Annotated in this window: 209 protein-coding genes and 7 pseudogenes (1 of these 216 only partly in view); 43 read left to right on the forward strand and 173 right to left on the reverse strand. The window is 45.2% G+C overall.

Going from position 1 to position 230,686, the window contains the following annotated elements; translation table 11 throughout:
* The 12 genes from ACUN27_RS29320 to ACUN27_RS29375 form a co-directional block, all read right to left on the reverse strand.
* Positions 1–247, reverse strand: the 5' end (the start) of a protein-coding gene (locus ACUN27_RS29320) for a glutathionylspermidine synthase family protein (RefSeq protein ID WP_326061161.1). Its footprint begins 950 nt before the window's first position; only the first 247 of its 1,197 coding nucleotides appear in the window; the start codon lies at positions 245–247; its stop codon lies beyond the left edge, outside the window.
* 4 nt (positions 248–251) lie between these two features.
* Positions 252–887, reverse strand: a complete 636-nt coding sequence (locus tag ACUN27_RS29325; RefSeq protein ID WP_445560031.1) for a hypothetical protein — start codon at positions 885–887, stop codon at positions 252–254.
* Positions 814–1,170, reverse strand: a complete 357-nt coding sequence (locus ACUN27_RS29330; RefSeq protein WP_445560032.1) for a hypothetical protein — start codon at positions 1,168–1,170, stop codon at positions 814–816. Before ACUN27_RS29330 ends, ACUN27_RS29325 begins: the two co-directional genes overlap by 74 nt.
* Before the next feature lie 119 nt (positions 1,171–1,289).
* Complete coding sequence (locus ACUN27_RS29335; RefSeq protein ID WP_315955193.1) at positions 1,290–2,399, reverse strand: C40 family peptidase; 1,110 nt, start codon at positions 2,397–2,399, stop codon at positions 1,290–1,292.
* A gap of 161 nt (positions 2,400–2,560) precedes the next feature.
* Positions 2,561–3,958 carry a Fe-S cluster assembly protein SufB gene (gene sufB, locus ACUN27_RS29340; protein ID WP_127458395.1) on the reverse strand — a complete coding sequence of 466 codons (1,398 nt, stop codon included), beginning with the start codon at positions 3,956–3,958 and terminating at the stop codon, positions 2,561–2,563.
* A gap of 66 nt (positions 3,959–4,024) precedes the next feature.
* A complete protein-coding gene (sufU, locus tag ACUN27_RS29345; RefSeq protein ID WP_127458394.1) occupies positions 4,025–4,459 on the reverse strand; it encodes a Fe-S cluster assembly sulfur transfer protein SufU in 435 nt (144 codons plus the stop codon).
* The gene (locus tag ACUN27_RS29350) at positions 4,446–5,672 is read right to left on the reverse strand and encodes a cysteine desulfurase (protein WP_315955194.1); all 1,227 of its coding nucleotides are present in this window, start codon (positions 5,670–5,672) and stop codon (positions 4,446–4,448) included. Before ACUN27_RS29350 ends, sufU begins: the two co-directional genes overlap by 14 nt.
* Positions 5,669–6,964, reverse strand: coding sequence for a Fe-S cluster assembly protein SufD (sufD, locus tag ACUN27_RS29355; RefSeq protein ID WP_326062108.1), 1,296 nt, complete (start codon positions 6,962–6,964; stop codon positions 5,669–5,671). Before sufD ends, ACUN27_RS29350 begins: the two co-directional genes overlap by 4 nt.
* Before the next feature lie 57 nt (positions 6,965–7,021).
* Complete coding sequence (sufC, locus tag ACUN27_RS29360; RefSeq protein WP_315955196.1) at positions 7,022–7,852, reverse strand: Fe-S cluster assembly ATPase SufC; 831 nt, start codon at positions 7,850–7,852, stop codon at positions 7,022–7,024.
* 166 nt (positions 7,853–8,018) lie between these two features.
* Positions 8,019–8,588, reverse strand: a complete 570-nt coding sequence (locus ACUN27_RS29365) for a DUF1802 family protein (protein WP_315955197.1) — start codon at positions 8,586–8,588, stop codon at positions 8,019–8,021.
* A 115-nt stretch (positions 8,589–8,703) separates the two neighbouring features.
* The gene (locus ACUN27_RS29370) at positions 8,704–8,877 is read right to left on the reverse strand and encodes a hypothetical protein (protein WP_315955198.1); all 174 of its coding nucleotides are present in this window, start codon (positions 8,875–8,877) and stop codon (positions 8,704–8,706) included.
* A gap of 102 nt (positions 8,878–8,979) precedes the next feature.
* Positions 8,980–9,438: a Dps family protein gene (locus tag ACUN27_RS29375; protein ID WP_127458389.1), complete on the reverse strand. Its 459-nt coding sequence runs from the start codon at positions 9,436–9,438 to the stop codon at positions 8,980–8,982.
* A 200-nt stretch (positions 9,439–9,638) separates the two neighbouring features.
* Between ACUN27_RS29375 and mtnK the strand changes: the two genes are divergently transcribed.
* Together mtnK and mtnA are read left to right on the forward strand one after the other, a co-directional pair.
* The gene (mtnK, locus tag ACUN27_RS29380; protein WP_315955199.1) at positions 9,639–10,865 is read left to right on the forward strand and encodes an S-methyl-5-thioribose kinase; all 1,227 of its coding nucleotides are present in this window, start codon (positions 9,639–9,641) and stop codon (positions 10,863–10,865) included.
* The gene (gene mtnA / locus ACUN27_RS29385; protein WP_315955200.1) at positions 10,862–11,938 is read left to right on the forward strand and encodes an S-methyl-5-thioribose-1-phosphate isomerase; all 1,077 of its coding nucleotides are present in this window, start codon (positions 10,862–10,864) and stop codon (positions 11,936–11,938) included. The genes mtnK and mtnA overlap by 4 nt, the downstream gene beginning before the upstream one ends.
* Before the next feature lie 329 nt (positions 11,939–12,267).
* On the opposite strand, the gene ACUN27_RS29390 is transcribed toward mtnA, so the two are convergent.
* From ACUN27_RS29390 to ybaK, 13 genes are all read right to left on the reverse strand, one after another.
* The gene (locus ACUN27_RS29390; protein ID WP_315955201.1) at positions 12,268–13,218 is read right to left on the reverse strand and encodes an AraC family transcriptional regulator; all 951 of its coding nucleotides are present in this window, start codon (positions 13,216–13,218) and stop codon (positions 12,268–12,270) included.
* A 34-nt stretch (positions 13,219–13,252) separates the two neighbouring features.
* Positions 13,253–14,266 (reverse strand): Gfo/Idh/MocA family protein, encoded by a 1,014-nt coding sequence (locus ACUN27_RS29395; RefSeq protein ID WP_157323053.1) that lies wholly within the window; start codon positions 14,264–14,266, stop codon positions 13,253–13,255.
* A 111-nt stretch (positions 14,267–14,377) separates the two neighbouring features.
* Positions 14,378–15,226 carry a M15 family metallopeptidase gene (locus ACUN27_RS29400; protein ID WP_326062109.1) on the reverse strand — a complete coding sequence of 283 codons (849 nt, stop codon included), beginning with the start codon at positions 15,224–15,226 and terminating at the stop codon, positions 14,378–14,380.
* 196 nt (positions 15,227–15,422) lie between these two features.
* Complete coding sequence (locus ACUN27_RS29405) at positions 15,423–16,718, reverse strand: homocysteine synthase (protein WP_445560033.1); 1,296 nt, start codon at positions 16,716–16,718, stop codon at positions 15,423–15,425.
* Between the two features lie 171 nt (positions 16,719–16,889).
* Positions 16,890–17,774 carry an ABC transporter ATP-binding protein gene (locus tag ACUN27_RS29410; RefSeq protein ID WP_315955205.1) on the reverse strand — a complete coding sequence of 295 codons (885 nt, stop codon included), beginning with the start codon at positions 17,772–17,774 and terminating at the stop codon, positions 16,890–16,892.
* 2 nt (positions 17,775–17,776) lie between these two features.
* Positions 17,777–20,683, reverse strand: coding sequence for an FtsX-like permease family protein (locus ACUN27_RS29415; RefSeq protein WP_445560034.1), 2,907 nt, complete (start codon positions 20,681–20,683; stop codon positions 17,777–17,779).
* A gap of 20 nt (positions 20,684–20,703) precedes the next feature.
* The gene (locus ACUN27_RS29420; protein WP_445560674.1) at positions 20,704–21,738 is read right to left on the reverse strand and encodes an efflux RND transporter periplasmic adaptor subunit; all 1,035 of its coding nucleotides are present in this window, start codon (positions 21,736–21,738) and stop codon (positions 20,704–20,706) included.
* The gene (locus ACUN27_RS29425) at positions 21,728–22,417 is read right to left on the reverse strand and encodes an ABC transporter ATP-binding protein (protein ID WP_326062129.1); all 690 of its coding nucleotides are present in this window, start codon (positions 22,415–22,417) and stop codon (positions 21,728–21,730) included. The genes ACUN27_RS29420 and ACUN27_RS29425 overlap by 11 nt, the downstream gene beginning before the upstream one ends.
* Positions 22,418–22,648: 231 nt before the next feature.
* Positions 22,649–23,371: an amino acid ABC transporter ATP-binding protein gene (locus tag ACUN27_RS29430; RefSeq protein ID WP_315955319.1), complete on the reverse strand. Its 723-nt coding sequence runs from the start codon at positions 23,369–23,371 to the stop codon at positions 22,649–22,651.
* A gap of 13 nt (positions 23,372–23,384) precedes the next feature.
* Positions 23,385–24,032 carry an amino acid ABC transporter permease gene (locus ACUN27_RS29435; RefSeq protein ID WP_127456760.1) on the reverse strand — a complete coding sequence of 216 codons (648 nt, stop codon included), beginning with the start codon at positions 24,030–24,032 and terminating at the stop codon, positions 23,385–23,387.
* Between the two features lie 84 nt (positions 24,033–24,116).
* Entirely contained in the window at positions 24,117–24,911 is a 795-nt protein-coding gene (locus ACUN27_RS29440) for a basic amino acid ABC transporter substrate-binding protein (RefSeq protein ID WP_445560035.1), read from the reverse strand.
* A 217-nt stretch (positions 24,912–25,128) separates the two neighbouring features.
* Positions 25,129–25,431, reverse strand: coding sequence for a YunC family protein (locus tag ACUN27_RS29445; protein WP_315955208.1), 303 nt, complete (start codon positions 25,429–25,431; stop codon positions 25,129–25,131).
* Between the two features lie 400 nt (positions 25,432–25,831).
* Positions 25,832–26,305 carry a Cys-tRNA(Pro) deacylase gene (gene ybaK / locus ACUN27_RS29450; RefSeq protein ID WP_315955209.1) on the reverse strand — a complete coding sequence of 158 codons (474 nt, stop codon included), beginning with the start codon at positions 26,303–26,305 and terminating at the stop codon, positions 25,832–25,834.
* Positions 26,306–26,421: 116 nt separating this feature from the next.
* Between ybaK and ACUN27_RS29455 the strand changes: the two genes are divergently transcribed.
* Entirely contained in the window at positions 26,422–26,919 is a 498-nt protein-coding gene (locus tag ACUN27_RS29455) for a hypothetical protein (RefSeq protein WP_315955210.1), read from the forward strand.
* 44 nt (positions 26,920–26,963) lie between these two features.
* Here the strand turns inward: ACUN27_RS29455 and ACUN27_RS29460 are convergent, their stop codons facing one another.
* The 6 genes from ACUN27_RS29460 to ACUN27_RS29485 all read right to left on the reverse strand — a co-directional run bounded on the left by ACUN27_RS29460 (position 26,964) and on the right by ACUN27_RS29485 (position 31,640).
* Positions 26,964–28,814, reverse strand: coding sequence for a putative bifunctional diguanylate cyclase/phosphodiesterase (locus tag ACUN27_RS29460; RefSeq protein WP_445560036.1), 1,851 nt, complete (start codon positions 28,812–28,814; stop codon positions 26,964–26,966).
* Positions 28,815–29,100: 286 nt separating this feature from the next.
* Positions 29,101–29,466, reverse strand: coding sequence for a DUF423 domain-containing protein (locus tag ACUN27_RS29465; protein WP_164819722.1), 366 nt, complete (start codon positions 29,464–29,466; stop codon positions 29,101–29,103).
* Positions 29,467–29,502: 36 nt separating this feature from the next.
* Complete coding sequence (locus tag ACUN27_RS29470; protein ID WP_315955212.1) at positions 29,503–29,805, reverse strand: hypothetical protein; 303 nt, start codon at positions 29,803–29,805, stop codon at positions 29,503–29,505.
* A gap of 92 nt (positions 29,806–29,897) precedes the next feature.
* Positions 29,898–30,818 (reverse strand): AEC family transporter, encoded by a 921-nt coding sequence (locus ACUN27_RS29475; protein WP_315955213.1) that lies wholly within the window; start codon positions 30,816–30,818, stop codon positions 29,898–29,900.
* Between the two features lie 9 nt (positions 30,819–30,827).
* On the reverse strand, positions 30,828–31,157 hold the full coding sequence (locus ACUN27_RS29480; protein ID WP_326062115.1) for a DUF1904 family protein: 330 nt from the start codon (positions 31,155–31,157) through the stop codon (positions 30,828–30,830).
* A gap of 36 nt (positions 31,158–31,193) precedes the next feature.
* On the reverse strand, positions 31,194–31,640 hold the full coding sequence (locus tag ACUN27_RS29485; protein WP_315955215.1) for a MarR family winged helix-turn-helix transcriptional regulator: 447 nt from the start codon (positions 31,638–31,640) through the stop codon (positions 31,194–31,196).
* Positions 31,641–31,849: 209 nt separating this feature from the next.
* On the opposite strand from ACUN27_RS29485, the gene ACUN27_RS29490 reads away from it, so the two are divergent.
* Positions 31,850–32,788 carry a hypothetical protein gene (locus ACUN27_RS29490; RefSeq protein WP_326062116.1) on the forward strand — a complete coding sequence of 313 codons (939 nt, stop codon included), beginning with the start codon at positions 31,850–31,852 and terminating at the stop codon, positions 32,786–32,788.
* Between the two features lie 283 nt (positions 32,789–33,071).
* Positions 33,072–33,311, forward strand: coding sequence for an NHLP leader peptide family RiPP precursor (locus tag ACUN27_RS29495; RefSeq protein WP_315955217.1), 240 nt, complete (start codon positions 33,072–33,074; stop codon positions 33,309–33,311).
* Between the two features lie 51 nt (positions 33,312–33,362).
* Here ACUN27_RS29495 and ACUN27_RS29500 read toward each other — a convergent pair whose 3' ends face one another.
* From ACUN27_RS29500 to ACUN27_RS29550, 11 genes are all read right to left on the reverse strand, one after another.
* On the reverse strand, positions 33,363–35,255 hold the full coding sequence (locus tag ACUN27_RS29500; protein ID WP_315955218.1) for an ATP-binding protein: 1,893 nt from the start codon (positions 35,253–35,255) through the stop codon (positions 33,363–33,365).
* A gap of 141 nt (positions 35,256–35,396) precedes the next feature.
* On the reverse strand, positions 35,397–36,653 hold the full coding sequence (locus ACUN27_RS29505) for an amidohydrolase family protein (protein ID WP_326062119.1): 1,257 nt from the start codon (positions 36,651–36,653) through the stop codon (positions 35,397–35,399).
* 21 nt (positions 36,654–36,674) lie between these two features.
* Positions 36,675–37,454, reverse strand: coding sequence for an ABC transporter permease (locus ACUN27_RS29510; RefSeq protein WP_246239471.1), 780 nt, complete (start codon positions 37,452–37,454; stop codon positions 36,675–36,677).
* A 136-nt stretch (positions 37,455–37,590) separates the two neighbouring features.
* Positions 37,591–38,928, reverse strand: a complete 1,338-nt coding sequence (locus tag ACUN27_RS29515) for an FAD-binding oxidoreductase (RefSeq protein ID WP_326062120.1) — start codon at positions 38,926–38,928, stop codon at positions 37,591–37,593.
* A gap of 18 nt (positions 38,929–38,946) precedes the next feature.
* Positions 38,947–39,744: an ABC transporter ATP-binding protein gene (locus tag ACUN27_RS29520; protein WP_315955320.1), complete on the reverse strand. Its 798-nt coding sequence runs from the start codon at positions 39,742–39,744 to the stop codon at positions 38,947–38,949.
* 45 nt (positions 39,745–39,789) lie between these two features.
* Entirely contained in the window at positions 39,790–40,602 is an 813-nt protein-coding gene (locus ACUN27_RS29525) for a creatininase family protein (protein WP_326062121.1), read from the reverse strand.
* Positions 40,603–40,706: 104 nt separating this feature from the next.
* On the reverse strand, positions 40,707–41,417 hold the full coding sequence (locus ACUN27_RS29530; RefSeq protein ID WP_315955222.1) for an NAD(P)H-dependent oxidoreductase: 711 nt from the start codon (positions 41,415–41,417) through the stop codon (positions 40,707–40,709).
* Positions 41,418–41,425: 8 nt separating this feature from the next.
* The gene (locus tag ACUN27_RS29535; RefSeq protein WP_315955223.1) at positions 41,426–42,805 is read right to left on the reverse strand and encodes an amidohydrolase family protein; all 1,380 of its coding nucleotides are present in this window, start codon (positions 42,803–42,805) and stop codon (positions 41,426–41,428) included.
* Between the two features lie 23 nt (positions 42,806–42,828).
* On the reverse strand, positions 42,829–43,923 hold the full coding sequence (locus ACUN27_RS29540) for an ABC transporter substrate-binding protein (protein WP_315955224.1): 1,095 nt from the start codon (positions 43,921–43,923) through the stop codon (positions 42,829–42,831).
* A gap of 204 nt (positions 43,924–44,127) precedes the next feature.
* Positions 44,128–45,123: an aromatic ring-hydroxylating dioxygenase subunit alpha gene (locus tag ACUN27_RS29545; protein WP_326062122.1), complete on the reverse strand. Its 996-nt coding sequence runs from the start codon at positions 45,121–45,123 to the stop codon at positions 44,128–44,130.
* Between the two features lie 59 nt (positions 45,124–45,182).
* Positions 45,183–46,568 carry an amidohydrolase family protein gene (locus tag ACUN27_RS29550; protein ID WP_326062123.1) on the reverse strand — a complete coding sequence of 462 codons (1,386 nt, stop codon included), beginning with the start codon at positions 46,566–46,568 and terminating at the stop codon, positions 45,183–45,185.
* Positions 46,569–46,841: 273 nt separating this feature from the next.
* Between ACUN27_RS29550 and ACUN27_RS29555 the strand changes: the two genes are divergently transcribed.
* The gene (locus tag ACUN27_RS29555; protein ID WP_315955227.1) at positions 46,842–47,303 is read left to right on the forward strand and encodes an Lrp/AsnC family transcriptional regulator; all 462 of its coding nucleotides are present in this window, start codon (positions 46,842–46,844) and stop codon (positions 47,301–47,303) included.
* A gap of 55 nt (positions 47,304–47,358) precedes the next feature.
* On the opposite strand, the gene ACUN27_RS29560 is transcribed toward ACUN27_RS29555, so the two are convergent.
* The 7 genes from ACUN27_RS29560 to ACUN27_RS29590 all read right to left on the reverse strand — a co-directional run bounded on the left by ACUN27_RS29560 (position 47,359) and on the right by ACUN27_RS29590 (position 55,293).
* Positions 47,359–48,315 (reverse strand): 3'-5' exoribonuclease YhaM family protein, encoded by a 957-nt coding sequence (locus tag ACUN27_RS29560; RefSeq protein WP_326062124.1) that lies wholly within the window; start codon positions 48,313–48,315, stop codon positions 47,359–47,361.
* Positions 48,316–48,658: 343 nt separating this feature from the next.
* Complete coding sequence (locus tag ACUN27_RS29565) at positions 48,659–49,465, reverse strand: TatD family hydrolase (RefSeq protein WP_326062125.1); 807 nt, start codon at positions 49,463–49,465, stop codon at positions 48,659–48,661.
* Positions 49,453–50,025 (reverse strand): RNA 2'-phosphotransferase, encoded by a 573-nt coding sequence (locus ACUN27_RS29570; protein WP_326062126.1) that lies wholly within the window; start codon positions 50,023–50,025, stop codon positions 49,453–49,455. The genes ACUN27_RS29565 and ACUN27_RS29570 overlap by 13 nt, the downstream gene beginning before the upstream one ends.
* A 31-nt stretch (positions 50,026–50,056) precedes the next feature.
* Complete coding sequence (locus ACUN27_RS29575) at positions 50,057–51,352, reverse strand: AAA family ATPase (RefSeq protein WP_445560037.1); 1,296 nt, start codon at positions 51,350–51,352, stop codon at positions 50,057–50,059.
* Positions 51,353–51,366: 14 nt separating this feature from the next.
* Positions 51,367–52,788 carry an RtcB family protein gene (locus ACUN27_RS29580; protein ID WP_445560038.1) on the reverse strand — a complete coding sequence of 474 codons (1,422 nt, stop codon included), beginning with the start codon at positions 52,786–52,788 and terminating at the stop codon, positions 51,367–51,369.
* A gap of 15 nt (positions 52,789–52,803) precedes the next feature.
* Positions 52,804–53,586 (reverse strand): nucleotidyltransferase domain-containing protein, encoded by a 783-nt coding sequence (locus ACUN27_RS29585; protein WP_315955321.1) that lies wholly within the window; start codon positions 53,584–53,586, stop codon positions 52,804–52,806.
* 294 nt (positions 53,587–53,880) lie between these two features.
* Positions 53,881–55,293 carry an RtcB family protein gene (locus ACUN27_RS29590; protein WP_445560675.1) on the reverse strand — a complete coding sequence of 471 codons (1,413 nt, stop codon included), beginning with the start codon at positions 55,291–55,293 and terminating at the stop codon, positions 53,881–53,883.
* 163 nt (positions 55,294–55,456) lie between these two features.
* On the opposite strand from ACUN27_RS29590, the gene ACUN27_RS29595 reads away from it, so the two are divergent.
* Together ACUN27_RS29595 and ACUN27_RS29600 are read left to right on the forward strand one after the other, a co-directional pair.
* On the forward strand, positions 55,457–56,782 hold the full coding sequence (locus tag ACUN27_RS29595; RefSeq protein ID WP_445560039.1) for a WYL domain-containing protein: 1,326 nt from the start codon (positions 55,457–55,459) through the stop codon (positions 56,780–56,782).
* Positions 56,757–57,599 (forward strand): WYL domain-containing protein, encoded by an 843-nt coding sequence (locus ACUN27_RS29600; protein WP_326063685.1) that lies wholly within the window; start codon positions 56,757–56,759, stop codon positions 57,597–57,599. Before ACUN27_RS29595 ends, ACUN27_RS29600 begins: the two co-directional genes overlap by 26 nt.
* 76 nt (positions 57,600–57,675) lie before the next feature.
* Here ACUN27_RS29600 and ACUN27_RS29605 read toward each other — a convergent pair whose 3' ends face one another.
* From ACUN27_RS29605 to ACUN27_RS29650, 10 genes are all read right to left on the reverse strand, one after another.
* Complete coding sequence (locus ACUN27_RS29605) at positions 57,676–58,572, reverse strand: aldo/keto reductase (protein WP_326063684.1); 897 nt, start codon at positions 58,570–58,572, stop codon at positions 57,676–57,678.
* 42 nt (positions 58,573–58,614) lie between these two features.
* A complete protein-coding gene (locus ACUN27_RS29610; RefSeq protein WP_326063682.1) occupies positions 58,615–59,556 on the reverse strand; it encodes an aldo/keto reductase family protein in 942 nt (313 codons plus the stop codon).
* A gap of 496 nt (positions 59,557–60,052) precedes the next feature.
* Positions 60,053–62,431, reverse strand: a complete 2,379-nt coding sequence (locus ACUN27_RS29615) for a glycosyl hydrolase family 95 catalytic domain-containing protein (RefSeq protein ID WP_326063681.1) — start codon at positions 62,429–62,431, stop codon at positions 60,053–60,055.
* 78 nt (positions 62,432–62,509) lie between these two features.
* Positions 62,510–64,171 carry an ABC transporter substrate-binding protein gene (locus ACUN27_RS29620; protein ID WP_326063680.1) on the reverse strand — a complete coding sequence of 554 codons (1,662 nt, stop codon included), beginning with the start codon at positions 64,169–64,171 and terminating at the stop codon, positions 62,510–62,512.
* A gap of 114 nt (positions 64,172–64,285) precedes the next feature.
* The gene (locus ACUN27_RS29625; RefSeq protein ID WP_127456723.1) at positions 64,286–65,185 is read right to left on the reverse strand and encodes a carbohydrate ABC transporter permease; all 900 of its coding nucleotides are present in this window, start codon (positions 65,183–65,185) and stop codon (positions 64,286–64,288) included.
* 23 nt (positions 65,186–65,208) lie between these two features.
* Positions 65,209–66,063, reverse strand: coding sequence for an ABC transporter permease (locus ACUN27_RS29630; RefSeq protein ID WP_127456771.1), 855 nt, complete (start codon positions 66,061–66,063; stop codon positions 65,209–65,211).
* 309 nt (positions 66,064–66,372) lie between these two features.
* Positions 66,373–68,760 carry a glycoside hydrolase family 95 protein gene (locus ACUN27_RS29635; RefSeq protein ID WP_326063679.1) on the reverse strand — a complete coding sequence of 796 codons (2,388 nt, stop codon included), beginning with the start codon at positions 68,758–68,760 and terminating at the stop codon, positions 66,373–66,375.
* A 106-nt stretch (positions 68,761–68,866) separates the two neighbouring features.
* Positions 68,867–71,197, reverse strand: coding sequence for a helix-turn-helix domain-containing protein (locus ACUN27_RS29640; RefSeq protein WP_326063689.1), 2,331 nt, complete (start codon positions 71,195–71,197; stop codon positions 68,867–68,869).
* Between the two features lie 238 nt (positions 71,198–71,435).
* Positions 71,436–72,311 carry an ABC transporter permease gene (locus tag ACUN27_RS29645; protein ID WP_315955240.1) on the reverse strand — a complete coding sequence of 292 codons (876 nt, stop codon included), beginning with the start codon at positions 72,309–72,311 and terminating at the stop codon, positions 71,436–71,438.
* Positions 72,312–72,341: 30 nt separating this feature from the next.
* Positions 72,342–73,121: an ABC transporter ATP-binding protein gene (locus ACUN27_RS29650; RefSeq protein WP_326063678.1), complete on the reverse strand. Its 780-nt coding sequence runs from the start codon at positions 73,119–73,121 to the stop codon at positions 72,342–72,344.
* Between the two features lie 357 nt (positions 73,122–73,478).
* On the opposite strand from ACUN27_RS29650, the gene ACUN27_RS29655 reads away from it, so the two are divergent.
* Genes ACUN27_RS29655 through ACUN27_RS29665 form a run of 3 tightly spaced genes read left to right on the forward strand, consistent with a single transcriptional unit; the run spans position 73,479 to position 77,346 of the window.
* Positions 73,479–74,840 carry an LLM class flavin-dependent oxidoreductase gene (locus ACUN27_RS29655; RefSeq protein ID WP_315955242.1) on the forward strand — a complete coding sequence of 454 codons (1,362 nt, stop codon included), beginning with the start codon at positions 73,479–73,481 and terminating at the stop codon, positions 74,838–74,840.
* Between the two features lie 30 nt (positions 74,841–74,870).
* Positions 74,871–76,235: an LLM class flavin-dependent oxidoreductase gene (locus tag ACUN27_RS29660; protein WP_315955243.1), complete on the forward strand. Its 1,365-nt coding sequence runs from the start codon at positions 74,871–74,873 to the stop codon at positions 76,233–76,235.
* A gap of 34 nt (positions 76,236–76,269) precedes the next feature.
* Entirely contained in the window at positions 76,270–77,346 is a 1,077-nt protein-coding gene (locus ACUN27_RS29665) for an aliphatic sulfonate ABC transporter substrate-binding protein (RefSeq protein WP_315955244.1), read from the forward strand.
* Between the two features lie 386 nt (positions 77,347–77,732).
* Here the strand turns inward: ACUN27_RS29665 and ACUN27_RS29670 are convergent, their stop codons facing one another.
* The 5 genes and pseudogenes from ACUN27_RS29670 to ACUN27_RS29690 form a co-directional block, all read right to left on the reverse strand.
* Positions 77,733–78,566 carry a (2Fe-2S)-binding protein gene (locus tag ACUN27_RS29670; RefSeq protein ID WP_326063675.1) on the reverse strand — a complete coding sequence of 278 codons (834 nt, stop codon included), beginning with the start codon at positions 78,564–78,566 and terminating at the stop codon, positions 77,733–77,735.
* Between the two features lie 21 nt (positions 78,567–78,587).
* Positions 78,588–79,439 carry an ABC transporter ATP-binding protein gene (locus tag ACUN27_RS29675; RefSeq protein WP_315955246.1) on the reverse strand — a complete coding sequence of 284 codons (852 nt, stop codon included), beginning with the start codon at positions 79,437–79,439 and terminating at the stop codon, positions 78,588–78,590.
* 29 nt (positions 79,440–79,468) lie between these two features.
* Positions 79,469–80,255, reverse strand: a pseudogene (locus ACUN27_RS29680) (FecCD family ABC transporter permease); the annotation flags it as partial.
* A 13-nt stretch (positions 80,256–80,268) separates the two neighbouring features.
* Positions 80,269–80,711, reverse strand: a pseudogene (locus tag ACUN27_RS29685) (FecCD family ABC transporter permease); the annotation flags it as partial.
* A gap of 57 nt (positions 80,712–80,768) precedes the next feature.
* Positions 80,769–80,915 (reverse strand): hypothetical protein, encoded by a 147-nt coding sequence (locus ACUN27_RS29690; RefSeq protein ID WP_418936968.1) that lies wholly within the window; start codon positions 80,913–80,915, stop codon positions 80,769–80,771.
* A 287-nt stretch (positions 80,916–81,202) separates the two neighbouring features.
* Here ACUN27_RS29690 and yhbH point away from each other — a divergent pair, with 287 nt between their 5' ends.
* Positions 81,203–82,360, forward strand: coding sequence for a sporulation protein YhbH (gene yhbH, locus ACUN27_RS29695; RefSeq protein ID WP_127456711.1), 1,158 nt, complete (start codon positions 81,203–81,205; stop codon positions 82,358–82,360).
* Positions 82,357–83,793 carry a SpoVR family protein gene (locus ACUN27_RS29700; protein WP_445560040.1) on the forward strand — a complete coding sequence of 479 codons (1,437 nt, stop codon included), beginning with the start codon at positions 82,357–82,359 and terminating at the stop codon, positions 83,791–83,793. Before yhbH ends, ACUN27_RS29700 begins: the two co-directional genes overlap by 4 nt.
* A gap of 268 nt (positions 83,794–84,061) precedes the next feature.
* Here ACUN27_RS29700 and ACUN27_RS29705 read toward each other — a convergent pair whose 3' ends face one another.
* The gene (locus ACUN27_RS29705; RefSeq protein ID WP_315955249.1) at positions 84,062–84,193 is read right to left on the reverse strand and encodes a hypothetical protein; all 132 of its coding nucleotides are present in this window, start codon (positions 84,191–84,193) and stop codon (positions 84,062–84,064) included.
* Between the two features lie 567 nt (positions 84,194–84,760).
* Between ACUN27_RS29705 and ACUN27_RS29710 the strand changes: the two genes are divergently transcribed.
* Positions 84,761–85,552 (forward strand): hypothetical protein, encoded by a 792-nt coding sequence (locus ACUN27_RS29710; protein ID WP_326061604.1) that lies wholly within the window; start codon positions 84,761–84,763, stop codon positions 85,550–85,552.
* Positions 85,553–85,855: 303 nt separating this feature from the next.
* Here the strand turns inward: ACUN27_RS29710 and ACUN27_RS29715 are convergent, their stop codons facing one another.
* From ACUN27_RS29715 to ACUN27_RS29760, 10 genes are all read right to left on the reverse strand, one after another.
* Entirely contained in the window at positions 85,856–86,686 is an 831-nt protein-coding gene (locus ACUN27_RS29715; RefSeq protein ID WP_315955251.1) for an aldo/keto reductase, read from the reverse strand.
* Between the two features lie 85 nt (positions 86,687–86,771).
* Positions 86,772–88,229 (reverse strand): nicotinate phosphoribosyltransferase, encoded by a 1,458-nt coding sequence (locus tag ACUN27_RS29720; protein WP_315955252.1) that lies wholly within the window; start codon positions 88,227–88,229, stop codon positions 86,772–86,774.
* Between the two features lie 6 nt (positions 88,230–88,235).
* Complete coding sequence (gene nadE, locus ACUN27_RS29725) at positions 88,236–89,069, reverse strand: ammonia-dependent NAD(+) synthetase (RefSeq protein ID WP_326061605.1); 834 nt, start codon at positions 89,067–89,069, stop codon at positions 88,236–88,238.
* 63 nt (positions 89,070–89,132) lie between these two features.
* Complete coding sequence (locus tag ACUN27_RS29730) at positions 89,133–89,675, reverse strand: cysteine hydrolase family protein (protein WP_326061606.1); 543 nt, start codon at positions 89,673–89,675, stop codon at positions 89,133–89,135.
* Positions 89,676–89,745: 70 nt separating this feature from the next.
* Positions 89,746–90,513, reverse strand: a complete 768-nt coding sequence (locus tag ACUN27_RS29735) for an NUDIX domain-containing protein (RefSeq protein ID WP_157323147.1) — start codon at positions 90,511–90,513, stop codon at positions 89,746–89,748.
* A 112-nt stretch (positions 90,514–90,625) separates the two neighbouring features.
* Entirely contained in the window at positions 90,626–92,698 is a 2,073-nt protein-coding gene (locus tag ACUN27_RS29740) for a class I SAM-dependent methyltransferase (protein WP_315955255.1), read from the reverse strand.
* A 52-nt stretch (positions 92,699–92,750) separates the two neighbouring features.
* Positions 92,751–93,077: an SPW repeat domain-containing protein gene (locus ACUN27_RS29745; protein ID WP_315955256.1), complete on the reverse strand. Its 327-nt coding sequence runs from the start codon at positions 93,075–93,077 to the stop codon at positions 92,751–92,753.
* Positions 93,078–93,235: 158 nt separating this feature from the next.
* The gene (locus ACUN27_RS29750; protein WP_445560041.1) at positions 93,236–94,363 is read right to left on the reverse strand and encodes a stalk domain-containing protein; all 1,128 of its coding nucleotides are present in this window, start codon (positions 94,361–94,363) and stop codon (positions 93,236–93,238) included.
* A 101-nt stretch (positions 94,364–94,464) separates the two neighbouring features.
* Entirely contained in the window at positions 94,465–94,821 is a 357-nt protein-coding gene (locus ACUN27_RS29755; RefSeq protein WP_326061608.1) for a hypothetical protein, read from the reverse strand.
* A 13-nt stretch (positions 94,822–94,834) separates the two neighbouring features.
* A complete protein-coding gene (locus ACUN27_RS29760) occupies positions 94,835–95,236 on the reverse strand; it encodes a hypothetical protein (protein WP_315955259.1) in 402 nt (133 codons plus the stop codon).
* On the opposite strand from ACUN27_RS29760, the gene ACUN27_RS29765 reads away from it, so the two are divergent.
* A complete protein-coding gene (locus ACUN27_RS29765; protein ID WP_445560042.1) occupies positions 95,214–95,663 on the forward strand; it encodes a hypothetical protein in 450 nt (149 codons plus the stop codon). The genes ACUN27_RS29760 and ACUN27_RS29765 overlap by 23 nt on opposite strands.
* Positions 95,642–96,181: a hypothetical protein gene (locus ACUN27_RS29770; protein ID WP_445560043.1), complete on the forward strand. Its 540-nt coding sequence runs from the start codon at positions 95,642–95,644 to the stop codon at positions 96,179–96,181. The genes ACUN27_RS29765 and ACUN27_RS29770 overlap by 22 nt, the downstream gene beginning before the upstream one ends.
* A 306-nt stretch (positions 96,182–96,487) precedes the next feature.
* On the opposite strand, the gene ACUN27_RS29775 is transcribed toward ACUN27_RS29770, so the two are convergent.
* Complete coding sequence (locus tag ACUN27_RS29775; RefSeq protein ID WP_315955261.1) at positions 96,488–98,191, reverse strand: methyl-accepting chemotaxis protein; 1,704 nt, start codon at positions 98,189–98,191, stop codon at positions 96,488–96,490.
* Positions 98,192–98,364: 173 nt separating this feature from the next.
* Here ACUN27_RS29775 and ACUN27_RS29780 point away from each other — a divergent pair, with 173 nt between their 5' ends.
* Both ACUN27_RS29780 and trhO read left to right on the forward strand, forming a co-directional pair.
* Positions 98,365–102,123 (forward strand): response regulator, encoded by a 3,759-nt coding sequence (locus ACUN27_RS29780; RefSeq protein WP_315955262.1) that lies wholly within the window; start codon positions 98,365–98,367, stop codon positions 102,121–102,123.
* Between the two features lie 84 nt (positions 102,124–102,207).
* Positions 102,208–103,113, forward strand: coding sequence for an oxygen-dependent tRNA uridine(34) hydroxylase TrhO (gene trhO, locus ACUN27_RS29785; RefSeq protein ID WP_315955263.1), 906 nt, complete (start codon positions 102,208–102,210; stop codon positions 103,111–103,113).
* A 291-nt stretch (positions 103,114–103,404) separates the two neighbouring features.
* On the opposite strand, the gene ACUN27_RS29790 is transcribed toward trhO, so the two are convergent.
* Together ACUN27_RS29790 and ACUN27_RS29795 are read right to left on the reverse strand one after the other, a co-directional pair.
* Positions 103,405–103,935 (reverse strand): hemerythrin domain-containing protein, encoded by a 531-nt coding sequence (locus tag ACUN27_RS29790; RefSeq protein WP_315955264.1) that lies wholly within the window; start codon positions 103,933–103,935, stop codon positions 103,405–103,407.
* A gap of 135 nt (positions 103,936–104,070) precedes the next feature.
* The gene (locus ACUN27_RS29795; RefSeq protein WP_315955265.1) at positions 104,071–106,278 is read right to left on the reverse strand and encodes a methyl-accepting chemotaxis protein; all 2,208 of its coding nucleotides are present in this window, start codon (positions 106,276–106,278) and stop codon (positions 104,071–104,073) included.
* Between the two features lie 347 nt (positions 106,279–106,625).
* Here ACUN27_RS29795 and ACUN27_RS29800 point away from each other — a divergent pair, with 347 nt between their 5' ends.
* Genes ACUN27_RS29800 through ACUN27_RS29810 form a run of 3 tightly spaced genes read left to right on the forward strand, consistent with a single transcriptional unit; the run spans position 106,626 to position 109,937 of the window.
* The gene (locus tag ACUN27_RS29800) at positions 106,626–108,083 is read left to right on the forward strand and encodes a circularly permuted type 2 ATP-grasp protein (RefSeq protein WP_315955266.1); all 1,458 of its coding nucleotides are present in this window, start codon (positions 106,626–106,628) and stop codon (positions 108,081–108,083) included.
* Positions 108,084–108,117: 34 nt separating this feature from the next.
* The gene (locus ACUN27_RS29805; protein WP_445560044.1) at positions 108,118–109,077 is read left to right on the forward strand and encodes an alpha-E domain-containing protein; all 960 of its coding nucleotides are present in this window, start codon (positions 108,118–108,120) and stop codon (positions 109,075–109,077) included.
* A complete protein-coding gene (locus ACUN27_RS29810) occupies positions 109,074–109,937 on the forward strand; it encodes a transglutaminase family protein (RefSeq protein ID WP_315955268.1) in 864 nt (287 codons plus the stop codon). The genes ACUN27_RS29805 and ACUN27_RS29810 overlap by 4 nt, the downstream gene beginning before the upstream one ends.
* Here ACUN27_RS29810 and ACUN27_RS29815 read toward each other — a convergent pair.
* The 8 genes from ACUN27_RS29815 to ACUN27_RS29850 all read right to left on the reverse strand — a co-directional run bounded on the left by ACUN27_RS29815 (position 109,847) and on the right by ACUN27_RS29850 (position 118,218).
* The gene (locus ACUN27_RS29815; protein ID WP_326061600.1) at positions 109,847–110,227 is read right to left on the reverse strand and encodes a glycoside hydrolase family 88 protein; all 381 of its coding nucleotides are present in this window, start codon (positions 110,225–110,227) and stop codon (positions 109,847–109,849) included. The genes ACUN27_RS29810 and ACUN27_RS29815 overlap by 91 nt on opposite strands.
* The gene (locus tag ACUN27_RS29820; protein ID WP_326061599.1) at positions 110,169–110,534 is read right to left on the reverse strand and encodes a hypothetical protein; all 366 of its coding nucleotides are present in this window, start codon (positions 110,532–110,534) and stop codon (positions 110,169–110,171) included. Before ACUN27_RS29820 ends, ACUN27_RS29815 begins: the two co-directional genes overlap by 59 nt.
* Positions 110,535–110,550: 16 nt before the next feature.
* On the reverse strand, positions 110,551–111,639 hold the full coding sequence (locus ACUN27_RS29825) for a Gfo/Idh/MocA family protein (protein ID WP_326061598.1): 1,089 nt from the start codon (positions 111,637–111,639) through the stop codon (positions 110,551–110,553).
* Between the two features lie 21 nt (positions 111,640–111,660).
* Positions 111,661–112,728 (reverse strand): NAD(P)-dependent alcohol dehydrogenase, encoded by a 1,068-nt coding sequence (locus tag ACUN27_RS29830; protein WP_445560045.1) that lies wholly within the window; start codon positions 112,726–112,728, stop codon positions 111,661–111,663.
* 21 nt (positions 112,729–112,749) lie between these two features.
* A complete protein-coding gene (locus ACUN27_RS29835) occupies positions 112,750–114,369 on the reverse strand; it encodes a response regulator (RefSeq protein WP_445560046.1) in 1,620 nt (539 codons plus the stop codon).
* 183 nt (positions 114,370–114,552) lie between these two features.
* Complete coding sequence (locus ACUN27_RS29840; protein WP_315955274.1) at positions 114,553–116,310, reverse strand: cache domain-containing sensor histidine kinase; 1,758 nt, start codon at positions 116,308–116,310, stop codon at positions 114,553–114,555.
* 106 nt (positions 116,311–116,416) lie between these two features.
* Entirely contained in the window at positions 116,417–117,259 is an 843-nt protein-coding gene (locus ACUN27_RS29845; RefSeq protein ID WP_315955275.1) for a carbohydrate ABC transporter permease, read from the reverse strand.
* Entirely contained in the window at positions 117,256–118,218 is a 963-nt protein-coding gene (locus ACUN27_RS29850) for a carbohydrate ABC transporter permease (protein ID WP_315955276.1), read from the reverse strand. The genes ACUN27_RS29845 and ACUN27_RS29850 overlap by 4 nt, the downstream gene beginning before the upstream one ends.
* A gap of 496 nt (positions 118,219–118,714) precedes the next feature.
* Between ACUN27_RS29850 and ACUN27_RS29855 the strand changes: the two genes are divergently transcribed.
* On the forward strand, positions 118,715–119,299 hold the full coding sequence (locus tag ACUN27_RS29855) for a hypothetical protein (RefSeq protein ID WP_445560047.1): 585 nt from the start codon (positions 118,715–118,717) through the stop codon (positions 119,297–119,299).
* 82 nt (positions 119,300–119,381) lie between these two features.
* Here ACUN27_RS29855 and ACUN27_RS29860 read toward each other — a convergent pair whose 3' ends face one another.
* The 3 genes from ACUN27_RS29860 to ACUN27_RS29870 form a co-directional block, all read right to left on the reverse strand.
* On the reverse strand, positions 119,382–121,448 hold the full coding sequence (locus tag ACUN27_RS29860; RefSeq protein WP_445560048.1) for an alpha-glucuronidase family glycosyl hydrolase: 2,067 nt from the start codon (positions 121,446–121,448) through the stop codon (positions 119,382–119,384).
* A 49-nt stretch (positions 121,449–121,497) separates the two neighbouring features.
* Entirely contained in the window at positions 121,498–122,289 is a 792-nt protein-coding gene (locus ACUN27_RS29865; protein ID WP_445560049.1) for a Nif3-like dinuclear metal center hexameric protein, read from the reverse strand.
* An 82-nt stretch (positions 122,290–122,371) separates the two neighbouring features.
* Positions 122,372–123,688, reverse strand: a complete 1,317-nt coding sequence (locus ACUN27_RS29870; protein WP_445560050.1) for an ABC transporter substrate-binding protein — start codon at positions 123,686–123,688, stop codon at positions 122,372–122,374.
* Between the two features lie 264 nt (positions 123,689–123,952).
* On the opposite strand from ACUN27_RS29870, the gene ACUN27_RS29875 reads away from it, so the two are divergent.
* Positions 123,953–124,189, forward strand: coding sequence for an AbrB/MazE/SpoVT family DNA-binding domain-containing protein (locus ACUN27_RS29875; protein ID WP_127457910.1), 237 nt, complete (start codon positions 123,953–123,955; stop codon positions 124,187–124,189).
* A 61-nt stretch (positions 124,190–124,250) separates the two neighbouring features.
* Here the strand turns inward: ACUN27_RS29875 and ACUN27_RS29880 are convergent, their stop codons facing one another.
* Positions 124,251–127,382: a beta-galactosidase gene (locus ACUN27_RS29880; RefSeq protein ID WP_445560051.1), complete on the reverse strand. Its 3,132-nt coding sequence runs from the start codon at positions 127,380–127,382 to the stop codon at positions 124,251–124,253.
* Between the two features lie 209 nt (positions 127,383–127,591).
* On the opposite strand from ACUN27_RS29880, the gene ACUN27_RS29885 reads away from it, so the two are divergent.
* The gene (locus tag ACUN27_RS29885) at positions 127,592–128,647 is read left to right on the forward strand and encodes a LacI family DNA-binding transcriptional regulator (RefSeq protein ID WP_315955282.1); all 1,056 of its coding nucleotides are present in this window, start codon (positions 127,592–127,594) and stop codon (positions 128,645–128,647) included.
* Positions 128,648–128,711: 64 nt separating this feature from the next.
* Here ACUN27_RS29885 and ACUN27_RS29890 read toward each other — a convergent pair whose 3' ends face one another.
* From ACUN27_RS29890 to tlp, 5 genes are all read right to left on the reverse strand, one after another.
* Positions 128,712–128,978 carry a hypothetical protein gene (locus ACUN27_RS29890; protein WP_326061588.1) on the reverse strand — a complete coding sequence of 89 codons (267 nt, stop codon included), beginning with the start codon at positions 128,976–128,978 and terminating at the stop codon, positions 128,712–128,714.
* A 123-nt stretch (positions 128,979–129,101) separates the two neighbouring features.
* Positions 129,102–129,668, reverse strand: coding sequence for a peroxiredoxin (locus ACUN27_RS29895; protein ID WP_445560052.1), 567 nt, complete (start codon positions 129,666–129,668; stop codon positions 129,102–129,104).
* 37 nt (positions 129,669–129,705) lie between these two features.
* Positions 129,706–129,945, reverse strand: a complete 240-nt coding sequence (locus tag ACUN27_RS29900) for a glutaredoxin family protein (RefSeq protein ID WP_127457915.1) — start codon at positions 129,943–129,945, stop codon at positions 129,706–129,708.
* A 29-nt stretch (positions 129,946–129,974) separates the two neighbouring features.
* On the reverse strand, positions 129,975–130,898 hold the full coding sequence (locus ACUN27_RS29905) for an NAD(P)/FAD-dependent oxidoreductase (protein ID WP_315955285.1): 924 nt from the start codon (positions 130,896–130,898) through the stop codon (positions 129,975–129,977).
* Between the two features lie 469 nt (positions 130,899–131,367).
* Entirely contained in the window at positions 131,368–131,589 is a 222-nt protein-coding gene (tlp, locus tag ACUN27_RS29910; protein ID WP_315955286.1) for a small acid-soluble spore protein Tlp, read from the reverse strand.
* Positions 131,590–131,727: 138 nt separating this feature from the next.
* On the opposite strand from tlp, the pseudogene ACUN27_RS29915 reads away from it, so the two are divergent.
* Together ACUN27_RS29915 and ACUN27_RS29920 are read left to right on the forward strand one after the other, a co-directional pair.
* A pseudogene (locus ACUN27_RS29915) lies at positions 131,728–131,829 on the forward strand (small, acid-soluble spore protein, H family); the annotation flags it as partial.
* 72 nt (positions 131,830–131,901) lie between these two features.
* Positions 131,902–132,408 carry a YhcN/YlaJ family sporulation lipoprotein gene (locus ACUN27_RS29920; protein WP_445560676.1) on the forward strand — a complete coding sequence of 169 codons (507 nt, stop codon included), beginning with the start codon at positions 131,902–131,904 and terminating at the stop codon, positions 132,406–132,408.
* 818 nt (positions 132,409–133,226) lie between these two features.
* Here the strand turns inward: ACUN27_RS29920 and ACUN27_RS29925 are convergent.
* The 9 genes from ACUN27_RS29925 to ACUN27_RS29965 form a co-directional block, all read right to left on the reverse strand.
* On the reverse strand, positions 133,227–133,760 hold the full coding sequence (locus ACUN27_RS29925) for a cupin domain-containing protein (protein ID WP_445560053.1): 534 nt from the start codon (positions 133,758–133,760) through the stop codon (positions 133,227–133,229).
* A gap of 142 nt (positions 133,761–133,902) precedes the next feature.
* Positions 133,903–134,289, reverse strand: a complete 387-nt coding sequence (locus ACUN27_RS29930; protein ID WP_326061583.1) for a rhodanese-like domain-containing protein — start codon at positions 134,287–134,289, stop codon at positions 133,903–133,905.
* Positions 134,290–134,313: 24 nt separating this feature from the next.
* Positions 134,314–134,574, reverse strand: a complete 261-nt coding sequence (locus ACUN27_RS29935; protein ID WP_145667279.1) for a metal-sensitive transcriptional regulator — start codon at positions 134,572–134,574, stop codon at positions 134,314–134,316.
* Between the two features lie 88 nt (positions 134,575–134,662).
* Positions 134,663–135,145 (reverse strand): DsrE/DsrF/DrsH-like family protein, encoded by a 483-nt coding sequence (locus ACUN27_RS29940; protein ID WP_315955291.1) that lies wholly within the window; start codon positions 135,143–135,145, stop codon positions 134,663–134,665.
* A 29-nt stretch (positions 135,146–135,174) separates the two neighbouring features.
* Positions 135,175–135,402, reverse strand: a complete 228-nt coding sequence (locus ACUN27_RS29945; protein WP_315955292.1) for a sulfurtransferase TusA family protein — start codon at positions 135,400–135,402, stop codon at positions 135,175–135,177.
* A 31-nt stretch (positions 135,403–135,433) separates the two neighbouring features.
* Entirely contained in the window at positions 135,434–136,006 is a 573-nt protein-coding gene (locus ACUN27_RS29950) for a sulfurtransferase TusA family protein (protein WP_315955293.1), read from the reverse strand.
* A 29-nt stretch (positions 136,007–136,035) separates the two neighbouring features.
* Positions 136,036–136,356 carry a rhodanese-like domain-containing protein gene (locus tag ACUN27_RS29955; protein WP_315955294.1) on the reverse strand — a complete coding sequence of 107 codons (321 nt, stop codon included), beginning with the start codon at positions 136,354–136,356 and terminating at the stop codon, positions 136,036–136,038.
* A gap of 18 nt (positions 136,357–136,374) precedes the next feature.
* Positions 136,375–137,505, reverse strand: coding sequence for an MBL fold metallo-hydrolase (locus tag ACUN27_RS29960; protein WP_445560677.1), 1,131 nt, complete (start codon positions 137,503–137,505; stop codon positions 136,375–136,377).
* A 60-nt stretch (positions 137,506–137,565) separates the two neighbouring features.
* Positions 137,566–138,345: a sulfite exporter TauE/SafE family protein gene (locus ACUN27_RS29965; RefSeq protein ID WP_315955296.1), complete on the reverse strand. Its 780-nt coding sequence runs from the start codon at positions 138,343–138,345 to the stop codon at positions 137,566–137,568.
* Between the two features lie 302 nt (positions 138,346–138,647).
* Between ACUN27_RS29965 and ACUN27_RS29970 the strand changes: the two genes are divergently transcribed.
* Positions 138,648–138,842, forward strand: coding sequence for a YgaP family membrane protein (locus ACUN27_RS29970; RefSeq protein ID WP_315955297.1), 195 nt, complete (start codon positions 138,648–138,650; stop codon positions 138,840–138,842).
* 79 nt (positions 138,843–138,921) lie between these two features.
* Here the strand turns inward: ACUN27_RS29970 and ACUN27_RS29975 are convergent, their stop codons facing one another.
* Complete coding sequence (locus ACUN27_RS29975; RefSeq protein WP_145667255.1) at positions 138,922–139,296, reverse strand: DUF2512 family protein; 375 nt, start codon at positions 139,294–139,296, stop codon at positions 138,922–138,924.
* Between the two features lie 286 nt (positions 139,297–139,582).
* On the opposite strand from ACUN27_RS29975, the gene ACUN27_RS29980 reads away from it, so the two are divergent.
* The 3 genes from ACUN27_RS29980 to cydS are packed head-to-tail and all read left to right on the forward strand — an operon-like array spanning position 139,583 to position 142,065.
* Complete coding sequence (locus ACUN27_RS29980) at positions 139,583–140,923, forward strand: cytochrome ubiquinol oxidase subunit I (protein ID WP_445560054.1); 1,341 nt, start codon at positions 139,583–139,585, stop codon at positions 140,921–140,923.
* The gene (locus tag ACUN27_RS29985) at positions 140,920–141,948 is read left to right on the forward strand and encodes a cytochrome d ubiquinol oxidase subunit II (RefSeq protein ID WP_315955299.1); all 1,029 of its coding nucleotides are present in this window, start codon (positions 140,920–140,922) and stop codon (positions 141,946–141,948) included. The genes ACUN27_RS29980 and ACUN27_RS29985 overlap by 4 nt, the downstream gene beginning before the upstream one ends.
* Positions 141,949–141,951: 3 nt before the next feature.
* Complete coding sequence (cydS, locus tag ACUN27_RS29990; protein ID WP_379174365.1) at positions 141,952–142,065, forward strand: cytochrome bd oxidase small subunit CydS; 114 nt, start codon at positions 141,952–141,954, stop codon at positions 142,063–142,065.
* 221 nt (positions 142,066–142,286) lie between these two features.
* Here the strand turns inward: cydS and ACUN27_RS29995 are convergent.
* From ACUN27_RS29995 to ACUN27_RS30035, 9 genes and pseudogenes are all read right to left on the reverse strand, one after another.
* Positions 142,287–143,490: pseudogene (locus ACUN27_RS29995) on the reverse strand (IS110 family transposase).
* Positions 143,491–143,673: 183 nt separating this feature from the next.
* Positions 143,674–144,177 (reverse strand): hypothetical protein, encoded by a 504-nt coding sequence (locus ACUN27_RS30000; protein ID WP_445560055.1) that lies wholly within the window; start codon positions 144,175–144,177, stop codon positions 143,674–143,676.
* A 475-nt stretch (positions 144,178–144,652) separates the two neighbouring features.
* Positions 144,653–145,939 (reverse strand): IS110 family transposase, encoded by a 1,287-nt coding sequence (locus ACUN27_RS30005; protein WP_445559327.1) that lies wholly within the window; start codon positions 145,937–145,939, stop codon positions 144,653–144,655.
* A gap of 160 nt (positions 145,940–146,099) precedes the next feature.
* Positions 146,100–146,612, reverse strand: coding sequence for an AAA family ATPase (locus ACUN27_RS30010; RefSeq protein WP_167056821.1), 513 nt, complete (start codon positions 146,610–146,612; stop codon positions 146,100–146,102).
* A 145-nt stretch (positions 146,613–146,757) separates the two neighbouring features.
* Entirely contained in the window at positions 146,758–148,233 is a 1,476-nt protein-coding gene (locus ACUN27_RS30015) for an amidase family protein (RefSeq protein ID WP_445560056.1), read from the reverse strand.
* Between the two features lie 248 nt (positions 148,234–148,481).
* Positions 148,482–148,643, reverse strand: coding sequence for a hypothetical protein (locus ACUN27_RS30020; RefSeq protein ID WP_445560057.1), 162 nt, complete (start codon positions 148,641–148,643; stop codon positions 148,482–148,484).
* Positions 148,618–148,833 carry a hypothetical protein gene (locus tag ACUN27_RS30025; protein ID WP_379175369.1) on the reverse strand — a complete coding sequence of 72 codons (216 nt, stop codon included), beginning with the start codon at positions 148,831–148,833 and terminating at the stop codon, positions 148,618–148,620. The genes ACUN27_RS30020 and ACUN27_RS30025 overlap by 26 nt, the downstream gene beginning before the upstream one ends.
* A gap of 29 nt (positions 148,834–148,862) precedes the next feature.
* Positions 148,863–149,093, reverse strand: a complete 231-nt coding sequence (locus tag ACUN27_RS30030) for a hypothetical protein (protein ID WP_315954851.1) — start codon at positions 149,091–149,093, stop codon at positions 148,863–148,865.
* 125 nt (positions 149,094–149,218) lie between these two features.
* A complete protein-coding gene (locus ACUN27_RS30035) occupies positions 149,219–150,124 on the reverse strand; it encodes a phosphotransferase (protein ID WP_445560058.1) in 906 nt (301 codons plus the stop codon).
* Between the two features lie 431 nt (positions 150,125–150,555).
* On the opposite strand from ACUN27_RS30035, the gene ACUN27_RS30040 reads away from it, so the two are divergent.
* Together ACUN27_RS30040 and ACUN27_RS30045 are read left to right on the forward strand one after the other, a co-directional pair.
* Entirely contained in the window at positions 150,556–150,759 is a 204-nt protein-coding gene (locus tag ACUN27_RS30040) for a helix-turn-helix domain-containing protein (protein ID WP_445560059.1), read from the forward strand.
* A 201-nt stretch (positions 150,760–150,960) separates the two neighbouring features.
* Positions 150,961–152,229 carry an IS110 family transposase gene (locus tag ACUN27_RS30045; protein WP_445560060.1) on the forward strand — a complete coding sequence of 423 codons (1,269 nt, stop codon included), beginning with the start codon at positions 150,961–150,963 and terminating at the stop codon, positions 152,227–152,229.
* A 378-nt stretch (positions 152,230–152,607) separates the two neighbouring features.
* Here ACUN27_RS30045 and ACUN27_RS30050 read toward each other — a convergent pair whose 3' ends face one another.
* The 13 genes from ACUN27_RS30050 to ACUN27_RS30110 form a co-directional block, all read right to left on the reverse strand.
* Positions 152,608–153,324, reverse strand: coding sequence for a class I SAM-dependent methyltransferase (locus ACUN27_RS30050; protein ID WP_445560061.1), 717 nt, complete (start codon positions 153,322–153,324; stop codon positions 152,608–152,610).
* 194 nt (positions 153,325–153,518) lie between these two features.
* On the reverse strand, positions 153,519–154,178 hold the full coding sequence (locus tag ACUN27_RS30055) for a hypothetical protein (protein WP_445560062.1): 660 nt from the start codon (positions 154,176–154,178) through the stop codon (positions 153,519–153,521).
* 226 nt (positions 154,179–154,404) lie between these two features.
* Complete coding sequence (locus ACUN27_RS30060; protein WP_445560063.1) at positions 154,405–154,569, reverse strand: hypothetical protein; 165 nt, start codon at positions 154,567–154,569, stop codon at positions 154,405–154,407.
* A 378-nt stretch (positions 154,570–154,947) separates the two neighbouring features.
* Positions 154,948–159,435 carry an S-layer homology domain-containing protein gene (locus tag ACUN27_RS30065; RefSeq protein ID WP_445560064.1) on the reverse strand — a complete coding sequence of 1,496 codons (4,488 nt, stop codon included), beginning with the start codon at positions 159,433–159,435 and terminating at the stop codon, positions 154,948–154,950.
* A 122-nt stretch (positions 159,436–159,557) separates the two neighbouring features.
* Entirely contained in the window at positions 159,558–160,181 is a 624-nt protein-coding gene (locus tag ACUN27_RS30070) for a response regulator (protein ID WP_445560065.1), read from the reverse strand.
* Between the two features lie 3 nt (positions 160,182–160,184).
* Entirely contained in the window at positions 160,185–161,408 is a 1,224-nt protein-coding gene (locus tag ACUN27_RS30075) for a sensor histidine kinase (protein WP_445560066.1), read from the reverse strand.
* A 548-nt stretch (positions 161,409–161,956) separates the two neighbouring features.
* A complete protein-coding gene (locus ACUN27_RS30080; protein WP_445560067.1) occupies positions 161,957–162,145 on the reverse strand; it encodes a TnsA endonuclease C-terminal domain-containing protein in 189 nt (62 codons plus the stop codon).
* A 768-nt stretch (positions 162,146–162,913) separates the two neighbouring features.
* The gene (locus ACUN27_RS30085; protein ID WP_445560068.1) at positions 162,914–166,123 is read right to left on the reverse strand and encodes a cadherin-like beta sandwich domain-containing protein; all 3,210 of its coding nucleotides are present in this window, start codon (positions 166,121–166,123) and stop codon (positions 162,914–162,916) included.
* A 159-nt stretch (positions 166,124–166,282) separates the two neighbouring features.
* On the reverse strand, positions 166,283–166,879 hold the full coding sequence (locus ACUN27_RS30090; protein ID WP_326059363.1) for a response regulator transcription factor: 597 nt from the start codon (positions 166,877–166,879) through the stop codon (positions 166,283–166,285).
* Positions 166,876–168,675: a histidine kinase N-terminal 7TM domain-containing protein gene (locus ACUN27_RS30095; RefSeq protein ID WP_445560069.1), complete on the reverse strand. Its 1,800-nt coding sequence runs from the start codon at positions 168,673–168,675 to the stop codon at positions 166,876–166,878. The genes ACUN27_RS30090 and ACUN27_RS30095 overlap by 4 nt, the downstream gene beginning before the upstream one ends.
* 377 nt (positions 168,676–169,052) lie before the next feature.
* Positions 169,053–169,718 (reverse strand): hypothetical protein, encoded by a 666-nt coding sequence (locus tag ACUN27_RS30100; RefSeq protein WP_326059365.1) that lies wholly within the window; start codon positions 169,716–169,718, stop codon positions 169,053–169,055.
* Positions 169,719–170,147: 429 nt separating this feature from the next.
* The gene (locus ACUN27_RS30105) at positions 170,148–170,924 is read right to left on the reverse strand and encodes a GNAT family N-acetyltransferase (protein ID WP_445560070.1); all 777 of its coding nucleotides are present in this window, start codon (positions 170,922–170,924) and stop codon (positions 170,148–170,150) included.
* Positions 170,925–170,991: 67 nt separating this feature from the next.
* Complete coding sequence (locus ACUN27_RS30110) at positions 170,992–171,777, reverse strand: GNAT family N-acetyltransferase (RefSeq protein WP_445560071.1); 786 nt, start codon at positions 171,775–171,777, stop codon at positions 170,992–170,994.
* A 77-nt stretch (positions 171,778–171,854) separates the two neighbouring features.
* Here ACUN27_RS30110 and ACUN27_RS30115 point away from each other — a divergent pair, with 77 nt between their 5' ends.
* Positions 171,855–172,403 carry a TetR/AcrR family transcriptional regulator gene (locus ACUN27_RS30115; protein ID WP_445560072.1) on the forward strand — a complete coding sequence of 183 codons (549 nt, stop codon included), beginning with the start codon at positions 171,855–171,857 and terminating at the stop codon, positions 172,401–172,403.
* A 114-nt stretch (positions 172,404–172,517) separates the two neighbouring features.
* Here ACUN27_RS30115 and ACUN27_RS30120 read toward each other — a convergent pair whose 3' ends face one another.
* From ACUN27_RS30120 to ACUN27_RS30230, 23 genes are all read right to left on the reverse strand, one after another.
* Positions 172,518–173,003, reverse strand: coding sequence for a quercetin 2,3-dioxygenase (locus ACUN27_RS30120; RefSeq protein WP_326059370.1), 486 nt, complete (start codon positions 173,001–173,003; stop codon positions 172,518–172,520).
* 575 nt (positions 173,004–173,578) lie between these two features.
* Positions 173,579–174,835, reverse strand: coding sequence for a hypothetical protein (locus ACUN27_RS30125; RefSeq protein ID WP_445560073.1), 1,257 nt, complete (start codon positions 174,833–174,835; stop codon positions 173,579–173,581).
* A 139-nt stretch (positions 174,836–174,974) separates the two neighbouring features.
* A complete protein-coding gene (locus ACUN27_RS30130; RefSeq protein ID WP_326059373.1) occupies positions 174,975–175,382 on the reverse strand; it encodes a hypothetical protein in 408 nt (135 codons plus the stop codon).
* A gap of 438 nt (positions 175,383–175,820) precedes the next feature.
* The gene (locus ACUN27_RS30135; RefSeq protein WP_445560074.1) at positions 175,821–177,107 is read right to left on the reverse strand and encodes an IS110 family transposase; all 1,287 of its coding nucleotides are present in this window, start codon (positions 177,105–177,107) and stop codon (positions 175,821–175,823) included.
* A 135-nt stretch (positions 177,108–177,242) separates the two neighbouring features.
* Entirely contained in the window at positions 177,243–177,542 is a 300-nt protein-coding gene (locus ACUN27_RS30140) for an immunity 53 family protein (protein ID WP_445560075.1), read from the reverse strand.
* A gap of 1,314 nt (positions 177,543–178,856) precedes the next feature.
* Positions 178,857–180,419 carry a glycoside hydrolase family 32 protein gene (locus tag ACUN27_RS30145; protein ID WP_445560076.1) on the reverse strand — a complete coding sequence of 521 codons (1,563 nt, stop codon included), beginning with the start codon at positions 180,417–180,419 and terminating at the stop codon, positions 178,857–178,859.
* A 32-nt stretch (positions 180,420–180,451) separates the two neighbouring features.
* Positions 180,452–181,426 (reverse strand): carbohydrate kinase family protein, encoded by a 975-nt coding sequence (locus tag ACUN27_RS30150; RefSeq protein WP_445560077.1) that lies wholly within the window; start codon positions 181,424–181,426, stop codon positions 180,452–180,454.
* A 45-nt stretch (positions 181,427–181,471) separates the two neighbouring features.
* Positions 181,472–182,308, reverse strand: a complete 837-nt coding sequence (locus ACUN27_RS30155) for a carbohydrate ABC transporter permease (RefSeq protein ID WP_445560078.1) — start codon at positions 182,306–182,308, stop codon at positions 181,472–181,474.
* 19 nt (positions 182,309–182,327) lie between these two features.
* Positions 182,328–183,260, reverse strand: a complete 933-nt coding sequence (locus ACUN27_RS30160; RefSeq protein WP_445560079.1) for a carbohydrate ABC transporter permease — start codon at positions 183,258–183,260, stop codon at positions 182,328–182,330.
* A gap of 24 nt (positions 183,261–183,284) precedes the next feature.
* Entirely contained in the window at positions 183,285–185,132 is a 1,848-nt protein-coding gene (locus ACUN27_RS30165) for a GH32 C-terminal domain-containing protein (protein WP_445560080.1), read from the reverse strand.
* A gap of 186 nt (positions 185,133–185,318) precedes the next feature.
* The gene (locus ACUN27_RS30170; protein WP_445560081.1) at positions 185,319–186,932 is read right to left on the reverse strand and encodes a response regulator transcription factor; all 1,614 of its coding nucleotides are present in this window, start codon (positions 186,930–186,932) and stop codon (positions 185,319–185,321) included.
* 8 nt (positions 186,933–186,940) lie between these two features.
* On the reverse strand, positions 186,941–188,695 hold the full coding sequence (locus ACUN27_RS30175) for a sensor histidine kinase (protein ID WP_445560082.1): 1,755 nt from the start codon (positions 188,693–188,695) through the stop codon (positions 186,941–186,943).
* A gap of 162 nt (positions 188,696–188,857) precedes the next feature.
* Positions 188,858–190,219, reverse strand: coding sequence for an ABC transporter substrate-binding protein (locus ACUN27_RS30180; RefSeq protein ID WP_445560083.1), 1,362 nt, complete (start codon positions 190,217–190,219; stop codon positions 188,858–188,860).
* A 376-nt stretch (positions 190,220–190,595) separates the two neighbouring features.
* On the reverse strand, positions 190,596–191,129 hold the full coding sequence (locus tag ACUN27_RS30185) for a DinB family protein (protein WP_445560084.1): 534 nt from the start codon (positions 191,127–191,129) through the stop codon (positions 190,596–190,598).
* A 474-nt stretch (positions 191,130–191,603) separates the two neighbouring features.
* A complete protein-coding gene (locus ACUN27_RS30190) occupies positions 191,604–192,611 on the reverse strand; it encodes a phosphotransferase enzyme family protein (RefSeq protein WP_445560085.1) in 1,008 nt (335 codons plus the stop codon).
* Positions 192,612–193,005: 394 nt separating this feature from the next.
* Positions 193,006–193,212, reverse strand: a complete 207-nt coding sequence (locus tag ACUN27_RS30195; RefSeq protein ID WP_445560086.1) for an aminoglycoside phosphotransferase family protein — start codon at positions 193,210–193,212, stop codon at positions 193,006–193,008.
* 80 nt (positions 193,213–193,292) lie between these two features.
* Complete coding sequence (locus tag ACUN27_RS30200; protein ID WP_445560087.1) at positions 193,293–193,595, reverse strand: EthD family reductase; 303 nt, start codon at positions 193,593–193,595, stop codon at positions 193,293–193,295.
* An 80-nt stretch (positions 193,596–193,675) separates the two neighbouring features.
* The gene (locus ACUN27_RS30205) at positions 193,676–193,924 is read right to left on the reverse strand and encodes a tautomerase family protein (RefSeq protein WP_445560088.1); all 249 of its coding nucleotides are present in this window, start codon (positions 193,922–193,924) and stop codon (positions 193,676–193,678) included.
* A gap of 63 nt (positions 193,925–193,987) precedes the next feature.
* Positions 193,988–194,095 (reverse strand): SDR family NAD(P)-dependent oxidoreductase, encoded by a 108-nt coding sequence (locus ACUN27_RS30210; RefSeq protein ID WP_445560089.1) that lies wholly within the window; start codon positions 194,093–194,095, stop codon positions 193,988–193,990.
* A gap of 23 nt (positions 194,096–194,118) precedes the next feature.
* Positions 194,119–194,784, reverse strand: coding sequence for an NAD(P)H:quinone oxidoreductase (gene wrbA / locus ACUN27_RS30215; protein WP_445560090.1), 666 nt, complete (start codon positions 194,782–194,784; stop codon positions 194,119–194,121).
* A 523-nt stretch (positions 194,785–195,307) separates the two neighbouring features.
* On the reverse strand, positions 195,308–196,474 hold the full coding sequence (locus tag ACUN27_RS30220; protein WP_445560091.1) for an iron-containing alcohol dehydrogenase: 1,167 nt from the start codon (positions 196,472–196,474) through the stop codon (positions 195,308–195,310).
* A 339-nt stretch (positions 196,475–196,813) separates the two neighbouring features.
* Complete coding sequence (locus ACUN27_RS30225; RefSeq protein ID WP_445558670.1) at positions 196,814–197,113, reverse strand: ArsR/SmtB family transcription factor; 300 nt, start codon at positions 197,111–197,113, stop codon at positions 196,814–196,816.
* Between the two features lie 321 nt (positions 197,114–197,434).
* Positions 197,435–198,097 (reverse strand): TetR/AcrR family transcriptional regulator, encoded by a 663-nt coding sequence (locus tag ACUN27_RS30230; RefSeq protein ID WP_445560092.1) that lies wholly within the window; start codon positions 198,095–198,097, stop codon positions 197,435–197,437.
* 184 nt (positions 198,098–198,281) lie between these two features.
* Here ACUN27_RS30230 and ACUN27_RS30235 point away from each other — a divergent pair, with 184 nt between their 5' ends.
* Both ACUN27_RS30235 and ACUN27_RS30240 read left to right on the forward strand, forming a co-directional pair.
* Positions 198,282–199,250 (forward strand): SDR family NAD(P)-dependent oxidoreductase, encoded by a 969-nt coding sequence (locus ACUN27_RS30235; protein WP_445560093.1) that lies wholly within the window; start codon positions 198,282–198,284, stop codon positions 199,248–199,250.
* Between the two features lie 31 nt (positions 199,251–199,281).
* The gene (locus tag ACUN27_RS30240; protein ID WP_445558673.1) at positions 199,282–200,250 is read left to right on the forward strand and encodes an SDR family NAD(P)-dependent oxidoreductase; all 969 of its coding nucleotides are present in this window, start codon (positions 199,282–199,284) and stop codon (positions 200,248–200,250) included.
* Positions 200,251–200,477: 227 nt separating this feature from the next.
* On the opposite strand, the pseudogene ACUN27_RS30245 reads toward ACUN27_RS30240, so the two are convergent.
* Positions 200,478–201,605: pseudogene (locus tag ACUN27_RS30245) on the reverse strand (NADH-dependent flavin oxidoreductase).
* A 157-nt stretch (positions 201,606–201,762) separates the two neighbouring features.
* Here ACUN27_RS30245 and ACUN27_RS30250 point away from each other — a divergent pair.
* A complete protein-coding gene (locus tag ACUN27_RS30250) occupies positions 201,763–202,224 on the forward strand; it encodes a MerR family transcriptional regulator (RefSeq protein ID WP_445560094.1) in 462 nt (153 codons plus the stop codon).
* A 488-nt stretch (positions 202,225–202,712) separates the two neighbouring features.
* Here the strand turns inward: ACUN27_RS30250 and ACUN27_RS30255 are convergent, their stop codons facing one another.
* The 7 genes and pseudogenes from ACUN27_RS30255 to ACUN27_RS30285 form a co-directional block, all read right to left on the reverse strand.
* Positions 202,713–203,999 carry an IS110 family transposase gene (locus ACUN27_RS30255; RefSeq protein ID WP_315956298.1) on the reverse strand — a complete coding sequence of 429 codons (1,287 nt, stop codon included), beginning with the start codon at positions 203,997–203,999 and terminating at the stop codon, positions 202,713–202,715.
* A 554-nt stretch (positions 204,000–204,553) separates the two neighbouring features.
* A complete protein-coding gene (locus tag ACUN27_RS30260; RefSeq protein WP_445559327.1) occupies positions 204,554–205,840 on the reverse strand; it encodes an IS110 family transposase in 1,287 nt (428 codons plus the stop codon).
* 135 nt (positions 205,841–205,975) lie between these two features.
* A complete protein-coding gene (locus tag ACUN27_RS30265; protein ID WP_445560095.1) occupies positions 205,976–207,796 on the reverse strand; it encodes a sensor histidine kinase in 1,821 nt (606 codons plus the stop codon).
* Positions 207,793–208,503: a response regulator transcription factor gene (locus tag ACUN27_RS30270; protein ID WP_445560096.1), complete on the reverse strand. Its 711-nt coding sequence runs from the start codon at positions 208,501–208,503 to the stop codon at positions 207,793–207,795. Before ACUN27_RS30270 ends, ACUN27_RS30265 begins: the two co-directional genes overlap by 4 nt.
* Positions 208,504–208,718: 215 nt before the next feature.
* Positions 208,719–209,075 (reverse strand): annotated as a pseudogene (locus ACUN27_RS30275) (hypothetical protein); the annotation flags it as partial.
* Between the two features lie 1,099 nt (positions 209,076–210,174).
* Positions 210,175–211,704 (reverse strand): molybdopterin-dependent oxidoreductase, encoded by a 1,530-nt coding sequence (locus ACUN27_RS30280; protein ID WP_445558646.1) that lies wholly within the window; start codon positions 211,702–211,704, stop codon positions 210,175–210,177.
* A 183-nt stretch (positions 211,705–211,887) separates the two neighbouring features.
* Positions 211,888–212,664 (reverse strand): annotated as a pseudogene (locus ACUN27_RS30285) (SDR family NAD(P)-dependent oxidoreductase).
* Between the two features lie 423 nt (positions 212,665–213,087).
* On the opposite strand from ACUN27_RS30285, the gene ACUN27_RS30290 reads away from it, so the two are divergent.
* The gene (locus tag ACUN27_RS30290) at positions 213,088–213,606 is read left to right on the forward strand and encodes an IS110 family transposase (protein ID WP_445560097.1); all 519 of its coding nucleotides are present in this window, start codon (positions 213,088–213,090) and stop codon (positions 213,604–213,606) included.
* Between the two features lie 234 nt (positions 213,607–213,840).
* Here ACUN27_RS30290 and ACUN27_RS30295 read toward each other — a convergent pair whose 3' ends face one another.
* The 5 genes from ACUN27_RS30295 to ACUN27_RS30315 all read right to left on the reverse strand — a co-directional run bounded on the left by ACUN27_RS30295 (position 213,841) and on the right by ACUN27_RS30315 (position 216,085).
* Entirely contained in the window at positions 213,841–214,131 is a 291-nt protein-coding gene (locus ACUN27_RS30295) for a hypothetical protein (protein WP_127452558.1), read from the reverse strand.
* A gap of 410 nt (positions 214,132–214,541) precedes the next feature.
* Positions 214,542–215,000, reverse strand: coding sequence for a transposase (locus ACUN27_RS30300; RefSeq protein ID WP_445560098.1), 459 nt, complete (start codon positions 214,998–215,000; stop codon positions 214,542–214,544).
* A complete protein-coding gene (locus ACUN27_RS30305; protein WP_445560099.1) occupies positions 214,997–215,149 on the reverse strand; it encodes a hypothetical protein in 153 nt (50 codons plus the stop codon). Before ACUN27_RS30305 ends, ACUN27_RS30300 begins: the two co-directional genes overlap by 4 nt.
* Positions 215,150–215,193: 44 nt before the next feature.
* Complete coding sequence (locus tag ACUN27_RS30310) at positions 215,194–215,517, reverse strand: IS110 family transposase (RefSeq protein ID WP_445560100.1); 324 nt, start codon at positions 215,515–215,517, stop codon at positions 215,194–215,196.
* Positions 215,518–215,674: 157 nt separating this feature from the next.
* Positions 215,675–216,085: a hypothetical protein gene (locus tag ACUN27_RS30315; protein ID WP_445560101.1), complete on the reverse strand. Its 411-nt coding sequence runs from the start codon at positions 216,083–216,085 to the stop codon at positions 215,675–215,677.
* 154 nt (positions 216,086–216,239) lie between these two features.
* Here ACUN27_RS30315 and ACUN27_RS30320 point away from each other — a divergent pair, with 154 nt between their 5' ends.
* A complete protein-coding gene (locus ACUN27_RS30320; RefSeq protein ID WP_445560102.1) occupies positions 216,240–216,443 on the forward strand; it encodes a helix-turn-helix domain-containing protein in 204 nt (67 codons plus the stop codon).
* Between the two features lie 219 nt (positions 216,444–216,662).
* Here the strand turns inward: ACUN27_RS30320 and ltrA are convergent, their stop codons facing one another.
* From ltrA to ACUN27_RS30365, 9 genes are all read right to left on the reverse strand, one after another.
* Complete coding sequence (gene ltrA, locus ACUN27_RS30325) at positions 216,663–218,456, reverse strand: group II intron reverse transcriptase/maturase (protein WP_445560103.1); 1,794 nt, start codon at positions 218,454–218,456, stop codon at positions 216,663–216,665.
* Positions 218,457–219,190: 734 nt separating this feature from the next.
* The gene (locus tag ACUN27_RS30330) at positions 219,191–219,361 is read right to left on the reverse strand and encodes a hypothetical protein (protein WP_445560104.1); all 171 of its coding nucleotides are present in this window, start codon (positions 219,359–219,361) and stop codon (positions 219,191–219,193) included.
* A gap of 144 nt (positions 219,362–219,505) precedes the next feature.
* A complete protein-coding gene (locus ACUN27_RS30335) occupies positions 219,506–219,646 on the reverse strand; it encodes a hypothetical protein (protein WP_445560105.1) in 141 nt (46 codons plus the stop codon).
* 198 nt (positions 219,647–219,844) lie between these two features.
* Positions 219,845–220,126, reverse strand: coding sequence for a hypothetical protein (locus ACUN27_RS30340; protein WP_445560106.1), 282 nt, complete (start codon positions 220,124–220,126; stop codon positions 219,845–219,847).
* 92 nt (positions 220,127–220,218) lie between these two features.
* Positions 220,219–220,680 (reverse strand): GNAT family N-acetyltransferase, encoded by a 462-nt coding sequence (locus tag ACUN27_RS30345; RefSeq protein WP_445560107.1) that lies wholly within the window; start codon positions 220,678–220,680, stop codon positions 220,219–220,221.
* A gap of 291 nt (positions 220,681–220,971) precedes the next feature.
* Positions 220,972–221,181 (reverse strand): hypothetical protein, encoded by a 210-nt coding sequence (locus ACUN27_RS30350; protein WP_445560108.1) that lies wholly within the window; start codon positions 221,179–221,181, stop codon positions 220,972–220,974.
* 516 nt (positions 221,182–221,697) lie between these two features.
* Positions 221,698–221,979 (reverse strand): hypothetical protein, encoded by a 282-nt coding sequence (locus tag ACUN27_RS30355; RefSeq protein WP_445560109.1) that lies wholly within the window; start codon positions 221,977–221,979, stop codon positions 221,698–221,700.
* A 387-nt stretch (positions 221,980–222,366) separates the two neighbouring features.
* Positions 222,367–222,609 (reverse strand): GNAT family N-acetyltransferase, encoded by a 243-nt coding sequence (locus ACUN27_RS30360; RefSeq protein ID WP_315955843.1) that lies wholly within the window; start codon positions 222,607–222,609, stop codon positions 222,367–222,369.
* 1,163 nt (positions 222,610–223,772) lie between these two features.
* Positions 223,773–224,210, reverse strand: coding sequence for a hypothetical protein (locus ACUN27_RS30365; protein ID WP_445560110.1), 438 nt, complete (start codon positions 224,208–224,210; stop codon positions 223,773–223,775).
* 162 nt (positions 224,211–224,372) lie between these two features.
* Between ACUN27_RS30365 and ACUN27_RS30370 the strand changes: the two genes are divergently transcribed.
* On the forward strand, positions 224,373–225,422 hold the full coding sequence (locus tag ACUN27_RS30370) for a DUF3231 family protein (protein ID WP_445560111.1): 1,050 nt from the start codon (positions 224,373–224,375) through the stop codon (positions 225,420–225,422).
* Positions 225,423–225,845: 423 nt separating this feature from the next.
* Here the strand turns inward: ACUN27_RS30370 and ACUN27_RS30375 are convergent, their stop codons facing one another.
* Complete coding sequence (locus ACUN27_RS30375) at positions 225,846–226,445, reverse strand: TetR/AcrR family transcriptional regulator (RefSeq protein ID WP_445560112.1); 600 nt, start codon at positions 226,443–226,445, stop codon at positions 225,846–225,848.
* Between the two features lie 274 nt (positions 226,446–226,719).
* On the opposite strand from ACUN27_RS30375, the gene gap reads away from it, so the two are divergent.
* From gap to ACUN27_RS30395, 4 genes are all read left to right on the forward strand, one after another.
* On the forward strand, positions 226,720–227,730 hold the full coding sequence (gene gap, locus ACUN27_RS30380) for a type I glyceraldehyde-3-phosphate dehydrogenase (protein ID WP_445560113.1): 1,011 nt from the start codon (positions 226,720–226,722) through the stop codon (positions 227,728–227,730).
* 212 nt (positions 227,731–227,942) lie between these two features.
* Positions 227,943–228,650 carry an MFS transporter gene (locus tag ACUN27_RS30385; RefSeq protein ID WP_445560114.1) on the forward strand — a complete coding sequence of 236 codons (708 nt, stop codon included), beginning with the start codon at positions 227,943–227,945 and terminating at the stop codon, positions 228,648–228,650.
* 26 nt (positions 228,651–228,676) lie between these two features.
* Entirely contained in the window at positions 228,677–229,069 is a 393-nt protein-coding gene (locus tag ACUN27_RS30390) for a hypothetical protein (protein ID WP_445560115.1), read from the forward strand.
* A gap of 263 nt (positions 229,070–229,332) precedes the next feature.
* Positions 229,333–230,313, forward strand: a complete 981-nt coding sequence (locus ACUN27_RS30395) for an NAD-dependent epimerase/dehydratase family protein (RefSeq protein ID WP_445560116.1) — start codon at positions 229,333–229,335, stop codon at positions 230,311–230,313.
* Positions 230,314–230,686: the final 373 nt, after the last annotated feature.

The raw sequence follows: 230,686 nt of genomic DNA on the forward strand, positions 1-230,686 counted from the left end.
CGGGAATCGACAGCTGCTGGTATAACAACCTGTTCCCTTTCACGTAGCGAACAGCTTTATCAAAGACGCGCCACAAAGCATTTGCCGCGAGAATTAGCTCATTATATGTTGATTGTTCCATAAGGACTATCTGATCAATCCAGTACGCTTCATCTTCCAGATTAGCCCATGTGAAGCCAAGCTCATATAGTTGTTGAACTCGGTGCTCTCTATCCAGAGCTGGCGTGCCTACGACTTCGAATACCACAATGTTAACCTCCTGAGCTGGAAGAGGAGCTGAAACCGCTCGATTTGCCGCCAATGCTGCCCGTTGAAGTCGATGTAGACTTCGAGCTGGAAGTTGTGCCGCTGCTCGTGCCCGAGCTGCTAACGGAGCCTGTATTCCCTGTGCTTCCTGTATTCCCTGTAGTCCCCGACTTTGTGTTAGATGAAGATGACTTATTGGTGGTAAAAGTTCCCGTTCCGCTTGATGTCGTTGGCGCTTTGGTCGTTGATCGATTGGAGAACGAGCTTGGTTGATATGTTTTTGTCACATAAGGGGTATTAGAACGATAGTAATAAGAACGATGACTGCTCCCCCAGCTGCTTGAGGAATAAGGACTTGGGCTGTTAAAAATAAGATGATAGAGTAGCAAATCATCCCATCCAAACCCGCTGCCTCCACCATAGTTATTAACAATGATAGGGGCCGTGCTGCCTCCCGTTGAACCGCTGCCTGCAGTCGGTGTTGGAGAAGGCGATGGCGATGCTGCGCCTGCTGCCGGAGGAACAGGTAGATTCCAGTCAACGGCTGGGTCATAATAAGCTTTCACTTCATCGTTCGACCATTCGACCAACTTGGAAGAGGCTGTATTCGGTGCAGGCGTCTCCGCGGCATTGACTGGCAACAGCAGCAGTTGTCCGACTAATATCAGACTTATAGAAGCTGAAAATACCTTGAGCGGTCTTTTCACTGCTTGTTCCCCCCCCTTCAGAACCAATTGCAACTAATAGAAGCTCAAACACATTCAAATCTAAATTCAGTCTTCCTTCAATCATTTCATATTCCTTGCCGCCAATGAGCACATAATTCGCTGCATCTAATGCCTGCATCAGCTTTTCGTCCCAGGGACGTTCACTAATTTTCAAAAGCTGTCCATCGGCTAATTTTTCGAAAAGTGTAATTGTCATTCGGTTTCCTCCTCCTTCATCGATGACTTCATATTAGATAAAACGCATGAGCCGACCTTTTGTTTCATAATGACCAAAAATAAAAAAAAGCCTACCCCTAAAGGATAGACTTGAAAGCTTTAAGTTACAACACGTTTTGCTCGAAGAAATGTTTTTTTCCAGTACGCTTTATCGATATTACTGATCTGAACGCCATTCTTCGGCTCTGGAGAGGCATGAAGCATTCTCTTATTACCAATATAGATACCCACATGTCCAACCTTTTTATTTGTTTTAAAGCGGCCGGGGACATAGAAAAACATCAAATCCCCTTTCCGCAACGATTTGCGGCTAACCAAATTCCCCACAGCTGCTTGTTCGCGGGCCAATCTTGGAAGTTTAACGCTGTATTTCCCATAAACGTATTGGGTAAAAGTTGAGCAATCAAATTTTCCGGTTTGAGGATAGGGACCTGTGCCAAATTTATATTTAACCCCTTCATACTGCTCACCTTTGTTAATCAACGCATTAATATTGATATTTTTCAGAACCGGAATTGCTTTCTCTCCGGAAGATGCCCATGCCTCTAGATCGTCGTGAAGGTGTATTCCCAATGAGGCTGGGTTCGTTCCATGCATTGTGTCGCCTTTGAAAGGATCATTCGGATCGTCTGCAAATGCAAGCTCAGGTATATCCGCGCTAGGGTCAGGAGAATCTTCATTCTCAAGCTGAGCATCGGACGAAGGATGTATGTTCAATTGATTGCCACTGACATCATACGACATCTCGTCTTGAAATAAGTCCGCTATGGCCGAGACCGGCAAGTAGAGGGCATCGCCTTCTTTGACGAAAGGTTCTCCTACATGGATCTCTGCTCCGTCTTTCATCGCCTTTTTGGAATTTGCCGATAATTCAAAACTCGCATCATTATCGCCAATTAGCAGCTTCTGTGCTCCTGCTTCCCACTCGGATTGAAACTTCAAGGTTTGAATGAGTTGATTGGCTGCTACATATTTTACATTGTTGATCACTTTAATGGGTAAAACTGCATCGTCATTGCCTAATTTGGTTATCCCGTTACCTGCTTGCGACAAGCTGTGCGGCATCGCTGTTCCTGCACCTGATTGTGTCACTCCGTTCGGCGTTGGCGCTGAGTTATTAGGGGTCGCATTATCCTTCCCACAAGCCGTTGTTGTCGCAAGGACGACTGCCATACTCCCGATTGCTGCAAGTTTCAGCCTTTTCCACATACCTTCACTTCTCTCCTTTAGGACACATTATGATCCTTTATAGGGTGAGAATTGTGGGAAATAAATATACGCCAGCCAAGTCTAGAAATGCATGGAGCATGTTGGAAAGCAGGCGCACAAAAAAAGCGCACCCGATACACTCGGGCACGCTTCGTCAAATCTTAACCGATCGAACCTTCCATCTCGAACTTGATGAGACGATTCATTTCCACGGCATATTCCATTGGAAGTTCTTTGGTGAATGGCTCAATGAAGCCCATAACGATCATTTGCGTTGCTTCTGCTTCCGTCAAACCACGGCTCATGAGGTAGAACAATTGATCCTCAGAAACCTTGGAAACCGTAGCTTCATGCTCAAGCGTAATGTTATCGTTCATGATTTCATTGTAAGGAATTGTATCGGATGTTGACTCGTTATCGAGAATCAACGTATCACATTTGATATTCGCTTTGGATCCTTGGGAGTTGCGTCCGAAGGAAGCCAGACCGCGGTATGTTACTTTACCGCCGTGTTTGGAGATCGATTTGGATACGATTGTTGATGTTGTATCCGGAGCCAGATGCGTCATTTTCGCGCCTGCATCTTGGTGTTGCCCTTTGCCGGCTACAGCGATGGAAAGAACCATTCCTTTTGCGCCGCGGCCTTTCAATACAACTGCCGGGTACTTCATGGTCAGTTTGGAACCGATGTTACCATCGACCCACTCCATTGTAGCGCCTTCTTCTGCAACTGCACGTTTTGTAACGAGGTTGTAGATGTTCGGTGCCCAGTTTTGGATCGTTGTATAACGAGCACGGGAGTTTTTGAGACATACGATCTCAACAACCGCACTGTGAAGCGAGTTTGTGCTGTAGATAGGAGCTGTACAGCCTTCTACGTAGTGCACAAAGCTTTCTTCATCCGTAATGATCAATGTACGCTCGAATTGACCCATGTTCTCGGAGTTAATACGGAAGTAAGCCTGTAACGGAACTTCACATTTAACGCCTTTTGGTACGTAGATAAAGGATCCACCGGACCATACCGCACTGTTTAGAGCAGCGAATTTGTTATCGCTTGGCGGGATGATAGTACCGAAGTACTTTTTGAACAGCTCAGGGTGTTCACGAAGAGCTGTATCCGTATCTGTGAAGATAACGCCTTGATCTTCGAGTTCCTTTTGCATGCTGTGGTAAACAACTTCGGATTCGTATTGCGCGGATACGCCGGCAAGGAACTTTTGTTCTGCTTCCGGAATACCCAGCTTATCGAATGTTTCTTTAATTTCGGTAGGAACTTCTTCCCATGTTTTCCCTTGTTTCTCGGACGGTTTCACATAGTACTGGATGTCATCAAAGTCAAGATCATCCATGTTGCCGCCCCAACGAGGCATCGGCATTTTGAAGAATTGCTCCAAGGATTTCAGACGGAATTCCAGCATCCAATCCGGCTCGCCTTTCATTCTGGAGATTTCTTCAACGATTTCACGAGTCAAACCTTTTCCCGACTGGAAAATCGATTTGTGCTCATCTCGGAAACCATACTTATAATCTTCGAGATCTGGCATTTGTTTTGCCATGGTTATTTCCTCCTTAGCGTTTTGGGTTACAGATCAATAACAAGTTCTATGCGATCGCTAAATGCGTTAGTTATCGGTCTTTTGGGTATGTTCAATACCTTTGCGAAGAGCGTTCCATGCCAGGGTTGCGCATTTGATCCGCGCGGGGAACTTATTCACCCCGGATAAAGCCTCTATATCTTCATATTCAAATTCAACAGATTCGCCCTTCATCAGGCCGGAAAAATCTTCGGCCATCTTCAGCGCCTCTTCGATCGTCTTGCCTTTGACGGCATCCGTCATCATGGATGCGGAAGACAGCGAGATCGAACAGCCTTCACCTGTGAATTTTGCCTGTTTCACGACACCGTCTTCCACCAGCATTTGCAGCGAAATTTTGTCACCGCAAGTTGGATTGTTCAGATCGATGGTGACCGCTTCACCAGACTCAAATTTCCCCCGGTTACGAGGTGTTTTATAGTGATCCATAATGACTCTACGGTATAAATCATCCAATTGCATGGCCGAAGTACTCCTTTGTTTTTTGTAAGGCCATCACAAGACGGTCAATATCTTCTTCTGTATTGTATAGATAAAAGCTTGCACGAGCCGTACTGCTTACTTCAAGCCATCTCATCAGAGGCTGAGCGCAGTGATGGCCTGCACGAATAGCTACTCCCTCTGCATCCAGAACCGTTGCCACGTCATGTGGATGAACATCACCCAAGTTAAACGTAACAAGTCCCGCACGGTTGCTAGTTGGTCCATAGACAGTCAGATCCTCGATCTGCGTCATACGTTCCATCGCATAATTCGTGAGCTGAATATCATGTTTGAAAATATTGTCCATGCCGACTTCTTGCAGGAAATCAATCGCCGCGCCAAGGGCAACAGCCCCTCCGATGATTGGCGTTCCGCCTTCGAACTTCCAAGGCAGTTCCTTCCATGTCGATTCATACAGATCCACATGATCGATCATCTCGCCGCCAAACTCAACGGGCTCCATGTTTTCCAACAAGGCCTTCTTGCCATACAATGCCCCAATTCCGGTTGGTCCACACATTTTATGTCCGGAAAGCGCATAAAAGTCGCAATCCAAATCCTGCATATCCACTTTCATATGCGGTGTGCTTTGTGCGCCGTCAACCACCATTTTTGCGCCATGTTTGTGGGCAATTTGGGCGATCTCTTTGACAGGGTTGATAACACCCAGCACGTTAGACACATAAACAACCGAAACGATCTTGGTACGGTCTGTAATCGTGTTCTCTACATCTGCTAGGGAAATCGATCCGTCGGGCTGTAAAGGAATATATTTTAAAGTGGCACCTGTTGCCTTAGCGGCTTGCTGCCATGGAATCAAATTGCTGTGATGTTCCATTGGCGTGAGGACGATTTCGTCGCCTTCGCGCAATACCGCTTTGGCATAGCTGCTCGCCACAATATTAATAGCTGTTGTCGTGCCTCTGGTGAAAATAATTTCTTGCTCACTGGATGCGCCGATGAACTTAGCGACTTTCGCTCGTGCTCCTTCGTACGCATCTGTAGCCCGGGAACCTAGGGTATGAACACCGCGATGTACGTTCGCATTGTCCCATTCATAATAATGCTTGAGTGCCTCAATCACCTGAATGGGCTTCTGGGATGTAGCAGCGCTGTCCAAATACACCAGTGGATGACCGTTCACTTCTTGTTTTAGAATGGGAAAAAGTTCACGTATCTCGGCTGTTTTCATTGTCCCAGCTTCCTCTCCACTAAGCTTTGCAGCTGTTCTTCAACGCTTTTAATCGGAATTTCGGAAACGACTGGCGCCAAGAATCCGTAAATGATTAAGCGCTGAGCTTCTTCTTTGGTAATACCACGGGACATCAGGTAATGCACTTGCTCGGCATTCACTTGACCAACACTCGCAGCATGGCCTGCTTTAACATCATCCTCATCGATAAGAAGGATCGGGTTCGCGTCTCCACGAGCTTTCGGGCTAAGCATCAACACTTTCTCCGTTTGTTGACCGTTACAGCCTTGAGCTCCTTTTTCGATCTTCGTAATCCCGTTGATGATTGCCGTTGCGCCATCTCGCATAACAGCACGCGTAATCATATCGCTCGTTGAAGCTTTGCCCCAGTGAACAGCGCGTGTTGTTAAGTTAAGCTTCTGCTCTTGCGTACCCACACAGATCACTTTGGCATCGGAGTCAGAACCTTTGCCTTTAAGAATAGACGTCGTATCCGACATTGTATTCCCGTAGTTCATTTCTCCAACTACCCACGCGATGCTAGCATCATTATCCAGGATAGCGCGGCGGTAAGTTAAGTCCGTAACGGACTCCTCAAAATTGTGAACGGATGCGTAATTTACACGTGAACCCGGCTTCGCGAACACTTCAACGATACCGTTTTGTACGAGCTCAGCTCCCGATAGGGAGGATACGAAGTTATCCACGTATGAAACAGAGCTGAATTGCTCTGCAACGATCAGCACGTGCGGAGCGAATGTAGCTTCAGCATCATCCGTAACAAACAGCGCTTGAAGCGGAACATCCACACGAACGTCTTTTGGCACGTAGATGAAAATACCACCGTTCCAAAGCGCAGCGTGAAGAGCTGTCACTTGATTTTCGTTCGCTTCGACAGCTTTCATGAAGTAAGGCTTCACCAGATCGCCATGATCACGAATTGCTGTTTCCAAATCAGTGAAAATAACACCTTGCTTCTTGAGCTCTTCGGAAACCTGGCTGAACACAACTCCGGAGTTGCGTTGAACGATCAGATTATCTGAATTCGTCAGACCTTGGGCAACTTCCGGTAAAGACTCAAGGGAAGTTAGAGGGGCTTGCGTTTTATAGGAACCGTAGGAGGAAATGCTCCAACGATCAATTCTTGTCTTTTCAAGCGTAGGTAATTCCAAAGAATTCGCTAACGCCAACCCTTCTGTACGAAGGGCAGTCATCCACTCCGGCTCCTGCTTGCTGCGGGAGAGCTCGATGACAGCATTAGAATCTATGGAAAGTTGTGTTTGAGTACTCATGGTATTCCTCCTAATATATAAGGACCTTTGACCCTAAGATCAAAGTCTCTCCTCTCTTTAGTACTTCGGCGCAGTCGTGTTCATTGGGATTTTGAATTCTTCCTCGTCTTGGCCAACTGTTTCGTCCACGATGCCGAGTTCTTCTTTGATCCAATCGTAACCTTCCGCTTCCAGACGCTCAGCTAGCTCTGGACCACCGGACTTCACGATGCGACCTTGCATCATAACATGTACAAAATCAGGTTTAACGTAGTTAAGCAAACGTTGGTAATGCGTAATGATCAAGAAGCCGCGTTCTTCACTGCGCATAGCGTTAACGCCTTCAGCAACGATACGCAAAGCATCGATATCCAGACCGGAGTCAATTTCGTCAAGAATAACGAATTTAGGCTCAAGCAAAAGCATTTGCAGAATTTCGTTACGTTTTTTCTCACCGCCGGAGAAACCTTCGTTCAAGTAACGGTGCATGAACTCAGGGTTCATTTCAAGTTGTTTCATTTTCGCTTCCATTTGGCGGATAAACTTGATCAGGGAGATCTCGTTGCCTTCGCCACGACGCACGTTGATTGCACTGCGCAAGAAGTCAGCGTTTGTTACACCCGTGATTTCACTTGGGTACTGCATAGCCAGGAACAAGCCAGCGCGTGCTCTCTCGTCAACCGCCATTTCCAAAACATCTTCGCCCTCTAAAGTAACGGTCCCCTCTGTGACTTCATATTTCGGGTGACCCATCAGCGCGGATGCAAGCGTACTTTTACCAGTACCGTTCGGCCCCATGATGGCATGAACTTCTCCGCCTTTGATTTCAAGGCTCAGCCCTTTCAAAATTTCCTTTCCTTCGACGTTCGCTCTAAGACCGTCTATTGTAAATGTTGGTGAGTTTGCCATTTTCATTAAGCCTCCATAATGTTTAAATGTTCTAGATAAAACGATAATCATAATATGATTATCATTGATTCTCATTAGAATAATTCTATTATAACTTACTATGTCAAATCAAGAAAGGGCAATTGCTTGAAAAAGATGGGCATTCTGTGAAAATGAAACCATTTTTTTAAAACAAAGCTCGCTTGATTTCAGCAACCTCTGCAGCAAAATCCTTATCGCTCAAAACCGGTACTAGCGAGGATTCGGGCGGTGTTTCGGTCCCAAGCTCAATCCATGATTTACAGCCAATATAGGCTTGCTCAATTGGAATATGTAAGGGTTCTGCCAGTTTATATACTCTTAAAAGCATGAGATGCAGCGGATTTTTACGCTTCCACTTCAATCTTTCTTCCGTGAAATTTTCCGTCCAAATGTGATAAGGATGAAGCTTATGCAGCAGCTCTCCATCACTAATCTCAATATCCTCGATCATCCGGGCATACGAACGGATTGTGACCTGATCATCCTGCGCACGCCAACCGACCAAGGTTTCGTCAATCACGTTTCGATAACTTTCCTTGAGTAACTCTTTTCTCTGGTGCTCGTAAGTAGGATAAAGAAAAAAATCATTCGATTCGACTTGAAAATCCCTCGTTTCTTCAACAATACCCCCTTTGCGCATAATAAAAATTTGTGTGCCGTCTTCCAGTGCTTTGATAGCCGAAGCCCATTCTTTCAGGGCTTTTGGTTTTTCCACCGACGCCAACTCCTTGTTCTCCCAATAATCCATTTATTATAAGGAATTTGGAGAAGCAAAACAACACACTTTGAAGGACGAAAAGAAAGGGATGGCTCTCAGGCCATCCCTAAGTCTACTTATTTACATCTTCGGCGTAATACGATTGTTGTATACGGGCAAACTGTGTTTGATTCTGTTTCATCGGATTTGGGTCTTGATTCTTCCCGGGAGACTCCGCCTCGAAAGCCATGAATAACAAGAAAAAGCACGCGGCCATTACCAGCAGCACATTCAGGATTTTCATCATCATAAGATCCTCCGAAAGCGAATTTGGTACCAGTATAACGAAGTATCGTTAGGCTCATGTTTTTTCAGCTTAAAGAAATTGTAAAGAGGTTGGTAATTTGACCTATCCAAGGAATGATTGCAGCATCCAGCGGTGTTTTTCCAGCGAAGTCTGAATGGCTAACAGCATGTCCGAAGTCGTTTCGTCCTGTACTTCTTCACAAGCCTGCATACCGGCTTTTAACTCTTGGGTAAGAATCGTGAAATCTTCGATGACAGCTTCAACCATTTTGGTTGCTGTTTCGGTTCCTTGCGCCTCTTTCAAGGAGGACAGTTCAATATAGGCTTTCATGGTAGCCGCAGGTTGACCGCCAATCGAAAGAAGACGTTCAGCAAGTTCATCAATGTGCAGAGCCGCTTCATTGTACAGCTCCTCGAATTTGACGTGCAGCGTGAAAAATTGGTTACCTTTTACATACCAGTGGAAGTTATGGAGCTTCACAAAAAGCAAACCCCAATTGGCTATTTGCTTATTGAGAATGGTTTGGATGGATTGAGCTGATGTTAAGGTCGTTGTTGCCATAAGAAATGCCTCCTAGTTGTTGTTGTCGGTAGAGCATGTACACGTTACTGTGCGTTCTTTGCACTTATTTTATGTAATTTGTGCAACATTTCCGAAGAGAGTATTTCAAGCGGCCCCTTTTTGCCTTATACTAGGGAAAGACGATTAATACACAGTAAACTAGTTGGAATTAATTTCAATGACTTATTAGGAGGCAAACCATGTCTACATATCATCCTTTAAGTGAAGCTCAAGCGATTGAATACGCTCGTCAAATCCCGAATTTGTTCCAGCCGGAATCGGAATTGACCAGCCAGGAAATCGGCGACGGCAACTTAAATCTCGTTTTTCGCATCTCGGAAAAAACTTCAGGAAAAAGCATTATTTTGAAGCAAGCCCTACCTTATGCAAAGGTTGTCGGAGAATCCTGGCCGTTGACGCTTGATCGGGCACGTATTGAAAGCGAAGCGCTCATTATTGAAGAAGGATTAGTTCCGGATCTTGTTCCACATGTTTATGCGTATGATGCGGATCTTGCGCTGACGGTCATGGAGGATCTAAGCGATCATATCATTATGCGCAGAGGGTTAATTGAACGGAACGAATATCCGCTGTTTGCCGAGCATATCGGCCGCTTTATGGCAAACACCTTGTTTTTCACTTCGGATTTAGGCAAAAATCAACAGGAAAAGAAAATCCAACAAGGCCGCTTCATCAATCCAGAGCTTTGCAAAATTACGGAGGATTTGATTTTCGACGATCCGTACCGCGATGCCGATACGAACAGTATTGAAGATCATATCCGCGATGCGGCAGAGCAGCTTTGGGCAGACAGCGAGCTTCACTTGGAAGTCGCGATTCTTCGCCAGAAATTTTTGACAAACGCGCAAGCGCTGCTTCATGGCGATTTGCACACCGGAAGTATTTTCATCAAACCTGATTCCACGAAAGTGATCGACCCGGAATTCGCTTATTACGGGCCAATGGGCTTCGATATCGGCGCTGTGCTCGCGAATCTGATTCTCAACTTTGCCGGACAAGAAGGCTGGAGTCAAGATCACGAAAGCCGTGAAGCGTACCGCGCTTACTTGTTGAAAACAGTGAAAGAGGTATGGACGCATTTTGAAACGAACTTCCGCGCCTTGTGGAACGAACATGGTGTAGATCGTGTCTTCCAAACGCCAGGCTACCAGGATTATTTTCTTAAAAACCTGCTTCAGGATACAGTGGGCTTCACCGGAGCAAAAATGGTGCGCCGTATCGTAGGACTTGCGCATGTTGCAGATATTGATAAAATTGAGGATAACGCCGCTAGAGAACGCGCTCAGCGTTTGGCGTTAGCGATCGGCACAAGCTGCATTCGCGCAAACCGTCAAGTAACTTCTATCGATGAGCTCATCGCCATCGTCACCAAAGAATCAGCAGTAGAAAGAGGATTTGTTCTATGACTAACAAGAACTTAGAAAATTTAGAGGCGCAAGGTGCCTTGCAATCCTTGCGTTGGAATGGACAGCAGCTTGATCTGTTAGATCAACGGTTGCTGCCGGAAGAGATTGTGTATTTACCGCTTGAAACACCGATCGAGGTGTGGGAAGCGATCCGTCACTTGAAAGTTCGCGGCGCACCGGCTATCGGAATTGCCGCCGCGTATGGTGTATATCTGGGCATCCGCAATGTGGATGCTGACGTGGCTAAGCTTCTGGCGGAAGTCCAGAAGCAAGCCGACTACCTGGCGACGTCTCGTCCGACAGCGGTGAACTTGTTCTGGGCGCTCGACCGGATGAGAGCGCAAGCAGGCAGTTTGGCAGCGGCCGGCGTTAGCGCGGACGCGTTCAAAGCAGCGCTTCTCGACGAAGCGCAGAAGATTCAAGCGGAGGACGAGGAGACGAACCGCCAAATCGGCGAACACGCGCTGACGCTGTTCGAAGATGGCTTCGGCGTGCTGACGCACTGCAACGCCGGTGGTTTGGCGACAGCCAAGTACGGCACGGCGCTAGCGCCGTTCTACTTGGCAAAGGAAAAAGGCGTGAACCTGAAAGTGTTCGCGGATGAGACTCGGCCCGTGCTGCAAGGCGCGCGGCTTACAGCTTTTGAACTGCAGCAGGCCGGCGTCGACGTGACGCTGATCTGTGACAACATGGCCGGCGCGGTCATGTCCAAGGGTTGGATCCAGGCGGTCATCGTCGGAACCGACCGCGTAGCGGCTAACGGCGATGTAGCCAACAAGATCGGCACGTACAGCGTGGCGGTCTTGGCGAAAGCGCACGGGATTCCGTTCTACGTGGCGAGCCCGATCTCCACAATCGATTTGAACACACCTACGGGTGGGGACATTCCGATCGAAGAACGCCATGAGGATGAAATCACGCAAGGCTTCGGCAAACGTACGGCACCGCAAGGCGTAAAAGTGTTTAACCCTGCCTTTGATGTCACACCAAATGAGTATGTGACGGCGATTATTACGGAAAAAGGCATCGTTCGTGCTCCATATGCGGAGAACTTGCGTAAGCTTTTTGAATAAGCTAGCACCCTTATGCACAATTTGCGGAACCTGAGGGCGCTATTGCTGCCCAATCGGCCCGTTTTCTAGTTCTTGGGGAACTACAGGTCCTTATTTCAACGTTTTAGGCGTGATTTCAGCCAAATCCGATGAAATAAGGGGCTATAGTTCCCCTTCTGTGCGTAAAGGGCTCCTTTCGCAAGAAATAGCGCCCTCTAGTCCCCGCCGAGCCGCAAACTCGACCTCGGTCCTGTCACGGACCGGCACTGCTTCAATTAGCGGCAAAAAAGGCTGCTCCTGCCGCATCATAGTTGAACTCAACTACGATAACGGCAGAAACAGCCTTTTTCTTATCCATGCAGGCGCTCACGATACCGGTTTGGCGTGACGCCATGCGCTTTTTTGAAAACATAATGCAAATAATTGCTGGAAGCAAAGCCGCTCTTCTCGGCGATTTTCTCCAAGGTCATCGTCGTTTGCAACAGCTCTGTGCACACGTGCTTTAAACGAACCTGCTCCAAATATTCACTGAATGAAATGTTCGCCTGTTCTTTAAAGATGCGCTGAAGCTGCCGCGAGGAGATCTGCAGCCGCTCGGCAACCCCTTCAAGTGTCAAAGGGCGCCGGAAGTTGTCTTCGATGAACTGTACAGCCAGTTGGTAGCGGTAGCTTTTCATATCGCGTGCCGGCAAATCGAGCCCCTGATGATCCGCTTTGTAAGCGCCAATTGTTCTCAGCAGCATCTGGATAATCGATTGCTTGATGATCGTATATTGGCCGAGCTGGTTGTCCCGCCAAGCTTCGAAGGCGACCAGAAAGCATTTCATCGCTTCCTGACGGTCAAAGGCAGGAAGATGCGGAAGCTCGCTTAGCTGCTTGATGCAAGCATCTGCCTCTGCAATCTCCCATGCTTCACCCCAAGCCTGCGATTCGCTTCCAGCGTCTCCGTCCAGCGGTGACCCTTCCAGCCGCACAAAATCAACATGCAAACACAGCTCATCCATCTTATCGTGTTCATCCGCCTCTTGGCGGTGCGAGACACCTGGTGCTGTGACATACAGCATCCCTTCTTGCAAAGCGTGGGTGACCCCATCCAGGATGACTTTACCTTTTCCACTAGGGATATAATGAAACTCGAATTCAGAATGATGATGGAAATCAATTACCGTTCCAGCCGGAAAGGAGGTCAGATGGCAGCGAAGCACCCGGATTCCGTAAGAACCCCACCGGAATCGTAAGTCCAAGCGATCAAGTGCCATTGGATTTTCAAGCATCGGTTCGAAGTAAAAGGGCTGACTCATGCTGAACCTCCATCCATTCTGTGCAGATGATTTATTACTGAGCTAGAGAATCAATACGTACTTGTTGTTTGGACCCGGCGGAGCGGTTGGAAGCCTCCATCAACTTCGTTAAGTCCACAGCCAGCTGAATATTTTCAGTGGCTTTTGTACCGTTTTGAATGTGCGCTACCCATTGATCAAAAGCAGACGGTTTCTCTTTCGGACCGTTTTCGTAAGCAGTCCAGCCAGCGTCAGCATTTTTTCTCGTACGCACTAGAACTCTTCCGTCATGATCAGAGTACAGCACACTGCCTTCAGTGCCATGAACTTCAATCACAAATGGCGAATGAGCGTTCACAAAACCAGCCTCTACGATGCCCAGAGCGCCATTCGCATACTGAAGCGTAGCTACGGCATTATCTTCAACTTCTCTGCCCGTCACATAGCCATAAGAAGCGCTTACAGATTCAGGAAGACCTAAGAATAGACGAGTTAGATACATCGGATGGCAGCCAAGGTCGATTAACGCGCCGCCGCCGCATTGTTCAGCATTGTAGAAATGCTCAGGAAGCCAGCCTTTCGGATTCACATCTGTAGAAATACCGCCATTGTGGGATAGACGAGTACGCACTAGCGTAATCTGGCCCAGCAGTTCCTTCTCAATAATCTCTTGAACCGCTAATGTATACGTTGGATTCAAACGCGGCAATGAAACAGTCAAAGTTACACCGGCTTCATTTACCGCGTCCAAAATTTCATTCACTTCATGTAACGTTGGAGCAATAACTTTCTCTGTAAAAATATGTTTACCCGCCTTGGCAGCGGCAACCATCACATCACGGTGCATGTTTGTCGGTGTGTCTACAACGACGCCGTCAATATCCTTATTTGCCAGTAACTCAGCAAGATCCGTATAAAAGGCAACACCACGCTGCGACGCTTCTGCTTGTCCGCGCTCAGGAATTTCATCCCACACCGCTACAATCTCGGTATCTTTGTGCTCAGTAACCTGTTTTGCATAGTCTCTTGCATGCACGTGCCAAAAACTTAACATTGCTACTTTAATCATGTTAACCTCCAAATAAGTGACTTGGCTTCATTTTAACATGCCTAAGCAGCTTGATAAATTTCGAATTAGCGACAGACAAGGGTGCAAAATAACGACATCAACGACATCACTTTATTTACTTACAGGCACCGCATTGTAGTACTCTTCCATCGTCATCTTTTTGGCAACCATATCCTTAGCCGTATCAACACCTACATATCGAATGTGCCATGGCTCGTATTGGTATCCGGTAATTTTCTCTTTCCCCTTAGGATAGCGGATCACAAATCCGTAGTCCTGGACATGCTTCTCCAGCCAATTCGCTTCTTTGGTCCCACCAAAGCAGTCTTCCGCGGCACATTTTCCATCACTGCCGGATACATCGATAGCAAGTCCAGTTTCATGCTCACTGGTTCCCGGCACGGCGCTGTACATCTTCGCCTTCTCCTCGCCATCCTTCTGAACGTAACGTTGGAATAGCGACTTCTGCGTGGCATATGATCGATAAGCCGAGACACCGGCTATGTTAATACCATCCTTTTTCGCGCCTGCAACCAGCTTTTCAATCGCTTCCGCTGCGACGCTGCGCATTTTGCGTTTTTCAGTCTTCTCCGCGAATGTAAAAGGGATATCCGGATAGACCAAATCCGTCGGCTCATAACTTGAAGGAAGTGAAAATTGTTTATTCACAAGGACCGTTACACTTTCCGGTTTGGCGATGACTTGAAGACCATCGCCTTTGGAAGGCGTACTGGATGCCTTCGGAGAAGCCGAAGGATTCTGAACCGGCTTAGAACTTGTTTGCGGCGAAGCTGTCGCCGTTGTCACAGGCGATGTTGTGGGAGTCGCCGTATTTGGTGTAGCCGTTGTTGTCGCGCTGGCAGTTGGGCTCGTGCTTGGTACAGCTTCCTCTTTGCCGCATCCCGTTAGGATGGATAACACCACTAATAGGGCGAGCGAGTATGTCGTCATTTTGTTCATGCTCAGGTGAATGCCTCCTCGAAATTGAAAAACTTACACATGAAATATAGACTTCTCATCTCCAGTAAAAGTTGCATGAAATCGAATCTCAACGTAAAAAGACTGCCATCTAGGTTTTGCGCCTAAATCGCAGCCTTCTCATATTTTATGCCTAACGGTTGTTGGTTACAAGTTTCATCAGTTTCTCATCGTTTGCTTAAGCTTGACTTGCGGCAATTGCCTGCTCTAGATCATAGATGATATCTTCAATAGCTTCCGTTCCAACGGATAAACGAATAAGTCCAGCGGTCACGCCTGCGGAAATCTGCTCCTGTTCACTCAATTGGGAGTGTGTTGTGCTGGCCGGATGAATAATGAGTGATTTGGAATCTCCTACATTGGCCAAATGTGAGAAGAGCTCAACGGAATGAATCAGCTTCTTACCCGCTTCAACGCCGCCTTTGATCTCAAAGCTCAAGATAGCCCCTTGACCCTTAGGCAGATATTTCTGAGCAAGCGGATAGGAAGGATGGCTTTCCAGCCCGGAATAGCTTACCCATTGGACCGCATCATGAGACTCCAAGAATTGAGCCACTTTCAGGGCATTCGAGCTATGGCGTTCCAGACGCAAATGCAGGGTCTCCAGTCCTTGCAGGAGCAAGAACGAGCTGTTTGGTGACAGTGAGGCACCCAAGTCGCGAAGCAGCTGAACTCTTGCTTTGATAATATAGGCAATTGGCCCTACCGCATCTGTGTAGACAACACCATTATAGCTTGGATCTGGCTTCGTCAGGCCCGGGAATTTACCGCTAGCTACCCAATCGAACTTGCCGCTGTCAACAATAACGCCGCCAATCGTCGTTCCGTGGCCGCCAATAAATTTAGTTGCCGAGTGAACGACAATGTCAGCACCGTGCTCGATTGGTCTTAGGAGGTAAGGACTTGGGAATGTATTATCGACAATCAATGGAATGCCATTCTCATGCGCAATAGCCGCCACAGCTTCAATATCAAGGATATCACCTTTGGGATTGCCGATTGACTCAGCGTAAACCGCTTTTGTTTTATCCGTAATAGCGCTGCGGAAATTTTCCGGATTGCTTGGGTCAACGAACTTAACGTTAATTCCCAGCTTAGCTAATGTATTTGAGAATAAATTATAAGTTCCGCCATACAAGGAAGATGCAGATACGATTTCATCGCCGGCTTCAGCGATATTCAAAATTGCGAACGTAATAGCAGCCTGCCCGGACGCTACGGCAAGAGCCGCTGGTGCACCTTCCAGTGCAGCAATCCGCTTTTCAAAAACATCGGTCGTCGGATTCATAATTCGCGTATAAATATTACCAAACTCTTTGAGCGCAAATAAATTAGCGGCGTGGTCCGTATCGTTAAAAACGTAAGACGTTGTTTGATAAATCGGAACAGCTCTTGAATTGGTTGCAGAATCGATTTCTTGACCTGCATGAATGGCTAGTGTTTCCGGTAAGTACTGGCGTTTTGAATCTGACATTGCACATGCCTCCTTGGATGGTGGATGGATTCGCGGTTAATAACTCGATAATTCCTACTGGAATACTATGTATTCATTCTAATGGAAATATCTAGTCATAGTCAATATACCATACTGGCATTATTTTCTATACTTGTTTCATTGAACGAAAAGGTTTCTGCAAGTTTCCTTCTATGTCTTGTCTGGCGGTAACAGGACGATCCGTCCATCCTCCATTGCTACGCGCACCTTATTCGTCCGTGAAGCTCCAATCGAGTCGAGGAAATTGGCCGGAATTTGCAGTCTGCCCGCTTTGTCAACAACGGCATACTCCACATGGGAATCCTCTTCGGCCGCCAGGATGCCCTGTTCAAGCTCCAGCAATTCCTCTTGATAGGATTTACGCCTTAGAATCTCCGAGGACGTTTTGCCGTCCCGAATGGCAACCACCCGGTCCACCTTCTTGGCCAAAAGCGGATCATGCGTAACAATTACAACAGTTAAGCCAAAACTGCGGTTCAGTTCACGAAATAGATCGAGAATCTGATTCGCCATTTTCGTATCGACAGATCCCGTGGGTTCATCCGCCAGCAGGAGCCTTGGTTGATTCGCAAGCGCAATCGCAATAGCGACACGCTGCTGCTCCCCGCCAGAGAGCTCATTAAGCTTATTGCTTCTACGATGGCTTAAGCCTACAGCTTCCAGCAAATCTAAAGCACGGTGACGCTTGCGACGCCCTTGGAGAAGGATGGGCAGTTCCACATTTTCCAAAGCTGTCAAATAAGGAATCAGGTTTCTCGCATTATTTTGCCAGACGAAGCCAACGGTTTCCCTTTTATACTTGACCAGATCAGCTTCCTTAAACTTCAACAAATCCTTCCCATCCACATGGAGATTACCTGCTGAGGGCCGATCAAGCCCTCCCAGCATATTCAACAACGTCGATTTCCCGCTGCCGCTGTTTCCGATAATCGCCATCAGTTCCCCTTCCTCGACGTGGAGGTCAAGCCCTTGCAAAGCGACGACTTCAAGATCGGCTGCTTTATAAATTTTAACTAAATTTTCACAGTGAATCATGCTTAATCCTCCCCAAGCTTAATGGCTTGATGAATCTTAACTCTGGAGAGCATCCCGCCAAGCAGCAGCAGTCCAATCCCTATCATCACTAAGACAATGACGTATAAATGCAGCTGATCGTTAGGATCGAAACTCACTTGAAAAGGCGGTACTTGCGTTGATGAGTCGAACGTTAATTGGAACAAGGGAACAAATAAACGGCTGGCTGTATTCCCTGTAATCATCCCAATCAGGACGGCTGCGCCGGAGGTTAACAGCTGCTCGGCAACCAGCATCCCAATCAATTGCGCATAAGAAATTCCCATCGCACGAAGTACGCCGAATTGTAGAATTCGACCGGATAAGGAGAGCACCCAGTATAAAAGGAATCCCATGAAGCTGATGCCGATTGCAATCAAGAAGCCAAGCGTCATAACGCCGTTCACGGCCAGTTGAAAGGGATCATTTTTGGAACGGACTAACATCTGTTTCGTATCAACCAAGCTTGTAATCTTGATATTCTTAAGCTCTAGCGCTTCATATAAAGCTTGACTGGTCATGTCAGGTTTCAGCTTAAGCCATACCTCATACGGCTCCACAGCCAAATTATTTTGGAAGTAGGAGAGATGTCCCACGACGAGCTTAGGCGCATCCACCTTCGTCTTTTTCGTCGTGCCTGACGTGCTCCCGCTACTCGACGGAGCCGTCAGTATCGGATTAGGATTCCAGCTTGGCCAGTAGTCGATAATCCCATAGACGATAGCTGAGGTTCCTCTTACATCCCCCCAGCCAATATTCACCGTATCGCCAACTTTAGCTCCTGTTTCTTCGGCAATGGACCTGGAAATAAGCACAGCCTTGGAATCCCCAGCGAGCAAATTCAGATAATCGTAGAAGTGATGATCCAGCAATTGATCGCGAAGCCAGGCCGTTTGGCCGAATTCATCCGTGTCGATGCCCATCAAAGTTGTCCGCTTCGTTTCTTTGCCGATTGAGAGGTAAGCATCTTTCTTCTGAAAAACACGTGCAGCAGATTCTACACCCGTCAGTTGGGTAAATGGAAGAAACGGCGGCTCTGTATATTGCACTCTTTTTTTCACGGCAACTTCATTAGCAGGAGAACTCGCATCACCCGAGGGGCCTGAAGGGCCAGACTGTGGCGGTGGGGCGTCGTTATCCCATGGCGTTTGCAAAACAATATCGCTCCCATTCGTATAGCGGATCTTCTCTTCAATGTTTTTGTTTATCGTCCGGGCTGCGCTTGCACTAAACAAACCGGTGGCCAATGTCATCACGATAAAAAGCATGATAAATTGGTACTGGGTAGTAGACCTGCCTACCTGAAGGAGCGTCGAATACAGATAAGGCGGCCACCATTTGCGCCCCACCGTATAGACCAATTGAATCACCCACGGATAGATCCGCAGGAGGAACAAACCCATTGCAAATATGAATAAAGCCGGTACAACAAACAGGAGGGGATCGACCTTCATGTCCATGGAATCCAGCCCAAGGGCTACCAGATCCGACATCCGTCGATTAAAACTCTGCAATAAATAAATGGATACCGCTAATAAGATAATATCGAGAAAGATTTTATGAACAAAAGAAAGCCTATTCTTCCTCGCAAGCGATTGCTTATGGCCGACAATCGTCGTACGCGTCGCCATAACGGCCGGAATGAGCGTCATGCAAACCGATGCCACCACAGCGACCAAAGCATATTGGTAAGCTTCCTGATTCAGCTTCACTTCCATAGCAGAGCGCTGTACGAACTCCAGAAACCCATTGGAGGCACCTAAAATTTTGGTCAATTGCATGCCGATGGCTGGTCCTATCAGAAGAGCAATTCCCCCCAGCAAGGCTCCCTCCAGCACATAACCTAATAAAATCTGTGTACGGCTTGCTCCTCTACTGCGCAGAACGGCAATTTCTGTTTTTTGCCTCTCGGTAATCAAATTAGCCACCATGAATAAATAAAAGGCTAACAAAATGCTGACGGGCACGTTCAGCGACCATAACATCATTCTTAGTTTCTTCTCTTTCTCACCGTACACTTTCAAAGTAGGAAGCGAAGGATTCTCCGCTTTATAAGAATTGAACCGACTGCTTAAGTAGCCTTCCATTTGTGCATGTGCAGCGGTATAAGCTCCCAACCCCTCCAACTTTAATTGATGATAATCGAGTACGAAATTCCAAAAGCTATACAGGCTAGTAAACGCTTTGTTATTCGTAATTTCTTTCTCAAATAATCCAAAAGGAATGAAAAATCTTGAACGCAAGTCATACGTATTATTCGTCCAATAAGGATCGGCATAATCGCTGCGATCAATGACCGCTACGGGTTTAATACGAATACTTTGTTTCAAATCCTCGTCTTGGATGGTTAATTCATTGCCAAGTACAATCTTCATCTCCGTCAGCAGTTCAGGAAACACCCATGCCTCATATACGCCGTTCACAGGCTCTGCGGAAGGCATGACACCGTCCACAAGACGAATATGCTGATCTAACGACGACATCGCTGTCAGCTCGCCCAGACGCTTCACACTTGGGTCGACTTTACTCGGATCACTCGGTTTAAAATTGAAATTCATCGTGCTGCGCGTGGTCGTTGAAAGCAGGATAGGCACGCCAAATGCCTTACTTTTTTCGGTCAAAAAAGCATCCGTTTCCGCGAGAAGACGATCTTCGTCCGGCTCCTTCTCAGATCTCACAAAGTACGCGTAGTCATACACTTGCCCCGGATATTGCGTGGTGTCTGTTTGCAGAACTTCCAAGTCTTTAATCAGCATGCGCTGTAAAATGGCGTGCGTATAAATAGGCATCGAGCTTGCAAGAGCTACGGAAATAATGAGCCCAACTAATAAACTAAGCTCGAGCCAGCGATTTTTAACCATTTTACGGAGAATCATCAGAATTAAAGCCATTGCAATCCTCCTAAGTTGATCTAGTTCTCCAAAATGACATTTTGACCTTCCTTAAGTCCCGTACGGATTTCAACTTCCGTTGGGGTGACAAGGCCTTTTTCGACATCAACTTCTTTTCGGCTCTCTCCATTCAGCACTTGCACATAATCTCTCCCCAAATAAGTCCGAAGGCCTTTTCTCGGGATTATGATGACATTTTCCCGGTGCTCAACGACAATTGTCATATCGCCGGATGCGCCAATCTCTGCGCCCTCTGTTCCAACAGGAACCCCAATAATAATCGTTTTGGCGTTTCTTTCAGCTTGTGCTTTGTTATCGGTTGGCGGCGAGCTTGAAGGTGTTCGCAGCACTTTGCCTTGTACCGTATTCCCCGACTTGGCGAGCTTGACTTCTACGTTCATGCCAACTTCTATTCCCATAAGTGTTCCAACGTCTGTAGCTTCATAAGAAAGCTCCAAATGCTCAGGATCGGACAGAACCACGAGCGTATTGAAGGCATCCACTACACTTCCTTGCTGAGCATCCGTTACAAAAGTAACAACGCCACCGGTCTCTGCCACTAACCTTGTCTTATTCAGCTGATCTTGCAAGGAATTCAATTGCAGCTGTGCAGCTTCAATATCAATATCCTTTAAACGCAGCGCAAGCGTTTGGTCAGGATCAGCTTGCCTGGACTGCACACTAGCGATCTGGGCTTTCTCCAAATTCAGTTTTTGAAGGGCAATCCGAGTTAGCAGATCACCCTGTTCCAGTTCAGCCAGCACATCCCCCGGCTTGACCACATCGCCTAATTTGACGCGCAAACCAGCTAAGTGATGGTCAGACTCTTTAAAATAGTAATTGCTTGTTTGGCTAGACTTGAACGTCCCCATAAAAACCGCTTTTTTCGTTATGTTGCCTTTCTTCACTTCATAAAGCTCAAAGTTTTCTTTCACCGGTTTGACTAATGGCGGCTTCAGCGCCTCCTCTTCTTTGGGCAATAGGGAACAACCAGCCAGGAATAGCACAACACCCGTGATAAGAACGATCTTAGACGCAAATGGATTAACCTTCATCGACAATGGTACCATCCTCCAATGCATACACTTCATCTACAATTTCCATAATCGCGAGATCATGCGTGGTCAAAATAATGGTCATTCCTTCTTGCACCAAATCTTTGAATAATTTAAGCACTTGGAGTCCCATTCTGCTGTCCAGCTCCGCTGTAGGCTCATCGGCCAAAATCAACTTGGGCTTGTGAGCGATGGCTCTGGCAATCGCTACCCGCTGCTGCTCGCCGCCAGAAAGTTCATAAGGACGATGCTTCATTCTCATTTTCAAACCGACGAAATCCAGTGCTTCTTCAGCTAATTGTTTATAATGCTTGGGTGGAATACCCGAAATGCGCAAACCAAATTCAACATTCTCGTACGCGGACATATACGGAACTAAAGCAAAAGATTGAAAAATAAGACCGATCTGCTTCCGTCTGACTTCATTGCGCTTGGCCTCCGATAGGCTGCTTATCTCCATGCCCTCTAAATAAACGGCGCCTTCCGAGGGATGATCGAGTGCCCCGAGAATATTGAGCAGCGTTGTCTTGCCTGAACCTGATCTTCCGCGCAAGGCCACAAGTCTGCCTTTGGGAATACTGAGATGAGCTCCCCGCAGTGCGTGGACCGCTCCAGATCCTTTTCCAAACACTCGCGTAACACCGATAGCTTGCACCATTGGCACCTGATCTGCCTGCATAGTCAAAGTTAGCACCTCATTTTCATTCCTAAATCTTGGATCTTCTCCTAAATGTAAACCTTTACATAACAAAAAACTAGACATCCTTTTCATGTTGCAGTTGATAGTTATTTCATTATAAATCTATTTTTTGCCAAAAAGATAGACAGAAAAAAGGAGCTATCTCATCAGGTCATTCCAGCCCCAATGAGATAGCTCCTTTTTCCACTTCTACTATTCTTATTCACCGTACTAAAGCACTTTGGACAAAAATGACTTCGTCCGCTCTTGTTGCGGGTTTTCAAAAATTTGCTTCGGATTGCCTTCTTCTACAATAACGCCTTGCTCCATAAACATAACGCGGTCGCCGACCTCGCGGGCGAAGCCCATTTCATGGGTCACGACAACCATCGTCATCCCTTCCTTCGCCAGCTGCTTCATAACGGCCAGCACCTCTCCGACCATTTCGGGATCCAGCGCGGATGTCGGCTCATCGAACAGCATAATCTTCGGCTCCATCGCAAGTGCGCGAGCAATCGCGACACGCTGCGCTTGACCTCCGGAAAGCGAATCTGGATAAGCATCAGCTTTATCAGCGAGTCCCACTTTCGTTAGAAGTTCCAACGCTTTTTTACGCGCTTTATCCTCTGACCATTTACGTACTTGAATCGGCGCCAGCATGATATTATCAATAACTTTCATATGCGGGAAAAGATGAAAACGTTGGAACACCATGCCGAGCTCCATGCGGATCTCATTGATTTTATTCGTCGGGTCCATGATGTTTTTCCCTTCAACCTTGATGGAACCGCCATTAGGCTGCTCCAAAAGGTTCAGACAACGCAGAAACGTCGACTTCCCCGATCCCGAAGGACCAATCACAACCAAAACCTCTTGGTGCTGAATATCTGCGGAAATATCCCGCAAAACAACGTTATTGCCGAAAGCTTTTTTAAGATTTCTAACTTCAATCATAGCGGTCATATCTCTACACTCTCCTTTCCACATAGCTAAGCAGCTTGCTTAGAGAATAAGTGAGGATGAAATAAATCAATGCTGCCGTCAAATACGGCTCCCACACAGCGAAATATTGGCTGCGCATCGCATTAGACCAATACATCAATTCGGGTGCAGCAATAATTGCAAACAGGGAGGAATCCTTGATCAACACGATAAACTCATTCCCAAATGGAGGAATCATCCGCTTGATCGCTTGCGGTAAAATGACCTTTTTCATCGTTTGGTAATGTGTCATACCTAGCGAATGCGCGGCCTCCGTTTGGCCTTTATCGATGGACTGAATACCTGCTCTGAAAATTTCGGCCATGTATCCTGCAGAGTTCAAAGATAAGGCAACAATAGAAGCAATGATAGCATTGGTTGTACCTAGAAATAAGGGAACGACCCCGAAATGTACTAGCAAAATTTGCACCAACAGCGGTGTGCCGCGGAAAAAGTTCACGTAAATGCTAGTTGGCCATCTTAAGTAGCCGCGGTGAGACATTTTGCCTAATCCAACTGCCAACCCCAGCACGGAGCCGAAACAAATGGACAAAATGGATATCCCAATGGTCCATAGTGTACCTTTTAATAAAAGCGGTAGATATTCAATAATAATATCAAAACGAAACTCCATTCCACACTTCCTTTCTTACCTTATTATGCTGATAACAGAACAACAGCATGCGTAAGGTTGAAGTCACGCATGCTGCTTCTCTTCTTATTTTTGTTCAAGCAATTTTTTCGTGTCTGGTTCTTGACCGAACCATTTTTTGTACACTTTTGCATAAGCCCCGTTTTCAATCACTTTTTTGATTGCCGGGTCAAGTTTCGCTTTCAGCTCGCTGCCTTTTGGAAGCAGGATACCGTAGTATTCGGACTCAAAGTTCTTAGGATCGGGAATCGCGACTAATTTTTTGTTCGGGTTATTTTTCACATATTCACGAACGATGGCGATATCCGCAACAACTGCGTCTACCCCGTTATTTTCAAGTTCCATCAGTGCAAGCGTGTTGTTATCAAGACGTTTCAAGGATGGATTTTTATCACCCATGATTTTGCTCATAAGCGTATCAGCTGTTGTGGAGATTTGAACAGCAACCTTCTTGTCTTTCAGGTCAGTCGCGCTTTTGATCGGGCTGCCTTCTTTGACCAGAATCATGTTGGTGGATTCGAAATACGGGATGGAGTAGTCATAAGACTGTTTGCGCTCATCCGTAATCGAAACGCTGGAAATACCACCTTGATACTCTTTACCTTGTTTAACACTTGTAAGCATGGTATCCCAACCAGTATTCGTTAGTTCATAGGAAAGTCCTGCTTCTTTCATAACTTCTGCAAGAAAATCGACGTCAAAACCGGTCATCTTGTCCTTGTCCATATATTCCATTGGCGCATAAGCAGCATCTGTCGCAAACTTATACTTTGTGCCGCCGGCGCCGCTATCTTTAGCCCCACAACCCGTTAATCCGATGACTAGTGCTGCTGTTAAAACAAGAAATGATATTTTTTTCATTAAAATTCCCCCCGTGCTATGTATGGAACGAATCATATTTTAACATCTGGTCAATAAAATGACAACGCCTGTGTTTAGAAAAATACTCAGGAAATTGCAGGTAATCGCCTTTCCGTTTCATTTTTGGTTTTTTGCACAATGTAAACGGACAGCCTTTGTTCTTTTTACCGACAAAAAATAGAAAAACGCCCGGATCTGCTGATCCGAAGCGTTCTATTTACATCATTCTCAAAATGGCTTCCCTTCCCGTCATGCCAGCAAAAATGCCCAGATCTTCAGCCGTGTACGTCACCGATTCAAGCGGTGCTTCCAGAAGCTCCTCAATCGTGCGAACGCCAGTAGCTCTTGCCGCGACAATGTTGCGTTCGCTCAAACGCTCGTTGAGCAGTGCAACGTCTAACGCACCGCACATAATGTATCCTTTATCTGTCGTTACTACCAGCAGCGTCGTCTTGGGCAATTTAACCTCTATCGCAATTGCAGTATGTCCCTCAAGGAGAATAGGTTCAACGCGCATCATGCTCTGCACAGCTCCTCTTTGCAGTCTTACGGTAGTATATGCGCGTGCGGCTAGTACGGTGTGATGTTTGGTGGAAAAAGAATTTTTGGGTGGTATGCCGAGCTTACGGACCGAGCGGCCCTTATTTGGAGAAAATAGGCCATTTTCAATTTCTAACGGACTCCACAGCTACTATTCTCGTGATTAGCATGAAATTTGGCTGTCTTTTGATCAATTAACGGCTCTGTGGTCCGTTAGAATTGCGAGGAGGGCCATTTATCGAAAATAACGGCTCTGTGGTCCGTTAGCTCTCCACGACCCGCGCACAGTCGCACGTTACGCTCCCACAAGCCAACGCCCGCGAAACCTGGAGCGCACGTTGCCTCGCCAGCGCATGACTGCCGCCCCTCGATCCCTCTGGCTAATAAGCGATATCCACCAACCGCCCCTCAGAGGCGGATACCAAATCTTCCCCCCGCAGAAATATCTGCAACCCCCGGCGGCCGCCGCTGATGCTAACCAACTCCATCGACTCCACCGTCGCATGCAGGTAAAAGGGATACTTCTTCTTCATCCCCAGTGGAGATACTCCGCCCCGTATGTAGCCTGTAAGTGATTGGATGTCTTTGACAGCCACCATTTCAATTTTTTTATTCCCGCTTTCGGAAGCGAGACTCTTCAAGTTCAGTTCCTGGTCGCCGGGAATGCAGGCTGCGAGGACACCTGTCTTGTCCCCTTTTAAGATAAGCGTTTTGTACAGCTGACTAGGTTTAAGCCCCACTTTAGCGGCAACGGTAGTGGCATCCAACTGATCCTCATCCCACTCATATTCATGTAGCGAATAAGCAATCTGGAGAGAATCGAGGATTCGGCAGGCATTCGTTTTGTTTGACATAGGTTCCTCCTCTTTTTGTATACAAAAGTTGTACGAATGAAAAACCAATCTATATTTGGATATCATAACATGATATAGTTAGGACATGAGCAATTTCTAGGCTGCAAGGAGGCCATATGAGTCAAGGTAAACAGAACCACACAGGTCACTTATTCACTGTAGAAATTTTAATTGAAGAGGCTACAAATGGTCTTGCGATGGAAAAGCTCCTACATCTTCTTAACGCACAGACGGTCAAAGATTATCAAATCCTCAAGGGCATCGAGCTCGGTAAGCTAATTGAATTGAATACAACGAAAAAAGAGAGCACGCCTCCTTCATATACTGGCAAAAAGGCAGTAACTTCTCCCCCGCCTGCAACTCCCGCGCCAACGATGACGTCGACAGCGCCAAGCGGAGCGGCCGATCACATTATCACACAGCTAGAAGGCTTCAAAGCTAACAACACATTGATTCGGCTAACCGTTATCAAAGGTCAGGGCATTAAGCTCAATCTTCCCTGCCGGATTTTGAATTATGACAGCAGCAATCAAAATGTTGCCGTGTATCATGTGGATGAGAAGAAAGTTTACTCATTTAAACTGAATGAAATCGACGATTACGTCGCTTTCTAAACAAAGAGGATGTTCCCTGACCGACAAGGGACATCCTCTTTTTCTTAACCCGAAGCCGCGGCATGCACGCCATGGCTTAGCATATTCTCCAGCTGGGCGGTGTTCACCGGCGGGCTGAACCAATAGCCCTGTACTTCGTTGCAGCGATTCTGATGCAGGAAGTGCAGCTGCTCTTCCGTTTCTACACCTTCTGCAATGACTTTCAAGTTCAGATGGCGCGTCATTGCGATAATCGTAGTAACGATTGCCGCGTCATTGGGATCCACCATTATGTCGCGTACAAAGGATCGATCTATTTTCAACTTATCAATCGGAAACTTTTTCAAATAATATAAGGAGCTGTAGCCGGTCCCGAAATCATCAATGCTCACGTGAACACCTAGCTCCTTGAGCTCGAGCAGAGATTGAATCGCGTGATCGACGTCCATGGTCATGCTTTCCGTAATTTCAAGCTCCAAATACTGCGGATCAAGCCCCGTTTGCTCCAGCACATGAGAGATCTTGCCTTTCAGATTATGCTGGAAAAACTGCCGCATGGATAAGTTCACGGAAATCGGCATCGGGGAAAAGCCTTGATTTTGCCAGGCTTTATTTTGCTTGCATGCCGCGCGCAGCACCCATTCTCCGATTGGCACAATCAAACCGGATTCTTCTGCAAAGGAAATGAAATAGTTCGGCGAGATCAACCCTTTCTCCGGGTGATTCCAGCGAATCAACGCCTCTACACCGACAATGCGCCCTGTCTCAATATCAACCTGTGGTTGATAGAATAAAACAAACTCCTCCAAGGCGATCGCTCTGCGGAGTTCATTCTCCAACTTGAGGCGATTGATGGATACGGATTTCATATCCGCGTTGAAAATTTGGAAATCATTGCGCCCTTTCTCTTTCGCTCTGGCGAGTGCGATATCGGCATACTTCATCAGTGTATCCGCATCTTCCTCATCTGCCGTAGAGATGGCAACACCAATACTTGCTGTAACATGCAGTTCATATTGTTCAAGAACAAATGGTTTCTCCAGAACGCGATTAATCTCTGCGATAACGGCAATGACATCATTGGAATCGGCGACATTCGTGTAGAAAAAAGCAAACTCATCGCCTTCAGTCCGTGCCAAATAATCATTTTCAGTAATGCATCTCGTGAAGCGCTCAGCAAGCTGCAGAAGCATCATGTTGCCATAATCGTAGCCGAAGCTATCGTTGACTAACTTGAACCTATCGATATCCAGATAAAAGACGGCGACTTGCTGCCCCGCTATTCTGGTCAGGCTCAACCGCTCATTCAGGTGGTCTCTAAACATACGCCTATTCGGCAGCCCCGTCATGTCATCATAATAGGCCATATACCGGACTTGTTCATCGCTGCGCTTACGTTCCGTTATATCCTGACAAATGAGGATAAAGCCCTTATCATTCGTGCTCAGTTGAACGGGAACGGCTGTTGCATGCAAGTCAACCCGATAGCCGCTTTTGTGAGACACGGAAGTTTCAAAGGTAAGCGGCTCTCCATCCGTTGCCAGTTGAAGTTGATTGATCGTCAACTCATACTGCTCTTGCGTCACAAAATGGCTGAAACGTTTCTCCAGCAATTCCGATGCCGAATATCCGAGGATCGTTTCTGCCGCTGCATTAATCCGGATGAATGTCCCTTCTTGGTCAAAAATGCCAATCGCATTCGGATTATGCTCAAATAAGGAATCCAGCACATGCTGATAGGAGTGATGCTGCAGAGTTGATATTGATGAGTGCTGGTTGTCCCTTTCTTTTCTCAACAGCTGAATAAACAGCGGCAGGGCAGCTAGAACGCATATCCATACAGCATACGGCTTTACGTAAAGGCTTACGAATATGGCGACAATCAAATATCCGCCAATATATAGCCGGTTTTTCACAAATTTGCCTCCTCTTACGAATTCACTCTAGGTAATAGGAAGCGTCGCACGGACTACCGTTCCTTCTCCCGCTTAATCTTCATAACGAATTTGCCGCAATGAAAGAAACAAGCCCGCACTTCACTTGTCTCCTTGTGTGATTCATCCGACACCTATGGGAAAATCAATATGTATTTTAAATCCATTTGCGTTAACTATTACTTTCTACATAAGTCGAGCTTTTCCTGCAAATAGGGCACAAAATAAAGAAAAAAGAGTCGGAATTTCCTGACTCTTTCCAATTTTATTATTTTAGAGCGGCAATCGCTAATAGAATCCATCCTACTAAGAAACTCAAGCCGCCAAGCGGAGTAATCGGTCCAAAAAATTTAATTCCTGTCAAACTAAGCGCATAAAGGCTGCCCGAGAATAAGATGATTCCGATAAAAATCGCCCATCCGGAAGCATTCACCATCGAAGTGTTCCCAAGCTTATCTGACAAAATGGCAATGGCGATTAACGCAACCGCATGAATCATGTGATAATGCACACCCGTTTGAAAAACTTCTAGTTTGTCTGGCGTTAATTTTTGTTTCAAGATATGTGCCCCGAAAGCCCCTAATGCAACAGAAAGAAACGCGTTCAAGCTGCCGATCAGCACAAAAAGTTTCATCATGGTTTCCAAACTTCCCTTCATCAAAGCTTAAATTTATTCTACTTCACCGATATCATGCTGTCCAACGATTAGTCGTACTGGCTCCAGGTAAACCTTAGTGACTGTCGGATGTGTAATTAAATCGATCTCAATATCTACAATTTTGTTGCGGGCTATTTTGCCTTCTCTTTTGTCATAAACGACCTCGAATTGCTTGAGTCCCAGTTCATAAATCAGAACGGAAGAACCGATGGAAAGTGCGTTGGATTCGAACTCCCCGTGCTCAAACAATACCTCGGATAATATTTCTTCATTCATATCCACAATCGTAACATACTGGCAAAATTGGTACTTCATCAAAAACTGCCCCCTTTAAATTAGTAAAATTTACTTACCAATTCGCCGGAAAATGTCGAAATTCCTGCATCATTCAGTATGACCAAGAATGTTCACAGAAAACCCGTAAAATAGATGACAACTGGAATGGTAAACATACTAAACAAGGTGGAGGTAAACACCGCCTGTGAAGAAAACTCCGGTTCATTCTCGTACTCAATCGCCAAGAGCACACTGCTAAGGGAGGTTGGCACGGCACAGGAAAGAACTAGCGCTTGTGCGGTCAGTCCATTGATCCCAAGCATCCACACGACCAAAAATCCGAGCAACGGCCCCGCAATCAGCCTTAATATATTCGAAACAGCCACATTCGAGAAGTGAAATTCCCACTTCATCCCGCCAAGCTGTACGCCAAGTGTCAAGAGTGCTGTTGCCATGAAGGCATTTGAAATATACGTCAGCGGCAGATGAATGGATGATGGGACGGGCAAATGGAAATAACGCAGCAGCAGAGCAATCGGAATGGCATAAATAACAGGTAAAGACAAAATCGTCTTCATCGTTGCCTTCCAAGTTGATTTATGGGCATTTAACGTGTAAATTCCATATGTATTAGGGATCAAATTTTGCATGATCATGATGATAATTTGTATAGAAAGGGTATAGGCATTCCCTCCAAATACGGTTTGATTAAGCGGTAGCGCATAGTTCGCACTATTATAGAAAATAACGCTGTTTCGCATGGCGATCCGCATGCCCCGCTTCATTTTCCTAATGCGTATATAGATCTCAATCACCGCAAACAAAAGGCTGAAAAACAAAGCGAAAAACAAAAGGACTTGCAGAATAACATTCAGGTTCATTTCAGACTCATACAGTTTTACGAAAACGATGGCGGGAGAAAACACATAGAAATTAAGCTTGGATAATGTTTTAATATCAAGATGAAAAGCACGATACATGACTGCGCCAATCGCGATCATGATCGAAATCGGCACAATATTATTAATTAGAATATAAATAAAATAACTCATTTCTGTTCCTCACTTAAATGAAGTTCCGTTGCTGTAGTACGCATCCTTGCTGTAGGTCGTAAAAGCAACTTCAACCTCAGGCAAGCCAAGCCCAAGGACATGGGTCGTAACTGCCGCAGCGACGGCATCCCTGATCTTGTCCCCTCTTTCAAACCAGGCGACTTCAACAAACGGATAGGCTGGAACAATTTTACCGCCGAAAACAGCCGGATGCTGGACACACTCTAGCGTAAAATTATCGCTGTCACACTCGCAGATCGACGCAAGCTGCTCAACTAAGCTCTCACTCATTCCACAAACTTGTTCGATTGTTACTCCTCTGAACGTTAATCTAGGCATGCTCTAAACTCCAATCCCTTATCGCCTTACGGCTTCTCATTTCGTTGATGCGTTTACACTGTTAATGATACGTTTCAACTGTACATTGAAATTATGAATTTCTTCCAGGGACAACCCACTGGATTCAAGCAGCGTCTGTGGGATGCAAAATGCTTTTTCATAAAGCGCAAGTCCCGTTTCTGTAATGACAATGTTCACAACACGCTCATCTTCAACAGACCTTTTCCGCTCTACCAACTTCTGAGTTTCCATCCGTTTGAGCATCGGCGTCAACGTGCCTGAATCTAGATCCAGCTTCTCGCTGAGCTCCTTGACGGTGCTCTCTTTTTGATCCCATAGAACGAGCAGCACCAAATACTGCGGATAGGTAATTCCCAAGTCTTCCAGAAAGGGACGATACATCCGTGTGATAGCTCTCGAACTGGCGTATAAACTAAAGCAGAGCTGATTATCAAGTTTTAATAATTCTTCATTGGTGCTCATACCATCGACTTCCTTTCTCATTCATATTGCGAACAATCGATTTGCTTCAAATGTATATAAAAATAACCCTACTGTCAATGCGAATAGTCAGATAAGTTCATAAATGTTGCTAAATTCTTGATTCGATGGAGGTTAAAAAGGAATTGTATCCGCGCCTCATTCATGCTAAGCTTGTTTCAAAATTATACCAATAAAGGGGAATATGACCTATGGATTGGTTCTCTGCTCATAGGGAGAGTATGGATGAGGTATTCGGAGAAGCGGAACATCTTATTCGCGCATTTCCTGAACCGCTGAATCATCACGGACTAGCCTACTTCGCTAAATTTGACATGCGACAGCAAGAGAGCACGAAAAATTATATCTGCTACTTGCTCCCCTATTGGATGCAGGAAAGCACCCATTTGCCAAACGATTCGGTCAAAAGGTTGAGCTTAGCTAACGTTTTCGTCATGCTCTATTACTTTGTTGTAGATGACATTATGGATTCTACCAAAGAGGCGCATAAGGACAAGCTCCCGCTCGCGAACTTATTTCAAATGCAATTTCAAATGATGTATCGCGCATTGTTCCCGCCGCAATCTCCTTTCTGGCATTATTACGAGACTTACGTGCTGGAATGGGCCGACGCAGTGGCAGGCGAGCCGGGTGGTGATTACTTTCACACGGACAAAAGGAAGGTTGCCTGGAAAGCTAGTCCTGTCAAAAACGCCAGCACTGGAGCTTTACTCCTCGCCGGTCAAGCTGAGCTCATCCCCGCTGTGACGGGAGCTGTTGAAAAAGTGCTCGTGACGCTGCAAATGCTTGATGACTGGGCGGATTGGGAGGAAGATTTGGACGAGGGTTCCTATAATTGTTTGCTTGCTTTTTTGCGTGGAAACGTTGGAGGGTCGGAAGGTGGTTCACCAACCCCGGATTGGGTCAAACAGCAGATATATGTTCGCGATGGACTTGAGGGATATAGTGAGATCGCCGCGAAGCATCATGAGGGGCTGCTAGCGTTAGAGACACCCCTGAAAGAGCTTTGCCAATTTCATCTTCATCTAGTAGATCGTTTGCGTGTAACAGCAAAAGAGATCAATGAAAAGCGCAACCAACTTCTTTCTGGCGGTTTATCCTATTTTTTGTCGAATTCTAGTAATTTTTGATAGAATATTTTGAATATTCATGCTATAATTTTTTTATTGGGAATATTAACCAATGGCTCAGGCAAGATTGCTGTGCCTAACGGACTGAAATGCCCTTATTCATGATTTTTGAGCATGAAATAGGATTTAACGGACCTGAGCGACGCTATTCCTCTCAAAATAGCCCAAAACAAAGGAAATAACAGTGAATAACGCCTCCTCAGTCCGATAACTTCCCTTTCATCGCCAATAATCAGAAATAGTGGCTTCCATGTCCGTTACAATTAAAGGGGAGTGACTAATTATGTCATCACATGAACAATTAAAAGCGAAAATCATTCAAAAAGCGTGGGAAGATGAAGCATTCAAAAACCAACTTCTTGCCAATCCAAAAGCAGCGCTAAAAGAATCCTTTGGTATTACGCTCCCCGGTGATTTTACAGTGAAAGCGGTAGAAGAAACTTCGACGGACTTTGTGCTTGTTATTCCGGCGAATCCGGCTAAGGTGTTGGTGCCGGCAGGTGCTGATAATCCCAACTGGTAAAAATAAGTACGAAGGAGCTGCAGATTTGATGTGCAGCTCCTTCGCTCTTTATTACATTACTTTTGGAAAACTCATAATTACCTCAGTTCCGTTATTCTTCTGACTTTCAAATGCTATTTCCCCCTGCATTGCCTCAATTATCCGGAATGTTACCATAAGTCCAAGACCGGTTCCCTTTGTTTTTGTTGTAAAGTAAGGTTCCCCTAGTTTCGCCAACTCAGCAGCTTCAATCCCTTGACCGTTATCTTTAATATGAAGGTAGACCTTGCTATCCATCTCATATGCTCGAATTTGCACCTCTCCGTCATCTTGAAAAGCTTCAATACCGTTTTTAATAAGGTTGATCATGACTTGTTTAAACTTCGATACATTTCCACGTATATAAAGTCCAGGTGGAACACTTACAGCAATACGTCCGCCTTGTAAAGTTGCTAGCGGCATAATAATTCCTTCAATTTGTTTAATTACTTGGTTAACATCGATATCAACGGTTTCATCCAACTGAGGCTTAGAAAAGGTTAAAAAATCTGTAATGATAACCGATGCTCGATCCAGTTCCTCGATCGCTATTTGCATATATTCTTTTTCTTTCTCCTCTGATCGTGAACCGATTAACTGTAAGAAACCACGCGTTACCTGTAGGGGGTTCCGCACCTCATGAGCGACGGAAGCAGCCAAGGAGCTTATGATTTCCGTCCTTTCTGAAAGTTGAAGCTGATGATTATAAAATTCTAGCTCTTTCGAGTAGTTGACCAATAGTTCCTGATTCAGAGCAAAACGTCGGACCAATATAACAATGAGGGTAATAAATAAGGCAATGCCTCCCCACTTCCATAAATAAAATTGATAATTCAGTGAAGATCTATAGAAGTTAACAAGATCTAGTATACTCATGACAGCCAACGTGCCAAATCCGATTGAAAACACAACAGCTTCCTTGTTCCCTTTTCGCATCAGCTGAAAACATAATCCGATGATCAAAACAAATTGGAAAATCATCAAATAGCCTAAAACGGTTACCGCTACAAAAAAGTATGCTTTATTAAATTGATAATGATTCAATTGATTGATGAACATAAATGCGATTAATAGAACAGAATAAGCAACCTGAAATTTCCGAAATCGACGCACCCATTTAAATTTCCCGTTATCAAAGATTTGCTCGAATGACCAAGTTAGCGCCGGTAAAAACACATTAAGAGCCACATCGAACAAATTGATAAATAAACCACCATAACTTGTGAAATTGGCGTATACAAAAGGAGAATATGTAATAAAAATTATTCCTACTGACAAACTTAATACACTTATTAGCATCCAGCTTTGAAGCTGACCTCTTTTCAAGAAGATAGATCCAATTAGCATAATCAGTGCAATGAATAAAAAAGCACTTCCGAGAATAATATTCTGCAAATCTTGAAGTACATACGACCTCATCAGAATCGAGTATTGATCTATCCTGATAGTTGGGTATATACTCAAACGGTCCATAGTTGACTCCAACTTTAGATATACAGTTTCTCCACTTTCCACACTACTAATCGGGAATAAACTCCTCTGTGCGTCATACGGAAAATCATACCTCGATTCTCGAATTAAATGTGCTCCAATGTATACCTTCAGTTTCTGCGTACGAATGTCTTGAATATAGATGCCATAGTCTTTGGGTAAATGTGCAGGCAGTTGGAATTTAACCCATACAGATGAGGTATGTTCTGGTTTATCAGGAAAAGGTTCACCGCTTTTCACTTTTCTCCAGCGCTCAGGTAAGGCAGCACTGACGTCTACAATTCCACCTGACGGATCCCCCCACAGGATCGAGTACTCTGAAATCGTTTTTATTTCTTCTGGAACATCATTGGCAAATACTCGCGGCATTAAAAACGAACTGCTCAACACAGCAACAAGTACCACTAACCAAAGCGTTGGAGAAAACCGCTTCATGTGTTCACCATCCCCGTCCAAACTTAACTTACGATGTTTAACAATAAATGAAATTCGACAGGACGAGAACTTTCCCTTCTTTTACCAAGTAAACAATAGTCAAACAAATATAGCCACCCCCTGCCAATTAGGGGGTGGCTATTACATGCCATATAAGCGGCTACGTGCAGGCTCCGTTTCAGCTACAACACGGCCGTGGCTTATTACATACCGGCAATCCGGCTGAACCCGTACAAGATCCATGGCATCCCGGCCGGGCAGCAGAATAAAGGATGCCGGCTGGCCAACTTCCAGCCCATATTCGTGAAGCTGCAGCACTTTCGCAGCGCGCACCGTCACCATGCGCACAAGCTCAGCGATTTCTTCCCGCCCAGTCATATGCGCAAGATGGGCCGCCATGTGAGCTGCTGCTAGCATATTTCCCGTGCCGAGCGGATAAAAAGGCGTCTGAATGTCATCATGCGCGATGCTAACATTCACACCCGCCGCCAGCATCTCCTTGATCCTAGCGATTCCACGTCCTTTGGGAAAGCGATCGAAGCGGCCTTGCATAGCGCTGTTGATGAGCGGGCAGCAGACGACGTTTATGCCGGATCGAGCCGTTATGCCTACCACTTTCTGAAAGTAGGCGTCACTATAATACGCGGAAGCATTCGCATGCGCTGCGGTAACACGTTCCCTTAGGCCATAACGAATGGCCAAGTGAGCCGTGCTCTCAAGGAAGGTTGAATGCTCATCGTCCATTTCATCGCAGAACACATGGACGAAGCAGCCATACTTCTCGGCTAGGCGGAACACGATGTCGAGCGACGCGAGGCCTTCCTCACGTGTAGGTTCAAGATGCGGAATGGCGCCGATCCCATCTGCGCCAAGCTCGAGCGCCTCCTCCAGCCGGCGCTCATTCTCCGGGCAAGCGCGAATCCCGTCCTGCGGGAAAGCGATGACCTGAACCTGCATGTGCGGCTTCACTCGCTCGCGCAGGTCAAGAAGCGCCCGCAGCGCCGTCAGGTTCGGGTCCGATATGTCCGCCTGCGTGCGAACATGGAGAATGCCTGCCGCCAGTTGCAGCTGCAGCACTTTCTCCGCCCGCTTCCTGACATCGTCATAGGTGAGCGATTGTTTGCGCTTTTGCCATAACCCGATGCCTTCAAACAGCGTGCCGCTTTCGTTCCAAGCAGGTTCCCCCGCCGTTAAAACCGTGTCCAAATGGATGTGCGACTCCACGAATGGAGGGAGCAGCAGATGTCCGCTGCCATCGATTTCTCGTTCGGCTCCACTGTCGATAACGCCAATACCGACGATTCTACCGTCCTTTACGCCAACATCGACAACGCCCCGGTTCTCTGGGTCATCCAGAAGACGTACACGTCGAATGATTAAATCAAGCAGGGTGATCACCTTCTTCCTATGGCGTGTTCATTAGCTGTCTTTTTTCATTTCGGATTCATGCCAGGAGCTCAACACCCATTTGGAGAAAGCGTTGACCAAGAGGAAAAAGGAAATGCCCAGCGCTGAAGCCGACAGCCCGCACGCGAATAAATACGCTGTTTTTAACCGGGCGGCCGCATACGTAATCGCATAACCAAGCCCGCCTGCTCCCCCACCGATGCCAGCGATATACTCACCGACGATGGCGCCGACAACAGATAAGGTACAGGAGATTTTCAACCCCGCAATAATATAAGGCAGAGCAGCCGGGATGCGAAGTCTCCACATCGTTTGAAAGGCATTGGCATTATACAGGTAAAACAAGTTGCTCATATTTTGATCCGTAGAATTTAAACCGATTAAGGTATTTGAGAGCATGGGGAAAAATCCGATCAAGAAGGTAATGATGACAATGGCATTCATGCCCGCATCGAACCAGATGACAATTAATGGCGCAATTGCAACAATCGGAATGGTTTGTAAAATGATAGCGTACGGATACACGCTTTTCTCGATCCACTTGGAACTGGCAAGCAGAATCGCACCCGCTACCCCCATGATGATGCTGAGGAAAAATCCGAGCACAGCTTCAAGCGTCGTCGTTGTGACTGACACCCATAACGCATGTTTGTTTTCCACGGCGGCAGCCACGATGTCAGACGGCTTAGGTACCAGATAAACAGGCGCCTTAGCTAAATACGCAATGAGCTCCCAGCCACCGATGAAAACAACAAAGGCAACCAAGGGAGGCAGCATGTGCTTCAACAACATAAGGAAGCGATAGCCCGGTGAGGCGCCTTCATCGAGTCGGTTAGCCCAAGCGGAACGTTCACGGGCAGGGAATATTTCGTCAGGCAGCATTTTTAGATAGTTAGAATCAACAGCCATTTGTCGTGTCTCCCTTCATTTAAGGCTCAACCTTCATTTTGCCAGGATTCAGAAGTCCTCTAGGGTCATTCTCGCGTTTCTTGCGCGCCATGCTGCCAACCTCACCACGTCCGCCTTGTTCGAGCACCCAAGTGTGCGGATCGAAGATCTTGACCCCTATGGATTCGCAAAAGGCAACAATCTCGTACAGTCGTTCTTCGCTTTGGAAGCGAACAAGTGGAAGCGCATTTAGCGCGAGTTCTCCACCGCTGCGCACCCATTCGAAATGCAAGTAAACTTCGTCGCCCCATTTCGCTTTCAAAAGCTCGATTTGTTCCTCATAGCGGCCCAATTCAAAACCTGCCTGCAAATACGTCATAGAGGAGTCCGTCTTCATTGCCCATAGTGTTGTATGATTCCATGTAAAATCCGACACGCCAATCGTTTTCCGATATTGCTTGGCTTCTATGAAATGGTCGATGCATCCACCATAGCCATCAACAAGCGCTTCGACGGAATCCATACTTTCCTCCTCAATCTCAAGCATAACGGCTGCCTTGCCAGCTTTGATCACTTTGGCAAATGGAACAAAATAAGACGGAATCGGCCATTCCATCGGAGCAATAAGCCGCTTCGGAATCTTTTCCTCTCTCGCCAACGCCTCTCCGAACTTCATGGATTCCTGCAGCGTATCAAAGCTGACAATGGCTTGAGCCCACTCCGTGCGCGGAGAAAGCGGGATCGTCACCTCGGTTAAAATGCCGGTCGTTCCATAATTATGAATATAATCAAATAAATCACGACCTTGAATCACGAGGCGCTGTGGTGTCTCTTCCATTGTATAGATCACAGCTTCAAGCACATTGCCATCCCACAGGTTGCCATGGGTGATAGAACCGATTCCCCCGGAACCTCCGCTGACAAAACCGCCCACCGTTGCTTTGACATAAGTGCTCGGATAAATGCGAATCTCCTGCCCGGCCTCGCGCGCCTTTTTATCCATGACACCCAGACGCACGCCGCATTGAAGCCTTGCATAGCCAGGTCCGATTTCGAGAATTTCATCCATACGGCTTAAATCAAGAACAATACCGCCCTGCAGGGGAACTGCTTGACCGTAATTACCTGTTCCGGCTCCACGCACCGTCACCGGAATGTTATGGTGGTAACCGAAGGCAATAATTTCAGCCACCTCAGCCTCAGAACGCGGTATAGCAATGACATCCGCTGCTTTCATATGCTGCAATTGCCGATTAAGGACAGGAGAATACCAGTAATAATCCTTCGAAAGTTTTTCTCTCGTTGCACGATCCACATGCACGATCTCGTCCCCGAGGCGCTCCTGCATGATTTGCTCCCAGTTCATTTGCATCGCCATCTGCGTCATCCTCTCCTCTTAATGCTCTAACGCTGCTGATACTTCCCGCACCAAATCGCTGAACTGCGCCGTGGTCCGGAAGCTTTCATCCCGTGGAAAAGGCACCGGAATATCCAATCGCGCTGATATTTTGCCAGGACGCGGTGTCATGACAACAACACTCGTGGATAAAAACACGGATTCAAACACATTGTGCGTCACGAATAGCACCGTCATCGATTTATCCTGCTGCCAAATATTAAGCAGCTCCATCTGCAGCGTTTGACGGGTAATTTCGTCCAAAGCGCCAAACGGCTCATCCATGAGCAGCAGCTTAGGCCTGGAGATCAGCGCGCGGGCAATCGAGACACGCATTTTCATACCACCGGAAAGCTGCCTTGGCAGCACCTTCATATAATCCTTCAAGCCGACAAGCTCGAGCACGCGCTGCGCCTCATCTTTTTGCGTCTTCTTGTCTACTCCCCGCAATTCCAGCGGCAATCTAACATTCGCTTCGACCGTCGACCAAGGCAGCAGCGTATGATCCTGAAAGACGAAAGCGATATCGCTTTGCTTACGCGCTTCCTTCGGCGTCGTCCCAAATACGTCCAGCTTGCCGCTGCTCGGTTTGGCCAGCCCTGTAATCATTTTGAAAATCGTAGATTTCCCACAGCCGGAAGGACCCACGAAGCATAAGAACTCCCCTTCTTGAATGGATAGATTCACATCCTGCAGGGCAATCGTTCCGTTCGGGTATGTTTTAGACAGATTTTCCATACTTACAAATGTAGGACTAGCTCCGAGCTTACTTGGATCGTGGACGAGGGGGGAATTCATGGCCATATCGATCATCTCCTAGATTTGTTTTTGGATTCCGTTTATCTATAGGTGCTTTTTCAATGACTTCATGTCAAAAGCTTGAAATTCGAGCAGTGCTTCGGCGATCATTGCACCGTAGGTAACCGTCATGGCTTCGCCTTTTTGAACCGTAGCTTGCGCAGCGTCTCCGGAGATGCCAGAGTGGGATAAATCGTCCATCACCCATGCAAAAGCACGGTTGCGCAGACCTAGATAACGTGAGCTCGGATAATTTGGGAACTCCGTAGGCGCCGCTTCCATGTGCACCCAATGTGGAATTGCCGACATCACGAGCGACGTTTCCATATCACCCGCATGAATGCCCGCTTGCTTTTCCAGCGGAGTTATCCATTCATCGGCACCGCCAAGTCCGCCAGGGTCTAGCCGAAAGACCGCCAATCCAGTCTCTATGCGGATTTCACGAGCCATCATATTAAGCAAATCCGTGTTGCCGCCATGCGTATTCACCAAGGCCAACTTTTGAAAGCCGCTTCTAGTAAGGCTCTTGGCAATATCCATGACGACGGCCATCAACGTTGTTGCAGATAAAGTAATCGTTCCGGGATGGCCGAGATGCTCAGTGCTTTTGCCATAAGGGATGGCCGGCAGCAGCCAAATATTCGCATCATCCGGAAGCTGATGGAACGCTTCTGTTAGCAGCACCTCGGAGATCAACGTATCCGTAAACACCGGCATATGCGGACCATGCTGCTCAACCGCGCCCACCGGCAGAACGATCAAGGCGTCATCTTTCGGTAACTCATCTACCTCCAACTTACTTAATCGAGGGAAAAAGTGGCGATCCCATGCTTTACCTGTATAGCGACTGAATGTCACAATGAGCGCCTCCTTATGCGTCGTATGATTTGTTGTTCACCTGTATGAAAAAAGACCCAATCTCATTGACAAGAACGGATCCTAGCTTTCAATGTAGCAACGTTTTAACCGGAAGCTTCTTTTGTCCGAAAAAGCTGCAAAGCTGCGGCAACATCCGCAACCCGCTCCCCTAACCGAGCAGCCATCAGCAGCTCCCTAGGATCAGGGGACAACGAACTGTCTGGACCTGCCAAGGTAGAGGCGCCATATGGCGAGCAGCCAATCGCGTCCGCTGTTAAATATTCTGGATTCTCGGAGTACGGTAGACCTACGAAAATCATGCCGAAATGAAAGAATGGCACCATAGCCGTCAAAATAGCTGCCTCATGACCAGTATGAATAGAAGCCGTCGAGTTAAAAATGCCCGTTGGCTTCCCTTCTAAAGCCCCTTCTACACATAACTCTCCAGCCATTTCTAGAAACAACTTAACTTGAGCGGGCATCGTGCCATAATAAGTGGGAAAGCCCCACAATATGCCGTCAGCCCATCGCAAATCATCATTAGTCGCATAGGGAATATTCTCTTGTAATACACCTGCTGCTTCATATTTACTATAACGATCTGTCAGCCGAAATTGATTGGATAAGCTTTTACTACTGCTTGTAGGCCTCTCCTTATCTGGCTGGATGACGCGATTCTGAGTAGCGGCCATTTCGGGGATGCGCACGATCTTTACATGATGAGCCCCTGACTGGCTGGCCCCATTTGCCACAGCTTGTGCCATCTGAAAGACATGACCGAATGCACTGTAATAAACGACCAGCAAGTTAGCCACCCTCAATTTCACCCTTTCGCAAATTCATGTTTGTGGAAGGATACTTCTCGTGAAGCCTCATCCCAATAGCGGGCTAACGTGTTGTCCTGCCATTTGGTTTTGGCTGCAGCCATGCGCACCCACCTTCCCCCGCTATACACCCATCGCCGTTCCGGCAGCATGGTGAAGATCTCTTCCGGCGTACTGCCGTCCATGACGACAAAGTTCGCTTCATTGCCCGCCTTGATGGCATCATCGGTAAGTCCCAACACTTTAGCGGGAACATCCGTAATCATGCGCAGCAACGTACGAAGATCGTCCGGCCTTCCCATATGAGCGGCGTAGGAGCTGATTAAAGCAATTTGCAGCAAATCACCTCGCCCGAATGGATGAAAAGGATCGTGAATATTATCGGAAGCTACCGCAATAGGAATGCCTGCCTCCCATATTTCTTTCAGTCTGGTTACCCCACGCCGAATTGGGAAGCTGTCATGTCTGCCTTGCAAATACAGATTCACCGCAGGTAAGGAAACGGCTTTGAGCCCCGCATCCGCCATTTGAGCGATGATGCTGTGCGCATCTTGATCGGTCATGGATGCCAGCGCGCATAAATGATCAACGGTCACTCGTCCTTCGTATCCTTCCGCCTTCGTTCGATAGGCGATATGCTCAATCGTGCGAATAGCCGGATTGTCGGTTTCGTCACAATGAAGATCAATCGGCACGTCGTATTTCTCCGCTAATTTGAACACATAATCAATATCTTCTTTCGGGGTCATCGATAAATGAGGGGCTCCCCCAATTCCGTCAACACCCATCCTTAATGCTTCTTCGATGGCGTCTACGTCCATTGACATAAAGTTGTAAGGACACATTGGAAACAGCTGCAACGTTAGGTAAGGGGCCAGTGCTTCTTTTGCTTCCAAGGCAGCTTCAATCGTACGTAAGGCAACTTCCCTGGAAACTCGCAGGTTAAAATCCAGATGCGTCCGAATCCGTGTCGTACCAAACGATAATGCTTGCATAGCCGAACGAATCATTCTAGATTTAATTTCCTGCTTGCTAAAAGAAGGCGATGCTTGCGAATAATTCTGCACAGCTTCTTCTAACGTCCCGCTTCGATTCTCAACCGAAGTTAAGGAGAAAGCTTTGTCCAGATGCATGTGTGCATCCACGAAGCCCGGCAGCATGATTTTACCTTCCAAATCAATAATCGGCCTGTTGGAGTCCAGAAAAGCCTGCGTAGGATTCCACGTTTCCAAAGAAACAGCGCCAGGCGGGGCAGCATCTCCTTCTTGCTTGAGAATCTGTGTCCAAACCCCATCCCGAATCGATAGGCGAAACAAATGCCCCTCATCCTCCATGGGTAATCGAACATTGATGAAATCCAAATTCGTAACAGAAGCCAATGCCGCCACCTCCTGAACCATTATTATTTTTTAGGTAAAAATTGGGTTGTGAACACTTTATCAATGCTTTCAGCCGTTTTTAGCACACCAACATCAACTAATTGCTTCTGAACTTCCTCCCAGCGTTCCTTGGTCATGACGCCAGTCCCTTTCGTTGCAGCATCGCCGCCAAATACGAAATCCATTTCTTTTGCAGCGCTAAATTTCATCATATCCAAGCCCATATCAGGGTTCTTTTGTTGAATGCTCGGGTTAATCTCCTCAGAATGATCTTTGTAGTAGTCCCATCCTTTGACAGTAGCTTCCACGAAAGCTTTCACTTGATCCGGATGTTCGGCAATCATCTTCTCCGTTGTGAAGTAAACCCCGCCATAAATGTTATATCCGGAATCGGCATTCAGCAGCGTCCCATACTCCACTTTTTGCTGATCAAGAGTGAAAGGCTCGCTAGTCACGTAACCTTGTGTGAGCGATGTTTTATCATTAACAAAATTGACTAATTGACCTGTGTATTTCATTTCTTGGGCCGAGTCTAATTTGTATTTCTTCTTAATGAACTGCCAGAAGCTCGCAGTGGAAGCTACATACACTTTGTGACCATTAAGATCAGCAAAATCTTTCACTCCTGAATCTTTATGGTAAAACAAAGCTTGCGGGCTCTTTTGCAACGAGGTTGCGATCGCTACAATTGGAATCCCCTCTTGTCTGGCCACCAAAATATCGTCGCCGTTAGCCATCCCGAATTGCGCTTTGCCTGAGGCAACAATCTGTGTAGACGACACCTGCGGTCCGCCCGGCATCAGCGTCATATCCAAGCCTGCATCTTTGTAGTAACCTTTGGCTAACGCCGCAAAGTTCCCGCCATGTTCTGGCTCAGCGAACCAGTTCAAAACAACCGTCGCTGGAACGATAGCTTTAGGCGCCGTCGTAGCCGCTGTTGATGCAGCGGGAGCCGTGGAAGCCGCCGGCGCTGTGGAAGTTGGTGCGCTTGGCGATGATGAAACTGAGGTGCTTCCACTACCGCAGGCGGCAAGCATACTTGAGATCGCAATAAAGCTAACAGACAAGAGTACCGGGCGTTTGGCGACTAGCGGATTCGTATCATTGAATCGTTTCATTTGAACATCCCCTCCATATTTGGTTATCTCTACAAAGTACTTATCGACCTTTAGTCAAATATAGAATTGATCGTCTATGCGCGTCAACGAAGATGCTAACGTTTTGTGTTTAATCACAATAAAAGTACGCCTTTTTATTATATTTTCAAGAATAAAGTGAATGACAAGCCATAATATATCCCAAAAAACGAACGTTAAGCGATTTTACACGACACCAACCTTGACTCCAAGTTCCCGCAACCAACGGCGATAGGCGATAGAAAACCGGTCTACCTTGTGATTAAGCTCTACTTGCAAATCAAGCGGAAGCAGCTCCGGTTTCTGCGTCTCAATCACCTTGGCATCTTGATCAAAGACAATATCCTGAAAACGGATGAAATTCGCATCATCCACATCAAAGGCATAGTTACGTGACACCATCATGTGAACAATACATTCTTCTGCCGCCACAGGGAGGACCGTCAGCATGATCCACAAGGTTTGGCCGTTGCTCGGATCCGCTTTGGACAACCGTGCCGATAAAGGCCGGTACACTTCCTTCCTATACACGTAAGTCGTTCCTTCACTTTTATCTGAACCGGAATGGGCTACAGGCTGAAAAATCGGAATATGTTCAATATAAATTCGATCTTTTTCTTTGATGACCTCGAAGTCAGGCAGCTCCGCATAGTCCGGGTGTCCCAGCAAATTCTGGTGGACGAACATCAGATGGGCAAAATCCGTAAAGTTCTCGATTACTCTCGTACCCGCTGCCGCCACCTTATAAGGGCCGCATGGCAGTGGACGAAACGCGGGATTGGCAAACTCGTCGAAATGAGGAAGCGGCGCTGTCGGCTCACCAATACACACCCAAATAAAACCGTATTTTTCTTCACAATGGAAAAGCTGAGCTTTGGCTCTTGGCGGGATTTTCTCCCCCTTCGGCTGTGCGGGAATACACACACATTGGCCGGAAGAATCATATTGCCAACCGTGGTAAGGGCAGACTAACGCATCGTTTTGCACCCAGCCTCTGGAAAGCATCGCTCCACGATGAACGCATAGATCCTGCATGGCATGAACCCCTATGCTGGAACGGTAAAGCGCCACTCTTTCGCCCAAAATAATGACACCAACAGGCTGCTCCTTCAGTTCTGACGCGAGGTACACCGCATGCCAATCATTTTCCAGAACGGGATCATGTAGACGTTGTAAGGCCATAACTATCATCCTCCTACGGAATTTATGAAAATCATACACATTTGAACCTGTAAAAAAAGCTACTCGTTGTCTGCGAAAATAGGATATTTTCCAGCTAATTTGGCACGCAGGACATTAACCCTGGCTTGTGCTCTCTTTAAAATTTCCTGCTCATCCACCCAGGTGCATACGCCTTTGTCGACAACTACGTTGCCGCCGACGATGACAAGATCCACGTCGTTGCCGTTCGCATTGTACACTAGGGCGGAAGAGGCGCGATGGACAGGGCTGATATGTGCCTTCATCATATCTACTGCCACCAGGTCTGCCTTCTTGCCAGGCTCCAGACTGCCCAACTCATTGCTCCTTCCAACCGCCTTCGCGCCATTCACCGTCGCCATACGCAGCACATCCATCGGAGGCAATAAGGTAGCATCCAGCTCATTCACCTTGTGCAAGCAAGCCGTGAACTTTAGAACCTCTAGGTTGTCTTGGCAGTTATTGCTGCCGGGACCGTCCGTCCCCAAAGCGACATTAATGCCCATGCGCAGCATGTCAGGCACTCGGGCAACGCCGGATGCTAAATACATGTTGGAGACAGGGCAGTGGATAACCGATGCCCCTTGATCGCGAATCATGGCCAGCTCGCCGTCATCCAGCCAAACCCCGTGCACGACCTGCGTTTGCTCACCCAGGAGTCCAACTTCATTCAGGAGCTCCAAGTTGCGCAATCCATAACGTGCCATCGTTGTATCGATCTGCTCGCTCGTTTCCGCCACATGCACGTGTGAAATGAGATGGCGATCCCGGCTGAAAACCGCCGCCCGCTCCAGATAACCACGCGAACAGCCATATAAATTGAGCGGCCCAAGCGCGATGCGGATTCGTCCTGAAGCAGCCCCTTCCCATTCATCAAGCAAGCGGTCCGTGGCGCCAAAGATTTGCTCCTCAGTCTCTCGCAATCGGACTTCTCCCGCCAAATCCGACCCTCCTCGGGCCAAATGCCCGCGAATGCCGGAATCGATCATGGCTCGCAGCACACTCTCGTCATTCTCAGGGTAGGTATGGATATAATGGTGATCCATGATGTAAGTGGCGCCCGATTTCAAATTTTCAATACATCCGATCAATGCAGCCAAATAGAAATCTTCTGGCTCCATCGCCAAGCTCATCGGCCAAATGATCTCCTTCAGCCACTGTGCAAGCGGGGAGTGATCAGAAACGCCTCGCATGAACGTCTGAAACAAATGCGTATGCCCGTTGATGATGCCAGGTATCACAACTTTTCCCTTTGCATCGTAGACATACGCCGCTTCCGCCTTCAGGCCATCCATCCTTCCATCTTCGCTCCATGCTCCCACTTCTACGATGACATCGTGCTCCAGATAGACGTAGCCTGGTTTGAATATCTGATTGGTGGCATTCATGGTGATAATCGTACCGTTGTAGATCAGCTTCTTGGACATTCGATTGCCGCCACCTTCCTCGCGTTAACTTTTATTACACAGTTTAAAAAATTATGTATATGTGTTATGTTTATTAACACGATTATAGGAGCGGCAATCTTTTCCGTCAACGTCACTTGTAAATGAAAACCAAACAATTTGTAACGTTTTTTAGTGAAATATCGCCGAACTAATTAACACTTTTTGATTTTGAAACGTATTAGTGCTGTTTTTTCGTGAAAATATGTTTTTTATAATCAACTGTATATATTTTTCTGTGTAAGGAGTTGTGTCATGATGGAACTTCCACATCTGGATCAAGTGGATCAAGAAATTATTAAGCTGCTGCATGAGAATGGCCGCCTTTCCTACGCCAAAATTGGCGAAATCCTTAATCTCTCGCGTGTAGCGATTCAAAAACGAGTCGAAAATCTAATCGACAATGAGGTCATCGAGAACTTCACCATTCGATTGAATGCTACAAAGTTAGGAAAGGTCGTCAGCGCTTTTTTCGAAGTCGAGGTTGAACCGCGCTTTGCTGAAGAGGTGGGCAATCAACTATCGGCGGATCCCAATGTCATCTCGATCTATCAAATGACAGGAAGCAGTTCGCTGCATATGCATGCTCTGTTGAAGGATGAAGCCGCGTTAGAGGCATTTTTGTATCAGAACATCTACAAACTGGGTGGCGTTGTTCGCGTGAATACGCAAGTGGTGATCAAACGTTTTAAGCAGGGGACTGGGCTGGAGCTTTAATTTTGCGCAGCAATAAAAAAACCGTCAGGGCATGATGAAAGCCCTAACGGTTTTTTTATAAATTCAAACGATACATCGCCTTATTTTCTAATCCGCGAATCATAGGCGTCCAAGCGTCCGTCTCCGGAGTGACTTGCAGCGTATCCTCGACCATCTGCAGCTTCGCATCCATCGAATCGATATAGTGCAAAGCAACTGCCTCGGGAATTTGCGGCAGCACTGGGCTTCCCCATTCCGGCAAATTATGATGCGACAACACGATATGCTGCAGACCGATCACGACATCGGATTGCAGATCTAGCGCATGGTGCAAAGCCGCCTCCGTAATCCAATTCGCCGCCATCGAAATATGCCCTAGCAGTTTGCCCTGCACGCTGTACTCCGTAACGATGCCCAGCTGCGCAATCATCTCCTCCGGTTTCGCAATATCATGCAAAATGATGCCTGCTTTGATCAAATCCGGATTAAGAAACGGGCGCTGTTTGCAGATGAATTCGCCAATTTCCAGCATCCGCACAATGTGATAGGCTAGCCCGGCGAAATAGGCATGATGGTGGGTTTTGGCAGCCGGATAATGATTAAGCTTCTCCCCAACTTTGGCCACACAAAAAGAAACGATCGATTTGATGTTTGGATTTTGGATACTTTCCAAAACGCCATTTATGGTATGAATAAGATCGACTGGACTGATTGGAGCCGACCGAATGAAATCAGTCATTTGTACGCCATCTTCCGGCAATACCTTGCGTATTCTACCAATTTTCACTTGCAATCTATCGCGATAGGTTTGAACCAGCCCCTGAACCTTCACCAATGTCATCGGGAAAAAGGTTTCCTTATCTGCAGCGCTGACATCCCACATTTTCGCCGAAATCTGCCCGCTGGCGTCACACAGCACAATATCCATGAAATCCTTCGCAGGCGTTGTGTTCGTTTGCTTAATTTCCAATTCTTTAATGAGATAAAATCCAACAAATTCTTCTGGTGCTTGAAGCTGCTTAATTAATGTCATTTTAGTTCCTCCACATGTCATTAGGAACTATTATACTATGAAAATGACAAAATGGCTGAATTCATTCGTAGATTCGACTCTTTCGCTCAAAATCCGCCTCAGTCACGTTGGCCGATGCAACACCTAGGGAACTAGAAGCCGCTATTCCAGCAAATTTAGCCCGTTGCCGCATCCAAGCGGAACAGCAAGGCTCTATTTGCCCGCCAAACTCTGTTTTCCTTGCGAAAACGGACAAATAGCGGCCCACAGTTCTCTCTGCGTGCGAAAAAGGCGCATTTCATAGAAATAGCGCCCTGTAGTTCCCCTCACGGGAGAGGAAGTAGCCTTTCGAGGAAGGCGCAGCCTACCGCAGCCCAAAAAATGCCCTCGTCGTACTCGTCGTCGCCTCCGCAACCTCCTCCACCGTTTTGCCTAAGCAAATAGCAACGGCGGCTGCCACATGAGGAAGAAACATCGGTTCATTCCGGCCATCCTGCGGCTTAACGGGCAAATCACGTGGCGTCAGGAAAGGAGCATCGGTTTCCAGCATCAGACGATCTAGAGGGATTCGCTTCACCAGCTCGCGCAGATGCCTCCCTCTACGTTCATCGCAAATCCAACCGGTAATCCCAATATGCAAACCAAGCCGCAAATAAACTTCAAGCTCCTGAGCAGTCCCTGTGAAGCAATGGACAACAGCCTTAACATTCCCTTTGCCCAAATAAAGCTTCAGAATTCGCACGAAATCGGAATGTGCTTCACGCTCGTGCAGAAAAAGCGGCTTTTCCAGTTCGCAGGCAAGCTGAATCTGTTCTTCAAACCATTTGCGCTGGATATCACGAGGCGAGAAATCGCGGTTGTAATCCAAACCGCATTCTCCAATCGCAACAACCTGCGGTTTCGTGGCTAAACGCCGTAATGTACCCATCGTTTGCCCTGTACAATTCCGCGCATCATGCGGATGAATGCCGGCTGTTGTGAACAGCTGCCCGGGGAATTTCGCTGCATACCGCGCAGCTGAATCGCTATTCCTCTCGCTTGTGCCCGTCAGGATCAGAGGCGATACACCAACCTCAAGCGCCCTTGCAATTACCTCATGACGGTCCCCCTCAAAAGATCGATGCATCAAATTAACTCCGATATCAATAAGTTGCTTATTCACTCCGACCACTCCTCTTTGTGCTCATAAATGCTGCAAAACTCCGCAGGAACAGCGTCCGCGAGCCAGACTTCATTACCTGCGTAATAGAACTTGATCCCAGCACGGCTAGCTTTTACCGTATCGATGTTTAAAATGACAAGTTCCCCTCTACGCTTACCAGCCAATGTCGCAAAATGCAGCCCTTCAGACAAATGAACATATTGACGCTGCATGGGACGCAATCCTTGCTCCAGGATCATCGGTGCAGCTTGCGCATTCGTACCATGATAGAGCACTATCGGCGGCACTCCGGTCGGATAGCTGACTTTGTCATGACTATGCCCATACCTTGCCCTGATGCGATTGGCAATGATCTCAAAACGCTGCTTTTCACAGCGCTCGACCACTTCCTCCAAATCAGACAAGCTAAGCTCCGACCACCCTGACTGGCCACGAAGTACTTGCAATAAATCAACAACTTCGCATGAACCATCAACCGAGTCGAGCTGCAGCCCGAATTGTTTCGGAGAATGCCGAAGTAATTTACTCATCAATTTGCTTAATCTTGTTTGTACATGTTTAGTTAACATTCCGAATCACACTCCTCTCTTATCCATCATCTCAACCCACCAAAAACCCAACCCGAACCTCCGAATCTTCCTTCAACCACGACATGGACTGCCCCTTTTGCAAATCCGCTTTCATGGACTTCACCAGCTTTTCTATATCCACACTCATCTCGTAATGCCACTGAAGCGCCGCTGCTGCGTACAATTCATTTAACTGGGCAAAAGTAAATCCTTCCGTTTGCTTCGCGGTTACCCTCAATAAATCATCGGTCAGCAGCTTGCCAATCCCTTTTTGCTCCAAATAGATCTGTCTAAGCGCCATATCAGGAAGCTTAATTTCATAAGCGCGATCAAAACGCCCTGCACGGTTCATTAATGCCGGATCAATTTGCTCTGGATAATTCGTCGTCCCAATGAGGAAAATACCCTCTTTCGATGTAGCGCCGTCCAAAATGTTCAAAAAATAAGACCGGGCCCGCTGAGGCATCGCATCGATATCCTCAATCACAAGGATCATAGGCGCCAGATTCGCCGCCGCATGAAATACCTCCTGAATAGAGTCGCTGCACGTATTCTCTGTGATTTGCCAATAAGCAACAGGGGCTTTCACGCTGCCGGCGATGGACTTCACGAGCGTTGTTTTCCCATTCCCCGGTTTGCCATAGAGCAGAATGCCTCTTTTATAAGGAAGCTGATATTCCTTGAAAAAGGTACGATCCTCATCAAAAAATTGATCGATGGATCTGTAAATGTCCCGCTTCACTTCGTCCTTCATAATGACTTCGGATCGGTCAACCATGCGTGTAATAGGTGCCAGTTCTTTTTCCATCCCATGCGGTCCGTCTGTAAAAATCGTCACTTGCCGCCGATCTAAGTCTCTTCGCCGCTGCCGCGCGTGCTCAAGAAACCGCTTAAGACTGGCATCATCTACGGCAAAAACAAAATCCTCAGCGCCAATGCCATGCATCCGAAAAATCGGCACCCTGGCTAATGCGATCCCCCAATCCGGATAGGCAAAGACGTTATTGCGCAAGGTCGGAAATATGCCGTACGCCGAAGATTCCTCATCCCCTTGGATGCCAAATGCACGAGATTCCATAAGATCAAAAATTTTCGTAACGTGCTGGACTTGAGGACTACCCGCTTTGACGTCCTGCTCCAACATTTCCCAATATTCTTCTTTCCCGTCGTCACTTACATAAGGTTCAAAATACTCGCCGAACAAGTCGCTCAACACACTTTGAATGCTCCCCAGTACATAAGCATAATCTCCATATGCGGCCAGCGGGCTGCCTCCAGACCCGATCGGAGCGGAGACAGCCGCCGCAGTTACTTCTCCTATTTTCAAGTTGGAATCCCTCTTCATTTAGCACCTTTTACTGCCGCCATAGGTTTGCACTTTGCTACAACCTGAGCCAAATCCGCCCCGACGACACTCTCTATGATTTGATCGACATCTTTATAAGCTTGCGGAGATTCATCAAGAATCGCCTCTAATGACTTTTGATTAACAACGATTTCCTCATCAGTCCCGACACGCATGGAGGCGGCGAATTCACTCAGCGTAATCAGCTTTTTCGTAGCACTACGCGAACGGATGCGGCCTGCGCCATGGCAGATCGAGTGAAAGTTGGCTTTGCCGCCAGGCGCTCCAACCATGATATAAGAAGCCGTTCCCATTGAACCGGGAATCAGCGCAGGGTGGCCGGTGTGCACATAGGGCTGCGGATTATCCGGGTGCCCTGCGGGAAGCGAGCGCGTTGCCCCTTTGCGATGGACAAAATAGGACTCGCCCTCCTGTTTCTCCTCCCAGGCATAGTTATGCATGAGATCGTACAAGGTCGTCATTTCAAACTTTGAGCCAAATACATCTTTGCCAGCCTCACGAATGGCGTAAGCAATGAGATGGCGATTCACAACGGCATAATTCAGCGCTGAGTACATCAAATGAACATAAGTCTGCGCTACCGGATGCTCGAGTGGAGCAAAAAGCAGCTTAGGATCTGCGGTTCCCAATCCCAGCGTCCGCATGACTTTCATCATATCACTGCTGCTTACTTGGCTGACGGAGCCGCCCCAAGCGCGTGATCCGGAATGAATCATAACAACGACTTGGCCGTCAAACAGGCCCCATGCTTCCGCCACTTCGCGGTTCTCTTCAGCGATCTCAATCGCTTGAATTTCGGCAAAATGGTTCCCATTGCCCAGCGTACCGAGCTGACGGTGTGAACGATGCCAGACGGCATTCGGGAACCGATTCAACACATTTTCATCCAATGCAAATTTGCTGCACTCGACATGTGTAAGGGAAGTCGCTTTCCTTGGCGTATAGCCATCCGGGATATATTTTTTCGGCAAGCCGTGCAATCCTTTAGTCACAACATGTTCCAAACGAACATCCGAGAAGTGACCGCGCGCGTGGTCTTCCACAGGCAGATACTTCTCGATGGTCTTCACGAGCTTGCGGCGCAGCTTCACATCTTTGAGCTCATTTTTATGCACATTGGTCATATGCACCCTCATGCCGCATCCGATATCGCTGCCGACAATCGACGGCGACACATAACCATCGTGAGAATGCCACGCAGCCGTTGTACCAATACAAGTACCTACACCGACATGTACGTCTGGCGTATAGCTCATAAATTTTTGATTCGGAATCTGCAAGTTGTTGTTCGCCATCTGAAAAATTTGATAATCTAACGTTTTAAACAGCTCAGGCGCTGCGTAAACATGGACAACCCCTGAAGGGAGCTGAACGTGTTGAACATAATTTTCTTTCATTCCATTGTATCCTCTCTATGAACCCCAAACCTCCTTCAGCGCATCCCGGAACAAAACATCTAAAGCATGATCCTGCTGTTCTCCAGAGACTGAAATGTGTTTGGCGGTTTCTTCAAAATAAGCGATTTGTCGCTCTAAAAAGTCGTTGATCACCGATATTTTCGGCTCTAAGTCGAATTCGACGCCAGCCTTTTTCCGTGCCAACAAGGTGTATACTTCTTTTTTCAATACCGAATCCGTGAGCATTTGCTCCACTAATTCTTCGAATTCCATCGGCGGCATCGAGCCGTATTTCTCAATCCATCCGCATGCGAGTATGGGCCTCAGCACATAGAAATATTTTTTGATTTTAACAAGATCGCCTTGCAAATAGGCTCGAAGGTTCCCTTTCGCCATATGCAGGTAGTGATGCATAGTGGATCGCGGAGAAAAAGTCAGCGGAGATAGCTTCCGGATTTTCTCTGTTACGCTGAACTGCTCCAGATAGGGCATCGGCGATTGAAGCCACTCAAGCAAAGGCGGGTTCGACTTACGAAACAAATGCAATGCCTTCTTCAAATCCCAACCGTTGATGTCGAGAAGATCGCTGATTGGGCGCTCGATCACATCCCGTTTCTCCAAGATAGACAAGTACCATTCCACAGGTCTTACATAGATAAACCTCACATCGTAATCGCTATCCTTGGACGGAAATCCCCAAGCCCTGCTGCCTGACTCACAGGCATATAAGATCCGAACGCCTTCCTCTTGTTCGATTTGTTTAAGCTCTGTCTGTATTTTGCTAACATCCAACGTCATCGGGCTCACCCTTTCTTCTTCAAAATGCGCATACAAAAAAGCCATAGACCAACAGCGTCTACGGCTTTTCATGTCAAATGTAAACGAAGCCACTCTACAGAGGACTTACGTATTCGTCACAAACCCGGCTGAGACCGAAGGTAATCTGCTTAATTTAATTGTCAAATTACGGATAGAATTTTGATTGCGAATCATATCGTCGGCCTCCTTTCCATTCATTTACAAACATCATACGAGCGATACCTGCATCACGTCAATCACCCTGCGGCGGAAAAAATCGTTATACTGATTTGTCTAAATCCCTTTGATCGCAACCATAGGCTTGCAAACCGCCACCACATCCGCAAGGGAAGCACCCACTACGCTGTCAATAATCTGATCCACATCCTTATAGGCTTGCGGGCACTCATCCAGGATCGTTTGCAGGGAACGATGGTTCACCAGTATCTCTTCCTCCGTACCTACTTTCAGCGATTGCGCAAATTCATCGACCGTAACCAGCTCTTTCGTTGCTTTCCTTGATCTTGCCCGACCAGCCCCATGACAGATGGAGTAAAAGTTCTTGAGCCCTTCCTCTTTCCCCACCATGATAAAAGACGAGGTTCCCATCGAGCCCGGAATCAAGGCCGGATGACCGGTAGCTTTGTACGCAGCTGTATTTAGAAAATGCCCAGCGGGCAGCGCCATTGTCGCACCCTTACGGTGAACAAGCATCGGCTGATTGCGATGAAATTCCTTTAGCGCATAGTTATGCATAAGATCGTAGAGCACAGGCAGCTCTTCCTTTTCGCCAAAAACTTCCCTGAACGCTTCACGCACGCCGAAGGCAATCATATGCCGGTTACTAACCGCAAAATTTAAGGCTGAGTACATTAGATTCAAGTAAGTCTGGCCTTCAACGCTTGAAACCGGAGCGAACATGAGATTGCGATCAGGGTTTTCAATCCCCCAGCTTTGCATCACTTCTCTGAAAACTTTGGTAAACTCTTGGCCTAATCTAGCTCCCCACGCGCGGGAGCCGGAGTGGATCATGACGACCACCTGACCATCGAACAGCCCCCACTGTGCTGCCAACTGCTGATGCTTTTCGGCTATTTCCAGATATTGAATTTCGATAAAATGATTCCCTCCGCCCAGCGTTCCCAGCTGGCCATGCGCATATTTGCCGATTTTTGCAGGCAATTTTTCAAGATAAGTATGGTCGAACTGGAACGTAGCTTCCTCGACATGCGTCAACCACCGTTCGCTCGGGATATACGATTCCGGAAGTCCTTTCAACCCGTGTTTTACGACTTCCATAATATCAATGTCTGCGTAATTCGTGTTCGTGCGCTCATTGGTCGGCACATACTTTTCAATCGCTTTGATTAACTCCCTGCGCACACCTTTATCTTGAATGTCCTTTTTGTGCAGTGACGTCGTATGAACGCGCATACCGCAGCCGATGTCCACACCTACAATGGAAGGGGACACGAAGCCGTCTTTTAGACTCCAAACAGCCGTTGTTCCGATGCAAGTTCCGATCCCCACGTGGGCATCCGGCGTGTAGCTCATATGCAAATTGCGGGGAATCCGCAGATTATTGTCTGCCATTTCATAGACACGTTGTTCAAAAGATTGGAACACCTCTTCGTTAGCAAAAACGTGAAGGCGGCCGTGAGCCAGCTCCATTTCGTAATGATTGTTGCCGTGGTTATTCATTTTCATTTCCATCTCGATTCTCCTCCGTCTGTCTTCTACACCTATCTTCGCTTATTTAGGATGAGGCGAACATGGCGAAAGTATGACGACACCTGAAAAGTTTTCCATTTTCTCCAAAACGCACCCCTGTTACAATAAGATCAGGTTAGAGGAAGAGTGAGGGGATTGTGTGGCCAGGGAAAGCTTTGATAAAGAAGTCCAGTTTCTGCGGATGTTCGTGCTGACAAGCGGGGCATACAGCCGACAACAATTTGCGGAGAGACTCGGAATTTCAGTACATACCTTTGATAAAACATTGCGCCGGTTAAAAGAAATTATCGCTACAATGTACCAGCAAGCACCGGATGCCCAGCAGAAAGAATTTGCCGATATGCTGCGCTACAGCTATTTCGATTCAACAGAGCCCATGCTGCTGTTCTTATTTCGAGCCAAATCGTTGAAAGAGTCGGAAAGTCAACGCATCGCTGCGCTGCTGGCCGCTTTGAATGAGCAGCCTTTAACCGCGATTGAGCTGCTTGAGGCATGCAGTAAAGGCATCCCCAGCGAGGCGGCTCTTCCGGATGAAAAAACCATTCGAAACGATCTGAAATATCTGGAAGAAGTCGGCGTCATTATAAAAACTTCCGGGTCACGCCCCTATCGGTACCGTATACATAATGCATTCATAGATGAGCTTTCGCAGGATGAGCTTATTGATCTTTATGATTTTATAGATGTTATGGCCAATACACAGGTGCCTTCGGTACAAGGTTATTTACTGCGTGACGGGCTTAAAAAGCACATGAATCGGAACTCGGCCGAACTAACGGCTGTAGAGCCATTTTTGTATAAATATCAGTATTACTCCCGGATTCTGGACGAAGCCCATCTGTCCGGATTGCTTTCTGCGATCACCCAGCGCCGCAAGGTCCAATTCCTTTATTTTTCCCCCAAAGCCGGTCAATCTTACGCCTCAAAAAATACGAATCCCTTATTCGAACGGGAAATGGAAGGAAAGCTGCAGAAGGCTCTGCCGCTGCAAATCGTGTATGATCACCAGTACGGGCGGTGGTATTTGCTGGCCTATGATTCGCGGCATGGCATCCGTAAATTCCGGGTCGAAGGGATGACACAGATTGAGCATGACGAGCCGGTTGATTCCTCTTTTTTCAACGAGCAAAAGTTGGATTTAGAAAAGCGAATCAAGCTAAGCTGGGTCATAGACACAGGGAATGCCGTGACGGTAAAAGTGCGCTTCTTCAATCCAGGCCGAACGGGTCCAAATTTCATTAAAGAGCGCGTACTTCTTCAAGGTCAATGGGGAGAAATTACGGAGGAGCAGGAAGATTCGTTCGTTTACGAGATTACCGTCAATGGGACTACAGAAATAAAGCCTTGGATTCGAAGTTTTGGATCGAGCTGTGAGGTGCTGGAACCTGGCGAATTCCGGCAGGAGATGATTGCGGAGTGGAAGGAGCTGTCAGGCTATTATGAACCTGTTCGAGAAAATATTTAACTATGATATGGTTACCAAGCTGGAAAATGCAGGGACATTCATGGTGACTTCCGTTGAGCGCTCATGGTTAAAAACCATGCTGAGTCACCCTGCTGCCCTGCACGCCTTCACACCAGCTGCTATGGAGAAACTTCAGAAGGTACTGGAGGCAGAACCTGCCTTGGATTTGTCCCAGGCCTTCATAGAGAAGGCACGCAGCAAAGAGAAACAAGTGTTTCATCCGCAGCTGCGCACACTCCGCCGAGTGATTACACGGCAAGTCGCCATCAGGCTTACTTACCGCGTGAAAGATGAGCGTACTTTTGCTAATGAAATGGCTTTTCCATACAAACTCGAATATTCTCAGGTCAAAAAAGACTGGTATTTGCTCTGGTATCATCTCAGACACCGGGCCATCATGAGCACGAAACTGGACAACATTGAAGCCGTTCATGACCTGCCTTTCTCCCCCGAGCGGGCTGCCCAAGTGCAAGTTCAAATTGAAAAGCTGCTGCACAAACGTCACATTCAGGCAACCATCGCCGTCGTCAAATTATACAATCGAGAGTTGTCGCGGATTCTTTATGCCTTCTCTTGCTTCGAGAAACAGGTCGATTATGACGAAAAAGAAGGTACATACACCATCCAATTAACCTATCTCAACAATGAAGCTGAATATGTGCTAAGCAAGCTTCGTTTCCTTGGCAAGCGGGTGCGCGTCGTGCGAGGCGAGTATTTGCAAAAGCGAATGCTGGAGTCAGCGCAAAAGGCTTTGGCGAGGTACGAGGCGCCAGTTGGCGTGGAGTCTGCTGAGGGGGCAGCGGGAAGTAATATGTGAGGGTGGAATTGGAGGGTGACTGTGCTGAAAAGGCTGTCCCCAACTCTTGGGGACAGCCTTTTCGCAGGCAAACCTATTAACCTTTGCCGATCCAATCGGCTTCGGCAATCTCTTGCCATCTTTTGCGAATCGTAGTATAAGCTTCTTCGGGTAAATTGCCTCGTTCCAGCAGCTTCGCGTTTTCCAACCAGCGCGCTGGATTCGCCGTGCCGACAATCGCGGTATGGACGCCTGGTACAGTCAGCGTGAAACGCAGAGCAACTTCAATAGATTCCTGAAGTTCCGTTTCCAGGAAATCGTATTTCAACTGCTGTAGACGATCCCAATAGGCATGATGATAGGCACTTTCCGGCTTCTGGCCTGTTTTCCAAGCTGCATTCGCAATTGGGCGCTTCACAACCACACCCATACCTCTTTCAATTGCTACCGGAATCGTAAGCTCGATAGCTTCTTGATCGGCAATATTGATCGATGTCTCCAATGAGTCGAATAAGCCGGATTGAACCGCGTACTGAGCCGCTTTATGATCGCCGCTGTAGCCGATGAACCGCGTTTTCCCTTGCTCTTTCGCGCGTTGTAAAACCTCAATAACTTCCCCTTGCCGAAGCAATTCTTCCGAGCAGCTGTGCAAATGAATGACGTCGATATAGTCTGTGTTCAGACGTTTTAAGCTGCGGTCAATGCTCAATTCTAGCAGCTTCGGATCCCAATCAGGGAGATCAAACCCGGAGGCATGACCGCATTTGGTGAATAAATAGTAGTCATCTCGGCGGTGCGATACCGTTTTACCGATTAACTCTTCGCTGACGTTATAACATTCAGCCGTATCGATCACATTTAAACCAGCATCCAGCGCACTGCCTAGAAGCTTGTCTACATCTGCCAATGAAGCTGAAGAAAAACCGATTTCAGCGCCACCAAAACCTAGAACGCTAACCTGCATGCCTGTTTTGCCATAAAGACGCTTCTCCATAATCGCTTATCTCCTTTGAAGAGCACTAAGATATCGTCATTCTTATTTCGTCATTATCGCTTCTACGCGCTCTAGAACGTCAGCGGATAATGTAATATCCGACGCTTTCGCATTGTCCTCAACCTGTGCAGGACGGCTCGCACCAACTAAGGCGCTGGAAACATTCGGCTGACGCAAGATCCAAGCAAGCGCCAAGTTCCCGATTGAAATGTTCAGGTCTGTAGCAACCGCTTCAAGCTGCTGAACCTTCGCAATATTTTCCTCTGTCAAACCTTTGCGGAAATTATCCAGCTTCGCTGCTCGGCTATCTTGAGGAATATCAGAAACAGACTTATATTTGCCCGTCAGCAAGCCCTGCGCCAATGGGGAGAAGACCACCTGGCCAATTCCCTGCTGTTCGCCTAACGGAATCACTTCTTTCTCGATATACCGATTAAAAAGGTTATATATAGGCTGATTGACGATAATTCTATCCAGCAAGTACTTATCAGCTACGGCTAAAGCTTGCGCCATTTGGGCCGCCGTCCATTCACTTACGCCGACATACAGCACTTTGCCTTGTGTAACAAGATCATCCAGTGCGCGCAGCGTCTCCTCAATTGGCGTTTCCTTATCATAGCGGTGGCAGTAATACACATCGACATAGTCCGTATCCAACCTCTTCAAACTCGCATGCAGCTGCTCAAAAATATGCTTGCGAGAAAGTCCTCTGTCATTCGGTCCATCACCCATGCTGCCGAACACCTTCGTAGCAAGCACGTAGGAATGACGCGGGTAATTTTTCAAAACCTCGCCTACGACCTTCTCGGCCTCGCCACGTTCATACACATTCGCTGTATCAAAAAAATTAATCCCCAATTCATATGCTTTATGAATGGAGTTGACTGCATTCTCACGCTCAACATAACCACCATATGTCAACCAACTGCCTAAACTAATTTCACTTACCTTTAATCCTGAAAGCCCTAATTTACGATATTTCATCTCATGCATCCTCCTAATATTTTCAATTACAGGCTCTACTATTATATCAATAGTTGATTAAGGAATATAAGTAGTGAAAAGTTTCTTACATAATATCAAGTCAGTAAGTTAGTTACTTGTAGGTAACTTACTATGATGAACTCAGCGGTCAAGGGAAGCATCATGGGGCGCTCGGCTTCATGAATGAGTTAAGGTGGTGGTCTCCGGCACCTTTGGGGACCTACAGGGCGCTATTTCGCAGAAAACGGCGATCGGGCGCGACATTGGGGAACTACAAGACGCTATTTCACAGTATTTGGCGGAAATTACGCCGAATACCTTGAAATAGCGGCACACAGTTCCCTCTAATCTGGCAGATTAGCCTTCTAGCCACAAATAGCGTCCCCTAGACCCGCTCCGTCCTCCGACAAGCCCATGCCCGATAAACGCGCCGGCTTCCTCCAACAGAAAAACCCGATCCCCAGCCCTTCGGCTTAGAGATCAGGCCATGATCCGTTTAACTTGCCGCTACTTGAGCATTCACTTTCACCAACCGGATTCTCTCGCCCGGGCTTGTAGATAATTGAACGATGTCCTCATAGACGGTTACATCTCCACTAGCTTGCTTGCACACAGCCCCGTGCTCCCATGGATTGTAGAACCTCAACTCAGCACCGGCTTCACTTTCGATCTCCACCCACTGCACTTCGCCGCCCGAAATCGATGCGCTCACCAGAAAAGCTCCAACCGCCCTCAGCGTGGCGAATTCAGCATCCTGCTCGCTAGGCCAGTTCGGGAACAGGCGAAGAATGCCGTTATAGCTTTGCAGCAGGCACTCATTAATGACGACGGGCAAAGCAAAGTTCTCGAACCAAATACCGACCCTGCGCATAAAATCAAAGCTTAACGTGTCGCTGTACCTGCCCCCGGACAGCAGAACACGGTCTGTGCATGTGCCATTAGGCAGCAGGCAGTAACTTATTTGCCGTTTGAATTTTTCCAGGTCTAGATGGCCCATTCGCGCTCCTGCCAGATGGTAGAAAACAAGCTCGTTGCCGCCCTCGTTCCGATGATTCAGATAGGAATTGAGCGCGATTTGGTATGCTTCACCTGTTGAGTGAAGACCATGCTCTTCTCCCGGGAAAATCGTCATAATGCCGTTCGGCGTGTTATAGACAACCTCGGCATCCTCTCCTGGCACAGATACGAATACGGTTCCACGCTGTGATTCGGCTGTTGCATATTCAGGAAATTTACTTAAAATCTCTTGCACGCTATCCAGAAGCTCTTCCTCTTGCTTCCCAATACCAAGTATTTCACAAGCCTCCTTAAAAGCGTGAAACACAAATTTCGTCAGTGTCAAATCCACAAGGCAGTCGTAATTTTTCTTAAAACCAGGCGTCAACTCGTACAATTCAGGAACGACGGTAGGGAAAATGTGATAACGGTCATCCCCCCACGCCTCTCCGTGCGTATCCGGCCTGCGCATATAATCCGTCAAAAACAACACAGCTTCCTTAATGGGTGCAAAAGCCCGATTCGCTAGGAAGTCCCGGTCCATCGTGTACAGGTAGTGCCACCAGAGACTCTGTACCGTCCATGGGGTTTCACAGACTTCCCAACCCCAATGCGGCACTGGATAAGGCATAATGTTCATTTCGACAGGGTAGGCGGAATGCGGATAATAGGCTCCTCGCATGCCGTAGTATTCACTTGCCCATTTTCGGCTCACAGGAAGAATATGATCAACCATATTGACGTAAGCCAGATGCTTGTCGACATGGTTACTGGAAAAAGCAAGCCAGAACGGCTGCTGCGTATTGTAGTTCATGTGATAATCGCCATGCCACTCCGAGCCTATGGAACGGTAGCTCCAATTCGCGAACAACCCCGGACATGTCGCTTCGGGTTTGACAGAGCAGTGATAGAAATATAAATTCCAATACCAGATCTGCTCTAGAAATTCATCGCCGAGACTTACACCTGAACAACTCCAGTACGATGTCCAATTGTTCTCGCAAGCAGCGAAAGCGGTGGAAATCCCTTGCTCCGCAGGCGCTTCCAGTTCAAGCGACCCAACCGCAACGGAACTGTCCAAGCCTTCTGTTAGTTCCACATAAGCAAGGAACGGCGCCGTTTGGAGCAGCTTGGCCTGTACGCCGCCTTTGGTTTCCATAGCCTCGATGTCCTCGGCAACACGAACATCCAAGCGGAACGCTTTGTCCTTGACATCACGCTCATTCCCCTCTGGCGCACAAGGAAGCGTCTGCCTGAAGCTGAGTTGACTCCGCTCAGCCTCTACAGACTGCTGCGCATGCGGCAGCTCCTTCGGCGTATCAGGATCGGGGATGAGCTTGACCCGATCAAACAGTCCGCCAACGGCGCCTTCCGGCGATACAAGCTTCATCCACATCCGATCCGCCTCAGGCTCGATAAACAATTGCAGGGTAGCCTCCCCCGCTTCCAGCTTGAAATATACTTCACAGAGACCATTGTGAATATGTATTTTATGCCCCAGCACTTCCGCCTTGCGCCGGTCATAGCCGAGGAGAAGAGAGCCGCACGGCATAGGGCGAGGATAGGGCTTGCTGTAGTTCTCCGCCGACATATCACAGTATTCGCGATACCATTCGTTCTCTCGGAACGTATCCAGATCTTGCGGAATCTGCTTCAATTGATCGAATACGTATTGAAAAGTACCGATCTTCTCTTGATTATTCTCTGCAATTCGAATGTCCCACACATTGTTATGTCCAAAATGGATGACAACCGCATCCGGACGGGTTGTGACCACGGCGCCAAGGCCGCCGTTTCCCATCAGTGCGCCTTCAAAAAAATCCGGCGCCGGCTTCTCATAGCTAATGGGGTGCCGCTTCGCTAGCTCATTCCTGTTCATGATTATCCTCTCCCTTGCCTATCATTTGGCAGCGTAAAAGTCCTGTACGACCCTCCGGGCCGTACAGGACCCCCTGCGTTATTTCTTGAATGATTTATCGTAGGATTGCTGCATGATTTCCGTGTAACGTTTGAGGTTTAATTTATTTAAACCGGCTACATAGGCATCCCAATCCTTGTTCAAATCTTTGGCGCCTGTGACGAACTGCAGCGAGTTCTGATCAATGTAGTTTTTAATATTCGTTTTCAGCATAGCGGCTTCGTCAGCAGTTGACGGATCGATCCAGATCGCCCAGTGCGGGAAAACATCTTTTGGCTGCTTGCCATCATACAGATGCGTAGCTTCCTGCAATCTGCGCTCATAGCCCGTTGTGTCATAAATATTCGTAGCGGCTACCCAGCTGTCCCGGAACTCTTTCGGTTGGAAATATTGCGCCATCGCGCCCCAAGACGAGTTGTGCGGTGTTTCTCCTGTCGGCGTTGGAATCGTAGCCAGAAGCGGAGTCGCTGATTTCTCTACAGGAGAATCTCCATCCTTCGGTTTCCGCCAGTCTTTCCCTTCTTCGCCGAAGTGACCGCGAATTTGACCTTCTTGCGTAAACATGTAATCCACTAATTTGATAGCGGCGATTTGAGCTTCCTTGCTTGCTTTATTCGTCAGTACGAAGGTCGCGCCCGGATCGCTCGGATAATTATAAGTTGCAAGCGCCCCATTCGGCCCTGTCAGCGGTGGAACTGGATCATACGTTTTGGAATTATCCGATCCGCCCGTAACAAAAATGTACGGGTGCATAGCGGCACCGGCGCCTAGAATTTGCGCGTCCGCATTATCGCCAATCTTCTTGTAGGCGGTTGCATTTTGCGTGAATGCTCCTTTATCAATTAAGCCGGCGTCATACATGGATTTCACGAACTGCAAGCCTTGCTTCCATTCATCTTTGTTCGCTGCTACATCGACTTTGCCATTGTTCAGCAAAAGGTAAGTGCGATCGTCGTCATAGATAAAACCGTTCATAAAGTAAGGGATGATGTGAACCCCGTAGTCCTCAATAGATCCGCTTAGCGGCACTTCGTCCGCTTTGCCGTTGCCATTCGGGTCCTTTGTTTTAAAGGCCTCCAAAACTTGCTTATATTCATCCAGTGTTTTGGGCATCGTCAAATTCAGCTTTTTCAGCCAGGACGAATTGATCCACATTTTATTCGGATACGAGCAGTGATAACATTCGACCAGTTGCGTTAACCCATAAATTTTGCCATCGGGAGCTGTATTCATCGCCTTGAAGTAAGGGTATTTATCCAACGCCTTTTGTACATTTGGCGCATATTGTTTAATGAGATCGTCCAGCGGAAGAATCACGCCCTGCTGTGAGTAACGAAGAATATCGGTCTGTGAAAATTTATCAACCCACGGAATCAGCATGTACAGATCCGGGTAATCGCCGCTGGCCAGTGAGATTTGTCTTTTCTCAGCCGCACCGTCGAATGGAACTGTCTGCCATGAAAATTTAATATTGAATTTCTGCTCAGCCAATTTGGAAAAGCTGTTTGTCGCCAGATCGACATTCGCGTCTTGTTGAGCAAAGATCTTAATTGGAACCGGAGCGCCCGTGCCCTCCGCTGGTTTTGCCGCGCCCGTTGCGCCTGGTGTACTCGTATCCGAAGCAGTTGGGGATGTACAAGCTGTGAGAACTAAGCTGATCGTAAGCAGCATTATCCATAATGTTGAAACTGTTTTTTTCAAATGCGCCCTCTCCCTTTCGTTGTCAAATGGTAACCCCTGCATGTGTTTTATCCAAGCTTTCAAGCTCCTTCTCATGTAATCCCGAGCCACACCACCACCTCTCCTAGGTGTCTCTTATCCTTTCACAGAACCAATCAGCATCCCTTTGACGAAGTAGCGCTGAACAAAAGGATAAATGACCAAAACAGGTAAGCTTGCTATGACAATGAGCGAGTATTTGGTCAAATCGGCAAACTGTTGTCTTCTCAGCTGCTCTGCCGCATCAATATTGCCTGACGCCGCCGAATTGAGAATTAGAATACCGCGAAGAATCAATTGCAACGGATATAAACTTTGTGTTTTCAAATAAATTAAAGCATCAAAGTAAGCGTTCCACTGCCCGATGGCATACATCAAAATCAGCACTGCGATAATCGGTTTGGACAACGGAAGCACAACGCTCCATAGAAAACGGAAATCACTGCAACCATCCATTTCACTTGCTTCCGCCAATTCTTCCGGTATGGAAGACTGAAAAAATGTCCTGGCAATAATGATTTGCCATACCCAAATGGCTTGCGGGATTAGCAGCGCCCACCTTGTATCGAGCAAACCCAGCTGTTTGACGACCAAATAAGTAGGAATCAGACCGCCGGAGAAAAGCATCGTAAATGTAATGAACATCATCAGCGCACTGCGCCCAAAAAAGGTCCTTCGCGACAGCGGATAAGCCAAAACAATCGTTAACGTTACGCTAATTAATGTGCCGAAGAAGGCATAGAATAACGAGTTTCCATAGCCTTGAAGCACCTGCGGATTGCTTAATACAACCTTGTATCCTACGAATGTCAGGTCTACCGGCCATAACCACACACGTCCGGATGAAACGGCGAGCGGGCTGCTTAAGGATGAGCTGACAATGAAGACTAGCGGGTAAAGAACGACGATCAGTGCGATCCCCAGAAATAGATACACACCCGTCAGGAACAGCCGGTCCCCCGTCGATTCACGAATGCGACGCCCCATCTTGATCATTTGGCGGGTCCTCTCCTTTCTTTTTACCAGAGACTTGTACTAGAAATTCTTTTGGCTATCGCATTAACCAGCAAAAGCAGAATCAAATTAACAACCGAATTGAATAAACCAACTGCCGTAGCGAAGCTGAAATTCGCATTCAACAGCCCGATTTTATAAACATAAGTAGCGATAATCTCAGCGGTTTCGAGATTAAGCGGATTTTGAAGCAAATATATTTTTTCAAATCCGACGGACATGATGTTTCCTACGCTTAATATCAAAATGATGACGGCAGTGGGCATAATGCCAGGTATATCAATGTGGATTATTTTCTGAAATCGAGAAGCTCCATCGACTTTAGCCGCTTCGTACAGCGACGGGTCCACCCCGGCCAGTGCGGCCAAATAAATGACGGCTGAGTACCCTGCGCCTTGCCATACATCAGACCATACGTAAACACTACGGAACATACTTGGGATGCCAAGAAAGTTAATCGATTCTATACCGAAGCTTTGTAAAATGATATTGATCACGCCTAATCTCGGTGAGAGAAGCAGCATAATCATGGAAACCATAACAACGGTTGAAATGAAGTAAGGCGCGTAGGTGACGAGCTGCACAGCTCTTTTGAAAAAGCCGTTCCGGATTTCGTTTAACGCCAAAGCGAGTAAAATCGGAACGGGAAAGCCGATCGCGATCTGATATAAACTAAGAAATAGCGTGTTTTTGATCAACACCCAAAATTGCGGGTTATTGAAGAAGAGATGGAAATGCTTGAGCCCGGCCCAAGGGCTGTGCCAAATCCCTTTGACGACGCTGTAATCCTTGAAAGCGATGACGGCGTTCACCATCGGAATGTACTTAAAGATAAGGAAATACAGAACAGCCGGTATAATGAGTAAGTAGAACTGCCAGTGCTTCCGAAAGCTCTTGCTCGCCTCCATCCACAACCTGGACTTCTTCTTGGTCACACTCGGAGCGCGTGTTTCTCTGACAGATACGGTATCCAGATCAATCCCTCCTGTTTGGTAGCGCTTTCTATTTATACAAGACCACATTTCCCCCATCAGCGTAAAGGTACATCTCAAAATGATGCGTACATCCGCCGAAAATTGAAAAGGTACACTTGCATTTATCAGGTACAATTCTCAGAAGAGACACCAAACGGCGGGTCCTGATGGATCCCGCCGTTCTATTATTGGCCTTTAAACAACGCGCAGCTTGTACGTTTGACCTGCCTCCGTATCGAAACGGATGACTCCTTCCGTCACACGTTCAAAAGGTACTTGCTTGCCGTCCGATTCAACCGAGAGCGAAGTTTCCTTGGTGCGAATGCGGCAGCTGCCACCTACCTGCACTTCGATCTCCGCTTCCTTAAGAGCGCCGCCCTCCCATGAGAGACTCACGCCTATCGCTCCTCTTGCTCGAAGGCCCTTCACATAGCCATTCGGCCATGCTTCTGGCAAAGCTGGCAGCAAGGCAATCTCGCCGGCATGCGATTGGACCAGCATTTCCGCCACTCCGGCGGTAAATCCGAAGTTGCCGTCAATTTGGAAAGGCGGATGCGCATCGAATAGGTTGGCATAGACGCCACCACGATGATAGTTCGTTGCGTCTTCCTCTACCAGCTGAAGCAGATTGGAAATCAGCTGCAGCGTTCGGTTCCCGTCCTGGAAACGTGCCCATAAGCAGATTTTCCAAGCCAAGCTCCACCCTGTGCCGCCATCTCCGCGCCGCTCCAAGGAATTTCGCGCAGCCTGATACAGCTCCGGCGTTCCCTGCTCCGTCAATTGACGTCCAGGATAAACACCGAACAAGTGCGACACATGACGATGATGGACATCCTCATCCTCCCAATCCACCGACCATTCCTGAAGCTGGCCGTGCTTGCCGATTTGCATCGGCTTCAGCTTCTCTAATGCTGCTGCCATCTCGTCTCTAAGAGACTCATCCTCGGCCAACTTCAATACATCCACAGCCTCGATACAATTCATAAATAAATCCCAAATTAACGACATATCCATCGTCGTTGCCTGACTCACACCAGCCTTCTGCCCATCTGCCGTCACAAACTTGTGCTCCGGCGACGTGGAAGGCGATGTGATCAAATGGCCGTTTGCGTCAGGATGAAGCCAATCCAGACAGAAAAGCGCTGCTTCTCTCATAATCGGATAAGCGTGCTCGCGCAAATATGGCTCATCCTTGGTGAACGCGTAATGTTCCCAAAGATGCTGACTGAGCCATGCCGCCGACATCGGCCACAGCGCCCAGACCGGATCACCTTGTCCATAATCCCCGACTGGCGCTGACTGGCACCAGATGTCTCCGTTATGGTGCGCCACCCAGCCACGGCAGCCATAATTCGTTTCAGCCGTTTTCCGCCCATTGGTGGACAAGTTCTCTATGTAGCCGAGCAGCGGTTCATGGCATTCGGATAAATGACACGTTTCCGCAAGCCAATAGTTCATCTCCGCATTAATGTTCAACGTCAAATTACTGCTCCACGGCGGTCTTAATTCTTTGTTCCATATGCCCTGGAGATTGGCTGGCTGCGATCCGGCGCGTGAACTTGCAATCAACAAATACCTGCCATATTGAAACAGCAGCTCGACCAGCCCGGCATCCTTCGCCCCATACTGCTTAATTCGCCGGTCCGTTGGCATCCCCTCAGGCGCCTCAGAAGCGCCAAGGTTCAGCTCCACACGATTGAATAACGCCGTGTAATCCTGAATATGAGCTTGCCGTAATTGCTCATAGGATTTGCTCAACGCCTGCTCCAGACGTTCCTCATTCGTGGCGGACATATCGCCGATCTCCCTCGCAGGAGGTTTATCGTATCCTTGAAAGCTGGTTTCCGCGCTGAAGATCAGCGTTACAGCATTGGCTTTTCTAATATGCAAGCCATCATGATTAAGAGCAGCAGCGCCATCTTCCAGACGAACGCCAAGTCGCCCTTCAAAGCGCATAGCATCCGTTGTCTCAGGATCTCCGTATAAGACAGGCTCATCCCTGTTGTAATAGTTAGGATCAACATGCTCTGGGCAGATGCCTTGCAAGAAGAGATGCTCGGCCGTCTGGATCGTTCGATACGGATGAGGACTATCCAGTCGAGCTGTGAAATTCAAAGCGCCTGGAGCGCTTGCTTCAAGACGAATCACAATGACTTGATCCGGAAATGAAGCAAATATCTCACGTTTATACACGATTTCCCCAATGCGATATTCCACCTTGGTGATGGCATTCGTCAAATCCAGATTGCGCTCATAGGCGCGAACCACGCCCCCATGGAGAAACTTCAAATAAAGATCGCCTAGCGGCATATAGGATTGATTGTATGGCCCCATCATCTCCTTGCCCTTCTTGTCCGCTTCCTCATAGCGGCCCTCGGCAAGGAGTTCGCGAACTTCCGCCAGAACATTCTTCGCATTCGGATTGTTTCCGTCAACTGGCCCACGGCCTGACCAAAGCGTATCTTCATTCAGCTGCAAATGCTCGACTTCCGGTTCGCCGAAAACCATGGCCCCGAGACGGCCGTTCCCGATAGGAAGCGCTTCCGTCCATGCCTTGGCGTAGCTTTGATAACGTAATTTCATGGCAAACAGCTCCTTTTACAAGTAAAATCATGCTCACTCCAACTACATCACAAAATGACCTTCCGCAATAAGGACATTACTAAGGTACTTTTGAATAAAACAAACATTAATTAACCGTTTTTCGGTAAAAGCTTGGGGAAACGCCCGATACGCGCTTGAAAGCTCTCCGGAACGCATGCGCGCTATTATAGCCGACATATTGCGAGATTTCATCAATCGTATGTTGGCTGTTAAACAGAAGATCCGTCGCTTTTTTAATCCGGATTTTCTCTAAATAATCCGATAAGTTTTCTCCAGTGTGATCCTTAAATAACTGTGAAATGTACTTTTCCGGCAGCTCGACATCAACCGATATCTTATACAGATTTAAATCAGAGTCTGAATAATGTTCATCGAGGAAACCCACAATTTTGTTGATCATTTCCCCCGTACTATCCTCTTTTTTCTTAAGCACTCTACTGCAGAACGCTTCGAGCAGCTCCAGAATGTCATTGCGGAAACGATCGAGACTAGCGGAGAGCTGCAAATGCTCAATTCGCGCTTTCAGCCCTTGTGACACCGCTTGATCAGTGAATGGACTATGCTGCAGCAGCTTAAAGAACGTCCCTTTCAACTCGCCGAATAATTGCTGAACCATCTCCGCCGATAGCTGCCGTTCTGTAAAGTTCTGTGCCAACAGCTGTTCAAAAATGCGGTGAACCTCCTGCAGCTCGCCGATCTTGACCGCATTCAGCATCCGCAGCTCCATATCAATCGGATAGTAATAACTCGTTGATTCCTTAATCACATCCCGGTACCAGATCGTTTCCGCCTCTTCCGCAAAGACCGAATAATCAAGCGCGCCTCTCGCTTCCTCAAAGGAGCGGCTGCTATCGGAAAGGGACTGGAAACTGCCGCCAATGGCAACCGTCATTTGAATCCGGTACTCCTCTTTCACATATTCTCTCAATTGTTCAAACAATCCGGACAAATGAACCGTCATGTCCTCCCCTTCCAATTGGACGTCTTCTTCCTTCAGCGTCATCAGCATGGCGATTTTATCTGAGTCGATATCCGTTACATTAAGTTGAAAAACACTGCTTAAATCAACCAGACATTTTTTGATCAAAAGCCTTGCCGCATTCAGCTCGTGAATAATTTCTTGGCTGACCAGACCGCTATAGCCGTTAATCCGAATGATCGCTACATGACCGGTTTCATTTTTTAAATTCATGCTTGGCAGCGAGTGCATTAATGTCTGGACTTCCTGCAGAGAATCAAATTCCCCTTTCAATAGCCGCTTTACAAAAGCATCCTCTAATAAAGGCAGCTGTCGCTTAAGCTCCTCTTCCAAAAAACGCTGACTGGCTAACAAATCGGAAATATTTCCTTGCAGAAAATCAAAGGCATTTTTCCCTTTGTACCCACCTTGACCAATTTGTTCCCGGAAAACGGAAACGATTCGATTGATGGGAGCACTGTTCCTGTAGGCAAATAATAAGGCAGCCACAATCCCTAACAATAACGTTGAAATGGTGATCGTCCAAGTTACCTTGGCAATGAACACCGACTGCTTCAAAACGATGCTTTTGGGCAAGCCGACAACATACACCCAACCGTTATAGGTTGATCTCGAGGAAATAAGCAGCGTTTCACCTTCGACAATGTTCCCGGGTTGTTGACCGATCATCTGCGGGATATTCATCGCTTGAATTTGGGCATCGTCAATGCCGACTCTGGCAATCGGATGACCGTCCTTATCGCTGATATAAGCCCAGCCCCCATACTGCTGCGGAATGCGTTCCAGCATTTTGGCGATTTCATTTTCATCAATCAAAATAACGGCCGTACCGAGTGAATGCTGAAAGCTATCGAACGGAATCGACTGCAAATAGGTAATGACGTTGCTTTTCTTCCCATTACCGATAAACGGCTTTGACGGCAGCGTTTCCCTGCGATGAATACTGCCAAGTAGCCCCTGCTTCCACTGGACTGGATCTACATCCTCGTAATGATACAGGTCAAAGTAATCATCAGGGCGCACATACACACCGGATGGCGTAAAAATAGCATGATAATTGTTCAAATAAATGTAGAAATCCTCCAGAAAAGTGTTCGTCAAGCTGTAAGCCGCCGTATTCCGCCATGATTTCCATAGGGCATAAACATCGTAGTGATCGACATCCACTTGCTGATTCAGTACATAGTTCAGTTCCTGGTCCAACGACAGTTGTCTTGTGATGTTTTCGACTTCTTCCATTCTGCGATCTAAGACGTCTTTGCTTTGGTTCAGCATCATTGCGCTTGCTTCAAGTGAGCTAGACTTAATAATGTCCGAAGAAACATAATAGGAGATGAACCCCGTCACCATCGGAATAAACAGGATGAGCACATAGGAAACAAGAAAACTTCTGAAAATGGGGGAATGCTCCAGCTTCAGATTCGAAGTTAGCTTCATCACAACTTGTTCACCTCATCTATTTGTAGGAGCTCAACTACGTAAGCGTTTTCATTTCACCTTCTATCATAAAATAAAAGCTAGATTTTGTCTGTCGAAATTAGGCGGCCGGCTAAAATCCAAGACGGGCCGGTTCTGATGCCAAAAAGAGCCTCCAGAGACTTTTATCTGACGAAAATGGTTCTTTTCGACTGAGATAGGTGTCTCTGGGGCTCTTTTTTTCCCGATTTTTAAACGATTACCCGTTAAAGCTGTCGCGCCACTTCAATAGTTTCTTTTCCAGAATCCGTACCAAGGAATCGGAACCTTTGCCTACGAAGGCAAAGATCAAAATCCCTACAAACACAATCGCCGTCTGCGAGAACTGTCTGGCATCCAGAATCAAATAGCCGACTCCCTCGCTTGACCCCATGAGCTCAGCTACGACCAAACCTAACCAAGCAACGCCGATCGACAGCCGTAAGCCAAGCAAAATATTCGGCAGCGCCGCCGGCAGGACCAGCTTCGTAATTTGTTTAAACTTACTGAACTCCAGCACCCGGGCGACATCGAACAACTTGGAATCCACGTTCCGAATCCCTAGGAAAGTCTGCACATACAGCGGGAAAAACGCTCCTTTCGCAATAAGCAGCACTTTGGAGAACTCGCCAAATCCAAACCAGAGAATAAAGAGCGGCGTGATGGCCAAATGCGGGATCGTCCGCAGCATCTGAACAGAAGGATCAACCGTCTGCTCGAATTTGCGGAACAAACCTACCAGCAGGCCAAATGCCAGCCCTAAACTGCCGCCAATCAGAAAGCCGACAGCCGCACGCCAAATACTGATTTTCACATGCTTGAAAAGCTCTCCGCTAATGAGCAAGTCATAAAAGGCCTGCCAAATCGCATACGGCGTAGGCAGCAAAGTTTTGGACACAACGCCTAATGAACCGAAAATTTGCCATAGGATTAAGACAGTCAGCGGCAAAATGCTCCCTCGGACAACGAGCTCCCATTTGGCTTCTTTCCTTTGCGGCTTTGAAAGGTTCGGCTGTTCGGACGAAATGGGCGGTTCCGCTGCCTTCGGCCGGGATATGGGCTGATTTTTTGCAACAATAACTTCTGCTTGACTCATCGCTGCTCCCTCACTTTCATTCTCATTTAGTTAAATACCCGAGCTGTCGATCAGCTCTAATTCATCAACAGGTTCAAATTCACTAAGTACCAGCTTGCGCAGCTCTTGGAACGAGACTGTTGTCTTTTTACGCGGATAGGGTAAATCAACCGAAATGATATTACGGATCGTGCCCGGACGCGCATCCATCACGACGACTCGGGTAGCCAGAAACACGGCTTCATCGATATCATGTGTGACAAGGATCATCGTTGTCCGGTTCTTCTCCCAGATGTCAAGCGCAACCTCTTGCAAGTGCGAACGCGTGAAGGCGTCCAATGCCCCAAACGGCTCATCCAACAAAAGCACCTTCGGATTCCGGAGCAACGCTCTTGCAATCGCAACGCGCTGCGACATCCCTCCCGATAACTCCCTCGGGTACGATTTCTCAAAACCTTTCAGCCTCACTAACTCAATCAGGCGATCTACGCGTGTCCGAACGTCAGGGTCTTTTAAGCTAAGATCGGCAGCGATGTTTTTCTCGACTGTCAACCAAGGGAATAAGCGATGCTCCTGAAAAATAAATCCTTTATCAATACCAGGCTTTTCTACCTGTTTCTGTTCCAACAGCACTTTTCCGTTATGATCGGTATCCAGCCCGGCGATGATCTTGAGCAGTGTGCTTTTACCGCAGCCGCTTGGACCTATGATGGTTATAAATTCACCTTCTTTAATTTGTAATTGAATGTTATGTAGTGCTTCAACCCGGTGCCCTTGGGGCGTCTGAAACCATTTGCTCGGTAAATCAATATCTAATGATAGTACGCTCATCAAGCTCTCCCCCTTTAGTCATTTATTCGAATATAAAAAAAGAGACCCCATAAGAACCCCTTTACGGGGAAGCTCGGAAGTCTCCAGATATCTGGTCGACACGATTTAATTCATAGTGATTAACTTGGATATAAGGGGATCATATCACTACAAAAAATGGAAGTCAATCCTATAATTCTTATATAACCCACTTGTTTTATCGGAATTAATATGCTAGCATAACTAATCAATAACCCATGCAGCCTATTGGTCCACCAAAGGCTCTCCAAGCACCGCTCTTTAGCGGCAAGCTTGTGAGAGCCTTTTTACATACTCGGGGGGCTTATATGAAAGGACTTTATTTTGGAGGGATGAAAGATGAGCACACCTGAGCAGCGACAACTGCGTCTTGGAGCATTTCTATTTCAAGTTGGCCACCACGTAGCATCTTGGCGTTATCCGGATACGGATGCCCAAGGTATTTTGCAGCATGCGTTTTACGAGCATTTTGCCCAAACGGCGGAACGCGGAAAGTTCGATATGATTTTCCTCGCAGACACGCTCGCGGTGGTTGATCGTTTCAAGACGAACATTAAGCATACCGTAACCGTACGGCCTGAACCCATTACGCTGCTTTCCTATTTGGCAGGCGTAACTGAACATATTGGATTAGCTGCAACAGTATCTACTTCGTATCATGAACCGTACAATTTGGCGCGTGAATTCTCCTGCTTGGATCACTTGAGCGGTGGGCGCGCAGCGTGGAATGTCGTGACCTCAGGCCGCGATGAAGAAGCTCATAATTTCAGTCAAGACCGCCACCTCGCCCATGATAAAAGATATGAACGAGCCCGTGAATTCGTCGATGTCGTCACCTCCCTCTGGGATAGCTGGGAAGACGACGCTATTGTGGCAGACAAAGAAAATGGCATTTTCGCTGATCCCAACAAAGTGCATGAGCTGAATCATCGCGGCGAGTTTTTCGCTGTACGCGGTCCTTTGAACTTGCCGCGCTCACCGCAAGGCAGACCTGTTGTCATTCAAGCGGGAGCATCGGAGACAGGGAAACACCTTGCCGCTCAGACGGCGGAGGTCGTCTTCACCGCTTGGCAAACGCTGGAAGAGGCGCAGCTCTTTTACCGCAGCGTCAAGGAGCTGGCTGTCACTTACGGCAGATCGCCAAACGACATTCTCATCATGCCGGGGATATTCCCGGTTATCGGAGCAACCGAAGAAGAGGCGCGCGAGAAAGAAGCGCTTCTCCAATCCCAAGTGCTGCCTGCCGTCGGACTATCCATGCTCTCTGCATCGCTCAATGTTGACTTGACCGGCTATCCGCTGGATGGCCCTCTCCCTGATCTGCCAGAGCTGCAGCAAGTGAATGGCGGCAAAAGCCGCTTCCAGCTCGTCTCCGATATGGCGCGCCGGGAAGGCTTGACGATCCGCCAATTGATGTACCGCGTGACAGGCGCTCGCGGTCACCGCACCATTTATGGCACACCGGTCCAAATAGCCGATCAGCTGGAAGAATGGTTCAAGGGTGGCGCTTGCGATGGTTTTAATATCATGCCGCCTTATCTACCGGGAGGTTTGGAGGAGTTCGTGGACCTCGTCATTCCTGAGCTTCAGCGAAGAGGACTGTTCCGAACCGAATATGAAGGAACAACCTTGCGCGATCATCTAGGGCTGTCTAGGCCGCAAAGCCGTTTTCAGAAGACTGAATCTGCAAGTGGATACTGATGAGTATTGAGAATTGGGGGCGAACAATCAATGGGAACTAATCATGGGCAAAGACAGCTTCATCTAGGGGCTTTTATATTTGGCGTTGGGCATCATATCGCGGCTTGGCGCTATCCTTTGACAGATACAGGCGGGCTTTTGAAGCTTGATTTCTACAAGCGATTTGCCCAAACAGCGGAACGTGGGAAATTCGATCTCGTTTTTATTGAAGACATCCCGGTGCTGCCGGAGCCGCTGAACAGAGCTGTCCAGTATACGCTGCCGGTCCGGGCGGAACCCTTGACCCTGCTATCTGCACTGGCTTCGGTCACCAAGAAGATCGGTCTGGTCGGAACCGTATCGACGACCTACAGTGAACCCTTTCATGTGGCGCGTAAATTCGCTTCCCTCGATCATTTAAGCGGCGGGCGGGCAGGCTGGAATGCCGTCACAACCAGCATGGAGAATACCGCCAAAAACTTCGGGCGCGACCATCATTTAGATCACTCCCTCCGTTACGAGCGGGCCAAGGAATTCGTTGACGTGGTGACTGCTCTCTGGGACAGCTGGGAAGAAGGCGCGCTCGTTATCGATAAAGCAACCGGCCAATTCGCCGATCCAGATAAAGTTCATGAGATCAATCATGTCGGTGAACATTTTTCCGTGCGTGGACCCTTGAATGTTCACCGTTCTAAGCAGGGTCGTCCCGTTGTCGTTCAGGCAGGCTCCTCGACGACGGGTCAAGCCTTTGCTGCCCAGACGGCCGAGGTCGTATTCACAGCGTGGCAGACTCTGGAAGAAGCGCAAAACTTCTATACCTCTCTTAAAAGTCAGCTCCCTGCTTACGGACGTTCGCCGGATGAGCTGAAAATATTACCTGGCGTCCTGCCCTTCATAGGCGCGACAGAGGAAGAAGCGAAAGCGAAAGAAGCCGAATTCCAGAATCTTGTCCTCCCTGCCGTCGGGCTGGGGATGGTGCAGAACATTCTGAGGGTCGATCTTTCCGGCTATCCGCTGGACGGACCGCTGCCTGAATTGCCGGATGCCACCGAGATTAATGGCGGCAAAAGCCGCTACCAGCTGCTGCTGGATATGGCTCGCAGAGAGCAGCTCACGATTCGCCAGCTCATCCACCGGGTGACCGGGGCCCGCGGACATCGAACCATTGCTGGAACGCCGGTCCAAATTGCGGACCAATTGGAAGAATGGTTCGTGAATAAAGCCTGCGACGGCTTCAACATTATGCCGCCTTATTTGCCCGGCGGACTGGACGAATTCGTCGATCTGGTCATTCCAGAATTGCAGCGGCGGGGCTTATTCCGCTCCGAATATACGGGCACTACGCTGCGCGATCATCTTGGTTTGGCTGAGCCTGCGAATCGCTTTGCTCAGCGCTCGGCCACATCTGTTCACTAAATTATAGAGTTACCACGAGAGGGGTCATGTCCGTATGAAACAGAAATCATTTTATAATAAAAGCTTATCCTTCCTGACGATTGTTACGTTAGTTCTTTTATCGGCATGCGGCGCCAAAACGGCAGGCGCTCCGACAAACGGCGGAACTGCGGCTCCAAGCGGAACTTCCGCTGCGCAAAGCAGCAATGCGGCAGCTACTCCCGCGGCTGCTTCGAAAGAGAAGGTCGTTGTAAACATTGGCATCCAAGGTAAAACAGGCGTCCTGAACTTCGCTCGTGAGAAGGGATACTTCGAAAAAGCATTCCAGGCTGCCGGCGCTGAAGTCAAATGGAATGAGTTCGCCAGCGGCCCTCCGCATTTCGAGGCGATCGCAGCAGGTAGGCTCGATTTTGGCGCCACAGGCGGAACGCCCCTCATTTCGGGGCAAGTCGGCGGAGTTGATTTTAAAGGCATCGCTGTGACCAGTGACGGCAAAAAAGGCAACATGATTATCGTGCCGAAAAATAGTCCCATTAAGGAATTAAAAGATCTGAAAGGCAAAAAAGTCGCCGTAGCCAAAGGCAGTAGCGCCTATAACTTCCTGTATATGGCCATCGACAAGGCCGGGTTAAAGGGCGATGACGTCAAAGTTATTCAGCTTCAACCGGATGAAGCTAGACCTGCTCTCGACAGCGGCGCCATCGACGCGTGGTCCATTTGGGAGCCTTATGCGACTACAGCCGTGTACCAAACGGGAGCAACGATTTTGGTCACAGGTGAAAATCTCAATATCAACGCACCCTCCTTCCTGGTAGCTCGCACCAAATTTACACAGGAGCATCCGGATCTGACCGTGCTTTTCCTCAAAACTTACGAAGAAGCCCGTAAGTATTACGTCGACCATCAGGATGAAATCGCGGATGAACTGTCCAAATCCCAGAAGCTGGACAAAGCCATCATTGTCGATGTTTTGAAAAACACATTCCCGATCCTCTCTTCAATTACACCGGAATTCGCCAAAGCGCATCAGGAGCAGGCTGACTTCCTGCAATCTGTCGGCGCTATTAATAAGAAGCTCGACACGTCACAGGTCCTTGAGAGCAAATTCATAGATCAAGCGTTGAAGAAGTAAGCTTAAGGCTGCCTAAAGTAGATACTCTACTTGCGGGTGGCCTTTTGTTTTGTAGCTATTCCAGCCGTGGCCCCTTTCATCGGATCGTCCCGACGGCAGTTAGTTGGCTGCTTGCAATTAACGCCACTACAAGCCGCTATTTCGCCGAAAAGTGGCCATTTAACAGCTGAAGGGAACTAGCGTCCGTTATTTCTCCGTTTTCACAGGGAAAACGGAGATTGGCACGCAAATAGTACCCTGTAGTTCCGCAAGCACGCGGAAACGGCTGATTTCGCCAGAATAACGGCCCCAGGTTCCCTTATTCTCCGCGGATGATTGTAGCCAAACAAAAAAGGCCATCTGATTCAGTCATTTCTTCTGACTAAATCAGATAACCTCCCACGATGCTATGTCGCAGCCGCCTTAGACGCAGCTTCCTGTGCCAGCTTCTCCCTGATCTCCGCTTTGCGCTCTTCGCGTTCACTCGGTTTCAGCCGAGGGCATGTGTAGCAATAGTAACCACCTTCCGTGCAGTAAAACATGCAACAGCCCGACTTCATCCGCACCTGGGTATCCGGTTCACCGGGGGCGCTCGGATAATCCAAGTAGATAAACTTTACGTTCAGCGGATTTCGTGCACGTCCGAAAACTTGGCCGTTTAGCTCTTTGGAAACAAACGTCCATTCATCCTCAATGCGCAGCTGCTCCTGCTCGGAACCTGCCTGATCTTTCAAACGGTCGAACATGTAACGCATCCGCGTCGGAAACAACTTCCACAAATGGGTGATATCCATATCTGCAGCCAAGGAAGCTGCTTCTACAATAGGTCGAATGTGAGTGCCGTACCAGTGGCTTAAGCGTTCTTTGCGCCATGCACTTCGCTCTCCCTCCTGCGGTCCTTCCAGCTGCCGGATATCGTGAAGCACATAACGGAACTCCGCATATCCTTGGTTGTGCATGTAGATTTGCAGCGTCCAAAGCTCCGGAGCCAAATCGATGAACTCATCCTTCAACATCATGCCATGAACAGCCATGTTCAAAACACCTAGCCTGCTCATAAAATACACACAAGCCGCCGCAGGCTCAAGCGCCTTCATGAGCGGTGAGTAAGCGTTAATTAACTCCCGCATACCGTCCACTGTAGAGAGACGGCCGCCTGCTATTGTAAATAAGGGCTCTGGATGCGACTCCGTAGTAACCCCGAACTGCTCCGCAAGAACATGTTGTAAAGATGATTGCATGGTTTGGCCTCCTTCTACTTTTTAACGAGATTCGCCAGCCGCCACCGTGGCTCTTGCTAATTCTGGCTCTGCGTTTTCCTTTTTCTCTGTGCCTACTAGATCATAAGGGATGCAAAGCGGCACACCCGTGCGCGGATCCTTCACGATATCCGCCTCAATGCCGAAAACTTCGCGAAGCACCGGCTGCGTCACTACCTCTTCCGGCGTCCCTTCGCTTACGACCTTGCCCTGCATAATCGCGACCATATGATGCGCATAATGAGTCGCATGGTTCAGGTCATGAACGACCATGATGATGGTCCTTCCTTCTTCCTTGTTCAGCTTCTGAAGAAGCTTCAGTACCTCGAGCTGATGCGCCATATCCAGGAACGTCGTCGGCTCATCCAAGAAAAGAATGTCCGTCTGCTGCGCCAGTGCCATGGCAATCCACGCCCGCTGGCGTTGACCTCCAGACAGCTGATCTACAGGACGATCGGCAAATGGCATCATACCGGTAACTTCGATTGCCCAGCTGATCGTCTCCTTATCTTCCTTCGTCATAGAGCCGAAACCTTTCTGATGCGGGAATCTTCCGTAGGAAACCAATTCGCTCACCGTCAAGCCCTCAGGCGCAGTCGGATTCTGCGGCAAAATCGCCAGTTCCCGTGCGACCTCCTTCGTCGTCCGTTGGTGGATAGATTTCCCGTCGAGGTACACCTGGCCGCCTTTTATTTTCATAATGCGCGCAAGTGATTTCAAAATGGTGGACTTGCCTGAGCCATTAGCGCCAACAAGTGCTGTGATTTTGGCATCAGGTATGGATAAATTTAAGTTGCTGACAATCAAACGATCATCATAAGCAATGTCTACTTGCTGTGTATACAAACGAGTCATAGGGATGTCTCCTCTCAAAATAAACTTTCTTAAGCTTTGGATTTCGCAAGCAAAAATAAAAAATATGGAGCGCCGATGACAGCTACGACAATGCCGGTTGGAATCTCACTTGGCTGTAGAATCCAGCGGGCCAGCGTATCTGCCACAATCAGCAGGAGACCTCCAGTCAACATTGAAGCCGGAAGCAAATATTGGTGCTTGGGGCCAACCAATTGTTTGGCAAGATGAGGAGCAAATAAGCCTACAAAACCAATGCCACCACCAACAGCTACGCAAGCTCCGGCAAGAGCAACGGCTGATACAAGCAGGCCAAGCCTTTCCCGTTCGACTGACGTCCCTAGCCCACTTGCCAACTGATCTCCCAAATGCAGCACGTTTAAAGTTTGCGCTTTATATAGGACATAGGGGATAAAAATAATAAGCCATGGCAGCAGAGCCATAACAAACTTCCAATTCGTTCCCCAGATGCTGCCTGCCAACCAAATGGCAACAAACTGGTAGTTTTGAGGATCCATTTTGATCGTAAGCACAAGCATCGCTGCATTGATTCCAGCTGCGACCGCAATACCTACCAGAACGAGCCTCGTTGGTGAAATGCCGATACCTTTTTTATAGGCCAAAACATAAATCAGCCCTGCTGCAACTCCAGCCCCAAGCATGGCGAGAAGCGGCATCATGTAGACGGGAGCAGCCTGCTTAACAGGGAAGAACGAAATGAACAGCACAACCGCAAGCCCCGCGCGGATCTGCCAGCGGATGCGCGAGGCCCTGCAGAATAGCACCCGATAAGGCGAGTCCTGCACCAACCAGCACCGATGACGCCGCCGAGAATCCATGGCCAGACGATTTTGATTTGCAGCCATTTCGTTCCGGCTACACCCCCGGCATACCAGAACGCCAAGTCCTGCGAAATGTGAAAATAAATCGCAATCCCCTCGCTGAGCGCTAAAAGCAAGGCGCTCACCACCGCACCAGCCAAAGCAAGCCGCACGGGGGATAAACCGCCTTTTGACATGGAGCTTATGCCATAAACAAGCCCAGCACCGATAGCTGCTCCAGCAAAGGAGAACAAAATCAAATAATGAAAGGGCAGCCCCGGGAAAAAAGCAAAACAAAGCGCAAGCACAAAGCCTGCTCCAGCATTAATCCCAAGCAAACCCGGATCAGCAAGCGGATTCCGTGTCATTCCTTGCATAATTGCGCCAGAAACAGCAAAACCAATGCCGACCAGCGCTCCCGCCAACGCCTAGGCAGTCTCAACTCCCTAATGATTTGATGCTGGGTAAGTTCCGGGTTGAAACGAAATACGGCTTCCCAAACGGCAGACAGCTAATTATCAGCCGCTCCTACCGATACCGACACAGCAAGACCGAGCAGTAAAGCAGCCAACCCTTCGAAAATAATAAATGAAGCTACAAGCGATCGGCTTCGCAGCTTAGGACGTGGAGCATCGGTTGATGCTGCAGATAAACGCATGAACATTTTCCCCTTCCGATATGTACCCCAATCAAGATGAAATAAGGTTCATCTTACTCATGAAAAACATTATAGCACAAATGATAATGATTATCATTATTGAATTGTTCATTTAAACCTGACAAAGTGTGTTCAGGTAATCTTTTGAATCATCACATATCCCCCACGCTCTTGAATATATTTAGTAACAAGCTTTTTTTCACATCTAAATCATTGCTTTGTGCATGCCATACGATAAGGGTAAGCTGCTACTTGCCTAGGAAGATCACCCCCAAGGAGGTGTCATCATGACAGAACCCCTATTTACCGTTTCCCGAGAGGATTGGTCATTGCACCGTAAAGGGTACCAAGATCAAACCCGACACCAAGAGAAGGTCAAAGACGCCATTAAACAGAACCTCCCTGATTTGGTTACAGATGAAAGCATTGTAATGTCCAACGGGAAGCAGGTTGTGAAGGTACCTATTAAGAGTCTGGATGAGTACCGTTTTCGGTATAACTTTAACAAAGGGAAACATGTCGGACAGGGAGACGGCGATTCGCAGGTGGGTGATGTGCTTGGAACCGACCCTCAGCCAGCTCAAGGACCTGGGAAAGGCGAGGGCGCGGGCGATCAGGCCGGCGAAGATTATTATGAGGCCGAAGTCAGCATGGAGGAGCTGCAAGCGATGCTGTTCTCTGAGCTGGAGCTGCCGAATTTGCAGAAAAAAGAGAAGCGCAACATGACAACGACAGAAGTAATTTTCAATGATATTCGCAAAAAAGGCATCATGTCCAACATCGATAAAAAACGCACCATCATTGAAAATTTACGCCGGAATTCACGCTCGAATTCGCCGGGGATTCATCATATAAGTCCCGATGATCTTCGTTTCAAAACATGGGATGAGGTCGAGAAGCCGCACTCGAATGCCCTCATCATTGCCATGATGGATACGTCGGGTTCCATGGGATCCTTTGAGAAATATATTGCACGCAGCTTCTTTTTCTGGATGACGAGGTTTCTGCGTACCAAATACGAGAATGTGGAAATTGTGTTCATTGCTCACCATACGGAAGCCAAAGAGGTTACGGAAGAAGAGTTTTTCACAAAAGGAGAAAGTGGCGGTACGATCTGCTCCTCCGCGTACCAAACCGCCATCGATATTATTGATAAAAGGTACCCGCCTTCTCAGTTTAATATCTATCCGTTCCATTTCTCCGATGGAGACAACTTAACGTCGGATAACGAACGCTGTGTGAAGCTCATCTCCCAATTAATGGAGCGCTGCAACATGTTTGGTTACGGAGAGGTAAACCAATATAACCGCAGCTCTACGCTGATGTCCGCTTTCCGCCACATTCACGATCCTAAGTTTCTGCATTATGTCATCCGCGAAAAAGGCGAAGTTTACAAAGCGTTGAAAACCTTTTTTACCAAGCAGGAGGGAGTGGCTGTTCCGTGAGTAAATCCGAAATTCAGCAGCTTGAATACGCCATTGATGAGATAACGGAGATTGCTAAAGGGTTTGGGCTCGACTTCTATCCCATGAGGTACGAAATATGTCCCGCCGAAATTATCTATACGTTCGGGGCCTATGGAATGCCAACTCGTTATAGCCATTGGAGCTTCGGGAAAAATTTTCACCGTATGAAGACGCAATACGACTTGGGGTTAAGTAAAATTTACGAGTTGGTCATCAACTCCGACCCCTGCTATGCTTTTCTACTGGATGGCAACTCGCTTATTCAAAATAAGCTCATCGTCGCTCACGTGCTGGCGCACTGTGATTTTTTCAAAAATAACGTCCGCTTCTCCAAAACGAACCGCAACATGGTCGAAAGCATGTCCGCCACGGCCGAGCGTATCAGACAATATGAAATCGAGTACGGCATTGACGAAGTCGAGCAATTCATTGACGCTGTACTCGCCATTCAAGAACATATTGATCCAGTGCTTACCCTTTCTTACAGGCAGGCGCGCAATCGCCAAGAAACCAATAAAGCCTCGACCCCCGCTGCGAAGTCGGAAGCGACTTACGGGTATGAAGATTTATGGAGTTTGGATGCTAAAAGTAAACCCGCCCCTTCAGCCGATAATAAAGAGGAAGCCAAGCGCTTCCCGCCAAAGCCCGAAAAGGATATCCTGCTCTTCATTGAAGAGAATGCGCCCTATATGGAGAATTGGCAGCGGGATATTTTGACCATGCTGCGCGATGAAATGCTGTACTTCTGGCCGCAGTTGGAGACCAAAATCATGAACGAAGGCTGGGCTTCTTACTGGCATCAACGCATTTTGCGCGAGCTTGACTTGACCGAAGAAGAGACGATTGAATACTCCAAACTCAATTCGTCTGTCGTTGTGCCCTCCCGTCATACGCTGAACCCGTATTATTTGGGCGTGAAAATTTTCGAAGACATCGAAAAGCATTGGGATAATCCGACAGAAGAGGAAATACGGACGCAAGGCCGTAAAAAAGGCGAAGGCCGGAGCAAAATGTTCGAGGTGCGCGAGTACGAATCCGATACCTCCTTTATCAGGAACTATTTGAACAAACCGTTAGTGGAGGAACTGGATTTATACATTTTTGAGAAGAAGGGTCCTGAGTGGAAAATCACGGATAAAACATGGGAGAATACGCGGGATCAGCTATTCGCATCGCGTGTCAACGGAGGGTTCCCTTATATTGTCGTGGAAGATGGCGACTATCAGCGCAATGGCGAACTGTATTTAAAGCATTGTTACGAAGGCGTCGAGCTGGATCTCAAATACGTTGAGCGGACGCTTCCTTATATTTACAAGCTCTGGGGTAAGTCCATCCATATGCATACGGTCGTGGAAGAGAAGCCGGTTTTGTTCTCTTTTGACGGTAAGAAGCATCATCGCAGATTTCTGTAGTGTAGTGGAAAACCTCCAAGCCTTGTGGCTTTGGAGGTTTTTAAATTTGAGTTTATTTTATATTGAACAGTCACAGATAAACTCTCTACGAACGATCATGGACTTCGTAAGAGCTTGGTTGTTACTTGTTTTGTGATAAAATGCCATACGGAAGGCAATACCAAATATGTAGACGAAGTTGCTTTGATTAAAGCTATCCGCGCACTGCCCCATCTAAATCAATGCCACCTTGATTTGTGAAGAGCAACTTCCCGCTCTCATCCAACAACTACAGTTCACCACGCTTTATAGCTTCAATCATCTCTTCTGTAGAAAAAACCTTCCCTTGCTTTAAGTCTATCTCAGAAGCCTCAATCATTTGTCTAACTTCCGAATCGGAATCAAACTCACTAAAATTCATGAGTTTCGCCTCCTTTTTGTTTAAATTATACCAAATTTAGCCCCATCTTTTCTCGTAAAAACAAACAATCAAGCCTATTTTTCCAACCGACAAAAGTAGTGCTATTCCGACAACGTTAATCGACGGACATCCTATTCAAGGGATGTTACGCTTAAAACTCAGTTAATTGATAATAATTTTCATGTCAGGAGATGAGTTGAAAGTGAGAATGAATATTTTATTTAACAAGAGACCAATTTCTGTGAACTTTATCGGCACGGATCACAAACTAATTCCCTCTCTGATCAACGCTCTTCGTTATAACAAATTTACAACGACGAACCTTGGTCATACTTTAGAGCATGTAGACTTATTTAGCTCCGAAGCCATTTTATACGCAAAGGATGGAAATAAAGCGAGAATTCCAATTTTTTAATAGGATTAGGATTGGTACATACAAGAAAAGCCTATTCGCTAGAGTGACACCTTCACTTTACGGATGGGCTTTTTTCGTGCGATTAGCATAATTTATTTCTGAGTTTCATAGACTGATAGAAATAAAATGATTGAAATGATAGGAGTTGCCTTATGTATACGATCCGTCTCGCCAAAAATAAAGCAGCCTCCCTACTTATCTATATCCTAATTATGATAACTAGTTTCATATGGACCATTGTCTGGGGGACTCATGGACATGTCCGACCGCCGAACCTCCCCATTTCCGAGTATCGCGTCGATCAGGCAAGCAATGGCGTTACCCTTCACACGATCAGAACTCCGCCGCAAAATATAGGGCTCAAGGCTATCACCGGGAATATCACGGACCTGAGCGATAATGGGATCAACGGCGGTTTCTTCTGGCAGGGTTATCTGCTAAGCATTGCCGTCATTAACGACCTCCCGGTCAAAGGGCAGCCCGGCGATTACGGCTCCGGCTGGTTTAATATCGACCGCAAACGAGGGACATTGGTCTGGGATGAAAAGGCACAAACTTTCACGATTCAAGTGGTCGAAAACGCCAACGAGCTGAAAGTCATGGATCGAAACCATTACTGGGCCCAAGGCGGTGTGAGCATGGGACTGACGAACCCGGACGGTTGGGCGGCCCAGGCGGATTCGGAAGAGATGCCGGTCATTAACGAGAAGCGCATGCGCTCAGGTATCGTGTACGACAGGAACAATAATGTGTACCTGGTCGTAGCGCCTACACCATGCACAGGTGAACAATTCCGCACAGCCATACTGGAGCAGGTGGGGAGCGGTCAGCTCGTGGACGGTCTTTTCCTTGACGGCGATGGTTCCTCGCAGCTCAAGGTCGCAGATTACCTGCTGCCCGGCGATCATCGCGAGGTGTATCAGATGATTACACTGCTGAAGTAAGTGAAGTCGGAGGGACAAGCCCCTGAGCATGAATGTAAAAATGAACAGGAAAAATAGAGGAGGGAACTAGGGTCCGCTATTTCGGCAAAATTAACCCATGAAGCTGCTGAAGCGGAACTACAGGGACTTATTTCTGGCCAATACCCGTATCTCGCCATAAAATCGGCCAAATAAAGGACCACAGTTCCCGTCCAGCCGCAAAAGAGCTGTTTCGCGGGCAAATAACGCCCTGTAGTTCCCCTCGAGCCGAGAGGGAGGCCGAAAAAAAAGAATCCCCGCTAACAAACCGCGGGAATTCCATTTTTAGAACGGCACGTTGTCCGGATCAGGTCCGATTCGTTTGTTCTGGTTCAACGAATCCACGAGAGCCATATCCTCAGCGCTCAGCTCAAAATCAAAGATATTCGCATTCTCGCGAATCCGATGCGCTGTCACCGATTTCGGAATCGTGACGACACCGTTCTGTATGTCCCAACGCAGCACGATTTGTGCCGCCGATTTCCCATGCTTGGCCGCGAGCTGCGACAGCACCGGATGATCGAGATTGCCCTGCATCAGCGGGCTCCAAGCTTCCAGCTGAATGTTATTCTCGCGAGTGAAGGCGAGCAGTTCTTTTTGCGCCAGCTGCGGATGGTACTCGACTTGGTTCACAGCAGGTACGACACCTGTATCCTCAATCACATGCTGCAAATGATGAATTTGAAAATTGCTAACGCCGATCGCGCGGACATGTCCTTCTTTGTGCAAATGAACAAGGGCTTTCCAAGTTTCCCTATACGTCGCCGGTTTAGCCCAGTGAACTAAATACAGATCGATCGTCTCGAGGCCGAGCCGTTTGCGGCTTGCTTCAAAGGCCTGCAGGGTGGACTCATAGCCCTGATCGGAGTTCCACACTTTGGTGGTGACGAAAATCTCGTCGCGCGGCACACCGCTTTCACGCAGCCCTTGACCAACACCTTCTTCATTCTGATAGATTGCGGCCGTATCAATACTTCGGTAACCCAGTTGAAGGGCTGTTTTCACAGCGTTAATGACTTCCTGACCTTCTTTGCTTTTCCAAACACCTAGTCCTAACCATGGCATATGCACGCCATTATTGAGTTGAACACCTTGAGTAAATGCTTGCGTCGACATTAGATAATCCCTCCATCGGTTCATAGGATATGACGGCTCTTGAAAGAGTACGCACAATCCCTATCATACCACTTGGGGTATCCAATTACATAATGGTATGCGCATGGATCAAATTCATTTTCAGCTCCCATAGCTCCGTGCTTAAGTTCACACGATAACCTTCCGGGTTGAGTTTGCGCAAATATTGCGGCCAAAACGTGCGGATTTGCTCCTTATGATACGCCCGAATCTCATCCAACGTAGGCAGCTCATAGACAAGCTCGCCTCCCGCATAAATCGGCTTAAGCAGCGGAACCGCTTCATAGTCCTCAATATACTTGTAGATATACGTATGCGTGGGATCAAACAACTTCACTCGCTCGCCGCGCTGAATATCGACCTCGTGCTCCATGGCCAGGTAATCGGCTTCCGCTTTACCGGTTTTTTTGTTGATAATCCGGTAGGCTTCCTTGAAGCCGGGATTGGACACTTTCTCGGGGTTGCCCGAAATTTTGATAACCGGCTCGAACTCGCCGTTTTTCTCCAGGGCAACAAGCTTGTAAACCCCACCGAGCGCAGGCTGATCGGCAGCGGTAATGAGCTGGGTGCCTACGCCCCAGACATCGATTTTGGCACCTTGGGCTTTCAGCCCCTCGATGATATTCTCATCGAGATCGTTCGAGGCGACGATCGCCACCTCGGGAAAGCCCGCCTCATCCAGCATATGCCTCGCCTGCTGGGATAAATACGCCAAATCGCCGCTGTCGAGGCGAATGGCGTTCATACGCTTGCCTTGCTGCTGCAGCATGCGCGCGATCTTTATGGCGTTCGGCACGCCGCTGCGCAGCGTGTCGTACGTATCCACGAGCAGCGTCACTTGCTCCGGCAGTGCCTCAGCATACACACGGAAAGCTTCCTCTTCCGTGTCGAAGGCCTGCACCCACGCGTGCGCATGGGTGCCCTTGGTCGGGATGCCGAACAGCATCCCGGCCCGCAAGTTCGACGTCGCGTGGAAGCCCGCGATGTAAGCGGCTCTTGCGCCCCAGATCGCGGCGTCAGCCTCTTGGGCGCGTCGGGTCCCGAACTCGAGCAGCACCTCGTTCGGGACGACCTGTTTAATCCGCGAAGCTTTCGTCGCGATAAGCGTCTGGTAGTTCACGAAGTTGAGAATCGCCGTCTCTACAAACTGCGCCTCAAAGATGCTGGCGACTACGCGCACAAGCGGCACGTTCGGGAAAACGAGCGTACCTTCCGGTACGCATTGCAAGTCGCCGCTGAACTTGAACGCGCGCAGCGCCTCAAGAAAGTCTTCGCGGTAATGCTCTTCCTGTTCCCGCAGATAAGCAATTTCATCATCCCCGAAATGCAGGTGCTTAATATAATGAACGAGCCGCTCCAAGCCGGCAAAAACAGCGTATCCGCCGTCAAACGGCAGCTTGCGGAAATACACCTCGAAAACGGCTTTCTCTTGATAAGTGCCTTTCAGCCAATGCGCGTACATCATATTGATTTGATATTTATCTGTGTGCAGCGTTAAATTTTCATAATTCTTCTCGTATTTCATATAGGATCATCCTTTCCACCAAGTGTCGTAGCAGGTTACCGGTCCTCTGCGCTTATGTTCCGTAATCGTATAGCGTTCCTCAATTTTCTGAGCGATATCAGCAGGAACGGGACGGCCCTCCAAATAGGTATCCAATTGCACGTAGCTAACACCAAGGGCTTCTTCATCCGGAAGACCCGGCTTCAAATCCTCCAAGTCAGCCGTAGGCTTTTTCAAATACAAATGCTCCGGACATCCCAGCCGCTTGAGCAGTTCCCTGCCTTGCCGCTTATCGAGCCCATAGAGGGGAGCCACATCGCAGGCGCCATCCCCATGTTTCGTATAAAAGCCCGTAATAGCCTCAGCGGCGTGATCCGTCCCTAGGACCAAAAGCCCGTAATGCGCAGCTAAATCATACTGCACCTTCATACGCTCGCGAGCCTTGACGTTCCCTTTATGAAAATCACTCAGCGTTTCGCCTGTCGCTTCCGCAAATTGCTTCACCGATGCATCAACGGCCGGTTGAATATTGACCGTGACAACTCGGCTTGCCGCAATGAACTGAATGGCTGCCTGTGCGTCTTCTTCATCTTTTTGGATGCCATAGGGCAGTCTAACCGCCATAAACTGATAAGCATCCTTGCCGCTTTCCGCATTCATTTCATCGATCGCCATTTGAGCCAGCTTGCCTGCTAATGTGGAGTCTTGGCCTCCGGACATGCCCAGCACGTAGCCTTTGGCTCCTGTATAGCGCAGATACTCTTTAAGAAACTGGGTACGGCGTTGGATTTCGTTTTCCGCGTTAATTTCGCTTTCTACATGCAATATGGCTTGAATTTCAGCTTGTGTCGTATGTGACATTGGGAACATCTCCTTCATTATATTGGATGATCCTAGCATTCCTGTTAATGCTGCTGTTTCATACTACCAACCGCGAACAACTTTAGCCCCAAGTGTGCTTTCAAAATGCTGCAAAGCCCATGCATGGCCTTGGCTGTTAAAGCTGGCAACCGCGTCTTCATGGATCAAGATGTCAAAGCCTTTATTGTAAGCATCCACCGCTGTGTGCAGCACGCAAATATCTGTGCAGACGCCAATCAGATGAAGTTCCTGAATGCCTCTGGCTCTGAGCTTCAGCTCCAAATCCGTACCGCAGAAGGCGCTGTATCTCGTTTTATCCATCCAATAAATATTGTTCTTATACTGCTCATAGACGGTATTCAACTTGCCGTATAAATCGCGGCCCGCTGTGCCGCGGATATTGTGCGGCGGGAACAGCTTCGTCTCCGGATGATACGGATCTTGTTCATCATGCAGATCCACCGCCATAACGACGAAATCCTGCTGCTCTACGAATGCTTCCGTGATTTCACACATCCGGTTTTCTATCGCAATGCCCGGCTCCCCGCAAGGAAGCTTCCCGTCAACAAAATCGACCGTATAATCAATAATAATCAATGCTTTCATCTTAACCAACTCCTTGATTTAGTATATTTGATACTATTAATAAGACAATATCAAAAGATAAAAGAGAGGCCTAGCTGTAAATGGACAGCTGAGGCACATAATCGGTAAAACGATAGAGCTGAGCCGCACGTTGGGAATATCGATTTGACATTTTCCCTTGTCCGTTGTGGTCCAGAACCTCTTCGATGATCCCTTTGCGGCTCTGTGTAGATGTAATTTTACGGATAAAATTCCGCTCATTGAAGGTCGGGACGACCGTCTGAATTACTTGATACAATTCACTGATTGTGAATTCCTCGGACAAAAACTCTTTGGCAATCGTTGTCGTGAGCATCTTCGTCTGAATTTGGGCAAGCGCATCACGAACGATGATTTCGTGGTCAAACGCAAGATCCATCGCGAGGGCTTCCTCCACAGGAAACAATCGGACATCTGCGGCATCATCTGCGGCTTGGCGCTTCTCCAGAAAGCGCTCATGCACTAATGCGAAGAATGCGTGGGAGATGATCCACCCCCGAGGATCGCGTTTCGGCGTGCTGTACACGTTGAAATAGGCAAGGTGTACATCGGAAACTCCCGTTTCCTCCGTCAGCTCACGCCGCGCACTCTCCTGAATCGTCTCGTTTTCGGACGAGAATCCGCCTGGCAGCGCCCATTGTCCTTCGAAAGGCCACTGCTTTCTTTGAATGAGCAGCACTTGCAGCTCTCTATGCGGGAGCGACTTCTTCGTGGAATCCTTTCCTTCGGAAGTGATGGTGAAGATCACGATGTCGGCAGGAGCACCGTCTGGCGTACGATATTTGCTGGCTTGATAATTGCTTTCATTTTCTGCGTTCAAGGCGATCACCTGCTTGGATGCGATTAATCATATTGTCGTTTTGATATTTTCATTATGACATATTAAAATGACGCGCGCAACAGTTTTTTTCTGAATAACAAATCGCAACAGCCTATTTTTCGATGACTATTAAACAGGTGCTGTCCGGCAGCGCAACCGCGGTTCCACTTTCATCCAGCAGTTTTACTTTGCCCTTCAGCGCTTCCGTATATCCTTCCTGCAGGAAATGCCTGTTCTCAATAATTTTGGCCTCAGGTCCCAACGTACGATGGATAAAAGCTATGTATTCACTTGGTGTAAAGTAACCGAATTGTTCCTGCACTTCATGCACATACGCTTCCTCGCCCCAAGTATAGGTATAGAGAAATTCCATCGCATCATTGACTGGCATAACCACTTTATCCGCCTCAACAACCTCATACTTAATCTCTCGTCCAGCAAAATCCTTCGCATACCGTTCGAGATACACCATATCCCCGTTCTGCAAAAAGTGAATTGTTCGCTTTTGCTCGACAGGCTCCGTCATAATCCCATCGCGAATCACGATTCTCCCGCCAGGCGAGAGAACATCATAAGCGCTGCGCAGTGCCGCCGCAATGGTCGCATGGTTGAATTTTCTCCCTTCATAAGGGATGTAGGAGTAGAGTTCGTGTAGGATGGAAGAAAAGATGACCGTATCAATGGTTCCTTGTTCCACATACTGCCTTAGATCAAGCGCGTCCCCTTTCAGAACAGTCCATCGATGACCTTCTAGCTGCTTCTTGCGCTCCAGCGCCTCGATCACGTTTGAGGAAATATCAATCCCAATGGGATGCTTGTCCGGCAAATACTGTTCAATCAGATCGAGCATGACACCACCGCCCGGACCGATATCGACAACACGCTTCCCAACGACGTAGTCCAGCATCAACTTCTTATAATCTGCCGTCTGATTCATTGTGGTCAAATAATCTTCTTCATTGTGAAAACGGTCGTAGGCATCTCTCCGCAATTCAAACAGATCAAATAACAACAGTACAGCCTTTTCATATAACGGGGACTTCTCGGCTTCTACGCAGAATTCAATCAGCTTCTCGGCAGCAGGGGAAAACTGGCAGGTAAAAAACACGGTATCCGCAAGCTGAGATTTCCGCTCAATGAGGTGCTTCAAGTGGCCGTTGCTCCACGCCAATTTTCCTTGAGCTACTTCTTCCCATGTCATCTCATCCACATATTTTTCGATCATCCGTTTCTTGTACACGTTGACTTTCTTACTGCCTTTGTAATCGTAATATAAAATATTCATAAAGGGCTCAAAGCTGATATGACGGACCAAATCCCCTTCACGGCATGCCTCTTGGATAATCAGAAATACGCGTACCATCTGCCTTAACGTAAAATCCTGGAAAGCCGCCTCTACATACCACAAGGTCGTCTTTTCCAAAAAAGCCCCTAAACCGTTTAGCAGCTCAGGCGCCTCATCCAAAATCCTTTGATAGTCCCGCTCGAAATTTTCACCTTTTCGAATAGAGTTGCCGCGTAATTTAGCCAACCTGTCTTTGAAAGAAATCTCTGGTTCCAATTCTCCTAGTAAAATCTTCTCAATCAACGACCTCACTTGACTGCTGACCGAAAGCCAAAGCTCTTCCGAGACTGCTGCAATGATACACTCGTTCAACGCCAGAAGCAGATCCCTTAACTCATCGGCCGATAGCAAGTGATCTTCCACTAATTTGGTTAACGGGGCGTGTTCCCGTAGGGGGACTTCCCCTCGAATCGTCTGTCCAATGAGCCCGTGCGTATAGATTAACGTATGTATCACAGCCGATTTATCACTTGAATTCCCGGCATGAAGCTTATACAGTTGAGCGGAGCCTTGATTATGTACATAGAGATGAATCCCTTGATTCTGCCACGTAAAGCGATCCCTCAGAGTACCTCCTTTGGAGACCTCGGACCAGATCAATACTACTTCCAACACTTCCTTCTTCCAAAAAGACAACCCAAGCTCGTCCAACCTGAGCAAGGTCCGCTGGACATAATCAAGAACAGGGTTCGCCTGAGCCAGCTCCTGGATCGACTGAATGCGCTCGAAGTTCACGATGCGCTCTTCCGCCGAAACCATGTAGGTTAACCATTTGTGCTCAGAAGCTGCTGCGGTGTCCCCTGTTCTATAGTTGTGTATCAGTTCTAATGAACGGAGCATATCTATGTGTTTCCTCCTATGGGAAATTGTTACTTAACACCAGTATAATCGATCATTGCTCGTCGGCATACAGATTGGCGTAATTGATGAGAATGGTCAAGAAACCAAGCACGACAAATAAGAAATAAGCCATCAACTCTACGTGGAACACATTCGGAAAGAGAATAAAAAAGGCACCAATCAGCAGGCACAGCCAGTTCTGCCAGACCCGCTTCCCTGACTTGCCTAGAGCGAGCAGCGATCCCACGAATTGCACGCTTCCAAGCAGCACACAGATAAAGAACGCATTCGTTTGAGCCTCAAATCCAAACACCCAGGGGCTGACCAAAAACCAGAGTCCCATGCAAGCCGACAATCCATTTTTCAAATACATGGTCATCTTCCACCTCCTACAAGTTTTGGCAGCGTAAAAGGAGTCCTTTTACGAGATAATATAGTATACGCAAACGCTTTCAAATATGTGATATAGAAAAGCCTCCAGCTCACCCATTTATTTGGGCGGACTAGAGGCTTCGTGGTTATGAGCTTATGAGTGAATTACTGTTCAATGTGTAAAACGCCGGCATCTCCTGTTTTCACTTCAGCTTTCAGAATGTCTGACACGAATTTGAGCGGCACATACAAGGCATCATTCTGAATGACCGGGGCTGACCCCAAGGACACAGGTGCCATTTTCGCATAAAAATAGCTGTCTTTGCCCACGGTCACACTCGTCCATTGCGCTCCCTTGTGAAGCTCTGCCGTATACGTGGCTTGATTCCAAGCTACTTCATATCCAAGACCTTCTGCTACCTTGCGGAATGGCACCAAGTTTGCGCCTTCTGCACTCGTTATTTGGTCACCGGCAGCCAAATCCAAAGCAACTTTGGGAGCCGGCTCCGTTTTAACAGGAATGGTCAAATCCGCAGCTAGTGGAAACCGGAATTCCGGAGATCCCATTACGCCCGGTGCAATCGCATATTTCGGAAATACGACGACAGCTTCACCATTTTCCACATAAAAGCCCTGTGACTCTCCAATGCCCTTAAAATCGTCCTTAAAATAGTTCTCCGGATGCTCATCCATGGCCGCTCGAACTCCAGTATCTACGGTTTCCTTGTAACTATCGCCGAGCACATCCTGCAAGGTAACGCGCTGGGCTTCTTCACGATTTAACACATTGTAGGTGTCAACGCGCGGCATACCAGTTCCCCCTGTAGCTCCGTACGTCGTAATTTGCAGGGAAACGAGCCCCGCCGGGGAACCCGTGCCATCCGATTTCAATTCATAAATAATCGTGAGTTCATAAGGACGATACGTAAACCCTTTGGTTTTGGCATCAGCTGCAGCTTCATCCGCCTCTTTCTCCCAGTTCGCCAAATCTTCATTGGCATGGGACAAAAGAATATCGTTCAACTGCTCCTCATATTTCGCATCCAGCATCCCTGTAAGCTGAGGAACTTTGACATTCGTCTTCAAATTTTCCGTCTTGGAGGTAAGCACGACCTCTTTAATTTGAACCGCTGCGGCTTGAATGGCAATCGGTGTCACCTTCACGCTAATGGGAACAGCCGTCACCGTCTCTGCTGAAGCCGACCCTGCTGTTAGTACAGCCCCGCTTACGCCAACCAGCATTGCACATCCGAGCACACTCATTTTCAACATGTTAAAAGGATTCTTTCTCATTTCACGTCACTCCTCATTCGTTATGGTCTAGTCATCTATATTTGTTCTAACCTTCACGATAACAAGACGCACGAGCGAATGAAAAAGTCTGATTCGTTTTGTTATTTTAAAAGCAATTCAATAAAATCTACAACCTTGCCATTCATTGAACTGTTTTTTTGTCTAATGGACATTCCACTTCCTGAGGAAGTTCTGGTGAACTCAACAAGTATCTGACGTTCTGCAAGAGACACATCTATGAGCAGAATTCGGAGGGTTTCCGGAGGAATTTGGACCTCATCTACCAGATACTCTCCATTTATTGTCGCAGGCAGCCTGTTTCCTGTGTCGGCATCCCTTACAGTAAAAGTAAGAATACGCGCTTCTTTAGAAGAGTTGTTTATTGTAATGGTCAAGTCATTTTGATTTTCTTTCTTGATAAAAGAGAATTGTGATTTTGAACTGTTAACTAGACTCACAGAAGTGCACCTCCTAGTTGATAGAATTGTTTTGTTTTAAAATCTCAAACATCATTTGTTTTTTTTCGCGTTCCTCTTCCAGAAATTTCGTGACAAGTCCTTCCAAACCGGATAGTCCTTTCCCGCTTCCTCCACAATTGCACCCATCTTTAGCATTTGAGCCATTTACCGGCTGGCAGCAGCAATTTTTCGCCAGGAGGAGTAAAACACCTATCAGCAATGTATTATCGCTAAAGTTGATAAGCGTACTATTGCCCACTGTGAAGCTGTTCCCGTTGGAGACCGTATTGGCAGAATTATTGGCTGAACTCGCCAATCCGTTGGCTGTACTCATTAATGCACTATTGTAATCAAATGTATTATTTGAGGTGCTTTCATTATCGGATTCATTAGTGGCACAGCTTTTTGAATCCAATGTGCTGCCAGCGTTGCTCGAATTATCGTTAGTGGAAGAATTGTCTGCGTTGCTCGTATTCGTGGTAGCATTATCTCCTGTTGTTGCCATAGAGTCGGTGTCAGAGGAATTCGTGGAAGTACTTCCCGTGGTCGATGAGTTGTCCCCCGTCGTTGAAGTGCTTGGGCCAGCGCTGGAGGAGGCATCTGTGTCCGAAGAGTTAGTAGCGTCACTGCCACTAGTGGAGGAGTTATCTCCGGTCGTTGAAGAACTTGGCCCTGTCGAGCTTGTTGCATCTGTATCGGATGTGTTGTTAGATCCGCTTGTGCTTGTCAGTGTTTCGTTAACTGTAGCCGAGCTGTCCGTATCTGAAGAACTGTTGCGGTTGAATTACTGTCCGTATCGGATGTGTTATTCGAGCCGCTGGTGCTTGTCAGCGTTTCGTTAACTGTAGCCGAGCTGTCCGTATCTGAAGAACTGGTCGCTCCGCTGTTGCTCGTGGACGTATCTGTTGCGGTTGAATTACTGTCCGTATCGGATGTGTTATTCGAGCCGCTGGTGCTTGTCAGCGTTTCGTTAACTGTAGCCGAGCTGTCCGTATCTGAAGAACTGGTCGCTCCGCTGTTGCTCGTGGATGTATCTGTTGCGGTTGAATTACTGTCCGTATCGGATGTGTTGTTCGAGCCGCTGGTGCTTGTCAGCGTTTCGTTAACTGTAGCCGAGCTATCTGTGTCAGAAGCATTGTTAGCCCCACTGCTGCTCGTTGAAGATTCCGTTGCCGTTGAATTACTATCTGTGTCTGATGTACTGTGCGCTCCACTTAAGCTCGAAGTGGTTTCATTGACCGATGTAGTCCCCTCGGTGCTTGAAGAATTAGTCGCCCCGCCCGTGGTTACTGAATTTGCGTTCTGGGGGGACAGAAGGGCTGACGCGTTAGCAAGTTTCTTAGGTGCGCGAGGATGGTGAATATGTTTAGATGAGCTAAATTTAGGATTCTTTGTTCTACACCCTTTTTTCTTAAATTTATTAACCGCTTGACGTGCCTTCATGCTCGCCCTCCTCTACTAGGGAATACACCATTCTATCCTTTGGATACATAAACTGAAGCGGCGGTTGTCCATCAGTCTATCAACTATTTTACATTGGAATAAAATGTAAAATATTAAAAAATAATCATATTTCTAGAGGGCTTCCTTGTAAAACTATGAAAAAACTTCTCTGAGATCACCTCAGAGAAGTTCTAGTAAACTAGCAAAAATATCTAAATATTCATTAAATCCGGAAAGCTGTCACTACTTGATGTAAATCCTGGGCAATGGTTGACAGGTTTCTCGCCGAAGAGGTAATCTCCTCCGTGGAAGCCAGCTGCTCCTCCGTCGCAGCAGCTACAGACTGCGCTGTTCCTGATGTTTGCTGTGCGACTGAACCGACATTAGCCACTGTTGCGGCAATCTGCTCTGTGGAAGCAGCCATCTGCTGTGCAGCTGCAGCGGTTTCCTGAATTTTGCTCGCTACTTCCTGAGAAGCGGCTACGATCTGACCGAAGGCCATTTCGGCGCTGCCCACTTCTTTCAAGCCTTCCTGTACTTCCAGGAGTCCAGTATTCATAACCCCTGCAGCGCGAACCGAATCCCGCTGAATATTGGAAATGAGTTCAGAGATATCACGCACGGATTCATCTGTTTGGGAGGCCAGCTTGCGAACCTCTCCCGCAACAACCGCAAATCCTTTGCCGCTCTCTCCGGCACGCGCAGCCTCAATCGCCGCATTCAAAGCGAGCAAATTCGTTTGGGACGCGATATTTCCAATAAGCGTCGAGATTTGCCCAATGCTCTGGGAGTGTCTCTCCAGCTCGAGTATGACCTGATTCGCCGAGTCAACTGAATGGCTGACCGCTTGCATTTTATGAGCAACCCGCTCCATAGCGTGTGTGCCTTCCTCTGCCATTTGCGTAGCGGAAATGGACAGCTCCGATACATCCGAGGTCGTCTCTGCGATTCGCTGAATGCCGACCGACATTTCCTCCATGGCTCTGCCGCACTCCATCGAGCTTTGTGCTTGTGTATCCGCACCTGCTGCGAATTCCTGCACAGCTGCCGCTACGTGCTGGGAAGCGGACGTATTTTGCTCCGAACTGGCAAATAGCTGCTGGGAGGATGCTGCCACACTGCCTGCAGCTTGCAGCATATGATGCACCGAATGGCGCAGGTGGTCGACCATTTGATTCACGGAGCCGGCCAAGTCGCCGATTTCATCTTTATTTTTCACGATAATGGGCTCCACGGTAAGATCGCCGTTGGCAATACGGTTTAAAGCCTGTGACGTTTTGCGAACAGGTGTGGAGATATTGCTAACAAGTACGTAACAAGCAGCCAGCATGAAGACGATCAATGCACCTAGTACAATTAGTGATATCTTGACACTTTCTTGATACAGATTTTTATTTTCTTGATCGGCCAGCTTTCCGCCATCCTGGTTAAAGGTCACCATTTCAGCCATCGTTTTTTGCGCTTTGCCAAATGTGGTTGCCAGCGCCTGAAGGCTTTCTGCAGCCTCCTTCGTTTTCGTAGGATCAGCGGAAAGTTGTTTGTTGACTATGAAGGCTGCTTTGAACTCTTCCCAGCTTTTGTTAAGGTCATTGAACTTGGCAGCATCTTCTTCTCCTGAGAGACTTTCCTTATAGTTTTCTAACAATTTGTCGATTCTTGTCATCGCTTGAGCAATTCCTGTATCTAAGGGCTCATGTTTTTTCGTATCTGGCTCTAGCTTTTTCTGATAGTAGAGGGTTAAGATATGCTCCGAGTTAAAATGAATCTCATCAATAATTTGCACGCCGATCATCCAATTCGTAGCCATCTCCGCACTGTTGTCTTTGAGCACGCCCATCCGCGTCATATCAGTTAAACTTAATCCTCCGACCATGAGAAAAATAATTACAAATACCATCATCATTTTCGCTTTTACAGTAAAACGCATGATTGAAATCCCTCCAAGTAATGAATGAATGACCCCACAATGATGTATACTCAAATCATCCTGTTACCTATTATCATAAAACGAAATCGTTAAATGAATTACGTAATACGGTAATCAAAATTGTAAGATTTCCTAACATTTTGATGAATCTTGACGATTTATGGAGGCTTCCGATGTCACTATCTTTACGTTTCAAGCTTGTTGCACTTCTTGTTCTAATCACTACTTTTTCGTTAACGGTTGTAGGTTTTACGAATTATAAGCTTTCGAAAGATAAATTAATTGGGCAAATCAAAGCCCAGTCCATCACTTCTGTCTCCAATTCCGCGCAAAATTTATACGACTTCCTATCCATTCGCCTAGCCGAAGTTGAGATGGTAAGCCGTGTTAGCGTTATGAAGTATGGAACTGTTCAGGAACGGCTGAGCTACCTAACCCAAGAACTGCAAACCGGGAACAATCGCTTTTTGGCAATGGGCGTGGCGGATCAGGACGGGAATCTTCTGCTTACCACCGGTCAAAAGCTGAATATTAAAGGTCAGCGGAGATTTGAAGAGGCTATGCTCGGCAAAACCTACATCTCGGATCCCTATATCGGTGAAATTTCAGGCAAATATATCATTACCATTACCGCTCCTGTTTGGGATGAAAACAAAAACGTAACTAGCATCGTGGACATTTCACTGGACGCGGAAGCTACTTTTCGCGATCACCTTCATACGCCCCTTGAAGGAGTTCAGACCGTCATTGTGAACCATGAAGGAACCATCCTGTACCATACGGATGCCAGTAAAATTTTAAAACAGAATATTTTGAACAATAATCCTTCATTGGCATATGTCTTGGAAGAAGCATTCCAGCAGGATGCTGGCTATTTGGACCAATATTTGGATAATGGCCAAAGAGCGCAATGGTTTTATGCCCGTGTGCCCAATTTAAATTGGCATCTCGGTTATTCCATGCCGATGACGGCTTTCCAACAACCAGCCAGTTCATTGCTTTGGTGGACCGTTGGTTTAATCGCTGGAACCGCCATTATCTTGTTCCTGCTTATTTGCTTAACCGCGAACTCGCTCATCATCTCACGGATTCAACAAATTCTTCGCGTCACGGAATCTGTGGCTGCAGGTGACTTCTACATCAAGCCGCTTCAGTTCAAAAGCAAGGATGAGCTAGGCGCTCTAGCGCATTCCGTGAATGGCATGATCGAAAATCTGCGTGAACTTTTCGAACCGTTTGAAGCTTTTATTCAGCACAATCAATATGCGATGATTGTCACGGACCCGCATTTTACAATCAATCACCTGAACCGCCGGGCGACCGAACTTCTTGGCTATAAGTTCACGGATTTACACAAAAAAGCTACCCCTCTGGTATGGTTAAATCATGACCAGCTTGTTGAAAGAGCCGCCAAATACACGATTGAGCTCGGAGAATTTGTGCCTGCCGATTGCACAGCACTTGTGATCCGCACACTTCGCCATCTGAAAGAAGATAGCGAATGGATTTGGCATCATAAAGATGGAACCCGCCTATTTGTCCAATTGAGTGTCAGCGCCATTACGCATCCGGGAGGGGATCTCAAAGGTTACGTCTTCATTGCCCGCGATATCAGCGACATTAAAGAAAGCAATGAAACGAAGATGCGGCTACTTACTATTGTAGAAAGCGCGCGGGACGCCATCCTTTCTTTTGATCAGATGGGCTACATTTTCTATATGAATCAAGCAGGTAAAAATTTAATTGGCTTAGAGAATGAACATACGACAAAGTGCCACTTCAGCGAATACGTTGATATCCGCAGTGACGTCGATCTCGAAGAGGGGCTTCTTACCGCGATAAGCGAAGGGTTCTGGGAATTCGAAGCTGAAGCGTTAACGAAAGAGCAGCGCCGGATATTCATCTCTGTTACAGTCGTTCCTCATACACCTGCTGAAAAGGGAGAACGCTACTTCTCCGCCATTTCGCGGGATATTACAGACCAAATGTTGGCCAAAGATGAGCTGATCCTGGCGAAGCAGGAAGCTGACGACGCCAACCTGACCAAGGGCATTTTCTTGGCGCGGATGAGCCATGAAATTCGAACCCCGCTCAATGGCATCGTCGGGTTATCCTATTTGATGGAACGAACCGCGATGACTCCGCTGCAAAAGGATTATATGACCAAGATCACCAAATCCTCGCTTTCTTTATCGCAAATCATCAGCGATATCTTGGACTTCTCCAAGCTGGAGGTGGACAAGCTGGCCATTGAACATCATGCCTTCCTGCTGGATGATACGATCGACCGTGTGTGCGAAACGCTTAGTGTGCTGCTCGGTCATAAGCCGGTCGATTTTATTTGTGATATCGAGGAACAGGTGCCCCTTGGCCTCATCGGCGATTCCTTACGCCTGTATCAAGTTCTCTTGAACTTAACCAGCAACGCGATTAAATTCACAGAACAAGGAACCGTCACACTGCGCGTTCATGTCCGAGAGCTTCAGGAAGAACGAGTGTCTATCGACTTCACGATTATGGATACAGGGATTGGCATGAATGATGAACAACTCGCCAAACTGTTCCAGCCTTTCGTTCAGGCTGATGAAGTCACGAGCCGTAAATTCGGGGGGACAGGGCTTGGACTTGTCATCTCCAAGAGCATCATTGATAATATGGGCGGCTCTATTGAAGCCTCCAGCGAGCCTGGTGTGGGCAGTGTGTTCCGCGTCAGCATTCCTTTTTCTTTAACCTTGCAAACAACGAAGTCACAGACCCGCTTCCCACTCCGCGCCTTTCTTGTGGAAGATCACCCGGAGCTGCACCGCGTGCTGCTGCAAACGCTGGCATCCATGTGTTCAGAAGCAGCAGGTGTTTACTCTTGGAAGGAAGCAAGGAAAGCTATTGAGCTCATTCCACTGGATTTGGTTCTGCTCGATATGGAAGCTTTTGACATGTACGGGGAAGAAGTGTGGTTAGACATGCTGGAGACCTGTAACCGGAACAACTTGAAAACGATTATTTATACGACCTTGCCAGGCCGAGATGCCTTGGAGCAGCTGCCTGCGGAGGCCGCACCGCACGCGATTTTGGTTAAGCCGGTTTCACGAAGCGTGTTGTACCAAACTCTGCAAACGATCACAGGGAGCTATGCTTCCGAGGCTGCCGACCAGACTTCTCATGCCGAAAATCATGAAGGTAAGGAAGCTTGGCCATCCTTCCCACGTATTCTGCTTGTCGAGGATAATGACATCAATCAGACCGTGGCTCGCTCTCTTTTGGAAAGCATGAATGGCGTCGTTCAAGTAGCTTCTAATGGTTTCGAAGCTTTACAGCATCTGGAAACCTCAGATTACCAATTAATCCTGATGGATATCCATATGCCTGATCTGGATGGCATTGAAACGGCGAAGCGAATTCGGCTTCAGCCCAAATGGCGGCACATTCCCATTATTGCCGTCACCGCCGACTCTACGCTGGAGAAACGTCTAGCGTGCATTCGCGCTGGCATGAATGAAGTCATCTCCAAACCGATTATTCCTGACCGCTTATTCGCCGCTGTGAGCACTTGTTTAAGTTTGAGCGGAAAAATGACGGCACCCGGACTGGATATGGAAGAAGCTCTGGAACGGCTGCTTGGCAAAACCGACATTTATCATCAAATGCTGAAGAAATATCATGCACAATCGCAAGATATAATCGATCGGTTAACAACAGCCATTCAACAAATCAAATATGAGGATGCCCTGCATCTCCTGCATACGCTGCGCGGTTCATCAAGCAACCTGTCCGCCAATCGTGTGTATGCCGCGGCAACCGCGCTCGAAGAGACGCTGAAACAGTCCACTCCTCTGGATGAATCCAAAACCATCCTGATCCAAAACCAGGTGCAATCCCTGGCGATAGCTTTGGAAGAGGTCTTTCACACCATCCAAAAATTGCTGCTTGATTGAAAAATGTGCGGTTTTATGTCACTATATGCATAGGGCTCCCGCTGACAGGAGCATGTATTTTATACGTATAGGTGGTTTAAGATCATGACAGTACAAAGCGCTCCATACCGCATTTTGTTGTATTATAAATTCGTTAATGTGATAGATCATGAAGCATTAGCTCGAGAGCATCTGGCTTATTGCAAAAAGCTCGGCGTCAAAGGCCGCATCCTGATTGCCCCGGAAGGCATCAACGGCACCCTCTCAGGAACCGTGGAACAAACCGACGCCTACATCGCGATGATGAACCAAATGCCTCTTTTTAAAGATATGGTCTACAAAATTGATGAGAGCGAAGGACATGCCTTCAAGAAGCTGTTCGTTCGCCCTAAAAAAGAGCTCGTCACCTTCCGTCTCGAAGAAGATGTGAATCCGAATGAGCTGACCGGCACGCACTTGAAGCCCAAAGATTTCTATGAAAAGCTTCAACAAGAGGATGTTATCGTCCTCGACGGGCGCAACCATTACGAATACGAAATCGGGCACTTCCGCGGCGCGATTCGCCCCGAAGTGGAAACAACACGCGAATTCCCGGAATGGATTCGCAATAATCTTCAAGAATTTAAGGACAAGCCGATTCTCACTTACTGCACAGGCGGCATTCGATGTGAGAAGCTGTCCGGCTTCCTTATTCAAGAAGGCTTCAAAGAGGTTTACCAACTCGATGGGGGCATTGTCACCTACGGGAAAGATGAAGACGTGAAGGGCCGCCTTTTTGACGGTAAATGTTACGTGTTCGATGAGCGGATCTCGGTTCCTATCAATCGTACGGACGAGGATATCATTGTAGGCAAATGCTACCACTGTGGCAAGCCTGAGGATCGCTACATCAACTGTGCGAACGATTTGTGCCATCTGAAGCATGTATGCTGTGAAGCTTGCGAAGAAGAGCATAACAGCTTCTGCTCCAAGGAATGTGAAGAGAAGACGCTTAGCTCGCTTGAAGCATAAGTTTCATTCATTTAAATAAAGAATCATGGTCGTGAAGCACAAGGACCGCTCTCTCCAGATTGGAGATGGGCGGTTTTTTATTACAGACGAGATCAGGCGATTCTCTACGGCGACTACAGGGCGGTCATGGTCATGCTGAAAAGTGCGCATCAGAAGCTTGCTTATGAAAAACATAAACACGGCTACTCTGACAAACAAGCACACTCAGTTGCCTTACTGGCTCAGTGAACATTAGAAAAAAGGGCCCATCTACAAGTTCAGCAACTTGAGAATGACCCTTTTCCTATGTACTTAAGATAATTGCTCTACGATACGGTCGGCAAGCGGATACACAAGTTCCTCCTCCAAGGTGAAATGCCTGAGCAGGATTAAGCAGGCCGTCATCAACTCCGACGCCATCACATGCAGGAACTCTTCATCTATCGGCACTTTCATCGCATTCACACCGTCAACGAAAGTTTGCACAACCCTTTTAGCCAAGTCATGATCCTGTTCCAGAACCGTGACAGAACGGGAAACCGACAGCGCAGTCGTCGGAGGCAAGTAGGATTGCAGGAGAGGAAACAGTTCACTTTCCTCCCACTCCGAATGCTGCTCCAGCTCTTCCACCAGAGATAGAATCAGATCTTGGAGTTCAATCAGCTTACACATGCCTATTGAGCAATCCTCGAGGGAGTACAAGGAAGCAGCCATCGTGCGGATTTCGGCAAGCTGCCCGCGCATCTGTAAATGTTCCTCCTTCAGACGTTCTACGAGTATGGGAAAATAACTCGGATCCACGATATACTCCGTATTCGTTTGAATGCTCAAACGGTCTTTCATTCTACATCCTCCTTTGGGTTCTCCTCCGAAATCTTCATGCGTGAGCAAACGCAAAAAGGCTGACCTTTTCTGCATTATCATTCTATGCAGGTAGGGTCAGCTCTCATGCGAAGGAATAAAGAACGATTAGAACATTTATCGAATACGGCTTTCTGTTAATTGGAACTGATTCATGAGCTGGAGCAGCGATTGGGTAATCGCCCCGACATCTCCCGTCGTTTGGCGCACGTGCAGCATGTCCTGCAGCAGCTCATGCACCGTTTGCTCCACCTCGGCGGAGATTTGGCGGTTCTCCTTGCTCACGCCCGCCACCTTCTCCATCAGCGCTACCACTTCTTCCACCACTTGCGTTTTCATGGTGTCGTGGGCGCTCGCGCTGCTGAGAATTTCGGAGGCCGCCGCCACAATTTGCGTCCCCTCCAATACGACCTTCGTACCTTCCTCCATTGAGATGAAGGCCTCATGCGCATGGCGCTCGATCTGTTCAATGGTCTCGTTGATCTCTGCCGTCGACTTCTTCGTCAGATCGGCCAGTTTACGAATCTCGCCTGCGACGACGGCGAAACCTTTGCCGTGCTCGCCAACCCGGGCCGCCTCGATCGAAGCATTCAGGGAGAGAAGATTCGTCTGCGCCGAAATCTCCTCAATGACTTTCAACAGCTGCGGAATTTCTTGCGTAGTAAGCAGGAACGTCTGAATGGTCTGATTCGTTTCAGCTACCTTGGCTGAAATCTGATCCATCTTATCCCCGATGCGGCCAACTTCATCCTGAGCTACCGCAATTTGATCGGATGCTTTCTCTTCAAGCTCACGCAGGGTGCCGCTCATATTTTGCGTAACATCCTTGGCGACGTCAATGTCCTTCAGCTGTCCACGCAAAGAACGGATCATATTATGAATTTGTGTGCTCATACGACCTGTCGATTGCTCTGTTGATCCGGTCGATTCATTGAGCCGATCTTGGCTGATCTGAACCTCAGCCGCCGCTTGTTTCACCTGCAACATGATGCCCTCAAGGGAATCGATCATATTGTTGATCCATTTCGCCAATTCCCGGGTTTCATCCCCTGCAAACTCTTGCACGCGCAGTCGCTGTGTCAAATCTCCGCTGCCTTCCGCGTTGAGGCGAATGAACTTGTTGATTTGGGCGAGCTGCTTAACAACCGGCTTACTGCCTTTGCGTCTAATGATACTTGAGCCTATCCAACCGTATATCGCACCGGCAGCAGCTGTGATAGCCGCACCTAATCCGCTTGAGACATGACCGTTTAACAGCCAAAAGCCAGCGCCAGAGAGTAATATAAAACCTACAATAAATTTAAGTTGTAAGCTGAACATTTTCCAATCGATGCTGCGTATCCGGTATACCTCTTCCAGATCCCCTTCACACATCATCCCCCAAATATCAGGGCAATGCGGCAGTTGGAACGTAACTCCCTTCCCAATAACCGAGATGTGACGGTAATCCGAATACCCCGGAAATTCCACGAACAGGTTGCTTCCTTTGGCAATCGTTCCCGCAACACCCGGGTGCAGCTGCCCTGTTGCCGGATCTGTAAAGATCAGTTCCAACTCCGTATGTTCCTTAACGCCAACGATACCGTAATCCGTGCGTACGCCGTCTTTTAAATTATCGCCATGCGTGAAAGTCAGATCCTCAAACCGGCTTCGGGACAATGCCGTTCCAGGAGCAATCTGCTTATTCAACACCGGCTTCGCCATGAATAAATAGTTATCGCCTGAATCTGGGTAGACATGTCCGGATTCCCGTTGAATCAAATCCCCGAGCACATCGTTCGGCACGCGGCCGCAGATAGCCCCTTGCCACTCCCCGTTCTTCACCAAAGGCAAGATAAAAGCCATCGTCATAGCATCATGAAACGGCGAGGTACTTGGACCGATCTCCAGGGTTAACGAGTCAGAAAAAGGCCCAAACAAACATTTCTCCCCTCTGCGCGTCTCCTCCAACCCTTTCATAAGACCGCTTCCAGCCACATACGTCTTGCCAACGTGAGCAGGGTATGTCGAGTAACTCACACCTGCTTTTTCATTCAATATAAAAATTTCCGAAAAATCCGCCCCACTCTTCAGCGCAGCAGTGAGCATTTTCTGTATAACTGCTGAGTCCTGAGAAATCGTTGAAGAAGTAGAAGCTGACTCGGCTAACATCGCATGCAATCTGTCCAGATGGGACCAATACGTTGCCACCCAGCTGCGCAATATTTCGGTCCGTGTATGAGCTATCCCTTCAAAGATATGTTCAACATCTTCCTTAAGGTGACGATTCAACCGATATGACCACCAAAGCGGCAACCCTTTCCGAAAACCTAGCCAATCAAACATACCCCGTCCCCCTATATTCACATGGTGTGTGAATTTTTTTAACATTTACCTTATTCGACATTTTATAGGTGTTTCTGTCGTAACGCAAGACAAAAATAGGAATTTTCGAAAATCTTTAATACTTTCGAACTATAAGGTACTTTCGTCATATTAATTTTACGTCAGTTATATTGACATAATTTTCTGAAAAATCTACAATATAAGAAAATATAGGCATCGCCATCAATTTACGTTATATTTTCTAACACATTTTAAGAATGAAGATCAGAAAGGAGGCCTGGTTTCTGCTTCGGGCCCTTATCTCCATGTAGCTTCCGAATGCATAGTTAAGAAACCAGGAAGCTGCGATGTCAAAACCTGAGAATCTGGTCACCACGCCTTATAATCCCCACCCCTTTTACGATGAAATGTTTATGAACGCCTATTCGGTTCGTTCTCATTATCAAACGGTGTTTCGTCAGTTCATGACCATGAAGTCCGGCAATCTGAGCAAGCGCCAAACAGCCACCATGAAACGAATGATGGAAGAAGGAATTACCTTCACGTTGTACAGTCCTGATCAGACCGAGGCGCTCGAACGCACGATTCCTTTCGATCCCATTCCACGCATCATTCCAAGGGATGAATGGCTGAAGCTTGAAAAAGGGCTTAGACAGCGCGTGAAGGCGCTGAATTTATTTCTCAAAGATATTTACCATGACCAATGCATCCTCAAGGATGGCATTATTCCAAGAAAAATGGTTCTCTCGAACTGCTATTTCCGGCCCGAAATGATGCGTCTATCCATTCCTAATGATGTGTACGTAACCGTTTCAGGCATCGATCTAATCCGCGATGAGCACGGCGAATACTTTGTTCTTGAAGACAACCTCCGATCGCCGTCAGGTTTTTCCTACTTATATAAGAGCCGTTCCATCATGACGCATTTATTCCCCGAGCTCGTGTTTAGCCACTCCATCCAAGATATCGAACAAAGTTTGAACGTGTTTCTATCCGCTTTGCGCAGACTCAGTCCCTCCGGGAAAAAAGATCCTGTTATTGGCCTGCTGACGCCGGGTTGTTATAACTCAGCTTACTTCGAGCATACCTTCCTTGCTCAGCAAATGGGGATCGAGCTTGTAGAAGGGAACGATCTCGTCGTCATCGATCACAAGGTGTACATTCGCAGTATCAAAGGGCTTCGTCAAATTGATGTGCTTTATCGCAGAATTGACGACGATTTCCTCGATCCGCTTGCCTTTGATCCTAATTCACTGCTAGGCGTTGCAGGCATCATGAATGCCTATCGCGCCGGCAACATCAACATCGTGAACGCCCCTGGCACAGGGGTAGCGGACGATAAAGCGATCTATGCTTATGTTCCGGATATGATTCGCTACTATTTGAAGGAAGAACCCATTCTCAATAACGTACCTACGTACATTCTTTCGAGACCGGATGAACGCGAGCATGTCCTCCAACATCTGAGCACCATGGTCGTCAAAGAAACATCCCTCTCAGGCGGATACGGTATGCTCATCGGACCAACGGCTTCGGAGAGCGAGCTGGCGGATTTCAGGCAGAAAATACTGGCGAACCCTGATCGATATATCGCCCAACCAACCATTCAACTGTCGAGAGCGCCTGTTATGATGGATGGCCAAATGGCTGCACGGCATATTGATCTCCGAGCCTTCGTTATCGCAGGCGAAACCATCGAGGTCATTCCCGGCGGACTTACGCGAGTAGCGCTCAAAGAAGGCTCACTCGTCGTGAACTCCTCCCAAGGCGGAGGCTGCAAAGACACATGGGTGACGAATTCGTAGAAAATCCACATTTAGATGGGAGGCAGCGGAATAAATGGTGATGATGGGACGAACAGCGGAAGCTTTATTCTGGATCGGACGGTACACGGAAAGAACAGAGAATCACGCGAGGTTAATTGATGTTTATTATCATATCCGCGAAGAACGGGAGAGCGGCAGCGGTCAAATATGGAGCCTGTTAATCGACACGATCGGCGACAGAGCTGCTTTTAACGAGCAATACAGCAGCTGCACGGAGCAGCATGTCCTTCAATACATTACACTTGATAAAAATAATGTGAACTCTTTGCTCGCTTGCACCAACCATGCGCGAACCAATCTGCGCAATATACGCGAGAAGATGCCGGCTGAACTATGGGATATTATGAATGGCTTATATTTGTGGCTAAAAGAAAAAGATGTCCGCGATATCACGAGCGATTCGCCGCATTTATTTTACCGATTCGTCCGTGACCATTTATCGATGTTTCACGGAGCGGCCACCTCTGTCATGCCGCGCCAAAATGAATGGCATTTCATAGAAGCAGGACGGTATTTGGAGCGTGCGGAGAATTTGCTTCGCTTGCTACAATCCTTATGCCAGGACTACGCCAAAGAAGAAATGTCCTCCTACCCGCTTATGCTCTCGGTTCTCAAATCAGTCAGCGGTTATGAATCATTCCGCAGAGAGTATGCGGATACGGTGAACCTGACCAACATCATCAAATTTCTGATGCTGCATGAGGCCTTTCCAAGATCGATCAGCTACTCTTTTCAAGCGCTGGAACGTTCCTTAAAGAGCATCCAACTTGAGGATACCGATTTGAACATGACGGTACACAAACTAGCCAAACTGGCTGGGAAAGTGAAAGCTAACCTGGCTTGCATGGATGAGGAAGATATTTTATCCGGTAAGTTGGAAATGGCCCTGCAGGCTCTCCGTGAATCGTGCAACCTAATGGGCATGCGGATGGCCAAAGTCTTTTTTCCCTCCAGGGAGGAGGTCATTGCATGAAGAAGCTGGAGATTACGCATATCACACGTTATTCCTACACAGATACGGCGCAGGACAGTGTCAATGAAGTCCGGTTAACACCGCTGACCGACAATCGTCAATCCTGCTATCATCACAGTATCATCACCGAACCTGTATCTGCCTTCTTTACGTATTCGGATTACTTTCATAACCGTGTGCATGCCTTTACCGTGAATAAAATTCACCGTGAGCTCACCATCAAAATGAAGTCTACCGTTGTGACGCACGATAACGATAACATCCCGAGCGCAGCACTTTCCCCCTATGAGGAGAAGGCGCTGCGGCTCAGCGATGATTTTCAAAATGAATACGCGGAATACTTGCTGCCTACAAGCTATACAGGACTCACAAGCGAAATTAAGGCCTATTCCGATGCTATTAACGACCAGCATATTTCCTTATATGACTTGCTGAGCACTATCAATACAACGATCCATCGCGATTTCACCTATGATCCTTCTGCTACGTCCGTACAGACCACAGTAGGGGAAATGTTGAAGCTTAGACGAGGCGTATGCCAAGACTATTCGCACTTAATGATCGCCGTTTGCCGGGATAAGGGGATCCCTGCCAGATACGTCAGCGGTTATCACTTTGTCGGTGATTTGCAAGGAGGCAGCGCTGAATTTACGCAAGCTTCCCATGCTTGGGTGGAGTGCCTGATTCCAGGCAGCGGTTGGTTCGGGTATGACCCCACCAACGACTGCGAGGTCAACTGGCGTTATATCAAGTTAGGTCACGGTCGCGACTATAACGATATCGTTCCTGTCAAAGGGGTATATCGCGGAGCCGGTGAGCAAGACCTTGAAGTCATTGTAGATGTTAAACTGATTGAGTAAGCCTCCGAGTAGGAGAAGTTCGATCCTCGGCATACACCGTGTACGTTGCCCAGCTCGTCCACGCTGTGGTTGGTCAGCCCCTGCCAAGCCAGTTGCACAGCAGCTGTGTAGGGTTCTGGGGATGGCAGCCAGCCATGGCGTATCCCTTTTGCAAAACCGTAAATAAATATGGCCGTGCAAGAGGTCTCCTCGTAGGATTCAGCATCAGTCAGCACTTGGTGCCACAAGCCGTTAACCCCCTTTGCTGTCTCTTTCCTCTCCAATACTAGAACAAAAGACTTGCTTTCCATTGATATAAAGATTAGTAGGCGACTCCCCACTCATGGATAGATGGCATTCCGCCTCACTGTCACTCCATAACATGGCATATACATATCCAACTTGCCCCAGCTTAGCCGCCGGGAATTTGGCATTCAAATCCAGATCATATAAACCTTTCCTTGTTTGGATGAAACCGTTCTCATGAAAAGCTCTCAGTTGAAAAGGATAAGCCGGATTATTCGCCATATACCGATTAGCAACCGTCTCGAGCGCCTCTGGGATGTTGTCATGCAATTTGTAAGCTAAGCTCGCTTCATATGGAAAATAGTCTGGCATTCTGCTTGCTCCTCACTTATGATTTGGGCACCCAACACTGCGGTTCTGTCGTGATTGTTTCTCCGGTTGAAATAGCTTTCTCGATCATCATCCCGAGATAATGGTCCTGCGAAGCCTCTTCCAGGCTATAAAAGCTTGGCCCACCAAAGGTATATTCAGCCATTTTCTGCAGGCATGCGGCAATTGCAATTTCGTCATCGTATAATCTAGCGGGAGCGAATGGATTCTCGTAGACCCATTTGTCACCGCAGAGAATTCCTTTCAGGTAATACCCTTCCGCATTTTCCAGCTCGCCTCTGTTCATGCGCTTCAGCTCCATTCGAAGCTCTGTGCATGATTCCTGCTGAATGAGAACCCGATTATCGAAAATTTCCCCACGCTGCCCTCTGACGGACAAATGATTAGAGCGCGTCCATGAGCGGTGCTGGTCTTTGGTAAAATCATAAATGCCTAGGCGATCGCCAAAATCCAACCAAGCCAGATCTCTCTGCAATGGAATGAGCTTATCTTCTGTTGGTGGACCGCTGCGGTTTGGCCCCTGAACCCACGAGGACTCGAAACGCATCGCTTTAATACGAACATCTTCGAAATTGACCCCTAACATTTTCCGAATTAAGCTAACCGCATGGTACGTTTGTGAGATGGAAACCGTTGTTTCCGTAATTTTACCCAACTGACCTGACCGAATAAGTTCCAATCGCGCTTGTTGAACGGGATGAAAATGGTACTGCTCCGCTACCTGAATACGCGCACCCGTAAGGGTTAATCGCTCATACAATAGCTGAAGCCCGCTTAAATCAGGAGCAGGCGGCGTTTCCAACAAAACGGGAATTCCCCGCTCCGCCAACGCCAGAAGGTAGTCCAGACTTTGGGAAGGCGAGACGGAAACGACGACAAAATCCGGATGTTCGTTTTCCAACAGCTGTTCTAGCGACCGGTATGTAGCTGTTCCCCACTTCGCTTCCATATCCTTGCCTTTGTCTTCACTTCTGACAACCATGCCGCTAATTTCAAACCGCTCAGGCAGCGCCTGTGCAATGCGTAGGAAATATTGGGCGCGAAAACCGGCACCGCCGATCAAACTGAATTTTACTGGTTTCATCATAACTACCTCCCCATTCTACGTTTACAGGATTTCGTTCGGATATACCATGACTTTTAAACTGCCGCTTTTATTATGAATCGCTCGTTCCAACGCGTCTTGCGTCTGTTCAAGCGGATAGCGATCTGTAATGAGCGCTTTCGTATCTATGCCGCCACCGGCAAGGAATTTAATGCCTGTCGGGTACGTATTGGCATACCGGAAAACACCATAAATATCAATCTCATTGTCAGCGATGAACGGGACATTGAGCGGAATTTCATCCTGGGCAGGCAAGCCCACGATGACAAGCTTACCGCCGCGGCGCAAGGAATAAAGCGCTGATTGCAGAGCTCTCGGATTGCCCGCCGTCTCCCAAGCGGCATCTGCGCCAACCCCATCCGTCATCTCCTTGATGCGCTGAACCGCATCCTCTTCTTTGACGTTGATGACGTCCGTGGCGCCCAACCGTTTAGCAGCCTCCAAGCGGACCTGTTCCAGATCGGTGACAATAATCCGGCTTGCACCAAATGACTTTGCTGCCGCTACGGCCATTAAGCCGACCGGGCCCATGCCCATGATGGCAACCGTCGAACCCGGCTGCAAGTTGCAGCGCTTAGCCGCGTGAATGCCGACGGAGAATGGCTCGTTGAGCGCCGCAGCCTCGAAGGTTAAATGTTCCGGAATGGCAAATACCATGTCCGCGCGGATTTTCATATATTGAACGAAAGCACCGTCCACTGGCGGCGTAGCCAGGAACTGCACATCCGGGCACAGATTATAACGGCCTTCTTTGCAGGCCTGACAGTGTCCGCAAGTGACGCCCGGCTCGATGGCGACACGATCGCCAAGGCTCACGTTAGTCACTGAAGCGCCTGCAGCGACAATGATGCCCGCGCATTCGTGCCCGAGAATAATCGGCTTCTCGACCACATAGCGGCCAATTCTGCCATTTTCAAAATAATGAACGTCCGAACCGCATACCCCAACAGCCATCACTTTGACCAACACTTCATTCGCGTCAACTTGCGGGACTGGGCGCTCCTCCATCACAATTGTTCCTGGCTTCGTCATGACAGCCGCTTTCATTCTTGCAGGTAGTTGTCCATTCATTTCTTCTCTCTCCCTCTGCCATTATTTGATGAGTTCTGTCGGGTTCATGCCGGTAAACTTCTTGAAAAGCGTGCTGAAATAAGGCACGTTTTTGTAGCCCACACGCTCCGCCACTTCATAGACGAGCATGTTTCTTTCCAGCAGCAGTTCTCTAGCTTTTTCAATACGCACGCGCGTTAAATAGGTATTGAACGTTTCACCGGTCATGTTTTTGAAAATAATCGACAGATGATTCCGCGAGATATACACCTTATCCGCCAAATCGGCAAGTGTCATATCATCTGCGTAATGCTCATGAATATATTGTGTCATGAAATCGACCGCTTGTCTGTGTTTACTGTTACCTTTCCATTGCCTGCTGTTGAAAATAACGGATATTTTGGACTCAAGCCATTCCCTTAATTGCCCGGGCAATGTCAATCCAACCATTTCTTTCACAATCTGATCATTCGGGAAAATATCATCGAGCACCATGCCGACCTCATAGAGGCAATAGGCAAAAATACCCCATAGCTCCCCAGCCAGCATTTGCACATAGTCCGGTGTTATCCCTTTTTGTTCCTTTAACTGATCAATATACTGCGCCACAAGCTGCTGTGCTTGCGATTCCTGTGAAGCCTTCATCGCACCGGCTAATTCAAAATAAAACTTGGCCGGTCGCATCACGAGCGTCCCCTGATCGTTTCTCATTTCCTCGCTATACACGAACAAGTCATAAGCCGAATCAACACGACGGTCCCGCAAATCGATCGCTCGAAACGCTTCCTCCGTCGAATCCGGCATTTCCGTCCAAGCTTCTTTGGTGCCGCCGATGCCCACACGAATGACCAGCTTCAAATAACTTTTGATGCAATCGATGAGCCTGATCCCCAGTTTGCTGAGCTTCTGCTCCAGCTCTTGCTGCGAACTGTCCGCTTGGGGATGAAGGATGAGCACAGCCCGCGATCCATGAAGCTCTACATATTCAATGGCCGGGAACGTTTCGCGCGCCACCTCGCAGACGATATTGCTAATCGCAAAACGGAACAAGCTCCAATCCGGCAGCGACAGGTCCGATGTTCGAACATCTCGAATCAGGTCAATACCAATGACGACATGCTTGCTCTCACACCAGAAGCGGTAAGGCTTTGGCAGCCGATCCTCATTCCGATAGGAGCTGTCCAGGGTTCCGGCAACCGCCGATTTCACCCATTCTTTTTCAATAAAAGGCTCGTACAGCATTAATTTCTGTTGAAGCTCGTCCTGCTTAATCCGCTTCTCTTCTTCTTCCATCAGCTCTCCGATGGCTTTGCCAAGAATCGTTTTTAATGTAGGAACGCTGATTGGCTTAGATAAATAATCACTCACATTGCAACGAAGCGCCTGCCTCGCATGCTCAAAATCCGAGTATCCGCTCAAAATAATAAACTTCCCGCCGAAGCCTTCTTTTCTTAGCTGCTCAATCATATCAAGGCCATTCATAACCGGCATATAGATATCCGTAATGACAATATCCGGGGCAGCCGTTCGAATGAGCTCCAGTCCGTCCTGCCCGTTGAGCGCTTCGCCAACCCAATCTGCGTCAAGCTCATCCCAAGGTATGGCTCGTTTCATTCCTTGAAGAACTTGGCGTTCATCATCAATGATCGCGATCTTCCACATAATGCCCGCCTCCTTAACTTCAACCTTTGTTTGATGATAACTGCTATATCATATAACATCAGCCCGGAACAGGCTTCTGTTCCAGGCTCCATTATTCCTATTTGATCTCATACCTCTATACTATCAATGCAAGCCCATCTTTGAAATGAGAGGATTGAACGATTTATTTTAAAATACAACGAACTACTCCGCTTTCTCCAGTTGATCCTTCACGGGTGGCTGAGCGAGACGGGGAAGCACGATGACGACACGCGTTCCTCCTTCTGGCCGTTCCTGCAGCGTAATGCCGTACTCGCCACCGAAATATCCCGCAATTCGCTCTCTGACATTGCGAATACCATAACCGCCTGTATGGCGTTTATGTTTCTTTTCCACCACTTGCTGAAGCCCGACTCCATTGTCATCAATGATAATCTGAATGTTATTCAACGAGTCCACCAGTCGAATTTGAATGTGACCTTGACGACGTGAGTTAAAGCCATGAACAATCGCATTTTCCACAAATGGCTGCAGTGTCAGCTTCGGGATGAACAGGTTGCGGAGGTCCGGAGACGCCTCGATGCCATACTCGAGCCCTGTTCGCCACCTCAGCTGCTGAATTTCCAAATAACACTCGATGTGCATAAGTTCCTCGCCAATCGTAATAAAGCTGTCCCCGTTCGAGAGGCCAATCCGAAACATACGTCCCATTAGCTCCAAAATACGGCTAATCTCATCCTGCCCCGCCTCAATCGCCATCCAATTCAGCTGATCCAGCGTATTGTAGAGGAAATGCGGGTTAATATTCGCCTGCAGCGCCTCAATTTCCGCCTTGCGCTGCTGTTCGTACCTGCGCTGCAAAGAGAGATATAACTCCTCGATTCGCTCGTTCTGTTTGCGGTATCCGGCGAACAAGTAGCCGAACTCATTTTGATAGTCGACTGGAAGCTCCACATTATTACCGCCTACGGAATAGACGCCCATTGCGCTCACGAGTTTCTTGATGGGCTTCGTGAACTGGCGGCTCAAAAAGTGCGTCAAAATCAGCGTTAGCAGGACAGCTGCAATACCAATGATGCCGATGACTTCGGCCAGCCTGATACTGCCTGCGGTAATTTGCTGCCAAGGTGTGATTTCAACCAGCGTCCAGGTAGAATCGAGCAGCTTCGAGTAAACCAAGAGGGAATCGCCCGCTTCGCTGCTGCCTTTGGTGCGCACAAAACCCGATTGCTTCTGTTTCACTCCGCCTTCCATCCATTTGGACAGTTCATTATGATCCGGGATCTGACCAATCTTTAGAAACTGCTCTCCCCGCGAGTCAATCATGATCCGGTTCGTCTCCGATGAATGCCCCGCCAGCAAACTTCTAATCTGATCCGCTTTCACGTGGATGACTAACACACCTAAGTATTTGTCGTCATACATTATTTTTCTGGCAAAACTCAGGACCGGCACATCGCCTTGAAAACTGGGAATTAAATGCTCGATCGACCATGTAAAATCATTGCCCGTCAACAGCGCTGACCATGACTGCTTATCCAAATCCGCCATGTCCCGGAACTGGATGTAGCTCTTGGCATCGCCCTCAAGCGGTCGGTTCATATACAAATCAATGCCTTGGATGAGCGGAATGGAATAAGTCAAGTTCGCAAGCGCCTTCTCAACGCCAATTGATCTCCGATAACGATCGAACTCATCTTGCTTATTAGCCAGGAAGGTAATGAGCTCGTTGTCGCGCGATGTAGATAAAGAGATTTGTTCAATGGTAACAAGCCTTGTCGTAATTTCGTTATTCAGCTCATCAAGCAGCTTCTGTTGATATTGAAACGTTGTTTGGGCAAGCTCTTTGGACGAAATGCTATAACTGGCCCATACGCTGCAAGCCAATACAACGATAATAAATCCGGCAAAACTGCGGAAAAACAGGTGATCGATTCTAAACTTTTTGAAAGGATTCGTCATGCGGTCTTCGCTCCCATTCAGTATCCGATTAGGCGAAAGAAACGGTAAAACAACGAAACTGCTTCGTCGCTTTACCGTTCTATGGCTTCCTTATTTGTTTTTCATCTTATCCTTTAATGCCCGTCGTTGCAATCCCTTCGACGAAGTACTTCTGCAGGAACATGAAGACCAGTGTGGCAGGCACAATTGAAACAAGCGACATCGCCAGCAGTTGGCCCCACTCTTGACCGGACTGGGAATCATTAATCATCCGAAGTGCCAGACCGACCGTATACTTATCGACCGAGTTAATATAGAGTAGATGCCCTAAGAAATCATCCCAGTTCCAAAGGAAGCAGAAAATCATGACCGTAACAATCGCCGGTTTCGTAAGCGGCATCACAATTCGCCAGTAAATACCGAACCAGGAGCAGCCGTCTATTTTCGCCGATTCATCCAGTTCTTTGGGAATACCGCGTACGAATTGGATGAGCAGGAAGACGAAGAACGTTCCACCCGCGCCGCTTGCGAGCAAATGAGGCACAATAAACGGCAGGTACGTATTCACCCAACCTAACTGATGGAACATCGCATACTGCGGAATGATGAGCACTTGCCCTGGAAGCATCAGCGTGACCATAAGCAGTGAGAACCAGAAGGTTTTGAGCGGGAAATTCAGTCTGCCGAAACCGAACGCGACAAGCGTGCTGGAGATAAATGTTACGGCAAGAACGGCAATTTCTAATCCGAACGTGTTGAGATAAAAGTCGGTAAACGAATGTCCCGGAACCGAATTCCAGCCTTTTACAAAATTGCTCCATTGCGGTGTGGTAGGAAATAGGTTCGGTGAACTCAATTCACTATTGGATTTGAGCGATGCGCCGATCCACCAAAGGACCGGATAAGCCATCAATAAGCTGAAGGCAATCATGAATAAGTGACGGACAGCTTGATTCCATTTGATCGTCATTTGCTCTTTTTACCTCCTGTATCGGTTTCGTAAAATACCCAGTATTTGGAGGTGCCCGCAATAATAGCCGCCACGATAACAATCATAATAAGCATGATCCAGGCCAGTGCAGATGAGTACCCCAATTGGTAACGGCTGAAGGCCCTCTCGTATAAGTACATGGCATAGACGTAAGTCGAGTTCATCGGACCGCCATTTGTGATGACGTAAGCCGACGTGAACATTTGAAACGCGTTAATGACACCCATAATCAAGTTGAAATATAAAGTTGGTGAGAGCATCGGCAGTGTAATTTTAAAAAATTGCACAAATCGGTTCGCTCCGTCTACCCCGGAAGCTTCATACAGATCATTTGGGATTTGTTTGAGTCCCGCCAGGAAAATAACCATCGAGGATCCGAATTGCCATACGGTTAATAAAATAAGCGTCCACAAGGCCGTACTCGGATTAGTAATCCAGCCAATTCCTTGGATGCCGAACTTCGCGAGGATTTCATTAAAAATACCATCGACGCCGAAAATGTTCCGCCACAGCAAGGATACCGCGATACTGCCCCCAATCAGGGACGGAAAATAAATGGCCGTACGGTAAGCGGAGATTCCTCTCATTGCTTTGTTCAGCAGTAAGGCGACTAGTAGAGCCGCTGCCAGCTTCAAAGGTACGGAGGCCAGCACGTAGAAAAACGTGATTTTTACGGATTGTAGAAACTTCGCGTCTGCCGTGAAGATTCTCTCATAGTTATGAAATCCGACCCAACTAATGGGTTCCATCAGCGTATAGTCAGTGAAGGAGTAGTACAACGATAAGAACATGGGATACGCTGTAAGCCCGAAAAATCCGAGCAGCCACGGTAAAATAAATAAATATCCCGCAATTGGCGCGTCCCAGCGACTTAGGAAAGAACGGCGTTTCTTCGTGCTCGCAGCGGCTTTCACGGCAACGGCTGTGGAACGATTCATGTAAGTTCACCTCTGCAGTTAGTCTGTTTAACTTGTATATCTCAAGTATAAAGGCTTGGCTTCAGGGACTAAATGAGAGGAATCATCGAATTCTTTTAAAATATCCCGAAAAGAGGGGGGAGCTTCCCGTTTCCCCCTTGCAATTAACGCCGATAACTCCTACTAAATCCCGCCTTCAGCCCCAATTTCGCACCAGGAACTGGAATTTCTACAGCTATTTCGAGCGAATCGGGGCACGATCTCACATTATCGCCGATTTAGATATAGTTTTTCCAGTTGTTTCCTTCCCAGCCTCTGCCTCGGTTATAATTTCCATATACCTCCAGATATGACGAAGAAGTTCGGTGCAGTTTTATCGGACCGTCAATATCTCCAAAATACCTTGCAAATAGCGAACATTTGTTCTATAATGGAAACAAGTGACGAAGCACGTCCCGATCCATTCCTACGAATGGGTACGGGGCGTTTTTTTATTTCCTCCAAAGGGGTTGTGAACATGACTTTTAATGAAGCACACGCAACATTTATTCACCAACATATCAATACCAGATCCGGAGAGCGCCGGGGCAGACTGGAAAGAGGGCACCAACATACCGAAATACTGTTTCTAAGGAACGTCTGGTGGCCTCTCAGGGGCAGCTTCAAAGATCTTCACCCTGAATACGAAGTACTGGATTGGCGGGGAAGATCTTATTTTGCAGACTTTGCTTGGCTGCTGCCGGGATACGTGAAGCTGATCTTTGAGATCAAGGGCTACGCTTCTCAAGTGCGGGACATGGACAGGCAAAAGTACTGCAACGAGTTGAATCGCGAGACGTTTCTTCATGCCATGGATTTCCATGTCATTTCCTTTGCTTATGACGATATCGAGCAGCGCCCAGACCTATGCATCACCTTGCTTCGTATGATGCTAAGCAAATATCAGCCCAGCCAAAGCCCCGTTTCACGCGCACAGCTTGCTGAAAAAGAGGTTATCCGACTAGCCATAGAGCAGTCGCGATCTCTACGCCCTTCTTATGGAGGAAGCAGGGAACGAATTGTCCGATACGAACTAGCTCGGGAGGCGATAGATTACTTTTGAAAGCTGCGCTCCTACTATTTGCCACTGAACCAACATCCGCATAAAAAAAGAAGCAGCCAAACACGCTGCTCCCTAACTGATCTCAATAAATCTTTCTCCCTAACGCATCCGCAATACCGCTTTTCCGGAAGAAATACGTGTTGATCATATCGCGCCATTCTTTTGCATGGGCGGCCTGCTCCGCGAGACGATCCGCTACCTGCTTATGCACCAGCTCGCCCACGCTTCCTTCCAGGCTAGCCCACTTAGCCACCAGCTGCTCAGCCCGCTCCACGCCTTCAAAATGTGTGTTATAAATATGCTGAATCACGGTTTGGCCGGAGTGCAGCACATGCGTATACGGCACTTGATGGAAAAACAGCAGCAGCTCATCCGGGCAGTTTTCAACCGACTCATAGATGTCGTAGTTCATGCCTTTGTACTGCGCAGCATAGCCTGTCCCCGTTGCTTTGGTTCGGTCGACGCCAATGCCATGACAATCCGCAAAGTGGTACGTCCCCCACTTCGAGTACTCGTAGCCGTCTACGTTCGGACCGTAGTGATGGTCTGGATTCACCATCCAGCCCACACCGAGTGGCGACGTATACGCTTCATAGATGCTCCATGAGTCCATGAGCATCCCCATAACCGCGCTCACCAGCTTCTCGTCCCCGCCAAGCGTCATGCGAATCCACTCTTCCGCGATCTCTTCCGCGGACAGCTCCGGATTCCACGCCAACCGGCCGTAGCCATACAGGTTCGCTTGCGCCAACAAATGGCCTGTCCAATTGGTGTCGTTTCCGATATTGGAGACAGCGGCAAAACCGCTGAATCGATTGCCGTACAGAGAACCATCGACAATACGTTTAATACTGGAGCCGTCACCTTTCGCGTAAGTCTCGAAATCAAGGACTTCTTTCCATTGTGGAACGAGGTAGCACAAATGGCGCTGCTGCCCGGTATATTCCTGTGTAATCTGGAATTCAATCATTTGATTCGTCGCTTCCATGGCGCCAATCAGCGGAGAAACAGGCTCCCGCACTTGGAAATCCATCGGGCCATTTTTCACCTGCAGAATGACATTATCCATGAATCTTCCATCCAGCGGTTTAAAATGATCATACGCCGCCCGCGCCCGATCGGTCGCCCGGTCACGCCAATCCTGCTTGCAGTTATAGACGAAGCAGCGCCAAATGACAATACCGCCGTAAGGCTTAAGCGCCTCCGCCAGCATATTCGAGCCGTCCGCATGATCGCGGTCATACGTAAACGGCCCTGGGCGGTTCTCCGAATCCGCCTTCACCAGGAAGCCGCCGAAATCCGGAATCGCGGCGTACACTTCTGCTGCTTTAACACACCACCATTCGCGTACAGCAGGATCAAGAGGATCAGCCGTTGATAGGCCGCCAATTTCAAGCGGACTGGCATAGTTGACGCTCAAGAACAGCTTGATGCCGTACGAACGGAATACACCTGCTACCCTAGCAACATCCGGCAGGTACTCACCAGTCAAAAACTTCGTTTCCCAGTGATGAACGTTCACATTGTTGATGGAAATCGCATTGAGCCCCGAAGAAGCCAGCAATCTTGCATAATCGCGAACGCGTGTCAGATCCGTTGTGATCCGGTTATTTTCAAAGAAAATTGACTTTCCTGCGTAGCCCCGTTCAATACTACCATCGATATTATCCCATTGATTTATCATACGCAGCATGTTCACTGGATTTTCAATAACATCTAACTTGTTCACGGATTTATGAGTGCTGATAAGTCGAAGCAGATGAAAGACGCCATACAAAACACCGGACGCTGACGAAGCACCGATAACTAGACTTCCGCTCGCTTGATCCGTCTTGATCGCAAACCCTTCAGGTTTAACAGCTGATCGAGTCCCTTCGTCAAAAGTGCGATCTATTAGCGCATTACCTCCGCCAAATGTGCCTAGTGCAATCACAACTCTGCCTTCGCCATTTTCAGAGACAGCAAGCTCTTTGCCTAGCATCTTGCTGATGCCGCGGGAGAGTTCTTGGACAGCCGATTGAATTGCTTCTTCCTTTTCCGTACAAACAATTCCGCTGTATCCGGCATATTGTTGAACCTCGCTCAGCGAAATCGGGTGGTATTCAAGCCAAGCCTGGTAGCCGGTTTGTTGTGTCGTTGTATCGCTCATGAGATAAATCTTCCTCTCCCTGTCATGATTATTCTAATATTTTTATGGATTACATCACTTCAAAAACCTGATCTTCCGAAATGAAATGTACGGGGAGACTCGGAAATAACGCGGCCACCATCTCCGCCAAATATTTCATGCCCGGTTCTTCGCTTTCCGCATGTCCGAGTGCAATGAAAGCCTTCTTCCTGCCTTGGTGCACAGCGTCACGCACATATTCCGGCGTTTCCCATTCGGGGCCTTCCCCGGCAATGATCACATCCACCTCTTCCTGAAAGAGAGGAATGGCCATGCCGCCTCCGCCTCTGTACCCCGCTAGCAGGCCGATGCGCGTGCAAATCATTGACCCGTCGCCGGCAACTCGCACGAAAGAGATACCCAGCTTATTTTTCACATATAGGGCAAGCTCCTTCACTGTTATTGACGGAATCGTCAGCAGCGTAGCCGCAGGTCTATTTTCCGTTACAAAGGGCGCCCATTCCAGGCTCTGAACTAAGCCGATCATGATCCCATCCGGCCGATATCGATGCCAATAATCATGGAAGCGGAAAATCGCAATCCCGGAATCCTCGATCAGCTTTTGCTTCGCTTGATAAACTGGATCATCTACGAGATGCCCTATTTGGTCATGATGATGATAAAAGGTGCCTTCATGCGTTATGAGCAAATTCACACCCTTTTCAACAGCCTTTTGAATAACATCATGGGTTGCCATGAACGTCGTCGCAATACCCTTCACTTCCATTGAGGGGTCACCCGACTTCAGCGTATCAACCGTTACCTCTAGCCGTCCAACCGGCTCCATTAACTGATTCAGGATATCTTGAACGTGAATCGCCATAACTATAAGTCCCCTTCCGCTCCCGAGTTACACAGCAAAAAAACAAGAGCCGGAACAGGCATGTCCCGGACTCGTTTTTGCCTTATTTTTCGTAGGCTTGTGCAGCCACTTTCAGTTGTTCAAAAGCTTGCTCCGGCGTTGATTTCCCGAAGCTCAGTTGATCGCGAACAAGCGGCCAATCTTTATCGATATAGTTCGTCCAGCCTTTCACGCCTGGATTCCAGGTTTGACCGTCTTTCTCGGTAGCGTGCAGGAGCGCAGATCCGATTTTATCAACCTCGCTCATACTGGACTCCAAGGATGCGGCAATGTCTTTATTTACTGGCAAACCGCGTACGGTTGTCAAAATTTTTGCAGCTTCCGGATCGTTGACGAACCAATCCACGAATTTTTTCGCCTCTTCCGCTTTCTTCGATGTTGCGGAAACACCCAAGTACAAGGATGGTTTCAACCAACCGCCCGCTTCAACCGTACGAGGCATTGTAACAAGTGCATAAGCGCCTTTTTTCAAGCTATCCCAAGAGCCATAGTTGCTGGAAAAGCCCATGCGGAACAAGATTTTACCGTTAACCATCAAATCCATTTTCGGATCAAACTCTTTATCAGAGGAGTTCACATCCGCAGGAGGCACGATGCCATTCTTACGCATCTCGTCAAAATTACGCGTCCACTCTAAGAAAGTAGCCTGGTCCACATTGAATTTCCCCGTATCCGATACGACCATGCCCTTGCCTTTTGCATATTGGAATGCGGAGTAAGCGAAGTAGTCACCGGCGTAATCCTTCGTGAAGTATTGACCTTCCGGAAGCTTCGTTTTTGCTTCTTTCGCAAGTGCGAAGAAATTATCCCATGACCAGCCGTTTTCCGGAGCTTTCAAACCAAGCTTATCCATAGCAGCTTTATCGTAGATCATCCCGTAGGCTACGGAACCTAAAGGCATCGCATACTGCTTGCCCCCAGCTTGTCCACCGGACAATACTTTTGTATCAATTTTGCTCACATCCACACCTGTCAGTGGCGCCAATTGATTGCGTCCCGCCCAATCCGAAATCCAACCTGGATCAAGCTGCATAATATCCGGCGCATTATTCGCAGCTGCTTGGGTAGACAGCTTGTCCAAATAGCCATCAATACCGGAATATTCAGGCTCAAAAGTAACGTTCGGGTGCTTTTCCGTGTACAATTTTAATGCAGCGAGTGTCGCTTCATGGCGAACCGTAGCCCCCCACCACATAATGCGTAATTTCACCGGCTCATTCGAAGCCGCAGCGGTTGTTGCTGTCGTTGTGCCTTGTGAATCTGCCTTGCTATTTGTATTGCCGCCGTTTGCACAGGCTACTAGAGACCCAGCCAACGCGGTCGCTAGCACAACGCCTAGAGAACGCTTCCATTTAATCATCGTGTGTAATCCCCCTACTTCGTCAGTGATGTTTTGCTTACATTTATAGTACCAATAGTGGATTAGGCTTTATATAAGAGAGATGCACGAATTATTTTAAATTTGCCCGATATTGATCAACATTATAGGCATCCTTCAATACTTATGCAAAGTTTAACATAATACGTTCGAGTAAATAAAAGGAATTCAAGTTCAAATGTGGAATAAGAGTAGTTATCAATTAATGAAACGATTAAACTCAAAATGTCCAGGAGGCTGTTTAGCATGAGATCAACGGGGATTGTAAGAAAAGTTGACGAGTTAGGGCGCATCGTATTGCCGATTGAGCTTCGGAGAACGCTGCACATTGATATTGGTGACGCAATTGAAGTCTATGTCGATCCGGAACGTATCACCTTGAAAAAGTATATGCCCGCTTGTGTATTCTGCGGTAATTTCGAGGATATGACCTATTTCAAAGGTAAAATGGTTTGTAGCTCCTGCGTTGAGGAAATCAATTAATAAAAGCCTCTGTCCGCTTAGCTGACTGTCATCAGCTGCTGCGGAGCAGAGGCAATTTTATTTATTTCACGTTGACGACCACTTGATTCGGACGGTAAACAGCTGATAATGCGCCTTCCCGATCTGTCGCGAACATAACGGTACGCTCCGACTCAAGTTCAAAGGCATAACTTCGGCCGGTAGCCGGATCTATCACTTCGATCGCTGTATCTACGCTGTACTCCGACACGAAAATATACAATGAACCTTGGGCAAAGCTCAACTTGCGTCCGTAAACGCCCGGCAGTTGCCCGCCTTTCACCCACGTCATTTCCTCTGATACGCCTGCTTCCGCCAATGCATAGTTGTACAACGCTTCTATGCTTTCACCGCGCTCATTTAATTCAACCGGCAGCGGACACCAGATGAGCTGCCCTTTGCCAAGCGCATAACGCCGTGTGGTTCCGTGCCCGGAGCTCCATCCGTTGTTCTCATCCTCACCTTCGGAGAGAGCGATCTCTTTGTTCGCTTGTGAAATTCGGGCGCCGCCGAAAGAGACAGGATACTGGCTACCGTTCAAGACCATCATTTCTTCCCGCAAAATGTTGCTTAGCACCGTTTCGCCAACCACGTCCGTCAGACGCGATACTGGCGTCCAGTATTCATTCAGTCCAAGCGGTCCTGTGAATAAAAGCGTTCCGCCATGCGTGCGCACATGCTGAGTCAGCTTTTCCAATGCTTCATCGCTGAAATTGTGAGCACTAGGAACAATAATCAGCTTGGGAGGATTGTGCTCCAAAGCATCCAATTGATACTCACCCATGCCACGGAAAGGCACATTCATTGAATACGCCAGCGTACGAGTAAGCTTGGAAGTGGCTTCGCCAGCTAATCTTCTGGTTGAAAAATCATTGGAGTAAGGGAAAATAGCCACGACTTCCTCCAACTGACGGTCCACAAACAAATCCCGAATACGGCCCATAAAAGCGCCGAAATCATAGGAAACATCCGCTTCCGGTTTCTCCGTGCCATCTGCTCGCAGCGCACCGATGTGCGATTCATTAATATTGTTCATATAGAAGTTAATATTCCAAATCCACTGCACAGCGCCCGCCCCACCCGTCGAAAAGGCATACGCATACTTGCGCTCCAGAATGTTCCGCAGCTCATGTTCCGAACGTTTTGCGCGTCCATCAGCTGTTTCTATATACATGATGCCGGTTTCCTGAATCAGGCTCGGCTTATCCGGCGCTTTGGAGAAAATACCGTCCCACACCAACTGATCCATTAGCCACCAGGTATGAACCGTCGTATAGTCCACTACTTCCGCATAGAAAAATGGTGATGGGCGCAGTGCACCAAGTCCCTCATCCTGACCGACCGTTGCCAAATGAGCAGGATTGATGCTGCGAATGGTCGCAATTAATTCACTAGCCCAGCGATTATGCATATCCATCGTAAAATACGTATAATCCAGCCATGGTCCGCCTTTTTTCTCCAGCATTTCGGTCGTCTTCATGTTCATTTCCGACACATCGGGAAGTTTTGCGCTTTGAAAATCAGGCAGTTCCATTGGCGTCATATTCCAACGCTCCTGCAGCTTGCGAATATCGCCGTGACGGTTTTCCAGCCATGCGGTGAACGCTGCTTTCTCAAATTTGTCCTGAGCGGATTGCGGCCCGGAAAATGGCTTATTCGGGTTAAACATGGACGGCTCATTGATCAAATCCCAATGGACATTCGTTGTTTCTTTATGGCGCGACACGATGGCCGAAATAAATCGCTTCTGAGCTTCCACGCTGCGCGGATCCAGATAAGGATTGACACCCTCCCACAGCTCCGGTGTAAAAGCGAAGAAATTAAACGTGACTTCGATGTTGTGCTTTTTACAAGTCAAAATGAAGGCATCAATGGCACGCAGCACTTCTTCATAGGGATGGCCATCGACGAACATCACTTGGCGCCATGCGGACCAAATCCCTGTACGCAGCAGGTTAATCCCTGCTTTGACCATTTGTGCGATATCCTTATCCCAGACTGATACGTTAGGCAGAAAAAGAAATTTCCGAGCCACATCGCTCGTCATATAGGTCATGCCAACGATCGGCAGCGGACGCCCATCTTTAATGAAATAGTCGCGATCGCAGGAAAGCGGTGTTCCTTCGCGCAGCAGCTCCGTATCATATCCCCAAAAACCCTGCTGGTAGAAACGCGTCTCTCCTGTATTGGCAATGGCTGTACAAACTGCCGAATAATATCCGGGCTCCAGATCGATCGGCACATTCATTTTTTTATAAGTCAGTTCGCGGGATGCCTCCATTTGAACCGAAGTTGACCATAACGGCTCCGAAACGCCGTCTTTCTTCACTTGAACATGGAATGTCCACGCCGTATTAGCCGAAACAGCTGCTTCGCGATTGGCAAGCGTTTGCAATTGGATGGTCAATGCCGCTCGGTCACCGGGATCATAACAGGCGTAATTCGGCTTGAACCAAATTTCGGTTACCCCCCGCGCCGTAAAGGCAGCCAAGTCCCTCAGCACTTCCGCTCCCCCTTGTGTCCAGAAGGCATCATCCGTCACCAAGTTGGCGAAAATCCAGCGTCCGCCTGCAAAATCACCCTTCGTGTTCTCCAGCAGCACGATTGGCGCTGCAACTTCGCGGCCTTCTGGAGAAATTCCCTTCAGCAGCGGCAAAAGGTGGGCGTCCATCGGTCCGCTCGAGCCAACCTGACCCGGATGATCATCCGCGCGAGTTACGTGAAGCGCCAGACCAACCGTTGGCTGCACTTGAAACAACACCTCTTTGCCGGCGAGCAAAGGCAGATCCGAATGAGCCGCATAACGGGCTATCGGTGCCGGGTCGATTGGAAGCACCTCGTGGATCTGCAAAAGCTGATGGTATCCGGTTTGCTCTGCTTCCACTGTCCATCCCTCGTTGCTTGGATAAACCGGCACTCGAAATGGCGCGCTTCCGAGATGAAGCAGGCCTTTCCCTCTGCGAACATGCGACATCACCGCTTCCCAAGCCGTTTTTGGAAAATACCGCCCATGGAGATGAAGGAAATTGTCAGCCGTACCTTGCAGTAGGGCTTCCGATAGCTCCTCGGCACCTACAATGCGGCCCAATTGTGCCAATGCTTCTAGGCTGCGGCTGTCCGGCCGAGTGCCTTCATAAGGAAACGCTGCATCATAAAAAATTACACAGTCACCCATTTTGAAACCTCCCGTTGTGTTGAGTATTATAATTTCGTTATTTTTGTTAGGCTAACACTTATTTCGACACCCCTACTGTAATCATTTTCAGTCTTGACGTCAATTCATTTTTATACGTAAACTTCCCAATATATTGACAATGTCTCTTTTTTAGTAAACAATGAGATTTGTTAGTTTTGTTATGTGAAAAATGATTTTAATTTAAGTAGGTGCAATCCTTGAGTAAAAAAGTTTCCATGCAGCAAATAGCAGATCGACTAGGACTATCTAAATACACCGTGTCCCAAGCGCTGTCCGGAAAATCAGGTGTAAGCGAGGAGAATCGGCTTCGTATTCAAGAAATGGCGAAAGCCATGGGATATCTCATCCAATCAGCAGCGCAGAACTCTGGAAGCCTGAATACTGAACCTGTGAGCGTTAACGGGCAAACGCCTTATATTCTGGTTTGGATTCAGGCCATTTATCAGCAAGATAATCCATTCTGGGGAAAAGTTCTCGCGGGGATCGGGGCGGCCAGCAAGGAGCTGGGCTTCGAGCATCTGATCATCCCTGTGCCGGCTCATCATAACGAACAACTGCAGATTCCTTCCTATGTGAATCCTGCCCACTGCGCGGGCCATCTTCTGGCAGGAACTTTTCCTACCCTTTCGGTCATCTCCCTCCAACAAACCGGGATTCCGCTCGTATTAATTGACCATTCCGAACCTCTAGTGGATGTCGATTGCGTTCTCAATAATAATTTGGACTCGGGTAAAATGGCCTGTCAACGTCTCCTCGCAGCCGGCTTGAAACGGCTTGTTTTCGTCGGCGATGATCAATTTGCCGTCAGCTTCAAGGAGCGCTTCTGGGGCTGCCGAATGGCCATGGAAGATTTAAGCAAACCGGATGAGGACTACTCTCTGAAGAAATGGAGCATTCCCTACCAGAGTCGACAGGTCCTGCAGTACCTGGAGCGCAAAGTTTTGGCTCTTTCACCTGAAAGCCTGCCCGAAGGCATTATCTGCGCTAACGATCAAATAGCTCTGGAGCTGATTCCCATACTGAAGCGCCAAGGTATCGATGTTCCGGGCCAGGTTAAGGTTATCGGGATTGATAATATTGATGCCTCCGCTTATGCGCATCCGCCTCTTAGCACCATTGAGCTTGCGAAAGAATCGCTCGGCATTCGAGCAGTGGAAACTCTCCTTTACAGGCTTAAATACCCGGGAAGACAAGCCGAGAAAATCATTCTCTCGTCCCGTTTCATCGCGCGAGATTCCGGTTAAACGAAAAAGGCATATAGCATGGGCTCCTAGAGCCGCTATACGCCTTTTTCTGTATTAAAAGAGCTTACAATCGAGAGAGTAAGACGGATACGAGCATACCTGCAATCGCGATCCAGAATAAATAGGAACGAAGTACACGCTTCAAGCTCTTATCTTGACGCTCCATGACCGCCTTCTTACGGGCGGAACTGGAATTCGTCTCCGCATCCAACTCATCTGTTACTTGCGAGCGCCAGTTCACGAATTGAAACCCGATTCCGCTGACCACAACGGAAATCATCAATAAAATCAAAGAACCCATAAATAGTTTGTCCGAAATGGACTGCATCATCGATCTAACCTTTCTGTCGTTGCCTCATTTGCCTTCCTATTATACTGCAAATGCAGCCCCGAATGCACACGAAAGCCCCAATCCGTAGATTAAATACGAATTGGGGCATGCTACATTTATAAATTATAGCGTTTTGTCACCAGGTTTCCAGTTCGCCGGGCAAAGTCCTCCGGCTTGAAGCGCTTGAAGCACACGCAACGTCTCGTCTACCGAACGTCCAACATTCATGTCTGTCACGACTTGGTAGCGCAGCACACCTTCAGGGTCGATAATGAACAAACCGCGGTGAGCTGCACCTGTTTCATCATCCAGCACGCCATACGCGCGCGCAGTTTCTTTGGAGAAATCGCTGACGAGCGGGAATTTCACGGGACCGATACCGCTTTGGTCGCGCGGCGTTTGTGTCCAAGCTCTATGCGTGTATACACTATCCACGGATGCTCCTACGATTTCGCAGTCCAAATCGAGGAACTCCTCATAGTTGTCGCTGAAAGCTGTAATTTCTGTTGGACATACATAGGTGAAATCGAAAGGCCAGAAGAAGAATACTAACCACTTGCCTCTGTAGTCCTCAAGAGAAATTTTCTCTTCTAAAGTTTCCATGTTTTTCGTGGACAGAAGTGAAAAAGTTGGTGCCGGCAGTCCTATTTTAGCAAAAGATTGGGATGGTTGTGCGGTTAATTGTGTCATGGTTCTCTCTCCTCTTTATCTGTCTATTTTATGTGGATTAAACAGTTACCTCAGCCAAAGCCTTTTTGAGCTTGGTCACATTGAGACCTAGAATTTTGTGCTCGCCAATCACCGTTACCGGCAGTGACATCATGCCCATATCATGAAGCTCTTGGCCATATTGGTCATTGAGATCAATATTTCTTTCTTCATAGGCCACTTGCTGATCGGTTAAGTATTTTTTTAACTGCTGGCAATAAGGGCAATTCGTGCTTGAATAAACAATGACATTAGACATATGATTTCATCTCCTATTAGGTTGTAAGATTATTTATATTGCGGGATCAATTGAGCCCGTTTATTAATAAATTTATCAACGGCCATGGCCGCAATGGCCCCATCCGCAGCTGCAACGACCGCTTGCTTAACAGGTGTGCGTCTAACTTCGCCGGCGCCGAACACGCCTGGAACCGATGATTGCATCGAGCTGTCGAGAATCATGAAGCCCTCTTCATCCAGCGGCACTTGGCCCTGCAGGAAGTCTGTCCCCGGTTTGCTTCCGGATAGGAAGACGAAAACGCCGTCCACCTCAAGAACTTCTTCCGTACCAACGCCTGTGCGAATGCGAAGCCCTTCTACCTTATTGGTACCAAGCACTTCAAGCGGTTTGGCTTTATAGAGGATGTCCGTTCCCGGTATCTCCGGGGTATGATGAACGCCTTGCAATTCGGGGCGCGGTACCACGAAGTGGATTTTTTCCGCAAATTTGCTTAGTGCCTGGGCTTCTTCCAGCGCTTCTTCCGAATCACCGATGACTGCGACCGTTTTTCCTTCAAAAAAAGCGCCGTCACACGTTGCACAAGTACTCACGCCACGCCCGAGCAGGTTCTCTTCACCAGGAAGCATACGGTTGCGTCCTTTCGATCCCGTCGCAATGATAATCGATTTGCCTTCATACATACCGTCCGCCGTAAACACGACTTTCGTCTCATCTTCCACATCTACAGCCGTAATTGTCGTTTGAATAAATTCAGCGCCGAAGCCTTTTGCTTGCTCCCGCATCGTATCCAGCAATTCCTTGCCAGACATCGCCCCAATTACCCCTGGGTAATTGGCAATTTTGTGCGTGATGGCCAAAGCTCCCGTGTTCGGTGCTTTATCAATCACCAACGTCTTCAAGTTTCCTCTAGCTGTATAGATGGCAGCTGAAGCTCCTGCCGGTCCTGCTCCAATAATAATGACATCGTACATTGCCCGCTGCACCCTTTCTATCCGTTCCACTGCTTGTCCACTGATAATCGATATCAGATAATAATTATTATAAATAAATATGAATGAAAGTCAATACTTTTTAATAATTATTATAAATAAGAGTTTCCGTTTCTAGTCTAGAGGGGGTAGAATGTCCGGATCTTTTCTTTTTTCCATTCATAAGGAACGAAGAACAGCTATTATTTCAATTTTTTAACGGGCGTTCAATTCTATATACAATATTTAGATTTTATTTTTTTTCTTCTTTTTCTTTCGTTTCTCTTTTTCAAATTGTTTTCGCTTTTCCCGATTCATCCGAACTTCACCCATGAAAATTAAATTCCGAGTATAGGAAAATGGCGGCAAGAATAATGGGCATAGAAAAACACCCCATAGAAGATTTCGGTTGAACCAGAATGGTTATCCGATATCTCGACTAAAGGGTGCTTTTATTTAGTGGGAAAGTCTGTTATTCTTGTGCGTTGGTTTCGTCTTGTTTCTCTGCGATAAATCCATTGATGCTCTCTTTGCGGCGAGCATTTTTTGATTCGATGCTCTCTTTGTCTACAGCAGAAATTTCATCCGCATGTTCATCCAAGTATTCCTCAGCTTCGTTTAGATTGGCCATTGTATTATCGATGGCATTCTGAATACGGGCTGGGTTATCTTCGCGATTGTCTGGCTTAGCCATAGTAGTTCCCTCCCTTTGTTGCGAGTTATTAACATCCTGTTATACGATTCCAAATGATCAATCAAATTATTCATTCAAACAAAAAAACGGCTACGCCGCTAAAATTCTCGTTAGCCACCGACTGAAAGCCAGACGACCTTGGACAGTAAAGCAGGGGATTATCCTCGGGATTTTAAACATAATGGGACGCCTATTTACATCCAACATGTCGACGAAAAGTATGGTACAGTCAGAATTTATCCTTTGGAAACATGCCATGAATGGTTCAAAGTAATTAGCAGCATAATAAGAGCATCAAGATGGAGGTGCTATATGATGCTTACCATACAACGCAAAATCCAAGGAGCTACACTGCTTATTGTATCTTGCATGGTGATTGCGACAGGATGCACACACAATGCCAAGAATCAGGTCCGGCAGCAAGGGGTTCCGCAAGGAACAGTTGCCCCGATTCGGCAGAATCAGTATCAACCGTCAGCTGGCGACAACCGCATTCAAATTGCGAAACAAGCCGCTGATAAAATTACACAGGTGCCAGGAGTCAAATCTGCGAATGTCCTTGTTACCAATCGAAATGCTTACGTGGCAGCTGTGGTGAATACGCCACAAACCGAGCTGACCAAGGATTTGGAGAATCAAATTGCCCAGCAAGTCAAAGCTACGGATGCAAATATTCAAAATGTGTACGTATCTTCGAATCCTGAATTTGTCGATCGTGTGAATTCTTATATAACGGATGTAGGTCAAGGAAGACCGGCATCCGGCTTTGTCGAACAATTCAGCGAGATGGTTCGTCGTATTTTCCCAAGCGCCAGATAAAATAGGCAAAACACGGAACGAATCCCTTCATTGTCAAGAGACAAGTTGGGATTGTTTTGCTAGGAGATGATGATCATGTCCGGCTAAAGAATAAGAAACTAAAAGTGTTGGCACAATGTGTCTGCTTATATTACTTCTTAAGTGAGTACAATATATATGTTTCAAATTACTCAAAGGGGTGGGAGGTAATCTCAATGTCCGATAAAACTAAAACTAAGATAACCAAATCTCAGCGTACCGTAGATAAGGAACTGCAATCTCGAACTCGAAAATCGCCTGACCAGTCTGCACAAAATAATACACACGATCAACCAGGTGATGCTTAACACATTTGAAAACGAATAAACCACATCGTCATTCTAACAGTTTGTAATGGAAAAATAACGACAAAGAAGATCCCTATCACTTGGGATTTAAGGGGTTCCACAATAGATTAGGGAGAAACTATCTTTTCGGTTCAAGCACAAAAAAGGGGGATCTCCTCAATCGAGCCCCCTGAAATCGTTTTCTTCTCATCTCGAAAATCGGAGCGCGGTGATGCCAGATTTGATCGCATTTTCCTGAACCAGATCGTATCTGCCTCCGCCACGTGAGACCACCAGATTGTAGTGTACATAAAGGAGCCCGGGTCGTCGTTAATGCTTTTGATGGCAGCGGCAACTGTATTGTAAACTTTTCCTCGGGGAGACGTGTATTGAAGGAATTTGCCGTTAATTCCTACGATTGCAGCGATTTTATGAATACAATAGGAATACAGGTTGGCTCGAAATACTATTCCTGTGGCCAAAAAGCCAAGTCCTATAGTAGCGATTCCTGTTCTAACCCAAGCGAGAATCTGCTTTTGTTTGATGAACCGTACCATGGGGATGCTCCGGTGGAGCATAGATAACGTATATTTTAAGTGGTGTATTACCTGTATTGGTTACGTTGTGCCATTTTCCAGCAGGTATCATAATTGCAAAATTATCATAAGCCATTTGTTGAAAATCCAATTTATCTTTACTATCGCCCATTTGGACAAATCCTTGACCAGCTTCAATGCGTATGAATTGATCTGTTGAGGGATGTACTTCTAAACCTATGTCTTCTCCAACATTAATACTCATTAAGGTCACTTGAAAGTGTTCCCCCGTCCATAAAGCTGTACGGTAAGTATTGTTTTGCCTAGTTGCTTGGTCAATATTCAATACCAATGGTCTTGGTCCATAATCTGTTAAATTCATGTTTCCATTATAGTTGGTACTGTCCCGATTGTAATAGTGAGGATACCAAGTGTAGCTCCATTCGGGGTTTTTCCAATTCCAACGTAAGGGATGATACCATTGATAATAATGGTAAGAACTACGATACATAATGACTTACCTCCACTGATTTTATTGTTATCTCTTATCTTATGCTTATGCCTAATAAATGGAGTGAAAAATGGGCAAGAGTCCAACTTATGTAAAATAAAAAACATTAACCCACGGGGCTAATGTTTATTTATTTATTTATTTATTTAGTTAACTTCCCTTTCCATGACATAATTCCGCCCTGTAAATGAGATAGTTTATGAAAACCATTCTTTTTTAGAATTCTTGCTGCTTGTTTGCTCCTCATACCACTCCGACAATATAGAAATACATGATTATTTTTTGGAATTTCGCCAACTCTTTGTTTCATCTTGGATAACGGTATATTGATCGCACCTGGAATGTAGCCTTGCTTTACTTCGCCGGGTTCACGTACATCAATCAGAATGTAATTAAGCTTTCCCTTCAATTCTTCCTGAAACTGAGCTGGCGATAGATTGTTTAGACCTTTTAAGCTTGCAAACCTGGAATAAATAAACCAGACTAAAAACACTAAGGCCACGATATTTAAAATGGATGTATAATCCATAGGCTAACCTCTTTCCTAATCCTATTACCGGCTTTTAACTAACAATTCAACGGCCTGTTTGACCATCTTGCTCGAATCTCTTCCAGCTTCCATTTCCTCTAGGATACACTGTTCCAAATTGACTGCAACAATGTAGGCAATCGCTTTGTCCGCGGCGCTTCTGACAGCAGAAATTTGGCTTACAACATCCTTGCAGTCCTGTTCTTCCTCCATCATTTTTAAGACACCGCGGATTTGACCTTCCACACGTTTTAATCTCTTTTTTACATCATCATCGTATTTCATATTCTGCCATCCTTTCTTTATACCTGTATAGGTATATTATTGCTGATGTGACCATCGAAAACAATAAGGAGGCTGGAGAACTGAAAAGTTAAATAAATAAATTTACTTTAGCATCAGCAGCATCTCCCAAATATGCGGCAACACCCGCATATTCAATGCCATCCAGCAGCTCTTCCTGCTGCAAACCGAGCAAGTCCATAGTCATCGTACAAGCAATCAGTTTAACACCTTGTTCTTGAGCTAATTCAATTAATTGTGGTAGGGATAAAGCATTATGCTTTTTCATTACATGTTTAATCATTTTTGGTCCCATGCCACCGAAATTCATTTTGGAAATTCCAAGTTTTTCAGCTCCACGTGGCATCATTTTTCCAAATATTCTCTCCAGGAATCCCTTTTTCACCGATATTTTTTGATCTTTACGAAGTACGTTCAGTCCCCAAAAGGTCATGAAAATCGTGACTTCATGATCATAGGCGGCAGCGCCATTTGCGATAATAAATGCGGCAATCGCTTTATCTAGCTCTCCGCTAAAAAGAACAATTGTTGTTTTCTCTTTGTTATCTCCCATGCTTCCCACATCCTCCAATTGTACTTAGGTCATGATCCTTTTTTCACTGTAAATGTGAAAATCCCATTTTCTTCTTTTACATCAATGAGTTCGTGTTTCGTTTGATTGACCCAAGCATGGAAATCTTTCATCGACCCTTTGTCCGTCGTTTGCAATTCCATGATCTGTCCTGGCTCCAAAGAATCGATCCCCTTTTTGGCTTTAACAATCGGCAGTGGACATGCCAACCCCTTCGCGTCAACAATCAAATCTACCATTCTAAACTCCTCCTTAGAATTAAAAATGCAATTAGTCTTTTTCTACAAAATGTCCCCATTGCGACATACCGGGCGATACATTCTTAACACTTTTAAACCCTCGATCTGTTAGCATTTGGCATGCCATATCACTGCGGTTTCCGGTACGGCATACAACGTAATAGTCCTTGTTTGGGTCAAGCTGCATCATCTTTTCTTCGAGTTCACCTAAAGGAAGTGAAATGGCCCCTGGAATACGTCCAAAAGCATATTCTGCCTGCTCCCTGACATCAAGGATATTGAGTTTTTCTCCAGCATTTATTCTAGCCAATAACTCATCATTGGTTGTGGTATGAGGAAATTTCATGTCCGCTTTGGTTCCGGATGCTTCAGCTTTGCGGATGAAATGACGATAAATGCCGTTTTCCTCTTTTAACCCAACGTATTGGTGTCCTGTGCGGCTTGCCCAGCCCTTTAGGTCAGCCACCGAGCCTTTATCCGTCGCACGTACTTCCAATACTTCGCCATGATTCATCTCATCTATTGCCTTTTTGGTACGAACCACTGGTAGTGGACAAGCAAGTCCTTCACACTCCAGCGTACGATCTACATGCAATGCTGTCATAGGTTATAGACCTCCATTTTTGCATTTGGTTATTTTCCGTAAACCACTTCGCCAGACCATTGGGACATGCCACCAGACATATTTACAACGTGATAGCCCATAGAAAATAAATAATCACAAGCTATTCCGCTTCGATTACCGCTGCGGCAAACAATGATTGTTTCTTGTTTTGGCTCTATTTCATTAAGCGCTCGAGCGATTTGGCCGAGAGGGATATGTTTGGCGCCGTATATATGTCCGGATTCCCATTCGTCGTGCTCCCGAACATCAAGGATGGTTACATTCTCTTTCTGTTTGATTCGCTCTAAAACTTCATGTGGCAGCAGTTCTTTATAGTTTTTATTAGACACTTGGTTTCCTCCAAATATTTATTTTGATCTGTCATCATGAACGGCACAACGGTTTGGTCCAATCTCCATTTCTCGCTGTTCTTCCATTGTCGGACTAATTCTCCCCATGTTCGTTTGGCGTATTTCTTGATAGGCATTCGGTTGCGGCGGCAGATTTTCCGAAACGGTGCGTCTAAATGCGGATTCGTCGTGTATGTTCAGACCAGGATTTTCTTTATACAAATCACCTAGACGTGCGGCTACTTGCCCTTTATCACCTAATTCAGCAATTGTACCAAAGTGGGCAGGAAGCACGATTAAATCGTCAGATAGATGCTTATACCGCTCATACAATGTCGTTCTGAGGTCAGCGACCCAATCTTCTGCTTTCCCAGCCAAGTCAGGGCGGCCAATTGACTTCACGAATAAAATATCTCCGGATAGCAAATATTGATTATCAATAAGAAGTGATGTGCTTCCTATCGTATGGCCGGGGGAATAAATAGGCTGGATGTTGATTTCTGTTTTCCCAATGACAAGCTGGCTGTGTTCTTCAAGTTTTTCATAATGAAACACAACCTCTGTCGCATCCTTAGGCGGAAGCCAGTAAGATCCTCCAGTTTTCTCAGCTAATTGCCGGCCGCCTGAAATATGATCGGCATGAAGGTGAGTATCCAGGGTATGTTTGATGACGGCCTGATTTTCTTTGGCAAAATCCTCGAATACCTCGGTCATCCGAACCGCATCAATAACGGCAGCTTCCCCATCAGAAATCACCATATAAGACAGACATCCTTTGCCTAACCGTACAAATTGATACAGGGTACCTCCATCATTCAAGTCGGCTATTTTCACCGGCTCAAGATGCTCACTCCAGGACTTCATGCCGCCAATCAAATAAGAAATAGATTGTTTCCCGTTTTCCACCAACTGTTCAGCTACAAACTTCGATGAGCCCTCCTTCGCGCAAACCACTACAACTTCTTGGTCATCCGGTATTTGATCAAGAATCTCATCTACGCCATCCAGAAGGTCAAAATATGGCGCGTTGAGGATACTAACTTTCTCGCCTTCGATTTTCCAGTCGTTGAAGTCACTTTCATTCCGAACATCTAAAATAAAAATGGGTGTATGGTTCAAAACCTTTCTAGCTAAATTAGCAACATTCATTCCTTGTATTTGTTTTTCATTCATGTATAGTTCCCTCCAGAGGTAAAAGGTCGGATGATTTTAAAGGAAAATTGAGAACCAAATTTTTATGACAGTTGCCGTTATCAATACAACCAAAATCCACTGAAGCATCTTTGTGTTGATTTTTCCACTCAGTTTAGCACCAATAGGTGATGCAATCGTACTTGCAATGACAAGCACAATGGATGGAACCAAAAGCATGTGTCCACCTAGTAGCTTTCCTGTCGTAGAGCCAATGGAAGATATGAAAGTTATGGCTAGGGATGATGCGATAGCAACTCTAGTTGGGATCTTAAGAACGACCAGCATCACTGGTACCGTTATAAAAGCACCCGCCGCGCCTACGATCCCTGATACCGTCCCGATGATTAAAGCTAAAATAACCGCTAGAGGTTTATTAAATGTAACTTTGCTTACATCTTCGACATCTTTTCCTCTCTTAGGTAAAAACATCAAAATGGCAGCAATCAGTGCCAAAATAGCATAAACGAGATTGATCACTGAACTTGATAATGTGTTGGATACAAAGCTCCCCATAAAGCTGCCAATGATAATTGAAATACCCATGTAAAGCACTAAGGATTTATTTAGTAGTCTCCCTTTTCGAAACACAAGCATCCCCATTAAGCTCGCGAAGAACACCTGAATTGCACTGATTGCAGATACTTCCTGCGGGGTAAAAACTGCAAATCCTAATGCTGCAGGTATAAATAACAACATCGGATAGTTAATAATGGAACCGCCGATTCCCACCATTCCCGAAATAAACGAGCCCAAAAATCCAATAGTGAAAATAGTTATGATCCATGCTAAATCCATAAAGCACAGCCTTTCCGTGTTCATTAGACCACGCCATTCATATACCTATGGGGGTATATAAAATTGCAAAAAAAATTCTCTTCCTTTTGCCTATTTAGTTTCGAGAATTCCTTCTTACACCTCCTTTTTATTTTACGTATACCCGTATGGGTATATTGATACTATATTAAAGATTTTTATTTGCGTCAACCCCTGAAATTACAAACTCAAATTCCTTCATTATCGGACTGAGAAAGGGCATCATATTCAATGTGTACTGTAGCGTAACAGCATGGCATTATAGATACTTTGGAGGTGTTTTTATGCAATGTAACGTAGGGAAGACGGAGCAAGTTCTAAGAATAGCAATTGGATCGGCTATTGTTCTTGCAGGGACATATTATAAAAAATGGTGGGGCTTAATTGGAATAGCGCCTATTGTTACGGGAACGACTCGTTATTGTCCACTCAATGCTGTTTTGGGGATATCGAATTGCAAAGCTGATAGTAAGTCTTGAAACAAAATTGTTAAAAACAGAAGAAATGCTCAGGATCTGAGTTTTCCTTCTGTTTTTTATTTTACAGGACCTAGTTAAATTAGTTATCACTAAAACTATGTCGATCAAGTCTTCCCCTGTCCTTCTGAAAATAGCTATGCATAAAGAACTCTATGATGCCAAAAACCAAAGCAATTATCGCTACATTCATAAAGTTTATGGACCAGTGGAAGAAGAATTTCTCGACCAACCAAAAGAAAACAAAGGCAAGCCCTACATCTGCTAAAGTTGCGACCCCATTGTTGGTGACTCTTAAAAACAATTGATCAATTGCAACATAAGACATTAGCGAAAAAGTATAAGTGGCAAAGAATGCCTCTGTAAGAGTGGCTTGCGTTAAATACATCAATAGGGGGATTATAAAAACTCCATTTAGTAGTAACTTCAAAAACATTTTCCCAAGCATTCGCAACATTTTCTTTGCCTTCTTTCACCTAGAATGTACTTCTGTTTCTTAGCATTGCCTATTGCTACCGAAATATTGATTGGTAATATATACATTTTTCTTATGAATTTGATAATACTAAAGAACATTCGAATTTTGAAAGGATACTGTCGTGGAACGTTATCAAAGGCAGGAAAAAAAGTTGATTATTCTATGCTTGGTCATTGCAGTTATCTTACTATTATCAATTTCTCACCATCTGTTTTAGTCACGATGGAGAAGATTACCGGTATTGTATAAAGGAGTTGTTGAATTCATGTTTGCTAATGATCCGGTTATTTACAGCCGTGCACTAATGTCTTTGACTTTTGTATTTCATATTATTTTTGCAACCATCGGAGTCGGAATTCCTGTTCTTATTGCCTTGGCGGAATGGATGGGTATATGTCGAAATGACCCCCATTATACCTTGATGGCACGAAGGTGGACACGTGGATATGTCATTACAGTAGCCGTAGGGGTTGTTTCTGGAACGGCTCTTGGCCTACAAATTAACCTTTTGTGGCCCAATTTCATGAGGATAGCTGGACAAGCTATCGGTTTACCTATGTTTATGGAAATATTCGCTTTTTTCTTCGAGGCCATTTTTCTTGGTATTTATATGTATACATGGGATCGATTTAAACCCAAAATTCATTTTTTGTTTATTATTCCTGTGGTCATTGGTGCGTCATGTTCTGCACTTTTTATTACCCTTGTTAATGCCTTTATGAATTCTCCGCAAGGATTTGAGATTGTTGATGGGATTATAGGTAACGTACAGCCTCTTAAGGCTATGTTTACTCCTGCAAGTCCAACTAAAGTCTCCCATGTATTGGTTTCAGCTTATCTTACGTCTGCTTTTATTATTGCAGGGAACGCGGCATACGCCCTATTAAAGGGAAAACGTCATATTTACTATAAGAAAGTATTGAATATGACGCTTTTTGCAGCACTTGTTTTTGCAATATCAACCTTCTTAATTGGTGATTTGTCTGGGAAATATTTGGCGAAATATCAACCTGAAAAGCTGGCAGCTGGGGAATGGCATTTTGAAACGATGTCACATGCACCTTTAATTGTGGGTGGTATTCTAACCGAAACACACGAAGTTAAATATGGATGGAAAATCCCATTTGCATTAAGCGTACTTGCTCATGGAAATCCTAAGAGTGAAGTAAAGGGACTAAATGATTTTCCTGCGGATGAAATCCCTCCGCTTTGGATTCATTACACTTTTGATGCCATGGTTGGTATTGGTGGTTATCTAACCAGTATACCTTTATTGTTTATTCTTGCTCTTTGGTTTCGAAAAGGGAATCCATACAACAAACTGCTCCTTGCCGCGATTGTCATCGGAGCTCCACTCGCTATGTTTGCCATTGAATATGGATGGATATATGCCGAGGTAGGCAGACAGCCCTGGATTTTGCGTGGGTATATGAAGACACAGCAGGGTGCAACGACTTCTGAACATGTTGGCTTACTTTTTGTCGTGTTCCTCGCCCTGTACGTGATTTTGGGGATTTCATGTTTACGTGTTTTAGTGAAAATGTTTAAAAATAATACGCCCGAAGACGAGCTTATGTTGCAAAATAAGGAGAGTGCTCTCAAGTGAATTTGGAAGTGGTGGGAATTACAGTCTTATGGACCTTTCTGTACGGGTATTTAATTGTAGCATCTATTGATTTTGGGGCTGGATTTTTTAGTTACTACAGTTACAGAACTAGTAAGGAACACGTGATACAGAATATCATTAAACGATACTTATCTCCTGTGTGGGAGGTAACTAATGTCTTTCTCATATTTTTTATTGTCGGGATCGTAGGCTTTTTCCCAGATACCGCTTATTACTATGGAACAGCCTTATTAGTTCCTGGTAGCGTAGCCATTATACTTCTTGCTATACGTGGTTCCTACTATGCGTTTAATACATACGGCATAAAGAGTCGAGAAATTTATGCATTCTTATATGGTGCAACTGGACTTCTGATTCCTGCTTCATTATCAACAGTGCTGACAATTTCAGAGGGTGATTTTATTGAAATTCAGAATGGTAAGATCTTATTTCAATACAGCAAACTCTTTCTCAGTCTTTACTCATGGTCCGTTGTTTTACTTGCAATTGTTAGTGTCCTTTATATTTCTGCTATGTTTTTAACATTTTACGCCGCCAAAGCAAATGATCTGCCAGCTCTTGAAATTGTGCGGAAATGGGCATTAATTTGGAGCGCACCGACGATCATTTGCAGTTTAATCGTATTTTACTCGATTAACTTGCATAACCCTGAACATTATCAGCATATCACGGAGTTATCTTGGATGTTTGCATGTTCGTTTCTCTTCTTTCTGGCAGCTGTTTATTTCGTTTGGAAGAAAAAAAATTATGGGCTGTCCTTTATTTGCGTGATGGTTCAGTTTGCATTTGCTTTTTACGGTTATGGGGCATCTCACTTACCTTATCTACTTTACCCTTACTTATCTATGTATGAACATTTTACTAATCAGTCCATGGCAGTAGCCTTAATTATTGCTTTTATAACCGGACTATTACTTCTAATTCCATCACTGTTTCTGTTAATGAAATTGTTTTTGTTTAATACCAGATATGTACGGGGACAGATGCACCCGAAAGGAGAATAGATATTGGAATTCATATTAATTATGATGTTACCGCCGATTATCGTTATAGCCTCTCTTGTGGTCGTTTTTGGCTGGGGGTGGATGGGTAAAGAAAGAGTTAGAGGTGACGAAAATTAATGAGAGAAGTGGTTAGTTCTACTATGGCATGCTCCTCCACAATCGTATCCTCACTAAAAATCTCACCCCTCCCACATTCCTTCATTCAACCTGTCCATGAGGTGGAGGTCAGATATGCTGCTAGGGCAGGGTCCCTTCGTCCGTATGTTAACGTTGTTCCGACTCATCCGCGCTTCTTGTTATCTTGCTCTAACTTAGGTCATCATCATAAAAAGCCATCATTAAGCTGCTTGTGGTATTTCCGTAAATCGAGGGATATCCTGAATCATCTTTTCTTCACTAAACTCATGGCCCTTCTGGAAGATACCAAAAAGAATGCGTATGAGTTTGTTACATAACCCAATGAGAGACTGCATCTTTTTTAATGGATTCATAGGCCGTTTGGTGTAATACTCGTGTAAGGTTCGAAAGGCTGAATTTTTAGCGACTAGCGGCATCATCACTCTAAAGAGCAAAGCACGAAGCCGTTTCCTGCCCCGCTTTGTTATCCTGGTTTGTCCAGCGAGCTTCGTGATCTGCTTCGGATGTCGGTACTGGCCAATGTCCCCTACCTCAGCTAGAAAGCCAGCGATAGTGTACCGGCCTATCCCTTTCATAGCCAATACTTGCTCTACATGAGGGATCTGCAGTAGTAGTTCATCCAGCTTTGCTTTCAATTCCTCACGTTTGTTCTTAAGCCATTCGTAATGTGTCAGCAAAAACTTTAGCTCCATTTTAGCCAACTCGGAGCCTTGCCTGATGCCAACAGAACGGCTGGCTGCTGCCTTCAGATTCTGTATTCGACCTAGACCAAGCCCGCGCTTTGCAGCTTCTCTTAAATGCTGCAGCAACTTCTAGTCTGGCACAGAAACAAGCTCATGCGGCAATAAATTTAGGCTTAGCATTTGGATAGCAGATTTGCACTCCCAATCCTTAAATACCGTCAGAAACTCTGGAAAATACCGATCTAACCAGTTATGGACACGTGCTTGTACAACACAAAGGTCAGTTGTTAGGTGATCGCGAATTTTCATGGCTTCCCTCAGTTCGGCATAAACACCTTGAGGAAGCTTCGTTACAGCGTATCTCCCGTCTTTGATCAACTGTGCCATCACTTTTGCGTCCTTCATGTCATTCTTCGTTGGCGAGTTGTCACCGAGTTCTTTGCTTTTCTTTTAGAAAATGAGCTAGGTTTAGCCAGTAGTGACCCGTTGGTTCCATACCAACTATGGCGTCCTTGAACCCCTGCTCCGTCGCAATCATCCTGAACCAGCTCACGAATAATTCAAAGCCTTCTCGATTGTTTTCAAACGTAAGTGGCTTCCCGAACTCGACCCCGCGGAAGTCTTGGGCTCTCGCCACATGCCTAAATTTTGCGATGTCGACTCCGATAATTAAGGTAGAAAAAGTAATTTGATTAATTCCTTCATTTTGAGTAGAATGCATGTACATCATACCAAGGAGTCTTCTTATTTCTCAAACCTCGTATTTCCTCATAATAGGAATGCTGCCCGTTCGCTTAACGACAGAAAGAGCAGCTGCCGCGGTGACAAACTACTCTCTGGATCGCTGAACTAACGTTCTGCGTTAGTTGAATCACTCGTCGCAATTAATGACTAATCCTGACTGTTAAGTTTCAAAATTAATTCGAGTAGGAGTATCTACATAGTCATCTGCTTGATTATCTCTCCATAATTTTTCTACTTCTGATGGACCAATATTGATCCCCAAAAATGAAGGGTCCAAGAATATTTCTTGCTTATTTTGAAGTATCATTTTCAATGCATCACATAATATTTCGTTAAGATTATTTACTTGTAAGTTATAAAACTGGATTTCTGCAACTTTATTATCTATTAATGGATTATTAAATATTATATTGCTGATTCTTGATTTTGCTGGGGTAACATCTTCCTGATCAATTTCTAATTGGACTGATATAGTTTGAGAAATTGATAACCTCGAATATTGCTCAATTGATTCTAGCTTTAAAAGTTGACCATTAAATTCAAAAAATAGGTATCTCATAAGAGCCGTAAATTCAGTGACTCCTGCATCATCTGTATCTACGAAACCAATTAAATAAATTTCATCTATGCAGCTGTACTTAATTATATCGAGAATTTCTTTCAAGACATAACCCTCCGCTTGGAATCACTCTTTTATGATTTAACTAATCACGCTTAGATAACATATTCTGTTTCCTTGTTTTGAACTAACGTTCTCCGTCCCTCAGTTTTAAGGGTTTATTTCACGTAAACTCATTCATTCGCAGGATTTCATCACCTTGAAATATAGTAATCTTAAGAATACTAGGTTGTTGAGACCGTAATGAACCCTTCTATGGCATGCGGGAACAGAAGAAACATTGGAACATTTCCCCATTTCAATAATCTACTGCACGCATACTCCACAATCCCTTGGAGATTGACCATCCCAAGGCTCTACGGGTCGACGCCCTTACATTCCTTCGTTACACCTATCCAAGGTGTGGAGACCGATAGCGTTTAGCGGATGGGTCTGTGCCCTTATGAAGAACGAACTCGGTCCTCCGTGCTTTCTTTTTTGAAGTCCTGCGAATGAATCAATTTACATTAGTTCGAAGATGTTAGGCAGCGTGGGTATACGGAATGACTGTTTTTTCAGGAGTGAATGACTCCTCGGAATGCACCAAGCCAACTAAGATTCGTGCCAGTTTTCCAAGCAGTTTAAATATCGACTTCTGCTTACTCATATGTTTAACTTGCACATTATTCAGATGTAATTGCTTAAATATAGGATTTGTTCCCACTAATGTTAAGGTAGCCAGATACAAATATTTTCGGAGTGTGGAATCTCCTCGTTTGGAGAGTATGATCTGGCCTTTACGCTTTCCAGACATGCTTTCTGCCAAATTTAAACCGGCTTTTCGTAGCAATTGACGACCGTGAACGTACTGCGTCAGATCACCGGCACCAGCCAGAATTGCTGCAATATAGATCGTGCCCAAACCTTTAATGGAACGAAGCTGGCTAGCAATCGGGATCTCACCAAGCAAAGCCGCGATTTCTTTTGCTATTTGGTTCAATATACCGTCAATACGCTCGTACTCTTCTAGTAAGCGATGCAGATCCTGTTTGGCCTCATTCAGCGCTACAGTTTCCCCCACGCTTTGAACCGCTTTAGAGAGTAGCTCAGCTGCCTTCTGAATACCTGTGGAGCCGCCAGCTCGTTTCATATATTTTCGCCAACCTGTAATAACTTCTGATGTAGATTGACCTTTTAGATCCAACGGAGACGGGAACTCTTTGAGTGTAGCTATGGAGCGTGGGCAGGTCCAATCTTTAAACACAGAAGCATACTCAGGGAAGCGTATATCCAGCCAGCGTATGATCCGATTCTGCATCCGAACACTATTTGTAACCCAAAATTCTCGATCATTCATTAGGGTTCGTAACCTCTGAAAATGAGTTGCTTGCCGAATGTATTCATAATAATAGCCACGGCTAACAACATCCGCAATAACAAGGGCATCCTTTGGGTCACTCTTGGAAGGACAATTATCTCGGTTCTCTTTGTTTCGTTTCGTCGTTGCTGGATTAACTAAAACGACGTTTAGGCCTTTCTGGGCAAGCCAGTTAGCTAAACTGTACCAGTAGTGTCCCGTCGGCTCCATGCCAATTATGATATCCTTCAGTCGATGTTTTTGTTGCAAACCTTCCATCCAACGCTGTAATTTCTCAAATCCCTGGATAGTGTTTTTGAATGATAGATGCTGGTTTGTAAGGACAATTCCCCGAAAATTTGTAGCTTGAGCTACTTGAGTTTCCTTTGCCATATCAATGCCCACAACAAGATGTGAAGTAGTAATTCGTTCAATACGTTGATTTTGACCGTCTGATTGCTTAAACTTCATAATAAGAGCGCCTCCTTGATGGTGTTGGGTATCTACCCGTCGACAAACCCATCATACCGAGGCGCTCCTTTTTTGACAAAGCCCATTTCTTAGGCTATACAGGAATGTTTAGCGCAGTGGTCGTATCCAGGTGCTGTCCGTGAGTGACCATAAGTTACTGTCATTGGCGTTTATTTGCTTCGATTTGATGGAGGATTTCGTCAACGACGTGCGCGATCGGTGCGGTGGCGTCGATTATAATCCCGTTTTTGGGAACGCCTTCTTTCGTTTGATAAATTCGCGCACTGATTTCCCGTTCCTCTGGTCTGCCACCCCAGTCAGTTGGGTCCAGTGCTACTCGCTCATCAATCCGCCGGAGACTGGTTTCCAAGTCGACTTCAAGGACAAACACGTCGTCGAAGAGATCGATGAATTTGGGGAAATTCCGCGAACCACCGCAGAAGAATGTTACCGCCTCATCCTGATTGGCGACCAAAGCTTTTACTTTATCTACATGCCAAATGTGGTGTTCGGGTTTAAAGCCATCCGTTGGGGTACCAGTTTCCGGATCGCCTTGATAAGCCAATTCTCGATCACCATGAATGGCATGGTAGCCGCGCCGCTGCAATTCGTTGCAGACCGTAGTTTTGCCAGCGCCGGAAACGCCTCCAATCAGATAATTCCTAATGCCCAAGGTTAGTCCCTCCATTCAAGTGGATAAGCACATTATATTAGATGTTTCTATCTGACGCTAAACTCCCGTTAGGTGAACGAAAGGCTGCCGCACATTGCCGGCAGCCTTGTTCTTGTTGAATGTTCAACTATTGTTTTCCGTTAGCTTAGCCCATTTCTGGTGGACGACGGAATAGTGTTGCCTGCTCAAAACTATAGGCGATGCTGATTAGCGTGGGCTCACTGAAAGCCCTCCCGGAAAAGACAACACCAAATGGACCCTGCGTCGAATCGCCATCAGCATCAATTGTTCCTTTTGCTGAATAACCGGCGGGCACTGTAATAAGGGGATACCCTAACCGGGCAGCAATGTACATGCCATCAACGTCACCGGGTAACATTAAAGCATCTAAGCCGTGTTGATCGAGTACATAGTCAATCCCTTGCGTTACAGCCGGATGGTTATATTCTTGTCGTTTAAGTTGATATGTTGTCTCGTTTAGCGCATTTTGTTCCGAGCGAATCAGATTATCTTGGCCAAACTTCAATGCGGATGCAGCGTGTTTCTGATTATAAGCTATCAGATCTTGAAGAGAATGCACGGGCATATCCGAGTTCAACTTTGATAAATAGCGATTCAGGCCTGTTTTGAATTCGTAGCAGATAACATCATTGTTCCATGGATGCTGTTCCAAATGGAGGTTCACAGTATCGATAACTGTAGCACCTTGCTCACGCAGAACATTAATGGCGGATTCCATGATGGAGAGTCTTTCTTCATCCAACGACCGATAGTAATGTCTGGGAATCCCAATGCGAGTTTTACGCAGAAAGTCTCGGTCGAGATACGATGTGTAGTCATGAAAAGTACGATGCGGGCTAGTCCAAGTTGCCTTATCGTTTTCGTCAATCCCGACGAGTGCCCCAAGTAGAATCGCTGCATCAGTGACTGTCTTTGAAATCGGTCCTGGCGTATCCTGACTTATAGAAATCGGGATAATGCCGCTGCGGCTCGCAAGCCCTACAGTAGGTTTTATTCCGACGAGAAAGTGTTGGCTGGCCGGCCCAATAATCGAACCTGCGGTTTCTGTTCCGATCGCTGCTGCTGTCAGGTTCGCCGCTACGGCTGCAGCCGATCCTGAACTTGATCCGCTGACGAAGAGCTTGCCAGGTCCATATGGATTCAACACATATCCTCCTCTGGAACTGTATCCAGCTGGCATACGATTGGACATAAAATTCGACCACTCGGTCATATTGGCCTTACCTAGAAGAACAGCGCCAGCAGTCCGGAGCTTTGCGGCTACGAACGCATCTTCAGGAGCAAACGACTCAGCCAATGCGATTGAACCAGCGCTCGTATGCATCCGGTCGTACGTATCGATGTTATCCTTGAGCAGGATTGGAATTCCGTGCAGCGGCCCCCTACTACCTGTTGTATTTCGCTCAAGGTCAAGATTCCTTGCTATTTCAAGCGCATCTGGATTGATCTCTAATAAGGCATTGATCAGAGGATTATACCTATGAATGCGTTCGATATATGCAAGCACGAGAGCTTCGGATGTACATTCACCCAAAGACATTGCCTTCTGCATGCTCACCAAATCGGCTTCATGAATCCAATCTTCTAAGTTGATGCTCATATATTAAAATACCCCCGGTACTGGTAAATTTTCGGACAACAGTAATATGGTAACATGCTGCCTTGCCAAGGGTATAGGTAAAGTTTTGATTAGATAAGAATGTATCGGTTGGGCATCGCAGTAGAACTTGTATTTTCCCGAAGGTCAATGTTGTAACTAAAGTAATCTGCCCGATAGCTTAACACTACTGCCAATGGATGCCGTCAGCAGCGTCCTAGTTGTTTTATTAAACTTTTCTTCTCAGGAGTTCAATCATTAGTTCGACTATTTTTTGAAGCAAAGAAGTTATTCATCATTTCTTTTGCTTCATTTGGATTTCTTAGCTCTATGAGATTACCATCTTCATCAAATGAATAATGCCCCTTGAATGCTTCGGGCATTTCATTATACTGTTTCTCCTCTTGTTTCAAAACAAGAATATCCGTATTTTTTTATTAAATACGGAAGTCCACAGGCAGAACGTATAAATTCATATTCTTGATAGTTGTAAGGTGTATTCTCAGGTCTTTTCATTAACAGCTTTAAGAAGTGTTCCATGATCTTCTCAATTTCAGTTTCTGTTGCATAATTTGCTAAACCACGAATTGCTTTCAACTTCATATCTAAGTATCGTTCTTTTTTATATACATCTAAAAAAATTGCTTTAGGCCAATTTCATTATGCATTAAAATCCCGAGTATTATATTTCTTAAAGTAATGTCTTTTAGTTTAAAATAAATATCTTTTAAAACTTGAACATCATTGGTTTTTATAAAATGATAATTCAAATCATTGATTGCTTCTCTAAATCGTAAATCTCTTTCGGAAAAAAAAGCTGTCTTCAAATATTGAATGGCAGTTTCATGACTGGTTGGTTTCATCAAGTGATCCTCCATTTTCATTTCAGTGAAAAACTAACGCATCCGGAAACGGTAGCCGATCGACATGACCGGGTGCTGCGGTGTCTGTATTCAACTAACGTTCTGCGTTAGTTCAATCACACCCTCTATTTCTCTCCAATTATTAGGTCTATCTGACGAATAAAATCTTCCGCCAGTTCTTGCTGTCTAGTTGCAAATTCCAAGTTTCCGTGACCTGCAAGGGCAAAATCCAAATTACCTATTGTAGTCATTAGTATACGTGCGGTCATAGCAAATCCAACGGCTTTTAGATCAGTGTCATTGTTGATATGGTCCAATATGCATCTAAAGTTTGGCTCCTGAATTCCTCCGAATAATGTAAGATTACCAACAAATGAAGCATGGTCCCAGTATGTGGGCATCAATGATACATCCTCAAAGTCCGACCAGACCCAACCTTCGGGACTTGGTAATAAGTTTCCTCTATGGGCATCTCCATGACACGGTATAAGTAAACTTGATTCGATCCGTATCTGTTCATCTACCCTTAGAAACACATTTAATAGTACTTGTATACTCTGATCGGAGTGTTTACTCAATCTAACAGCCGATTGTCGTGTCCGCTCCCAAACACCAAGCACAGGAAGCTCGTCAACGAAGTCTTCCATTGCTCTTGAAAGTCCGTTTATCAGTTCAATGGCTTCACTGGGTGAAGGTGATTCCAATTGCATGGTAGGAACATATTTCCAAAACGTCATCCATGTACCTCCAACATCGTACGGTCCTGCATTAGTCAAGTCAATCGGTAATAACACGGGGACTTTCTTGGATTGGAGGTGACGTGCAACCCGTAACTCTCGATCAAGTATCTTGTATGCGTTCTCTGCATCTTCTTTTGAAATAACAGTGGCTATTCGAGCCACAATCGGATGGGGAGCCAAGTGAATGACTAGGTTCCCACCATTACTAAGCTCAATAGGTGTAATGTCAGTTAATCCAGCTTTCTCTGCTATTAATAACACTTGTGAAATAAGTTTGCCTTTCTCCGACACTACAACAGCTCCTTAATTAAGATATAAAAATATCTTAGCACCCTAGCTGTACTCCTCATAGGTACAAAACCTTTAATAATCAACTATCCTCCCGTTAGCACAACAGGCCACCGAATTTATCACCGGCAGCCTGTTTGATCTTTGTTATGAAGCTATCGTTCGCCGTTAGTACAACAATTCGTTATACATCCAACTTGAATTCTATCTACGACTGTTAACTGTGAACATGCCAGTTGCCTTCGCTGTCGCAATTCAACTCAAATATCATTTGTTTCGTATAAAACCTCTACCTGATAGTTGAATCACAAACGAACAATAGGTCGGTTCCATCGCTGCTATGTACTTATTATACAATGAATTTCGTTGATTATCAACGTTTTTCGTTGAGTTTTTTCGAGAGATATTGTATGATAGTTTAGAGGTGATTAGATTTGTTAAAATTAAAAATTGATAAGCTAATGCAAGCACGAAATATGAGCGTTAAGCAATTAAGTGAGCTGACCGGTATTCGTTGGAATACAGTGGACGATTACTCTAAGAATAAGGCTAAACATTGGACGTCTATACACCTAGAAGCATTTATGAAAGTATTTGAACTCGAAGGCATCGAGCAGTTAATTGAAAGGACAGAGTAAACTATCCGTCAATTTCGATGAAAAAAAGAGCCTACCTTCTAATAAGAAGTAGGCTTATTTCATTACTGTACTGTAGTTCACCGTTAGATTCCTGTAGATGGATAAATTTCAGCTTTGTAAAAAAAGGAGCGCCTCAGTACGTTGGAAGTACGCAACGGGTCAAAAGCCCTTTAATTCCATCATCCAGGAGGACGCTCTACTATGAAGTTTAAATCACAAGATAAGCAAAATCAACTCATTGAAAACATTACCGTTCATCATATTGTTGTAGGTGTAGACATTGCTCAAGAGGCTCATGTTGCAAGAGCGGTTAACTTCCGCGGAGTCGCTCTCGGTAATCCTCTAGAGTTCAGTAATGACGAAGATGGTTTCAAAAACCTCGATCGTTGGATTCGCGACTTGTTAGCTTCATTTAAATTATCTCAAGTTATCGTTGGTATGGAACCGACTGGCCATTACTGGCTTAGCCTTGCTGGGTGGCTCAAAAACAAAGCCATTGAAGCCGTACTTGTTAATCCTCACCTAGTTAAAAAGAATAAAGAAAACCGCGACAATACACGCTCTAAAAGCGACAAAAAAGATGCTTTAGTTATTGCCGACATGGTGAAAAACGGCTACTACTCCCCTGTCCGTTTCCACTCCTCTGAGTACGAGGAACTGCGAGTGCTCATGGCTAACCGAGAAACGGTCGTTAAACGACTCGTAAGTTCCGTTAATCAGATCCACCGCTGGGTCGACATTGTCTTCCCTGAACTGAGGCAAGTCTTTAAGATCTTAACTTGCAAGGGTGCATTGTTAACCCTACGGCTTTTTCCACTCCCGTCTGAGCTATGTAAACTAAGTCCTGACGATGTCATTAAAGGATGGCAGAAATCCATGAAGCGGCATTCTGGTGTACGTAGAGCTCATCTACTCATCGATCTTGCCAAGAAAACTGTTGGATCCAAGCAGGCAACACATGCTTACAAGCTCCATCTAGAGCAGCTCCTTGAGGAGCACGACTTAGCTACTAAACAACTGCAGAGGATCGAAAGAGAAGCCAAAGACGTTGTTGAACGTATCCCCTATTCAGGCAAAATCCTTGCCATTACTGGAATAAGTGCCATTGCTCTAGCTGGTATTTTAGGAGAGGCTGGAGATCTTAGAGGTTATGCGCACGGGAATTCTCTACTCCGTCACGCAGGTCTCAATGTGACCGAAGCAAGCTCGGGTAAATGGAAGGGACAACTGAAGCTCAGTAAACGAGGCCGTCCACGGCTGCGTCACTTTCTCTATTTAGTCACGATGTGCATGGTCGTCATGAGTAACCAAGAATTTAAAGCCTTACATCACCATAATGTTCAGGTGAAAAAGCTTAAAAAGATGAAGTCCATCATGAAGTTATGTGGAAAACTAGCTCGATTCTTAGTAGGAATGGCCCGTAGTGATGAAGCTTACAACCCCGATAAAATCTTTGCATTAGCAGCTTAAAATAAACCTTATCTCACGCAAGTTGGCATATTCGCAGGAGACAAAGAAAGCACGGAGTATCGGGATACATTACGCAAAAAGGCTCCGACCTGTTCCGTTAGAAAGACCGACCTCCACCCCTTAGATAGATGTGACGAAGGAATGAGAGGGCTATTGACCCGTCGAGACATGGGAGTGAAAATCGCTAAGGGCACCGTGGAGAATACGTGCAGCATCTGGAATGTATTGGGTGAATCAACTCCACCTCTGTTCCCGCACGCCTTTTTAACGACACGTCCTAATATATCTCGCTATCTTTCGTTCATCATTAAAATCTAAAGGATGAAATCCTGCGAATAGACGAGCTTGCGTGAGGAAATCAGATTATACCGAGGGAGCTTAATCTCTTGCTTGAGCTACAAATGTAATCCAATTGCTTCTAAAAATAATTAATCTACCATTCTTTTCTTCCTTAATCTCCTGTTGAACACTTTTTTCTATTGATATGTTCCAGTCAGTATACACCTCTCTAAGATAGGTAAATGCTTTCTCTGTTGAAAGGTTTAATTCAATCAAGCCTACCTGTTCCTCTCCAGTAAGTACGTCAATTTCCTTTACTTCTGTGCTCATTAATATGCAATTTATGCCGCCAACTGTTGTTCCTGCTTTCATTTCTTCAAGTTTAGTTTGAAAAGCTGCTTCTGAACTAACATGCTCTAAACAAGAACAAGCGACAATATAGTCAAATGTATTTTTATTAATCAGAAAATTCTCCACATCAATCGCTTGTGAAATGATTGTATCCGTAACTCCATATTGTTCCGCATTTTGGTTTAATAATTGAATAGCCGAAGGCAATAAATCAATACAATATATCTTTCCTTTATACGCCTGAATACTTTGTGCAATGGGGATACTGTTTCTTCCGACTCCACAACCAAGGTCTAGGACCTGAATATTGTCTTTTTCTATTTGCATCAAATTATCGAGAACAACTTTCACAGGGCGCGAAAGCCAGCTGCCAGGTTGAAAAAGTTTTGTTTCTGCATAAAATTTATCATGATATTCAATTTCTTTATCTCGTGCTCGATTGAATAAGTAATTCAGTGCATCCATCTCCTTAAATACCTATGTATTTCTAACATTAAATTCAACAATAATTGGAAGTAACCTGCCCGTTACTTCAATGGAACAGGGAGCAGCGCCGCGGCGGCCTGCTCCCTGTATTGGTTAAACTATCGTTCTCTCGTTAGTTGAATGAGCTATTCAGTATAGAAGAATATCAAACAGATATTTGCTTCTCCTCCAAATCAACTTTTTGGTTTAAGTTCAATCGTTTCATTTTTTGGTTTTACCCACCGGTCACCTTGAGGGAGACTTATCTTGTACCAAGTAATTACATTAGCGGGTAACGGGGCATGTTGCCACTTAGCTATTACTTGTACCGTGCCCGATTCAAGTATTTCTCCGCTACCTTCTTGTTCATAAGGTACTAAATAAACGGTCTCAGACCCCGTTAGCTTTAGTTTAAAATCGATTGGTTCGGCATGGACATCCTCCATAAGGGCTGGGTTCATAATCCATTTTGGACCCAGCCACGTATCAACTTGATACCATGTTCCGGATTTCCCAGATGCACTCATGGCATTTATGACATACTTTGGTCCGTAATGTATGGTGGCAGTAGAGAAAATCTCCTGTGGTGCAAGCATTATATTTGTTTTAGTATTGGTGTCTGGTTGGTTAAATAAATTTGCCGTGTTTAAGAGCGTTAATGTATTCTTTCGCTCCGCATAATTACCATATAAGACTTTATCATCGTCCCGTATCCAGCGGTCTCCTAGCCAAGTCTGCACCTTTAACCATTCATCAGGACCTCTTTTGTCATAAAAACTAAAAGGTGAGTCCGGGGCAAGCTGCACATTCTGATAAGGCGATATGGCACCAAGAGGACTGACTGCTGCCTCCATCATCTCCAGAATATAAATTTGTTTCTTGGATGATAACAAAGTTTATGGGAGGTGCTGCTGTTTAAAGCAAAAAAGCTGAATTACAAATAAGTTTTGAAGCACTTTTTACATAAAAGTTCCATTCAACTAACGTCTCCCTGGAAACGGCAGCCGATCGCCGACTGCCGTCATGTTGTGATTGAACTATCATTCTCTCTTTCTTCAATGAATCTCGAAGCATTGTTTCCTAATTCTTCTCTAATATAACAAGTGAATAAACTGTTGCACCCATCTCACCGCCTGACATAGCACTCTGAGATACAACCTTCCATCCCTCTTGTAAAAGCTGATTTAAATCACTTAAGTTATTCTTTTTATCGTTATAATATTGAACTATAATTGCCTTTTGCATGAATGCACCTCCAGAATACCATTTTACCATACATATTATTCCATTAAACTGCCCGTGAGCGTGGAAAAGGCAGCCGATCATTGTGCCAGCTGCCGTCATTTTGTGATTGAACTATAGTTCACCGTTGAATGGATATTTGTGTAATCTGTTAGAAGTTCTCCGAACTGTCATCGTTCGATTGATCTCATACTTTTAGCGTATTTTATCATTTCATCTTCATCTAATTTAAAAGCTTTCATTCTACATAGAGTGTTCCCTTGTTATCCACGTAAGTTCGCCACCTTTTTGATCTTTCGCAGACTTGGAAATAGAAGCAAAAAAAGCAGACCCCGTTTGATAAGGGACTGCTTCGTTTAAATTAAATTCAAGTACCTTGCATTATTTGCTCTTCTGCGCCAACATTTTGATCAGCACCGTCACAGCCTCTGCTCGCGTCGCATTGTCTAGAGGGGCGAATTGGTTATCGCCTTTCCCTTGCACAATGCCTGCTTGCTTCACGTAAGCAACACTTGCTTTCGCCCACGTTGGAATGTCCTTGTCGTCCGCGAAGCCGGTTGCAGCGTTCGCTTGGCCAGACTTACCTAGCGCAGCCGTAATCATCGCTGCTATCTCTGCGCGTGTAATGACTGCATCTGGACGGAAGCTGCCGTCCTCGTAGCCATTAATAATGCCCGCTTGCACTGCTTGCGCCACCGCTTTTTTGGCCCATGCTCCGATCTGCGCTGAATCTGTAAAAATCAGCTCCGTTCCTTCACCTTGCAGCTTCAACGTACTCATCAGCATGACCGCGAATTCTGCGCGCGTCACGGTTTTCCCAGGCTTGAACGTGCCATCTGGGTAACCGCTGACAATCCCTCTGCTTATCGCTTGCTTGATGTTGGCCTCGGCCCAGTGCCCAGAGATGTCGCTTAACGTTATCGTGTCTGGTGTTGGTTCAGTTTCCCCTTGACCTACAACGAATACCGCGTATTTCGTAAAGTGGTTCACTTCTACGGTGATATGACCATCGTGAACAGCACTGCCTGAAACTTTCACCCATTCCTTCTTCGTTTCGTCAAAAAAGAATACGGCTACGGTTTGATTGCCCCTTAATTTGGATGGATCGAAAGCAAACGTCAGGGTGACCGATTTACTAAAGTTCTCTGAGAAATTTTTCAGAATTTCAAAAATGGGGCTGGCTAGAACGTCTTTAGCCTTTACAAGGTTTTGAATATTCAACAATTTATCTATCGTTAATTTCAGCTCTTTGCTTGTAGCATCGGCCGGAATCAAGATCGTGATGGCATCCCCCAGACTAACCTTGCCTGTTTTGCCTACAGGAAGCGTTAATGTGCCATTAGTTGAGGTTACTGGGGTGTCGCTTGTTGGCGATGCTGTACCACCGCCACCTCCACCTCCGCCTGATGGTGCTGTTACGACAACTTCAACTGTCGCCGTTAAGCTTCCCGTGTTTGTTGTATTCGCTGGCAAGCCGCCTAACGTTGCTGTGAATGTATAGCTGCCTTCTGCTGCCGGGTTGTAGTTGTCTGTATTTACCCATGCCGTTACAGGCACGGTGATTATTCCGCCATTTGCTGTTACAGTGGCATGGCTTGCTATTAAAGCTGCGGATACGGCTTCTGCATTTGCATAGGTTACTGCTCCTACTGTGCCTGCTGCTACATTGCCAATTGCATCAAACACTGTGATGTTTGTTCCTACTTGCGTTGCCGGCGCTACGACAACTAAGACTTTCGCCTTTAAGCCGCTAGTGTTTGTTGTATTTGCTGGCAAGCTACCTAACGTTGCTGTGAATGTATAGTTGCCTGCTTCTGCCGGGTTGTAGTTGTCTGTGTTTACCCATGCCGTTACAGGCACGGTAATTGTTCCGTCATTTGCTGTTACAGTGGCATGACTTGCTATTAACGCTGCGGATACGGCTTCTGCATTTGCATAGGTTACCGCTCCTACTGTGCCTGCCGATACATTGCCAATTGCATCAAATGCTGTGATGTTTATAACTGCTGGCGCTACAACAACTTCGACTGTCGCCGTTAAGCCGCTAGTGTTTGTTGTATTCGCTGGCAAGCTGCCTAACGTTGCTGTGAATGTATAGTTGCCTGCTTCTGCCGGGTTGTAGTTATCTGTGTTTACCCATGCCGTTACAGGCACGGTGATTGTTCCGTCATTTGCTGTTACAGTAGCATGGCTTGCTAATAACGCTGCGGATACGGCTTCTGCATTTGCATAGGTTGCTGCGCCTGCTGTGCCTGCCGTTACATGGCCAATTTCATCAAATCCTGTGATGTTCATAACTGCTGGCGCTACAACAACTATGACTGTCGCCGTTAAACCGCCAGTGTTTGTTGTATTCGCTGGCAAGCTGCCTAATACGGCTGTGAATGTATAACTGCCTGCTACTGATGAGCTGTAGTTATTTGTATCTACCCATGCGGTTACAGGCACGGCGATTGTTCCGTCATTTGCTGTTACAGTAGCATGGCTTGCTAATAACGCTGCGGATACGGCTTCTGCATTTGCATAGGTTGCTGCGCCTGCTGTGCCTGCCGTTACATGGCCAATTTCATCAAATGCTGTAATGTTTATAACTGCTGGCGCTACAACAACTATGACTGTCGCCGTTAAGCCGCCAGTGTTTGTTGTATTCGATGGCAAGCTGCCTAATACGGCTGTGAATGAATAACTGCCTGCTACTGATGAGCTGTAGTTATTTGTATCTACCCATGCGGTTACAGGCACGGCGATTGTTCCGCCGTTTGCTGTTACAACAGCATGACTTGCTAATAAAGCTGCGGATACGGCTCCTGCATTTGCATAGGTCGCTGCACCTGCTGTGCCTGCCGTTACATGGCTAATTTCATCAAATGCTGTAATGTTTATAACTGCTGGCGCTACAACAACTTCGACTGTGGCCGTTAAGCCGCCAGTGTTTGTTGTATACGCTGACAAGCTGCCTAATATTGCCGTGAATGTATAGCTGCCTGCTACTGATGGGTTGTAGTTATCTGTATCTACCCATGCGGTTACAGGCACGGTGATTGTTCCGCCGTTTGCTGTTACAGCAGCATGGCTTGCTAATAACGCTGCGGATACGGCTCCTGCATTTGCATAGGTCGCTGCACCTGCTGTGCCTGCTGCTACATGGCCAATTGCATCAAATCCTGTGATGTTCGTATTTGCTGGTGCTACTGCTTCTGTCGCTACGCTTAACACTGGCGTTCCAGCCAATCCGTAATTGTCCTTTGGCGTTACTTCAAACTTAATTGTGTTTCCTTGGTCGCCGGCTACCGGTGAATATGTTGTGCTTGTTGCGCCTGCAATTGGGATATATGTTGTCCCGTCTGAACTGCTTAGCCATCTGTATGTGGACGTTCCTTCCGTATCTTCATCATCTGCGTCAGTGAATGTATATGTGCCAGTCAGTTGTACGCCTACTTGCGCTATTTCTGCAATGGTCACAGATGACGCCGTCGGCGCTGTATTTGCCGCTACCGTTACCATTACGGTGTAGTCTTGTGTCGTGCCGTCTTCCGCCACAACTGTATACGTTATTGCGCTTGTGAAGTTCTGCGGGGTTGTTCCGCTCACTTGTGCAGTGCTTCCCACATTCACACTAACTCCCGTTGTTGTGAACGTTGGGATAAGCGCCGTTACATCTGTTCCATAAGGCACGATCAATGCGATGGTCTTGTCCGTTTCGTCAACCGTTCCCGTTACCATCGGGCTCAATCCCTCGAAACTAAATGCTGTAATGGCTTTCGCTTGGCTCATCCACTTCGCATATAACATCTGGTCCATTGTAATAGCAGTTGTTGCAAAATCAAATGGTGCGCCACTAAAATCACTGGAGCTATACCATCCTCCGAACGTGTAGCCTGTCTTGCTCTCTGCCGCCGGCTCTGTAGCATAATGGTTTTTAATCACAGCCTGATCGGCTGCCGCCGGTGAACCACTGTCATTGTTAAAGCTTACTGTATAGCCGATGGACCCCTTTGTAATTTGATGAGTACCACTATCCGCCACATACACCGTGCCGTCACTGCCTATGGCAATACCTTGCGGATACATAAATTCTGCTGAACCGGTGATGTTCTCCCAAGTGCTCTCTCCACTCCGCAGTTTTTTAATTTGGTGATTCATATAATCCGCCACATACACCGTGCCGTCACTGCCTATGGCCACATCATAGGGATATTTAAATCCTCCCGATCCGGTGATATTAGACCAAGTGCTACCTCCGCTCGTTAGTTTTTTAATTTGATGATTATTCGTATCCGCCACATACAAGGCACCATCACCGCCTATGGCCATGCCATGCGGATTATTAAATCCTCCCGATCCAGTGATGTCAGACCATGTGCTGCCCCCACTCGGCAGTTTTTTAATTTTGTTATTAGAAGTATCCGCCACATACACTGTGCCGTCACTGCCTATAGCCACACCTTGTGGATACTTAAATCCTCCCGAGTTGGTGATGTCCTCCCAGTCGCTCCATCCGCTTGGCAGTTTTTTAATTTTATGATTACTAGTATCCGTCACATACACCGTGCCGTCACTGCCTACTGCCACACCAACCGGATTGTTAAATCCTTCCGATCCGGTGATGTTCTCCCAATCGCTGCTCCCGTTCGACAGTTTTTTTATTTGTTGATTAAGCGTATCCGCCACATACACCGTACCGTCACTGCCTAAGGTCATACCTTGCGGTGTATTAAACCCTTCCGATCCGGTGATGTCAGTCCAAACTAAGGTTCCTGCGGCATAGGCCTTTCCCCCTCCCAGAACACTCTGTATCATCGGAAGGACAAGTAGAACGATGCTCATCAGCACTGCGATTAGTCTCTTCTTAATGTTTACTCTTCTCATACGTTGCACGCCTCTCCCATTCCCTTTTGTCAAATTTTGTCGATCTTCCCCACTATAACGCTATGTTCTCAAAAAAATAACTACCCAATCGGGTAGTCTTTTAACGCGATATATAGGTGATATCAATAGAGTATTCTTACTTCTTTGGCACGCTGCAGCGCTTGTACTCGATTGTTGACTTTAAGCTTCTTATACACATTCTTTATGTGAAATTTGACAGTATCCCCTGTAATGTTCAGGAGCGAGGCTATCTCCCTGTTCGACAAGCCTTCTGCGAGCAGCCGTAACACCTTCGTCTCCTGCTCAGTTAGGTTTTCTTTAAGTGATTGTTCCGCATACACCGGTTCAAGCAGACCCTGCGTGTAAGGCTCGACAGCCGCGCTCCGCTGTCTTTTTATGATCTTGTCCAACGTTTTTGACAATCGCGGGGCGGACACAGGCTTCATTAGATAATCCAAAGCGCTCATATCGAAGGCCTGAACCGCATAATCGTCATAGGCGGTTACAAAGACCACATCGATGGAAGCATCGGTTCCCAAAAGCAGATTGGAAAGCTGCAAACCGTCCATCTCCGGCATAGAAATATCCAGAAATGCAATATGTATCGGATTCTCCTTTACAAATTCATAAGCCTGATGCGGGTTCAGAAACGTGTGGCATATTTCAATCTCGCCGCTATCGGATAGAAGCTTCTTCAATAGTTTCATCGGTAATTCTTCATCATCTACAATAATGGCTCTCAGCATGCTTCAATCTCCAATCTGCTTGACCGGTTGTACGGGAATATCGAAGAACACTCGTGTGCCTTTTCCTTCCGCGCTTTCAATACAAATACATGATCCATAAAGAAGCTTGAGGCGCTGATTAATGTTACCCAGCCCTACACCTTTCTTGTTCATACCCGGTTTAAGTATTTCCTCCCGTTTCTGTTCACTCATCCCGCATCCATTGTCCACTACAGCAAAGCTGACAACGGCGTCCTCTTTCTGATTGACCGATATTTGCACGGTCCCTCCCCGTAGACTGGACATCAGGCCATGTCTGATGGCATTTTCCACCAACGGCTGCAGAATCAGCGGGGGAATTCGGTGATCCAGCAGAGTGGCGTCCACATCGTACTCCACAACCAATCTAGTCCCAAATCTCGTCTTTTCAATGTTGATATATGCATTTAATAACTCTAATTCCTTTTCAATCGTTGTTAGTGAGTCCAGTTGTTTAAAGTCAAAGCTGCTTCTCAAATATTGCGAAAGATCTATCGTCAATGCTCCCGCCTTATGGGGTTCGTCGATGCACAATGCGGCAATAGAACTCAGGGCATTGTACAGGAAATGAGGTTTGATCTGAGAACGCAAAAAGGCGATTTCCGCCTCCTTGACATCTGCTTGCAACTGTTGGTTCTTCCTAAGCACTTCATTGATCGTTTCATTTAAAGAAGTGAAGAGAAACACTGCCACCGTGGTAATCAGGATATAAATGAACTGTACCTGAAGAACCTTAAATGAAATACCTTTCAAAACAGATACAACTGTGATTCCAACAAGACAATAGTAGATGCAAAGGATCACCGCTATGTTTATCCGCTTTCTCTTCTTTGCTTTAGTGAAATTCTTTTGAAAAAACACGATAACCGGCATGCTGATTAAAAGGGTCAGAATTGTCGAATACAATCCCAAATCAATCCCAAGATAAAATCGATAAAGAATAATAATTGCGGACAAGAATAAACCTGTTCGCAGGCCGCCATATAACGTACCTAAAAGCAAGGGAACAATTCTAATATCCAAACGGACATTGGCGCTAATGTATGTGGGAAAAGACATACATAACAAGATAGATAGTCCCAATAATACAGATAGAATGATATTTACGTAATTATTTCTCTCAAGTCTCCCCGCATTAAATATTTGGAAGGTGAATATTGCCGTTGTTATTAGAGCTAGTTGCAGCGAAAAATCCTTGATTGTGTTCATAATTCGATCACCTTTTTCATTGAAGAGCTGATACTCGATATTTTATCATCATTCTCTGTTATTTCGATCATTTTTTCTGAAGGATATAACAGAAAAAGCAGCCATCACAGAGGATTATCTGCAACATCTGCTTTCTCATTTGAAGGACTCCATTTGCACGATATATTTAATTAATTCCCATTTGGAATCTCTGCTCTCAACATATTTAGTTATATATTCATCTGTGGGATACATGATTTGTTGATCAGGCTCATGGTCTAATTTCAACGTTTTTTTGTTGGAGGTCGCTAATCAATTGATTTGTAAGCATAATGAATGGGAACTCCATTTGTTCTGCGTTACTCGCGTTCATTACAACAATTTTAGATCTATCTTCTGAACGCCAAAGAACTCTGATAATAAGATCATTACTTCCATTCGAACTTGAAAGATGATATACAGAACCCTCTAATATCATTTGTCTCCTCCTGTAATGATTAATGGTTTCGACATTCTAATTTCTTGATTCATCATGTCAGTATGCCATCGTTTGTTAGCTAATTGGTGTTTTAGAATGAACATGCACAATCCTTCCTTAGCCCAAATTGTTTATCCGCTTGCTGACATAGTTTTTGAATAGTGTTTTGACCGTTATTTTTTATAAGCAAGTGAAGGAATGCCTCTGAGATATTCTCGACCACTTCTGTGTCTAATCCATTTCTACTATCCAAAAACTTACCATCGTATATCCATTCCACATTACTAGATTCATAGGCAAATGTGTAGAAAGAGTAATACCCCAGTTGATGCCTTGCTCCTCAAGGGAGGCCATGCCAATGAATAGTCAAACTAATTGAAAACAAAGATGAAAAGTAATGTAAAACTCACTACATCATATAAACAACTGAATATAATAAAAAACGATAGTAAAAGATTATTATTTTAAAAGTCTTAAAACTATCGCAAAATATCACATACCGCAGATGTCTATTAATACCACAATTCGGAAAATACTATATTATATCTAATATATGAGGTAAATCACGCCAGTACTCACTTGGAACTCCAACTAGCGAATCGTTTGACAGTGAGCTTCATCTGACACTCACTAAAAAACAAACCAAAGAGGTCAAGGCTCATCCGAGATTTACAAGTTCTTCCCATCCTCTTCTACATTTGATTTTTTGGATTTGCATGATAACTTATATTACCCGACTTCCTTTCGGGTTGTTCGTTTCGTCCTTCCAAGTGGTGCTTATGAAACCGTCATTACAAATCTTTCTGCCGCTGATTTCCCATCTGACGAACAGAGTAGCATAATTCGGTTCACATGGACAAAGCGGTTATTCCATCCGCTTTGTTTGCTGTACGCTTTTTCCTTCTTGGCTCCAAAGAAAGAAACGGCACAGGGATTTTTCCCATGCCGTTTCGGATTCCATTTTATTTCCATTCTGTCATTGAAGTTTAACTTAATGACATTATTTAAGAAGATGCCCTTTTGTATGACGGCTATGTCTTCAACATCCTTAGTTAAGTGAATCCAACAGCTTCCTCAATTCCGGGTTTAGCTTCAACACATTCAGGATGATCTGCAAAGCTTCCGCGCGTGTGGAAGTGCTCTTGGCATCAAACTTTCCTGCTGCTTTACCGCTTATGATGCCGGCTTGTGCTCCAGCCTTGATCTCATTTGCTGCATAAGAATCCTTCACGTCTTCGAAAATTCCTTTGGAATTATCCTTTGGTACATTGTTGAGGTTTACAATCCGAGACAGTAAGATAACCATTTCCTCACGAGTGATCGTGTTATCTGGCTTGAATGTACCGTCTTCGTATCCGCCGATGATCCCTGCTCCAGCAAGTTTCTCGATCTCGCTTTTCGCCCAACTGTTACCAATATCCTTCAATGCAACACTGTTTTTTTTGCCACCTTCGATATGAAATACACGGCTAAGAATCGATGCAAATTCAGCTCTTGTTATTTTACCATCCGGCATGAATGTGCCATCGTTATAACCTTTAATCACTTGCAGCTTTACGAACGTGTTAATTGTCATTTCAGCCCAATGCCCTTTGGTATCTGAAAGTGGTTTTATAGCTGGCACTTTTTTAGCTTCTTTAATTAGAAATTCAATGTTCTTAAGTACATCAACACCTTTTACTACATCCGACTTGAACACATCCAGAGCAGGAGTAAGATCAGGGTCCGGCTTATCTGTAGATGTCTTTGGTGGAGATGCAGGTGAAGATGGAGATGAAGATGGAGGTGTAGATGAATGCTCATCATGAGCTGTATAAATAGTAATTACCTTGGTCCCAACAATGCCAGATCCATCGAGTGCAGTTGCGTGAACGGTAACAGTACCTGCTTGAGTTGCGACGAGTAGACCTTCAGCATTAATCGTTGCTTGCCCTGTACCAGCACTTACAGACCAGTTGAAAGTTTTGTCCGTAGCATAATCTGGAGTTACCTTGGCATGAAGTTGTTGGGAGCCCCCTACGTACATGTTGTCACTAGTACTAGACACTTCAATACCGGTAACCATGCTTCTAAGAGTGACCGTATAAGTTTGCTTCGTTCCATCCTGTGCAGTCACGATAAGGGTAATCGTATTAGCCCCCAAATTGAGACTAATTGAATCGTTTACTAGATTTCCATTGAGCTGTAGTGCTACCGTCGCATGGCTTTCTGTAGTTGCATACGTAACTGTAGTGACGGAAACGTTGCTCGGGATAACTGCCGTGTAGGCGTAAGTATCCGCACTTACAGGTTGATCAAGCGTTATGCCGCTTAAATTCAGCGAGCTTAAAGCAGCATTGCTTGAACCAACTCGTACAACAGTGGCCGTATAGGTATTTTTAGTCGTTCCATCTTCCGCTGTAACAACGATGCTTATCACATTAGAACCAACATCTAACTGAATATTATTACTAACAGAAGCCCCATTGAGCTGTAAATCCGCTGTCGCATGGCTATCTGTCGTTGCATACGTAACTGTAGTGACCGAAACATTGTTCGGCACAGTTGCCGTGTAATCATGCGTATCCGCACTTACGGGTTGATCAAGCGTTATATCGCTTAAATATACCAATCTTAAAGAAGCATTACTTGAACCAGCTCGTACAACAGTGGCAGTATAGGTATTTTTAGTCGTTCCATCTTCCGCTGTAACAACGATGCTTATCACATTAGAACCAACATTTAACTGAATCGGACTACTTACAGAAGCCCCATTGAGCTGTAAATCCGCTGTCGCATGGCTATCTGTCGTTGCATACGTAACTGTAGTGGCTGAAACATCGTTCGGCACAGTTGCCGTGTAATCGTACGTATTCGCACTTACTGGTTGATCAAGCGTTATGCCGCTTAAGGTCAGCGAACCTAGTGTGCTATCGGTTGACGGAGCAACCAAATTATTGATTAGATAAATCGGATCGTAACTGACATTAGAATTTACATCGCTACTAGAAGTTATTGTATACGAAGTATTCCCATTTGTTGGAGTGAAACGAATTGCTTGTTTATTCTTAATTTTCTTTTGCTGTTCCGAATAAACACTGTAATTAATACTATCTTGCAGCCCTATCAAAGCTTGCTTACCATATGATTCATCTGACCCCGCAAGCGTTCGGTATTGCATTTGTATTTCTTGCGTAGATTCATACAGGATGGCTTGAAAAGTACCAAGGGGACTAGATTCCTCACAGCAAAATTTCATATTCGTCCATTGCATGACAAACTTTCGATTAGGAGCGGTTCCTATCGTTTTGTGTAACACTTGACTACTGGAAAGATACAAATCATCATAGAAAGGTGCGATAAAGTTATTAGGCAAATCACTATCTGGACTCGATCCCAATGGAAGAACATCACCATTATAGCAGCATCCATCTGTTGGTTCATGAAACATCATAAAGCCATTTGTACTTGAATAGGCTTGATTATAACTGTTTCCGAAAAAGTTAAAATTAAATCCTACTGGTATGGCACTCGATACGCCATCATCATCATCATCAACTACTATGCTAGTTCCTGGATATACGCTTTCTGACGAATCATAAATTAAATTCCATCCGGAATACAAGGTGAGTGGTTTTGATGAAATACTACTCATGTCAGACTGAATAACAAAAGTCACGAGACCGTTGACCGTATATGATGAGTAACCTTCCTTTACAGTATCTCTCCGCGTGTAAGGTCCATTGCTTGTATCACCGGAGTCTATATTGTAAAAAGTTGTGTTTGAATCCGCAGAATGGGCGAATACTTCCGTTCGGCCATCTACAAGTTCATTGTTGGTACCATAAACAGCAAACGTCACATCTACATAACCCGGATGGCTGGTATCCGTCATGGATACTTGAGTGACATGATCTGCACCATGGGTTGGTTTTAGTGCTGAAACTTGGGTTAAACTTAAATCGTTGTTAAAACCATATGAATGATTGGGGACCCAGCTTACATTCCCATCGCTCACATAGCCACCTACGATTGTTTTGGCGCTGTTAGTTGGTACCGTTATTGAAGTTTGATTGGATTGATTAATTGGTCCTTTTTCTACCGTTCCATCTGAATATCTTACATATACTTGCTCTGATCCCTGTAACGTATCCCCAACGGGGATGTTAAAAACGACTGAACCTGTTTGAATAATACATCCACTTAAGAGAACTACAAACAGAGTCGCGACTAAGACCAAGTTGAACTTGGAAAAATGCTTCTTAATTAGGTTAATCATTGATTTCCCCCTCTTTCCTGTCATTTGTCTATTTCCATTGGCAATTATATACTTTTGGTCCTATATGTGAGATGTAACTAAAGTTATAGTTTATAAAAAAAATGTCGAAAAACCCATACATTTGTCATGTATGGGTTGATTACATATATGTGCTTAGACCTATAAGGGCAGTAGTCTCAACTCTTTCATGCGAGCAACCGTTTGGACACGTCGTTTTATACCAAGCTTCCCGTATATACGATTAATATGCCCCTTAACCGTGCCTTCGGTTAATCCAAACCGATCGGCAATTTCCTTATTGGACATCCCTTCTACGATTGCCAATACAATATCCAATTCCCGATTGGTCAACGGATCAATCAGCGGTTCTGTTGCTGGATGATTCTCCTGTTCCGGAACCTGGTCGGCACGAGCGCGCTCCACCGTTCGAAACAATCGCTCCTGCACAACGGGCTTCACGATATAATCAAAAGCATAAACTTCGAATGCGAGCAAAGCGTATTCTTTGTGCGAGGTAATAAAAACGATCTTCGTTGCCCGCCCGCTCTCTCGTACGCGCTCAGCAAATTCTAGCCCGTTCTCTCTGGGCATGCTGATATCAACGAACATCAAATCCACTTCATGTGTGACTACATAGGAATAGGCTGACGCTGTATCTACAAAACTACCCACGACCTCAATCCCTGCCATCTTGGAGAGCATTCGTTTCATAATAAAATGCATGGCTTTCTCATCGTCAACAAGGATAACTTTCATCGCACGCTCTCTCCCATACTACCTACTAATCTAGCTGAAAATCGAGGCTGGGTTGGAAGGGAGAAATAGAACGTACTGCCTTGCCCAAACGAACTCTCAAACCATAGATCTCCGCCATTTAACTGGACAAATTCCCTGCACAATGTAAGTCCCAAGCCTACGCCTCGTTCTCCCGCTGTACCCAGTGATGATATCGGAGATGCCTGCTGCAACATCACGACTTGATCCGAAGACATCCCTGCTCCTGTGTCGCTCACTGAAACGATCATTTGATCCTTGTCAGTCGCTGCATGTATAAGGATGTGCCCTCCCGAATTGGTAAATTTAATTGCATTGGAAAGCAGATTCCGAATGATGAGATCGAGCATTTCCTTATCCGCATAAACAAATGAATCCTTCGGAATGTCCGTCATAATCTGAATGTGTTTATACTCACTTCGAATCTGTAGATGACTTATATTGGCTTGCACCATTTGTGCCAAATCTCTCTTCACAGGATTGAACGTCATTCCTCCCCTTTGACTTAAAAACCAATCTAATAAGCCTTCTACCAATATAAAAGTGCTCTGAATTTGTTGACTCATTTCACGCACAATTTCCTCGTGTTCGCCTTCAACATCAGCAAAATCATCTTCCATAATTTCCACCAAATTAATAAGTACCGCTAATGGATCTCGAATATCGTGAGCAACGACGTTAAACATCTTATCCTTAAATGAGTTCAGTTCGCTAAGCTGTCTAGCGTTATCGCGGAGTTGCTCCTCTGAACGGACCCTCTCTGTGACGTTGCTCAGCAGCAGCATTCTCCCCGCGGGCCTCTGACGATTATCGTGAATATCAGACAGGTAAATTTGATAATATTGCACGTCGGATTGGCCAGAGAGTTGTATGCTGCCATTCAATGAAGGCCCCTTCATCATGGACTCTAGCAGTTTGGGATAGTTAGCGAAGACCTGACTAGCAGACTGCCCAATCCAATCGTGATGAATACCTGAAATAACACGTTTGGCCGATTGGTTGAAGCTGGTTAGCGTGTCGTCCAGATCAAAGACCATAACGGCATCCTGCATCGAGCCAAACACCTTCTGAAGGGCCAATGGCGCTAACCGCAGCATATTGAATTGATAGATTCCCCATAAGTAGAAGACTCCCGAGAAAATAAAGCCAAACGGAGATATATCAATGGGAATGTTCAAAATACCGCTTAAATAAACCAAAGTAAAGCCGAAGATTCCCCATGATCCGATGATCATAAAGCCGACTTGTTTACGCATGCGCGGAGTTGCTTTGATAAGCTTGTGGAACAGTAACACCGTGCCTATGACAAGAAATGAGTAGGAGTAAAAAACATGAAGTTTGTAGAAGGGACCTTTTTCCAAAATAACAAGAGGGTAGCCTTCGCTGTAATCCAAGGTCATGCTCTTATAAAAGAGGTGATGCCACTCATTCGTATTATGAGAAACGAAAGTGATCATCGGAACAATCAAGAGCAGGGACAGGTACCATTTGTTGATGAACCTTTGCCTTCCCGTATACTGCAGAACAAGCACAAACCACATAATCGTGCCAAATGGGATGCCGATATACTCAATGCGCAGCCAAAACTTGATCTGCTCCAAGCTCGAGCTCACGATTTCGAAAGCATACCCGAAAGTGTAAAAGACACCCGTTAGCATGCCTAAGCCATAGCTGATGGCAATCGGAAACTCTCGCCTTTGCCAACAAATATAAACGATTACCAGTGAACTGCACGTAGCTGCCATTAGCAAAACGGATAGATACAAATTGTAACTCATAAACGCGCCCCCAAGTCGGACTGATCTTCAATCCTATTGTCCTATATTATCAAAATTACGCGAAATTTGTTGGTTTTACTGTAAAAAATGCGATCACCCAATGGAGTGAACGCACTTTTTTTAACATATGCCCTATATATCTTGGTATTATTCGTTACTTCCCACTATGTTCAATAAAAATCATTTCCCTGTATTGCCCCGGTGTCAAACCCGTCATTTTCTTGAAATAACGTATAAAATTTTGCGAGTTATTATATTGTAGCCTCTGCTACATATCGGCCAGGAATACTGCCCGTTAGTTGAGAAAACGGCAGCCTTCCGCGGCTGCCGTTTCTTTATAATCGTTGAGCTATAGTTCCCAGTTAGTGTAACGTTCCTTACAAATGCCTATAAGATATTTCTCTATTGTTTAATATCTCATCCTTCCACTCATCCTTAATCCAACTCAAATTATCACCGAAATATTTATGGAAGTATTCTTTTGACTTCTTTTTTTCTTTACTAAATTTAAATACCAGAATGCAATCTTTTTTAGTCATAATCACTCGGATGTAGCCAAGGTTATTTGAAATGCCGATTAAAAATAATTGTTCTGGAGCAGAAAAACAAGGCTCAACTAATGAATTTCCTCTCTCATCAAACCCAACCACCCGTTTAGGTGTAAATTGGTCGTGAATAAGGAAATGTTTATTCTCTTCAGTAAGTATGGCGCTTTCACAAGTCTGGATTTTTATATTGATAAATTCTTCATAAAGTTGAAAGAATTCATCAAAGCTTGTTTCTTCATCATGATTGTTCTTTTTGAAAATCATGTTGTACCAACCAGATGTTGACTCAAAATACCCCAATTTAACACTTACAAACTCATGAAAAAAATGAAAAGGTAACGGAAATAACATTGAATTATCTTCGATTATTTTATAAACATACTCTGCGTGCGAAAAACCAGTAATAAACCCTAGTAACCTTGTAATACTCTTCTTCCCTAGGTATAAACTAGGCTTTTCTTTTATTAAGTTCATTACTGAATTGAGATTAGTCATAACATCCTCCAATACTCAGCACTTACTTTATTTACATATAACACATCTCTTTTTAATTAATTATTCCACAATCAGAGTATATTCTCCTACGCTTGTTCAACTAAACTGACTATTAGCTTAATGAAAAGGGAGCTGCTGCCGACCGCGGCAATCTGCTCCCTTAACCTTCCACTAACGTGTCCCGTTAGGTTAATCAGTTGTTGGTTAACTTATTTGTCTAAACGATTCGCCGATTGATGTTGTAGATACTAGCAACTATAAGGCCAATTCCTGAGATTACCCAACATATGAAAAATGGAGTTGGACTATAGGGTTCAAGAGCTCCCTCAAAAGTTGGGTGGAATTTTATAGAGGTTATCTAAATGAATAAGCCTATTACTGCACTTGCGCAACAATCCTTAGTGACTCCAAGGCAGAGAAATATACGGTCTATGCGGAATAGAAGTCGATAATAAGTTCTTCTTTAAAACCTAGTTTGTTGTAAATTCTCTGTCCCATTGCATTCGCCTGCAATATCGCTTGCTTCACCCCTGCTGTTTGCATGTCGCACAGGGCACGGGAAACAAGGGCACTGCCGATTCCTCTGGAACGGAATGCTTTTAACGTGGCAACGGTATAGATCCCCTTAACGTCGCCTTCTCCGTATGTCATTAAAGTTCCTACAGCTGTATCGTCTAGATAGGCAACATAATATTCTGCTTTGCCGTCTGGATCGTCAGCAAAAATTCGAACGACGGATGCTTCAAGTTCCTCGCTTAGTCCATATTCAGCAATGAAGGTTTGACGGAACAAATCGAATTCCTGTTCATTATGGACCGTATGAATTTTCAACCCGGGCACTTCCTCAATCTGAAACTTACCATTTTCCAGAGACAGCGACATGCCAGCCATCTTACCGGTATGAACATATCCGTTAGATTTCAACGCTTCAATGACAGCAGGATCCAAATCATGAGAGTATGTGTACCAGAGGCACTTCATGCCTCGTTCATGATAAGATTCCGTAATCGCCATAATTTCCGCGACAACATCTGTTTGATCAGATTTTTTATAGTCAAAGATAACGTTGAACAAGGAGAATGGCACATCAGATTCCATACGAGTGATTGTTGGAGTCCGTTTGAACCAAATAAGCGGGTTGTTGGTACTAAAATAATCAAAAGTAGTCAACAAATTCGTTCGAATAGCGTTTGGATCTGCTGGCATTGGTTCTATCCCCTTAATTTTATGTGTTTGAATCAAATCTACACAGACAACTCCGCACGAACCCGCATTAGCTGGAGAAAATATTGAGGGTCAGTTCTTCTTTAAATCCAACTTTGGGATAAACGCTTCGGCCCATTGGGGTTGCATGAATAACAGCCAATTTCACACATTTTTGCTGCACAATGCGCAAAACGTGAGCAAGCAAAGTTCGGGCAATTCCTCTCGAACGATAAGCTTCTATTGTTGCAATACTATAAAAGCCTGCGACATCACCCTCGGTAAAGGTCGTAAGCGTAGTTACTGGTACTCCGTCCATATAAGCAAGATAATGTTGAACCGTAGTCGTATCTTGATTGGGGCCATCCACAAACACTTTGCAAAAAATATCAGCCATTGGCTCTGGAACGTTATATCCTGCCAGCATGACCTTTCGGAACTCTTCAATCTCTTGTGGTTCCCGTATAGCTCGGACTTCCAGGCCCGGCAATTCCGGCAAATCCGAACGCCATCCTTCCAGAGCGAGCCCCATGCCCGAAATGACGCCAATCTGATTAAAATTATTAGCCTCAAGCGCTTGGTTAATGACTTCGTCCTGCTCGTGCGAGGTAGTCACCCATGCCAATTTACGGCCGCGATTATGGTAAAGGGACTTGATGGATTCCATCTCATCCGCGGAATTGATCTCCTCAGAACGCTTGTACGTAAAAACGCTATTGAACAGTCCATATGGAATATCGGACTCAAATCGTTGCGTGCGATCCGTCTCCACGAATGTGAATACCTGGCTAAGCTGACTCAATTTCTCGTAAGCGCGGATCATATTTTCAAGAATAAGATTCTGAATCGTTGACAAATAGATCTCCTCCAGTTTTCTACTTTCAAATTGGGTAAGCACTTGACTCTTATATACCTGTGAGCAATAATTACTACATGGAAAACAGAAAATCGCAAATCATAGATCTTGCATCATCACTCATTCGAAAAAAGGGATATTCGACTTTTTCTATTGATGAAATTTCAAGACATTTTGGCGTTACAAAAGCAAGTATTTTCTATCATTTCGAGAAAAAGGAAGAACTCGGCCTTGCCGTATTGGATCAACTTTATCAAGGATTGGTTAATTTTAAGTCTGTTATTCAACTTTCATCGCAGTCGGTTGAAGAGAAGCTAATTCAATATTGTACGTACAATTCCAGACAGTTTGTAGAGTATGACATTTGTCCGACCTCTTCCTTACAGTCTGATTATGAAATGCTACCAGAATCGATGAGGCAAAAACTACAAGAGATAGGTCAGTTGGAACTTTCGATCATCGATGAAATTGTTGCTGAAGGCTTGGATGATCCTACAATTAATACGCGTGCCTTGGCGATCACTATCTTATCTGCCCTCAAGGGCGCACTACAGTATAACCGCGGAATGCGTGACAATTTCATACCGGATATCATGTATGGAATTAATCGTCTTTTAAAAAACTAGCAAGAGCATATAATCTAATCAATTTAACACTCTATTGAAAAATCATCGACCTGTAGCCTATTGTTCCCACTAAGGAACCAATAGCCTCACAGGCCGATTTCATTTTTTATAAAATTAAAGACCTGGATAAGTAATATGATACTTTTTGGAAACGGATATCAAATGTTGCATATCCTCAGGAGTAGGTGGCTCGATATTAACCTCCATCCCTTCTACATAAGGAACGCCTAGTTCCTTCACAAAAGAATCAAATCCTGCAGGGTAAGCGGTCACCAGAAACTTAGCTGTGTCTGATTTTACTTTGAATGTATGTGGAATGCCGCGTGGTGCGAACACATATTCTCCATTTTTCACGGAAATAGTCTCCGTACCTAGCATCATCTCTATTTCTCCATCCAGAACATAAAAAGATTCATCTTCTTTTTCATGCAAATGCAGTGGAGGTCCATCATCTTTCTTGACGGCACAATGCACGACGCAAAACTCTCCATTCGTATCATCCCCGCTTACCAATATTGAATTTACGTCACTGAGAAATAGGAATGTATTCTCTTTGTTATTATTTCTGTACATCACATCTGCTTTGCTTCGATTACTCATCTTTAACAGGCTCCTTCTGGGTGAGAATTCAATCGCACTTACTGACCGGCCGGTAAGCTTATTATAGTTACATCCTAAATCCATTTCAATCATTCTCACACTAATAATATAAAATCTTAATAATTATATTAGCCGTCGTGAATTTTGCAATCTCGACTCCGACAGTTAATGTAGATTAGAAATCATCTTGTAGTCTCCTTGGTTTTGTTTTTGGATTCGGTAGCTGTCGAGCATCTGGGACCCAAGAATATCATACCAAGGAGTCTTTTTGTTTCTCAAACTTCGAATTTCTTCATAATAGGAATGCTGCCCGTTAACGGGGAGAAGGCAGCCGTTTAATGTTGGCTGCCTTCTCCTGATATCTATTAAGCTATAGTTATCCGTTAGCTTAGCAAATTGCGACAGGAACTATCTTAAGTGCTAGGTGAATGATATGTCAGGACTGATACTGGGAATGGACCTGACAGCTTAGCGCCTTGGCTGAACCAAATCATAAGGCTATCGTCGAACTCTTGCGTGAAGGTACCGCCTTCTTGAACCCTAAGTATGCCGACTTCAACCGACAACCGTTTGAATTAATCTATATCTTGAGGAGAAGAGGCTGAGATTCCAAATGCGTGATTGTGCCAAAAGATATTCTGTACCGCATCCGCCTGTGCGTTGTTGCAATCTACAATGACAACAACTTCAGTTTTGGGGGTGGTTCTTTCTTTGGACCTTTTTTTTCGTTTGAGCAATTGGAACGCAACTCCAGCCACAGAGCCAACCACAAAACCAATTAACCCCCATACAACTGGACCGCCTTTGAGAGCGAAGCCATAAATCGCGCCGACTGCTGTTAAAAAGGCCGCCAAAAGAGATGCTACATCCAAAAAACTCTGTCCATCGGACCGATGAATGTTGTCGATGAATGGAGGCGTTTCATTTCGTTTATCAAGTGACGTAGCATAAATCTGGTTCTTCTTAATACCAATCCGCTCTAATCCGACAAGAGCCATCTCGACATATGGGGAATGATCAAAGGTAGCAATCACACGCATGTCCACCAAGTCCTTCTTTCCACAATATAAATCGTCAACGCCTTGTTGATAGTTTAATCTGAGGAAATTTGCCTGTTCTTTGTCGAATACCTTATTCGTTTCAACAGTGTGGATGTACGCATTGTATGCAGCGAAGACCCACATCGAAGCGAGGAACGAAAACCATTCAGGATCAAGAATCGAAGTTGCACTTTCAAAATCACCTAGAGCGGTATAGTATATGCTCCCTGCTACATGCGATTTGTAACTGATAATGATCCACCAGATTAGGTACGTCGATCCACTGATAATCCGTTTGTTGTACACGTCTCCAAGACCAGGCATTAAGAGTGACCAAATGACTGCCATCCACGGGTCCCGCTTCGTTAAATAGTTATATTGCAAGGCATTCATGGCAAATACTTTAACTGGAGCGTTTTCCCCATGAGCTAAATAAGTCAGCTGGTTTGTGTCAACAGCCGTCACGTAGCTCGCCCACAGAGAAAAAACAAACGTTGTTGTGTAAAGAATGACGACCCACTTTCCCTCCTGTTCGAGAATCCTTGTTGCCTCTTCTGGGCGTCCAGTCAGTGTATATACAATGGCAGTATTAAAGTGACCCGTTACATTAACAGCAACTTCCCATAAAAACAAAATCCACCCCAGAACAAATTGACCCATTAAAAAGAAACCAAAGCCCGGAAAGAAAAATGACCAGGCTAACGGTACTAACGGATTAGAATAATGAACAAAGTTCGCACAAGTTCCGTCAATGGTGAAGCGGATGCGTCGAGAACGTTTTTGTGATTTCATAAGATTATGATTTACATTTTATGCCGTTATATACTTATGTTACTGCACTCCTTGTGCCGCTAAACTGCCCGTTCAATGAAACAGGGGACAGCTGCCTATCGTGGCGATCTGTCCCCTGCGTTTGCATTATAATTCCTCGTTAGTTCAAACCACTCTTCCTCGTGGGACGCTTTCTTGTTCTTGTGATCATTGCCAATAACAGCAGCAAAATAATTATTAAAAATGAGTTAATGCCATAATATAAGTAAGTAAATTTCATTCTCTTAAGCCATTCACTCACCAAATAACCAGACATGGCAATTTTTTCTACATGCGACTCTAGTTGTGGGTATGAACTAATCTCTGAATTCGATAATAACGGAAACTCCATAGCTGATCCACTTGCAAGAGGTGCGTAAAATTCAACCCAAACTACATTGGTCCAACGATCTGTTTTGTATCTCATGTCACCTTCAATATTGTTATAACTCCATCGGAAACTTGCAAGCACATTTAGCAAAACAATAATAGTAGTAAGCGTAAACAACAATACCTTTCTTTTGTCCAATATTCTCCTCCTACCTCATTCAAGTCAGCCTTCCTGGTATTTAACTATCGTGTCCCGTCCCTCGGTTTTAAGGGTTTATCTCACATATACTCACTCATTCGCAGGATTTCATCACCTTGGGTAAGGTCTATCTCAGAAAACAGTACAGATAATACCGGTTGAGGTGGCGAGCTGGGCATGCGGGAATAGAGGATTATCAGGAAATATTCCCCAATTAATTTCTACTGCACGCATACTCCACGAATCCCTTGGCGTTCACCCTCCCATAACTCAACGGGTCATTGCCCTTACAATCCTTCGTTATACTTGTCCAAGGTGTGGAGACCGATCGCGTTTAGCGGATGGGTCATAGCCCTTAAGGGACACGAACTCGGTTCTCCGTGCTTTCTTTGTGAAATCCCGCGAACGAGTCAATATAAGTGATGTATCTTCATAAACTTAAGCTGCTTCAGTCCAGTTCAAAACAGTTTTCTCTGGCGTGAACTCTTCTCCTCGTTGAACAATACCAACTAAGATCCGTGCTAGTTTCCCAATTAACTTAAAAATGGACTGCTGCTTTTTCATCTTCTTTTCCTGCACATTATGTTCATGCAGATGGCGGAAAACGGGATTATTCCAAACGAGTTGAACCGTCGCGAGATAGAGATATTTGCGCAAGGCAGAGTCTCCTCGTTTCGAAAGAACTATTTGTCCTTTTCGCTTTCCAGACGTACTTTCGGCCAAATTCAAACCAGCTTTTCGCAATACCTGACGTCCATGCGCATACTGCTTTAGATCACCTGTACCAGCTAATATGGCCGCTGTGAAGATCTTTCCGAGTCCTTTTATGGTACGAAGCTGCTGCGCCATTGGAATCTCCGAGAGCAGCGCTTCGATGTCCTTTTCGATCTGTTCTAGCATGGAGGTCACACGCTCATATTCTTCAATGAGCCGCTTTAAATCTGCTTTCGCTTCTTCAACAGCAACTCGTTCTCCAACACTTCGTTTAGCTTGTGCGATCAGTTGCGCAGCCTTCTCGATCCCCGTAGTGCCTCCGGCACGCTGCATATGGACTCGCCAAGCGCTAATGACATCCGATACTGTATACTTCTCAAGAACCTGTGGACAAGGGAAGGTCTTAAGAGTCGCCAATGAACGCTTGCAGGTCCAGTCTTTGAATACAGAGGTAAACTCCGGGAAACGGATGTCTAACCAGCGTACGAGTCGATTCTGCAGCCTTACACTATTCGTTACCCAAAATTCTCGGTCACTCATCATGGTCCGCAAGCGTTGGAACACTAGTGACTGACGCGTATACTCGTAGTAGAAGCCTCGGCTGACGGAATCTGCGATGGTAAGTGCATCTTTTGGGTCATTCTTTGACGGGCTATTATCCCGGTTTTCTTTATTTCTCTTCGTCGTGGCTGGATTAACCATAACCACATGTACGCCTTTATCTGATAACCAGTTGGCCAGATTAAACCAATAATGCCCGGTTGGTTCCATGCCAATAATGAGCCTTTTCAAGCGATGTTTCTGCTGTAATTCACTCATCCAGCGGATAAGTTTTTCAAACCCTTCAATACTATTGGAAAATGAGATATGGCGTTTCGAAACCACTATTCCGCGGAAATTGGTAGCTTGTGCGACATGTGTTTCTTTCGCCATATCGATCCCTACAACAAGATGCGAGGTGGTAATTTGTTCAACCCGTTGATTTTGTGCATCTATTTGCTTAAACTTCATAGTAAGAGCGCCTCCCTGATGTGTTGTCGACAAACCCATCATACCGAGGCGCTCCTTTTTTTACAAAGCTCATTTCTTAAGTTCTACAGGATTGTTTAGCGTAATCGACCACGCATTCAATAATTTAGAAATTCATTATTTGTTTTCACTTATGGAAGACCACTCCTGAAAAACAATAATCAATTCTTCTAAGTTATTACTTCCGCCTCTACCCTTAAATACATTATCAATAACTTTACAGCGAACCCAATCAGTTTCAGAGCGGTCGATAATCAAGTCATCGAACGTTCTATCCTCTAGTTTTGTATCTTCTACTCTGATGTCAATTGCCCATCCTGGGTTATCAAGAGTTGTAATTTTAACTCCGTAACCATGCTCCCAATCTCCATCACAATTATCTGTATACCAATTTTCCAACCATTTTAATACATTCATGCATACCCCCCCCTTAAAGTATCTCCTCTATTCCATAGAGTAACTTCACAATCCTGCCAAATAGCTTACCGAGGCCGCCGATCTTACCGGCAGCCTCAGAACTATCGTTCGCCGATAGCTTAATCTGATTTCACTTTAAAAAGGAATTTCCAACTGACATAAAAACTCATTGAGGTTGTTTTTGTTTATGTACATTAATAGATACCATATTTATTTCTTTTCCTTTGCTTGTGTGTACTTAAATATGGACCACCTTGATACTATGAGCAGAAGAATTGAAATAGCAAGATATTTTCCAACATACAAAAGAAAGCCGCTGTAAGTTATCGTAGGGTCATCAAAAAACAATGTCCCTACCACTAACCATAACAGAAAATACATTGTCCCTACTACCCCTACGGCTTGAATAAGCTTTAAAATATGAATCATTAATCTTCTCCTCTAAATCTCGATTGATAAGTTCATTGAATTCTTCTGTTAGTTTATCAAAAGAATGTATTCAGCTACCATTACGCAAAAATGCCCTTTAGCTTAATGAAAAAGGAGCTGCTGCCGGCCGCGGCGAATTGCTCCCTCATTGCTCAACTATAGTCTCCCGTTAGATTAATTACCACCTCGGGTTAACTGACTTACTGCTTCTATACGAATAAATTGTTTCGCTCTCCATACAAGAAGAAATTAAATAGGCGTTCACTCTCGATGAGTGCACGCCATTTAACTTCAGAACTTTTTTGTCACTTCAAAACTTTTTTGTCTACTTCAAAACTTATTTGACTTTCTTTCTGTTTGATGACACTTTCAGTTGGGTGACAAATAAGTTCTGAAGTTCAAGAAGCTAGCAAACACAAAGGCTTGCTGGCCTTCCTAATAAAATCGATTTACAAATTAAGTTTTGAAATGTTGTTTTGGTGTGAATAGCCTGAATTACAAATAAGCGTTGAAGTGTACGTTTTACAACCTTTGTTAGAGATCCCCAGTAATCAAAAGTTCACGATTGGAATAAACGAAGTTCAGCAACTTCCAGATAATCGCGAAAGCGCCTCAGCACGAGTCTTCTCTCTTTTCGGAATAAAGCGCTTCCCTCTTACTCTATGATTATTTATTAACAAACAGCAATAAAACAAAATGAATTCTGAGTTTCTTCTTTAATCCCATAGTTTGCATAGAACTAATTCTTTACGTATATTGGGTCTAATAATTATCAATTTTTCACATCCAATTAAAAAGTCCCGAGCCGCCAATTGGACGTCGGGACAAGTTTAAGTAAGTAGGTGTTACTAAAACTTCTTTTACATTATCCTACATCGCACTGTATTATCTTTCCCAAATCCCGATCATATCACTGATTTGCAATGAAATCAGTTTAACAAACCCGCCGACTGCATACAGCTCAAGTCCTTGACTTTCAGGATCAGGAAAAACCAAGTCTGTGATAACGGCAGTACCCTCATTACCGAACAGTTCTATGTTTGACCCATCCACATAAATAGTTACTTGAATCCGTTTATGCTCTGGCTTCAGAGTCACGGTGTGTTTAGCTGCGAAATCTGGATGGAAATCCGCCGAGCCGGCATTTGTTCGATCAAGGAACAGAGATTTATTCTCGACATCGTATCCAATGATGGTTTCCTGGCTTGAAGACTTGCAGAGCTTGAAACCGAATTCTATCGCGGTACCTATTTCGAATTCAGCAATGATTTCCGCTTTAAGGACAGAAACTTCGGATAATAGGTTATCTCCTGGATTAATAACCAGGTCTGTCAAGGATGATATTGGACTCCGCAATTTGCTCAACTCCTTCACCGGCTGCTGAATCAAGCGAAGTCCTCCCAGATAAGTTTTAAGTTGAATCTCTCGTGGAAGTGACATGTTTCCGCGCCATTCCAAAGATGGTAATTTATTAGCATAACGCCAATTGTTCATCCAACCGATCCATATTACTCTCCCATCCTCATTCGGAATCCCATTCCAGGTGACCGCTGCATAAAAGTCTGATCCGAAATCAATCCATTGGATATCGTGAATGGACTCGATGGTTTTATCTGGTATGAATGATTGACCGTCGAAGTGACCAATAAAATACATCATACCGGAACCACCTGCGGGCGGCTGCGGATCGCTCATATTTTCCCCATTAAGGTCCCCGACGCTCAGAACCAAAACCCATTTCTTGTTGTTTGGATTATTATCCACAGGAACCTGGAAGATATCGGGACATTCGAACACGCCACGATGTACAAAGGGTACTGTGGAACCGAACTCACTGGCAAAGCTCCACGCCTTAAGATCTTCCGAAGTGTAGAACTCTATGCGATCTCTTGCTGCCAACGCCATAATCCACATGGAAGATTCATCATGCCAAAATACTTTGGGATCACGAAAATCCGCTGTATTACTGGCAGGGAACAGAACCGGGTTTCCTTCAAACCTTATCCATGTCCGTCCTCTATCCCTGCTGTAAGAGATGCTTTGAACTTGCGGTTTATTAGGCTGAGCTTGATTGCCTTCGTTCGTGTAAATGGCAACAAGACCGGAACCTTCCACATGAAATAAGCCACTTGTGTTGTTTATATCCGCCACTGCACTTCCCGAGAAGATCGCTCCGTCCTCGCAAGGCGAAATCGCTGGCGGGAGTTCCTCCCAATGGATTAAATCCTTACTTACTGCATGCCCCCAATGCATGCGGGGGAAATCAGGACTGGTGGAATTAACTGTATATTGATAGAAAAGGTGGTACTCGCCTTCGTAGTAGACCAAGCCGTTAGGATCATTCATCCAGTTCTTCGCTGGTGAATAATGGAACTGAGGTCTGTATTTTTCTTCATAGGAACCTGTGTGAGCGTACTTTATGAATTTGTTCTCTTCAGAAATGTACATAGAATTTCACTCCTTTGTAATCAAAACTCTATTTATTTAGGCCTATTTCCATCTTTTACTAAAGTGTGAATTTCCTCTAGCGTACCCAGTGACGGAATGGCACCCTTGCGAGTTGTCGCTAGAGCACCTGCCGCATTTGCAAACCGCAGTGCCTCTCTCAACTCCTCTTCCTCCCAATCCTGTAGGGACTTCTCTGTCTCCAAAACTCTATATTGTATAGCTCCCAAGAACGCATCCCCTGCTCCAGTCGTATCCACTGTCTGAACAGAGTAACTAACCACCTTCCCCCACCAATCCCTCATCTGATAAAAAGAACCAGCACTTCCTGCTGTAACCAATAGCAAGGTAAGCCCATACTGTTTAACTAGATGTCTTGCTGCCTTCTCTAGATCCTGCTCATCAGTCAAGAAAAAGAGCTCTTCTTCGGAAACCTTCACGACATCTGCGAGGCTTAGACCTACGTGGATTACTTCTAATGCGTGCTCTTCATCTCTCCATAATGAAGGACGCCAATTCGGGTCATACGTAATAAGTGCTCCAAGCTCCTTTGCAACCTGAACAGTATTTGTAGTCGCTGTGTACGCAGGCTCCGACGTCATCGAAATCGACCCAAAGTGAAATATCCGTGTATCAGTGAGCATTGTAAGATTTACCTCATCTGCTCTCAACAGCTGGTCCGCACCTGGTGTTCTAGCAAAATGGAATGATCGATCTCCCTCTGAATCCAGTTGAACGAAAGCCATCGTCGTATGCGCTTCATTTGTCGCAACTAACCCTTTATCCGACACACCGACTGAGAGCAAAGCTTCGCGTAAATACTCTCCAAACGGGTCGTTACCCACCTTTCCGATGAAACCCGTTTTCTTGCCGAGCTTCGCCAAGGCCGCTACCACATTCACCGGTGCTCCACCTGGATTACGTTCAAATAAAGGCTGTCCCGCTTCGGAACGACCATACGGAGTGAAATCAATTAAGTATTCCCCAAGCGCAACTACATCGTAGTTCATGCCATACGCCCCCATTTATTTTTGTAGGTAAATCCTAACTGTGTCTTATCCCTTTATTCCTGACATCGTAATCCCCTGAATATAGTACCTCTGCAAAAAGAGGAATAGCACTAGAATCGGAACGGTAGACAACGTATTCGCTGCCAACACCTTGGACCAATCCGTCCCCTCATTCGAGGAAAATGTGGAGATTCCGACCTGGATCATCTGCATTTTCTGATCATTGATCACAATGAGCGGCCACAGATAGGAATCCCAGTTTCCAAGGAAGGTCATCAACCCGAGCGTAATTAACGCAGGCACGGCAGCCGGAAGCACAATGGCTACAAAAGTTCGCGGCAAACTCGCTCCATCAATACGGGCGGCCTCCATCATTTCATTTGGAACCTCAGCAAAAAATTGCCGCAGCATAAAAATGCCGAACACGGATAACATCGAAGGTATAATCAGTGCTTTGTACGAGTTCAACCAGCCTAAATCATGCATCAACAAGTAGTTTGGCACGAGTGTTACCTCACCCGGAATAACCATCGCCGACATAAATAAAGCGAATACGATCGTTTTCAAAGGAAATCTAAGCTTCGCGAACGCAAAGGCCGCCATTGAATTGATGATCAGCACCAACATCGTTACGATGGTAGCTACCAGCAATGTATTCCAGATGTAGCGTAGGAAGGGATTTCGTGCATTGAAAATGACGTTATGAAAGTTCTTCCACGTCCATTCTACGGGTACGACTAAGTGAATATTCAAAGATGTGTATTTGAAAAGCTCCTGGTACGGCCGGAAAGCCCCCGTAACCATCCATAGGATCGGAGCGACAGAAATGAGTGCAATCACAATCATCACAATCATGGTGACGATGTTCGTTAACCTTTTCAAAGCGAATTCCTCCTAGATGTTAATCATTGTCATTGCTAAATAGTTTCATTTGAATCAGCGAAATCGTCAGTACAATCGCGAACAACACAAAAGCCGCCGCTGTCGCGTACCCCATCCTCATTTGCGTGAAAGCCTGCTTATAGATATAGAAAACAACTGTCTCCGTTGAGCTATTCGGTCCGCCATTTGTCAATACGAAGACTAAACCAGAAAGCTTGATCGCATCGATAGTTGTCATGATGACCACGAAAGCCATTGTCCGATTGAGCAGCGGTAGTGTGATTTTGAAAAACTGTTGAATTCGTGATGCGCCATCCACTCTGGCTGCTTCATATAGATCCGGTGAGATATTGTTTAAACCTGCTAGGAAAATAATCATAAAGAACCCTGCCCCCTTCCAAATCCCGAGCACAATGATGCCGTTCATCGCGGTTTTCGGGTCCGATAAGAAGCTTGTAACTGGCAAATGCACCGCTTTGAGTACACTGTTCAGAAGGCCGAACTCTTTGTTATAAATGAGCTTAAATACCGTAGCTGCTACCGCTGTTGATATAATAACTGGAATAAAATAAAGCGTTCGGAACAGACCGGCAGTCGCGGTTTTCTTCTGAATTAATAACGCAAGCCCTAGGGCTATACTCGTCTGAATCGGAATCACAATAATTGCAAAATAAAATGAATGCTTCAAGCTATTAAAGAAGGCACGATCCTTCATAAGGTGCACATAATTGTCCATGCCGACGAACACATCACCTGCGCCGACTAAGGAATAATTTTTGAAGCTAATTAAAAAAGCTTGAAGCATGGGATAGAACACGAAGATTAGCAATAAAGCTATCGCCGGGAAAATAAACCAAAATGCTGTAGCTTGCTCATGCTTGCGAAAGCTGTGTGATTTTTTTTTGCTTGAGGTAACAGTTTTCACTGTTTCCATCGTTTCTACAGTAGCCATCGATCATCTCTCCATTCCACTCTGTTACTTGCCATCGAAAACATATACTTGAAGGCTCGACACGATATTCCCATCCTGGCTTGTCGCCTTAATCTCAGCCTGCCCAGCCTTGACACCCTTGACCTGTGCACCATTGTTCGTCACAGATACCGTCGCGATGTCTTCATCGCTGGACGTCCACTTCAACTCCTGCGGTCCGCTGAGCGGAACGACGGAAGCTTCAACAGACTGGATGCCGTTCATAGGTACATCAAGCGTAGTTTTGTTCAGTACTACTCTTTGAGGTGTTTTGCTATTCACATCTTCCTTACGCCACACCGTTCCCATCGGATAAAACTGCGCTTTATTCAACGTAACGCTGCCTTTGAAAGCAGCCAGCTCCAGTCGATTACTCGTTGAATCAGGAAATATCAGACTGGACACTACAGCTTCGCCATCATTGGCAAACACCTCAAGGCTGCCTTCATCTACGAAAAAGCGGAGCTTCAGCTTGCCATCCTTCAGCTTCAGCGGCGCCGACATTTGCTCGGCAAAGCCCTTCTCGAAGGAGTTGATACCCGAGTTAGTCCGGTCAATCGTTAGCTTCTCAGCTTCAGCATCGTAGCTAACTTTCGTTGCTTGATCAGTACCTTTGCGCAGCTGGAATTCAATCAAGCTATTTGGCTGAACAGTCAACTCCGAGTTGAGCTCATAGGCTGTTCCTTTTAGAGAATCAAAAGGATTACCTGCTGCGGTCAGTTGCTGCTTCTCAACCATCACTTCTTTTCCACGCAGCTTCTGCAATTCTTGGATCGGTTCCTGAATTAAGCGTAAGCCTTGATCAGGTATGTTCCTCAATCTCAGCTCACGCGGGATGGACATATTACCTTTCCAAGCCCCCGTCGGCATCGCAAACGGATAACGCCAGTTGGACATCCAACCCAGCCAAATACGGCGGCCATCTTTCGCTGGAATGTCCGAGTAGGAAACAGCGGCATAGAAATCCTTCCCGTAATCTGTCCACAACACATCTGAAGCTGGATTATCATTCTTGAAGGTATGCCCGTCAAACGTACCGACGAAATATTGAGCTGTGGATCCTTTAGTCGAGTTATTACTGCCGATGCTAACCGCCAACACCCATTTCTTCGTTTTCGTGCCTTCAACAGGAAGTTCAAACAAGTCAGGGCACTCCCAAACGGCTGCGTGCGAGCCCTGATCGCTTCCGAACTCACTCGCCAGCTTCCACGTTTTCAAGTCCGGAGAAGTATAGAATTGAACACGGTTATCTGCTGATACCACCATGACCCATGACTTCGTCTGTTCATGCCAGATCACTTTGGGATCGCGAAAATCCTTCAGTCCCGGATTCGGTATCACCGGATTTCCATCATATTTCGTCCATGTCCGGCCTTTATCCGTACTGTAAGCAATACTTTGCGACTGTAGTCCGCCTTTAAAATGTGTAAAAATCGCGACCAAGCCCGCTTTACCGCCAAAGAAACCACTTGTGTCCTTCAAATCCACAACCGCGCTTCCCGACCAGATTTCCCCGAGGGAATCCCGAGCCAAAGCAACCGGAAGATGCTCCCAGTGAATCAAATCACGACTAACCGCGTGGCCCCATTGACCGCTATTTTGATAGAATTGATGATATTCCCCTTCAAAATACACCATCCCATTCGGATCACTCATATTGCCCGTCTCCGGTGATAAGTGATATTGCGGTCGATATTTTTCTGTATAATAAGTCGGATCCTTCGCAAAAGAGATTGCTGCTACCTCCGCTGAGTCCTTCGATTTGCCATCACCTATTACCAAAGCTGTCACTCCCCAACCCAGAAGTATGATCGCGGCGATGCCTGCCACCCATAACCCTAATTTCTTCCTCATGGTTTCTCCTTCTACTCGTTGTCTTTTTTGATGTATCGTTATTGTACCGAGTCAAAGAGATGAAAGATTTCAATATCATTGGGAGTTTGCTTATAAAATGATTGGTAGTATCGTGACATATTAGGGGCTCGTCAGGGAATAAAAAATACCCTCATCTGTTAGATGAGGGTAGATAACAAGATTCAGTTAATGGTTAACACGTACTTCCTCCCTGTACTCCTTCGGTCCTTTCCCATAAAACTTCTTAAAGGCCGTGCTAAAATAACTCGAACTAGAATATCCCACTAATGTAGCAATATCTGTTAGCTTGAGCTCACTTTCTTGCAGCAAAACTTCAGCCCTATTGAGTCTCAACCGCGTGACATAGTCACTGAAAGTCACTCCCACACTTTGCTTAAACAGTCCTGACAAGTACGTTTCATTCAGATGGAACATATCTGCAAGCGAGGTTAATGTAAGCTCATAGGAATAATTTTCATCCACATAGTTCCGAATGGCTTCCATCATTTGCTGACCACTCGAAAACCTAGTTTTCCTTACTTCCTCCATAACCAATTTCGCCATATCATGCAGTTGCTCGAGCACCTGCTCCCTAGAGGAATAATCCCTTACGGTCATTTGACAGTTCCAGAGATAGCTCTGTAAAGACGTATCCCCTAGCTCAAATTTCTTCGCAATTGCATTAAACAAGAGAATAATACGAAGCGTCAAAAAGGTAAACACAAACATCGGCGTATCCCGATCTGCAGAGAATATACTGTGCAGTTGCTTGGTAAAAGCAGACATATCAAGATTTTCAATAGTATGCATCAGCTTTCTCTCAACCTCAGTTGAGAATCTGTGTGTCATAGCGAGCATATTCCTATCGGTTTCGGCTTTATCGGAATGAATCGTGCCTTGGCTCCAGGCCAGCATGCTAGATGCGTAGCCATCTTTGAGTTGCCTCAAGCCATAAATGGGTTCGCCGATACCGAGCACGCAGTCTACTTTGAGGTAGGTTTGAATATCCCGCTTCAACTTACGCACGAAGTCAGCCAAGAATCGTTCATACTCAGCATTTTGAACCAAAATAACAAAATGTATCATCGCAGGATGACTCATCGAATAGAAGGGATAGATGTTTTCCCATTTCTGGGCAGACTCCCGGCAAAGCATCTGAAAAGCTAAATAGAGCAAGTCTTTCCGCTCACTCCAATCGTCCAATCTCCCTGGAGGAATGCGCATCTCTACAGTGACAAACTGTGCATGAACGTCATCAACAGCTAATGCAGATAACTCTAGTTGATCCATACGTTCCTTCATCGTAGTTACGCTAAACCATTCATCCTTCACCAGTTGCCAAAGAAGTTGCTCTTGCATCAACCCCAGTTGTTGGTGATTTTTGATATCCTCTTGGTCCTGCTCCCGGATGCGATTGCGATCTTCTTCCAATTCCGTGGCTAGCTTACCAAGAAGTGCGGTTAGTTCACTTCGAACCACGGGTTTGAGCAGGTAATCCTTCACGCCTAGTTGAATCGCAGCCTTCATATATTCAAAATCCGAGTAACCCGAAAGCACGATGATGCGAAGCGCGGGGTACTTTTCCTTGCATGCGTTAACAAAAGCAATACCATCCATTTGCGGCATGCGCACATCGGTAATAATTACATCCGGCAACACGTGCTTCTCCAGAAGCTGCAGAGCTTCCAGCCCATCAGCTGCTTCCAAAACGATTTCAAATCCGGCGGATAACCAATCTATTTTCGCTTTAATACTGTTACGAACGCCGACCTCATCATCAATCAGCATGATTCTGTACATCTCGGTTGTCAGCTCCTTATCAGCGGCAGGATCAAATTCAGTTCCGTTCCTTCACCCAGCTTGGATTGCAGCTCGAATTGAAATAGTTCGCCATAGTTCAGTCGACATCGTGATAACACATTACGAAGCCCGATACTTTGCCCCTCGGTACTTAGAATCGCAACAGAATCAGCAGACTTGAGTTCATCGAGTAGATTTTGTACTAAGTCAGGGGACATGCCAATGCCATTATCCTTGACGGATATCAGCAATTTATCCTCTTTCAGCTTCGTCCTTAGGACAATCCGTGCCACGCCATGCTTCTCTAAGCTGTACTTCACCGCGTTTTCCACTAGGGGTTGAATGATAAATTTGGCGATTAAGAAATCAGCTGCCGCGGGATCTTCCTCTTTCACAACCTGTAAACGCTCCTCATGTCTCAAATGAAGGATAAATAAATAATCCCGGATATACGCCATTTCCTCCGCCACTCGAACCAAATCACTACCTAGATTGAGCGAATATCTCATCATTTTCCCCAAAGCTTCCGTCGCATCCATCACGAGGTCTTCCCGTCTCATAGCCGCCAGACCGCTAATGATTTCGAGCGTATTATTATAAAAATGCGGATTAATTTGCAGTAGCAGCGCCTTGTATTCAGCATTTTTCCTACGTAAATTCGTCTCGAACTCCGTCTCTATTAAATAGCGCAGCCGATGGGTCATCTGCTTGAACACAGCCGTCACATAATTGACTTCGCTATGCCCCTCGCCGGCATTCGGAATCACTTGAAGCGCCTGATGAAACTCTCCACGCTCTACATGCTTCATCGCCCTCCCCATCACACTTAGGGGTTTGGTTATACCTGCGGACAACCAAAAAGCCACCACTATCGCAACAACCAGCAACAAAATGGTAACGGCAAGCATTGTCTTTCGAATCTGAGTGATTTTTTCATACAATTCTGCTTCAGGCACACTTCCAATAATCGTCCAATTCTGAGCAGGTAGCTTGCGAAAGAAAAGCAGATTCGTCTCTCCCTTAACATCCATAGGAAAAATCCCACTCACATCGCCATCATATCGCACATCAATTTGCTGAAGTCCCATCTTGAGCATGTCCCTATCTTCGGACAGATTTTGATCCAATACACTGTTACCATCGTGGGTCATCAAAACAACTTTTCCCGTCTTCCCTACATGGATCTTTTCAATGGCATTGCGAAGCAGGGTTGTAGGATAGTTCACTTTGATAAAGCCCATATTTTTAAGGGACTGTAGCTGCACAAGTGGAAAAATAAAGCTATTAATTAATCTCGATCGCATAAATTCATCCGACTGATCGACATCCTTGTGTGCTGTCGTCCAACGTTTGTTTTCTGTTATAAACCCCTGAAACCACTCACTGTTCTTGTACGATTTATCCTGTGTCCACACACCGCCTGTATCCTCAACAAACGCACTAATGGATATCCCACTGGAGTTGTTCACCGCATAAGACGAGAAATACTCCCGCAATCGTTGCTTCGTAAGAACTCGTTCCTGAATCGTACTATCTGGATTTAAATGCACGGTCAACCACTCCTGAGTCGTTCGAGCGCTCACCACTTGATTGCCTGCATCCTCGACCTGCGTAAGTAGCGTCCCCACATGTGAGGCAAACTGCTCAATGGTTTGAGAGGTTGAAGCTTCAATCGACGACTTGATCGTTTTGGTAGCTTCTTCACTAAGTATATAAGCCAATGTTGCAAAAGGGAGAAGCAGTAGAACCGAAAATACCGCCATCAAACGGCTCCTCAATGAGAAAAACATGATATCCCCCCGTTATATCTGAAATCTAATCATTTTATTTAAGTAATATCTACTTATCATATCTCTGGAGCGCCTAACCAAACAACGACAAAGAGACGATCACCGAAATGATTCGTCTCACTTATCTGGAGCTACTTACTTCTTCTGCTGTGCTAGGACATCTGCGTACGCTTTATCAATTGTCGTAACGGCCTCTGCAATGGACGCATCAATGTTTCTTTTGCCAATCGTGACATCTTCGAACATTTTGTTTACAGCATCCGACATTTGCGGGAAGATAGGCGTGATCGGACGCGGTCTACCATACTTTTGATTTTGAATAACAAAGATATTCTTCGGATACTCATTTAACTCTGGGAACGCCTTGGCAGATGAATAACGGGAAGGGATATCTTTCGTCATACCTGCATACGTTTTCTGTCCTTCTTCCCCAGTTACCCAGTTAATGAACTTCCACGCTTCATCTGGGTGCTTACTTTTCCCTGAAATACCGAGAGCCCAGCTGCCGTTTGCTACTGCTTGTGCCGTTCCTTTTGGCAATGGAGCTATATCATAGTCTTCGCCCAGCTTGAAATTCGGGAATTTCTCCTTCAGATTAGCCAGGGACCATGAGCCATCAATCGTAATAGCCAATTTGCCGTTCGGGAACGGATCTGGTGGATACTCCAACGCAGATACTTTATCTTTATTATATAGATCAGAGAAGAACTGAACGGCTTTTTTCGTTTGCGGTGAGTCTAGGAAGCCTTTGGATGTTTTTCCATCTGGACTCATAATTTCCCCACCGAATTGCCAAACGATCGGATATTTGAAATAAGCGGTTGCACCCGCATTGCCAAAGCCTTGCGCCGGGTCAATGCCAAAGATGCCATTCGCTGGGTCATTTACTTTTTTCGCAGCATCCAGAACTTGATCCCAAGTCCATGGCTCATCTGGATTTTTAGACGGAAGGGGAATGCCTTTCGCTTGGAAAAGCTTTTTGTTATAGAACATCGCAATCGAAGATTCCGTCAGAGGTGCCATGTAGATTTCATTTTGATACGTGTAGGTCGCAAGTGTTGATTTTGGAACATCATCCATATTGCCGTCTGCTTTGAAGTAGGCGGTTAATGGTTTAAGCGCTCCCGCGTTTGCATACGAACCGACGGTAGGTGCATCTAACGCCATGATGTCCGGTGGGCTGCCGGAAGCGATGGATACACGCAATTTCGTGTCATAATCGGAGTATGGAATCGGTGTCATTTCCACGGAAATATTCGGGTACTTTTGCATAAAGGATGCCACTAGCTTATCATAGGCAGCATTTTCCGTATCATTCCCTGAGTTTCTCCAGAATGTAAGTTTTACTTTTTCTTCTTTTGTCACAGCTGCATCTGTTTGCTTTGGTTCCGCTGATGAATTGCTTGATGCGCTTCCACTATTGCTTTGCGAAGAACATCCCGCCAACAAACCACCAACCACGATAGCGCTTACGACTGTTTGACTTAGTTTTTTCATATGTTGTTGCCCCTCCATTACTATGTTGTTGTTTCTGTCACCATCTTATCAAAGTGAAAGGGACATTAAATTCAAAATGCTCTGCTTCTAACTTATAAAATTATCATGAAGGGCGATGAAAGTAAAAGGAGCGTGAATTTTAGCGTAATTCAAAACCTCTAAATAATATAAAAGCTAGCCCTAAAAGATGCTGGACCAGCACTGTTCAACTCTTCTTATCATTGTTCTTTATGAATAATTATACATAATTACGTATATATATTAAAATTTCTTAAATGAAACTAAACTGCCCGTTAGCGTAACGACGGCAGCCGATTGGTTCTCGCCGGCTGCCGTCGTTGTCATCATTGAACTATAGTTCCCGTTGAATGAATAATCAATGATATTGTCCTGTTATGTGTTCATTCGAATCTTTCATTAATTTGGAGAGTAATACAATTTGCCCAGCATGATATCCATAGTGTGCCGCAACCTGAATAAGAAGCCGACTGATTACTCTCACTTCATAGGTTTCATTTTCTGAAGCATTAACCTGAAGCATTCTGTTCCAATCCTCCAAGTCATAGCGGATTATGACTTCCCTTTTTAAATCCTCCTCAGACAAAGCTGATAATATAGTTTCAGATTCGGATCGTGTCCTCAAAAGAAGACTACTCAATTCATCTTTTGATATGCCACCTTCAGAATTAAATTCTCGAGTGCGTTCCCGGATGAAAGGTTTGTTTCCAATAACACTTATGAAATTCTGATACTCGTTTCCAGCTAAATGTAAGCAAAGGTTTCCAATGCTATTCATAGAATCCTTTATTCTTTTCCAAATCAAATCATCATCAAGTTGGTTTAAGCTCTTTATGATTCGATCAAGTTGCTTGTTCATGTCTTCGAGTACGGTTTTTGTGAGGTCTGGCACGATTATTTCCCCTCTACAATTTAGTAAAAATACACATATCTCTTTTTTAATAATTCGTTTAACTCAGATTGATTCCCTTTAATTATTCTGCCCGTTAGGTGAGCGAGAAGCTGCCCCGTTCTTTTCAAGCTGCATAGGGGATACAAAAACCCGTATTCCGAAATACAACCATTTTTCTAATAAGGATTGCGGTTTGGAGAAATACTTTTATGGAATAAGACAGGAGGTGAACAATAAACATGAGTAAAACTAAAGACACTAGTAACCCGAAGCATACCACGTCATCAGGTAAAACTGGAGAACAAAAGAAATCGAAGTAAAGCTGTTACGTACCGTCATCCCACTCTCTGCGCTTAAGCGAGCGAGGAGTTCGAACTTCAAAGCATTAACAAACCCGGTTTACTTGACCGGGTTCTTATTTTGGAAATATAACAACAAGTCACTCCTGTTCAACAACATATAGTCTAGTATGCATTAAATAAGAGATAAGAGTATTTCCCCACGTTTTAAATACTTAGTTAGATGTTCTACTAGGAGTAGATCTTCCATATTCTTCATTAAATTTATTGTTTTAGCAATAAAATTCCAATTTAAACAACCTGACAACCATAGTAATGAAGGAAGTCTGTTAAAATCATTTTGATTTAAGATATCTTTTGCCTCATAACCATGTAATACCGCCTTTCCAAGTGCAGGAGACATTTCGTGGGAACCTAGTCCATGAGTTCGTGAATACCATTTTATTAACCATGCTAAACCCTCTACTCTATCCGTATAAGTGATAGATTCAAAATCAACTATTCCATTGATTTCACCATTACTATCCCACAATATGTTTAGATTGTTTAGGTCACTTTGAACTATGAACTCCAATGATTCAGATTTGGCTTTTTCTATATGATATTCTACAAGTGATATGTAATTTTGTAACAATTCGTCTGTTCTTGCCATTAGCTTAATTGAGCCTAATTCTTTACGAATCATTCCAAGAAATTGTTGTGAACCATAAACATGGGATTCTTTTGTAAAAACCTCACTTTCAAATTTTGCTGATATGTCGTGAATCTTTCGTGCTAGCTTACCAAATTTTTCTGAGACGAGCTCAGTACAATGAATAATATGCTCACCTTCAATCCACTCAAATAATAGGAATCTCCATTCCTTATCCCCATCATTAATCAAAATAAATGGTTCAGCTTGTACAGTTGACCGATGTTTCATAAAAGGAATTCCGTATTCACGTAGATAATTGCAAAATTTAATCTGTTCTGTAAGAACTTCATCCGTTAGTTTAACAAATACGTTATTTTCATATCGCTTATAGCTAATAAATCTTGCTGAGAAAGACTTTTCTTTTAGCTGAATTTTGAAGTGTAAATCCCCATGCCAAGTATTCGATTGAAGTTCTTTTTCGAAAACCAAATCTTCAGGGTTAAATCCATAGTGCTTTATTGCCATTTGAAGTAACTTAAAGTTATCCATTACTGAAGCACCTTCCTCAGCTTTTGCTATCTTAGTCCTTTATTTACATTACCATAAGATGTTTGTTCTGCTAAGGAGTTACTCAACTATTCTGCTGGTTAAGTGGAAAAGGCAGCCGATCGTAACAGGCTACCGCGGTGTCTTTAATAGGCTATCGTTATCCGTTATGTTATTTGGCGAGTGAGCTCCAATACTTTCAACTTTAACAGCAATTGTCGGATGACAAGAACTTTATCTCATTCCCGCCGCCGAGTGTGTGTCAGCCGCATTTCGAAATAAAAAAACACACCACCGTGGTGTGTTTAGAAATTGTATATAGTCAACCTGCTTGGGTGGGGGATGTGTTTCCAATTAACAGGTTTATCGATTACAAGAGAAATTGGACTAATGAATCTCATATCTCTCTTGGTGGCGAACTAAGATTGTATACTCCTTCTGGAACGCTGATAATATCTTTGGGGTCAATCACTGACCATTTCTCTTCACCTTGCCGAAGGATGTTATCATGATACAGATCTCCATGCAGTATGAGATTCTCATTCGTGGTCGCGATTAGATATTCCAGACATTCTTCACCAGCTCGAAGGCAGTGGCATGTCATGTTTCTTGTCTTTGAACTCTTTGAACCGCTCTCGGTATCGCTCAATTACCACGAAATGCGCTGACAATGACGTGAAATTGTTATTCCACAATATAGATAGCTGGCGGGCTATGCAAAAATTCAATAAAATTTTTGGGATCGTTTTGTACGGCTTCGCCTTCAGCTGTCGCCATTCCCTGATTCAAAGCTTCTAAGTGGTCAAATACAATTTCAACGACCAAATATAATTCTCTATTGGTGTACAGGGATTGCTTTACACGATGAATGGAGACGCTTTGTATCCCAGGAATTTGTTGTACTAATGGGATATGAACATCAAAGTAATATTTCTCGAACGCTTCTAGGTTTTTGGGCTGTTCATAAAGTACGATCATTTTTGCCATTGGTTGTTCTCCTTTATCGGTTTTCTTTATACAGTTTACACTGATACGTGGATGCCAAACGGGCCTCTTCTAAGCTAGGATTAACTTTCAGCGTCTGCTTTCTGTGCAGCCACCTTCCGGCGGTACTCCAGTGCCTTAAGTCCTCCCCAACCCCAATTGTCTGTGTCGACTTCTTCGATCACTACGAATGTCGATTCCAACGGCTTACTCAGCACGGTAAGCAACAATTCGCTTACGCCCTTGATGAGGGCTGCTTTTTCTTCGGCAGTCATCGAGTCTCGATCAGGCCTCGTGCCTTCTCTCGTTACTTGAATGTTTACGATCGGCATGAATAATTTCCTCCATTTCGAATGGATATCCTTCGCGGCATCCGCCAGCGCTTGTTCACAGCGTCAGTTGATGACGACATTCGCGCCGCGTTTCACTAATTCTACTGCCATAGCTTTACCAAGTCCGCTGCTTCCGCCAGTGATGACATATACTTTACCTTGATTGCTCATTTTATGATTGCTCCCCGTTTATATTATTGCTGTTGTTCAAAACCGATTTTCAACGCTTTTGCAATCGATACGGTTCGTTTGGCCTGATGCGCTGCCGCACCGCGTGCATCTTCTTTAATCTTGCCGTCTTGACCCACGGTTACGCTTGTGCCGTACGGATTGCCTCCGGCCGTGAAGACCGCCTGATCCGTGAAGCCAGGCGCGGCGACGATGGCGCCCCAATGGTACATGGACGTGTATAGCTGCAGGATCGTTTGTTCTTGACCCGCATTCGGATTCGTAGCGGATGTCATGGCGCTCACGACTTTGTTTACCGTTTTACCTTGCGCCCACAGACCGCCGGTCGTATCGAGGAATTGCTTCAACTGCGCCGGCAAGTTACCGAATCGAGTCGGCATACTGAAGATAATGGCATCCGCCCACTCCAAATCCTCTACCATCGCAGTCGGTACGTTCTTCGTCGTCTCGAGATGCGCTTTCCAGGAAGGTTGACCATCCACAACGGATTGAGGTGCCGTTTCTGCGACTTTCAAGATTTTCACATCGGCTCCGGCTTCACGGGCGCCCTCCGCTGCCCATTGGGCTAATTGATAGTTTGTTCCATTAGAGCTATAGTAAATCACGGCTAATTTCACTTTAGTAGTTGTCACTGTTGAGTTCTCCTTTTTAAACCAATTAAAAATCCCCATATTATAATCGCTCCAAACTTTTACGTATATGATGAAATCAAGTATACCGGCACGAACCGCAAACTTTAGGGATGCTACGACCGATCCGGCATGGTGATGAACGAATCTTCCGGTGCTGCTTACTGCTGCTTAAATGCGCTGAATAGATCAGCTAGCAACTGCAAGCCTGTAAATGTATGCTTATCTAGAATTAGATCTGCCGTGTTTTTGTTATTGTTCGTATTCTACCTTTTAGTAGATAGAAATTTAATAAGCTTTTTCAGCCAAAGTTTTGAATATGAGTAAAGAATGCAATGCAACATTTCACATCGGAATAAAAAACTATCGCTTTAATATATTCTGTAGCTGTTTGCATAGACTCATTAGGTGAGCTTGAAATTAAGATAAGTGATTAGTTTAATAACAATTAATGAAAGAGCGACCCGATAAGCGCTCTTTCATTAATATAAAGAACTCTTTTGAGTCTTCTGCCTTCTTACTTTACAAGCCTTTTTCTTAATAGAAACATCCACCATTTAGTACATTATAAAGAATTTCTCAAAATCTTTCTGACATCTTCTTTAGTTAGAGGAACATAGCTACCTATTTGATCGGCAAGCATAGCCCTTTCCGTCATCAGTTCAATTTCCTTGTCATCGATTCCATAGTCCGACAACTTCGTAGGCGCTCCGATGGATGTCCAGAATTTCTTGAGGGATTGAATCGCTTCTGCTGCCAATTGAGCATCTGTTTTTCCTGTCGGGACCAAATCAAATACACGAACACCCAGCTGCGCGACTTTCTCCGGACGTACGGCCGCGACATGTTCCATCCAACGCGGGGCAATAATCGCGATTCCCCCGCCATGTGGGATGTCATGGACAGCTGATACAGCATGTTCGATGAGATGCGTCGACCAATCCGGACTAACGCCCATTCCAGTTAGTCCATTTAAGGCCAATGTTCCATTTAATAACATGACTTCGCGATGTTCGTAATTGTTCAAATCATTCACGAGCTTAGGCGCCGTCTCGATGACGGTACGAAGAATTGCTTCACCGATTCTTTCCTGAAGAGGTGCATTGCTCGAACCATGAAAATACTGTTCAAAGACATGGGACATAATATCAACGCTGCCGTATACCGTTTGATCCCGAGGTACGGTGAATGTAAGCTCTGGATCTAGAATACTGAATTTTGGAAGCACATGACTGGAATTAAAGAATGCTTTCGTATTCGTTTCCCAGTTCGTAATGACGGAATTTCCGTTCATTTCTGATCCAGTTCCCGCTATCGTTATAACCGTGCCAATCGGTACGGAATTAGAAGGGGCGTTCACCTTACTAGTCACGATATCCCACACATCACCGTCATATGGCACGCCCGCGGCAATCGCTTTAGCACAATCAATTACGCTACCGCCGCCGACCGCAAGAATAAAATCAAGCATATTTTCTCTGATAAGGGTAATTCCTTTTTGGACGGTTGTTAGTCGTGGATTCGGTTCAACTCCTCCTAGCTCAACGACAAAAGCTTCGATTTCCTTTAGTTCACTGATAACTTTATCGTAAAGCCCATTTTTTTTTATACTTCCGCCCCCGTATACTAGCAAGACACGTTTGCCGTAAGCAGGAATTTCATTTTTCAGGCTGCTTACATGGCCTTTTCCAAACAATAGCTTAGTCGGGTTTTTAAATTCAAAGTTCTGCATTTTTGTTATCCCTCTTTTATTTTATTTTTTATTTTCTTATCGCTACAAACATAAGCCACGTTAGTAGGCGAAATTTGGTCGAGCATTTTGTAAACCAGAAACCTGAAAGCAACCAATTCATTAGAAAGCATGGCACTCAAAAACGTGTGCCAGCTGCTTAGCATAATGACATTTTGAGACGCCAGTCACAATTTTATGCACATCACTCCTTAAATAAATATTCATATATTACAAATTGTCGATATAAATAATTAAAAAAATTTAGATTTTGCGAATTGTCAATATGATAGTTCTAGAGAAACTGAATTCCAAGAATGAATTCAGTCTTCTGTATAATTGCTATTTCTGAAGGAACCGACCGATATCATTAATCGCATCTTCATTTCTTTTGTAGTAGGTCCACTTCCCTAAGCGTGTAGCATGAACCAGTCCTGCTCTTTGAAGCATGGAGAGGTATTGCGAAGCCGTAGATTGATTCATATTTAATTTTTCAGTGATTTGACTCACACATACCCCAACTGTAATAAGGTCAGCCCCTTCCTGGGGTGAAAAATGAGTTGTTGGATCTTTCAACCATTCTAAAATTTGAACACGCGCTTCATTGGAAAGTGCCTTGAAAATCTCAATTGTGTTGGTCATGTTGACTATTATATATTATATTTTTGCAATATGTCAAATTGTTAATTTCATCTGCCTTTAATAAAGTATTAGACTGAATATTGAAGTCGTGCGGTGTTTCGAATTGCAATACCGTTGGGCATTGAATAATAAGTATTAGACTGACTCTTTCAAATGGATCAGTTGCACTAATGGACGAGAAAATAAAGTCCTAGATTACTACTGTTTTATTGTTCTATCGTTTTCCGTTAGGGAGTGAAATGATAATAACTGATCATAATCAAATCCAACGATATCTAGAAGTTCTTTTCGCAACCCTCTATAAAAGTTACATTGATTAGCTTACATTAACGTTCGAATGAATTTTTCAGATAGCCGATCTATAACGGGATTTATGTTGGTATCGTCAACAAGCGAAAGTTTATCGGCTTTAAACAGCTGCATTTTTTTTAATTGATAATAGTCGTGCAACACTTCCTTTATTGTTGTTTGATTGTAGAGCAAATATTTAACGCTTGTGACTTCGTGTAGCAGAAGGTCGTCTTGCAGCAAAATAAACTTTCCGTTGATTTTGTTAAAAATGCCTTTGTCTATTCCTAGGCGATAAAAGCGGAGAGAATGTTCTTCTCGCTTCCGCAATACGTCTTTAAGCATGTTGTAGAGGTCGGGGTACGATGCTTGCAAATCTTTCATAAATACGTCAGTAATAAACTCTATAAGCGATACCGATTGTTCAAATAGCTGCTGAAACCAGAGGCCAAAATAAGATTCATCTTCGTTGTCGTTACGCTCCTCTAGCCTCTCGATATAATCAACGATAATGCGGACAACACCATCTATAACATCCTCTTTAGATGAAAAACGCTTGTACATAGTCGCTCGGCTTACGTCCATATATTTCGCGATATCGTCCATCTTTAAATGTAGAAAACCATCTCTAATGACGGATACAATCAATTTTTTTAATAGTTTCGTTTTTGCGTCTTGATTCATTGGGGCATTCATGTGTAATCCCTCCTTCAATCTATTTTAATATACAATACAGTTTAAGCAAAGAGAACAATGTAGACATATATTACGTTTTTTGTTTACTTTGTATTTTCGGAGTGTTATGATGTGATCATTCGTCAAGCCTGGTTGGCTTTGCGGACAAACAAAGAACTTTATTATTGGGAGGGAGGAACTCTGTATGTCCACTAGCAGTGGTTATAAAGCGACTCCGCAAGCCCCGATCTTGTCGGGCTTCGGCGCGCAATCGACCGCCCGGGAAGTGGTCGCAGGGGTGGATCTTAAGGGGAAAATCGCGATCGTAACCGGCGGGTATTCCGGGATTGGGCTAGAGACGACACGCGCTCTAGCGGAAGCAGGAGCTTCAGTTATTGTTCCGGCGCGCTCCGTAGAGTCAGCCCGTACCGCTGTTGCGGAGATAGATGGGGTTAAGGTCGCGGAACTCGATTTAATCAATCCAGCCTCGATTGATGCATTTGCGAAACACTTTTTGGCATTTGGTAAACCAATTCATATTTTAATCAATAACGCAGGCATTATGACACCACCGTTAACGCGGGACGCTCGCGGGTACGAGTCTCAATTTGCCATTAATCATCTGGGACATTTTCAATTGACGGCGCGCCTTTGGCCAGCATTAAAACAGGAAAACGGTGCTCGTGTTGTATCACTTTCATCCTCGGGAATTCGCTTTGGAGGAGTTAATTTTGATGATCCAAACTACGAACTGCGCGAATACAACAAACAACAAGCATATGGACAGTCCAAATCTGCTACTTCTCTGTTTGCCGTTGCTCTTGACCGGCGGGGAGCGGTAGACGGTGTTCGGTCATTTGCAGTTCATCCGGGTGCTATAATGACCAATTTAGTTCGTTATATGTCGGAAGATGAACTATCCACAGCACAGACGTTTTTCAAGTTCAAAACCGCTGAACAAGGTTCGGCTACGTCGGTTTGGTGCGCGACAAACAAGAAGCTTGACGGAATGGGTGGAGTTTACTGTGAAAATGTGGACATCGCTAACGTTGTTGAGGCGAAAGATGCAGCAACTGTACCAAACGGCGCAATGACTTGGGCGATCGATCCCGAAATGGCGGATCGACTTTGGGAGTTAAGCGAACGGTTAATCGGTATGAAATTCATTATTTAAGCACAACCTTATTCTTAGGAGGAATTGAATCATGGTAAATAACAACGAATATAAAATTACTCCACAATTACCGATCTCATCGGGTTTTGGAGCGGAAACGACCGCTTTGGAAACTGTTAAAGACATAAATCTAAACGGTAAGATCGCCATCGTAACAGGTGGACATTCTGGTATTGGTCTTGAAACGACTCGCGCACTGGCGGCTGCAGGCGCTACTGTCATTGTAGCAGCTCGTTCACCTGAGCAGGCCGGCAGCGCTCTCGCCGGTATTGCTGGCATAGAAATAGAAAAGCTCGATCTGAGCGATCCTGCGTCGATTGACAAATTCGCTCAACTCTTCCTGACTTCCGGGAGACAGCTTGACTTTTTGTTCGCTAACGCAGGTATCATGGCTCCTCCACTAGTTCGCGATGCTCGCGGCTATGAATCTCAATTCGCTACGAATCATTTGGGTCACTTCCAATTAACATTGCGTCTATGGACAGCATTGAAGCAAGCAGGGAACGCTCGGGTCGTATCACTCTCCTCAGCAGGAGTTCGATTCGGTGGTGTCGACTTCGAAGATCCTAACTTTGAAAAGCGCGAATACGACAAATGGAAAGCTTACGGCCAATCGAAATCGGCAAACGCTTTGTTTGCGGTAGGCCTCGACAAGCGCGGTTATGCGGACGGTATTCGTGCGTTCTCCGTACATCCAGGCCGAATCGACACTGAACTAGCTCGTTTTTTATCTGATCAAGAGCGTGGTGTTGGCGGCGTATTCAAAACAACAGAGCAAGGAGCAGCGACAAGCGTTTGGTGCGCAACGAGCCAGCAATTAGAAGGAAAAGGCGGCGTTTACTGCTTGGACTGCGACATTGCGGAATTGGTTGCTGACTTCAAGATGGGAGATATGAGCCAACAGTATCATGGCGTACTTCCTTGGGCCGTCGACCCCGACATGGCGGAACGCTTGTGGATCATGAGCGAGAAAATGACTGGCGTGAAAATTGAAGGCTAATAAACAAATTATCAAAGAAGAGGCCGACCTGAATGGTAAAATTCGGGTCGGCCTTTTTATTATGCGCCTTAGCGATTGTAGCATTCTGGACAAGCACTTTATTCTCTAACGGAACAAACGTTTCTGCCTAGTAGTAATTCGCTTTTGTCCATACCCCTATCCGTCGGGAATGAGATAATGTTCTTGTCACCCGACAGCAATTTGAATATCAAGTAACAATAACGATGTTATTCTTCTTCAATCTTAAACCATTGGCCTGAAGCTTGGATAATATTCCAAAGTTTCTCCGGAAGCTCAAGCTCGCTTACTTTTGAAGTCTTAACCACCGTCTCAATTTCATCTTCTTTACCGTTCTGAACCTTTTTAACCCAGTCTGGATTCATGATTAAAGCATGACCAACCGCTGCTAAGGCTAAGCCCTTATCGATTGCTGTTGCAACAGCATCTGGAGCTACCATAGAACCAGCAGCCATAACAGGAACTCTGCCGTCTACTCTTTCTAAAATCAATTCAAGCCGTGTTTTTCCATTTACACTTCCTCGTGGTTTTGAAGATATATCATCGAGCGAAGCATGGATATAATCCAACCCCTGTTCAATAAGACAGTCAATTAATTCATAGGCTTCATCCATCCCATAACCGCCTTGTTCTTCAGGAGAAATTCTGTATCCCAGAATAAACGGTTTTGTGGCATGTTTGTTAATCGTTTTTTTGATTACTTGAACTACTTCTAATGGAAAACGCAAGCGATTCTCCATTGATCCCCCCCATTGGTCCTCACGTCGGTTGTAGAATGGAGAGAAGAAATTCTGGAGTAAAAACCCGTGTGCACCATGAACTTCTACACCATCAAAACCAGCTTCAATAGCTCGTCTGGTTGTTTCTGCAAAAGCATGGATCACATCCAAAATTTCATAGTGTGAAAGCTCTCTAGGCAAAACTGATGGAGCAAATGCTGTAGCTTCAGTCTCTACAGAGCTTGAACTTACTACATCTCCATTTGGTGCCAAGTCCGGTAGTGCTTTGTTACCTGCGTGGAATATCTGAAGTAACGCTGGAGCTCAACCGCTTTTCGCCGCATCCGCCAATTTTCGTAAGCTCGGAATAAATTTATCATCATAAGCTGCCAATTCATTTGTAAAGCCTATACCGTTTGGTTGGACATGTGTATATCCGGTTATAACCAGACCTACGCCATCCACTCTCTTTCTGTAATATTTCACTTCATCATCGGAAACCGTGTAATCGTCATTACTTGCCCAAGTGGTCATAGGCGCCATAACGACACGATTTCTAAGAGTTATTCCGTTACTGAATGTTAAGGATTCAAACAAGTTGTTATATTTTGTGTGCATTCTCTAACCTCTTTCAAATTATATTTACAAGATTGTTGTCTTAAATTAAAGCGTTCATTCGCATTCCATTACCAGTTGATGAACGCTCACAACATTGGTACAATGACATCGTAAAGTATTCGAGTAACTCGAAGTCAATAGTAAGGAGGTAGAAATTTTGAATCAGTCATTACATGAACCTAAATATACAGTGAAAGATGTATCTGAAATAACTGGTCTTACAAAACATACGATTCGATACTATGATGATCAAAAATTAATTCCTTTTACTTCAAGAAATAAAAGAAACAATCGTTTATTCTCTGATCATGATCTGGATTGGTTGCGGATGGTGCATTGCTTTCGTATTTCTGGATTGCCTATTTCCGAAGTCAAGCATTACATTGCCATGTGTTTGCAAGGTGATGAAACAGTTCCTGAGAGGGCTGAGCTTATTGCAAAACAAGAAAAAGAACTTGAAGCGAAAATACTTGAATATAACCTTCAATTAAAGCACATAAAAGAGAAAAAGGCTTACTACGCAAATGTCTTAGCTGGCCAATTAGAGGATACCTGGAATCCAGTCAACAACAACCCAGAATGTGGAGAGAAGTACGATATACCGAAACACATCCAATAAACATCAAAAGTTAATGTATGATCTTTAGAAGATAGTCTACGGCTTCGAGTACACTCGAAGTCAATTTTTTTTGTGTTTAATATTGACGGTATTCCGTTATTCTGCCCGTTACTCCCTCGGTATTAAGGGATTTTCTCACGTTTACTCGCTCATTCGCAGGATTACATCCCTCTTGGAAAAAGGATACAACGGTTTAGTAGTGGTGGTGGCACCACCGAACGGCCATAAAGGTATGCGCAAATAGAGGATAAGACTTAATTTCCTCATAATTCCATTTATTGCACGCATTCTCCACAATGCCCTCGGAGGTTCACCCTCCCATATCTCAACGGGTCTATGCCCTTACCTTCCTTCGTTACACCTGTCCAAGGGGTGGAGGCCGATCAAGTTCAACGTGCGGGTCAGTGCCCTTAAGTAACGGGTAATCGGTACTCCGTGCTTTCTTTGTAATCCTGCGAATGAACCAACCTACGTAATCTAGATTTACATTAAGCTGCTACACAGTCATGAATACGTGCTTTGTCAGGTGAAAAAGACTCTCCTCGTTGAGCCATACCAACCAGAATACGTGCTAGTTTACCAACTAATTTAAACAAGGAACGGTACTTTTTCATGTGCAGTACTTGTACATTATGTTCATGCCACTTCCGAAACAACACATTGTTACCAATAAGACGTAACGTAGCTAAATACAAATACTTTCGCAGAGTTGAATCTCCCCGTTTTGAGAGTACGATCTGCCCTTTCCGTTTACCCGACATACTCTCGGCTAGGTTCATACCTGCTCTTCTCAGAAGTTGTCTCCCGTGAGAATACAGATTTAGATCACCTGCACCCGAAAGGATAGCAGCAATGAATATGGGTCCAAGACCTTGAATGGAGCGAAGTTGATGAGCCAAAGGTATCTTATCTAGGATCACCAGGATTTCTTCTTCAATATTCTCTAGAATCTCAACAATGCGACAATATTCATCGAGTAGTCTGCGCAAATCTTGTTTGGCTTCGTGAGTAGCTGTAGTTTCACCTATACTTCTAGCTGCAGAAGCGATGAGCTGGGCAGCCTTCTCTAGCCCTGTGGTACCGCCTGCTCGTTTCATGTGCTTTCTCCAGCTTGCTATGACTTCTGCTGTAGTCATCCCATGTAAGTCTGCTGGAACAGGGGATTCATAAAGCGTCGCTAAGGATCGCTTGCAGGTCCAATCCGAAAAAACTGAAGTAAATTCGGGGAAACGGATATCCAGCCAGCGAATGATTCGGTTCTGAAGCCGTATGCTATTCGCCACCCAAAACTCTCGATCGCTCATGATAACGCGTAACTTCTGAAAAGAATGTGATTGCTTCGTGTATTCAGAGTAATACCCTCTACTGACAACATCCGCGATGACAAGAGCGTCCTTTGGATCATTTTTGGAGGGAGAATTATCTCTATTCTCCTTGTTTCTCTTAGTCGTAACAGGGTTCACCAGAACAACGTTTAACCTCTGTTCTACCAACCAATTCGCTAGATTAAACCAGTAGTGCCCCGTCGGTTCCATTCCAATTATTATGTTGTTCAATCGGTGTTTCTGCTGCAATTCACTAACCCAACGGCCAAACCTTTCAAACCCATCCTTGTTGTTGGTAAAGGAAAGATGGCGTTTTGAAAGAACTATTCCGCGAAAGTTCGTTGCCTGTGCAACATGGGCATCCTTCGCCATGTCGATGCCAATTACTAAGTGAGTTGGAGTTATTCTTTCTATCCGTTGATTTTGTTCGTCTGATTGCTTAAACTTCATAAAGAGCGCCTCCTTGATGGTGTTGGGTTTCAAACCCGTGGACAAACCCATCATACCGAGGCGCTCCTTTTTTGACAAAGACCATTTCTTAGGTCCTACAGGAAGGTTCAACGGAAAAGAAGCAGATGCCGGTCGCGGCAATCTGCTTCCTGATTAATTCACTAACGTTCTTCGTCCCTCAGTTTTAAGGGTTTATTTCACGTAAACTCATTCATTCGCAGGATTTCATCACCTTGAAATATAGTAATCTTAAGAATACTAGGTTGTTGAGACCGTAATGAACCCTTCTATGGCATGCGGGAACAGAAGAAACATTGGAACATTTCCCCATTTCAATAATCTACTGCACGCATACTCCACAATCCCTTGGAGATTGACCATCCCAAGGCTCTACGGGTCGACGCCCTTACATTCCTTCGTTACACCTATCCAAGGTGTGGAGACCGATAGCGTTTAGCGGATGGGTCTGTGCCCTTATGAAGAACGAACTCGGTCCTCCGTGCTTTCTTTTTTGAAGTCCTGCGAATGAATCAATTTACATTAGTTCGAAGATGTTAGGCAGCGTGGGTATACGGAATGACTGTTTTTTCAGGAGTGAATGACTCCTCGGAATGCACCAAGCCAACTAAGATTCGTGCCAGTTTTCCAAGCAGTTTAAATATCGACTTCTGCTTACTCATATGTTTAACTTGCACATTATTCAGATGTAATTGCTTAAATATAGGATTTGTTCCCACTAATGTTAAGGTAGCCAGATACAAATATTTTCGGAGTGTGGAATCTCCTCGTTTGGAGAGTATGATCTGGCCTTTACGCTTTCCAGACATGCTTTCTGCCAAATTTAAACCGGCTTTTCGTAGCAATTGACGACCGTGAACGTACTGCGTCAGATCACCGGCACCAGCCAGAATTGCTGCAATATAGATCGTGCCCAAACCTTTAATGGAACGAAGCTGGCTAGCAATCGGGATCTCACCAAGCAAAGCCGCGATTTCTTTTGCTATTTGGTTCAATATACCGTCAATACGCTCGTACTCTTCTAGTAAGCGATGCAGATCCTGTTTGGCCTCATTCAGCGCTACAGTTTCCCCCACGCTTTGAACCGCTTTAGAGAGTAGCTCAGCTGCCTTCTGAATACCTGTGGAGCCGCCAGCTCGTTTCATATATTTTCGCCAACCTGTAATAACTTCTGATGTAGATTGACCTTTTAGATCCAACGGAGACGGGAACTCTTTGAGTGTAGCTATGGAGCGTGGGCAGGTCCAATCTTTAAACACAGAAGCATACTCAGGGAAGCGTATATCCAGCCAGCGTATGATCCGATTCTGCATCCGAACACTATTTGTAACCCAAAATTCTCGATCATTCATTAGGGTTCGTAACCTCTGAAAATGAGTTGCTTGCCGAATGTATTCATAATAATAGCCACGGCTAACAACATCCGCAATAACAAGGGCATCCTTTGGGTCACTCTTGGAAGGACAATTATCTCGGTTCTCTTTGTTTCGTTTCGTCGTTGCTGGATTAACTAAAACGACGTTTAGGCCTTTCTGGGCAAGCCAGTTAGCTAAACTGTACCAGTAGTGTCCCGTCGGCTCCATGCCAATTATGATATCCTTCAGTCGATGTTTTTGTTGCAAACCTTCCATCCAACGCTGTAATTTCTCAAATCCCTGGATAGTGTTTTTGAATGATAGATGCTGGTTTGTAAGGACAATTCCCCGAAAATTTGTAGCTTGAGCTACTTGAGTTTCCTTTGCCATATCAATGCCCACAACAAGATGTGAAGTAGTAATTCGTTCAATACGTTGATTTTGACCGTCTGATTGCTTAAACTTCATAATAAGAGCGCCTCCTTGATGGTGTTGGGTATCTACCCGTCGACAAACCCATCATACCGAGGCGCTCCTTTTTTGACAAAGCCCATTTCTTAGGCTATACAGGAATGTTTAGCTCAATGACATCGTAATTTTTTATTACGCTTGTATATTCAAATAAAAGAAAAACAAAACTCCGTCTTCCGTATTCGCGGCGCCGTATTGTACGCCATGCAATTCCAATATATTTTTGGAAATGGCCAGTCCTAGTCCAGTCCCGCCATGTGCACGTTGGCGTGCGATATCTCCACGATAGAATCGCTCCCAGACTTTGTCTAATTGATCCGCGGGAATGTGAGCTCCTTTATTTTCTATGCTAATCTTGACTCGAGTTGTTTCTTCTTTGATGGTAATGAAAATATGCTCATGTTCGGGTGAGTAGCGGATCGCATTGGTCAAGAAATTCATAATCACTTGTTCGATTCTGTGTTGATTAGCCATGACTTCAACCGAAGCAAGTTCGGTGTGTACTTTGAGCTCTTTGCCTTTGAATTCCAACAATAACTTCTCACAGCACTCTTCCACGAGCTTATCAATGCTAAACATATCCATTTTCATTTTATAGGTTCCAGATTCAAACTTTGCAAGCTCCAGCATATCCAGAATTAAGAGATTCATCTTATCCACTTCTTTGTCCATCGCTTCAAAATAATGATCTTTCTTATGCGTAGCAACGCCATCCTTCATAATGGAAATGCAACTTTTCATGACGCTCAGAGGCGTTTTCAACTCATGCGAGACTCCTGAAATAAATTCTTTCCTTGTACTTTCCAGTTGCTTTTCTTTCTCAATGTCCTTTTGCAATTGTTGGATATAGGAATTCAGAGTTCGGGAAAGAGAATTGATACTCTGAGACAAGTCACCAATTTCATCTTTGGATCTTATCGAAATGGTTTCCGAAAAATCTAAATTTGCGATCTTTTTCGTAGTCTGATTAATTTGAAGCAAAGGTTTGGCAATCTTTCTCGAATAATAAAACGCAGCGAGAACAATAAGTAGGATAACTAAAGCGATCATATACACATAATAATCTTTAAGCATTTGTACGGCTTCATCAACCGGCTGCAAAGAGGCCATTGAGAAAATGTAGCTGGTTACTCCCGCTTGATCCTTGATCGGGTCAATAAACTGCTTGTACTTTACATTATTTTGTGTGAAATCAAGAATTTGTAAGGTGTCAATGCTATTGTGCAATTCATTGAATAGCACGTTGGCTTGAAACTCTTTAATTCGGTCCATAAATAAGCCGTTCGTATAAATGAAACTGGAAGATTCATTTCCAACAGGTAGCTGAATTTTGGTAATTAATCCACTAAGTGAAACTCCAGGGAACTCCATCTTTTCATTTTTTGAATATTTAATATCAAGCGTGAGGTCATCCATCTTTTTGGAGATTTTCTCATTTACCCAAAAAAAATTGCTTTTATCTAATTGCAAACGATATGGAATTAACCCAGACTCCATTTTATACTCATTAATAGAAACACGAGCCTTTGGAGCCAACATGGATTTTCCTTGACCTGGTGTATTATTTAAAACCTCATTAATGTTCATCATATTATAAAGTGGAACTGAAATGGTTTTACCGTAGGACTCATTATTCACTTTAGGTGAATCTATTTTTACTTCTAGGTAAAAGTCGTTCACATTTTTTAAGTTACCCTGGCTATCTAATGTGGTAATCCAAGTATTGTTTTGGCGATAAAAGTCCTGTTCCAGCTTCTGAATAGCAAGGACATTCCCTTCCTCTTCTTGGTAAGACTTCTTAAATGCTTGTATATTGGCATGGATTTCATTCACTTTTCTATTTGCGTAGTACTGTTTGAAGAATATCGTTTGGCCAATATATATGGCTGCTAAAATGAAAAGACATAGCAAAGTTGTTAAAGTAAACAATTTAGCTACAATACTTGTCCTCATATTGTCCCCTCAAACTTATAGCCCGTTCTTACGATTGTTGTAATCAGTTTGGATTTATCGCCCAACTTGCATCTTAAATTACGAATGTGAGTATTTACGGTACGATCATCCCCATCGTATTCATATCCCCAAATTTTTGTGATGAGCTGTTCCCTTGTAATGACAATCCCTTTATTTTGCATTAAATACACCAGTATTTGAAACTCTGTGTAGGTCAGGTATATATTCTCGCCATCTACGGATACAGTTCGAGAAGGTATATGGATTTGAAGACCATTAGCAGTTATTGTATCGCTTGCAGTAATTGTATTCGATAACAGGGCATTAGATTGACGTTCTTCCTTATACCTGCTTTCAATTAATCGTTTAGACCTGGCTAGTAACACAGCTGGACTATACGGTTTTGTCACATAGTCATCGGCCCCTAGCTCGAACCCCAGTAATGTATCATCCTCATCTACTCTAGCAGTCAACATGATGATTGGAACATTTGATGTCTTCCTGATCCGTCTGCAAACCGACCAGCCATCTAATTCTGGTAACATGATATCAAGAATAATTAAATGTACCTCATGATCTTGATATAAGGTTAATGCTTCTTTCCCATCCACTGCTTCTAATACTTGATACCCTTCATTCAGAAGATAATCTTTAATAATTTCACGCAGAATGTCTTCGTCTTCTACGATTAAAATTGTCTTATGCATAATTTCTCCTAATCCTTTTTGAAGCCAAAGACTTCAAATAACTAATTATATTCTTACCTTCAGAATAATTTTTAAGCTTTTGGATCTCTTATATATATTTAACATGCTCATATAAAGATTATGTAAAGATATTGGCTCAGCTAAATAAAAAAACGGAACAGCTGCTGCAGCAGAACTGTTCCGTTTTAAGTTGAACTAAAGCATGGTTGGTTGATTTATTTTTTCCATGGAGTTTCAGTTTTATGCTCGATGATTTGTACTACTTTTGGTTCAATATCTTTTAACAATTGCTCTATTGAGCGATTGTTTTTTGGAACGTCGCCTTTATTTTCACCTTGTATTTGAACATCAATTTGTGTTTTTGCAATGACATCAATCAATTGTTGTTTAGAAACATTTTTAGACGCTGCAATTTCAATAACAGATTTTCCTGTTGCTAATTCTTGTTTTAATTCTTGTGCGTCAATTGTCAATAACGAGAATAATTTTTCATCGTTTAAAAAATAATCCGCTGTATAATCAGGCTTACCATTTGTAGAAAATAAACCTTCTACTTTAATGGTTGAAGGTGTAGGTTTACCTTTCAATACTGATTGAATTTCTTTTGATGTTGGAGCTATTTCTGTTGTTTTTACTACCGCATTCTTTTCTTTAGTAGTTGGAGCAACTTCTGTTGTTTTTACTACCTCATTTTTTTCTTTTTGAGTGGCGTATGCACTACCAGCTCCCACTAATAATACTGTTGAAATACCAAGTGCAGTGAATAATTTGGTTCTGTGTTTTACCATTTTGAAAACCTCTTTCATTGTTTTATTGGATGTTACAGATACAAATATAATGAGTACATATAAAGATGAAGTGAAGATAATATAAAGTTGAAATATAGTTTTTCTTCTTCACAATTCATGCAAAAAGTATAATAAACCCGATCTATGACGTGACGATACGGTATTATTGTTGTCAGTAACCTGCTCGTTAGCGCAATGAAGTAGATGAATCAATCATAAATTGACTTCAAGCTATTTGTTTTTCCTATCCCGTTGCTTGGTCAAAGTCATTAGTGCGATTACAACAGAATAGTGAATGGATTCCTGAAAAGTGAACACTAAATATGTATTGTTCTGCTTCTGTGGAGAATATATCATTTTTATGACTTCCTTCGGAAATCTGTGCAAGTTCTTGTCTTTCGGAAAGGACAAGAAGTTGTATCCATAAAAATAAAAAACCGCGTAAACCGCGGCTTCTTATGCATATATGTTCTTGTCCTCAAACAGTTGTCGGAGGACAAGAATAACTATCGATAAAAGACAAGAAGTTGTTTGCTTTTCTGTTTTCTTCAAGTTTGCAAAAAACAAAAAACACAGCGGCGGGGTTAAAACGCGCTGTGTTTATTATTTTTAGTTACAATTCCGAATATTTAATTGGAGCATTAAGTTTTCTTACATAATTATCAATGTAGTGTTTTTCTTTTTGATAGTTCTCAGGATACCCACACTTAGAATTAAAATATCTCATTGTATAAGCAATTGGTTTATGTATCTTCTCAACTCGGGGAAGGCGATTTTGTGTAAAAGCTTCTACTATGACGGCCTATGTTAAATTCGAATGTTGAGTTTTGAACAAAGAAAACCGCCCTTTTGAAAAGGCGGTAAAATTGTCTCTTTTGTACTGCTATTTCATTCCTACTACAGCGGCGAACGCTTGAACGGCGGCATTGGCCACTTCCATGTCTTGCTCCATGGTGCCTCCGGCGACGCCGATACCGCCGACGGTCGTGCCTTCGCGAACGAGTGGTATGCCGCCTCCTAAGATGGTGACTGTCCCTTGGTTTGTCGTGTTGACCCCATAGTGTTGACCGCCGGGAAGCGCCGACTGGGCTAAGTTAGCCGTGGGCATTTGCATGGCTACACTCGTCCAGGCCTTCCCCTTGGAGATTTCGATCCCGGCGATCCGGGCATGGTCCATCCGGTGGAAGGCGACCAAGTTCGCCCCGGCGTCGACGATTGCGATATCGAAGGCGAGTCCCATTTGACGGGCTTTCTGTTCCGCAACCTCGAGCAATTGTTTCGCAATCTCCAATGTAAGTATCTCAAACACTCCTTGTTGTTTTGTTTCCTGCGGAATATTATTTACTAAATTTACTAAATTAGGGGCTGTCACATGAACATTTACGGCGTGGATGGAGTTATTTTGGTAACCTTTTACATTCCATTCAGCCTTCAGCGGTTGAACTTCTCCATGCTCGTTCGTTGCCTTGCTCATAATCGTGTATTGACCTGGTTTTTGAGCTTCCCACGCAAAAGACCATCTCCTCCATGAATAGGGAACATCAGGATCAAGTATGTTTGCTTCATTCCAGAGTGTCCCGCCATCTGTGCTAATCTCTACTTTCGTTACAGAATGCTCGCCAGCCCAAGCATACCCTTGTACCACGTTGGTGCCAACAGCCATCTCTTGCTCTTCTGTAGGAGATGCTATCGTTGAATTGATTAAAACTGGTGATAGCGGTCGTGCATGTTTGTAGTCGTTTGTTTTTTTTAGAATGACATAATCTATACTTTGAAATGGTCCCTTGAATGGCTGATCTACAACTCTGATCCTATGCAGCCATTTAACAGACGCAACTGCATACCATCCAGGTACAATTAGTCTTATTGGAAAACCATGTTTATCGGAGAGCGGTTCACCATTCATTTCATAAGCCAATAAAGTATCTGGGTGAAGTGCCTTGGCAACAGGAAGACTTCTTTTGAAAAATACCTGTCCATCCATGTCATTTCGCTGACCGTAATCTAATCCTTCAAAAACGATCTCAGTCGCACTTGGGGATACTCCTGCTTGGTCTAATACATCCTTCAGTCGAACGCCTCCCCAAATGGCGTTGCTTATCGCACCGAGCTTGAATTGGTTACCTTGTGCTTTTCTTTCAAATAACGAACGCTTGTTTCCTGCACACTCTAGAGTAGCAGATAGCGTGACCTTATTCATGTTTTTCAAATCAGCATACGTAAATTTAATTGGTTGATCTACTAATTCTTCAATTGAAAGGTACCAGGTGTTTATATCGATTGTCGGGTATTCAAAATGATTTCTGACGTAAAATAATTGATTCGGTGTAATGGTTTGGAGGTTGGCAACCATGGGAAATTCAAGATTTTCTGATGGGAAATAGGAAACTGGAACCAAATGAATGTCGCGCATGAACAAATCCACCTCTTCAGCTAAATATGAACAGAACAGCTATAGAATTTATTTTTAGCAAAGAAACGAAATTTTAACCATCAAACATCGTTAAAAGAAAACGAATGGATCGAAGATGAATCCGAGAATGTCGAGCTAGACTGGATAAAAGAACAGGTACAGCAAAGCTAGGATTTTCAAAAGCTAGATTCTTGTCCTCCCCACATACGGATAAATCGGGTCTATTAATTCAAAGTCATATGTATTTCCATTCACGATGCCAACAACTTTTACGCTATCATAAAGATCTAACATAAACCCAGCCATTTCTTTTGCAGCATGAAATTTGGGAACTACTCCTTCATAATGAAACGCATCTAGATCCAAAGCGCTTTTAATAAATTCAGTCGCAGTTGCAGCAGGAGCCAGAACTTTTGCTTTCATGGCAGCTCCTTTTTCTTTCAATTCCTGCGCGATACCTTCTGTAAAGGCACTTACATAAAATTTTGTCGCGCAGTAGGTCACAGAATTGCCGACAATTTGGTACCCTCCTCCCGAAGAAATATTGATGATTTGCGTCCCTTCAACATCTGCATAATCACGCACATAAACAGAAGTCAGAACGGTTATAAAGCTTCAATATTCAAGTGAAGCATCGTCGTAACTTTATTTAAATTTTGGTCTCCAACGGAAGCAAAGCTTCCAGATCCGGCATTATTGATCCAGGTCTCGATCCTATAATCCTGAAGACTTTCGTAGAATTCATAAACATTCGCAGGAACGGATAAGTCACTCGTTCGAATGACAACATCCAGGTCTGGGTTAAAGGTCTGGGTTAAGGTCAGCCACTTTTGATTTTAACTTTTCCAATTCCTCCGTTCTGCGAGCTGCTAGGATTAAGTTTTTTCCACGAGCTGCAAAAGCAAGAGCCGTTTCATACCCAATTCCTGAGCTGGCCCCCGTAATCACCGTATATTTCATATCCGTTCCTCCTTTACCTTGAACTCTTGATGTATATTTCCTTACTACTTTCCAAGTGTATAGACATCATGGGGATTACTGTAAAACATTCTTACATCCTCGTCTTGCCGCCATTCCAACATACACTCATAATCTAATTCAGTCATTCTTCTTAGTGCTATTTGAAGGTTTTGTATCATACTACACCTCAATTTTATAAATATCTTGAAGGTATTTATTCGTGTAGTGATTAAACTCTCCTGCCTGTTAACGTAATGAAGCTGCCAATCTGCCGGCAGCTTCGTCATTCAACTATAGTTCTCCGTTAGTCATAATGAACGAGGCGGCCCCATTTCGCTTATCGTAGGTTACATTTGGTAAAAATGTGTAGTGGGATTCTACTAAAAACCAAATGCAGAGCTACATTCGAAAGGAGCCGCTACTATGAAGGATTACACAAAATTTGTTGGTTTAGACGTATCAAAAGATTCAATTTCTGTTGCTGTTGCAGACACAGAACGTGGTGAGCCACGTTTTCTCGGCAACATTCCACATACACCTGAAGCTATTCGCAAGTGTATGAGAAAGCTAGGCACTTCTGAGCAATTGCATGTATGTTATGAGGCAGGACCAACTGGGTACGCTCTTTTCAGATTTCTCATCTCCATAGGAATTGACTGCATCGTTGTAGCCCCAACCCTTATCCCTAAGCGCGCAGGAGACCGAGTTAAAACGGACCGAAGAGATTCTTTGAAACTTGCAAAGCATCTTCGATTTGGTGAACTTACTCCTGTTTGGACACCAGATGAAGATCATGAAGCATTAAGAGATCTCGTTCGCGCTCGGCATGACGCTAAGGAAGACTTGCATCGAGCTCGTCTTCGTCTTGTCCAATTTTTGCTTCGTCATGATCTGCGTTCTCCAAAAGGAACAAGAAATTGGTCGGTTAAACATCGCGAATAAACATATGGCTATCTTCAATCTCCCATACCGAATTCCAGTTAAAATTTTAGGAAGTAATGTTTAAATGTAATATTGACTGGAAGAATTGGAAACAAAACTGGCAGAGCTGCTTCTGTCGTCACTAGCGAAGCAATTGGGATTCAGCGAATCAATTAAGCACGAAATGTGGCTTAGGATCATTACAGACGGAAATATGATTAAAACGTGGAGAAGGAAACCGAAATTACAGAGAAATCAAAATTTTGTTTTCAGCAAGTTTTTTGCTAAATTTTCTATAATAACATCTCGAAGGCCGTTTTCTTCTTCATCTAGAACATGAATCAGATAGTCTTCTCCCGGCTTAGAAGCTTTAAAGATAACATGCTCTTTATCGATGAGTACAATCTGATGACCGCAATCCATAAGGCATTGCTGATAGTCCGCCAAGGTCGGTTTCTGTTTTTCCTCTAAGAAAATAATGCCTCTAAGCAAAGAAGTTCTGTCATGATGGATGACTTTGAAATGGATGGTAATTTCTTTTTTCACAGTCAGATCAACTCCCTATTTTAACTTCTCTGTTTAGGTTACCAAATCTCGTAAGGAGAATGCTGTGAGAAATGTCACAGTAAAGGGCTGTCTTCTTCGTTTTCCCGATTGGAATGTACTTGTTGTGACCGTAATGTACGCTTCTAAGGCATGCGGGAATAGAAGAAACATTGGAACATTTCCCCATTTCAATAATCTACTGCACGCATACTCCACAATCTCTTGGAGATTGACCATCCCAAGGCTCTACGGGTCGACGCCCTTACATTCCTTCGTTACACCTATCCAAGGTGTGGAGACCCATAGCGTTTAGCGGATGGGTCTGTGCCCTTATGAAGAACGAACTCGGTCCTCCGTGCTTTCTTTTTTGAAGTCCTGCGAATGAATCAATTTACATTAGTTCGAAGATGTTAGGCAGCGTGAGTATACGGAATGACCGTTTTTTCAGGAGTGAATGACTCCTCGGAATGTACCAAGCCAACTAAGATTCGTGCCAGTTTTCCGAGCAATTTAAATATCGACTTCTGCTTACTCATATGTTTAATCTGAACATTATTCAAATGTAATTGCTTAAATATAGGATTTGTTCCCACTAATGTTAAGGTAGCCAGATACAAATATTTTCGGAGTGTGGAATCTCCTCGTTTCGAGAGTATGATCTGGCCTTTACGCTTTCCAGACATGCTCTCTGCCAAATTTAAACCGGCTTTTCGTAGCAACTGACGACCGTGAACGTACTGTGTCAGATCACCGGCACCAGCCAGAATTGCTGCAATATAGATCGTGCCCAAACCTTTAACGGAACGAAGCTGGCTAGCAATCGGGATCTCACCAAGTAAAGACGCGATTTCTTGTGCTATTTGATTCAATATACCGTCAATGCGCTCGTACTCTTCTGATAGCGATTCAGATCCTGTTTGGCCTCATACAGCGCTACCGTCTCCCCCACGCTTTGAGCAACTTTAGAGAGTAATTCAGCTGCCTTCTGAATACCTGTGGAGCCGCCAGCTCGTTTCATATATTTTCGCCAACCTGTAATAACTTCTGATGTAGATTGACCTTTTAGATCCAACGGAGACGGAAACTCTTTGAGTGTAGCAATGGAGCGTGGGCAGGACTGTACCAGTAGTGTCCCGTCGGCTCCATGCCAATTATGATATCCTTCAGTCGATGTTTTTGTTGCAAACCTTCCATCCAACGCTGTAATTTCTCAAATCCCTGGATAGTGTTTTTGAATGATAGATGCTGGGTTGTAAGGACAATTCCTCGATAATTTGTAGCTTGAGCTACTTGAGTTTCTTTTGCCATATCAATGCCCACAACTAGATGTGAAGTAGTAATTCGTTCAATACGTTGATTTTGTCCGTCTGATTGCTTAAATTTCATAATAAGAGTGCCTCCTTAATGGTGTTGGGTATCTACCCGTCGACAAACCCATCATACCGAGGCGCTCTTTTTTTGACAAAGCCCATTTCTTAGGCTATACAGGAATGTTTAGCACAACAATTCGTTATACATCCAACTTGAATTCTATCTACGACTGTTAAACGTGAACATGCCAGTTGCCTTCGCTGTCGCAATTCAACTCAAATATCATTTGTTTCGTATAAAAGTTCCCTTCAGAATCCTCCACAATAATGTCGGGGTACTCATTCATTAGACTTTTACAAAATTGGAGGGCCATTCTATTACTCACTTCATATTCCAAACTACTCGGTTCAATTTGTATGATTAGCTTTGTTAGAAGGTTAAACTGTTTCCGTAATTCGGTTAATTCTTTTTGAAAGAAATCTTCGTTTATTTGATGTGAATAGTAAATCCATATTGATGCTTCTCCATACTCAATAACAAAATCATCCATAGCATTTAAGCACCCGCCTTTTCTAAGAACGAGTTCGCCTAATTCCGATTTAGTTATATGTTGCTCCTTGAAAAGAGTGTAAACGTTGGACATAATTTTCCTCCACCTGATAGTTGAATCACAAACGAACAATAGATCGGTTCCATCGCTGCTATGCACTTATTATACAACGAATTTCGTTGAGTATCAACGTTTTTCGTTGAGTTTTTTCGAGAGATATTGTATGATAGTTTAGAGGTGATTAGATTTGTTAAAATTAAAAATTGATAAGCTAATGCAAGCACGAAATATGAGCGTTAAGCAATTAAGTGAGCTGACCGGTATTCGTTGGAATACAGTGGACGATTACTCTAAGAATAAGGCTAAACATTGGACGCCTATACACCTAGAAGCCATTATGAAAGTATTTGAACTCGAAGGCATCGAGCAGTTAATTGAAAGGACAGAGTAAACTATCCGTCAATTTCGATGAAAAAAAGAGCCTACCTTCTAATAAGAAGTAGGCTTATTTCATTATTGTGCTGTAGGTTTGCAATAGGTAAGCATTTGATGTGATCTCCAGCTTTTCCCCTGCTCCGCACGGAGCGTGCCAGTTTCCAAGCACTCCGCGGTCCATCTAACTGAATTTACTAAATCATAACTTCCTCGTTACTCATTAATTTAGGAAATGTTAAACTGGTTTTAATACATATTTTTCACGGTATTTGTTGATCTGGTGCATCATCAATTCCGTTAAGCCCAGTCTACTCTTGAGTACGTCAATCGTCTCTTTATGTGTTTGGAGGATAAGTTGCCCTACCTCTTTGTTGAGGATTCGCAAATTATTAAACTTGTCATTTCCACCTAAGTGCAACGGAATATAGTGGTGGCAGTAAACATCGGATGCGAAGAGATACATGCCTGTAATTTCGCATTTCCCCATTTTCATGCTGTACCGACTAATTCGATTGTCCATATATTCAACACTTTGATTCGGGATGCTAGATTTCGTTAGTAAATAAATTTCCTGACGTAAATCTGGTCGAAGTTTTTTGTGTATTTGATCTCTGCCTGAAGTGCTAAAGAGTGAAAGCCCTGTACTGAAGCCCATCGTATTCTTTGTTTTTACATTGGCAAGTGGATATAGATACACATCTGCTATTTTAAAAGTCCTGTAACCCAAGCTGTAAAATTTACTGTACGTTGGCGGTGGATTTGCAGGATGCTCATATTTCCCGATTTGTTTGAGACGATTGTACATGAAAGCTCGCAGATCATAGGCAAGACGTGAGAACGCAACACTTACGTGTGTTGCCCGATTGAAGTAATTGTGAATTCCTAGTACAAAACTATTGAAATGTGCAGCATTTAGAGCCGTTGGCGAAGTCCTCATTTTGAGGATGTGTTTCTTGACTTCGCTTTTGATTTTATGCCTTTTGCTCGCTTTAATGCCCGTATGCGCTACTCGTTTACGACCCTTTTTATTCGCTCGGATTGTAAAACCAAGAAATTCCGACTCTCGTTTTCGCAGATTAATGATCTGCGATTTCTCTGGTGAGATGTCTAGTTTCAAGCGGTCTTTGAGATAAAGAACAACCGCATAATACCACCTATGGGCCGATCTCCAATCTCTACAAATGATTTTGAAGTCATCGGCGTAACGCACCAGATAGCCTTCTTTCAGACTTGAGCGTATTTTCGCAGCCCTTTCGCCAGTTCTTGATTTGAAAGTTTTTTTCAGCGGAAAGAGTTCCCATTGAGCTGCAACCCAGTGATCTAAGTCATTTAATACAATATTCGAGAGCAGTGTTGACAGTAAACCGCCTTGTGGTACACCTTTTGAAGGTATTCCTTCCCCCTCGATTTCCGCTTTTAGCATTTTAGAGATGCAGGCTAAAACCTTTCTATCTCGAATGCCCATGTTCCAAAGTTGCTTCAAAAGTAGCGTATGGTTGACATTGTCGAAAAATCCCAAGATGTCGATATCTACTACATAATGCATCGAAGCCTGATTGATAAGAAACTGTACTCTTGCCATGGCATGGTGCGCCGATCGAAGTGGTCTGAAACCATAGCTATGGTTGTAGAATTGAGCTTCAGCTATTGGCTCAAGGACTTGTTTGAAGCACTGTTGAATGATGCGGTCGAGGATGCACGGGATGCCAAGCGGTCTCATTTTACCGTTATCTTTTTCGATGAGCTTCCGTCTGACATTCTTGGGGCGATAGTTTTGCAGTTTGTTTTGGATTTCACTCACTAGTTCTTGTTCGGTTCGTTGTTCGATGTCTGTGATGGTTAGTCCATCTGTTCCTGGTGTCTTTGATCCTTTATTGGATTTCATGGTACGGTAAGCCAACAAGATGTTTTCTCTGGATGTCACGATTTCATAGAGACGTGAAAATATCTCATTGTTTTCTGATCTTACGTACAGATCCGTAAAAGATTCTGTCATGCCGTAATACTCCCAATTTCGTAAAGCTTGCACTGCGGCATCCCTCCTTGACGAAGCGATGTCCCCACATTCCTACCTGATCGGTGCAATTCACGCATGGAAAATGATCGTTCTTTTCAATTAGACTTGGGGCTGTTCCTCCACCTCCATTACAGAGGTTTCTTCGGTCGTGCCCCTGCCCTCACAAGGATAAATTCATTTCGGCAAATGCCTTATTGCAACCGTTTCGGGTAACAGCCCTTCTTGCAACGTCCCTTGCTTTCCAAGTCCCTTACAGCCTAGCTATCTTTTCTGAACTTAGGTGCTTCCTCTAAGCCCGTGAGATTGATACCACCATTGTTCGGCATAGCGTATTTCAGAGGCGAAAATTTTACTTTACGCCACTCACCCCATCGTTTGATGGTACATACGTTTCCGCATGCTCTAACTGTAGACCTGTACATTCGGAAGTTCTTCAGTTCGCTTCTGCGCGAACATTCTCACCGTATTCAGTTTTTCAGCCACGCGACATATCCGTTGGCATACCTTTTCTACTAGAATGGCTTCAGCCTTCGTTCTGTCGAATCTACCTGAACTTCGCACCCCAAGACCTGTTAGTCGTGACGCGCGCAGGAGTATTGGCGGGATGGTTTCAGGATACATGGTTCCGTCATTCCCATCCTTGGTTGTAAAGTTAAGATTACTGCAGTAATCTCCTGCTTTTCACACTGTTTGGTGCTTATAGCAGAACTTGTCGTACTTCGCCGTTAGTTGAATTCCAGGATTACTCATCGAGAAAATTCTCTTTTGAAGTCTTCATACATATCCAATGCTTCTCGTAGTATTTCTTTTAAATCATTGTAATCACGGAATATAGGCTTAAATATTTTATCATCGACATTACCGTCTAACTGGTATTTTATTATTCCCCAAAGCCCCCAAACTTCTTTGAATTTCACCACCTATCCATACTGACCAGATGAGTTCAACTAGTCCATATTTAAGAGAAATATTGAACTGGAAATTATAGTTAAAGAATTCATTCACAATTTTAAAGAAATTTTCCTTACTGTTGAAGGATGCTTTGTAACCTAATTCATTAATTATTCTCTTACATCGTTATTATTGTAATTTTCAAAGCTTTCGTTTGGATCATATTTGTATTTCAATGACAAGTTTCTAAAACGGTTAATGAAATCGATATTATCCAGTGCTAATTTGAGTTCTTTAGTTAACGGTTCCAAAATGTTCCTCCTACGTTCGGGAAATAAGGTTATTAAACATTCATATATATATTTACGTTAGCCTCATATTACCATACAACTAATGAACATATCTGCCCGATAGCTGAATAGTCTGCCGTAGTTATTCGCGGCAGCCCATCTATGTTGGTTGTTCAATTATCAACCTGTTAGTTTGAGGTTATGGTTTGTTTGTTTGTTTTACAAAAGTACCATGCTGCTTTCACCAGAAAATAGCTCTAATTCTTTTGTAACTGTTTCTTTCATCTTAATCGAACAGTTCTCACTACAAAGTGCAAAGATCCCATCCTGTCCACTTCTTTTTGCTTCTGAGCCATCGGCAACAACTATTAAAGGAACCCTTGTTCTTCTAGTACTTAAATATATTGAAATTATTCCTCCGTCTTTCTCGTTAAAATCAACTCCTGACGCAAACTTGACATTTAGACCGTAGCAAGGCTTATCTTCTTTTATTTTCTTCATACACCATGAGCATCTTAGCATTACAAATGCCTCCTAATTCTTCAAAGTCTTTTAATACTATAGTTTTCCGTACTTTAATGCTTAGTATGTCATCACCAATGTTTTTCCATTGCTTCTTCACATCGAGCAAATCCATTTCTTTCATAGAACTCAACACTGGTGCTACTTGGCCAAAGAATAAGAAACTCTTCATCATTTTCCTTGGACCATTTTTCCATTTTCATGTGTATTTCTGTTCCAATGCCTTGGCTTCTAAAGGCTGGACGAGTATAGACATTAGTTACATATCCGTAGTAAGGATCTCGAGTTTTCCCCGGTCTCGGTACTTTATGTATCAACTGTACGTACATATGTGAAACTATCTTTCTTTCAACTTCTGCTAACCAAATATACCAATCTCCGCTTTCAAACGCTTTAACTAGAAACTTGCTACAAGTATGGTGAAACTCATTGAAACTAACCGTACTAACTCCGTAATCCTCTATAGAAAAGTCCCAACGCATTTGAACAAGTTCATCTACATCGTCTAATGTTGCTAATCGTACAATTGCCATTCTCTCATCCTCCTCGTTCTGGTCTATGAATACTTATGAATACCGGTACGGTCTCGCGGCAGCTTCTACTGTATAGCATTAAGCTATCGTTACCCGTTTCATCAATGACAAGAACTATTTGGTGGCTTAAAATATATCTAAATGCGCATGGGAAATGGTGAATGATTCTAGTCCCATCAGATGCAGCTTAAAGGAGAAAGAAAAACTCTAATGGGAAAAATAATTTTAACGATGCACATGTCGCTAGACGGCACGCTCGCGGCACCGAATTCAATACATAAGCGATTGGATTTACAGCTTCCCCTGCCTTATCATAGACCAAATACGGTAAGAGCCGAAAAGTGCAGCCAACAGCAAAATAATAAGGTTAAAAAGCCATATTCCAAGTCGATTGATATCTATTAGCTCTTCAACACTCGTGAACACAAAAACTGCGAGACCCAAGAATACGGTGTACATTAAGACATTTGGAATAATCAAAGCAATTCTTTGTCCCATCATGAGATCCTCCTTCATAATGATTGAGTGCATAGTCCCCTATATTTTGTTTAACGAGAGTTAAATATACATTTAATTCCATTATTAAACGGAAATGTCGGTCGGTTTTAACCAACTGCTTTCGTTTTGGTTTACTGGGCTCTCTTTCTCCGATTAGCTCAACGATTCATTTTTCATTAAACGCTCATTACCGTATATTCAAGTTTAAAGTGCATAATAAATTGTTGATTTAAGAAAATTATAGTAGTTTAAAATGAGTACTTGCAATTGAGGGGGGAATGTCTTTGGATAAGAATCTGTATAACATTAAAGATGTTGCTATATATTTACGTAAAAGCCGAGGTGACAATCCTCCATTTTCACTTAGAGCGCTCCACTTCATTTTAACTTCATTTCAGGATTACTGTCCGTTAACGTAACGAAGCTGCCCGACCGTGCCGGCAGCTTCGTCATTCAATTATAGTCTCGTGTTTATGATGTATTATTTGAATAGAGAACTCTCTCTTAAAACAGCTCATTTCATCGTCTAAATAGAACATCTTTTATGGTGTTGGTAATCAAATCCATTATCCCCATTGTCTCATAGTTTTTAAACGTTTCATTATTCAATTCTTGATCTCCACCTAAAGTAAACCCATCATATTTCCCATCCTTGAACGTAAGTGCTAAATCATATGAATGCCCAGTTTGGTTATGTAGAATTTTAGAGATGGCAATTATGTCAGAAGTTTCACCCTCAAAAACAGTGAAACCTTTAGACTCAAGTTTTTGATAAACTTCTTTCGCAAATTTAATATCCATCTGCACACTCCCCATGCTTGTATTTTCTAAACTCACCAGCTGATGGCATATTTGACTACAAGTATAGTTCTTATTGATTATATTACATGCATCGAACGTGCAATACAAATATTTCCTGATTGCTGATAATTCTCAAGGAAATTTAGTAGCTGCTCAGCCTTCATCCCGATTTGAAATGCTCCTATGCTTTTCCCTGGTATTATGTCCCCATATCCCAAAATATTCATTTCGATCACCCAATTGTAGTGTCTTTGTTCCATTTTACCATTAAACTAATCTTATCTGCCCGTTAGTTGAGCAAAAGGCTGCCGATCCTTTACTGTCGGCAGCCTTCTCCTGAGATGGTTATTGAGCTAAAGTTTCCAGTTAGCACAATGAACCAATCGTCTATAAAAATGCCATGTACACTCCTTTACCTGGTATTAACTTGAATCCAAGATTATTAAATAAATTTCTAGCAGGAGCATTTTCATCATCTGTTTCAAGCTGGAATCGGGACGCTTTGTTATCAATGGCTATATCTATGGCGTATTGCATTAGCTTTCTACCTACACCTTTATTCCTATGCTTCGGCGATGAATATACATAAGGAACAAGGGACTTATTTAAAGATACAATCTCTACACTCATTCAGAAATACCCTCCACATTTCAAAGACATATCCATATAATACCATGTAATATCGTAAATGGTTGGAATTAACCTGCCCGTTAGCTTAACGACTTACGTCTTCGAAGCAATTCAGGTGTATATGAAAACTAAACCATTTTTGATAATCCACACACGATTATTGATAATCAAGGATTATTTCCGTATTGGTGATTATGATGGGCTTGGGATTTGTATCTCTAATTTACTTTCTGAGAAGTTCTGGTGTGCTGAGAATGAGGACTGAAACTGAAGATATATGAAGTAAAAGTATGAGTTGTCTTTATCTAAATTTAATGTGACATCCCTTGACCTATCTCGGATAATGTTGATTGAGGTGATGAGGAATGACAGATGATGCTTTATACGTAGATGTCACTGGCAAGACAAAGAAAGGAGATTCAAAGGATAATATTTAGAAAATTAAGAGAAGGTTATGTTTTGTATTCATTACGTGGCGCAATACCAAAAGTCGAAAAGGATGGTACTCATTTTTATTTGATTTTCAGAAAATAGCACCAAGAAGGTTCTATTTTTTGTCTACGAGAAAATTGAGCATCTGATAACATTTAGGGAGTAAGACTAGGAAAAATAATTAAATAGCGGTAGCCAGGGTATTTAAGACTCAAGGCTGCCGCTTCTTTTATTTCAAATCGCTTATTAGTAATCTAGCTCAAAGGTTAATCTTTGTTACGCTATACTGCCCGTAACGACTTACGTCTTCCAAGCAATTCACGTGTATATGAAAACATTTATGATAATCCTCACACGATTATTGATAATCAAATGAAGGATTATTTCCGTAATGGCGGTTAGCGTCTAGTAATGCCCCGACGCCATGACCACGTTTTTTGAATCAGTATGTTTGAACGTTAATTAAACCGTCTCCTCCACCAAAACGCTGGAGGGGACTTTTACTTTTATGTAAGTGCATGTCTCCCTCTTGGTACCGCAACATTCTGTGCTCAACAAGCAAGTAGCAGCCCGTTTATGCCGATCTTTCCACCGAATATGATCCATCACAAACCCAAGCCAGACAAAGTGCCTTTAAGTTTCCTAGTTGGTTAGGCAAGTAATACGCAGAGAGCGATTTTCGCCGGAGGATACGGGCCTGGAGTTCGCCAATGGGCAACGTAAATAGTCCATTAGAAATTTCGTAATGTAGATTTTATCAGTGTCCCAACTATAATACCAACAAACAAGCCAATTATACCTAACCAAACTGCACCAAGATAATATGCCGAAAAAATTATACCGATTGTTCCACAAAACGCACCAAATACAAATGGGATTGTACTATACGGTCTTGTGTCTCCACCTGCGTCTTTATACGCATCCCATATGCCGAACATGTATATACAAGGATAAAACATCAACCATTGGTAATTAGTCTGGTTTATTGTCTTTTCAATTTCACCGTGAAAACTAGATATGATAATGACATTCAAATTTGAATTTACATTAATTAGAAATTCCAACCCGATCAATAGTAGCCCCTTTAATAGTTTGCCGTTCAGTAATTGTCCAAATCCTGGAAGAGCTATACTCCAAAGAATAACCTCGAGTTGAATACTTTTTTTCAATTAACTCACGCTCTTCTTTTTTATTATTTACGTTATTTTGCACTAAATTTTTGTGTCTTATTGGGAATCGGTTCTTGAAATGAAAGGAAAATTGATGCATTGATTTATTCACGAAAGGAAATAATAGATGGAAAATGTTTACGAACGGAGGATCTGTTGGATATGAATAATCTGAAAGAACAAATGCAGCTTAATTCTGAAAGTTACGTAAACGAAAAATTAACGTCAGCAGAGCAAGGTAAGCTGTGGGCAACATTTACGGGGAATACCATGAGCATATGCGTTTTAAGTTATATGTTGAATCATGTTGAAGATCTAGAAATCAAGAAAGTCCTTGAAGACGGTCTAAGCTTATCCGAACAATTTGTACAGTCTATCAAAGGGATCTTTATCCAAGAAAATTATCCAATACCTAAAGGATTTTCTGAAGAGGACGTAAATGTTGGTGCACCGAGGCTATTTAGTGATGAGTTTTATCTTCATTACTTAAAGTATGTCGGCAAAGCGGGAGCAAGTCTATATGCAATTGCTGTTCCAATTGTAACGAGGCCGGATGTTCGGGTATTTTTCACTCAATGTCTCGACTCAACAACAAAATTTTTGAATGAGGTGAACACAACATTAATCAAAAAAGGGTTTATACTAAAACCTTCCTTCATTCCTTATCCCAAGAATGTTGATTTCATTAAGAAGCAAAGCTATCTCAATGGATTTTTCGGTAATATTAGACCGCTTCAAGCTTTAGAGATCACCCATCTGTTCGATAACATCGAGAATAACGCGACAAGCAAAGCAGTTTTAATTGGCTTTAGTCAAGTTGCCAACTCGAAAGAAGTAAAGGCTTATTTTCTAAGGGGAAAGGAACTAGCCACCAAACATTATAATATCTTTAGTAAAGTGCTGCAAAAAGAAAATTTATCATCTCCCCCAATCTTTGACCCTTTGGTGTCGACTTCAACAATTGCGCCGTTTTCAGACAAATTGATGATGTTCCATAAGCTGGACATGTTTGCAATGAGAATAAGAGGATACGGGAATGCTTTATCGATGTGTGCCAGACATGATGTTGCCGAAAAGTTGGGACGTCTTACACTTGAAGTCGGAAATTATGTCGAAGATGGAGCAAATATTATGATTGAGCACGGTTGGTTGGAACAGCCGCCGCAAGCCGCGGACCGTGACGCCTTGGTGTTCAATAATAAGGTTGAGTAGTCCTAAAGTTTTTACATATGCTTCAAGAAACTAGATAATGTATCTGAATAGATAATAAAAAGCAGCTGCCTTGGCAAGCTGCTTCTTTAACTTAATCTGAATCGCGCTTTATGCCCTTGCTTCAAGCGTTGCTTCATTCAAATAACATAGAGGTCAAAAGCCTCAAAAAAGCCTATCTAGGAGGGTGCAGTGGAGACGTGCACATATGGAACATTATGGGTGATGGGCACTTCACCTTTGTTTGCGCACGCCCTCTTCTAATTCCCCCAGCAGAAAACTCCTCGTTCTCTCCTTCGCCTAATCTAACTTCACTATGAAATCCTGCGAATTCATGAGCTTGAGTGAGGAAACCGAATAATTTCGAGGGAGCGTAATGTTTGTTCGAATCATTTCTTAGGTTATTATTTGGCTTTTACCATCGGGCTAACGGATCTTTAAGCAACATTGCTGCAAATAGATTGAGAAGCTTGCTGTATTCATTTGCATATGCTTGTTATCACCGTCCAACTTACTGAGCATAATGCCTCCCTCCAACAAAGAGATTGCAAATGAAGCAAGCGCATTTGAATCCAGATCTTCCTTAAACTCCCCTGTTTCAATCCCGTCACGAATAATACCTTTTATAATATCCAAGTATGTATTCAGCCCTTGCCTTGCTCGATTACGAAGCTCTATATGAGTATCATCACATTCTACAGCCGTATTTTGCATGGGACATCCGCCAATAAATGGTGGATTGTTGACAACATCTTCATAAACACGAAAAAAAGCAATCAACCGACCTGACGCGGACTGCTCTTGATCAACCGCCTCAGAAAATTTTCTGGTGACCAAACTGGCAGCGTAATTGTAGGCTTCAAGCGCAATCTCGTCTTTACTGGAAAAATGTCGATAAATACCTCCCTTTTTAATTCCGGTATCGGCAATAATATCGTTTAGCGATGTACCGGCAAATCCTTTCTGGTTAAAAATTTCAGCCGATTTCATAATGATGTGTTCTCGTGTCCGATCTCCTTTTTTCATGGGCTCCTCCGAAAAAAATTTATTCTAATATAATATTATATCAAATTTTATGACCGAAACCTTGTCAATCACTTAAATCCTGATATAATAAAGATACCGATCGGTATCTTTAATTGTACAACAAGCCGGTTCTGAAGGAAATAGTCGAGTCATCCACTCAGTGCTTAAATTTGAGCACGCAAGATAAACCATGGAAGAACTGATTTCTTTTTGATTTCATGACAGACATACGCCTGTTTGAAATAAATAATAGAACTTATAGGAGGACTTGGAGATGAATGTAAAAGTAGGAATTAACGGTTTTGGACGGATCGGACGACTCGCTTTTCGCCGAATTCAAGATGTGGAAGGCGTGGAGGTTGTGGCGATTAACGACCTTACCAACGCTAAGATGTTAGCTCATCTGCTCAAATATGATACAACGCAAGGTACTTTTCAAGGTGAAATCGAAGTGCATGACGGAGCCTTCACTGTTAACAGTAAAGAAATTAAGGTACTTGCTAACCGTAACCCTGAAGAAATCCCTTGGGGCGAGCTTGGCGTAGACATTGTGCTCGAATGCACAGGTTTCTTTACCACCAAAGAAAAGGCGGAGCTGCATCTAAAGGGCGGCGCCAAGAAAGTCGTCATTTCCGCCCCAGCAACAGGCGACATGAAAACAATCGTATACAACGTAAATCATGAGATTCTGGACGGAGCGGAAACTGTTATTTCCGGCGCTTCCTGCACAACGAACTGTCTAGCTCCCATGGCTAAAGCTCTGCACGACAAGTTTGGCATTCAATCCGGGTTAATGACGACCATTCATGCCTATACAGGCAACCAGAGCACCCTTGACGCTCCAAATCCAAAAAACGATTTCCGCGCAGCACGGGCCGCTGCAGAGAACATTGTTCCCTATTCGACTGGTGCTGCTAAAGCCATTGGACTGGTTCTTCCAGAACTGAAGGGCAAACTGGATGGGGCCTCTCAACGTGTACCTGTATCAACAGGTTCCGTGACTGAACTCGTTACCGTTTTGAACACAGTGGTAACAGCCGAAGAAGTTAACGCCGCCATGAAAGAAGCCTCTGATCCAGAAACCTACGGATACACAGAAGACGAGATCGTATCTTCCGATATAAAGGGTATGACATTCGGGTCCCTTTTTGATGCTACCCAAACAAAAGTTCTAACGGTCGGAAACCAACAACTGGTCAAAACCGTAGCTTGGTACGATAACGAAATGTCTTACACAGCCCAATTGGTTCGCACTCTGGAGCACTTCGCTAAACTAGCTAGGTAAATAACTTCCCAAAATCAAAAGATGCAAAGAAGGCAAATTCGATGAAAGATGCACTCAACAATACGATATTCGAGAAAAACGAAGCGCGTTAAACGATTTAAGCCATTATTTTAACTTGCCCTCATCGATCATTTCATTGTCGGTCACCGGTTATTCGATTATGTTCGCTATCTCCTAGATCACCAACAGCCGGTTGTCAGATTTTGTTTCGTTTGAAACGGTTGTTCGCCATTAGTCTGGTTTTGACGGGAGGCGCGTCGGTTGGGGCCATGCTTAGCAACCATTTCTGGGTGCTGCTTGCAGCTCGCGTTGTGCAAGTTGCCGGTGCGGGCGCAGTGATCTCCCTGTCCATCGTACTTCTGACCCGTTACGTACCGTTGAGGCGGCGGGGAAAATCGATGTCGTTCATCTTCTCCTCTGTGTCACTGGGGTTTGGACTAGATCCCGTGATTGGCAGCCTTGTGGTGCAATATCTAGGTTGGAAATATCTCTTTGCAATTACCTCCTTACTGTTGTGCATTGCTCCACTACTTGTGCGCTTTATTCCACAAGAGTCGCTGCCCAAACGATCTTTTGATATACTTGGAGCCTTATCATTGAGCTCTGGTACGGCAGGACTGTTAGTTTTTTTGACATACTATGATCCTACCGCCTTAATGATCGGAATCCTGGGGTTGCTCGTCTTTGTTATGCGTATCCGCAAAGCTGAACACCCGTTTGTGATGCCGTTATTATTGACTAACAAAACTTATCTTGTGCTGGCCTTTATCGGGGTTCTATCTTATTTATGCAACTTCTCCACGCTTTTTTTGTTGCCGCAAATGCTACTGAAGCATTTTGGTTTGAGTGCAAGTCAACCGGATTTATTATTTTTCCGGGCGGTATTTTATCCATACTGCTATCAAGAATGGTCGGATTAATGATCGACAAGAGGGGAAACCGCAGCATGTTACGCGCGACTCCTTTACTCATACTATTGGCTGCCGTATTGTTCGCAGGAGTGGGGACTCAATATTGGGTAGCGGATGTTTTCGTATACGTGCTGATGAACTTAGGCTTTGCTATCATCAGCAGTAGCGTTTCAAACGAAATTTCGTGTATATTGCCCTCCTCCCAAATTGGCTCAGGCACGGGGTTATTTCAACTGATGAAGTTTATCAGCGGCATTGCCGTGTTGTCTAGCACGCTAGAATGGCAACGGGCTCTTCCGCCTAGTCATGTGTATGCAAACCTATTCTGGAGACTGGCCGTGATAGCGGTTTTGGCTAATCTGTGTGGTTTTCTTTACGTAAGACGATTAGGGCAAAATGCTGCGAAGATATTGGCAACTGCCCAGTAATTTGTATCGTAAGGTTGAGTGTTATTAGCTAAGGATTCTCGGTTGATTCAGGACGTTCTTGGTCAGTCAGCTCAACTCCCTCTGGACAGCAAATATGAAAGAAAGTAGTCATTTTCTCCTCCTATTTATTCACAAAAAAAATAGACTATGCCGTTTCTCAAAACGGATGTCCATATATGGTGTGTAACACTATAAGAAAATACAGTAGATTCATAGGTTGCCATACGGTCCATCCTAAATCCCGAACAGAAAGGACGAACACAATGAAAATTCTCGTCACGGGAGGCACTGGTCTGCTCGGCGGCCGCCTGATCACGAAGCTCGTGGAGGACGGTCACGAGATTTTCGCTCTCACACGCTCCAAATCATCTCAAGTCAAACTCAAGTCCATGGGTGCGACACCAGTCGATGCGGATCTCGAAAGCAACACGCCACTCATATTGCCGGTGATTGATGCGGTTGTGCACGCGGCCGCCCTGTTCCGCTTCTCAGGGCCTCGCGAACCCTTCTTCCGTACCAACGTCGATGGTACCGTAGCCTTGTTGAAGGCAGCTGAGTCCGCCGGTGCGAAGACATTTGTCTACATCAGCGCGGCGGGGATCCTCATGGATAATGGCGGTTCGCCCATCCGCGACGCCAATGAAAGCGCGCCAACTTTCCCGAACCACTTCTCCGCCTACCTAGCGAGCAAGGCAAGGGCCGAGCAATTTGTTCTGGCAGCCAATAAACCCAGCTTTCGCACCATCGCGCTCCGCCCACCTGTTATCTGGGGGCCTGGTGATCCATTTAGTCGAGCGCTTCCCGAAGCAGTCAGATCTGGACAGTTCGCCTTCATCGACCGCGGAGACTACGCTTTTGCAACCTGCCACGTGGACAATGTGGTCGAAGCCATACAATGCACTCTTGAACGCGGAGAAGGCGGTCATGCCTTCTTCATCAAAGACCAGGAAGGGCAGACTTTCCGTGAATTCGTCTCCTTGCTCGCGAACTTGCAGGGCCTGTCCATCGATAAGCTGCGTTCTATGCCCTACTGGATTGCCTCTGCCATTGGCCGGCTGCTTGACACTATCTGGGCCTTGACGCGGAAAGACGGCGATCCGCCGATCTCACGCTCGATGATACGCATGATCGGGCGTGAGTTCACAGTCAACGATACCGCTGCACGTCGAGAGTTGGGCTATGTTGGAAGAACTTTGCGCGACGCCGGCTTGCAAAGCTATGAGGACCCATTTGCTCGACGATAGTGCTTTGGAGGGCGAACGACGGCAATCGCCGGCTATTCGTTCTCGACTTGCTCTTTTTGTCGATGTGGCAGACAGCATCAAAGCCGCGGCGGCAAACCGAGTTTGTAACTCATCATCGAGGATTGTCTGCCTCTTTACCAGGTACCCGGTAAAGAGGCAGACAATCCTCGATAACATTATTTTCTCATCACTATGTATAACTAAGGGGACGGATTGAATTAAGTCTGACACTGGCCTGCGGTATGAGGCTTGATGTAGGTGTATTTATACTCCTTACACAATTTTCACAGCCCGTATGCGCAAGAGTAATTATGGTTAATCGATTGTTAATTATAGTATAAATGACAGAAAAGGAGTCGCGCATGCACGAGTC

It is taken from the genome of Paenibacillus sp. WC2504 (assembly GCF_052682475.1).

What these genes read in the sequence shown, in the direction of transcription:
- ACUN27_RS30070 (WP_445560065.1), bottom strand. Translation starts at nt 160,181, where the DNA reads ATGCTGAGAGCCATTATTGTAGATGATGAAGAATTACCGATGAAACTA.
- tlp (WP_315955286.1), bottom strand. Translation starts at nt 131,589, where the DNA reads ATGGCTAAGCCAGACAATCGCGAAGATAACCCAGCCCGTATTCAGAAT.
- ACUN27_RS29435 (WP_127456760.1), bottom strand. Translation starts at nt 24,032, where the DNA reads ATGGAGTTTCGTTTTGATATTATTATTGAATATCTACCGCTTTTATTA.
- ACUN27_RS29580 (WP_445560038.1), bottom strand. Translation starts at nt 52,788, where the DNA reads ATGAAAGAAAATTATGTTCAACACGTTCAGCTCCCTTCAGGGGTTGTC.
- ACUN27_RS29495 (WP_315955217.1), top strand. Translation starts at nt 33,072, where the DNA reads ATGTCATCACATGAACAATTAAAAGCGAAAATCATTCAAAAAGCGTGG.
- ACUN27_RS29570 (WP_326062126.1), bottom strand. Translation starts at nt 50,025, where the DNA reads ATGTTAACTAAACATGTACAAACAAGATTAAGCAAATTGATGAGTAAA.
- ACUN27_RS29420 (WP_445560674.1), bottom strand. Translation starts at nt 21,738, where the DNA reads ATGAAGGTTAATCCATTTGCGTCTAAGATCGTTCTTATCACGGGTGTT.
- ACUN27_RS29465 (WP_164819722.1), bottom strand. Translation starts at nt 29,466, where the DNA reads ATGAAACTTTTTGTGCTGATCGGCAGCTTGAACGCGTTTCTTTCTGTT.
- ACUN27_RS29925 (WP_445560053.1), bottom strand. Translation starts at nt 133,760, where the DNA reads ATGTATCGTAGTTCTTACCATTATTATCAATGGTATCATCCCTTACGT.
- ACUN27_RS29665 (WP_315955244.1), top strand. Translation starts at nt 76,270, where the DNA reads ATGAAACAGAAATCATTTTATAATAAAAGCTTATCCTTCCTGACGATT.
- ACUN27_RS29675 (WP_315955246.1), bottom strand. Translation starts at nt 79,439, where the DNA reads ATGACTCGTTTGTATACACAGCAAGTAGACATTGCTTATGATGATCGT.
- ACUN27_RS30055 (WP_445560062.1), bottom strand. Translation starts at nt 154,178, where the DNA reads ATGGAGGCAGCAGTCAGTCCTCTTGGTGCCATATCGCCTTATCAGAAT.
- ACUN27_RS30205 (WP_445560088.1), bottom strand. Translation starts at nt 193,924, where the DNA reads ATGCCGATCGTAAACATTCAAGTAACGAGAGAAGGCACGAGGCCTGAT.
- mtnK (WP_315955199.1), top strand. Translation starts at nt 9,639, where the DNA reads ATGTCTACATATCATCCTTTAAGTGAAGCTCAAGCGATTGAATACGCT.
- ACUN27_RS29600 (WP_326063685.1), top strand. Translation starts at nt 56,757, where the DNA reads ATGAACCTGTTCGAGAAAATATTTAACTATGATATGGTTACCAAGCTG.
- ACUN27_RS30395 (WP_445560116.1), top strand. Translation starts at nt 229,333, where the DNA reads ATGAAAATTCTCGTCACGGGAGGCACTGGTCTGCTCGGCGGCCGCCTG.
- ACUN27_RS29775 (WP_315955261.1), bottom strand. Translation starts at nt 98,191, where the DNA reads ATGCGTTTTACTGTAAAAGCGAAAATGATGATGGTATTTGTAATTATT.
- ACUN27_RS29560 (WP_326062124.1), bottom strand. Translation starts at nt 48,315, where the DNA reads ATGACATTAATTAAGCAGCTTCAAGCACCAGAAGAATTTGTTGGATTT.
- ACUN27_RS29485 (WP_315955215.1), bottom strand. Translation starts at nt 31,640, where the DNA reads ATGAGCACCAATGAAGAATTATTAAAACTTGATAATCAGCTCTGCTTT.
- ACUN27_RS29815 (WP_326061600.1), bottom strand. Translation starts at nt 110,227, where the DNA reads ATGGAAAGCAAGTCTTTTGTTCTAGTATTGGAGAGGAAAGAGACAGCA.
- ACUN27_RS30270 (WP_445560096.1), bottom strand. Translation starts at nt 208,503, where the DNA reads ATGCATAAGACAATTTTAATCGTAGAAGACGAAGACATTCTGCGTGAA.
- ACUN27_RS30100 (WP_326059365.1), bottom strand. Translation starts at nt 169,718, where the DNA reads ATGACTAATCTCAATTCAGTAATGAACTTAATAAAAGAAAAGCCTAGT.
- ACUN27_RS29510 (WP_246239471.1), bottom strand. Translation starts at nt 37,454, where the DNA reads ATGTTGTTGAAGCACATGCTGCCTCCCTTGGTTGCCTTTGTTGTTTTC.
- ACUN27_RS29920 (WP_445560676.1), top strand. Translation starts at nt 131,902, where the DNA reads ATGATGCTTACCATACAACGCAAAATCCAAGGAGCTACACTGCTTATT.
- ACUN27_RS30265 (WP_445560095.1), bottom strand. Translation starts at nt 207,796, where the DNA reads ATGAGGACAAGTATTGTAGCTAAATTGTTTACTTTAACAACTTTGCTA.
- ACUN27_RS29905 (WP_315955285.1), bottom strand. Translation starts at nt 130,898, where the DNA reads ATGTACGATGTCATTATTATTGGAGCAGGACCGGCAGGAGCTTCAGCT.
- ACUN27_RS29900 (WP_127457915.1), bottom strand. Translation starts at nt 129,945, where the DNA reads ATGTCTAATGTCATTGTTTATTCAAGCACGAATTGCCCTTATTGCCAG.
- nadE (WP_326061605.1), bottom strand. Translation starts at nt 89,069, where the DNA reads ATGTCACATACGACACAAGCTGAAATTCAAGCCATATTGCATGTAGAA.
- ACUN27_RS29520 (WP_315955320.1), bottom strand. Translation starts at nt 39,744, where the DNA reads ATGAATTCCCCCCTCGTCCACGATCCAAGTAAGCTCGGAGCTAGTCCT.
- ACUN27_RS30255 (WP_315956298.1), bottom strand. Translation starts at nt 203,999, where the DNA reads ATGAAGTTTAAGCAATCAGACGAACAAAATCAACGGATAGAAAGAATA.
- ACUN27_RS30180 (WP_445560083.1), bottom strand. Translation starts at nt 190,219, where the DNA reads ATGAAAAAACTAAGTCAAACAGTCGTAAGCGCTATCGTGGTTGGTGGT.
- ACUN27_RS29540 (WP_315955224.1), bottom strand. Translation starts at nt 43,923, where the DNA reads ATGAAACGATTCAATGATACGAATCCGCTAGTCGCCAAACGCCCGGTA.
- ACUN27_RS30370 (WP_445560111.1), top strand. Translation starts at nt 224,373, where the DNA reads ATGAATAATCTGAAAGAACAAATGCAGCTTAATTCTGAAAGTTACGTA.
- ACUN27_RS29800 (WP_315955266.1), top strand. Translation starts at nt 106,626, where the DNA reads ATGTCAAAACCTGAGAATCTGGTCACCACGCCTTATAATCCCCACCCC.
- ACUN27_RS29370 (WP_315955198.1), bottom strand. Translation starts at nt 8,877, where the DNA reads ATGATGAAAATCCTGAATGTGCTGCTGGTAATGGCCGCGTGCTTTTTC.
- ybaK (WP_315955209.1), bottom strand. Translation starts at nt 26,305, where the DNA reads ATGTCAAACAAAACGAATGCCTGCCGAATCCTCGATTCTCTCCAGATT.
- ACUN27_RS29830 (WP_445560045.1), bottom strand. Translation starts at nt 112,728, where the DNA reads ATGAATGGACAACTACCTGCAAGAATGAAAGCGGCTGTCATGACGAAG.
- ACUN27_RS29960 (WP_445560677.1), bottom strand. Translation starts at nt 137,505, where the DNA reads ATGAATGTTGCTAATTTAGCTAGAAAGGTTTTGAACCATACACCCATT.
- ACUN27_RS29415 (WP_445560034.1), bottom strand. Translation starts at nt 20,683, where the DNA reads ATGGCTTTAATTCTGATGATTCTCCGTAAAATGGTTAAAAATCGCTGG.
- ACUN27_RS29865 (WP_445560049.1), bottom strand. Translation starts at nt 122,289, where the DNA reads ATGGCGATTCACGTTCAAGATATCCTGAATCAGTTAATGGAGCCGGTT.
- sufC (WP_315955196.1), bottom strand. Translation starts at nt 7,852, where the DNA reads ATGGCAAACTCACCAACATTTACAATAGACGGTCTTAGAGCGAACGTC.
- ACUN27_RS30105 (WP_445560070.1), bottom strand. Translation starts at nt 170,924, where the DNA reads ATGCCAGCAGATCCAAACGCTATTCGAACGAATTTGTTGACTACTTTT.
- ACUN27_RS29395 (WP_157323053.1), bottom strand. Translation starts at nt 14,266, where the DNA reads ATGATTAAAGTAGCAATGTTAAGTTTTTGGCACGTGCATGCAAGAGAC.
- ACUN27_RS29690 (WP_418936968.1), bottom strand. Translation starts at nt 80,915, where the DNA reads ATGCGTTTATCTGCAGCATCAACCGATGCTCCACGTCCTAAGCTGCGA.
- ACUN27_RS29400 (WP_326062109.1), bottom strand. Translation starts at nt 15,226, where the DNA reads ATGAACAAAATGACGACATACTCGCTCGCCCTATTAGTGGTGTTATCC.
- ACUN27_RS29965 (WP_315955296.1), bottom strand. Translation starts at nt 138,345, where the DNA reads ATGGATTTAGCATGGATCATAACTATTTTCACTATTGGATTTTTGGGC.
- ACUN27_RS29455 (WP_315955210.1), top strand. Translation starts at nt 26,422, where the DNA reads ATGAGTCAAGGTAAACAGAACCACACAGGTCACTTATTCACTGTAGAA.
- ACUN27_RS29980 (WP_445560054.1), top strand. Translation starts at nt 139,583, where the DNA reads ATGTTTGCTAATGATCCGGTTATTTACAGCCGTGCACTAATGTCTTTG.
- ACUN27_RS29585 (WP_315955321.1), bottom strand. Translation starts at nt 53,586, where the DNA reads ATGACGTTGGATGTTAGCAAAATACAGACAGAGCTTAAACAAATCGAA.
- ACUN27_RS29930 (WP_326061583.1), bottom strand. Translation starts at nt 134,289, where the DNA reads ATGGATTATACATCCATTTTAAATATCGTGGCCTTAGTGTTTTTAGTC.
- ACUN27_RS30160 (WP_445560079.1), bottom strand. Translation starts at nt 183,260, where the DNA reads ATGGCTACTGTAGAAACGATGGAAACAGTGAAAACTGTTACCTCAAGC.
- ACUN27_RS29440 (WP_445560035.1), bottom strand. Translation starts at nt 24,911, where the DNA reads ATGAAAAAAATATCATTTCTTGTTTTAACAGCAGCACTAGTCATCGGA.
- ACUN27_RS29945 (WP_315955292.1), bottom strand. Translation starts at nt 135,402, where the DNA reads ATGGTAGATTTGATTGTTGACGCGAAGGGGTTGGCATGTCCACTGCCG.
- ACUN27_RS29940 (WP_315955291.1), bottom strand. Translation starts at nt 135,145, where the DNA reads ATGGGAGATAACAAAGAGAAAACAACAATTGTTCTTTTTAGCGGAGAG.
- ACUN27_RS30150 (WP_445560077.1), bottom strand. Translation starts at nt 181,426, where the DNA reads ATGAACTACGATGTAGTTGCGCTTGGGGAATACTTAATTGATTTCACT.
- ACUN27_RS29845 (WP_315955275.1), bottom strand. Translation starts at nt 117,259, where the DNA reads ATGACGATCAAATGGAATCAAGCTGTCCGTCACTTATTCATGATTGCC.
- ACUN27_RS29555 (WP_315955227.1), top strand. Translation starts at nt 46,842, where the DNA reads ATGATGGAACTTCCACATCTGGATCAAGTGGATCAAGAAATTATTAAG.
- ACUN27_RS30225 (WP_445558670.1), bottom strand. Translation starts at nt 197,113, where the DNA reads ATGACCAACACAATTGAGATTTTCAAGGCACTTTCCAATGAAGCGCGT.
- ACUN27_RS30210 (WP_445560089.1), bottom strand. Translation starts at nt 194,095, where the DNA reads ATGAGCAATCAAGGTAAAGTATATGTCATCACTGGCGGAAGCAGCGGA.
- ACUN27_RS29820 (WP_326061599.1), bottom strand. Translation starts at nt 110,534, where the DNA reads ATGCCAGACTATTTTCCATATGAAGCGAGCTTAGCTTACAAATTGCAT.
- ACUN27_RS30120 (WP_326059370.1), bottom strand. Translation starts at nt 173,003, where the DNA reads ATGAGTAATCGAAGCAAAGCAGATGTGATGTACAGAAATAATAACAAA.
- ACUN27_RS29445 (WP_315955208.1), bottom strand. Translation starts at nt 25,431, where the DNA reads ATGATGCGCGTTGAACCTATTCTCCTTGAGGGACATACTGCAATTGCG.
- ACUN27_RS29490 (WP_326062116.1), top strand. Translation starts at nt 31,850, where the DNA reads ATGGATTGGTTCTCTGCTCATAGGGAGAGTATGGATGAGGTATTCGGA.
- ACUN27_RS29795 (WP_315955265.1), bottom strand. Translation starts at nt 106,278, where the DNA reads ATGTTTGATTGGCTAGGTTTTCGGAAAGGGTTGCCGCTTTGGTGGTCA.
- ACUN27_RS30290 (WP_445560097.1), top strand. Translation starts at nt 213,088, where the DNA reads ATGAAGGATTACACAAAATTTGTTGGTTTAGACGTATCAAAAGATTCA.
- yhbH (WP_127456711.1), top strand. Translation starts at nt 81,203, where the DNA reads ATGACAGAACCCCTATTTACCGTTTCCCGAGAGGATTGGTCATTGCAC.
- ACUN27_RS30065 (WP_445560064.1), bottom strand. Translation starts at nt 159,435, where the DNA reads ATGAGAAGAGTAAACATTAAGAAGAGACTAATCGCAGTGCTGATGAGC.
- ACUN27_RS29705 (WP_315955249.1), bottom strand. Translation starts at nt 84,193, where the DNA reads ATGAATTTTAGTGAGTTTGATTCCGATTCGGAAGTTAGACAAATGATT.
- ACUN27_RS29790 (WP_315955264.1), bottom strand. Translation starts at nt 103,935, where the DNA reads ATGAAAGACCGTTTGAGCATTCAAACGAATACGGAGTATATCGTGGAT.
- ACUN27_RS29475 (WP_315955213.1), bottom strand. Translation starts at nt 30,818, where the DNA reads ATGAGTTATTTTATTTATATTCTAATTAATAATATTGTGCCGATTTCG.
- ACUN27_RS29740 (WP_315955255.1), bottom strand. Translation starts at nt 92,698, where the DNA reads ATGCTCCGTTCATTAGAACTGATACACAACTATAGAACAGGGGACACC.
- ACUN27_RS30115 (WP_445560072.1), top strand. Translation starts at nt 171,855, where the DNA reads ATGGAAAACAGAAAATCGCAAATCATAGATCTTGCATCATCACTCATT.
- sufU (WP_127458394.1), bottom strand. Translation starts at nt 4,459, where the DNA reads ATGCAATTGGATGATTTATACCGTAGAGTCATTATGGATCACTATAAA.
- ACUN27_RS29545 (WP_326062122.1), bottom strand. Translation starts at nt 45,123, where the DNA reads ATGGCCTTACAACGTCTACATGATCCCGTTCTGGAAAATGATTGGCAT.
- ACUN27_RS30135 (WP_445560074.1), bottom strand. Translation starts at nt 177,107, where the DNA reads ATGAAGTTTAAGCAAATAGATGCACAAAATCAACGGGTTGAACAAATT.
- ACUN27_RS29590 (WP_445560675.1), bottom strand. Translation starts at nt 55,293, where the DNA reads ATGAAAATGAATAACCACGGCAACAATCATTACGAAATGGAGCTGGCT.
- ACUN27_RS30355 (WP_445560109.1), bottom strand. Translation starts at nt 221,979, where the DNA reads ATGGATATTAAATTTGCGAAAGAAGTTTATCAAAAACTTGAGTCTAAA.
- ACUN27_RS29805 (WP_445560044.1), top strand. Translation starts at nt 108,118, where the DNA reads ATGGTGATGATGGGACGAACAGCGGAAGCTTTATTCTGGATCGGACGG.
- ACUN27_RS30145 (WP_445560076.1), bottom strand. Translation starts at nt 180,419, where the DNA reads ATGTACATTTCTGAAGAGAACAAATTCATAAAGTACGCTCACACAGGT.
- ACUN27_RS29480 (WP_326062115.1), bottom strand. Translation starts at nt 31,157, where the DNA reads ATGCCTAGATTAACGTTCAGAGGAGTAACAATCGAACAAGTTTGTGGA.
- ACUN27_RS30360 (WP_315955843.1), bottom strand. Translation starts at nt 222,609, where the DNA reads ATGAGTGTAGAGATTGTATCTTTAAATAAGTCCCTTGTTCCTTATGTA.
- gap (WP_445560113.1), top strand. Translation starts at nt 226,720, where the DNA reads ATGAATGTAAAAGTAGGAATTAACGGTTTTGGACGGATCGGACGACTC.
- sufD (WP_326062108.1), bottom strand. Translation starts at nt 6,964, where the DNA reads ATGAGTACTCAAACACAACTTTCCATAGATTCTAATGCTGTCATCGAG.
- ACUN27_RS30345 (WP_445560107.1), bottom strand. Translation starts at nt 220,680, where the DNA reads ATGGCAATTGTACGATTAGCAACATTAGACGATGTAGATGAACTTGTT.
- ACUN27_RS30390 (WP_445560115.1), top strand. Translation starts at nt 228,677, where the DNA reads ATGTTACGCGCGACTCCTTTACTCATACTATTGGCTGCCGTATTGTTC.
- ACUN27_RS30305 (WP_445560099.1), bottom strand. Translation starts at nt 215,149, where the DNA reads ATGAAACGAGCTGGCGGCTCCACAGGTATTCAGAAGGCAGCTGAATTA.
- ACUN27_RS30340 (WP_445560106.1), bottom strand. Translation starts at nt 220,126, where the DNA reads ATGAAGAAAATAAAAGAAGATAAGCCTTGCTACGGTCTAAATGTCAAG.
- ACUN27_RS30050 (WP_445560061.1), bottom strand. Translation starts at nt 153,324, where the DNA reads ATGGATGCACTGAATTACTTATTCAATCGAGCACGAGATAAAGAAATT.
- ACUN27_RS29650 (WP_326063678.1), bottom strand. Translation starts at nt 73,121, where the DNA reads ATGAGCGTACTATCATTAGATATTGATTTACCGAGCAAATGGTTTCAG.
- ACUN27_RS29780 (WP_315955262.1), top strand. Translation starts at nt 98,365, where the DNA reads ATGTCACTATCTTTACGTTTCAAGCTTGTTGCACTTCTTGTTCTAATC.
- ACUN27_RS29430 (WP_315955319.1), bottom strand. Translation starts at nt 23,371, where the DNA reads ATGATTGAAGTTAGAAATCTTAAAAAAGCTTTCGGCAATAACGTTGTT.
- ACUN27_RS30375 (WP_445560112.1), bottom strand. Translation starts at nt 226,445, where the DNA reads ATGAAAAAAGGAGATCGGACACGAGAACACATCATTATGAAATCGGCT.
- ACUN27_RS29660 (WP_315955243.1), top strand. Translation starts at nt 74,871, where the DNA reads ATGGGAACTAATCATGGGCAAAGACAGCTTCATCTAGGGGCTTTTATA.
- ACUN27_RS30220 (WP_445560091.1), bottom strand. Translation starts at nt 196,474, where the DNA reads ATGCAGAACTTTGAATTTAAAAACCCGACTAAGCTATTGTTTGGAAAA.
- ACUN27_RS30175 (WP_445560082.1), bottom strand. Translation starts at nt 188,695, where the DNA reads ATGGCGGTATTTTCGGTTCTACTGCTTCTCCCTTTTGCAACATTGGCT.
- ACUN27_RS30230 (WP_445560092.1), bottom strand. Translation starts at nt 198,097, where the DNA reads ATGAATGCCCCAATGAATCAAGACGCAAAAACGAAACTATTAAAAAAA.
- ACUN27_RS29605 (WP_326063684.1), bottom strand. Translation starts at nt 58,572, where the DNA reads ATGGAGAAGCGTCTTTATGGCAAAACAGGCATGCAGGTTAGCGTTCTA.
- ACUN27_RS29875 (WP_127457910.1), top strand. Translation starts at nt 123,953, where the DNA reads ATGAGATCAACGGGGATTGTAAGAAAAGTTGACGAGTTAGGGCGCATC.
- ACUN27_RS29350 (WP_315955194.1), bottom strand. Translation starts at nt 5,672, where the DNA reads ATGAAAACAGCCGAGATACGTGAACTTTTTCCCATTCTAAAACAAGAA.
- ACUN27_RS29860 (WP_445560048.1), bottom strand. Translation starts at nt 121,448, where the DNA reads ATGAGCGATACAACGACACAACAAACCGGCTACCAGGCTTGGCTTGAA.
- sufB (WP_127458395.1), bottom strand. Translation starts at nt 3,958, where the DNA reads ATGGCAAAACAAATGCCAGATCTCGAAGATTATAAGTATGGTTTCCGA.
- ACUN27_RS30240 (WP_445558673.1), top strand. Translation starts at nt 199,282, where the DNA reads ATGGTAAATAACAACGAATATAAAATTACTCCACAATTACCGATCTCA.
- ACUN27_RS29635 (WP_326063679.1), bottom strand. Translation starts at nt 68,760, where the DNA reads ATGAAATTACGTTATCAAAGCTACGCCAAGGCATGGACGGAAGCGCTT.
- ACUN27_RS30125 (WP_445560073.1), bottom strand. Translation starts at nt 174,835, where the DNA reads ATGAAATCACAAAAACGTTCTCGACGCATCCGCTTCACCATTGACGGA.
- ACUN27_RS29895 (WP_445560052.1), bottom strand. Translation starts at nt 129,668, where the DNA reads ATGACACAATTAACCGCACAACCATCCCAATCTTTTGCTAAAATAGGA.
- ACUN27_RS30315 (WP_445560101.1), bottom strand. Translation starts at nt 216,085, where the DNA reads ATGTCCAACGTTTACACTCTTTTCAAGGAGCAACATATAACTAAATCG.
- ACUN27_RS29375 (WP_127458389.1), bottom strand. Translation starts at nt 9,438, where the DNA reads ATGGCAACAACGACCTTAACATCAGCTCAATCCATCCAAACCATTCTC.
- ACUN27_RS30165 (WP_445560080.1), bottom strand. Translation starts at nt 185,132, where the DNA reads ATGAGGAAGAAATTAGGGTTATGGGTGGCAGGCATCGCCGCGATCATA.
- ACUN27_RS30090 (WP_326059363.1), bottom strand. Translation starts at nt 166,879, where the DNA reads ATGAAAGTTATCCTTGTTGACGATGAGAAAGCCATGCATTTTATTATG.
- ACUN27_RS29825 (WP_326061598.1), bottom strand. Translation starts at nt 111,639, where the DNA reads ATGATGAAACCAGTAAAATTCAGTTTGATCGGCGGTGCCGGTTTTCGC.
- ACUN27_RS29670 (WP_326063675.1), bottom strand. Translation starts at nt 78,566, where the DNA reads ATGCAATCATCTTTACAACATGTTCTTGCGGAGCAGTTCGGGGTTACT.
- ACUN27_RS29335 (WP_315955193.1), bottom strand. Translation starts at nt 2,399, where the DNA reads ATGTGGAAAAGGCTGAAACTTGCAGCAATCGGGAGTATGGCAGTCGTC.
- ACUN27_RS30235 (WP_445560093.1), top strand. Translation starts at nt 198,282, where the DNA reads ATGTCCACTAGCAGTGGTTATAAAGCGACTCCGCAAGCCCCGATCTTG.
- ACUN27_RS30045 (WP_445560060.1), top strand. Translation starts at nt 150,961, where the DNA reads ATGAAGTTTAAATCACAAGATAAGCAAAATCAACTCATTGAAAACATT.
- ACUN27_RS29515 (WP_326062120.1), bottom strand. Translation starts at nt 38,928, where the DNA reads ATGGCGATGCAAATGAACTGGGAGCAAATCATGCAGGAGCGCCTCGGG.
- ACUN27_RS30280 (WP_445558646.1), bottom strand. Translation starts at nt 211,704, where the DNA reads ATGCGCGACATTCATTTGGTTCCAGTTTCCTATTTCCCATCAGAAAAT.
- ACUN27_RS29390 (WP_315955201.1), bottom strand. Translation starts at nt 13,218, where the DNA reads ATGAGTCAGCCCTTTTACTTCGAACCGATGCTTGAAAATCCAATGGCA.
- ACUN27_RS30350 (WP_445560108.1), bottom strand. Translation starts at nt 221,181, where the DNA reads ATGATGGGACAAAGAATTGCTTTGATTATTCCAAATGTCTTAATGTAC.
- ACUN27_RS29745 (WP_315955256.1), bottom strand. Translation starts at nt 93,077, where the DNA reads ATGACCATGTATTTGAAAAATGGATTGTCGGCTTGCATGGGACTCTGG.
- ACUN27_RS29410 (WP_315955205.1), bottom strand. Translation starts at nt 17,774, where the DNA reads ATGATTCACTGTGAAAATTTAGTTAAAATTTATAAAGCAGCCGATCTT.
- ACUN27_RS30170 (WP_445560081.1), bottom strand. Translation starts at nt 186,932, where the DNA reads ATGTACAGAATCATGCTGATTGATGATGAGGTCGGCGTTCGTAACAGT.
- ACUN27_RS30060 (WP_445560063.1), bottom strand. Translation starts at nt 154,569, where the DNA reads ATGCAAAAGGCAATTATAGTTCAATATTATAACGATAAAAAGAATAAC.
- ACUN27_RS30075 (WP_445560066.1), bottom strand. Translation starts at nt 161,408, where the DNA reads ATGAACACAATCAAGGATTTTTCGCTGCAACTAGCTCTAATAACAACG.
- ACUN27_RS30005 (WP_445559327.1), bottom strand. Translation starts at nt 145,939, where the DNA reads ATGAAGTTTAAGCAATCAGACGGTCAAAATCAACGTATTGAACGAATT.
- ACUN27_RS30030 (WP_315954851.1), bottom strand. Translation starts at nt 149,093, where the DNA reads ATGAAACCAACCAGTCATGAAACTGCCATTCAATATTTGAAGACAGCT.
- ACUN27_RS29610 (WP_326063682.1), bottom strand. Translation starts at nt 59,556, where the DNA reads ATGAAATATCGTAAATTAGGGCTTTCAGGATTAAAGGTAAGTGAAATT.
- ACUN27_RS29880 (WP_445560051.1), bottom strand. Translation starts at nt 127,382, where the DNA reads ATGGGTGACTGTGTAATTTTTTATGATGCAGCGTTTCCTTATGAAGGC.
- ACUN27_RS29615 (WP_326063681.1), bottom strand. Translation starts at nt 62,431, where the DNA reads ATGAACAGGAATGAGCTAGCGAAGCGGCACCCCATTAGCTATGAGAAG.
- ACUN27_RS29425 (WP_326062129.1), bottom strand. Translation starts at nt 22,417, where the DNA reads ATGCAGGCAGATCAGGTGCCAATGGTGCAAGCTATCGGTGTTACGCGA.
- ACUN27_RS29835 (WP_445560046.1), bottom strand. Translation starts at nt 114,369, where the DNA reads ATGTGGAAGATCGCGATCATTGATGATGAACGCCAAGTTCTTCAAGGA.
- ACUN27_RS29730 (WP_326061606.1), bottom strand. Translation starts at nt 89,675, where the DNA reads ATGAAAGCATTGATTATTATTGATTATACGGTCGATTTTGTTGACGGG.
- ACUN27_RS29330 (WP_445560032.1), bottom strand. Translation starts at nt 1,170, where the DNA reads ATGACAATTACACTTTTCGAAAAATTAGCCGATGGACAGCTTTTGAAA.
- ACUN27_RS29405 (WP_445560033.1), bottom strand. Translation starts at nt 16,718, where the DNA reads ATGTCAGATTCAAAACGCCAGTACTTACCGGAAACACTAGCCATTCAT.
- ACUN27_RS29935 (WP_145667279.1), bottom strand. Translation starts at nt 134,574, where the DNA reads ATGAAATACGATGATGATGTAAAAAAGAGATTAAAACGTGTGGAAGGT.
- ACUN27_RS29970 (WP_315955297.1), top strand. Translation starts at nt 138,648, where the DNA reads ATGCAATGTAACGTAGGGAAGACGGAGCAAGTTCTAAGAATAGCAATT.
- ACUN27_RS29720 (WP_315955252.1), bottom strand. Translation starts at nt 88,229, where the DNA reads ATGAAATACGAGAAGAATTATGAAAATTTAACGCTGCACACAGATAAA.
- trhO (WP_315955263.1), top strand. Translation starts at nt 102,208, where the DNA reads ATGACAGTACAAAGCGCTCCATACCGCATTTTGTTGTATTATAAATTC.
- ACUN27_RS29870 (WP_445560050.1), bottom strand. Translation starts at nt 123,688, where the DNA reads ATGATTAAATGGAAGCGTTCTCTAGGCGTTGTGCTAGCGACCGCGTTG.
- ACUN27_RS30095 (WP_445560069.1), bottom strand. Translation starts at nt 168,675, where the DNA reads ATGAGTTACAATTTGTATCTATCCGTTTTGCTAATGGCAGCTACGTGC.
- ACUN27_RS30025 (WP_379175369.1), bottom strand. Translation starts at nt 148,833, where the DNA reads ATGAAGTTGAAAGCAATTCGTGGTTTAGCAAATTATGCAACAGAAACT.
- ACUN27_RS29655 (WP_315955242.1), top strand. Translation starts at nt 73,479, where the DNA reads ATGAGCACACCTGAGCAGCGACAACTGCGTCTTGGAGCATTTCTATTT.
- ACUN27_RS29625 (WP_127456723.1), bottom strand. Translation starts at nt 65,185, where the DNA reads ATGATCAAGATGGGGCGTCGCATTCGTGAATCGACGGGGGACCGGCTG.
- ACUN27_RS30140 (WP_445560075.1), bottom strand. Translation starts at nt 177,542, where the DNA reads ATGAATGTATTAAAATGGTTGGAAAATTGGTATACAGATAATTGTGAT.
- ACUN27_RS29550 (WP_326062123.1), bottom strand. Translation starts at nt 46,568, where the DNA reads ATGTCCAAGAAGCTGATCTACAACGGTACGATTATCACCATGAATGCC.
- ACUN27_RS29750 (WP_445560041.1), bottom strand. Translation starts at nt 94,363, where the DNA reads ATGAGAAAGAATCCTTTTAACATGTTGAAAATGAGTGTGCTCGGATGT.
- ACUN27_RS29710 (WP_326061604.1), top strand. Translation starts at nt 84,761, where the DNA reads ATGTATACGATCCGTCTCGCCAAAAATAAAGCAGCCTCCCTACTTATC.
- ACUN27_RS29645 (WP_315955240.1), bottom strand. Translation starts at nt 72,311, where the DNA reads ATGAGTCAAGCAGAAGTTATTGTTGCAAAAAATCAGCCCATATCCCGG.
- ACUN27_RS29500 (WP_315955218.1), bottom strand. Translation starts at nt 35,255, where the DNA reads ATGAAGCGGTTTTCTCCAACGCTTTGGTTAGTGGTACTTGTTGCTGTG.
- ACUN27_RS29890 (WP_326061588.1), bottom strand. Translation starts at nt 128,978, where the DNA reads ATGATGCAGTCCATTTCGGACAAACTATTTATGGGTTCTTTGATTTTA.
- ACUN27_RS29640 (WP_326063689.1), bottom strand. Translation starts at nt 71,197, where the DNA reads ATGAAGCTAACTTCGAATCTGAAGCTGGAGCATTCCCCCATTTTCAGA.
- ACUN27_RS29950 (WP_315955293.1), bottom strand. Translation starts at nt 136,006, where the DNA reads ATGACAGCATTGCATGTAGATCGTACGCTGGAGTGTGAAGGACTTGCT.
- ACUN27_RS29850 (WP_315955276.1), bottom strand. Translation starts at nt 118,218, where the DNA reads ATGAATCGTTCCACAGCCGTTGCCGTGAAAGCCGCTGCGAGCACGAAG.
- ACUN27_RS30085 (WP_445560068.1), bottom strand. Translation starts at nt 166,123, where the DNA reads ATGATTAACCTAATTAAGAAGCATTTTTCCAAGTTCAACTTGGTCTTA.
- ACUN27_RS29715 (WP_315955251.1), bottom strand. Translation starts at nt 86,686, where the DNA reads ATGTCGACGCAAGCATTTACTCAAGGTGTTCAACTCAATAATGGCGTG.
- ACUN27_RS30015 (WP_445560056.1), bottom strand. Translation starts at nt 148,233, where the DNA reads ATGAGCATCAACTTAGAAGATTGGATTCATGAAGCCGATTTGGTGAGC.
- mtnA (WP_315955200.1), top strand. Translation starts at nt 10,862, where the DNA reads ATGACTAACAAGAACTTAGAAAATTTAGAGGCGCAAGGTGCCTTGCAA.
- ACUN27_RS30200 (WP_445560087.1), bottom strand. Translation starts at nt 193,595, where the DNA reads ATGGCAAAAATGATCGTACTTTATGAACAGCCCAAAAACCTAGAAGCG.
- ACUN27_RS29810 (WP_315955268.1), top strand. Translation starts at nt 109,074, where the DNA reads ATGAAGAAGCTGGAGATTACGCATATCACACGTTATTCCTACACAGAT.
- ACUN27_RS29470 (WP_315955212.1), bottom strand. Translation starts at nt 29,805, where the DNA reads ATGAAGTACCAATTTTGCCAGTATGTTACGATTGTGGATATGAATGAA.
- ACUN27_RS30195 (WP_445560086.1), bottom strand. Translation starts at nt 193,212, where the DNA reads ATGACATGCCACTGCCTTCGAGCTGGTGAAGAATGTCTGGAATATCTA.
- wrbA (WP_445560090.1), bottom strand. Translation starts at nt 194,784, where the DNA reads ATGGGGATTTTTAATTGGTTTAAAAAGGAGAACTCAACAGTGACAACT.
- ACUN27_RS29840 (WP_315955274.1), bottom strand. Translation starts at nt 116,310, where the DNA reads ATGACGAATCCTTTCAAAAAGTTTAGAATCGATCACCTGTTTTTCCGC.
- ACUN27_RS29855 (WP_445560047.1), top strand. Translation starts at nt 118,715, where the DNA reads ATGACTTTTAATGAAGCACACGCAACATTTATTCACCAACATATCAAT.
- ACUN27_RS30310 (WP_445560100.1), bottom strand. Translation starts at nt 215,517, where the DNA reads ATGAAATTTAAGCAATCAGACGGACAAAATCAACGTATTGAACGAATT.
- ACUN27_RS30190 (WP_445560085.1), bottom strand. Translation starts at nt 192,611, where the DNA reads ATGGATAACTTTAAGTTACTTCAAATGGCAATAAAGCACTATGGATTT.
- ACUN27_RS30260 (WP_445559327.1), bottom strand. Translation starts at nt 205,840, where the DNA reads ATGAAGTTTAAGCAATCAGACGGTCAAAATCAACGTATTGAACGAATT.
- ACUN27_RS29975 (WP_145667255.1), bottom strand. Translation starts at nt 139,296, where the DNA reads ATGTTGCGAATGCTTGGGAAAATGTTTTTGAAGTTACTACTAAATGGA.